The organism is Agrobacterium sp. 22-214-1, assembly GCF_053522465.1.
Genome location: NZ_JBNWCK010000005.1, coordinates 114,422 through 343,477, shown reverse-complemented (window position 1 = coordinate 343,477; position 229,056 = coordinate 114,422). Strand labels below are relative to the sequence as shown.

General features: G+C 59.5%; 208 protein-coding genes and 3 riboswitches (2 of these 211 only partly in view). Of the genes, 116 read left to right on the top strand and 92 right to left on the bottom strand.

What is annotated here, in order from left to right; translation table 11 throughout:
• The 8 genes from ACQZ5G_RS19355 to ACQZ5G_RS19320 form a co-directional block, all read right to left on the bottom strand.
• On the bottom strand, positions 1-468 hold the beginning of the coding sequence (locus ACQZ5G_RS19355) for a bifunctional folylpolyglutamate synthase/dihydrofolate synthase (RefSeq protein WP_448738062.1). The gene continues 912 nt to the left of window position 1, outside the view; 468 of the gene's 1,380 nt are visible here — the first part of the coding sequence; the start codon lies at positions 466-468; its stop codon lies beyond the left edge, outside the window.
• A gap of 86 nt (positions 469-554) precedes the next feature.
• Complete coding sequence (gene accD, locus ACQZ5G_RS19350) at positions 555-1,451, bottom strand: acetyl-CoA carboxylase, carboxyltransferase subunit beta (protein ID WP_065656809.1); 897 nt, start codon at positions 1,449-1,451, stop codon at positions 555-557.
• A gap of 27 nt (positions 1,452-1,478) precedes the next feature.
• The gene (trpA, locus tag ACQZ5G_RS19345) at positions 1,479-2,318 is read right to left on the bottom strand and encodes a tryptophan synthase subunit alpha (RefSeq protein ID WP_031233963.1); all 840 of its coding nucleotides are present in this window, start codon (positions 2,316-2,318) and stop codon (positions 1,479-1,481) included.
• A 4-nt stretch (positions 2,319-2,322) separates the two neighbouring features.
• Positions 2,323-3,543, bottom strand: a complete 1,221-nt coding sequence (gene trpB, locus ACQZ5G_RS19340; protein ID WP_003521170.1) for a tryptophan synthase subunit beta — start codon at positions 3,541-3,543, stop codon at positions 2,323-2,325.
• 1 nt (position 3,544) lies between these two features.
• Positions 3,545-4,207, bottom strand: a complete 663-nt coding sequence (locus tag ACQZ5G_RS19335) for a phosphoribosylanthranilate isomerase (RefSeq protein ID WP_003492823.1) — start codon at positions 4,205-4,207, stop codon at positions 3,545-3,547.
• 102 nt (positions 4,208-4,309) lie between these two features.
• Positions 4,310-5,077 carry a M48 family metallopeptidase gene (locus ACQZ5G_RS19330; protein WP_448738061.1) on the bottom strand — a complete coding sequence of 256 codons (768 nt, stop codon included), beginning with the start codon at positions 5,075-5,077 and terminating at the stop codon, positions 4,310-4,312.
• 69 nt (positions 5,078-5,146) lie between these two features.
• The gene (locus ACQZ5G_RS19325) at positions 5,147-6,379 is read right to left on the bottom strand and encodes a polyhydroxyalkanoate depolymerase (RefSeq protein WP_448738060.1); all 1,233 of its coding nucleotides are present in this window, start codon (positions 6,377-6,379) and stop codon (positions 5,147-5,149) included.
• 123 nt (positions 6,380-6,502) lie between these two features.
• Positions 6,503-7,345 (bottom strand): fumarylacetoacetate hydrolase family protein, encoded by an 843-nt coding sequence (locus ACQZ5G_RS19320; protein ID WP_003521165.1) that lies wholly within the window; start codon positions 7,343-7,345, stop codon positions 6,503-6,505.
• A 128-nt stretch (positions 7,346-7,473) separates the two neighbouring features.
• Here ACQZ5G_RS19320 and ACQZ5G_RS19315 point away from each other — a divergent pair, with 128 nt between their 5' ends.
• Positions 7,474-8,076 (top strand): nitroreductase family protein, encoded by a 603-nt coding sequence (locus ACQZ5G_RS19315; protein WP_448738059.1) that lies wholly within the window; start codon positions 7,474-7,476, stop codon positions 8,074-8,076.
• Between the two features lie 105 nt (positions 8,077-8,181).
• Here the strand turns inward: ACQZ5G_RS19315 and gyrB are convergent, their stop codons facing one another.
• The 5 genes from gyrB to ACQZ5G_RS19290 form a co-directional block, all read right to left on the bottom strand.
• Positions 8,182-10,617, bottom strand: a complete 2,436-nt coding sequence (gene gyrB / locus ACQZ5G_RS19310; protein WP_080815419.1) for a DNA topoisomerase (ATP-hydrolyzing) subunit B — start codon at positions 10,615-10,617, stop codon at positions 8,182-8,184.
• A gap of 157 nt (positions 10,618-10,774) precedes the next feature.
• Positions 10,775-11,140, bottom strand: coding sequence for a helix-turn-helix domain-containing protein (locus ACQZ5G_RS19305; RefSeq protein ID WP_003521160.1), 366 nt, complete (start codon positions 11,138-11,140; stop codon positions 10,775-10,777).
• Entirely contained in the window at positions 11,137-11,706 is a 570-nt protein-coding gene (locus ACQZ5G_RS19300) for a Smr/MutS family protein (RefSeq protein ID WP_065656817.1), read from the bottom strand. Before ACQZ5G_RS19300 ends, ACQZ5G_RS19305 begins: the two co-directional genes overlap by 4 nt.
• Positions 11,703-12,815: a murein transglycosylase A gene (gene mltA, locus ACQZ5G_RS19295; RefSeq protein ID WP_448738058.1), complete on the bottom strand. Its 1,113-nt coding sequence runs from the start codon at positions 12,813-12,815 to the stop codon at positions 11,703-11,705. Before mltA ends, ACQZ5G_RS19300 begins: the two co-directional genes overlap by 4 nt.
• Entirely contained in the window at positions 12,812-13,510 is a 699-nt protein-coding gene (locus ACQZ5G_RS19290) for a Tim44/TimA family putative adaptor protein (protein ID WP_003521156.1), read from the bottom strand. The genes mltA and ACQZ5G_RS19290 overlap by 4 nt, the downstream gene beginning before the upstream one ends.
• Before the next feature lie 140 nt (positions 13,511-13,650).
• On the opposite strand from ACQZ5G_RS19290, the gene ACQZ5G_RS19285 reads away from it, so the two are divergent.
• Both ACQZ5G_RS19285 and secB read left to right on the top strand, forming a co-directional pair.
• Positions 13,651-14,199: an FxsA family protein gene (locus ACQZ5G_RS19285; RefSeq protein WP_269831194.1), complete on the top strand. Its 549-nt coding sequence runs from the start codon at positions 13,651-13,653 to the stop codon at positions 14,197-14,199.
• 102 nt (positions 14,200-14,301) lie between these two features.
• A complete protein-coding gene (secB, locus tag ACQZ5G_RS19280) occupies positions 14,302-14,784 on the top strand; it encodes a protein-export chaperone SecB (protein ID WP_003521154.1) in 483 nt (160 codons plus the stop codon).
• A 102-nt stretch (positions 14,785-14,886) separates the two neighbouring features.
• Here the strand turns inward: secB and dnaQ are convergent, their stop codons facing one another.
• The 5 genes from dnaQ to ACQZ5G_RS19255 are packed head-to-tail and all read right to left on the bottom strand — an operon-like array spanning position 14,887 to position 18,491.
• Complete coding sequence (gene dnaQ / locus ACQZ5G_RS19275; RefSeq protein ID WP_003521153.1) at positions 14,887-15,585, bottom strand: DNA polymerase III subunit epsilon; 699 nt, start codon at positions 15,583-15,585, stop codon at positions 14,887-14,889.
• Complete coding sequence (gene coaE, locus ACQZ5G_RS19270) at positions 15,578-16,186, bottom strand: dephospho-CoA kinase (RefSeq protein ID WP_448738057.1); 609 nt, start codon at positions 16,184-16,186, stop codon at positions 15,578-15,580. The genes dnaQ and coaE overlap by 8 nt, the downstream gene beginning before the upstream one ends.
• Positions 16,186-17,046, bottom strand: coding sequence for a shikimate dehydrogenase (locus tag ACQZ5G_RS19265; RefSeq protein ID WP_448738056.1), 861 nt, complete (start codon positions 17,044-17,046; stop codon positions 16,186-16,188). Before ACQZ5G_RS19265 ends, coaE begins: the two co-directional genes overlap by 1 nt.
• Positions 17,039-17,638, bottom strand: coding sequence for a Maf-like protein (locus ACQZ5G_RS19260; RefSeq protein WP_448738055.1), 600 nt, complete (start codon positions 17,636-17,638; stop codon positions 17,039-17,041). The genes ACQZ5G_RS19265 and ACQZ5G_RS19260 overlap by 8 nt, the downstream gene beginning before the upstream one ends.
• A gap of 31 nt (positions 17,639-17,669) precedes the next feature.
• Positions 17,670-18,491 (bottom strand): pyruvate, water dikinase regulatory protein, encoded by an 822-nt coding sequence (locus tag ACQZ5G_RS19255; protein ID WP_003521149.1) that lies wholly within the window; start codon positions 18,489-18,491, stop codon positions 17,670-17,672.
• A gap of 408 nt (positions 18,492-18,899) precedes the next feature.
• On the opposite strand from ACQZ5G_RS19255, the gene hemE reads away from it, so the two are divergent.
• From hemE to ACQZ5G_RS19215, 8 genes are all read left to right on the top strand, one after another.
• Positions 18,900-19,934 (top strand): uroporphyrinogen decarboxylase, encoded by a 1,035-nt coding sequence (hemE, locus tag ACQZ5G_RS19250; protein WP_448738054.1) that lies wholly within the window; start codon positions 18,900-18,902, stop codon positions 19,932-19,934.
• Entirely contained in the window at positions 19,931-20,476 is a 546-nt protein-coding gene (hemJ, locus tag ACQZ5G_RS19245; protein WP_448738053.1) for a protoporphyrinogen oxidase HemJ, read from the top strand. The genes hemE and hemJ overlap by 4 nt, the downstream gene beginning before the upstream one ends.
• A 186-nt stretch (positions 20,477-20,662) precedes the next feature.
• Positions 20,663-21,928 (top strand): transcription termination factor Rho, encoded by a 1,266-nt coding sequence (gene rho, locus ACQZ5G_RS19240; RefSeq protein ID WP_004444236.1) that lies wholly within the window; start codon positions 20,663-20,665, stop codon positions 21,926-21,928.
• Between the two features lie 86 nt (positions 21,929-22,014).
• Positions 22,015-23,346: a tRNA uridine-5-carboxymethylaminomethyl(34) synthesis GTPase MnmE gene (gene mnmE / locus ACQZ5G_RS19235; protein ID WP_448738052.1), complete on the top strand. Its 1,332-nt coding sequence runs from the start codon at positions 22,015-22,017 to the stop codon at positions 23,344-23,346.
• A gap of 63 nt (positions 23,347-23,409) precedes the next feature.
• Positions 23,410-25,293, top strand: a complete 1,884-nt coding sequence (mnmG, locus tag ACQZ5G_RS19230; protein WP_448738051.1) for a tRNA uridine-5-carboxymethylaminomethyl(34) synthesis enzyme MnmG — start codon at positions 23,410-23,412, stop codon at positions 25,291-25,293.
• Positions 25,294-25,304: 11 nt separating this feature from the next.
• Positions 25,305-25,922 (top strand): 16S rRNA (guanine(527)-N(7))-methyltransferase RsmG, encoded by a 618-nt coding sequence (rsmG, locus tag ACQZ5G_RS19225; protein ID WP_448738050.1) that lies wholly within the window; start codon positions 25,305-25,307, stop codon positions 25,920-25,922.
• Between the two features lie 19 nt (positions 25,923-25,941).
• Positions 25,942-26,736, top strand: coding sequence for a ParA family protein (locus ACQZ5G_RS19220; protein ID WP_448738049.1), 795 nt, complete (start codon positions 25,942-25,944; stop codon positions 26,734-26,736).
• A 30-nt stretch (positions 26,737-26,766) separates the two neighbouring features.
• Positions 26,767-27,648, top strand: coding sequence for a ParB/RepB/Spo0J family partition protein (locus ACQZ5G_RS19215; protein ID WP_448738048.1), 882 nt, complete (start codon positions 26,767-26,769; stop codon positions 27,646-27,648).
• Between the two features lie 61 nt (positions 27,649-27,709).
• Here the strand turns inward: ACQZ5G_RS19215 and ACQZ5G_RS19210 are convergent, their stop codons facing one another.
• Positions 27,710-27,922, bottom strand: a complete 213-nt coding sequence (locus tag ACQZ5G_RS19210) for a DUF1674 domain-containing protein (protein ID WP_080852934.1) — start codon at positions 27,920-27,922, stop codon at positions 27,710-27,712.
• A gap of 116 nt (positions 27,923-28,038) precedes the next feature.
• Here ACQZ5G_RS19210 and htpX point away from each other — a divergent pair, with 116 nt between their 5' ends.
• The 4 genes from htpX (at position 28,039) to purH (ending at position 33,948) form a co-directional block, all read left to right on the top strand.
• Entirely contained in the window at positions 28,039-29,004 is a 966-nt protein-coding gene (htpX, locus tag ACQZ5G_RS19205) for a zinc metalloprotease HtpX (protein ID WP_142779916.1), read from the top strand.
• Entirely contained in the window at positions 29,001-30,386 is a 1,386-nt protein-coding gene (locus tag ACQZ5G_RS19200; protein ID WP_448738047.1) for an RsmB/NOP family class I SAM-dependent RNA methyltransferase, read from the top strand. The genes htpX and ACQZ5G_RS19200 overlap by 4 nt, the downstream gene beginning before the upstream one ends.
• 125 nt (positions 30,387-30,511) lie before the next feature.
• Positions 30,512-32,179, top strand: coding sequence for a heparinase II/III family protein (locus ACQZ5G_RS19195; protein ID WP_448738081.1), 1,668 nt, complete (start codon positions 30,512-30,514; stop codon positions 32,177-32,179).
• A 152-nt stretch (positions 32,180-32,331) separates the two neighbouring features.
• Positions 32,332-33,948, top strand: a complete 1,617-nt coding sequence (gene purH, locus ACQZ5G_RS19190; protein ID WP_448738046.1) for a bifunctional phosphoribosylaminoimidazolecarboxamide formyltransferase/IMP cyclohydrolase — start codon at positions 32,332-32,334, stop codon at positions 33,946-33,948.
• Positions 33,949-34,034: 86 nt separating this feature from the next.
• Here the strand turns inward: purH and ACQZ5G_RS19185 are convergent, their stop codons facing one another.
• On the bottom strand, positions 34,035-35,567 hold the full coding sequence (locus ACQZ5G_RS19185; protein WP_003520218.1) for a UxaA family hydrolase: 1,533 nt from the start codon (positions 35,565-35,567) through the stop codon (positions 34,035-34,037).
• A gap of 42 nt (positions 35,568-35,609) precedes the next feature.
• Positions 35,610-36,302, bottom strand: coding sequence for a FadR/GntR family transcriptional regulator (locus tag ACQZ5G_RS19180; protein ID WP_003520219.1), 693 nt, complete (start codon positions 36,300-36,302; stop codon positions 35,610-35,612).
• Positions 36,303-36,556: 254 nt separating this feature from the next.
• Between ACQZ5G_RS19180 and ACQZ5G_RS19175 the strand changes: the two genes are divergently transcribed.
• From ACQZ5G_RS19175 to ACQZ5G_RS19135, 9 genes are all read left to right on the top strand, one after another.
• On the top strand, positions 36,557-38,122 hold the full coding sequence (locus ACQZ5G_RS19175; protein WP_448738045.1) for a sugar ABC transporter ATP-binding protein: 1,566 nt from the start codon (positions 36,557-36,559) through the stop codon (positions 38,120-38,122).
• Positions 38,123-38,130: 8 nt separating this feature from the next.
• Positions 38,131-39,153, top strand: a complete 1,023-nt coding sequence (locus ACQZ5G_RS19170; RefSeq protein WP_003520221.1) for an ABC transporter permease — start codon at positions 38,131-38,133, stop codon at positions 39,151-39,153.
• Positions 39,154-39,228: 75 nt separating this feature from the next.
• Positions 39,229-40,170 carry an ABC transporter substrate-binding protein gene (locus tag ACQZ5G_RS19165; protein WP_003520222.1) on the top strand — a complete coding sequence of 314 codons (942 nt, stop codon included), beginning with the start codon at positions 39,229-39,231 and terminating at the stop codon, positions 40,168-40,170.
• A gap of 65 nt (positions 40,171-40,235) precedes the next feature.
• Positions 40,236-41,249, top strand: coding sequence for an aldo/keto reductase (locus tag ACQZ5G_RS19160; protein WP_448738044.1), 1,014 nt, complete (start codon positions 40,236-40,238; stop codon positions 41,247-41,249).
• A 4-nt stretch (positions 41,250-41,253) separates the two neighbouring features.
• The gene (locus ACQZ5G_RS19155; protein WP_448738043.1) at positions 41,254-42,075 is read left to right on the top strand and encodes an amidohydrolase family protein; all 822 of its coding nucleotides are present in this window, start codon (positions 41,254-41,256) and stop codon (positions 42,073-42,075) included.
• Between the two features lie 3 nt (positions 42,076-42,078).
• Complete coding sequence (locus tag ACQZ5G_RS19150; protein ID WP_448738042.1) at positions 42,079-43,089, top strand: zinc-binding alcohol dehydrogenase family protein; 1,011 nt, start codon at positions 42,079-42,081, stop codon at positions 43,087-43,089.
• Complete coding sequence (locus ACQZ5G_RS19145) at positions 43,086-44,219, top strand: mannitol dehydrogenase family protein (protein ID WP_448738041.1); 1,134 nt, start codon at positions 43,086-43,088, stop codon at positions 44,217-44,219. The genes ACQZ5G_RS19150 and ACQZ5G_RS19145 overlap by 4 nt, the downstream gene beginning before the upstream one ends.
• Before the next feature lie 11 nt (positions 44,220-44,230).
• Positions 44,231-44,560, top strand: a complete 330-nt coding sequence (locus tag ACQZ5G_RS19140) for an L-rhamnose mutarotase (RefSeq protein ID WP_080856896.1) — start codon at positions 44,231-44,233, stop codon at positions 44,558-44,560.
• 36 nt (positions 44,561-44,596) lie between these two features.
• Entirely contained in the window at positions 44,597-45,874 is a 1,278-nt protein-coding gene (locus tag ACQZ5G_RS19135; RefSeq protein ID WP_080815458.1) for an L-fuconate dehydratase, read from the top strand.
• Here ACQZ5G_RS19135 and cobD read toward each other — a convergent pair.
• Positions 45,856-46,902, bottom strand: a complete 1,047-nt coding sequence (gene cobD, locus ACQZ5G_RS19130) for a threonine-phosphate decarboxylase CobD (protein WP_448738040.1) — start codon at positions 46,900-46,902, stop codon at positions 45,856-45,858. The two genes, ACQZ5G_RS19135 and cobD, sit on opposite strands and share 19 nt — an antisense overlap.
• Between cobD and cbiB the strand changes: the two genes are divergently transcribed.
• Positions 46,901-47,866, top strand: coding sequence for an adenosylcobinamide-phosphate synthase CbiB (cbiB, locus tag ACQZ5G_RS19125; RefSeq protein WP_448738039.1), 966 nt, complete (start codon positions 46,901-46,903; stop codon positions 47,864-47,866). The two genes, cobD and cbiB, sit on opposite strands and share 2 nt — an antisense overlap.
• Here cbiB and ACQZ5G_RS19120 read toward each other — a convergent pair.
• Together ACQZ5G_RS19120 and cobO are read right to left on the bottom strand one after the other, a co-directional pair.
• Positions 47,853-49,310, bottom strand: coding sequence for a cobyric acid synthase (locus ACQZ5G_RS19120; RefSeq protein ID WP_448738038.1), 1,458 nt, complete (start codon positions 49,308-49,310; stop codon positions 47,853-47,855). The genes cbiB and ACQZ5G_RS19120 overlap by 14 nt on opposite strands.
• Before the next feature lies 1 nt (position 49,311).
• Positions 49,312-49,929 carry a cob(I)yrinic acid a,c-diamide adenosyltransferase gene (gene cobO, locus ACQZ5G_RS19115; protein WP_003520234.1) on the bottom strand — a complete coding sequence of 206 codons (618 nt, stop codon included), beginning with the start codon at positions 49,927-49,929 and terminating at the stop codon, positions 49,312-49,314.
• A 134-nt stretch (positions 49,930-50,063) separates the two neighbouring features.
• Positions 50,064-50,278, top strand: a riboswitch (cobalamin riboswitch).
• A 121-nt stretch (positions 50,279-50,399) separates the two neighbouring features.
• Between cobO and ACQZ5G_RS19110 the strand changes: the two genes are divergently transcribed.
• The 7 genes from ACQZ5G_RS19110 to ACQZ5G_RS19080 are packed head-to-tail and all read left to right on the top strand — an operon-like array spanning position 50,400 to position 58,718.
• Positions 50,400-50,825, top strand: coding sequence for a DUF1636 family protein (locus ACQZ5G_RS19110; RefSeq protein WP_448738037.1), 426 nt, complete (start codon positions 50,400-50,402; stop codon positions 50,823-50,825).
• On the top strand, positions 50,822-51,859 hold the full coding sequence (gene cobW, locus ACQZ5G_RS19105; RefSeq protein WP_448738036.1) for a cobalamin biosynthesis protein CobW: 1,038 nt from the start codon (positions 50,822-50,824) through the stop codon (positions 51,857-51,859). The genes ACQZ5G_RS19110 and cobW overlap by 4 nt, the downstream gene beginning before the upstream one ends.
• A gap of 2 nt (positions 51,860-51,861) precedes the next feature.
• Positions 51,862-55,212 (top strand): cobaltochelatase subunit CobN, encoded by a 3,351-nt coding sequence (cobN, locus tag ACQZ5G_RS19100; RefSeq protein ID WP_448738035.1) that lies wholly within the window; start codon positions 51,862-51,864, stop codon positions 55,210-55,212.
• Positions 55,212-56,567 carry a precorrin-3B synthase gene (gene cobG / locus ACQZ5G_RS19095; RefSeq protein WP_448738034.1) on the top strand — a complete coding sequence of 452 codons (1,356 nt, stop codon included), beginning with the start codon at positions 55,212-55,214 and terminating at the stop codon, positions 56,565-56,567. The genes cobN and cobG overlap by 1 nt, the downstream gene beginning before the upstream one ends.
• Positions 56,564-57,196, top strand: coding sequence for a precorrin-8X methylmutase (locus tag ACQZ5G_RS19090; protein ID WP_142779903.1), 633 nt, complete (start codon positions 56,564-56,566; stop codon positions 57,194-57,196). Before cobG ends, ACQZ5G_RS19090 begins: the two co-directional genes overlap by 4 nt.
• Positions 57,193-57,960: a precorrin-2 C(20)-methyltransferase gene (locus ACQZ5G_RS19085; protein ID WP_448738033.1), complete on the top strand. Its 768-nt coding sequence runs from the start codon at positions 57,193-57,195 to the stop codon at positions 57,958-57,960. The genes ACQZ5G_RS19090 and ACQZ5G_RS19085 overlap by 4 nt, the downstream gene beginning before the upstream one ends.
• A complete protein-coding gene (locus ACQZ5G_RS19080; protein WP_448738032.1) occupies positions 57,957-58,718 on the top strand; it encodes a precorrin-3B C(17)-methyltransferase in 762 nt (253 codons plus the stop codon). The genes ACQZ5G_RS19085 and ACQZ5G_RS19080 overlap by 4 nt, the downstream gene beginning before the upstream one ends.
• On the opposite strand, the gene ACQZ5G_RS19075 is transcribed toward ACQZ5G_RS19080, so the two are convergent.
• Positions 58,685-59,467, bottom strand: a complete 783-nt coding sequence (locus tag ACQZ5G_RS19075; protein ID WP_448738031.1) for a cobalt-precorrin-6A reductase — start codon at positions 59,465-59,467, stop codon at positions 58,685-58,687. The two genes, ACQZ5G_RS19080 and ACQZ5G_RS19075, sit on opposite strands and share 34 nt — an antisense overlap.
• On the opposite strand from ACQZ5G_RS19075, the gene cbiE reads away from it, so the two are divergent.
• From cbiE to cobM, 3 genes are read left to right on the top strand one after another with little or no spacing between them, the layout of a single operon-like run.
• The gene (gene cbiE, locus ACQZ5G_RS19070) at positions 59,466-60,725 is read left to right on the top strand and encodes a precorrin-6y C5,15-methyltransferase (decarboxylating) subunit CbiE (protein WP_448738030.1); all 1,260 of its coding nucleotides are present in this window, start codon (positions 59,466-59,468) and stop codon (positions 60,723-60,725) included. The genes ACQZ5G_RS19075 and cbiE overlap by 2 nt on opposite strands.
• The gene (locus ACQZ5G_RS19065; RefSeq protein ID WP_448738029.1) at positions 60,719-61,138 is read left to right on the top strand and encodes a cobalamin biosynthesis protein; all 420 of its coding nucleotides are present in this window, start codon (positions 60,719-60,721) and stop codon (positions 61,136-61,138) included. Before cbiE ends, ACQZ5G_RS19065 begins: the two co-directional genes overlap by 7 nt.
• On the top strand, positions 61,135-61,908 hold the full coding sequence (gene cobM, locus ACQZ5G_RS19060; protein WP_448738028.1) for a precorrin-4 C(11)-methyltransferase: 774 nt from the start codon (positions 61,135-61,137) through the stop codon (positions 61,906-61,908). The genes ACQZ5G_RS19065 and cobM overlap by 4 nt, the downstream gene beginning before the upstream one ends.
• On the opposite strand, the gene ACQZ5G_RS19055 is transcribed toward cobM, so the two are convergent.
• Positions 61,863-62,993 carry a cobalt-precorrin-5B (C(1))-methyltransferase gene (locus ACQZ5G_RS19055; protein WP_448738027.1) on the bottom strand — a complete coding sequence of 377 codons (1,131 nt, stop codon included), beginning with the start codon at positions 62,991-62,993 and terminating at the stop codon, positions 61,863-61,865. The genes cobM and ACQZ5G_RS19055 overlap by 46 nt on opposite strands.
• Positions 62,994-63,051: 58 nt before the next feature.
• On the opposite strand from ACQZ5G_RS19055, the gene cobA reads away from it, so the two are divergent.
• The 3 genes from cobA (at position 63,052) to ACQZ5G_RS19040 (ending at position 66,620) form a co-directional block, all read left to right on the top strand.
• Complete coding sequence (cobA, locus tag ACQZ5G_RS19050) at positions 63,052-63,840, top strand: uroporphyrinogen-III C-methyltransferase (protein ID WP_448738026.1); 789 nt, start codon at positions 63,052-63,054, stop codon at positions 63,838-63,840.
• The gene (locus ACQZ5G_RS19045) at positions 63,837-65,153 is read left to right on the top strand and encodes a cobyrinate a,c-diamide synthase (RefSeq protein WP_448738025.1); all 1,317 of its coding nucleotides are present in this window, start codon (positions 63,837-63,839) and stop codon (positions 65,151-65,153) included. The genes cobA and ACQZ5G_RS19045 overlap by 4 nt, the downstream gene beginning before the upstream one ends.
• 222 nt (positions 65,154-65,375) lie before the next feature.
• Entirely contained in the window at positions 65,376-66,620 is a 1,245-nt protein-coding gene (locus tag ACQZ5G_RS19040; RefSeq protein WP_448738024.1) for a cytochrome-c peroxidase, read from the top strand.
• Here ACQZ5G_RS19040 and leuB read toward each other — a convergent pair.
• From leuB to ACQZ5G_RS19025, 3 genes are all read right to left on the bottom strand, one after another.
• The gene (leuB, locus tag ACQZ5G_RS19035) at positions 66,601-67,713 is read right to left on the bottom strand and encodes a 3-isopropylmalate dehydrogenase (RefSeq protein WP_031233748.1); all 1,113 of its coding nucleotides are present in this window, start codon (positions 67,711-67,713) and stop codon (positions 66,601-66,603) included. The genes ACQZ5G_RS19040 and leuB overlap by 20 nt on opposite strands.
• 221 nt (positions 67,714-67,934) lie before the next feature.
• Positions 67,935-68,540 carry a 3-isopropylmalate dehydratase small subunit gene (gene leuD, locus ACQZ5G_RS19030; protein WP_003520255.1) on the bottom strand — a complete coding sequence of 202 codons (606 nt, stop codon included), beginning with the start codon at positions 68,538-68,540 and terminating at the stop codon, positions 67,935-67,937.
• A 166-nt stretch (positions 68,541-68,706) separates the two neighbouring features.
• A complete protein-coding gene (locus ACQZ5G_RS19025; RefSeq protein WP_020809819.1) occupies positions 68,707-68,937 on the bottom strand; it encodes a hypothetical protein in 231 nt (76 codons plus the stop codon).
• A gap of 110 nt (positions 68,938-69,047) precedes the next feature.
• Between ACQZ5G_RS19025 and ACQZ5G_RS19020 the strand changes: the two genes are divergently transcribed.
• Together ACQZ5G_RS19020 and ACQZ5G_RS19015 are read left to right on the top strand one after the other, a co-directional pair.
• A complete protein-coding gene (locus ACQZ5G_RS19020; RefSeq protein ID WP_448738023.1) occupies positions 69,048-69,959 on the top strand; it encodes an HpcH/HpaI aldolase/citrate lyase family protein in 912 nt (303 codons plus the stop codon).
• A complete protein-coding gene (locus ACQZ5G_RS19015; RefSeq protein ID WP_003505258.1) occupies positions 69,956-70,162 on the top strand; it encodes a DUF1737 domain-containing protein in 207 nt (68 codons plus the stop codon). The genes ACQZ5G_RS19020 and ACQZ5G_RS19015 overlap by 4 nt, the downstream gene beginning before the upstream one ends.
• Positions 70,163-70,837: 675 nt before the next feature.
• Here ACQZ5G_RS19015 and ACQZ5G_RS19010 read toward each other — a convergent pair.
• A complete protein-coding gene (locus ACQZ5G_RS19010; RefSeq protein ID WP_003492693.1) occupies positions 70,838-71,278 on the bottom strand; it encodes a metallopeptidase family protein in 441 nt (146 codons plus the stop codon).
• 331 nt (positions 71,279-71,609) lie between these two features.
• Here ACQZ5G_RS19010 and rplU point away from each other — a divergent pair, with 331 nt between their 5' ends.
• The 14 genes from rplU to ACQZ5G_RS18940 all read left to right on the top strand — a co-directional run bounded on the left by rplU (position 71,610) and on the right by ACQZ5G_RS18940 (position 83,794).
• Positions 71,610-71,924, top strand: coding sequence for a 50S ribosomal protein L21 (rplU, locus tag ACQZ5G_RS19005; protein WP_003492690.1), 315 nt, complete (start codon positions 71,610-71,612; stop codon positions 71,922-71,924).
• Positions 71,925-71,964: 40 nt separating this feature from the next.
• Complete coding sequence (gene rpmA / locus ACQZ5G_RS19000) at positions 71,965-72,234, top strand: 50S ribosomal protein L27 (protein WP_003492686.1); 270 nt, start codon at positions 71,965-71,967, stop codon at positions 72,232-72,234.
• A gap of 131 nt (positions 72,235-72,365) precedes the next feature.
• Positions 72,366-72,998, top strand: coding sequence for a GNAT family N-acetyltransferase (locus tag ACQZ5G_RS18995; RefSeq protein WP_003505256.1), 633 nt, complete (start codon positions 72,366-72,368; stop codon positions 72,996-72,998).
• Positions 72,995-73,588, top strand: coding sequence for a GNAT family N-acetyltransferase (locus tag ACQZ5G_RS18990; RefSeq protein WP_003520260.1), 594 nt, complete (start codon positions 72,995-72,997; stop codon positions 73,586-73,588). Before ACQZ5G_RS18995 ends, ACQZ5G_RS18990 begins: the two co-directional genes overlap by 4 nt.
• Positions 73,589-73,756: 168 nt before the next feature.
• On the top strand, positions 73,757-74,827 hold the full coding sequence (obgE, locus tag ACQZ5G_RS18985) for a GTPase ObgE (RefSeq protein ID WP_035265258.1): 1,071 nt from the start codon (positions 73,757-73,759) through the stop codon (positions 74,825-74,827).
• The gene (proB, locus tag ACQZ5G_RS18980; RefSeq protein WP_448738022.1) at positions 74,824-75,993 is read left to right on the top strand and encodes a glutamate 5-kinase; all 1,170 of its coding nucleotides are present in this window, start codon (positions 74,824-74,826) and stop codon (positions 75,991-75,993) included. The genes obgE and proB overlap by 4 nt, the downstream gene beginning before the upstream one ends.
• Positions 75,986-77,272: a glutamate-5-semialdehyde dehydrogenase gene (locus tag ACQZ5G_RS18975; protein WP_448738021.1), complete on the top strand. Its 1,287-nt coding sequence runs from the start codon at positions 75,986-75,988 to the stop codon at positions 77,270-77,272. The genes proB and ACQZ5G_RS18975 overlap by 8 nt, the downstream gene beginning before the upstream one ends.
• 42 nt (positions 77,273-77,314) lie before the next feature.
• Positions 77,315-77,899: a nicotinate-nucleotide adenylyltransferase gene (locus ACQZ5G_RS18970; protein WP_052025747.1), complete on the top strand. Its 585-nt coding sequence runs from the start codon at positions 77,315-77,317 to the stop codon at positions 77,897-77,899.
• A gap of 113 nt (positions 77,900-78,012) precedes the next feature.
• Positions 78,013-78,456 (top strand): ribosome silencing factor, encoded by a 444-nt coding sequence (gene rsfS / locus ACQZ5G_RS18965; RefSeq protein ID WP_035236703.1) that lies wholly within the window; start codon positions 78,013-78,015, stop codon positions 78,454-78,456.
• A gap of 159 nt (positions 78,457-78,615) precedes the next feature.
• Positions 78,616-79,098, top strand: a complete 483-nt coding sequence (rlmH, locus tag ACQZ5G_RS18960; protein WP_174039746.1) for a 23S rRNA (pseudouridine(1915)-N(3))-methyltransferase RlmH — start codon at positions 78,616-78,618, stop codon at positions 79,096-79,098.
• Between the two features lie 159 nt (positions 79,099-79,257).
• A complete protein-coding gene (locus ACQZ5G_RS18955; protein WP_448738020.1) occupies positions 79,258-80,655 on the top strand; it encodes a murein hydrolase activator EnvC family protein in 1,398 nt (465 codons plus the stop codon).
• Positions 80,645-81,973 (top strand): S41 family peptidase, encoded by a 1,329-nt coding sequence (locus tag ACQZ5G_RS18950; RefSeq protein WP_448738019.1) that lies wholly within the window; start codon positions 80,645-80,647, stop codon positions 81,971-81,973. The genes ACQZ5G_RS18955 and ACQZ5G_RS18950 overlap by 11 nt, the downstream gene beginning before the upstream one ends.
• 62 nt (positions 81,974-82,035) lie before the next feature.
• A complete protein-coding gene (locus tag ACQZ5G_RS18945) occupies positions 82,036-83,235 on the top strand; it encodes a divergent polysaccharide deacetylase family protein (RefSeq protein WP_448738018.1) in 1,200 nt (399 codons plus the stop codon).
• Between the two features lie 46 nt (positions 83,236-83,281).
• On the top strand, positions 83,282-83,794 hold the full coding sequence (locus ACQZ5G_RS18940) for an RNA pyrophosphohydrolase (RefSeq protein WP_020811992.1): 513 nt from the start codon (positions 83,282-83,284) through the stop codon (positions 83,792-83,794).
• Between the two features lie 42 nt (positions 83,795-83,836).
• On the opposite strand, the gene bfr is transcribed toward ACQZ5G_RS18940, so the two are convergent.
• The 4 genes from bfr to ACQZ5G_RS18920 all read right to left on the bottom strand — a co-directional run bounded on the left by bfr (position 83,837) and on the right by ACQZ5G_RS18920 (position 86,943).
• Positions 83,837-84,322, bottom strand: coding sequence for a bacterioferritin (gene bfr / locus ACQZ5G_RS18935; RefSeq protein ID WP_448738017.1), 486 nt, complete (start codon positions 84,320-84,322; stop codon positions 83,837-83,839).
• Positions 84,288-84,599, bottom strand: a complete 312-nt coding sequence (locus tag ACQZ5G_RS18930; protein ID WP_003505234.1) for a (2Fe-2S)-binding protein — start codon at positions 84,597-84,599, stop codon at positions 84,288-84,290. The genes bfr and ACQZ5G_RS18930 overlap by 35 nt, the downstream gene beginning before the upstream one ends.
• Positions 84,600-84,864: 265 nt before the next feature.
• Positions 84,865-85,590 carry an acetoacetyl-CoA reductase gene (phbB, locus tag ACQZ5G_RS18925; RefSeq protein WP_448738016.1) on the bottom strand — a complete coding sequence of 242 codons (726 nt, stop codon included), beginning with the start codon at positions 85,588-85,590 and terminating at the stop codon, positions 84,865-84,867.
• Between the two features lie 171 nt (positions 85,591-85,761).
• A complete protein-coding gene (locus tag ACQZ5G_RS18920; protein WP_080856879.1) occupies positions 85,762-86,943 on the bottom strand; it encodes an acetyl-CoA C-acetyltransferase in 1,182 nt (393 codons plus the stop codon).
• Between the two features lie 243 nt (positions 86,944-87,186).
• Here ACQZ5G_RS18920 and phaR point away from each other — a divergent pair, with 243 nt between their 5' ends.
• Complete coding sequence (gene phaR, locus ACQZ5G_RS18915; RefSeq protein ID WP_003520279.1) at positions 87,187-87,762, top strand: polyhydroxyalkanoate synthesis repressor PhaR; 576 nt, start codon at positions 87,187-87,189, stop codon at positions 87,760-87,762.
• A 56-nt stretch (positions 87,763-87,818) separates the two neighbouring features.
• Here the strand turns inward: phaR and ACQZ5G_RS18910 are convergent, their stop codons facing one another.
• Both ACQZ5G_RS18910 and ACQZ5G_RS18905 read right to left on the bottom strand, forming a co-directional pair.
• Positions 87,819-89,195, bottom strand: coding sequence for an MFS transporter (locus ACQZ5G_RS18910; protein WP_448738015.1), 1,377 nt, complete (start codon positions 89,193-89,195; stop codon positions 87,819-87,821).
• Between the two features lie 105 nt (positions 89,196-89,300).
• Positions 89,301-94,061: an NAD-glutamate dehydrogenase gene (locus ACQZ5G_RS18905; protein WP_448738014.1), complete on the bottom strand. Its 4,761-nt coding sequence runs from the start codon at positions 94,059-94,061 to the stop codon at positions 89,301-89,303.
• A 542-nt stretch (positions 94,062-94,603) separates the two neighbouring features.
• Between ACQZ5G_RS18905 and ACQZ5G_RS18900 the strand changes: the two genes are divergently transcribed.
• A complete protein-coding gene (locus ACQZ5G_RS18900; protein WP_003505223.1) occupies positions 94,604-95,173 on the top strand; it encodes a CarD family transcriptional regulator in 570 nt (189 codons plus the stop codon).
• A gap of 72 nt (positions 95,174-95,245) precedes the next feature.
• On the opposite strand, the gene ACQZ5G_RS18895 is transcribed toward ACQZ5G_RS18900, so the two are convergent.
• Positions 95,246-95,749, bottom strand: a complete 504-nt coding sequence (locus ACQZ5G_RS18895; protein WP_125145361.1) for a L,D-transpeptidase family protein — start codon at positions 95,747-95,749, stop codon at positions 95,246-95,248.
• Between the two features lie 286 nt (positions 95,750-96,035).
• Between ACQZ5G_RS18895 and ACQZ5G_RS18890 the strand changes: the two genes are divergently transcribed.
• Both ACQZ5G_RS18890 and ACQZ5G_RS18885 read left to right on the top strand, forming a co-directional pair.
• Positions 96,036-96,719, top strand: a complete 684-nt coding sequence (locus tag ACQZ5G_RS18890; protein WP_003505216.1) for a response regulator transcription factor — start codon at positions 96,036-96,038, stop codon at positions 96,717-96,719.
• Between the two features lie 147 nt (positions 96,720-96,866).
• Positions 96,867-97,322: a cyclic nucleotide-binding domain-containing protein gene (locus tag ACQZ5G_RS18885; RefSeq protein WP_003520283.1), complete on the top strand. Its 456-nt coding sequence runs from the start codon at positions 96,867-96,869 to the stop codon at positions 97,320-97,322.
• Positions 97,323-97,340: 18 nt separating this feature from the next.
• Here ACQZ5G_RS18885 and ACQZ5G_RS18880 read toward each other — a convergent pair whose 3' ends face one another.
• The 6 genes from ACQZ5G_RS18880 to tesB all read right to left on the bottom strand — a co-directional run bounded on the left by ACQZ5G_RS18880 (position 97,341) and on the right by tesB (position 104,787).
• The gene (locus ACQZ5G_RS18880) at positions 97,341-98,144 is read right to left on the bottom strand and encodes an exodeoxyribonuclease III (RefSeq protein WP_110756620.1); all 804 of its coding nucleotides are present in this window, start codon (positions 98,142-98,144) and stop codon (positions 97,341-97,343) included.
• Positions 98,145-98,306: 162 nt separating this feature from the next.
• Positions 98,307-99,032 carry an outer membrane lipoprotein carrier protein LolA gene (locus ACQZ5G_RS18875; RefSeq protein WP_052025744.1) on the bottom strand — a complete coding sequence of 242 codons (726 nt, stop codon included), beginning with the start codon at positions 99,030-99,032 and terminating at the stop codon, positions 98,307-98,309.
• Between the two features lie 50 nt (positions 99,033-99,082).
• Positions 99,083-101,749, bottom strand: a complete 2,667-nt coding sequence (locus ACQZ5G_RS18870; RefSeq protein ID WP_448738013.1) for a DNA translocase FtsK — start codon at positions 101,747-101,749, stop codon at positions 99,083-99,085.
• Positions 101,750-101,963: 214 nt separating this feature from the next.
• The gene (locus ACQZ5G_RS18865) at positions 101,964-103,310 is read right to left on the bottom strand and encodes an ammonium transporter (RefSeq protein ID WP_003520288.1); all 1,347 of its coding nucleotides are present in this window, start codon (positions 103,308-103,310) and stop codon (positions 101,964-101,966) included.
• Positions 103,311-103,339: 29 nt separating this feature from the next.
• Entirely contained in the window at positions 103,340-103,690 is a 351-nt protein-coding gene (locus tag ACQZ5G_RS18860) for a P-II family nitrogen regulator (RefSeq protein ID WP_004444057.1), read from the bottom strand.
• Between the two features lie 212 nt (positions 103,691-103,902).
• Complete coding sequence (gene tesB, locus ACQZ5G_RS18855) at positions 103,903-104,787, bottom strand: acyl-CoA thioesterase II (protein ID WP_448738012.1); 885 nt, start codon at positions 104,785-104,787, stop codon at positions 103,903-103,905.
• Here tesB and ACQZ5G_RS18850 point away from each other — a divergent pair.
• The 4 genes from ACQZ5G_RS18850 to fdxA all read left to right on the top strand — a co-directional run bounded on the left by ACQZ5G_RS18850 (position 104,763) and on the right by fdxA (position 110,535).
• The gene (locus ACQZ5G_RS18850) at positions 104,763-106,088 is read left to right on the top strand and encodes a ubiquinone biosynthesis hydroxylase (protein ID WP_448738080.1); all 1,326 of its coding nucleotides are present in this window, start codon (positions 104,763-104,765) and stop codon (positions 106,086-106,088) included. The two genes, tesB and ACQZ5G_RS18850, sit on opposite strands and share 25 nt — an antisense overlap.
• A gap of 457 nt (positions 106,089-106,545) precedes the next feature.
• A complete protein-coding gene (locus tag ACQZ5G_RS18845; RefSeq protein ID WP_448738079.1) occupies positions 106,546-109,617 on the top strand; it encodes a helicase-related protein in 3,072 nt (1,023 codons plus the stop codon).
• Positions 109,618-109,621: 4 nt separating this feature from the next.
• Positions 109,622-110,038: an RNA-binding S4 domain-containing protein gene (locus ACQZ5G_RS18840; RefSeq protein ID WP_448738011.1), complete on the top strand. Its 417-nt coding sequence runs from the start codon at positions 109,622-109,624 to the stop codon at positions 110,036-110,038.
• Between the two features lie 158 nt (positions 110,039-110,196).
• Positions 110,197-110,535: a ferredoxin FdxA gene (gene fdxA, locus ACQZ5G_RS18835; RefSeq protein WP_003520294.1), complete on the top strand. Its 339-nt coding sequence runs from the start codon at positions 110,197-110,199 to the stop codon at positions 110,533-110,535.
• A 72-nt stretch (positions 110,536-110,607) separates the two neighbouring features.
• Here the strand turns inward: fdxA and holA are convergent, their stop codons facing one another.
• From holA to leuS, 3 genes are read right to left on the bottom strand one after another with little or no spacing between them, the layout of a single operon-like run.
• Positions 110,608-111,645, bottom strand: a complete 1,038-nt coding sequence (gene holA, locus ACQZ5G_RS18830; RefSeq protein ID WP_448738010.1) for a DNA polymerase III subunit delta — start codon at positions 111,643-111,645, stop codon at positions 110,608-110,610.
• An 11-nt stretch (positions 111,646-111,656) separates the two neighbouring features.
• Positions 111,657-112,202, bottom strand: a complete 546-nt coding sequence (gene lptE, locus ACQZ5G_RS18825) for an LPS assembly lipoprotein LptE (RefSeq protein ID WP_049832314.1) — start codon at positions 112,200-112,202, stop codon at positions 111,657-111,659.
• Entirely contained in the window at positions 112,195-114,825 is a 2,631-nt protein-coding gene (leuS, locus tag ACQZ5G_RS18820) for a leucine--tRNA ligase (RefSeq protein WP_448738009.1), read from the bottom strand. Before leuS ends, lptE begins: the two co-directional genes overlap by 8 nt.
• 193 nt (positions 114,826-115,018) lie before the next feature.
• On the opposite strand from leuS, the gene ACQZ5G_RS18815 reads away from it, so the two are divergent.
• Complete coding sequence (locus ACQZ5G_RS18815) at positions 115,019-115,678, top strand: YggS family pyridoxal phosphate-dependent enzyme (protein ID WP_448738008.1); 660 nt, start codon at positions 115,019-115,021, stop codon at positions 115,676-115,678.
• Positions 115,679-115,737: 59 nt separating this feature from the next.
• On the opposite strand, the gene ACQZ5G_RS18810 is transcribed toward ACQZ5G_RS18815, so the two are convergent.
• Positions 115,738-116,439, bottom strand: a complete 702-nt coding sequence (locus ACQZ5G_RS18810; RefSeq protein ID WP_003520299.1) for a DUF1013 domain-containing protein — start codon at positions 116,437-116,439, stop codon at positions 115,738-115,740.
• A 231-nt stretch (positions 116,440-116,670) separates the two neighbouring features.
• Between ACQZ5G_RS18810 and acs the strand changes: the two genes are divergently transcribed.
• A complete protein-coding gene (gene acs, locus ACQZ5G_RS18805) occupies positions 116,671-118,626 on the top strand; it encodes an acetate--CoA ligase (protein WP_003520300.1) in 1,956 nt (651 codons plus the stop codon).
• 106 nt (positions 118,627-118,732) lie between these two features.
• Here the strand turns inward: acs and ACQZ5G_RS18800 are convergent, their stop codons facing one another.
• The 6 genes from ACQZ5G_RS18800 to ACQZ5G_RS18775 form a co-directional block, all read right to left on the bottom strand.
• On the bottom strand, positions 118,733-119,740 hold the full coding sequence (locus ACQZ5G_RS18800; protein WP_174057509.1) for a TRAP transporter substrate-binding protein: 1,008 nt from the start codon (positions 119,738-119,740) through the stop codon (positions 118,733-118,735).
• 39 nt (positions 119,741-119,779) lie between these two features.
• Positions 119,780-121,057, bottom strand: coding sequence for a TRAP transporter large permease (locus ACQZ5G_RS18795; protein ID WP_003520302.1), 1,278 nt, complete (start codon positions 121,055-121,057; stop codon positions 119,780-119,782).
• Positions 121,058-121,061: 4 nt separating this feature from the next.
• Positions 121,062-121,592 (bottom strand): TRAP transporter small permease, encoded by a 531-nt coding sequence (locus ACQZ5G_RS18790; RefSeq protein WP_448738007.1) that lies wholly within the window; start codon positions 121,590-121,592, stop codon positions 121,062-121,064.
• Positions 121,593-121,613: 21 nt separating this feature from the next.
• Positions 121,614-122,774 (bottom strand): fumarylacetoacetate hydrolase family protein, encoded by a 1,161-nt coding sequence (locus ACQZ5G_RS18785; protein WP_448738006.1) that lies wholly within the window; start codon positions 122,772-122,774, stop codon positions 121,614-121,616.
• Positions 122,775-122,974: 200 nt separating this feature from the next.
• On the bottom strand, positions 122,975-123,691 hold the full coding sequence (locus ACQZ5G_RS18780) for a FadR/GntR family transcriptional regulator (RefSeq protein ID WP_125145354.1): 717 nt from the start codon (positions 123,689-123,691) through the stop codon (positions 122,975-122,977).
• 117 nt (positions 123,692-123,808) lie between these two features.
• The gene (locus ACQZ5G_RS18775; protein ID WP_448738005.1) at positions 123,809-125,254 is read right to left on the bottom strand and encodes an FAD-binding oxidoreductase; all 1,446 of its coding nucleotides are present in this window, start codon (positions 125,252-125,254) and stop codon (positions 123,809-123,811) included.
• 198 nt (positions 125,255-125,452) lie between these two features.
• On the opposite strand from ACQZ5G_RS18775, the gene denD reads away from it, so the two are divergent.
• From denD to ACQZ5G_RS18755, 4 genes are all read left to right on the top strand, one after another.
• Positions 125,453-126,439, top strand: coding sequence for a D-erythronate dehydrogenase (denD, locus tag ACQZ5G_RS18770; protein ID WP_448738004.1), 987 nt, complete (start codon positions 125,453-125,455; stop codon positions 126,437-126,439).
• Positions 126,436-127,338 (top strand): NAD(P)-dependent oxidoreductase, encoded by a 903-nt coding sequence (locus ACQZ5G_RS18765; RefSeq protein WP_448738003.1) that lies wholly within the window; start codon positions 126,436-126,438, stop codon positions 127,336-127,338. Before denD ends, ACQZ5G_RS18765 begins: the two co-directional genes overlap by 4 nt.
• Positions 127,339-127,347: 9 nt before the next feature.
• Entirely contained in the window at positions 127,348-129,132 is a 1,785-nt protein-coding gene (locus ACQZ5G_RS18760) for an IlvD/Edd family dehydratase (RefSeq protein ID WP_448738002.1), read from the top strand.
• A gap of 111 nt (positions 129,133-129,243) precedes the next feature.
• Positions 129,244-130,218 carry a threonine ammonia-lyase gene (locus tag ACQZ5G_RS18755; protein ID WP_448738001.1) on the top strand — a complete coding sequence of 325 codons (975 nt, stop codon included), beginning with the start codon at positions 129,244-129,246 and terminating at the stop codon, positions 130,216-130,218.
• A gap of 8 nt (positions 130,219-130,226) precedes the next feature.
• On the opposite strand, the gene ACQZ5G_RS18750 is transcribed toward ACQZ5G_RS18755, so the two are convergent.
• A complete protein-coding gene (locus ACQZ5G_RS18750) occupies positions 130,227-131,330 on the bottom strand; it encodes an NAD(P)/FAD-dependent oxidoreductase (RefSeq protein ID WP_448738000.1) in 1,104 nt (367 codons plus the stop codon).
• Positions 131,331-131,559: 229 nt separating this feature from the next.
• On the opposite strand from ACQZ5G_RS18750, the gene ACQZ5G_RS18745 reads away from it, so the two are divergent.
• Positions 131,560-131,703 (top strand): hypothetical protein, encoded by a 144-nt coding sequence (locus tag ACQZ5G_RS18745; protein WP_003505150.1) that lies wholly within the window; start codon positions 131,560-131,562, stop codon positions 131,701-131,703.
• A gap of 76 nt (positions 131,704-131,779) precedes the next feature.
• Here ACQZ5G_RS18745 and ACQZ5G_RS18740 read toward each other — a convergent pair whose 3' ends face one another.
• The gene (locus tag ACQZ5G_RS18740; RefSeq protein WP_269828531.1) at positions 131,780-132,958 is read right to left on the bottom strand and encodes a M20 aminoacylase family protein; all 1,179 of its coding nucleotides are present in this window, start codon (positions 132,956-132,958) and stop codon (positions 131,780-131,782) included.
• Between the two features lie 575 nt (positions 132,959-133,533).
• Between ACQZ5G_RS18740 and ACQZ5G_RS18735 the strand changes: the two genes are divergently transcribed.
• Positions 133,534-142,029: a GH36-type glycosyl hydrolase domain-containing protein gene (locus tag ACQZ5G_RS18735; protein WP_448737999.1), complete on the top strand. Its 8,496-nt coding sequence runs from the start codon at positions 133,534-133,536 to the stop codon at positions 142,027-142,029.
• 288 nt (positions 142,030-142,317) lie between these two features.
• A complete protein-coding gene (locus ACQZ5G_RS18730; protein ID WP_448737998.1) occupies positions 142,318-142,563 on the top strand; it encodes a hypothetical protein in 246 nt (81 codons plus the stop codon).
• Positions 142,564-142,657: 94 nt separating this feature from the next.
• Here the strand turns inward: ACQZ5G_RS18730 and ACQZ5G_RS18725 are convergent, their stop codons facing one another.
• Positions 142,658-144,424, bottom strand: coding sequence for a glucan ABC transporter ATP-binding protein/ permease (locus tag ACQZ5G_RS18725; RefSeq protein ID WP_003520317.1), 1,767 nt, complete (start codon positions 144,422-144,424; stop codon positions 142,658-142,660).
• 339 nt (positions 144,425-144,763) lie between these two features.
• Between ACQZ5G_RS18725 and ACQZ5G_RS18720 the strand changes: the two genes are divergently transcribed.
• The 6 genes from ACQZ5G_RS18720 to ACQZ5G_RS18695 all read left to right on the top strand — a co-directional run bounded on the left by ACQZ5G_RS18720 (position 144,764) and on the right by ACQZ5G_RS18695 (position 153,298).
• Complete coding sequence (locus tag ACQZ5G_RS18720) at positions 144,764-145,501, top strand: helix-turn-helix transcriptional regulator (RefSeq protein WP_080815561.1); 738 nt, start codon at positions 144,764-144,766, stop codon at positions 145,499-145,501.
• 106 nt (positions 145,502-145,607) lie between these two features.
• Positions 145,608-149,069, top strand: a complete 3,462-nt coding sequence (pyc, locus tag ACQZ5G_RS18715; protein WP_448737997.1) for a pyruvate carboxylase — start codon at positions 145,608-145,610, stop codon at positions 149,067-149,069.
• A 125-nt stretch (positions 149,070-149,194) separates the two neighbouring features.
• On the top strand, positions 149,195-149,995 hold the full coding sequence (locus ACQZ5G_RS18710) for a DeoR/GlpR family DNA-binding transcription regulator (RefSeq protein ID WP_448737996.1): 801 nt from the start codon (positions 149,195-149,197) through the stop codon (positions 149,993-149,995).
• Between the two features lie 12 nt (positions 149,996-150,007).
• Positions 150,008-151,198, top strand: a complete 1,191-nt coding sequence (locus tag ACQZ5G_RS18705; protein ID WP_137452625.1) for an MFS transporter — start codon at positions 150,008-150,010, stop codon at positions 151,196-151,198.
• A gap of 120 nt (positions 151,199-151,318) precedes the next feature.
• Entirely contained in the window at positions 151,319-152,569 is a 1,251-nt protein-coding gene (ispG, locus tag ACQZ5G_RS18700) for a flavodoxin-dependent (E)-4-hydroxy-3-methylbut-2-enyl-diphosphate synthase (protein ID WP_448737995.1), read from the top strand.
• A 66-nt stretch (positions 152,570-152,635) separates the two neighbouring features.
• On the top strand, positions 152,636-153,298 hold the full coding sequence (locus tag ACQZ5G_RS18695; RefSeq protein WP_003520323.1) for an OmpA family protein: 663 nt from the start codon (positions 152,636-152,638) through the stop codon (positions 153,296-153,298).
• A 30-nt stretch (positions 153,299-153,328) separates the two neighbouring features.
• Here the strand turns inward: ACQZ5G_RS18695 and ACQZ5G_RS18690 are convergent, their stop codons facing one another.
• Positions 153,329-154,243: a polyprenyl synthetase family protein gene (locus ACQZ5G_RS18690; protein WP_448737994.1), complete on the bottom strand. Its 915-nt coding sequence runs from the start codon at positions 154,241-154,243 to the stop codon at positions 153,329-153,331.
• Positions 154,244-154,380: 137 nt separating this feature from the next.
• On the opposite strand from ACQZ5G_RS18690, the gene mtgA reads away from it, so the two are divergent.
• The gene (mtgA, locus tag ACQZ5G_RS18685; RefSeq protein WP_448737993.1) at positions 154,381-155,127 is read left to right on the top strand and encodes a monofunctional biosynthetic peptidoglycan transglycosylase; all 747 of its coding nucleotides are present in this window, start codon (positions 154,381-154,383) and stop codon (positions 155,125-155,127) included.
• A 15-nt stretch (positions 155,128-155,142) separates the two neighbouring features.
• Here mtgA and ACQZ5G_RS18680 read toward each other — a convergent pair whose 3' ends face one another.
• Complete coding sequence (locus ACQZ5G_RS18680) at positions 155,143-156,162, bottom strand: aldose epimerase family protein (RefSeq protein WP_035262185.1); 1,020 nt, start codon at positions 156,160-156,162, stop codon at positions 155,143-155,145.
• A 178-nt stretch (positions 156,163-156,340) separates the two neighbouring features.
• Positions 156,341-157,267, bottom strand: coding sequence for a homoserine O-acetyltransferase MetA (metA, locus tag ACQZ5G_RS18675; protein ID WP_448737992.1), 927 nt, complete (start codon positions 157,265-157,267; stop codon positions 156,341-156,343).
• 83 nt (positions 157,268-157,350) lie between these two features.
• A riboswitch (SAM riboswitch) is annotated at positions 157,351-157,427 on the bottom strand.
• A gap of 89 nt (positions 157,428-157,516) precedes the next feature.
• On the opposite strand from metA, the gene ACQZ5G_RS18670 reads away from it, so the two are divergent.
• The 7 genes from ACQZ5G_RS18670 to ACQZ5G_RS18640 all read left to right on the top strand — a co-directional run bounded on the left by ACQZ5G_RS18670 (position 157,517) and on the right by ACQZ5G_RS18640 (position 165,823).
• Positions 157,517-158,170: a thiamine diphosphokinase gene (locus ACQZ5G_RS18670; protein ID WP_448737991.1), complete on the top strand. Its 654-nt coding sequence runs from the start codon at positions 157,517-157,519 to the stop codon at positions 158,168-158,170.
• A gap of 4 nt (positions 158,171-158,174) precedes the next feature.
• Positions 158,175-160,001, top strand: coding sequence for an ABC-F family ATP-binding cassette domain-containing protein (locus tag ACQZ5G_RS18665; protein ID WP_448737990.1), 1,827 nt, complete (start codon positions 158,175-158,177; stop codon positions 159,999-160,001).
• Between the two features lie 96 nt (positions 160,002-160,097).
• Positions 160,098-160,490, top strand: coding sequence for a VOC family protein (locus tag ACQZ5G_RS18660; protein ID WP_003505120.1), 393 nt, complete (start codon positions 160,098-160,100; stop codon positions 160,488-160,490).
• A 45-nt stretch (positions 160,491-160,535) separates the two neighbouring features.
• A riboswitch (TPP riboswitch) is annotated at positions 160,536-160,646 on the top strand.
• A 37-nt stretch (positions 160,647-160,683) separates the two neighbouring features.
• A complete protein-coding gene (gene thiB, locus ACQZ5G_RS18655) occupies positions 160,684-161,697 on the top strand; it encodes a thiamine ABC transporter substrate binding subunit (RefSeq protein WP_448737989.1) in 1,014 nt (337 codons plus the stop codon).
• A 19-nt stretch (positions 161,698-161,716) separates the two neighbouring features.
• Positions 161,717-163,342, top strand: coding sequence for a thiamine/thiamine pyrophosphate ABC transporter permease ThiP (gene thiP / locus ACQZ5G_RS18650; protein WP_448737988.1), 1,626 nt, complete (start codon positions 161,717-161,719; stop codon positions 163,340-163,342).
• A complete protein-coding gene (thiQ, locus tag ACQZ5G_RS18645) occupies positions 163,339-164,055 on the top strand; it encodes a thiamine ABC transporter ATP-binding protein (protein WP_448737987.1) in 717 nt (238 codons plus the stop codon). The genes thiP and thiQ overlap by 4 nt, the downstream gene beginning before the upstream one ends.
• Before the next feature lie 307 nt (positions 164,056-164,362).
• Entirely contained in the window at positions 164,363-165,823 is a 1,461-nt protein-coding gene (locus ACQZ5G_RS18640) for a M48 family metalloprotease (RefSeq protein WP_020010815.1), read from the top strand.
• Between the two features lie 12 nt (positions 165,824-165,835).
• On the opposite strand, the gene ACQZ5G_RS18635 is transcribed toward ACQZ5G_RS18640, so the two are convergent.
• Positions 165,836-166,432: a TetR family transcriptional regulator gene (locus ACQZ5G_RS18635; protein WP_448738078.1), complete on the bottom strand. Its 597-nt coding sequence runs from the start codon at positions 166,430-166,432 to the stop codon at positions 165,836-165,838.
• Between the two features lie 97 nt (positions 166,433-166,529).
• Between ACQZ5G_RS18635 and ACQZ5G_RS18630 the strand changes: the two genes are divergently transcribed.
• Positions 166,530-167,036, top strand: coding sequence for a DinB family protein (locus ACQZ5G_RS18630; RefSeq protein WP_448737986.1), 507 nt, complete (start codon positions 166,530-166,532; stop codon positions 167,034-167,036).
• A 61-nt stretch (positions 167,037-167,097) separates the two neighbouring features.
• Here the strand turns inward: ACQZ5G_RS18630 and leuC are convergent, their stop codons facing one another.
• Entirely contained in the window at positions 167,098-168,507 is a 1,410-nt protein-coding gene (leuC, locus tag ACQZ5G_RS18625) for a 3-isopropylmalate dehydratase large subunit (RefSeq protein WP_080856860.1), read from the bottom strand.
• Positions 168,508-168,932: 425 nt separating this feature from the next.
• Here leuC and ACQZ5G_RS18620 point away from each other — a divergent pair, with 425 nt between their 5' ends.
• Positions 168,933-170,210, top strand: coding sequence for an MFS transporter (locus ACQZ5G_RS18620; RefSeq protein ID WP_448737985.1), 1,278 nt, complete (start codon positions 168,933-168,935; stop codon positions 170,208-170,210).
• A 121-nt stretch (positions 170,211-170,331) separates the two neighbouring features.
• Here ACQZ5G_RS18620 and ACQZ5G_RS18615 read toward each other — a convergent pair whose 3' ends face one another.
• The 4 genes from ACQZ5G_RS18615 to rplS form a co-directional block, all read right to left on the bottom strand.
• Positions 170,332-171,273: a rhizobiocin gene (locus ACQZ5G_RS18615; protein WP_448737984.1), complete on the bottom strand. Its 942-nt coding sequence runs from the start codon at positions 171,271-171,273 to the stop codon at positions 170,332-170,334.
• 181 nt (positions 171,274-171,454) lie between these two features.
• On the bottom strand, positions 171,455-172,768 hold the full coding sequence (locus ACQZ5G_RS18610; RefSeq protein WP_448737983.1) for an HlyD family type I secretion periplasmic adaptor subunit: 1,314 nt from the start codon (positions 172,766-172,768) through the stop codon (positions 171,455-171,457).
• Entirely contained in the window at positions 172,761-174,494 is a 1,734-nt protein-coding gene (locus tag ACQZ5G_RS18605) for a type I secretion system permease/ATPase (protein WP_448737982.1), read from the bottom strand. Before ACQZ5G_RS18605 ends, ACQZ5G_RS18610 begins: the two co-directional genes overlap by 8 nt.
• 290 nt (positions 174,495-174,784) lie before the next feature.
• Positions 174,785-175,324, bottom strand: coding sequence for a 50S ribosomal protein L19 (rplS, locus tag ACQZ5G_RS18600; RefSeq protein ID WP_003520506.1), 540 nt, complete (start codon positions 175,322-175,324; stop codon positions 174,785-174,787).
• A gap of 265 nt (positions 175,325-175,589) precedes the next feature.
• Between rplS and ACQZ5G_RS18595 the strand changes: the two genes are divergently transcribed.
• Positions 175,590-176,336 carry a sulfite exporter TauE/SafE family protein gene (locus ACQZ5G_RS18595; protein WP_059759849.1) on the top strand — a complete coding sequence of 249 codons (747 nt, stop codon included), beginning with the start codon at positions 175,590-175,592 and terminating at the stop codon, positions 176,334-176,336.
• Here ACQZ5G_RS18595 and trmD read toward each other — a convergent pair.
• The 5 genes from trmD to ffh form a co-directional block, all read right to left on the bottom strand.
• Positions 176,318-177,016 (bottom strand): tRNA (guanosine(37)-N1)-methyltransferase TrmD, encoded by a 699-nt coding sequence (trmD, locus tag ACQZ5G_RS18590; protein ID WP_448737981.1) that lies wholly within the window; start codon positions 177,014-177,016, stop codon positions 176,318-176,320. The two genes, ACQZ5G_RS18595 and trmD, sit on opposite strands and share 19 nt — an antisense overlap.
• Before the next feature lie 4 nt (positions 177,017-177,020).
• Positions 177,021-177,587, bottom strand: a complete 567-nt coding sequence (gene rimM, locus ACQZ5G_RS18585; protein WP_003520509.1) for a ribosome maturation factor RimM — start codon at positions 177,585-177,587, stop codon at positions 177,021-177,023.
• 120 nt (positions 177,588-177,707) lie between these two features.
• The gene (rpsP, locus tag ACQZ5G_RS18580; protein ID WP_035221728.1) at positions 177,708-178,085 is read right to left on the bottom strand and encodes a 30S ribosomal protein S16; all 378 of its coding nucleotides are present in this window, start codon (positions 178,083-178,085) and stop codon (positions 177,708-177,710) included.
• Between the two features lie 33 nt (positions 178,086-178,118).
• Positions 178,119-178,436 carry a chorismate mutase gene (locus ACQZ5G_RS18575; RefSeq protein WP_448737980.1) on the bottom strand — a complete coding sequence of 106 codons (318 nt, stop codon included), beginning with the start codon at positions 178,434-178,436 and terminating at the stop codon, positions 178,119-178,121.
• A gap of 11 nt (positions 178,437-178,447) precedes the next feature.
• On the bottom strand, positions 178,448-180,016 hold the full coding sequence (gene ffh / locus ACQZ5G_RS18570; protein ID WP_003520512.1) for a signal recognition particle protein: 1,569 nt from the start codon (positions 180,014-180,016) through the stop codon (positions 178,448-178,450).
• 325 nt (positions 180,017-180,341) lie between these two features.
• Between ffh and ACQZ5G_RS18565 the strand changes: the two genes are divergently transcribed.
• From ACQZ5G_RS18565 to ACQZ5G_RS18535, 7 genes are all read left to right on the top strand, one after another.
• Entirely contained in the window at positions 180,342-181,412 is a 1,071-nt protein-coding gene (locus ACQZ5G_RS18565) for an MBL fold metallo-hydrolase (RefSeq protein WP_448738077.1), read from the top strand.
• Positions 181,413-181,533: 121 nt separating this feature from the next.
• Positions 181,534-182,433 (top strand): diaminopimelate epimerase, encoded by a 900-nt coding sequence (dapF, locus tag ACQZ5G_RS18560; protein WP_448737979.1) that lies wholly within the window; start codon positions 181,534-181,536, stop codon positions 182,431-182,433.
• On the top strand, positions 182,430-183,704 hold the full coding sequence (mtaB, locus tag ACQZ5G_RS18555) for a tRNA (N(6)-L-threonylcarbamoyladenosine(37)-C(2))-methylthiotransferase MtaB (protein WP_448737978.1): 1,275 nt from the start codon (positions 182,430-182,432) through the stop codon (positions 183,702-183,704). Before dapF ends, mtaB begins: the two co-directional genes overlap by 4 nt.
• Positions 183,705-183,736: 32 nt before the next feature.
• Positions 183,737-185,173: a signal recognition particle-docking protein FtsY gene (ftsY, locus tag ACQZ5G_RS18550; protein ID WP_448737977.1), complete on the top strand. Its 1,437-nt coding sequence runs from the start codon at positions 183,737-183,739 to the stop codon at positions 185,171-185,173.
• A gap of 2 nt (positions 185,174-185,175) precedes the next feature.
• The gene (locus ACQZ5G_RS18545) at positions 185,176-185,826 is read left to right on the top strand and encodes a septation protein A (RefSeq protein ID WP_003520517.1); all 651 of its coding nucleotides are present in this window, start codon (positions 185,176-185,178) and stop codon (positions 185,824-185,826) included.
• A complete protein-coding gene (locus ACQZ5G_RS18540) occupies positions 185,823-186,419 on the top strand; it encodes a DUF2585 domain-containing protein (protein ID WP_003520518.1) in 597 nt (198 codons plus the stop codon). Before ACQZ5G_RS18545 ends, ACQZ5G_RS18540 begins: the two co-directional genes overlap by 4 nt.
• Positions 186,420-186,537: 118 nt before the next feature.
• Positions 186,538-187,719, top strand: coding sequence for a diguanylate cyclase (locus tag ACQZ5G_RS18535; RefSeq protein WP_448737976.1), 1,182 nt, complete (start codon positions 186,538-186,540; stop codon positions 187,717-187,719).
• 16 nt (positions 187,720-187,735) lie between these two features.
• On the opposite strand, the gene ACQZ5G_RS18530 is transcribed toward ACQZ5G_RS18535, so the two are convergent.
• The 5 genes from ACQZ5G_RS18530 to ccmA form a co-directional block, all read right to left on the bottom strand.
• Positions 187,736-188,335: a DsbE family thiol:disulfide interchange protein gene (locus tag ACQZ5G_RS18530; RefSeq protein ID WP_448737975.1), complete on the bottom strand. Its 600-nt coding sequence runs from the start codon at positions 188,333-188,335 to the stop codon at positions 187,736-187,738.
• Entirely contained in the window at positions 188,332-188,505 is a 174-nt protein-coding gene (ccmD, locus tag ACQZ5G_RS18525; RefSeq protein WP_448737974.1) for a heme exporter protein CcmD, read from the bottom strand. The genes ACQZ5G_RS18530 and ccmD overlap by 4 nt, the downstream gene beginning before the upstream one ends.
• A 4-nt stretch (positions 188,506-188,509) precedes the next feature.
• Complete coding sequence (locus ACQZ5G_RS18520; protein WP_035261524.1) at positions 188,510-189,271, bottom strand: heme ABC transporter permease; 762 nt, start codon at positions 189,269-189,271, stop codon at positions 188,510-188,512.
• A 74-nt stretch (positions 189,272-189,345) separates the two neighbouring features.
• A complete protein-coding gene (gene ccmB / locus ACQZ5G_RS18515) occupies positions 189,346-190,005 on the bottom strand; it encodes a heme exporter protein CcmB (RefSeq protein ID WP_003505065.1) in 660 nt (219 codons plus the stop codon).
• Between the two features lie 202 nt (positions 190,006-190,207).
• Positions 190,208-190,849, bottom strand: coding sequence for a heme ABC exporter ATP-binding protein CcmA (gene ccmA / locus ACQZ5G_RS18510; protein ID WP_448737973.1), 642 nt, complete (start codon positions 190,847-190,849; stop codon positions 190,208-190,210).
• 271 nt (positions 190,850-191,120) lie between these two features.
• On the opposite strand from ccmA, the gene acnA reads away from it, so the two are divergent.
• The 3 genes from acnA to ACQZ5G_RS18495 all read left to right on the top strand — a co-directional run bounded on the left by acnA (position 191,121) and on the right by ACQZ5G_RS18495 (position 195,538).
• Positions 191,121-193,814 carry an aconitate hydratase AcnA gene (gene acnA / locus ACQZ5G_RS18505; protein WP_448737972.1) on the top strand — a complete coding sequence of 898 codons (2,694 nt, stop codon included), beginning with the start codon at positions 191,121-191,123 and terminating at the stop codon, positions 193,812-193,814.
• 190 nt (positions 193,815-194,004) lie between these two features.
• Positions 194,005-194,745, top strand: a complete 741-nt coding sequence (locus tag ACQZ5G_RS18500) for a DUF1223 domain-containing protein (protein ID WP_003523168.1) — start codon at positions 194,005-194,007, stop codon at positions 194,743-194,745.
• A gap of 400 nt (positions 194,746-195,145) precedes the next feature.
• Positions 195,146-195,538 (top strand): DUF2794 domain-containing protein, encoded by a 393-nt coding sequence (locus ACQZ5G_RS18495; protein ID WP_003523170.1) that lies wholly within the window; start codon positions 195,146-195,148, stop codon positions 195,536-195,538.
• A 113-nt stretch (positions 195,539-195,651) separates the two neighbouring features.
• Here the strand turns inward: ACQZ5G_RS18495 and ACQZ5G_RS18490 are convergent, their stop codons facing one another.
• The 3 genes from ACQZ5G_RS18490 to ACQZ5G_RS18480 all read right to left on the bottom strand — a co-directional run bounded on the left by ACQZ5G_RS18490 (position 195,652) and on the right by ACQZ5G_RS18480 (position 199,876).
• Positions 195,652-196,389, bottom strand: coding sequence for a Bax inhibitor-1/YccA family protein (locus tag ACQZ5G_RS18490; RefSeq protein WP_448737971.1), 738 nt, complete (start codon positions 196,387-196,389; stop codon positions 195,652-195,654).
• Positions 196,390-196,607: 218 nt separating this feature from the next.
• The gene (locus tag ACQZ5G_RS18485) at positions 196,608-199,169 is read right to left on the bottom strand and encodes an ABC transporter permease (RefSeq protein WP_448737970.1); all 2,562 of its coding nucleotides are present in this window, start codon (positions 199,167-199,169) and stop codon (positions 196,608-196,610) included.
• Positions 199,166-199,876: an ABC transporter ATP-binding protein gene (locus ACQZ5G_RS18480; protein WP_035263238.1), complete on the bottom strand. Its 711-nt coding sequence runs from the start codon at positions 199,874-199,876 to the stop codon at positions 199,166-199,168. Before ACQZ5G_RS18480 ends, ACQZ5G_RS18485 begins: the two co-directional genes overlap by 4 nt.
• A gap of 91 nt (positions 199,877-199,967) precedes the next feature.
• Between ACQZ5G_RS18480 and ACQZ5G_RS18475 the strand changes: the two genes are divergently transcribed.
• A complete protein-coding gene (locus ACQZ5G_RS18475) occupies positions 199,968-200,618 on the top strand; it encodes an arylesterase (protein ID WP_448738076.1) in 651 nt (216 codons plus the stop codon).
• 68 nt (positions 200,619-200,686) lie between these two features.
• Positions 200,687-201,280: an RNA 2',3'-cyclic phosphodiesterase gene (gene thpR, locus ACQZ5G_RS18470; RefSeq protein ID WP_003523177.1), complete on the top strand. Its 594-nt coding sequence runs from the start codon at positions 200,687-200,689 to the stop codon at positions 201,278-201,280.
• On the opposite strand, the gene ACQZ5G_RS18465 is transcribed toward thpR, so the two are convergent.
• The gene (locus ACQZ5G_RS18465) at positions 201,214-201,693 is read right to left on the bottom strand and encodes a low molecular weight protein-tyrosine-phosphatase (RefSeq protein ID WP_448737969.1); all 480 of its coding nucleotides are present in this window, start codon (positions 201,691-201,693) and stop codon (positions 201,214-201,216) included. The two genes, thpR and ACQZ5G_RS18465, sit on opposite strands and share 67 nt — an antisense overlap.
• A 58-nt stretch (positions 201,694-201,751) precedes the next feature.
• Here ACQZ5G_RS18465 and ACQZ5G_RS18460 point away from each other — a divergent pair, with 58 nt between their 5' ends.
• The 7 genes from ACQZ5G_RS18460 to ACQZ5G_RS18430 all read left to right on the top strand — a co-directional run bounded on the left by ACQZ5G_RS18460 (position 201,752) and on the right by ACQZ5G_RS18430 (position 207,571).
• Positions 201,752-202,057, top strand: coding sequence for a 4a-hydroxytetrahydrobiopterin dehydratase (locus tag ACQZ5G_RS18460; protein ID WP_003505045.1), 306 nt, complete (start codon positions 201,752-201,754; stop codon positions 202,055-202,057).
• Between the two features lie 51 nt (positions 202,058-202,108).
• Positions 202,109-202,489 carry a YkvA family protein gene (locus ACQZ5G_RS18455; RefSeq protein WP_003523181.1) on the top strand — a complete coding sequence of 127 codons (381 nt, stop codon included), beginning with the start codon at positions 202,109-202,111 and terminating at the stop codon, positions 202,487-202,489.
• Between the two features lie 296 nt (positions 202,490-202,785).
• A complete protein-coding gene (locus ACQZ5G_RS18450; RefSeq protein ID WP_448737968.1) occupies positions 202,786-203,289 on the top strand; it encodes an invasion associated locus B family protein in 504 nt (167 codons plus the stop codon).
• A 266-nt stretch (positions 203,290-203,555) separates the two neighbouring features.
• Positions 203,556-204,728, top strand: a complete 1,173-nt coding sequence (gene rlmN / locus ACQZ5G_RS18445; protein ID WP_078052458.1) for a 23S rRNA (adenine(2503)-C(2))-methyltransferase RlmN — start codon at positions 203,556-203,558, stop codon at positions 204,726-204,728.
• A 109-nt stretch (positions 204,729-204,837) separates the two neighbouring features.
• Entirely contained in the window at positions 204,838-205,791 is a 954-nt protein-coding gene (locus ACQZ5G_RS18440; RefSeq protein WP_003523186.1) for an ABC transporter substrate-binding protein, read from the top strand.
• Between the two features lie 107 nt (positions 205,792-205,898).
• Positions 205,899-206,780 (top strand): ABC transporter permease, encoded by an 882-nt coding sequence (locus ACQZ5G_RS18435; protein WP_003523188.1) that lies wholly within the window; start codon positions 205,899-205,901, stop codon positions 206,778-206,780.
• On the top strand, positions 206,777-207,571 hold the full coding sequence (locus tag ACQZ5G_RS18430; protein WP_003523190.1) for an ABC transporter ATP-binding protein: 795 nt from the start codon (positions 206,777-206,779) through the stop codon (positions 207,569-207,571). Before ACQZ5G_RS18435 ends, ACQZ5G_RS18430 begins: the two co-directional genes overlap by 4 nt.
• A 39-nt stretch (positions 207,572-207,610) precedes the next feature.
• On the opposite strand, the gene ACQZ5G_RS18425 is transcribed toward ACQZ5G_RS18430, so the two are convergent.
• Positions 207,611-208,258, bottom strand: a complete 648-nt coding sequence (locus ACQZ5G_RS18425) for a LysE family translocator (protein WP_448737967.1) — start codon at positions 208,256-208,258, stop codon at positions 207,611-207,613.
• 127 nt (positions 208,259-208,385) lie between these two features.
• Positions 208,386-209,240 carry an SDR family NAD(P)-dependent oxidoreductase gene (locus tag ACQZ5G_RS18420; protein WP_448737966.1) on the bottom strand — a complete coding sequence of 285 codons (855 nt, stop codon included), beginning with the start codon at positions 209,238-209,240 and terminating at the stop codon, positions 208,386-208,388.
• A gap of 314 nt (positions 209,241-209,554) precedes the next feature.
• On the opposite strand from ACQZ5G_RS18420, the gene ACQZ5G_RS18415 reads away from it, so the two are divergent.
• Positions 209,555-210,778 carry an argininosuccinate synthase gene (locus ACQZ5G_RS18415; protein ID WP_269346887.1) on the top strand — a complete coding sequence of 408 codons (1,224 nt, stop codon included), beginning with the start codon at positions 209,555-209,557 and terminating at the stop codon, positions 210,776-210,778.
• Positions 210,779-210,832: 54 nt separating this feature from the next.
• On the opposite strand, the gene ACQZ5G_RS18410 is transcribed toward ACQZ5G_RS18415, so the two are convergent.
• Genes ACQZ5G_RS18410 through ACQZ5G_RS18400 form a run of 3 tightly spaced genes read right to left on the bottom strand, consistent with a single transcriptional unit; the run spans position 210,833 to position 212,678 of the window.
• On the bottom strand, positions 210,833-212,029 hold the full coding sequence (locus ACQZ5G_RS18410; protein ID WP_026372519.1) for a multidrug effflux MFS transporter: 1,197 nt from the start codon (positions 212,027-212,029) through the stop codon (positions 210,833-210,835).
• Between the two features lie 5 nt (positions 212,030-212,034).
• Positions 212,035-212,493, bottom strand: coding sequence for a MarR family winged helix-turn-helix transcriptional regulator (locus ACQZ5G_RS18405; protein WP_448737965.1), 459 nt, complete (start codon positions 212,491-212,493; stop codon positions 212,035-212,037).
• Positions 212,451-212,678 (bottom strand): hypothetical protein, encoded by a 228-nt coding sequence (locus tag ACQZ5G_RS18400; protein ID WP_174036562.1) that lies wholly within the window; start codon positions 212,676-212,678, stop codon positions 212,451-212,453. The genes ACQZ5G_RS18405 and ACQZ5G_RS18400 overlap by 43 nt, the downstream gene beginning before the upstream one ends.
• Before the next feature lie 191 nt (positions 212,679-212,869).
• On the opposite strand from ACQZ5G_RS18400, the gene ACQZ5G_RS18395 reads away from it, so the two are divergent.
• The 4 genes from ACQZ5G_RS18395 to ppa all read left to right on the top strand — a co-directional run bounded on the left by ACQZ5G_RS18395 (position 212,870) and on the right by ppa (position 218,338).
• Positions 212,870-214,930, top strand: coding sequence for a M3 family metallopeptidase (locus tag ACQZ5G_RS18395; RefSeq protein ID WP_448737964.1), 2,061 nt, complete (start codon positions 212,870-212,872; stop codon positions 214,928-214,930).
• A gap of 163 nt (positions 214,931-215,093) precedes the next feature.
• Positions 215,094-216,914: a translational GTPase TypA gene (typA, locus tag ACQZ5G_RS18390; protein ID WP_003523483.1), complete on the top strand. Its 1,821-nt coding sequence runs from the start codon at positions 215,094-215,096 to the stop codon at positions 216,912-216,914.
• Positions 216,915-217,129: 215 nt separating this feature from the next.
• Positions 217,130-217,636 carry a GNAT family N-acetyltransferase gene (locus ACQZ5G_RS18385; RefSeq protein ID WP_003523484.1) on the top strand — a complete coding sequence of 169 codons (507 nt, stop codon included), beginning with the start codon at positions 217,130-217,132 and terminating at the stop codon, positions 217,634-217,636.
• 168 nt (positions 217,637-217,804) lie between these two features.
• Positions 217,805-218,338 (top strand): inorganic diphosphatase, encoded by a 534-nt coding sequence (gene ppa / locus ACQZ5G_RS18380; protein ID WP_003523485.1) that lies wholly within the window; start codon positions 217,805-217,807, stop codon positions 218,336-218,338.
• A gap of 105 nt (positions 218,339-218,443) precedes the next feature.
• On the opposite strand, the gene ACQZ5G_RS18375 is transcribed toward ppa, so the two are convergent.
• Together ACQZ5G_RS18375 and ACQZ5G_RS18370 are read right to left on the bottom strand one after the other, a co-directional pair.
• Positions 218,444-218,755 (bottom strand): DUF167 domain-containing protein, encoded by a 312-nt coding sequence (locus ACQZ5G_RS18375; protein ID WP_448737963.1) that lies wholly within the window; start codon positions 218,753-218,755, stop codon positions 218,444-218,446.
• The gene (locus tag ACQZ5G_RS18370; protein WP_003523487.1) at positions 218,752-219,042 is read right to left on the bottom strand and encodes a YggT family protein; all 291 of its coding nucleotides are present in this window, start codon (positions 219,040-219,042) and stop codon (positions 218,752-218,754) included. Before ACQZ5G_RS18370 ends, ACQZ5G_RS18375 begins: the two co-directional genes overlap by 4 nt.
• Before the next feature lie 246 nt (positions 219,043-219,288).
• Here ACQZ5G_RS18370 and ACQZ5G_RS18365 point away from each other — a divergent pair, with 246 nt between their 5' ends.
• Positions 219,289-220,521, top strand: coding sequence for an MFS transporter (locus ACQZ5G_RS18365; protein ID WP_448737962.1), 1,233 nt, complete (start codon positions 219,289-219,291; stop codon positions 220,519-220,521).
• Positions 220,522-220,636: 115 nt separating this feature from the next.
• Here ACQZ5G_RS18365 and ACQZ5G_RS18360 read toward each other — a convergent pair whose 3' ends face one another.
• The 6 genes from ACQZ5G_RS18360 to hemC form a co-directional block, all read right to left on the bottom strand.
• The gene (locus tag ACQZ5G_RS18360; RefSeq protein ID WP_003523491.1) at positions 220,637-221,368 is read right to left on the bottom strand and encodes a glutamine amidotransferase; all 732 of its coding nucleotides are present in this window, start codon (positions 221,366-221,368) and stop codon (positions 220,637-220,639) included.
• Positions 221,358-221,846 (bottom strand): tellurite resistance TerB family protein, encoded by a 489-nt coding sequence (locus ACQZ5G_RS18355; RefSeq protein WP_448737961.1) that lies wholly within the window; start codon positions 221,844-221,846, stop codon positions 221,358-221,360. Before ACQZ5G_RS18355 ends, ACQZ5G_RS18360 begins: the two co-directional genes overlap by 11 nt.
• 14 nt (positions 221,847-221,860) lie before the next feature.
• A complete protein-coding gene (locus tag ACQZ5G_RS18350; protein ID WP_448737960.1) occupies positions 221,861-223,477 on the bottom strand; it encodes a heme biosynthesis HemY N-terminal domain-containing protein in 1,617 nt (538 codons plus the stop codon).
• Between the two features lie 4 nt (positions 223,478-223,481).
• Positions 223,482-224,933 (bottom strand): mitofilin family membrane protein, encoded by a 1,452-nt coding sequence (locus tag ACQZ5G_RS18345; RefSeq protein ID WP_448737959.1) that lies wholly within the window; start codon positions 224,931-224,933, stop codon positions 223,482-223,484.
• A 73-nt stretch (positions 224,934-225,006) separates the two neighbouring features.
• Entirely contained in the window at positions 225,007-225,747 is a 741-nt protein-coding gene (locus ACQZ5G_RS18340; protein WP_448737958.1) for a uroporphyrinogen-III synthase, read from the bottom strand.
• Between the two features lie 4 nt (positions 225,748-225,751).
• Complete coding sequence (gene hemC / locus ACQZ5G_RS18335) at positions 225,752-226,681, bottom strand: hydroxymethylbilane synthase (protein WP_448737957.1); 930 nt, start codon at positions 226,679-226,681, stop codon at positions 225,752-225,754.
• Positions 226,682-226,754: 73 nt separating this feature from the next.
• Here hemC and tsaD point away from each other — a divergent pair, with 73 nt between their 5' ends.
• The 3 genes from tsaD to ACQZ5G_RS18320 all read left to right on the top strand — a co-directional run.
• Positions 226,755-227,852, top strand: coding sequence for a tRNA (adenosine(37)-N6)-threonylcarbamoyltransferase complex transferase subunit TsaD (gene tsaD / locus ACQZ5G_RS18330; protein WP_448737956.1), 1,098 nt, complete (start codon positions 226,755-226,757; stop codon positions 227,850-227,852).
• Entirely contained in the window at positions 227,852-228,835 is a 984-nt protein-coding gene (locus ACQZ5G_RS18325; protein ID WP_448737955.1) for an NAD(P)H-dependent glycerol-3-phosphate dehydrogenase, read from the top strand. The genes tsaD and ACQZ5G_RS18325 overlap by 1 nt, the downstream gene beginning before the upstream one ends.
• A gap of 62 nt (positions 228,836-228,897) precedes the next feature.
• Positions 228,898-229,056, top strand: partial view of a YciI-like protein gene (locus tag ACQZ5G_RS18320; RefSeq protein WP_003523501.1) — the 5' portion only. 135 nt of this gene lie beyond the right edge of the window; 159 of the gene's 294 nt are visible here — the first part of the coding sequence; it begins with the start codon at positions 228,898-228,900; its stop codon lies off the right edge, out of view.

Here is a 229,056-nt window from a genome sequence, read left to right as displayed (position 1 = left end):
CGCATCGGCTGGATGTTCCGAAAAAAGAAGGAACATCACTGCCGTCAGAATTTCGAAAACGGTGATCTTTTGGCCTTCATTGGCGACTTCGATGCGACGCAACGCGTCCGCGAAAACAGCGTCGTCAACGAAGCGGCCTCTCTCGCCGGCGACGCCTATGCGATAGCGTTCATGCCAGTTTACGAGATGCGGCTTTGTATGGACATGGACAGGAAGTCCCGCCGATTCGAGCAAGGCCCGGCAAAAAGCGCTGACCGAACCCTTGCCATTTGTGCCGGCCACATGGATCACCGGCGGCATTCTGTTCTGGGGATTGCCGAGTTTTTCGAGAAGACGGGAAATTCTGTCGAGTGAAAGATCGAACCCCTTGGGGTGGAGCTGCATCAGCTCCTCAATGATCTTTTCGGCCTCACCGATCGCGGGCTTCGTCATGTCTTCCGTTCGCCTTTCAGGCGTTTTGCTTGCCATTTGTCCGCCGCACTAAAAATGAAATCATGCAACGTATAGCATCATCCCGAAGGCAATTTATGCCTCCGGGCGACATATTTTTTTCCTCAGGCCGAAGCCGCCAGCGGTACGACGGCGTTTGCGTTGTCAGCAGGCGCTTTGGTCATGATCTTGAGCAGATTGGCCAGCGTGTCCGGGATTTCGCGGCGGTCGATGACCATATCTACCATGCCGTGTTCCAGCAGGTATTCCGAGGTCTGGAAGCCTTCCGGCAGCTTTTCACGAATGGTCTGCTCGATCACACGCTTGCCCGCAAAGCAGATTTCGGCGCCCGGCTCGGCGATATGTACGTCACCCAACATAGCGTAGGAGGCCGTAACACCACCCGTCGTCGGGTTCGTCAGAACCACGATATAGGGCATGCCTGCCTCTTTCAGCATGTTTACCGCAACCGTGGTGCGCGGCAGCTGCATCAGCGAAAGAATGCCTTCCTGCATGCGCGCACCGCCCGAGGCCGGGAACATCACGAGCGGGCAACGCTCGGAAATGGCACGCTCGAAGGCCTTGACGATGGCTTCGCCGGCGGCAATGCCGAGCGAACCGCCCATGAACTGGAATTCATGCACGACGGCCACGATCTTCAGGCCCTTCAAGTGGCCGACGCCAGCAAGGATCGTGTCTTCCTGCTCGGTCTTCGTGCGGCTGTCGCGCAGGCGGTCGGTGTATTTTTTGGAATCGCGGAACTTCAAGGGGTCCTGCGCCACCTTCGGCTGCGGCAGGGCTTCATAGACACCGCCATCGAAAAGATCGGCAAGACGTGCCTTGGCCGGCATCTTCATATGGTAGCCGGAAGCCGGGATGACCCACTTGTTATCTTCCAGGTCCTTGTGGAAGACCATCTCGCCCGTTTCCGGGCACTTGATCCACAGGTTCTCCGGAACCTCCGGGCGGCGGCCAAGCATGGAATTGATCCGGGGCCGTACGTAATTGGTGATCCAGTTCAACTGACTACTCCTGACTGGGCCGCGCGCTTATTCCGCAGCGGCAAGGCGCGATGCACGCACGCCCGTTGAAAGTCCTTTTACCAGCGTCGTAACCGCCGGCACGGTATCGGCGGTCGCCTGCCCGTCCTTGGTCAGGCTGCCCGCAATCTGGTTGACGATGGCCGAACCGACCACAACGCCATCCGCAACGGCACCGATCGCTTTTGCATGATCGGCCGTCTTGACACCGAAACCGACACAGACCGGCAGTTCCGTATGCGCCTTGATACGACCGACAGCGCCCGAGATCAACGAGGGATCGGGAAGTGCTGAACCGGTGATACCGTTCATCGAGACGTAATAGACGAAACCTGAGGTATTTTTAAGGACGGCAGGCAGGCGCTTGCCATCCGTCGTTGGCGTCGCCAGACGGATGAAGTTGATGCCGCGCGCAAGTGCCGGGATGCAGAGTTCATCGTCCATTTCCGGCGGCAGATCGACAACGATCAGGCCATCGATGCCGGCCGCGATTGCGTCGTCCAGAAACTTTTCGACGCCGTAGATATAAATCGGATTGTAATAGCCCATCATCACGATCGGCGTTGCATCGTCTTGCTTGCGAAACTCGCGGGCGAGATCGAGCGTCGTCTTCAGCGTCTGGCCGCCCTTCAGCGCACGCTGACCGGCCAGCTGAATGGCCGGACCATCCGCCATCGGGTCGGAAAAGGGCATGCCGAGTTCGATGACGTCGGCACCGGCTTCCGGCAGGGCCTTCATGATGCCGAGCGAGGTTTCGAAATCCGGGTCGCCGCCCATGAAATAGGTAATCAGGGCCGGGCGATTTTCAGCGCGCAGATCGGCAAAGCGCTTGTCCATACGTGCAGTCATGATCTTATACATCCATTCCAAGGAACTTGCTGACGGTGTGGACATCCTTGTCGCCGCGACCGGAGAGGTTCATCAGGATGATTTCATCCTTGCCCATCTTCGGTGCGCGCTTGATGACCTCGGCCAGGGCATGGCTTGGCTCCAGAGCCGGAATGATCCCTTCAAGGCGGGTCAGCATCTGGAAGGCGTCCAGCGCCTCATGGTCCATGATCGGTACGTATTCCACGCGGCCGATATCGTTCAGCCAGGAATGCTCAGGGCCGATGCCGGGATAATCGAGGCCTGCGGAGATGGAATGGCCTTCCTTGATCTGGCCGTCCTCATCCTGCAGCAGATAGGTGCGGTTGCCATGCAGCACGCCCGGCGAACCGGCGGTGATGGAAGCGCAATGCTCATCACCCGAAAGACCCTTGCCGCCGGCTTCGACGCCGACGATGCGGACATTCTTGTCATCGAGGAAAGGATGGAAGATGCCGATGGCATTAGAACCACCGCCGACAGCCGCGACGACCAGATCCGGCAGGCGGCCTTCCGCCTCCAGCATCTGCGCCTTGGCTTCCTCGCCGATAACGGCCTGAAAATCGCGGACCATTTCCGGATAGGGATGCGGGCCGGCCGCGGTGCCGATCAGGTAATAGGTATCCTCGACATTGGTGACCCAGTCGCGCAGGGCCTCGTTCATGGCGTCCTTCAGGGTGCCGTGGCCAGCCGTCACCGGCTTCACTTCAGCGCCAAGGAGCTTCATGCGGAACACATTCGGGGCCTGACGGGCAACGTCCGTCGCGCCCATATAAACGACGCAAGGCAGGCCAAAGCGTGCAGCGACGGTAGCGGAGGCAACGCCGTGCTGGCCGGCACCGGTTTCGGCGATGATGCGGGTCTTGCCCATGCGCTTGGCAAGCAGGATCTGGCCAAGGCAATTGTTGATCTTGTGCGAGCCGGTGTGATTCAGCTCTTCGCGCTTGAAATAGATCTTCGCACCGCCAAGTTCCGCCGTCAGGCGTTCGGCAAAATAAAGCGGGCTCGGACGACCGGTATAGTGCGCGCCGAGATGCTTGAGTTCCGCCTGAAACGCGGGATCGGTCTTGGCCTTGTCCCATTCTGCCTGCAAATCCAGAATGAGCGGCATCAGCGTTTCGGCAACGAAGCGACCTCCGTAAATGCCGAAACGTCCGTCCTCATCGGGACCAGCGCGAAAAGAATTGGGTGTTGGCGCGTCGTTCACTTCAAGCTCCCTTTGGGCCTTTCGACCAATCATTCACCACATCGAAAAATGCGTCGATCATGGATAGATCCTTGACGCCCGGCGCGCTTTCTACACCGGACGATAAATCTAGTCCGCTTGCCCTGGTCTCCGCCAGCGCCTCGGCGACATTGTCCTTGTTCAATCCCCCGGAAAGCATGTAATCCACACTTCCGTCAAGTGATCGCAGGATGGTCCAGTCGAAGGAGACACCGTTGCCACCCGGCAGCTCGGAACCGGCGGGCGCCTTGGCATCCAGCAGAAAACGGTCGGCTATTCCAATATAAGGGTCGATTTTGGCAAGATCAGCGGCATCGCGAATGGAAATCGCCTTCATGACAGGCAGGCCATACAGCGCCTTGATGTTCAGCAGCCGTTCCGGGCTTTCATTGCCATGTAGCTGAAGGATGTCCGGTTTGACGAGATCGACGATTTCATCGAGATAATCATTATCGGCATTGACGGTGACGGCAACCACCTTGGCGGCGCCACGGGCGCCTTCCGCCAGCCTGCCGGCAATATCGGGCTCGATGTTGCGCGGGCTCTTTTCAAAGAAAATAAAACCGACATGGGAGGCACCACGCCTGACGGCGCGCTCCAGCGCTTCCGGTGTCTTCAATCCGCAAATCTTGATATCCGGTTTCATACCCGCGACCTGACATGAAATGCGACAAGAGTCGAGCCAAATCGCATCCATTCCCGATGGAATGTTTCACGTGAATCCAGATGGCGATCCGCGTTGCAGGTTTCAATCGAAATCGATGGCGTGGAGTTTGGATCCGTGACGTTTCAGCCAGCCCTTGGCCTCATCGGTGTGCGGGCACAGTTTTTCGCACAAAGCCCAGAATTTCGGGCCGTGGTTCATTTCCTTGAGATGCGCAACCTCGTGGGCGGCGAGATAATCGATGACCTTTTCCGGAGCCATGACGATGCGCCAGGAAAAGCTCAGATTTCCATCATGGGAACAGGAGCCCCACCGGCTGCGGGTATCCTTCATGCTGATGGAGCGCACCGGCCGGCCGGCGGTGCGTGCATGAACATCCACAAGCCATTCCAGATCCGCCTTAGCTTCCTTCTTGAGGAATGTCGCTATTCGCCGTCTCAGATGTTCCGGCGCGCCGCTGACCTTCAGAACGGCCATCCCATCGGCGTCTTTCGTGACATGTGTCAGCCCTCGCAGGCTGCCAGTATGGTCAATGCGGTGGGCTATACCGCGAATATCGATGGTCGCACCCGGACGCAAACCGTCGTCTGGGCTGAATTTCACAAGCTTGCCTTCCAGCCAGCCCTGATGCCTCTCGAGAAAATCATCCACCTGGCGGTGATGCAAACCCATCGGGATTGTCAGTTTCAGCGCCCTGCCACCGGGTTCGATGCGCAGCGTAATGCGCGTGGCGCGCGGATTTTCCCTGACCGTAATCGGCACCTGCCTGCCCGCCACCGCAACGGTGCGCTGGCTCGGCGCGACCTTCTTTGGGGCCGGTGATTTCAGGGATTTTCTGAGGAGCGAAAACATGAACTCTTCATAACCGATTCGTCCGTCGCTTGGCCATGCAAATGCGCGGCACGGCCGGCCGTCTTGCCCTTAAGCTGTCTGGTGTTTGCGGATAAAATCCAGCATGCGCGGCACGATTTCCTTGCGGAAGCGCGAACCGTTGAAGACGCCGTAGTGCCCGACATCCGGCTGCATGTAATGGGCTCGTTTGTCTTCAGGGATATTCCGGCAGAGATCATGCGCCGCCTTTGTCTGGCCGACGCCGGAAATATCGTCGTTCTCACCTTCCACCGTAAACAATGCGACATTGCGAATGGCTGCGGGATCGACCGCCCTGCCCCGGTGCAGCATGTTCCCTTTCGGAAGCGCATGGTCGATAAAGACGGTTTCCACCGTCTGCAGATAGAACTCCGCCGTCAGATCCATGACGGCCAGATATTCATCGTAAAATTCGCGGTGCTTTTCAGCGGAATCGCCGTCATTCTTGACGAGGTTGAGGTAAAAATCCTTATGCGCCGTCATGTGCTTGTCGAGGTTCATCGACATGAAACCGGAGAGTTGCAGGAAGCCCGGATAGACATTGCGGCCAAAAGCCGGCTGCGGCCACGGCACCTGCATGACGACATTGTCGCAGAACCATTCAATGGGTTTCGCCTTGGCAAGACCGTTGACAGCCGTTGGATTGATGCGCGTGTCGATCGGACCGCCCATCAGCGTCATGGATGCCGGCGCGAATTTATCCCCATCAGCCTCCATAAGGGAAACGGCGGCCAACACCGGCACGGATGGCTGACAGACGGCGACCACATGCGCGCCCGGCCCGATCGCGCGCAGCATTTCGATGACATAGCTGATGTAATCGTCGAGATCGAAGGTGCCCTCACTCACCGGCACCGTACGCGCATCGGTCCAATCGGTGATGTAGATATCCGCCGAAGGCAGCAGGGCTTCCACCGTCCCGCGTAACAGGGTGGCATAGTGGCCGGACATCGGCGCCACCAGCAGCACCTTCGGATCGGACTGGCGGGCTGGATCAAGTTCCTTCTTGAAATGAAGCAGATTGCAGAACGGACGTGACCAGACGGTCTCTTCGACAACATTGACGGTCTGGCCATCGACGATCGTACTGCCGAGAGCGAATTCCGGTTTTGCGTAACGGCGCGTCATGCGCTCAAAGACCTCAAAACCGGCATCGAGGCTTCTTCCGAAAGCCGTGCTGGAAAGCGGGTTGAGCGGATTGTTGCAAGCCTGGCGCATCATGTCGGCGCCGGCGCGCAGCGGCGCCATGGCCGCATGGTTCATTTCATAGAGGTGGTAGAACACTGATGACGCCTCCCTCGCGATCACGCTCTTTTTTCAACCATAGCAGCTTTTCGCAGGTGCACAAAATCGAAGGCGCTGGCGGTTTCCCGCCAGCGCCTCACTTTCCGTTGAACGCCGTGGCGATCAGATATCGGCGACGAAAGTCTGCTTCTGGGAACCGAGGCCTTCGATACCGAGTTCCACGACATCGCCAGCCTTCAGGTAACGCGGCGGCTTCAGGCCCATGCCTACACCGGGAGGAGTGCCGGTGGAAATGACATCGCCGGGATGCAGCGACATGAACTGGCTGAGATAGGAAACGACATGGGCGACGCCGTAGACCATGGTCTTGCTGGAACCATCCTGCATCGTCTGGCCGTTGACCTTCAGCCACATGCCGAGATTCTGCGGATCGGCGATTTCATCCTTCGTCACCAGCCAGGGGCCGATGGGGCCGAAGGTGTCGCAGGACTTGCCCTTGGTCCATTGCCCGGCGCGCTCGGTCTGGAAGGCGCGTTCGGACACATCATGCGAAACGCAATAACCGGCGACATAGTCGAGAGCATCGGCTTCCGAGACGTATTTGGCGGTCTTGCCGATGACGACGCCGAGCTCGACTTCCCAGTCGGTCTTTTCAGAACCGCGGGGAATGGTGACGTTGTCATTCGGACCGACGATGGCCGAGGTCGCCTTCATGAAAATGACCGGTTCCGGCGGTACGGTGGCACCCGTTTCAGCGGCGTGGTCCGAGAAGTTGAGGCCGATGCAGATGAATTTCCCCGTTCCGGCAACGCAGGCGCCGATGCGCTCTTCGTTCAGCACCGGAAGTGTGCCGAGGTCGATCGCGGCGATCTTCTTGAGACCCTCGGGAGAAATGGCTTCACCGCCAATGTCTTTGACATGGGCGGACAGATCGCGGACTTTTCCTTCCGCATCGAGGATTGCAGGTTTTTCCTGGCCGGGCTGGCCGACACGCATCAATTTCATGGAACTCTCTCCCGGTTGTCAGACAAGATGATGCATATATGAACGATGCATTCATACTTGTCACCCCTTGACTGTGCCAAGTTTCGAAAAATACCTTTTCCTTCCCGTCAACCAAAAGGACATGGCCCGTGACGAACAGCAATTCCCGGCAATCCGAATATCCCGTCGATCCCCTTTTCCTCGATCGCTGGTCTCCGCGCGCCTTCGATGGCCATGCCATGCCGTCCCAGCATTTGCTGACCATTCTGGATGCCGCGCACTGGGCGCCTTCCGCCTCCAACTATCAGCCATGGCGGTTTGTCTATGCGCACAAGGATAGCGAAGACTGGCCGCTCTTCGTGGAACTGCTGATGGAGGGAAACCAGCGCTGGGCAAAAAACGCCTCTGTGCTGCTGTTTGTCATTTCCCGCGACTACAACATCTCGCGCGACGGTGAGAAAAAACCATCCGCGACCCATTCCTTCGATGCCGGCGCTGCCTGGTTTTCGCTTGCCATGCAGGCTCACCTGCTCGGTTACCACGCCCATGGCATGGCTGGCATATTGAAGGACAAGATCGTTGAAAAACTGAACATCCCGGAAGGCTACAAGGTGGAGGCCGGGGTCGCCATCGGCACGCTGACCGACAAGTCCGTTCTCCCTGACGATCTGGCGGAACGGGAAGTGCCGAGCAAGCGTCTGCCCCTTTCGGATGTGGCCTTCGAAGGGCGCTTCACCGGCAAAGCCGACTGATTTCCGCTCATGCGGCAAAACAAAAAGGCCCGGCGGAAATTGACCGCCGGGCCTTTTGTTAAATTTTCGTTTCACGTGAATCGTTACGCGAAACACCCCACAGGATTAAATATCGAGGTTGGCGACGCTCAGCGCATTTTCCTGAATGAAGTCGCGGCGCGGTTCCACCTCGTCGCCCATCAGGCGGGCGAACAGGCCGTCGGCATCCGTCGCGTCGCTCACCCTTACCTGCAGCAGGGAGCGAACGTTGGCGTCGAGCGTGGTTTCCCACAGCTGCTCGGCATTCATTTCACCGAGGCCCTTATAGCGCTGCATGGAAAGACCCTTACGGCCGGCGGCGAAAATCGCATCCAGAAGTGCGCGTGGACCGGCCAGTTCCATGGTGCCGTCCTTGCGTTGCAGGACCGGCGGCGTAGCGTAGATATCGCGCGTGCGGGCTGCGAGCTGATCGATATGGCGGGCATCGGCCGAACCGAGCAGTCCCATATCCAGCGTCGAGACTTCCTTGACGCCGCGCACCATGCGCTCGAAGCGCAAGCCGCCATCCTGCAGCACCGTGCCGGACCAGCCACGTTCGGTTTCTTCCGCGATCATATCGAGACGCCGTGCCACTTCGGCAACGGTTTCCTCGGCGCGGGCAGCATCGGCCGAAAGCTCGGGGTTCAGCGCGCCGGCTATTGCCGCCTGTTCCACGATCGAGCGGCTGTAACGCGAATGCAGCCCGTCGATCAGCGAGCGCATGCGCACCGCATCCAGAATGACTTCGCGAAGATCGGCCCCGATACGCACTTCGCCAGAACCGAGCGTCAGCGACGCTTCCTCGATACCCATGGAGATCAGGTACTCTTCCAGCGCCTTTTCATCCTTGAGGTACTGCACGGATTTGCCACGCGTGACCTTATAAAGCGGCGGCTGGGCGATATAGAGATGGCCGCGCTCGATCAGTTCCGGCATCTGGCGGAAGAAGAAGGTCAGAAGCAGGGTACGGATATGGGCGCCGTCGACGTCAGCATCCGTCATGATGATGATCTTGTGGTAACGCAGCTTGTCGGCGTTGAACTCGTCCTTGCCGATGGAGGTGCCAAGTGCGGTGATCAGCGTGCCGATTTCCTGGCTGGACAACATCTTGTCGAAACGGGCGCGCTCGACGTTCAGGATCTTGCCGCGCAGCGGCAGGATGGCCTGGGTTTCGCGCGAGCGGCCCTGCTTGGCCGAACCGCCAGCGGAGTCACCCTCGACGAGGAAGAGTTCGGATTTTGCCGGATCGCGCTCGGAGCAGTCGGCAAGCTTGCCGGGCAGAGAGGCGATATCGAGCGCACCTTTACGGCGTGTCAGTTCGCGCGCCTTGCGGGCAGCTTCGCGGGCGACCGCCGCTTCCACCACCTTGCCCACGAGGATTCTTGCGTCGGAAGGATGTTCTTCCAGCCAGGTGGAGAGCGCTTCGTTGACAAGGCTTTCCACGACCGGACGCACTTCGGAGGAAACGAGCTTGTCTTTCGTCTGCGAGGAAAACTTGGGGTCCGGAACCTTGACGGAGAGAATGGCCGTCAGTCCTTCACGGCAGTCCTCACCCTGCAGGCTCACCTTTTCCTTTTTCAGGATGCCCGAGGTTTCGGCATAGGAGGTCACCTGACGGGTCAGAGCCGCGCGGAAACCGGCCATATGGGTGCCGCCGTCGCGCTGGGGAATGTTGTTGGTAAAGCAAAGCACGTTCTCATGGTAGCTATCGTTCCACCAGAGCGCGACCTCAACCGTAATGCCGTCCTTTTCGCCCTTGATGGCGACTGGCTTGTCCACCAGCGGCTTCTTGGCACGGTCGAGATAACGAACGAAGGCTTCGAGACCGCCATCATACAGCAGCTCTTCCTGCTTGATGTCCGAATGGCGCTTGTCGGTGAGCAGGATGCGCACGCCGGAATTCAGGAATGCGAGTTCGCGCAGGCGATGCTCCAGCGTTCCATAATCATAGTCCGTCATGGTGAAGGTCTGCGGGCTCGCCAGGAAGGTCACTTCCGTGCCCGAGCGGCCTTCATATTCGCCAATGACGGAAAGCGGCGCATCGGCGACACCATGGGTGAAGCCGATTTCATGCAGCTTGCCGTTACGGCGGATCCTGAGCTTCAGCCAGACGGAAAGCGCATTGACCACGGAGACGCCGACGCCATGCAGGCCGCCCGACACCTTATAGGAGTTCTGGTCGAATTTGCCGCCGGCATGCAGCTGGGTCATGATGACTTCGGCGGCGGAAACGCCTTCGGAAGAATGGATGTCGGTCGGAATGCCGCGTCCGTTGTCCGTCACCGTCACCGAGCCGTCGGCATTCAGGGTCACCGTCACCAGATCGGCATGACCGGCGAGCGCCTCGTCGATGGCGTTGTCGACGACTTCATAGACCATGTGGTGCAGGCCGGAACCGTCATCGGTATCGCCGATATACATGCCGGGCCGTTTGCGCACGGCATCAAGGCCCTTGAGGACCTTGATCGAATCGGCTCCATATTCCGCGTTCGCGCCGACTTCGCTTGACGATGTTTCGGTCATAAATACTCTTTCCAAAGTTTTCTCGGGCCAGGTTTCCAGTGAGAGGGCCTGAAGCCAGCGAATCACTCAAATCCGACATGCGACTATAGAAATTCTACACCCAATCCCAAAGGCCGCATGCTTCAGGACGCTGCATAAAGCAGGGGATAGAGGGGTTTCAATCGCAAGAACGGCTTTTTTGCAGCACGGCTGACAGTTCCTCTACCACACTCGGCGGCAGCTTGCGAATATCCCGTGCCAGCCTGTTGGCGAAAGCCGTATATTGCGGCGGCAGACCGATGGTGTCGATCACCACTTTCGGGTCGGACGAACCGGCCAGAAAGAACAATTCCTCCGCCTCGTCCCAGATGATGTTGAAATATCCGGCGATGCGCTGGAGGAGATCGAAACTCGGCTTGCCGCGCTTGCCATGCTCCAGCGCCGAAAGATAGGCCGGCGATACGCCGATGGCGGCGGCCATTTCCTTCTGCGTCACGCCCTTGCGCTCGCGAAGCTGCCGCACGGCCTCCGCAAAGGGCGTCATGACTTTTCACCCCGCCGACGCGCCAGCCGCACATAAAGCGCGCCGTCACCGCCATGATTGGCGGATGCATCCTCATAGGATGAGATCAGGTGGCGATATTCCGGCTTGGAAAACCACATGGGCACCGCCCTTTTCAACGCGCCATCGCTCCCGATGGAACGGCCCTTGCCTGTTATGACGAGCACGTGTCTCAGACCGCGTTCATGCGCGCGCAACAGAAAATCAAGCAGCACCGCATGGGCTTCGCTCTGAAACATGCCGTGCAGATCGATCCGCCCTTCCAGCGGCAGCCGGCCACGGGTGAGCTTGCGTTTGACCGGTTTTTCCATCGGCTGATGAATCTTCGGCTTCTTGTCCGGAGCGGGTGGCGACGGCTCGGCCGGCTCCAAAAGCATGCGCGGAAAAGCGCCTTTGCCGGTCTGCGGAACATCGGGTTCCACCGGAGGTTCCTCTATGTCATCGAAAGCCAGCAGGTCTTCCAGTCTGCCGGAGATCGGCCGCGTGGTTTTTGCGACCTTTCCCCACAGGATGCGCTCTTCCTTGCCGAGCTTGCGACTGCTCTTCATCGCCGATACCTCTGCGCAGCCACCTGCGGTATCAGTATATAAAAATCGGCCTCATTGCGCACCGTACCGGCCAGCTCTCCCGCTTCGAAACCGGAGCCGGTGAAAATATCGCCACGCGCCGGGCCAACGATGGCCGAGCCGGTATCGAGCGCAAGCATCAGCCGCGCAAAAGGTTTTCCGTCATCGAGATGGGTAAGCGACGGCGCATGGATGAAGAAGGGAAGCCCGAACGTATGGATGAGCCTATCCACTGCAAGCGCTCGCCTCGCGACCAACGGAACCTTCGCAGCCGCAATCGGACCCATATCCTGATCGGCGACATCCGCCTCCCGGAAAAAAATATAGGAGCGGTTATGCCATAGCACCCCATCCACCTTATCCGGATGGTCAGCGAGCCATTTGCGGATCGTCTGCATCGACACGGTTTTCGGATCGAGTTCCCCGCGGTCGAGCAGCAGACGGCCAATCGGTGAAAAAGCGTGCCCGGCCTTGGCCGCATAGGTGATGCGCTTTACCGCGCCATCGGGAAACACCAGACGCGCCGCGCCCTGCACATGAACGAAAAACAGGTCGACCTTCGATCTTGCCCAGGCAATCTCAAGGCCCCTGCCCTCCAGATACCCTTCATCGATCGCCTGGCGGTCTGGAAAATAAGAAATACCGTTTTCATCCTCCCTGCCGAAAGCATAGGACGTATCGAAACCGGCAGGACGATTGGCGTCGTCGATATCCACCAGCTCCGACGGCCGGCGGTAAATCGGATAACGCCAGATGTCGTCGGGCTCGGACGACACTTCCAGTTCGGGTTCGTAAAAAGCGGTCACGAAACCGCTTTTTCCCTGAGCTGGAGAAATCCTGAAAGGCACGCAATTGGTTTCAAAAAACCGGCGCGCCTGTTCCGGGCTGCTTGTCTGGTTTTTCTCTGCGCTTTCCAGAAGCGAGACCAGTTCCGCCGCCGTGACCCCGAGCGCGCCGGTCCTGTAGGGTTTTGCATTCCGAAGATGCGACAGGATGGTCGCCATCGCCGGAAAAAGCTTGCCCGGATCGTCTTGCCGCCATCCGGGCAGGTCGCTGAAAGAAACTTCTTCGATCGAAAAGGGCGCGGTCATTGCTCGGATTCGGTAGCGATCAGCTTCCAGTTCGGATCGCGCGAGCGGATATCGCGCGAGAAGGTCCAGATGTCGTCCACCTCCGCAACCGCATCCGGATCGCCATCCACCAGCTTGCCATCCTTGTCATAGGTCGCCGAAATCAGCTGGCTGACGATCCTCAGCGTGATCTGCACTTCGGAATCGCGCACACTGGCCTGGGTGATATCTGCTTTCTCGATACCCACGAAGGTGGACTTCACCACCTCGCCACGACCTTCCCTCTCGGAAATGGCCGCCTCGAAACCATCGAAAACCTCCTTCGACAGAAGGTTCTTGAGCGTCTTGCGGTCGCCATCGGCAAAGCCCATGACAATCATTTCATAGGCCATGCGGGCGCCGTTCAGGAATTCCTTCGGCCCGAAGGATGGGTCCCTTGTCATCACCTCACGCAGCGACGCATTGAGCGGCGTATCGACGGGCGCAAGCGCATCCGCCTCGGCAAAACGGTTTTCGTCGTCACCCTCGCTGCGCCTCGGCAGGGTCACGACCTTGTTATCGTCTGCAACGGGACCCTTCGCCACATCTCGCGGGCTATAGGGGTCGAATGGCGGCTTCTCATTGCCCGTGCGGCGACCGAGGACACTGCGCAGCTGAAAGAAGATCAGCACCGCTGCAACGAGAAAAAACAATGTGATAAAGTCGCTGAAGCCCATCTTTTACCAAAACCGCCATTTAAATTCGAAAACCACACCATCATATAGTCTGCATCTTATCATCATTCAAATGTGCAGATTCAATCATCGGTGTCCCGGGAACCGGCAATCTGCCAGAGATGCACACGCAAGGCTAGAAGATGCGTTTTTCCTTTCTCCCCATCGTCATCCTGATGATGCCCATCCTCGAAATTGCCGGTTTCATCATTGTCGGCAAGGCGATCGGTTTGTGGCTGACATTGGCGCTTGTCCTGTTCACCTCGTTTCTGGGGTTGCTCATCCTGCGGCTGGGCGGCATCGGCATGGTGAGAAATCTTCAGGATGCGGGCCGCACCGGCGCGCAGCCGGCGGATGAGCTGGTGAATGGCGCCATGCGCGTCGTTGCCGGGATTCTGCTCTTCATTCCCGGTTTCATTACCGACATTCTCGGCCTTCTGCTTCTGTCGCCCACCGTGCGGCGCTTTTTCTGGAAAGCCTTCGGGCCGCGCGTCGTCGTTGCGGGTTCCTTTCGGCAATCCGGCCAGCAATCCGGTCCTCAGCCCGGTGATTTTTCCGGCTTTCGGAATGATCCGGGACGTGCGCGCAATTCGAAGGTGGTGGATCTCGACGAGGAGGAGTTTCATCGCGAAGAGCCAAAGGGTTCGCCATGGTCGCGCAAACCGGACGATCGCGATCTGCCCAAACCCTGATCCCGGGCGGAATGGATCGCGATGACCCGATCACGAAGGGTTGTAAGCCCCCGGTCGAAATGATAGACCGCCTTCCACGAATTCACGCCGTGAGGAAATGTAATGACCGCTGAAAATGGTGCACAGGGCGCAGTAAGTCCTTCCCTCAACATTCTTGCCCAGTACATCAAGGATCTTTCCTTCGAAAATCCGGGTGCTCCTCGCTCGCTTCAGGCCCGTGACAATGCACCGTCGATCAACATCAATGTCAACGTCAATGCAAACCCGATCTCGGGTTCGGATTTCGATGTTGTCCTGACGCTGAACGCGGAAGCCAAGGATGGCGACAAGGTGCTGTTCGCGGCCGAACTGGTTTATGGCGGGGTGTTCCGCATCGCCGGTTTCCCGCAGGAACATATGCTGCCGGTGCTGTTCATCGAATGCCCGCGCCTGCTGTTCCCCTTCGCGCGCCAGATCATTGCGGACGTTACCCGCAATGGCGGTTTCCCGCCGCTGATGATCGATCCGATCGATTTCGCGCAGATGTTCGCCCAGCGCGTTGCCGAGGAACAGGCAAAGGCCAAGGTTCAGGCCGTACCGAACTAAGTGATGCGGCTCTGCGCTGCAGAATTCAGACAAAACAAAACCCGGGTTCAAGCCCGGGTTTTTCTTTGACGGCATTCACCGTTTCCGGTGCCTGGACAGGCATCAATTCTGGTAACGGTTCCAGATCGCCTTATCGCCCATGCCGAGAACGAGTTTGCCATGGGCCGCGACCGTTTCCGCATCCAGCCTCGAGGGCAAAGCCCGCGGCCTTTGCAGCGGCTCAAGCGGAACGTCTTCCTCGACGATGATGGTTTCCTGCTTGGCGGCGGAACCGAAACCGAGCGCCGTCTGGCGCCCGCCGATCATCTCAATATAAACTTCGGCGAGCAGTTCGGAGTCGAGAAGAGCGCCGTGCTTGGTACGGTGGGAATTGTCGATGCCGTAACGACGGCAAAGCGCGTCCAGCGAGTTCGGTCCCATAGGGTGCTTGCGACGGGCGAGCGAAAGCGTATCCGTCACCAGATCGGCGGCGACCGGTTCAATGCCGAGACGGGCGAATTCCGCGTTGATGAAGCCCATGTCGAATGTGGCATTATGCGCCACCCAGCGCGCGCCCTCGAAGAAGTCGCGAATCTGGTCGACAACCTCGGCGAATTTGGGTTTATCCTTCAGAAACTCGTCGGTAATCCCGTGAACGGCAAGTGCGTCGGGGTGAACCTTGCGATCTTCCGGGCTGATGTAGAGATGCAGGGTGCGGCCGGTGGGAAAGTGGTTGATCAGCTCGATGCCGCCGATTTCAATCACGCGGTCCAGCTTCGATTCAAGGCCCGTGGTTTCCGTATCGAAAATGATCTCACGCATTCATCTCTCCGCGGCGCGACTCAGCGGCCAGTTTCTGCAGAACCTCTCTTACCTGATCCCGTGCCGCTTCGACACCAGTTCCGGAATCGACGATAAAATCGGCACGCCGGCGCTTTTCCGCGTCGGGCATCTGCCGGGCGAGGATCATTTCGAATTTCTCTCCCGTCATTCCCGGTCGGGACAGAACCCGCTCTCGCTGAATCTCCGGTGCGCAACTGACAACAACGACTTTATCGACCCGGCTTTCCGCCCCGGTTTCGAACAGCAGCGGAATATCGAGGAGGGCGAATTGCCGATCCTCTTTCCTCGCCTGCGCCAGAAACGCCTCCTGCCTTCCACGCACCAGCGGATGCACGATCTCTTCCAGTCTGCTGAAATTAGCCGGATTCTGCCGCAATACTTCGCCAAGTTTCTGCCTGTCCACCGCACCGGAAACGGTAGTGCCAGGAAAGGCCGCTTCGATCAGCGGAGCGGCTTCCGCCCGGTAAAGCCCGTGCACGACCTCATCCGAATCGAGAACCGGAACCCCCTCCCCGGCAAACAACTTCGCCGTCGTCGTTTTTCCCATTCCAATCGAGCCGGTGAGACCGATAACGATCATCAATGTTTCTCCATATCCTCGATGATGAGAGAACGCAGGGCCTCATCGACCTCCGGCGTTTTGCCGAACCATCGTTTGAAACCGGGTTTTGCCTGATGAAGCAGCATGCCGAGCCCGTCGACGGTTGCGATGCCCTGCTCTTCCGCCATTTTCAGGATCGGGGTTTTCAACGGCACATAGACGATATCGGTTACGACGGCCTGATCTGCCAGCGGCGAAAAATCAAGATGCGGCGCTTCCGTTCCATCCATGCCGAGCGACGTCGTATTCACGAAAAGCCCGGCACCCTGCATGACCTCATGAAGCGCCGCCTGGGGATGGGAAAAAACCCGCGGCCCAAAACGGTCGGCCAGTTCGCGCGCCCGTTCGACGGTACGGTTGAGAACGTGGATTTCGGCAATGCCGCGATCACGCAGCGACTGAATGACCGCCCGACTCGCGCCGCCGGCACCCAGAACCACTGCCCGCTCTGTCCTGTCCCAGCCCGGATGCCGCTCATCGAGATTGGAGACGAAACCATAGCCATCCGTATTGGTGGCGTGAAGCTCGCCCTCCTCCATCCAGACAGTATTGGCGGCGCCAAGTTCTTCCGCCAGAGCATCTGGTCTGTCTGCCAGCCGGTAAGCCGCTTCCTTATGGGGAATGGTGACATTGCCGCCGACAGCCGTGCCTGGCCTACCCTGCTTCAGCGTTGCAATGAAATTCGCGAAGTCGTCCGGAGAGATTTCCACCGCCTTATAGGAACCGGCAATGCCGAATTTCCTCAGCCAATAGGAATGTATAATAGGCGATCGCGAATGCTTGATCGGATAGCCGACAACGAAGGCGTTTATGGTTAATGTTTCACGTGAATCAGCCATCGATGACATCCATATCGCGTAATTTCGATAAAAGCGGTAGAAGCGGCAGCCCGAGAATCGTGAAATAATCGCCTTCGATCGAGGTGAATAGCTGGATTCCCTCTCCTTCGAGCTGATACGCGCCAACGCTGCTCAGGGCCTTTTCTCCCACCCGTTGCAGGTGGCGGGAGACAAATTCGGCGCTCAAAGTCCGAACGGTCAGCTCGGCGCTGGAAACGATTTGCCACACTACCTCACCATGTCGGACGAGAACGGCGGCGCTGTTCAGGCGATGGACCTTGCCAGACAATGACAGCAGATGCCCTTCGGCCTCCGCCATGGTTTTCGGCTTGTGATAAACACGGGCGCCGAGCGCCATGGTCTGGTCGCAGCCGAGAACCAGTGCTTTCGGATAAAGCGCGCTGACTGCAAGAGCCTTGGCCTTAGCGAGTTCCAGCGCAACCTCTTCCGGACTGGCGCCGTCTCGTTCCAGCTGTTCATCGAGCGCACGCTCGTCAATATCCGCCGGGATGGCCGAAAATGTCAGCCCCGCATTGCGCATCAGCATCTGGCGGGATGCGCTGGACGAGGCGAGGATCAATTCTTGTTGCATCGACTGTCTGCTCCGAATGGTGCGATTCGGATTATCGTGTCCTCGAACGAAGGGCAAGGATGGCCGCCGCCGTTTCCTCGATGGAACGGCGCGTGACATCGATCAGCGGCCAATTGTTGCGGGCGCAGAGCGCTCGTGCATATTTCAGCTCTTCCATGATGGTGGCGCGATCCGTGTATCGACCACTGTCAAATCCGCCCGTCGCGCCGAGTTCCCGGTTTTCGCGCACCTGCGATATCCGGTCCGATGTCGCGACCAGCCCGACGATCAACGGCCGCGTGGCCGCATAGAGGCTGTCGGGCAAAGGCACATTGGGAACGACCGGTATATTGGCGGTCTTTATCCCCCTGTTGGCGAGATAGATGCTGGTCGGTGTTTTTGAGGTGCGGCTGATGCCGATGATGACGATATCAGCCTCATCATAGGTTTCGGGCATTTGCCCGTCATCATGATCCATGGCGAAATTGAGCGCCTCGATCCTGGCGAAATAATCCGCATTCAAGGCATGTTGCGCACCCACCCGCCGTCTGGACGGCGCACCTAAATAGGTCTGGAAGATGCCGATGATGGGTTCAAGGACGTTCACGCAGGGCACGCCAATCGCATGGCACCGCAGATCCAGAAACTCGGCCAGCTGCTGGTCGACGATCGTATAGAGAACAATGCCCGGTTCCTTATCGATGAGATCGACGACCTGCGCGAGCTGCTTCTGGTTTCGAATCATCGGATAGACATGTTCCACCGGCATGGAGGCGTGGAACTGGGCCGAAACGGCCCGACCGGCCGACATCAGAGTCTCTCCCGTTGAGTCCGAAATCAGGTGCAGATGGAAGAAGCTTTTTTTGTTCTCCACGCTGTTTTTCTCCCGCTGTTGATAAACCGGGACAAATCTCCGAATTGTCCTGCGGGTCGAACCGCGACGTGAATAAGGTGGTGTTTTTCCACAATCCGCAAGTGGCTTCAATCGTCTCCGACGTGCTTGTGAATTGTTGGAAGAATGCGGAACCGTTCAAAATTTTCCCCAGACTATCCACAGTCGAACTGTTTTTCCGGGTCGCCATAAATAACTGAAATTATTTATAAAATTTCTATTTTCCGGATTATTCCAAAACAATTGGGCCGATAACATCCGCAGGCACGCTTGGAATTCTACGGCTGCGGCATTTCGACTGGAATGATTTTAATCCTTGCTACCCACAGACTCTAAGAAATAGAAAATCTTTTAAATCTCTTTGATTTTATTTTTTAGAAGCTGGGTGCCATGAGCGAACGTAAGGTTATGACGGTGTTGAACGGGCAGACGGTCACACCGCCGCCCATATGGCTGATGCGACAGGCTGGGCGTTATCTTCCCGAGTACAGGGAAACGCGAAAGAGCGCCGGTAGTTTCCTCGATCTCTGTTATAGTCCCGAACTGGCGATGGAGGTTACTCTCCAACCCATTCGCCGGTTCGGGCTCGATGCCGCCATTCTCTTTTCCGATATTCTGGTGATACCCGACGCGCTTCATCGCAACGTGTCTTTCAGCGAAGGAAAAGGTCCGGCCATGGACCCGATCGATGTCAGCGGTATCGAGAAGCTGGATGCCGCAAATGTCATGGCGCATCTTTCTCCTGTTTTTGAAACCGTTTCCCGTCTGCGCGCCTCTTTGCCCGATGAAACGACGCTTCTCGGTTTCTGCGGCGCGCCGTGGACGGTTGCGACTTATATGATTGCAGGACACGGAACGCCGGATCAGGCCCCGGCGCGGCTGTTCGGTTATCAGGAGCCGGTGGCCATGGAAAAGCTGCTGGCTTTCCTCGCCGACGTTTCCGCCGATTATCTGGTCGCACAGATCGATGCAGGTGCGGATGCGGTTCAAATCTTCGATTCCTGGGCTGGCGTGCTCGGTGAGAAGGAATTTGAGGATTATGCGATAAAACCCGTTGCCCGCATTATCGCATCGGTGCGCGCCCGTCGGCCTTCGGCAAAAATCATCGCCTTCGCCAAGGGGGCTGGTTATCTTCTCAAGGATTATCGTCGCAAGACGGGCGCCGACGCCATTGGGCTCGACTGGTCGGTGCCTCTCAGCTTTGCAAGGGATTTGCAGAAAGAGGGGCCCGTGCAGGGCAATCTCGACCCCATGCTGATGGTGGCAGGAGGCAGGGCGCTGCAGGATGGTATAGATGCCGTGCTGCAGGCTCTTGCACAGGGTCCGCTGATCTTCAATCTCGGCCATGGCATCACCCCGCAGGCTGACCCGGAAAACGTCACCCGGCTGGTGGAGCGGGTGCGTGCCGGCGGAGCCGGGGCATGAGCGGCGAAAAACAGACATCCACCCGTTCCGGAAACCGGGCGGCATTGCGCGCCGGCATTGCGCTGGGTGTCTTTGCTGCCTTCGTCGCCCTGTTATTTTATGCCGATCCGGCCGATCTCTATCTCTGGATAAAGGCGCTGCATATCATCGCCGTTATTTCCTGGATGGCGGCGATTTTTTACCTGCCGCGGCTCTTCATCTACCACACGGATGCACCCGCCGGTTCGCAGCAGTCTGAAACCTTCAAGGTGATGGAGCAGCGGCTGATCAAGGTGATCATGAACCCGGCGATGATGATATCCTGGATATTGGGACTTTATCTCGCCTGGTCGGTTTATGGTTTTTCCGGCGGCTGGCTGCATGCCAAGATCGCACTGGTGGTGTTTCTGACTGCGACCCATGTTTATTTCACACGCAGTGCAAAACGTTTCGCGCGGGATGAAAATACGCGGCCTGCCCGTCACTGGCGGTTGATGAACGAGGTTCCGACGGTGCTGATGATCCTCATCGTCTTACTTGTGGTTGTGAAACCCTTCGGTTAAGACGGTGCGACGATAAATTTCGCGGAATTCGTGCTTTCCTCTTGCAGCGGCCGTGTTCAATCGCTATTTTCGGGCCACTCATCTTCGTGGCATGTGAATTATTCAGTCATCTGCGGTATCTCCCACAGCATCTGATTCGCGAACACGCCCTCCCCCGACATTACATTATCAAACGGTCTTCTCTTCATGGCTGAAATGAAGCTTCAGGAACTTAAGAGCAAATCGCCTACCGACTTGCTGACTTTTGCCGAATCCCTGGAAGTTGAAAATGCGAGCACCATGCGCAAGCAGGAGCTCATGTTCGCAATCCTCAAGGTTCTCGCGAGCCAGGACATCGAAATCATCGGCGAGGGCGTCGTTGAAGTCCTGCAGGACGGTTTCGGGTTCCTGCGATCCGCAAATGCAAACTATCTGCCCGGTCCGGACGATATCTATATCTCGCCGTCGCAGATCCGCCGCTTCTCGCTGAAGACAGGCGATACCGTTGAAGGCCCGATCCGCGGCCCCAAGGAAGGCGAACGTTATTTCGCGCTTCTCAAGGTCAATACGATCAATTTCGACGATCCGGAAAAGATCCGCCACAAGGTTCACTTCGACAATCTGACGCCGCTTTATCCGAATGAGCGCTTCAAGATGGAACTGGATGTTCCGACCTCGAAGGATTTGTCGTCGCGTGTGATCGATCTCGTCGCGCCGCTCGGCAAGGGTCAGCGCGGATTGATCGTCGCGCCGCCGCGCACCGGTAAGACCGTTCTGTTGCAGAACATCGCCCATTCCATCACGGCAAATCATCCGGAATGCTATCTGATCGTTCTCCTGATCGATGAGCGTCCGGAAGAAGTGACCGACATGCAGCGTTCCGTGAAGGGTGAGGTTGTCTCCTCCACCTTCGACGAACCCGCTGTCCGTCACGTGCAGGTCGCCGAGATGGTCATCGAAAAGGCGAAGCGCCTGGTCGAACATGGTCGTGACGTCGTCATCCTGCTCGATTCCATCACGCGCCTCGGCCGTGCCTACAACACGGTTGTTCCCTCCTCCGGTAAGGTTCTGACGGGTGGTGTGGATGCCAACGCGCTGCAGCGCCCGAAGCGTTTCTTCGGCGCCGCTCGTAATATCGAAGAAGGCGGTTCGCTGACCATTATCGCAACCGCGCTGATCGATACCGGCAGCCGTATGGATGAAGTCATCTTCGAAGAATTCAAGGGTACCGGTAACTCGGAAATCGTGCTCGACCGCAAGGTTGCCGACAAGCGCATCTTCCCCGCACTGGATATTCTGAAATCCGGTACGCGTAAGGAAGACCTGCTGGTGCCGCGTCAGGATCTGCAGAAGATTTTCGTTCTTCGCCGTATTCTCGCGCCGATGGGTACGATGGACGCCATCGAGTTCCTGATCGACAAGCTGAAGCAGACCAAGAACAATTCGGATTTCTTCGAATCGATGAATACCTGATCCGAACTTTAGCCGGATTCATCATAAGAGCTTTAAAGCCGTATCCGTTTATTCGGATGCGGCTTGACTGTTTTAGACCGAGGTGAATGATGCCAGCTTCCGCCGATACGATCTATGCGCTTTCCAGCGGTGCCCTGCCGGCGGGTGTGGCTGTTCTCAGGATCAGCGGCTCGAGGGCTTTCTATGCCTTGGAGATGTTGACGGGCCGGGAACTTCCTTCACCACGAAAAGCTACGCTCTGCTCGATTCGGAATCGAAACGATGAGATCATCGACCAGGCGCTGGTAATTGCTTTTCCAGCGCCAAATTCTTTCACGGGTGAGCATTGTGTTGAAATTCATAGCCATGGCAGTCGCGCTGTCATGGCTTCGATTTTCGCCGAGCTTGAAAATCTAGAGGGACTTCGGCCTGCCGATGCCGGTGAATTCTCTCGTAGAGCCTTCGAGAATGGGAAGATGGATCTCCTTGAGGTCGAAGGCCTCGCCGATCTGTTGCAGGCTGAAACGGAAATGCAGCGGCGGTTGGCGGTGGAACAGAGCACTGGCAAATTGTCGGCACTCTATGATGGCTGGGCTAGCCGCCTGACGCGCGCTCGCGCTCTCATCGAAGCGGAACTGGATTTTGCCGACGAGGAGGATGTTCCGGATTCCGTGGCGGCTCAGGTTTGGGAAGCCATGGCGCTTCTCAAAAAGGAAATCGGCGATCATCTCCAGGGTGGCGAAAGCGGAGAAATCATTCGCGACGGGTTCAAGGTCGCCCTCGTCGGTGAACCGAATGCAGGCAAATCCACTCTTTTGAACGCCCTTAGCGGCCGCGATGTTGCTATCGTTACCGATATTGCCGGCACCACGAGAGATGTCTTGAGCGTTGACATCAATCTGGAAGGATATCTCGTCCGGATATTCGATACGGCAGGAATACGGGAAACACAGGATGTCGTGGAGCTTGAAGGCGTGCGGCGCGCGGTTCTGACGGCGGAGACCGCAGATCTCATTCTGCTGCTGCAGGATAAGGATTCGCTTCCGAAACAATCTCTCGAACCGTTCAAAAACCGGAGCTACTTGCGAGTTAGAACGAAAACAGCGCTTCATTCCCCTATCTTGGATGATGGATTTGATTTGTCTATCTCAGCCAAGGAAGGGATAGGCTTGAACGAACTGCGTTCGATGCTGAAGCAGGAGATAGAAAAACGTGTCGGTGCCGGCCAGACTTTGGTTCCCGCGCGCACCAGGCATAAAAAACGACTTGAAGAGACGCTGAACTATGTTAGTGATGCGCTCAATTCTGGGACCCTGGACCTTGCGATAAGGTCGGAATATTTAAGGCTCGCGGCGACATCGCTTGGACGGATTACCGGCCGCGTTGATGTGGAAGATTTGCTTGGCGTGATCTTCTCGGAATTCTGCATAGGAAAATGATTCACGTGAAACATCGGCGGCCGAGGCGGTGATGTCGATGCTGAGAGAACAGGGCGCAAGGATATGCACCAGTCATTCGATGTCGTTGTTATTGGTGGTGGCCACGCGGGCAGTGAAGCCGCGGCCGCTGCTGCAAGGCATGGTGCAAAAACCGCCCTTGTTACCCACAAACGTGAGACGATTGGCGTCATGTCCTGCAACCCTGCTATCGGCGGTCTGGGCAAGGGGCACCTCGTTCGTGAGATCGATGCACTGGATGGCTTGATGGGTCGGGTTGCCGATGCAGCGGGCATCCAATTCCGCATGCTCAACCGTAAAAAGGGGCCGGCCGTCCGTGGTCCGCGCACGCAAGCCGACCGGCGGCTTTACCGCGAAGCCATGCAGCGTGAGATCGATGCGATTGATAACCTGACCATCATTGAAGGCGATGCTTTCGATATTGAGATGGCCAATGATCGCGTCGCCGCCGTTATTATGAAGAACGGTAGCCGGATTCCTTGTGGTGCGGTCGTGCTGACGAGTGGCACCTTCCTGCGCGGTCTCATTCATATCGGTTCCGAAAAGATCCCGGCGGGACGCGTTGGTGAAATGCCGTCTATTGGCCTCTCGGACACGCTCTCGCGGCTGGGTCTCGTTATGGGGCGCCTGAAAACCGGTACCCCTGCCCGACTGGACGGACGTACCATTGACTGGAATGCGGTGGATCGGCAGGCCGCCGATGAGGACCCTGTCCCTTTTTCCTTCATGACGGATCGTATTCTCAATCCGCAAATAGAATGTGGTGTAACTCGCACCACCCCGGCTGGCCACAAGATCATTCAAGACAATATTCATCTATCGGCGATGTATTCCGGACAGATCGAGGGGGTCGGTCCCCGTTATTGCCCTTCGATTGAGGATAAGATCACCCGTTTCGGTGAACGGGACGGTCATCAGATATTCCTCGAGCCGGAAGGTCTCGACGATCACACCATTTACCCAAACGGCATATCGACGTCCCTTCCCGCTTCCGTTCAGGAGCAATTTATCCGAACGATACCGGGCCTTGAGCAGGTGACGATCCTGCAGCCGGGTTACGCGATCGAATATGACTATGTCGATCCGCGCGAGCTGAAGCCGTCGCTGGAATGCCGCAAGATTCCCGGATTGTTTCTGGCCGGGCAGATTAATGGCACGACGGGTTATGAAGAAGCGGGCGCTCAGGGTCTCGTTGCCGGCTTGAATGCATCGCTTTATGCCGGCGACGCCGATCCGGTCTATTTTAGCCGAACCGAGTCTTATATCGGCGTCATGATTGATGACCTGACGTCGAAAGGTGTCAGCGAACCCTACCGCATGTTTACGTCCAGAGCCGAGTATCGTCTTTCGCTGCGCGTGGACAATGCGGATCTGCGGCTTACACCAGTCGGTCAGATGGCTGGCATTGTCGGCCGCGCGCGGCAGGAACGCTTCGTAAATTTCATTTCCGATCTGGATCGCGGTCGAGAGCTGATGAAGGCGATTTCCATCAGCCCATCCCAGGCGGCGAAGCAGGGGTTGAAACTTAATCAGGACGGTCAACGACGGTCCGTTTATGAATTGCTGGCCTATCCGGATATGACCCTCGAAGTTCTTACCGAACATTGGCCGGAATTGGGCGCCCTTGACGGAAAAGTTGCCGAGGTCTTGCAGATCGAGGCGAGTTATGCGGTCTATATGCAGAGGCAGAGCGCTGATATCGTCGATATCAAACGGGACGAAGACAGAAAAATCCCGGATGACTTTGATTTCAAGTGCCTGTCCGGCCTCTCCAACGAGCTTAAACAAAAGCTGGAAAAAGCCCGTCCTGAGAATATTGCCCAGGCTGCTCGTGTTGACGGCATGACGCCGGCTGCGATATCGCTGCTGCTCGCACTTCTGCGGAAGGATTCCGCAACGCGAAGTGAAAAATTACGCATGCACCAATAGCGAGTCGGATTATGAAGATAAACGGCCAGAGTGTTTCACGTGAAACACAGGAAAGGCTCGAACATTTTGTCGAGCTTTTTAAGAAGTGGAACAAAACCACAAATCTGGTAGCGCCTTCCACTCTCGCCGAGCTCTGGAACCGGCATGTGGCCGACAGCGCGCAAATATTCCAGCTTTCTTCTCAGCCAAAAAAGTGGATTGATCTTGGAAGCGGTGGCGGATTCCCCGGTGTCGTCACTGCGATTTTTCTGGCGGAGCTTGGCGACGGTTGGGTTGATCTGGTCGAAAGCAACAATAAAAAGGCGGCATTCTTGCGAATTGCACTGAAGGAAACCGGTGCAAGAGGTGCAGTCCACCCTGTCAGGATCGAGACAGCACCGGAAATCATCAAAAATTGCGATGCTGTTTCAGCGCGCGCACTCGCCGAACTGGATCTGCTTTTCGATTATATCCATCCCTGGGCGCAGAATAACCCGAATCTCAAGGCCTATTTTAATAAAGGCCGGGATTATGATTCTGAAGTGCAGAAAGCACATGGTCGCTGGGAGTTTGATCTGGTAAAACATCAGAGTGCCATTGAGGCAGATTCTGTTGTTCTTGAAATCAGCAACCTCGCTTTGAGGAGCTGATGAGCTGGCCAGGTGCGGCATGACTTTGGAAAAAAACCGGATTATCGCAGTTGCAAACCAGAAAGGCGGGGTTGGTAAAACAACAACCGCCATCAATCTGGCTACCGCGCTGGCGGCTATTGGTGAACGCGTACTGATCGTGGATCTGGACCCGCAGGGTAATGCGAGCACCGGGCTTGGAATCGACCGCAAAGAACGCAAGCTTTCGTCCTATGATCTTCTGGTGGGAGATCATGGGGTAGCGGAAGTTGCTGTTCCCACTGCCGTTCCCAATCTCGACATCGTACCCTCCACGATGGATTTGCTCGGTTTCGAGATGCAGGTCGCGAATGTTTCCAACCGCGTTTTCCTGCTGCGTGCGGCCATGGAGACACACGAAGCCAGAGGCTACTCCTATATTCTCGTCGACTGCCCTCCTTCTTTCAATCTTTTGACGATGAATGCCATGACGGCCGCACATTCCGTGCTCGTGCCGCTGCAATGCGAGTTCTTTGCACTGGAGGGCCTTAGTCAGTTGCTGAATACGGTCAGTCAGATTCGTGGATCGGTGAACCCGCAGCTGGATATACAGGGCATTGTTCTTACGATGTTCGATGCGCGAAATAATCTTGCACAGCAGGTTGTTTCGGATGTGCGCACGCATCTGGGCGAAAAGGTGTACCACACGCTCATTCCACGCAATGTGCGTGTTTCCGAAGCGCCGTCCTATGGTAAACCGGCAATTCTCTATGATCTGAAATGTGCCGGCAGCCAGGCTTATCTGCAACTGGCGTCCGAAGTGATTCAGAGAGAGCGTCTGCGTAAAGCCGCCTGACGTTTGCCGGAATGTATGGAGTAATATCTTATGAGTGATGATCTTTCCAAGCGTCGGCTGGGGCGCGGTCTTGCCGCATTGATCGGAGAAATGGACCAGCCTGTGCCGGTGGGTGAGCCCCAGCGCGCTGTTAACGCCGATCGTACCATCCCCATCGAATTCATCGCTCGCAGCCAGAGAAACCCGCGGCGTCATTTCGATGAGAATGAGCTGCAGGATCTTGCCGCCTCCATTCGTCAGCATGGAATTGTTCAGCCTGTAGTCGTAAGAACGGTTGGAGTCAACCGATACGAGATTATTGCGGGTGAAAGACGCTGGCGTGCGGCGCAGCTGGCGGGCTTTACCGATGTTCCCGTCATCGTTCGCGATGTGGATGACCGCACGGCGCTGGAACTGGCAATTGTCGAAAACGTGCAGCGTTCCGACCTCAATCCGCTCGAAGAAGCGATGGGGTATGAGCAGCTGATTGCCGAACACGGCTATACGCAGAATGATCTCGGCGAAATCATCGGCAAGAGCCGAAGCCACGTTGCCAACAGCCTTCGGCTTTTGAAGCTTCCCGATCCGGTACGGGACATGCTGGCGGATGGTTCGCTCTCCGCAGGTCATGCCCGCGCGCTTGTTTCCACTTCCGATCCGGCGATGCTGGCGAAAACAATCGTATCCAAGGGACTTTCGGTCCGTGATGCCGAGCGCCTGGCGCAGAACGATATCAAATCGCAGGGCGATGTTGCGGAGAAGCGACCTGCTGCGGAAAAGGATTCCGATACGATCGCGCTCGAACGCAGCCTGTCCGATGCTCTCGGGCTGGATGTTAAGATCAGCCACAAGGGCGGATCGGGGCAAATCCGTATCGGTTATCGGACACTGGAACAGCTTGAAGCGGTATGCCGGCTTCTGGAGCAAAAATAAGTAACTATTTGTTATAAAATATAAAATACCCGCCTTTGGCGGGTATTTTTATTTATGGCGCTCAAAAATCGATGGCCCGGCCTTTTATTTCGTAATCGCCGAAACGCACGGGTTCCGCGCCGCCGCGGCCGCCGGTTTCCGGCGGTAACTGGAGATCGGCCTGTTGCCTGCGCCGTTCTTCCGCTTCTTTCAACGCTCGCTGCGCCGCCGGCGAAAGTCGCTTTACACTTTCCGCGCCACTGTCCGTGGCGTTGTCATTATCTGCATTCTGCATGAAATCCTCCCTATGACGGGATATTGAAATACGTTTGCCGCTTACCAGATTATATAATCCGAGGGGCTTTATAAACCCCGGAATATTCCCGGTGAGTGACAAGGAGAGTTTAACGGATGAACATGATGCGCACGGCAATGCTTCTGGCCTTCATGACCGCATTGTTCATGGGTGTCGGTTTTCTGATTGGCGGCAAGGGCGGTATGATGATTGCCCTGGTCATCGCAGCCGGTATGAATATTTTTTCCTACTGGAACTCTGACAAGATGGTTCTCTCCGCCTATCATGCGCGGGAGATCGACGAGGCGAATGCGCCCGAATTTTTTCACATGATCCGCGACCTGTCGCAGAATGCCGGTCTGCCGATGCCGAAGGTTTATATTTACGACAGCCCGCAACCCAATGCCTTCGCGACCGGGCGGAATCCGCAGAATGCCGCTGTTGCCGCTTCGACAGGACTGCTGGAGCGTCTGACGCCCGAGGAAGTGGCCGGTGTCATGGCGCATGAGCTTGCGCATGTGCAGAACCGGGATACGCTGACCATGACAATCACCGCCACGCTGGCGGGCGCCATCTCCATGCTCGGCAATTTTGCCTTCTTCTTCGGCGGCAACCGGGAGAACAACAATAACCCGCTCGGCTTTATCGGCGTGCTGGTCGCGATGATTGTGGCGCCGCTGGCAGCGATGTTGGTGCAGATGGCGATCAGCCGCACACGGGAATATTCCGCCGACCGGCGCGGCGCGGAAATCTGCGGCAACCCGCTCTGGCTTGCTTCCGCCTTGCAGAAGATTTCGGGCATGGCGCAGCGCATTCACAATGACGATGCCGAGCGCAACCCGGCAACGGCGCATATGTTCATCATCAATCCGCTTTCCGGCGAGCGCATGGACAATCTTTTCTCCACGCATCCGAATACGGAAAACCGCGTGGCGGCGCTGCATGCGATGGCGCAGGAGTTTTCCCCGCAAGGATCGACGCCGCCGCCATCGGGTGATAGACCTCTGCGCAAATCAGGCTCCGTTCCCAAAACAGGCTGGGGACGAGGCAATGAAAACGAGCGCAAGGGGCCGTGGTCTTGACATCCGATATTCAGAATAAGCCGGCGCGGTCCAGAAAACCGAGACCGGCAAATGGGGGGGGCCGTGAAGACGGCCCTTCGTCTTTCCAGGACAAGCCGGGTCTCGCCGCGCGCATCGCCGCCACCCGCATTCTGGCCGCCGTTCTGGAAAAGAAGACCTCGCTGGATGGGATGCTCGATAGCGAAAACGGCAATCCCGTCTATCGAGCCCTGTCGCTTGCGGACCGGGCGCTGGTGAGAGCCATCGTCAACAGCGCGCTTCGCCACCTTCCCCGGATTGAAGCGGCATTGTCGATGCTGCTTGATGGGCCGCTGCCGCAGGGCGCGCGATCGCTGCATCACGTTCTTGTCGTCGGTGCGGCGCAGATGCTTTACCTCGATGTTCCGGATCATTCCGCTGTCGATCTCGCCGTGGAGCAGGCTCACCGCGATCCGCGCAACCGGCGTTTCGTCAAGCTGGTGAACGCCGTTCTCCGACGGCTCGGTCGTGAAAAAGTGGATATCGAGAAGGCCGTCGCTGACGTCCCGGTATTGCCGGACTGGTTCCATGCGCGGCTTGTTTCCGCCTACGGCAATGAGGTTGCGCAAAGGATTTCGGAGGCGCAGCTGACACCCTCATCGATTGATCTGACGATCAAGGCTGATCCTGTTCTCTGGGCGGAAAAACTGGGCGGTACGCTCATGCCGAATGGCAGTGTGCGTCTGGGTGAATTCGAGGGGCAGATTCCATCGCTCGAAGGCTTCGCTGAAGGTGCGTGGTGGGTGCAGGATCTCGCCGCCAGCATGCCGGTTCGGCTTATGGGTAACATAGCGGGCAAACGTGTCGCAGATCTCTGTGCTGCTCCGGGCGGCAAGACGGCGCAGCTTGCGCTGGCGGGCGCCAAGGTGACGGCGCTGGATCAGTCCGGTAACCGTCTTCGTCGTCTCAGGGAAAATCTCGACCGGCTTGGCCTCCGTGCCGAAACGGTGGAGGCCAATATGCTGAAGTACCAGCCGGAACAGCTCTTTGACGCGGTCCTCCTCGATGCGCCCTGTTCTTCCACCGGGACACTTCGCAAACATCCCGATGTCTGCTGGACCAAGGATGAGAACGATATTGCCAAACTCGCTGCCCTTCAGGGCCAAATGCTGCGGCATGCGCTGACCCTTGTTGGCCCCGGCGGTCTCGTGGTCTTCTCCAATTGCTCGCTCGATCCTTCCGAAGGAGAAGCGATGATTGCCGAGGTTCTGGCGGAAAATCCCGACGTGGAGCGTGTTGCCGTCCGCCGCGAGGATTGGCCTGGAATGGAAGCGGCTATCAGCCCCGATGGCGATCTTCGCACGACACCGGACATGTTCGGCGGCGTCGATGGGTTTTTCAGCAGTGTCTTGCGTAAGAAGTAGAAAAAAGCCAAGCTTTCGCGAATCATTAGATATTTATCGAAAACGTTCCGGTCGTCGCGGTTCACTGATAAAAACAAAACATGTGAAACGGGAAACACAGCTTGTTAGGGTCCTTTGCAGGCAGCATGAATGCCGCCGGTCTTCTGTCGCGGATGGCGTATCGTCATCTGTGTGTCGGCCTCACCCCTTTGCGCCTGCATATGTCGCGATTTGCCACTCGTGCGCCAGATGGTCTGGTGGCGGCGCCGACCGATCTCAGAGCCATCGATCCCTATTTCGCCGAGGAACTGTTGCGGGGCCGCATCGCACTGGCGGGGCGTGTCGTCGAAACCGGCGGAGCTTCGCCATTCCAGGTGGAATATCCCTCAGCGGTTTTTGAAGAACGGCTGCATGCATTCAGTTGGCTACGGCATATTCGCTCCGATAAATCGAGCGAGGCCTGCAAACGGGCGCGCCGCATCGTTGCGGAATGGATGGTGCTTCATGGCAAGCGGCTTGCAGGCACTGCCTGGTCGCCGGAAATCGCCGCACAAAGGCTGATTGCCTGGCTTTCGCACTCTCCCGTGGTTTTATACGAGGCCGATGCCGGCTTTTATCGCCGGTTCCTGAAAAGCCTCGTCTTTCATGTGCGGTATCTCGAAAGAATCGTCAGACACGCGCCCGATGGCGAAGCGCGGCTGAGGATCAGGATTGCCTTGGCCATGGCTTCCATCGCCATGCCAACGCGCCTTTCGCGGATCATGCGGAATGGAATGAAGCTGGCTCAGGAAATGGAACGCCAGATTCTGCCCGATGGCGGGCATGTTTCCCGCAATCCACGCGTCATGCTGGACCTGCTGCTCGATCTCCTGCCGCTTCGGCAAAGTTATATCAATCTCGGCCATGATCTGCCCTCCGGCCTAGTGCCGGCGATAGACCGCATGTTCCCGGCGATCCGGTTCTTCCGGCATCAGGGCGGCGATCTCGCGCTGTTCAACGGCGCCACGGCGACGCTCGCCAATGAGCTTGTTTCCGTGCTGCGCTATGACGAAACGGCCGGCCGGCCCTCCAAGGTCCTGCCGGACGTGAACTATCACCGGCTTGCGACGGACGATACGGTCATCATCGTGGATACGGGCTATCCCGGCTCGGCGGAGCTTTCACGCAATGCCCATTCGGGTTGCCTGTCTTTCGAAATGTCCTGCGGCAAGAACCGCTTCATCGTCAATTCCGGCTTTCCGCGCAACGCCGCGCCGGAATATCAGCGGGCCAGCCGTTCCACGGCGGCGCATTCCACCGTCACGCTTGCGGATACATCATCGTGCAGACTGTCACGCTCGCGGCTGCTTGGTCCGATCATGGTGTCAGGTGTCAGCCACGTCGACAGCCGGCGTGAAACGGATGCAAACGGCAATGACGTTCTCTGGGCGTCTCATAACGGTTATTTGCAGAATTTCGGCTGCTACCATGAGCGGGAAATAGAATTGAATGCGGCCGGCACCAAGATAAAGGGTCGGGATCTGCTGCGGGCCGATGCGAGTGCGGTAAAAACGCAATTGCAGTCGGTCACGGCGGTTTCACGTTTCCATATTCATCCCCACATTCAGATACACCAGCGGGATGAGGAGTCGGTCTATCTGGAGGCAGCGGATGGAACCGTCTGGCTGTTTTCCGCACCCGGGCTGGAGCTTTTCGTCACCGAGGATGTCTTCATGGCCGATGCATCCGGTATGCGCCCGTCACAGCAGATCGAACTCCCCTTCAATCTCGCAAATACGCGGGAAATCCGCTGGCTCATCGAACGCCAGGCCTAGACAATTTCCGGCGGTGCGGGTCAAAAACCACCATAGTTTTCTCCGTTCGGCATCCCCGCTGTTTATTAATCCGGTAAGCTGTGTTAACGCGGCGGCAATTGCTGGATCAATCCCATTCCAGCCTGTCCTCCCCGTTAAACGGAGTATGCCTGATGGCCGTCGTGTCCAAGAAAATCCCCGCCCCCGATAAGGTCAAAATCCGCACGGCGCTTCTTTCCGTGTCCGACAAGACTGACATTATCGAACTGGCGACGGTTCTATCGAAGCTTGGCGTCAAGCTCCTGTCGACCGGTGGAACGGCGAAAGCCATTGCCGAAGCAGGCCTGCCTGTGACGGATGTCTCCGACGTAACGAATTTTCCCGAGATCATGGACGGCCGCGTCAAGACACTGCATCCCAACGTCCATGGCGGGCTTCTGGCCATCCGGGACGATGCAGAGCATGTCGAGGCGATGAAGGCGCACGGCATCGAGGCGATCGATCTCTCGGTCATCAATCTCTATCCCTTCGAGGAAGTTCGCGCCAAGGGCGGCGATTATCCGACGACGGTGGAGAATATCGATATTGGCGGCCCGGCGATGATCCGCGCTTCCGCCAAGAACCACGCCTATGTCACTGTTGTTACCGATCCGTCTGACTACCCCGATCTGGTTGAAGCCCTGCAGGCCGATGACGGCCAGACGTCCTATGCGCTGCGCCAGCGTTTTGCCGCCAAGGCCTATGCCCGCACTGCCTCCTATGATGCGGTGATTTCCAACTGGTTCGCCGAGGCGCTCGCGATCGAAACACCGGATTACCGCGCTATCGGCGGCGCGCTGAAGGAAAAGATGCGATATGGCGAAAACCCGCACCAGAGCGCTGGTTTTTACCTCACCGGCGAAAAGCGTCCTGGCGTTGCAACCGCGACGCTGCTTCAGGGCAAGCAGCTTTCCTATAACAACATCAATGACACCGATGCAGCTTACGAACTCGTGGCGGAATTCCTGCCGGAAAATGCGCCGGCAGTCGCCATCATCAAGCACGCCAATCCCTGCGGTGTGGCGACGGGTCCGACACTTGCCGAAGCTTACCGGCGGGCGCTGGCATGCGATTCCGTTTCCGCTTTTGGTGGCGTGATTGCCCTGAACCGCACGCTCGATGCGGAAACGGCGGAAGAAATCGTCAAGCTCTTCACTGAAGTCATCATCGCGCCTGATGTCACCGAAGAAGCCAAGTCCATCATCGCGCGCAAGCCGAACCTGCGCCTTCTGGCCGCTGGCGGCCTGCCTGATCCGCGCGCGGCCGGTATTACCGCGAAGACCGTCTCGGGCGGCCTGCTGGTGCAGAGTCGCGACAATGGCATGGTCGAGGATCTGGACCTCAAGGTCGTCACCAAGCGTGCGCCGACACCGCAGGAACTTGAAGACATGAAGTTTGCCTTCAAGATCGCCAAGCATGTGAAGTCCAATGCCGTCATTTACGCCAAGGATGGGCAGACCGCGGGTATCGGTGCCGGCCAGATGAGCCGTGTGGATTCGGCCCGCATCGCTGCCCAGAAGGCGGAAGATGCGGCGAAGGCTCTTGGCCTTGCCGAACCGTTGACGCGCGGCTCCGCCGTCGCTTCGGAGGCGTTTTATCCCTTTGCCGACGGCTTGCTCGCCGCGATTGCCGCAGGCGCCACCGCTGTCATCCAGCCGGGCGGCTCCATGCGCGATCAGGAAGTGATCGACGCCGCGAATGAGCATAATGTGGCAATGGTCTTTACCGGCATGCGCCACTTCCGCCACTAAACGCGGAAACAACCAGGAATAACGAAGGCCCGGAAATCACTTTCCGGGCCTTTTGTTTCACGTGGGACAGTCTTGGTGCCGCAGGTTCAGGTCACGGCCCCAACCTGCCACGGCACAAATTCATTGTCGCCGTAGTCGTAGATCTCGCTGACGGTCTTGTCGCCGGAAGCGACGGCTAGAATATGCTCGAAAATTCGTTTGCCGGATTCTTCGATGGTTTCAGCACCGGTGACGATCTCACCGCAATTGATATCCATGTCTTCCTTCATGTGTTCATACATTTCGGAATTGGTGGCGATCTTGATGCAGGGTGACGGCTTGAAGCCCGAAACCGAGCCGCGGCCGGTGGTGAAACAGATGACGTTGCAGCCGCCGGCGACCTGGCCGGTGACGGCAACAGGGTCATAGCCGGGCGTATCCATGAAGACGAAACCCTGCTCCGTTACGGTTTCGGCGAATTCATAAACCGCCTTCAGCGGCATGGAGCCGCCCTTGGCGACCGCGCCCAGCGATTTTTCCAGAATGGTGGTGAGGCCGCCAAGCTTGTTGCCGTGGGAGGGGTTGTTATTGAGTTCGTCGCCATTACGGGCGGTATAATCACGCCACCAGTCGATACGCTGTAGCAGCTTTTCGGCGACGGCAGGGGTGACGGCGCGCTTCGTCAGGAGGTGTTCAGCGCCGTAAATCTCCGGCGTCTCGGAGAGGACCGTGGTTCCACCGTTGCGGACGATGAGGTCGGAGGCATAACCCAGAGCCGGGTTGGCCGAAATACCGGAATAACCATCCGAGCCGCCGCATTCCAGTGCCACCTTCAGCTTGGAAAGCGGTTGCTCCGTGCGGCGGGCGGCATTGACCATCGGCAGCATGGCCTTGATCTCGGCAATCGCCGCATCGATCGTCTTGCGGGTGCCGCCATGCTGCTGGATCGTCATGGTGCGCAGCCGCTCACCCTCTTCCATCTTGTAATGTTCGAGAATGGGCGCGATCTGGTTGGTCTCGCAACCGAGGCCGATCAGCAGAATGCCGCCGAAATTCGGATGGCGGGCATAGCCCTGAATGGTGCGGATCAGCAGGCGGTAACCTTCCGATTTCGTATTCAGCGCACAGCCGCCGCCATGGGTCAGCGCCACGACGCCATCGACATTGTCGAAACCATCAAGGCCTCCCTGCTTGTTGAAATAATCCGCGATGTAACGCGAGACCGTGGCGGAACAGTTCACCGAAGCGATGACGCCGATATAGTTTCGTGTTCCGACGCCACCGAGGCCACGGTCATAACCCTTGAACGTCCGGCGTTCGGCTTCCGGAACCATGCCCTTTTCTTCGATATCGACGCTGAACTGATGCGCGTGTTCGGAAGGCACCATGGCGAGATTGTGCAGGTGCACGTGCCGGCCGGGTTCGATATCCTGGGTGGCTATACCAATGACCTGTCCGTATTTCAGCACCTCATCGCCCGATTTGATGAATTTGAGGGCCACCTTGTGCCCGCGCCCGATCAGTTCGAGCGCTGCCAGATCGCCCCTGCCCGTCGCGCCGCCGGCCGGAATGGACCGACGCGCCACTGCGACATTGTCGTTGGCGTTCAGCAAAATGGTTGCCTCGGAATTCTCACTCACGGGTTTTCCTCCTCCCGTTATATTGCCTGCTATGTTTCTAGATCAGTTTTCGACCCAGCGTCTCTTCGAACCTTCCAGATGGGTATGCATGGCGGCCTGCGCCAGCAGCGGGTCTTTCAGTTCAAGCGCCGCCAGAATGGCCTCGTGTTCCTGAAGCGCATGCGTCCAGGTATCGCGGTCTTCGAATTTCACGCGAAGCTGGGCCGAAATGGGGCTGTGGCGTTCATCGAAGAGGTTCGCCACCATTCGGGCCAAAACGCTGTTACCGGATTGTTCGGCGATCGTGACGTGAAACAGCCGATCCTGATCCAGAGGCTTGCGGCCGGCCTCGATTTCCCGCTGCATGGTATTGAGTATCTGGCGGAGGGTCGCGATTGTCTCATCGGTCATCCGGCTTGTCGCCAGCACGATGGTCGCCCCCTCCAGCGCGGCGCGCGCCTGCATCAGTTCGGAGGGGCTGTCACCGAGCGATTTGGTATGGTGGGTCGTCTGTAACGCTTCCGCCGACACATAAACCCCGGAACCCATGCGAATTTCGACGGTGTTGTCGATTTCAAGCGCAATCAGCGCCTCGCGCAAGGAAGGCCTCGATACGCCGAGCTTCTGTGCCAGTTCGCGTTCGGCGGGAAGCCGCGTGCCGGGCAGGAATTCACCCATATCGATGAGTTCGCGTATCTGATCCGCAATCTGCTGATATAACCTGCGCGGTTCCGCTATTTTGGCCTGACCACTCATGTGTTTTTTGACGTGTCCTGTCTGCAATTCGTATTTGGCCTTACCGTAACGCCAAGCGTATCAATACGCAAGGGATTACTTAAATATATGAAATTACTTATTTATTTTCGATTGTCTTGTGATGTAACGCCGTTGTTTTCGGTATGGCTTCGCAAATTTTGGCCTAATTGGCTTGACCATTCTGAAAAACCGGCCTAACCATTTGGCCTGTTCATGACCCCGGTGGAGCGGGGATACGGGTGGGAGGTTTCCAGATGTCGCAGGGCGCATCGACAATTCGGGGCGATTTTTCGCCTGAACAGATGGCGCATGGACAGCGCACGGTGCTCCTGCGCCTTGATAACATCAGCAAGGAATTTCCCGGCGTCAAAGCACTGTCGAACGTGCATTTCGATCTGCGCGCCGGCGAGGTACATGCCGTCTGCGGTGAGAATGGTGCGGGAAAATCGACGCTGATGAAGATCGTCAGCGGCGTCTATCAGCCGAGCGACGGCACCATCCTTCATAAAGGCGTGAAGGTGCAATATGCATCGCCGCTGGAGTCCGAAGCTGCGGGCATCGCCATCATTCATCAGGAACTCAACCTCGTTCCGCATCTTTCCGTTGCCGAAAACATCTATCTTGCGCGCGAACCGCGTCGCGGTTTCCTCGTCGACCGCAAGAAGCTGCGCCTCGATGCCAAGCGCTGTCTCGACCGGCTGGGTGTCGACATAGACCCCGACCAGATCGTCCGCGGCCTTTCGGTCGCCCAGTGTCAGATGGTGGAAATCGCCAAGGCGCTTTCTCTTGACGCTGAAGTGCTCATCATGGATGAGCCTACTTCTTCGCTGACCGAGCAGGAGACCCGGCTTCTGTTCAAGGTCATCCGCGATCTCAAGGCATCCGGTGTCGGGATCGTTTATATTTCCCACCGTCTCGATGAAATGGCCGAAATCGTCGACCGTGTGACGGTTCTGCGCGACGGACGTTACATTTCGACCGACGATTTTGGTTCGATCACCGTTGATGACATCGTCACGCGCATGGTCGGGCGTTCGCTGGAAGACAAATTCCCCGAGCGTACATCGCGCCCCACGGAAGATGTCATTTTTTCTGTCGAGGGCCTGACGCGCAGCGGCGTGTTCCACGACGTCGGTTTTTCGCTGCGACGTGGTGAAATCCTCGGTTTTGCCGGGCTGATGGGTGCCGGCCGAACCGAAGTCGCCCGAGCCATCTTCGGCGCCGATCCGCTCGATGCGGGCAGGATCGTTTTCAACGGGCGGGAGCTTTCGATCAGTTCGCCGCAGGACGCCATCGAGGAGGGTATCGCCTATCTCTCGGAAGACCGTAAAAGCGATGGTCTCGCCATCAAGATGTCGGTGGCGGCCAATACGACGCTTGCCAATCTCGGCGAGGTTTCCAACCGTTTCGGCCTGATCGATTTCAAGAAACATGACGATGTGGCAAAGCGCTACGTCGATCTCCTGAATATCCGTACTCCCTCGATCGGGCAGACGGTGCGGCTGCTTTCCGGCGGCAATCAGCAGAAAATCATCATCGGCAAATGGTTGTTCCGGCAATCTCGCGTGCTGTTCTTCGACGAGCCGACACGCGGCATCGATGTCGGCGCGAAATTCGCGATCTACAAGATCATGGACGAGCTCGCCGCGCAGGGCATCGGCGTCATTCTCATCAGTTCGGAACTGCCGGAAATTCTGGGGCTGACGGATCGTATCGCCGTTTTCCACCAGGGCCGGATTACGGGCGTGCTCGAAACCGCCAAGACCAATCAGGAAGAAATCATGCGGTATGCGTCCGGTTACGGCCGGACCGCGCGGTGAGGAACGACATGGCCAATATTGCAGAAACCAAGAAGAGCTTCGCAGTCAGCGACCGCCAGAAGGACATTATCCAGAAGTTTGCTGCACTTGGCAGCCTCTTTGCGCTTGTCGCGGTCTTTTCCGCCACCAGCAGCGCCTTCTTCACCGTCAATAACGGCATGACGATTGCGTTGCAGGTCACGTCCATCGCCCTGCTCGGCATCGGGGCCACGTGTGTCATCATCACCGGCGGCATCGATCTTTCCGTCGGTTCGGTGCTTGCGCTTGCCGGTGTCGTCGCCGCCCTTGCGGTGAAGGAACTCGGCATGCCGGTGCCGGTCGGCATGTTGCTCGGCATTCTGACGGGGTCGCTCTGCGGGCTCATCAATGGTCTTCTGGTCACGCGTTTCAAGCTGCCGCCCTTCATCGCCACCCTTGGCATGATGCTGATCGCCCGCGGCGTGGCGCTGCAGATCACCGGTGCGCGCGCCGTCTCCGGACTTGGAGAATCTTTCGGCGAACTCGGCAATGGCGCTCTCTTCCGCATCGTCACTATCGGTGACGACGGCTTTCCGAATGTGGTGTTCCCCGGCATCCCCTACCCCGTCATACTGATGGTGGTGATTGCGCTTGCGGTTTCCTTCATGCTCAACCGCTCGATCCTCGGCCGTCACATTTACGCTGTCGGTTCCAACGCCGAAGCCGCGCGCCTTTCCGGCGTCAATGTCGCCCGCGTCACAAATTTCACCTACATCCTGTCCGGCACCCTCGCCGGGTTGACGGGGTGCGTGCTGATGTCTCGCCTCGTCACCGCCCAGCCGAACGAGGGTGTGATGTATGAGCTGGACGCCATTGCCAGCGCCGTTATCGGCGGCACATCGCTGATCGGCGGCGTCGGCACGATTTCCGGCACGGCCATCGGCGCCTTCGTCATCGGCATCCTGCGCAACGGTCTCAACATGAATGGCGTCTCCGCCTTCACACAACAGATCATCATCGGCCTCGTCATTCTGGTCACCGTCTGGATCGACCAGTTGCGCAACCGCCGCTGATCAAGGGCCTGCGGACCCTTTCCGCAAAAAAATCGGCAAGGGGAGGCCCGGTATGCCGACATCACGGAGGAAGAAATGAAGAAAATTGCGACTGCCCTTCTGACATCCGCAATCGCGCTGTGGAGCGTTTCCACCGTGCAGGCCGGTGAAATCGCCGTCATCGTCAAGACCGTCAACTCCACCTTCTGGCAGAACGTCCAGAAGGGCGCTGATGCGGCGATGAAGAACTCTTCCGGCAATACCATGACCTTCCAGGGTCCGGCTGCCGAGTCCGCCATTGCCGACCAGGTCAACATGGTCGAAAACGCCATCAACCGTAAGGTCGCGGGCATTGTTCTGGCGCCTTCCGACCCGGACGCGCTGGTGCCTGCCGTCAAGAAGGCCTGGGAAGCCCGTATTCCGGTGGTTCTGATCGACTCGCAGCTCGCAAAGGGCTCGGAGCAATATTACCAGTCGTTCCTGGCGACCGATAACAAGAAAGCCGGCGAACTGGCAGCGCAGGCGCTGATCGACAAGGTGGGCAAGGAAGGCAAGATCGCCGTCATGTCCTATGTCGCCGGTGCCGGTTCTGAAATCGGTCGTGTCGGCGGTTTCACCGATTACATCCAGATGAATTCCAACCTGAAAATCGTCGGCCCGTTCTATTCGCAGTCGCAGATGGCGACCGCGCTGAACCAGACGACCGACGTTCTGGCCGCCAATTCCGACCTCAAGGGCATTTTCGGCGCCAATGAGCCGACTGCGATCGGCGTCGGCCGTGCGCTGGCCCAGAGCGGCAAGGCCGGCAAGGTCGTCGCCATCGGCTTCGACGGCAACCAGGACCTTCAGGGCTTCGTCAAGGATGGCACACTGGCCGGTATCGTGGTTCAGGGTTCCTATCAGATGGGTGAAAAGGGCGTAGAGACCATTTCCAAGCTCATCGGCAAGGAAAAGGTCGAGAAGTTCGTCGACACCGGCGTCGTTGTTGTCACCAAGGACAATATCGAAAAGCCGGAAGCCAAGAACGTTCTTTATTGATTGCGTGATGACGCGCCGCTTTGCGGCGGCGCGTCTTTCCAAAGACAAGCTGGAAAGTCCCTGCGATGAAAGTCTCCGATACACGTAAATTGCCGCGCCGCGCCGTCGACGTCACCGTCATGGGCCTCGGTTGCGCCCAGATGGGTAATCTCTACCGCGTCACGCCCTATGAAGAGTCCAAGGGTGCGTTCGACAAGGCATGGGAAAGCGGCATGCGTTATTTCGATACCGCGCCGTTTTATGGCTATACGCGGTCGGAGCGTCGCCTCGGCACTATGGTGACGGAGCATGACCGGAACGAATATACGCTGAGCACCAAGGTCGGCCGTGTGATGGTGCCGGACGAGACGGTCGGTCTGGAGGAGGATGCCTATATAGCGCCCCTGCCGTTCCGCCCGGTCTATAACTATTCCTATGACGGTATCCTGCGTTCCTTCGAGGCAAGCCAGCAACGGCTCGGTGTTTTGAAGCCGGATATTCTTTATGTGCATGATATCGGCTCCTTCACCCATGGCGAAAAGCACCAGCATTACTGGGAGCAGCTGACCACCGGCGGTGGCTTCCGCGCGCTTGGCAAGCTGCGCGAGGAAGGATCGACGGGGGCCGTCGGCCTCGGCGTCAATGAGTGGGAAATCGTCAGCGACGCCATGGATGTCTTCGATATCGACGTCGCCATGCTCGCCGGCCGCTATACGCTGCTGGAGCAGCAGAGCCTTGCTTTCATGAACCGTTGCGCCGAAAGCGGTGTCGCCATCGTTGTCGCCGGTGCATTCAATTCCGGCATTCTGGCCGGCAACCGCAAATTCAATTATGCCGATGCGCCTGCCGATATTCTCACGCGTGTCGATGCGCTGCAGGGTGTTTGCGAGGAACTCGGCGTATCGCTGCAGGCGGCCGCGCTGCAGTTTCCGCTCGCCCATCCGGCATCGGTCACGGTCGTTTCGGGTGCGCGCAATGCGCAGCAGCTCGCCTCCAATATCGAGTGGTTCGAACAGTCGATCCCGGATGAATTCTGGTCCGAACTGCACAGGCGCGGCCTGATTGCCGAAGGTTCGCCGGTGCCCGGCGGGAAGGCCTGAGGCGATGCTCATCGACGCCCACCAGCATTTCTGGCTGATGAAGGATCGCGCCGGGCAGTGGCCGCCGCCGTCGCTCGCCGCCATCTACCGGGATTTTCTCCCCGCCGACCTGTCGCCTTTGCTGGCCCCTGCCGGAGTTTCCGGCACCGTGCTGGTCCAGACGATGGAGACGGCGGCTGACACGGATTTCATGCTGGAACTGGCGGAAAAGACCGATTTCATCAAGGGTGTGGTCGGCTGGGTGGACATGAAATCCGCCGATGCAGCGAGTGAAATCGCCCGTCGGGCAAAACATCCGGCGTTCAAGGGTGTCCGCCCGATGTTGCAGGGCATGGAGGATGTCGCCTGGATCGATGATCCGGCACTCGATCCCGCCGTGGCGGCGCTGGTAAAACATGGTCTGACGTTCGATGCACTGGTCCTGCCGCCCAATCTGCCGCATCTCCTCGCCTTTGCCCGCCGTCATCCGCAATTGCCTGTCGTCATCGACCATGGCGCAAAGCCGCTGATTGCTACCGGTCACTACAGCGACTGGCGCAAGGATATGGCCGCTCTGGCGGCTCTCCCGAATGTCCATTGCAAGCTCTCAGGTCTGCTGACCGAGCGCGGTGAGCAGCGCCCGGAAGCGGTACGGCCTTACGCCGAGACCATTCTGGAACTCTTTGGCGGCAACCGCGTGATTTTTGGCAGTGACTGGCCGGTGTTGCGGCTGGCGGGCGATTATCAGGCATGGCTGGATTTCTGCCGCGATATCGTGCCGGCAGAGGACCATGCGGTAGTCTTTGGCGGTAACGCCGTTCGTTTTTATTCCCTTTCCCACAGGTGATGCATGCTGGCGATTTTCTGCGAAACCCCCGGTCAACTCGTCTCCAAGGAACTGCCAAAGCCAGTGCGTGGCGAAGGTGAAGTGCTGGTGCGTATTCGGCGCATCGGGGTTTGCGGCACGGATCTGCACATCTTCACCGGCAACCAGCCTTATCTTTCCTATCCGCGTATCATGGGCCATGAGCTTTCCGGCACGGTGGAAGAGGCGCCGCAAGGCAGCCATCTGTCCGCCGGCGATGTGGTCACCGTCATTCCCTATATTTCTTGCGGCAAATGCAGCGCCTGCCTGAAGGGCAAGAGCAATTGCTGCCGCAATATCGGTGTGCTGGGCGTTCATCGCGATGGCGGCATGGTCGAATATCTGAGCGTGCCGCAGCAATTCGTGCTGAAGGCGGAGGGGTTGAGCCTCGACCAGGCGGCGATGACCGAATTTCTGGCTATCGGTGCGCATGCGGTGCGCCGTGGCGCAGTCGAGAAGGGGCAGAAGGTTCTGATCGTCGGCGCCGGGCCGATTGGCATGGCGGTTGCGGTTTTCGCGGTTCTCGATGGCGGTGAAGTGACCATGATCGATGGGCGCACCGACCGGCTGGATTTCTGCAGGGAGCATCTCGGCGTTGCGCATACGGTGACACTCGGCGAGGGCGACTGGGATCGCCTCTCCGGCATTACCGGCGGCGATTTTTTCGATGCGGTCTTCGATGCGACCGGCAATCCGAAAGCCATGGAGCGCGGCTTTTCCTTTGTCGGCCATGGCGGTTCCTATGTGCTGGTCTCCATCGTCGCCAGTGATATCAGCTTCAACGATCCGGAATTCCACAAGCGGGAGACGACGCTGCTCGGCAGCCGCAATGCCACGCCTCAGGATTTCGAGCGCGTCCTGCAGGCGCTGCGGGAAGGCAAGGTACCGGAAGCGCTGATCACCCATCGCATGACGCTTGCCGATGTGCCCTCCAGATTCGCTGGCCTGACCGATCCGAAGGCCGGAGTTATCAAGGGCATGGTGGAGGTCGCATGACGCCCGATACACCCATCCTGCAATTCGGCACCAGCCGCTTTCTTCTGGCGCATGCGGATCTCTTTGTTTCGCAGGCGCTGGACAAGGGCGAGGCTCTCGGGCGCATCGCGATTGTCCAGACGACCGGCAATGCGGAGAGCCTGAAGCGTGTTGCGGCGCTGAACAGCGGGGCACCCTACCCCGTGCGTATTCGCGGCATCCGCGATGGGCAGGAAGTGGACGAGGAAATTCAGGGCGGGGCTGTCGCGCGGGCGCTGACAGCTGCGACCGACTGGGCCGACGTGCGCCGCCTTGCCTGCGAGGTCGAGGTCATTCTGTCCAATACGGGCGATCGCGGTTATGAGCTGGATTCGGCGGATAATGCCGGGCTTGCTGGCGATTTCACGGTCGTACCGAAAAGCTTTCCGGCAAAACTCTGCATGCTGCTGCTGGAGCGTTTTCAGCGCAATCCGGAAGCACCTGTGTCCATCTTCCCCTGTGAGCTCGTGCCGCGCAATGGCGAAAAGCTGAAACAGGTCATTCGCCGGCTTGCCGATGAGTGGCAATTGCCGGCTGGTTTTGCCTTTTATCTGAATGAGAAGTGCCGTTTTGCCAATAGTCTGGTGGATCGCATCGTCTCCGAGCCTATCGACCCGGTGGGTGCGGTGGCGGAACCCTATGCGTTATGGGCTATAGAGAGGCAGGATGGGCTTGTCCTTCCCTGCACGCACCCTGCCGTGGTGCTGACGGACGATCTCGATCACTATGAAAAGCTGAAGCTTTTCCTGCTCAATCTCGGCCATTCCTATCTGGCGGAACGCTGGTTGCGGGATGCGCGTGCGAAGGACGAGACAGTGCGTCAGGCAATGGCCGACAATGCTCTCGTTGCGGATCTGGAGACGCTTTGGCGCGACGAGGTTCTGCCGGTCTTTGCTGCTGAAGGCATGGGGGATGATGCGCAGGCCTATATTGGCGTGCTGCGGGAGCGTTTGCGCAATCCCTTTCTCGCGCATCAGCTCTCCGATATCGCCGGCAACCACGATGAAAAGAAGCGCCGCCGCTTTGTCCCGGTCATTGCCGCAGCGGAACGGCTGGGATTGAGCCTGCCGCAGTCGAAGCTGCGCACTGCGCTCGCCACCATCAAGCAATAACGGAGTTTTTCATGCAGCGCATGGGCATGGTCATAGGCGTCAAACCGGAGATGATCGCGGAATATAAAAGGCTGCATGCGGCTGTGTGGCCTGAAATTCTGGCGCTTATCAGCGACTGCAATATCCGCAACTACACGATCTTCCTGCGCGAGCCGGAAAATCTGCTCTTCGGCTATTGGGAATATCACGGCAGCGATATCAGCGCCGACATGGCGAAGATGGCCGCAAGCCCCAAGAACCAGGAATGGTGGTCCTTCACCATTCCCTGCCAGCAACCGCTCGAAAGCCGGAAGGAAGGCGAGTGGTGGGCGATGATGGAAGAAACCTTCCACCACGATTGAACGATTTCCTTTGACACTGACCGCGAGTGAACGGCCATGACCAAAATTACTGATCTGCGTGTTTTCGACCTGCGTTTTCCGACGTCCCAGAGCCTCGACGGTTCGGATGCGATGAACCCCGACCCGGATTATTCGGCGGCTTACGTCATTCTCGATACCGATGAGCCGGGTCTCAAAGGCCACGGGCTGACCTTCACCATCGGCCGCGGTAATGACATCTGCTGCATGGCCATCGAAGCGATGCGTCATCTGGTCGTCGGCACCGATCTTGCTACCGTCACCGAGAACCCCGGCAAATATTGGCGGCATCTGACCAGCGACAGCCAGCTGCGCTGGATCGGTCCGGACAAGGGCGCGATGCATCTCGCCACCGGCGCCGTCGTCAATGCCGTGTGGGATCTGCTGGCCAAGAAGGCAGGCAAGCCGGTCTGGCAGCTCGTTGCCGATATGAGCCCGGAAGAAATCGCCGATATCGTCGATTACCGCTATCTGACCGATGTGCTGACCCGGGACGAGGCGCTTGCGATTCTCAAAAAAGCCGAAAGCGGCAAGAAGGAACGTATCGAGACGCTGAAGAACGAAGGTTATGCCTGCTATACCACGTCGGCCGGATGGCTCGGTTATGACGACGCCAAGTTGCGCCGCCTTTGCCAGGAAGCCATCGATGCCGGATTCAATCATGTGAAGATGAAGGTCGGCCGCGATCTGGAAGACGATATTCGTCGTCTCACCATTGCCCGTGAGGTGATTGGTCCCGACCGTTACCTGATGATCGACGCCAACCAGGTATGGGAGGTGGATCAGGCAATCGACTGGGTGAAGAAGCTCGCTTTCGCCAAGCCATTCTTCATCGAAGAGCCGACCAGCCCGGACGATGTCGCCGGCCATCGCAAGATTCGTGCGGCTATCGGCCCGGTGAAGGTGGCGACCGGTGAAATGTGCCAGAACCGTATCATGTTCAAGCAGTTCATCGCCGAAGGCGCCATCGACGTGGTGCAGATCGACAGCTGCCGCATGGGCGGTCTGAACGAGGTGCTGGCGGTGCTGCTGATCGCCGCCAAATACAATCTACCGGTCTGGCCGCATGCCGGCGGCGTCGGCCTTTGCGAATATGTGCAGCATCTGTCGATGATCGACTATCTGGTCGTCTCAGGCACGAAGGAAGGCCGCGTGATCGAATATGTCGACCACCTGCATGAGCACTTCATCGAGCCCTGCGATATCAGAAATGCCGCTTACATGCCACCGAAACTGCCGGGCTTCTCCATCGAAATGAAGCCGGAGTCGATTGAGACCTACACCTTCGAGGAATAGTCAAAGGATGACAGCGCCTCCTTGAGGCGCTGCCACTCCGTTTCGCTACCGGGAAGGCCGAAACGCATGTCGTTCGGCCTTTCATCAAAAATGCGGACCAGAATGCCGTGCCGGCCGAGATGGCTGAACAGGTCTGCCGCGCGGGGATCCCGCACCAGAGCAAACAGTGAGGTGCCGCCGGCAATTGCCAGCCCCGCTTTCTCCAGCATGGCATTCATGCGCCGGGCGTCTTCGGCAAGGTGCCGCCGCATGGATGATTGCCATTCCCCATCCGCCAGAGCCTGTGTCGCGATATGCAGCGCCGGGCCGGAAACGGCCCAGGGGCCGAGCCTTGCCTCCAGTTCAGCAGCGATATCGGGCTGCGCAATCGCGAAACCCAGCCGAACGCCCGCCATGCCGTAAAACTTGCCGAAGGAGCGCAGGACCACCAGCGCATCCTGACCGGCGGCATCTGCGAGGCTTTCGGCACCTCCTGTCTCGATGAAGGCTTCGTCCACGACGAGCAGCCCACCCCTGCGGCGCATGGTTTCGGCCAGCGACAACAATACGGCGCGATCCGTGATGCGGCCATCGGGATTATTGGGATTGATCACCACGGCATAGTCGTGAGCCGACATCGCGTTGACGTTTTCCACTTCAGTCACAGCCAGCCCGGCCATGCGTGCGGTCCGGGCATGTTCCGCGTAGGCGGGTGAAAGAACGGCGCCGCTCTTGGCCCCGCGCGCGATAGCGATCTGAGCCAGTAATGGCATCAGCATCTGGGTGCCGGGGGAAAGCGCCACATGCTGGGCGGAAGGCGCATCGAAATGCGCTGCGGCCACATGTTTCAATTCTTCGGCGGCGTCCGGTTCCGGCAGGCGGGCGAATGCGCTGGCGGGGATCGGCGAATGCGGATAGGAGTGCGGATTGATCCCGGTCGAAAGGTCGATCCATGGTTCCGGCGCTTCAGGAAACATCAGACGCGCCCTGCCGAGATTGCCGCCGTGACGGATCGCAGCTTTCGCCTTTTCTGGTACTGTCTCGCCCATGTTTTTTGCTCTCGCTTTCCTGTCGCTCGTGATCGAACGTCTGACCGGCTATCCAGACTGGCTGTTCAAACGCATCGGCCATCCCGTCACCTGGATCGGTTCGCTTATCGCGCTGCTGGATAAAAAATGGAACCGGGAGAGCGCGTCATTTTCACAGCGCAAGGGGGCAGGCGTGGCGGCGCTCGTCGTTTTCGTCGGGCTGACGCTGTTTGTCGCATGGTTAGCGCAATCCGTTCTGCTTTTCCTGCCCTTCGGCCTTTTGCTGGTTGCCGTGCTTGGCGCTTCGCTTCCCGCGCAGAAAAGTCTCGAGCGGCATGTGGAGGCTGTCGCCACTGCGCTGGAACGAGAGGGTGTGGAAGGCGGCCGCAAGGCGGTATCGATGATCGTCGGGCGCGATCCACAAAAGCTGGACGAGGCGGCGATCTGCCGGGCGGCGATCGAAAGTCTGGCCGAGAATTTTTCCGACGGCATCGTCGCGCCTGCCTTCTGGCTCGGTCTCCTGGGCCTGCCGGGCGGTGCGGTTTACAAGGCGATCAATACGGCCGACAGCATGATCGGCCATCGCTCACCCCGCCATGAGGCCTTCGGCTGGGCCTCCGCCCGGCTGGACGATCTGGTCAATCTGCCGGCCTCACGGTTGAGCGGCGGTCTTTTCGTTGTCGCGGCGTTTTTTGTTAAGGGCGCATCACCCGGTGGGGCCATGGCCGCGATACGTCGCGATGCCCACCATCACCGTTCTCCCAATGCCGGCTGGCCGGAGGCGGCGCTGGCCGGCGCTCTCGGCTTTGCGCTCGCAGGGCCGCGCTCCTATGGCGGGCAGATGATCGAGGCCCGTTTCATGGGCGAAGGCGGGAGGGCGGCGCTGATTGCCGGCGATATTCGCAGGGCGCTGCGGCTCACACGGGTTGCCGACCTCTTATTGATCGGCCTGTTGGGACTTCTGGCAATCCTTATCGCGCTATAGCAAGCAGACGGTCGAGATCGAGGTGCTGTTCCATATGCGCGGCGAGGCGATCAAGAACGGCGTCCACCTGAGCATCGTAGTTCAGTTCCGTGTTCCGTCCTCCAAGCCGCTCAAGCCACGCGCCGCGTTGGCGGTCATCCGAAAACAGGCCGTGAATATAGGTGCCGAAGATGCGGCCGTCAGGCGACACAGCGCCGTCTTCATGCCCATCGATTTTCGAAAACGGCAGGCTGTCGGTTCCGCTCGTGGTTTCACCGACATGCATTTCATAGCCGGATAAACCAATTCCGTCGAAACTCTTCCCTGTAACGGAAACCAGCCTTTTGTCGCCCGTCAGAACAGTGTCTACATCCAGCAGGCCGAGCCCATCGACTGTTGCCGGCGGTCCTTCGATGCCTTCGGGATCGGCGACTGTTTTCCCAAGCATCTGGTATCCGCCGCAGAGGCCCAGAACATGGCCGCCGCGTCTCACATGCGCCTTGATATCGATGTCGAGCCCCGTATTTTTCAGCACGGCAAGATCGGCGATGGTGGCTTTCGAGCCGCAAAGCAGTACCAGCCGGCAATCGGCGGGAATGGTTTCGCCCGGCCGCGCGCGGATGAGCTCGACATCCGGTTCCATATCCAACGGATCGAGATCGTCGAAATTGGAAATATGCGGCAGGATCGGTACGGCAATGCGGATCTTCGCGCCAGGTTTCCGCTCAGCCGGGCCGGAAAGCCCGAGAGCATCCTCTGCCGGCAACTTAGCGGCGTCGGCAAAATGTGGCAGGAGCCCGATGGAGGCCCAACCGGTTTTTTCTGCAATTATCCGCATGCCGTCTGAAAACAGGGCCGGATCCCCGCGAAAGCGATTGACGATAAAACCTTCGATCATCGCCGCGTCTTCTGCGTCGAGCACGGCTTTGGTGCCGACGAGGCTGGCGATGACGCCGCCCCGGTCGATATCGCCGATCAGGATCACAGGCGCGTCCGCAGCTCTGGCAAAACCCATATTGGCGATATCATTGGCACGCAGGTTGATTTCGGAGGCGCTGCCGGCACCTTCCACCAGCACCAGATCGGCCTGTTGTTTCAGGCGGTTGAAGCTTTCGAGCACGCGCGGCATCAGCCCGGCCTTCATGTGCTGATAATCGGCCGCTTTGGCATTGCCGGCGATCTTGCCCTGCACCACCACCTGTGCGCCGGTCTCGCTCTGCGGCTTCAGGAGCACCGGGTTCATGTGCACGGAAAGCGGCACGCCCGCCGCCCGTGCCTGCAGCGCCTGCGCACGGCCAATCTCGCCGCCATCGGCGGTGACCGCCGCATTGTTCGACATGTTCTGCGGTTTGAACGGCGTGACGGACAGGCCGCGCTTGGCGAAGGCACGGGCAAGGCCGGCCACCATCAGCGATTTGCCGACATCCGAGCCGGTTCCCTGAAACATCAGCACGCGTGCAGCCATGTCAGAATTCTATCCCCGCCTGCGCCTTCACGCCCGCCTTGAAGTGATGTTTCACGAGGGTCATTTCCGTCACCATATCGGCCGCGTCGATGAGCGGTTGCTTGGCGTTGCGGCCGGTGACGATGACATGCAGATCGGGCCTGCGGCTGGAAAGCGTCTCGACCACCTCTTCCAGCGGCAGGTAATCGTAACGGAGCGCGATGTTCAGCTCATCGAGGATCAGCAGGCCGATGGTCTCGTCGGCCATCAGGACCCTGGCTTCCTCCCAGGCCTTTGCCGCCGCCGCGACGTCGCGTTTCAAATCCTGCGTGTCCCAGGTGAACCCCTCGCCCATGGTGCGCCACACGACCCTGTCGCCGAACAAAGTCAGCGCCTGCTGTTCTCCCGTCGACCATGCGCCCTTGATGAATTGAACGACGCCGACCCGCCGCCCGGTGCCGAGCATGCGCAGAGCAAGGCCGAAAGCGGCGGTGGATTTGCCCTTGCCGGGACCGGTATTGATCATCAGCAGACCTTTTTCGATGGTCTTTTCCGCAACCTCGGCGTCCTGCACCGTCTTGCGGTTGACCATTTTCTGCCGGTGACGTTCGGCTTCGCTGTCGCTGATGTCGCGTGTCATCGCGTTTTCCTTTTTATCCAGCGGCGCGGGACCCGGTGCCCCAGCCATTCGGAGCGGCGACTATACCCAATTTGCCGCACCCGGCAATGTGCGGGCCACAGGGCCGCGGCATTGACCCTCACGCCCGTTCAGCCTAAGGGTAACGGACTGACGGTCTTTTCCCGGCAACGGGAAAAGCTAAGAGGGAACACGGTTCCAGCCCGATTACCGGGTCATTCCGTGGCTGCCCCCGCAACTGTAAGCGGTAAGCCCGCACCGTAAAGCCACTGGACACCTCAACGGGTTCGGGAAGGCGGTGTCAGGGTGTAAAGCCGCGAGCCAGGAGACCTGCCGTTTCAGGAAAAACGTCTGCCGGGCGGGGTGCTCCGGTCAGTCGGTTAGATCGAACATCCGGTTTGCGCCTGTCCGCATACCGTATTCGACATCCGCACCCCCGAGATTTTTTTGCAAGGCGCGGGAAACGATACGGTTTGGATATTTCAGCGACATCTTCATGTACAGGCGGAAACACGCAGGACGAAACGGCGTCCGGCGTGACCGTCTTCGTTTGCAGAAGCTGTCGCGATGAAGCCGACCCCAATGCCGAACCGCGCCCCGGCTCACGCCTCGCCGATGCCGTCGTCGCAAAGGCGGAGGAAACGGGTGTCACCGTTCGTTCCGTCAACTGCCTCGCCAATTGCAAGCGCGGGCTTAGCGCCGTGCTGCGCAGCGCCAATGGCTGGTCCTATGTTTTCGGCGGGCTGACGACCGGTGATGCGGAAGATTTGCTGACCGGCGCACGGCTGCTGGCTGCCGCCCCCGACGGCCTGATGCCCTGGCGCGGTCGCCCCGAACCCTTAAAGCGCGGCATGGTGGCGCGCATTCCCCCATTCGATTTTACCGAGGAGAGATCATGAGCACCCTTCTGGACCGCGTTCCCTGCACCATCGTCACCGGCTTTCTGGGGGCTGGCAAAACCACGCTGCTGCGCGGCCTTCTCGAACAACTGGACGGCAAGCGGCTGGCGATCATCGTCAACGAATTCGGCGATATCGGCATCGATGGCGAGATTCTCAAAGGTTGCGGTATTGAAAGCTGCCCGGAAGAAAACATTGTCGAACTGGCCAATGGCTGCATCTGCTGCACGGTGGCGGATGATTTCCAGCCCGCCATCGAACAGATTCTGAGCCGCCAGCCGAAGGTGGAGCATATCCTCATCGAAACCTCCGGCCTCGCCCTGCCGAAGCCGCTGGTGCAGGCCTTCCAGTGGCCGGCGATCAAGAGCCGCGTGACGGTGGATGCCGTCGTGGCCGTGGTGGATGGCGCCGCCCTTGCCGAAGGGCAGGTGGCGCACGACATGGAAGCACTCGCCGCCCAGCGGGCCAATGACGAGGCGCTCGATCACGATGACCCGGTCGAAGAGGTTTTCGAGGATCAGGTTGCCTGCGCCGATCTTGTCGTGCTGACCAAGGCCGATCTTCTTGACGGTGCTGGCCTCAACAAGGCCAAGGCGCATGTTCTCGAACATCTGCCGAAGGCGGCAAAGATCGTCGTGGCATCCAATGGCGCCATCGACCCCGCCGTGCTGATCGGTCTTGGCCTTGCGGTGGAAGAGGATATCGAAAACCGCCGTACCCACCATGATGGCGAACTCGACCACGAGCATGACGATTTCGACAGCTTCGTCATCGATCTGCCGGCCGTGACCGACCCGGAAGCGCTGGCAGCCCGTATCGCCGAGACGGCTGCTGCGGAGAATGTCCTGCGCATCAAGGGCTTCATCGAGGTTTCCGCAAAGCCGATGCGCCTGCAGGTGCAGGCTGTCGGCAGCCGCGTCAACCACTATTACGACCGGCCCTGGGCCGCGGGTGAGGAACGCCGCAGCCGCCTCGTCGTCATCGGCGAAAAGGGCATCAACCGAGAAAAGATCGAACAGATGCTGGCCGCCTGACGATGCACATCCTGGCCACCACATCCTCGTCTCTGGACGACCTGATCGAGCCGGTTGATCTCAACCAGCCCCGGTCTGATGTGGTGATGCTGTCGTTTTCGGCAAGCGATCTGGCCGGTTTGGAACAGGCCTGGCGGCGAACAGAGGGTGTGCTCCCCTCCCTGTCAGCCGCCAACCTCTCCGAGCTTCGACATCCCATGTCGGTCGATCTCTGGATCGAAAAGACGGCGGAACATGCCAAGGTTATTCTTATCCGGATTCTCGGCGGTGCGGAACGCTGGCGTTACGGTGTCGATCAGATTTCCATTCTTGCGCGCAGGCGCGGCATCAAGCTTCTGCTTGTGCCGGGTGAGTGCAGCGAAAGGGACGAGAAACTCGAAGCGGCCTCGACCGTCGATCGGCGAATTTTGGCCTCGGTCCTCTCCTTCTTTCGCGAGGGCGGGCAGGAGAATATGGACCGGCTTGCCCTTGGTCTCGCCGCTCTTGCAAGGGGCGAGGCATGGCCGGATATTGAAGCTGAGCCGCTGCCGAAAGCCGGTTTTTACCGGCCCGGCAGGGGCGTTGTGGATAGGGCGGAAGCCTGCGCGGGTTTTCCCGACGGTGCGTCCCTTCTGCCCATCCTCTTTTACCGTTCCATGCTTCTAGCGGCAGATGCCGCACCGGTGGATGCGCTTTTCGAGGCGCTCTCGCGGCGCGGTTTTGCACCCTTGCCGATTTTTGTCAGCGGTCTGAAGGATGGCGAGGCGATCCGTTTCCTCGAAACGGTGCTGCCCGATCTGAAGCCCGCCGCCATCATTGCCGCCACCGCCTTCGCCAGCCAGACGGATGACGACGGCGCAACGCTGTTCGACCGTATCGGCGTGCCTGTGTTTCAAGTGGTGATGGCGACGACGCGGCGGGACGGATGGGCGAAAAATGCGCGCGGTCTCAATCCCTCCGATCTTGCCATGCATGTCGTCCTGCCGGAACTGGATGGCCGGATTCTCGCCGGTGCAATCTCGTTCAAACAGGCGCGCATGGATGGCGGCGCGAGTTTGCTCAATGTACCCGAGGCTGATCGCGTCGAGCAGGTGGCAAATCGCATCGCCGCTTTCCTGCGGCTGAGGAATGCCCTTCCACGGGATCGCCGCGTCGTCATTCTGATGCCGGATTATCCAGGTGCGGCGCCCGGGCGAACCGGTTATGCCGTCGGTCTCGATGTGCCGCAAAGCGTTCTCGAAATGCTGCAGGATCTCGCCGGGGCCGGTTATACGGTCAAGGATATTCCTAAGACCGCGCGGGCGCTGCTCGACTGTGTCGAGCAACAGGAAGCGGCAATTGATCTTTCCACCTACGAGGCTTTTTTCTCCACCTTGCCGCCGGTATCTGCCGGGTCCGTAAAAGCGACATGGGGTGTGGCAACCGATGACGATGCACTCGTCGATGGCGTATTCCGGTTCCGCGCCGCCCGTTTCGGCGAAGTGTTCGTGGCGCTAGCACCTGACAGGGGCCGCAATGAGGATCGTCGGGTGGACTACCACGACCCTGCCCTGCCGCCGCGTCACGCGCTTGTTGCCTTCGGTGCATGGATGCAGCGGATTGCGGGTGCCCATGCCATTGTGCATGTTGGCGCGCATGGAACGCTGGAATGGCTGCCCGGCAAAACGGTGGCGCTTTCCCGCAATTGTTTTCCCGAAATCGTCACCGGCTCGCTGCCGGTGGTCTATCCTTTCATCGTTTCCAATCCGGGCGAGGCGGCGGTAGCAAAACGGCGGATCGCGGCTGTGACCATCGGCCATGTCCCGCCGGTGCTGGTCAATGCCGGGCTTTCGCCGGAACAGTCGGCGCTGGAGCAGCTGGTCGATGAATATGCGCAGGCGGATGGGCTGGATCGCCGCCGGCGTGACCGGCTGGCGAAACTGATCGTCGAAAAGGCGCTGGAGACCGGGCTTGCGGCGGAAGCGGGCGTGGCTGCGAAGGATGATGCCGATGCGGCCCTCTCACGCATCGATGCTTTTCTCTGCGACCTCAAGGATTTCGCCATCAAGGATGGCCAGCATGTTTTTGGTCGCTGCGCAAAAGACGAGACCGATCTTCTGAGGCTCGAAAGCGCCAAATCGGAAAAAGCTGCCCTGCTGGCTGCGCTCGATGGCCGACATATCGTCCCCGGCCCTTCCGGCGCACCTGCGCGCGGGCGGCTCGATGTGCTGCCCACGGGCCGCAATCTCTATGCCGCTGATCCACGCACCATGCCGACGCCGACGGCGTTCGAGCTGGGCCGCATGGCGGGCGAAGAGGTGCTGCGCCATCATCTGCAGTCCCATGGCGACTGGCCGAAACATCTGGTTTTCGATCTGTGGGGCAGCGCCAGCCTGCGCAATGGCGGTGAGGATGTGGCACAGGCGCTACATCTGATGGGGGCGAGACCGATCCACGACCTCGCGACCGGCCGGGTCACCGGCATCGAGGTGCTGCCGCCAGCGAGCCTGGGGCGGCCGCGTGTCGACGTCACCTTTCGCATTTCCGGCCTGTTCCGCGACATGTTCCCGGCGCTGATCGCGCTTCTCGACGCCGCCGCCAAGGCCGTCGCGCGGCGGGAAGAAGCGCCTGGCGACAATCCGCTTGCGGAAGAGGCCGCCACGCTTGGGCATATTCCGGCGCGCATTTTCGGCTCCGCGCCCGGCACCTATGGTGCCGGTATCGAAGAAAAGCTTGCCAGCGGCAAATGGGACGAACGCGAGGAGCTGGGGCAGGCCTATCTCGATGCGGCGAGCCACGCTTTCGGCGGTGCGGACGGACTGGAGATTTTTGAAGATACCGGTTTTGTGGAGCTGGTCAGGCGCGCAGATCTTCTGATTCATACCGGGGACGATCCGGGCCGCGACCTTCTGGACGGTTCTTCGGATGTCGCCTTCATCGGCGGTTTTTCCGCCGCGAAAGCTGTGCTTGGCGGCGTCGCCGATATTGTTGCGCTGGACACGACAGATCCGGCGCGCCCGCGTGCAAGGTCGATGACGCAGGCGCTGACGCGGGTGGTGCGCGCGCGCGCCGTCAATCCCCGCTTCATTGCCGGTCAGATGCGGCACGGTCCGCGCGGGGCGGCGGAATTCCTCGAGGCGGTGGACCGGTTGATCGGTTTTGCCGAAACCACCCATTCGGTGTCCTCCTCGTTGATCGAGGCGCTTTACGATGCCTATTTCGGCAATGAGGATGTGCGCGATTTCATTCTGCGGGAAAACCCGAAGGCGGCGCAGGTGATGGCCGAACGCTTTTTATCCGCCCGTCGTCGCGGACTGTGGCACAGCCGCCGCAACGCGGTGGATGCGGAACTTGAAATGCTGGTCCTTCCGCGCCCCCAAAGGGTGGAGGCGTGATGATGGCCGCTGCCGATCCCGTTCAGCCATTCGGCCGCCGTGGCCTCTGCCCGGCCCTGTCCGCCCCCATGCGCACCGGCGACGGTTTTTTGTCGCGGATCGCTTTCGAGGCGGATATCGACCCGCGCGACATGGTGGTGCTTTGCCAGCTTGCCGAGCGGCATGGCAACGGATTGATCGACATTACCGCCCGCGGCAGCCTGCAATTTCGCGGCCTGACACCGGAAAGCGCCTGCGCTCTGGAAAAAGATGTGCTGGCGCTGGATTTGCCGCTGCGTGCGGGGCTCGCGGTCGAGACGTCGCCTCTCGCCGGTCGGGATGACGCGGAGATTGCCAATGGTGGTCCTCTCGCCGAGAAAATTCGAAAAGAAGCCTACAGGCTCGCTCTCCACGAAAAGCTTGCCGCTAAAATGTCTGTCGTCATTGATGGCGGCGGGCGCCTCTCCATGGAAGATTTGCTGGCCGATATTCGCCTGAAAGCTGTGTCGCTTGATGGGCGGACCGTCTGGCGATTGCTCGTGGGTGGACCGGAAAGCAGGGCGCTGAATGCCGGATTGGTCGAGACGGACACAGCGGCGGGTGTCGTCCTGTCGCTGCTCGTCTATCTGGTCGGCGAAGGGCCGTTTGCCCGTGGCCGCGATCTGGACCATTCGACGATAAAAGAAATCTGCGGTGATCGGCTGCTGGATCGGGTGATTGTGGATGACGCCAGGGCGGCTGCTGCGCCTCTGGGACTGATGATAACGGGAAAGGATCGCTTCGCAATTGCCGTCGCGCCTGCTTTCGGGCAAATCCGGGGCTGCGATTTGTCGCATCTCTGCGAAGCGGCCGGTACCCTCGGCATCAAGGCCCTGCGGCCAGCACCAAACCATAGCCTGCTATTCTTTGGATCGTCATCTGCCTGCGGCGGATTGCTTGAGATTGCAAGGGCGGCCGGTTTCATCACGACGGCAGGTGACGCGCGCTCTTCCATTGCCGCCTGTCCCGGCGCGCCGGGCTGCGCTTCGGCTTTTCTTCCCACCCATGAGTTGGCCGCCTTTGCGTCTAAGGAATGCGCCTCGTTGCTGGATGGCTCCTTCACGCTGCATATTTCCGGCTGCGGCAAAGGTTGCGCGCACCCCGCGCCATCGCTTCTCACTTTTTCCGGCACCGCCGATGGCCTGGCCTTTTCGATTTCGGGCCGCGCCGGTGACCTGCCGGATGGCATTTTACCTTTCCAGCATCAGAGGACGGCGCTTTCGCGGCTTGCCCGTCTTTACGAAAAAGAACATAAGCCCGGTGAAAACGCCGCCACCCTTTTTGCCCGCCTGGGTAAAAAGGCAATCGGCGCGGCGCTTCGACAGGATGACCGATGACCGACTATGACTATATTCGCGACGGCAATGCGATCTATGAGCGCTCCTTCGCCATCATTCGCGAAGAAGCGGATTTGTCCGCCTTTACCGAAGAGCAGGCGGATATCGCCATTCGCATGATCCACGCCTGCGGACAGGTGGAGGCGGCCAGCCATTTCCGCTTTTCACCGGATTTTGTTGCCGCTGCACGTGGTGCTCTACGAGCCGGCAAGCCTGTTCTCTGCGATGCGGAAATGGTTGCCCATGGCGTGACGCGCGCGCGCCTTCCGGCTGACAATGATGTGGTCTGCACCCTTCGCGATCCCCGCACGCCGGAGCTGGCGAAAAAGATCGGCAATACCCGCTCCGCCGCCGCGCTTGACCTGTGGGCAGAGAAGCTGGACGGTGCTCTGGTTGCCATTGGCAATGCGCCGACTGCACTGTTCTATCTGCTCGAGATGCTGGAAAAAGGCGCCCCGCGCCCGGCCGCCATCATCGGCATGCCGGTTGGCTTTGTCGGTGCGGCGGAATCGAAAGACGCGCTGGAGGCAAGTTCGCTTGGCATTCCCTATGCCATCGTCAAGGGACGCATGGGCGGTTCGGCCATGACGGCTGCCGCCATCAATGCCGTTGCGAGGGCTGGCCTGTGAGTGCGGCGCTTTTCGAACATCCGAAGGGTAAACTCGTGGGCGTCGGCACCGGCCCCGGAGATCCCGAGCTTCTGACGCTGAAGGCTGTCCGCGCCATTGAAAATGCCGATGTGCTTGCCTTCTTCTGCAAGAAAGGCAGCAGCGGCAATGGTCGCGGTATTGTCGAAGCTTTCATCCGGCCCGGAACGCTGGAAATGCCGCTGGTCTATCCGGTAACAGTCGAAAGCGATAAAAACGGCAACGATTACCGTGATGCCATCGCCGCCTTTTTCGATCAGTCGGCGAAGGACATCGCTGTGCACCTCGAAGCCGGGCGCAATGTCGCCGTGCTGTCGGAAGGTGATCCGCTGTTTTACGGTTCTTATATGCACCTTCATCTGCGGCTTGCGCCATCTTACCCGGCGGAAGTCGTTGCTGGCATCACGGCCATGTCCGGCTGCTGGTCCATGGCCGGTCTGCCGCTGGTGCAGGGCGACGATATTTTGAGCGTGCTTCCCGGCACGCTCGGCGAAGATGTGCTGACGGAACGTCTATCCGGCACGGATGGCGCGGTGATCATGAAGGTGGGGCGCAACCTGCCGAAGATTCGCCGGGCGCTGGAAAAGGCCGGCAAGCTTGAAGACGCGCTTTATGTCGAACGTGGCACCATGGCCAACAGCCATGCGGTACGGCTCATCGAGCGTGACGCATCGCCTGCCCCCTATTTTTCGCTGGTTCTGGTGCCGGGTTGGAAAACCAGACCCGCTGGAGGCGAAGCGCTATGACCGGCAGGCTGGTCGTTGTCGGCCTCGGCCCGGGCAGTGCGGCGCAGGTGACACCGGAGGCGATCTCCGCCGTCGAGGCTTCGGAGGATTTCTTCGGCTATATTCCTTATCTCGACCGTCTATTGCTGAGACCCGATCAACGCCGCCATGCTTCGGATAATCGTGAGGAAATCTCCCGCGCCGAACAGGCGCTGCGGCTTGCGGCCGAAGGCGGCAAAGTCTGTGTGGTGTCCGGCGGCGATCCCGGCGTTTTCGCCATGGCGGCGGCGGTTTGCGAGGCGATCGAAAGCGGCCCCTCCGAATGGCGCGATATCGATTTCTCCGTCGTGCCGGGTGTGACTGCCATGCTAGCAGTAGCCGCAAAGGCCGGCGCGCCGCTTGGGCATGACTTCTGCGCCATTTCGCTGTCGGATAATCTGAAACCCTGGGGCATTATCGAAAAGCGTCTGATCGCTGCGGCTGAGGCCGGATTCGTAATGGCTTTCTACAATCCCGTCAGCAAGGCGCGGCCGCACCAGCTCGGTACCGCTTTTGATCTGTTGCGGGCGCATTTGCCCGGTTCGGTGCCGGTGATTTTCGGTCGGGCGGCAGGCCGGGTGGATGAGCGTATCCGGGTCGTGCCCCTATCGGAAGCCTCAAGCGATATGGCGGATATGGCCACCTGCATCATCGTCGGCTCGGTTGAAACCCGTCTGATCGAACGTTCCGGCAAAGACCCGCTGGTTTATTCGCCGCGTTTTTCGAGAAGAGAAAGCTGATGGTGGATGGCGGTGAGCGCAGCGGCAATATCCGTCACGGTCGCGCCATCCAGGGACGCGTCGTCCAGCAGTCGCGGCCGGTCGATCATGATGACTGGCAGGCTGAGCTGTCGCGCCGCTTCGATCTTGCCATAGCTCGCGCTGCCGCCGGAGTTTTTCGAGACCACCGTGTCGATGCGGTTTTCTTCCAGCATGCGGATTTCGTCGTCCAACGCAAAGGGGCCGCGCGCGGTAATATAGCGCGCATGCGGCAGTTTCAGTGGCGGCTCCACCGGGTCGACGCTGCGGATGAGATAGTTGTGCTGGGGCACGGCTTCGAAAGGAAGAAGCTCCTGCCGTCCCAAAGCCAGAAACACGCGTTTGCCTTCGCTGCCGAGCGCGGTGACAGCTTGTTCGACGCTCTGGACACCATGCCACCTGTCACCCGGCTGGCGCTGCCAGGCAGGACGCGAAAGGACGACCAGCGGAACTTTGGCAAGCCCTGCGGCCTCAATGGCATTGGCGGAAATCTTTGCCGCATAGGGATGGGTGGCGTCCACCAGAATATCGAAACCCCCGGTGCGAATAAAATCCGCAAGACCGCTCGCGCCGCCAAAACCGCCGCTGCGCATCGGCACCGGCTGTTCGACCGGCGAGAGCGTGCGACCGGCCATGGAGAGCAGGATTCGGTAGCCGGATTCTTCGGCCAGCCTGCCGGCCAGAATGCGGGCATCCGCCGTGCCGCCAAGGATGAGTATGGAGCGTGTCATGACGTCTGAATATTCCGGAACGGGCGATGCTTCCACCGAAAAGAAAGCAAAGCCGTGGCTTTCCATCGTCGGCATTGGTGAGGATGGGCTCGAGGGGCTGGGCCGGAACGCGATTGAGGCGATAGAGGCGGCCGAGGTGGTTTTCGGCGGCAAACGCCATCTGGAACTGGCGGCCGCAGCCATTCGAGGTGAAGCACGGCGCTGGCCGGTGCCGTTCGACACGGATATGGGCGATGTCGTGGCGCTGCGCGGCAAAAGGGTTTGCGTGCTGGCTTCCGGCGATCCGTTCTTTTATGGCGTCGGTGTTACGCTTCTGCGGCGGATCAAAGCGGGTGAGACAGTTTGTTATCCCTCGCCTTCCGCTTTCTCGCTGGCTGCCGCACGGCTTGGCTGGCCGCTGCAATCGGTCGACTGCGTTTCGCTGCACGGGCGTTCCATCGATCTCCTGCGGCCGTATCTCCATGCCGGTGCACGCATCATCGCGCTTACCTCGGACGCCCACGCCCCGGCCTTGATCGCGGAATTGTTGTCCGATTTGGGTTTCGGCCAGTCGGAATTCATTTTGCTCGAAGCCTTGGGCGGAGAGCGGGAGAGGCGGCGGCAGGTCAGGGCGGCTGATTTCGCATTTGCTGATATTGATCCGCTGAACGTGGTGGCGATTGATGTTGTGGCTGATGAGGGTGCGCGTATTCTGCCTTTCACATGTGGGCTTGATGACGGCCTGTTCGAACATGACGGGCAGATCACCAAGCGCGAAATCCGCGCCGTGACACTTTCCTCTCTTGCCCCACGGCGGGGTAAGTTGCTGTGGGATATCGGTGCCGGTTCGGGTTCGATCGGCATAGAATGGATGCTGTCGCACCCCTCCCTCCGCGCCATCGCCATAGAACAACACCCGGAAAGGGCGGAGCGTATCGCCCGCAATGCCGAAGCTTTCGGTGTGCCGGGGCTTGAGGTCATGATCGGCGCGGCCCCTGCGGCTTTTGAAGGCTTGCCTCAGCCGGATGCGATTTTCATCGGCGGCGGCGGCAGTGAAGCGGGCGTGCTAGAGGGAGCTATGGAGGCCCTGAAACCCGGCGGGCGGCTGGTCGCCAATGCGGTGACGCTGGAAATGGAGGCCGTGCTGCTTGCCGCCCACGCGCGGCTCGGCGGCTCGATGATCCGTCTGGATGTGTCGCGGGTGGTGGCTGTCGGTTCCATGTCTGGTTGGCGTCCGGCAATGCCGGTGACACAGTGGAGCTGGAACAAGCCATGGTGACCGTGGCTGGCATAGGTTGTCGCAGAGGCACGGGTTCAGATGCTGTTATTGCCGCCGTGCGCGCTGCGGAGCATGCCTTGGGAATGATGGCGGAATGCCTGGCGACTGCGCCGCTAAAAGCCGATGAAGCCGGTCTTGTGGAAGCGGCGAAAAGCCTGTCGCTGTCGCTTGAAATCGTATCGCAGGAACGGCTTGAGGCGGTTGCTTCGAAAACAATGACATTTTCACAGGCAAGCCTCGATCATGCCGGCTCGCCGAGCGTGAGCGAAGCGGCGGCGCTTGCCGCCGCCGGAGAGAATGCAAGGCTGGTCGCGCCGCGTCTTGTCATTGGCGATGTGACTATAGCCATCGCAACGACTGACGATGCCCCACATGATAGCGGCTGCGCCATCGAATATGGAGAACAACAATGACGGTTCATTTCATCGGCGCCGGTCCGGGCGCCGCCGATCTCATTACGGTGCGCGGGCGCGATCTTATCGCTGCCTGCCCGGTGTGCCTTTATGCTGGTTCGCTGGTTCCGAAGGCGCTTATCGAATATTGCCCGCCGGGCGCCCGCATCGTCGACACGGCCGCGCTTTCGCTTGACGAGATCGAAGCGGAATTCGTGGCCGCAGCAAAGGCCGGCAAGGATGTGGCGCGGCTGCATTCCGGCGACCTTTCCGTCTGGAGCGCCATGGGCGAACAGATTCGCCGTCTGGAGCGGCTGGGCCTCGATTATACCGTCACGCCCGGTGTGCCCTCCTTTGCCGCTGCGGCCGCCACTTTGCAACGGGAACTGACGGTGCCGGAAGTGGCGCAGAGCCTTGTGCTGACCCGCATTTCCGGGCGCGCATCGAAGATGCCTGACGGTGAGACGCTGACGGCTTTCGGTGCGACGGGCGCAACGCTCGCCGTCCATCTCGCCATTCATGCCATCGGCAAGGTGGTGGAAGAGCTGACGCCGCTTTATGGCTCCGATTGCCCGGTCGCCATCGTCGTTCGCGCGTCCTGGCCGGATGAGCGCGTTATCAGCGGCACGCTGTTCGACATTGAGGACAAGCTCGCCGCCGAACCGGTGGAGCGGACGGCCCTGATCTTCGTCGGGCGTGGACTTGCCTCCACGGATTTTCGCGAAAGCGCGCTTTATAGTACCGACTATGTCCGGCGGTTCCGGTCTCCGAAGGAAGATGCAAAGGGCTGATGCGACGGCGTGGAGGCGGTGCGGCCCTTGAGCGCGCCCTTACGATCGAACACCAGAATATCGAGCGCAATGGCTGGCGTCTTCAGCGCCGCCGCTGCGGTTACCCAGGCTTTTTCCGCAACTACCGCACCGAGGTCTATCCCGGCGCCCTCGGCCAATTCAAAGGCGTGTGCGACCATGTTGGCCTGACGGATGGCAATGGCGAGATTTTCATCTCCTCCAGCTTCCGTCGCCAATGCTGCCAGCGCATCGAGATCGGCCAGCCCCTTTTTGGAGTGCACGTCGAGCATGCCCTGGGCGAGCTTGGTCATCTTGGCGACACCGCCGGCAATCGTCACCCGCTCGACGGGGTGGCTGCGCAGATATTTCAGCATGCCGCCGATGAAATCGCCCATGTCGATCAGTGCGGTTTCCGGCAGATCGTAAAGCGCCTGCCCGGCTTTTTCGGAGGTGTTGCCGGTGGCGCCCAGCACATGGGTGCAGCCGGTCGCACGCGCCACATCGATGCCGCGCCAGATCGAGTGGATCCACGCCGAGCAGGAAAAGGGAATGACGATGCCGGTGGTGCCGAGGATGGAAATGCCGCCGACGATGCCGAGCCTGCCGTTCAGGGTTTTTTCTGCCAGTTTCTCGCCATCGCGGACGGAAATCTCGACCTCGAAATCGGCCTCTTCGCCAGCCACTTCGCGAATGGCGGTTTCGATCATCTTGCGCGGTACGGGATTAATGGCGGGTTCTCCCGGCGGCAGGGGCAGGCCCGGCCGGGTGATGGTGCCGACGCCCTTTCCGGCCTTGAAGATGATGCCGCTTCCCGGTTGACCTCGTCTGACCGTGCTTTCGATCAGCGCACCGTGGGTAACGTCCGGATCGTCTCCCGCATCCTTGACGACGCCGGCGCGCGCGAAGTTCTCGCCCTTTTCCTCGGTGGCGAGGGAAAATGCCGGCCTCGCGCCGCTTGGAAGTTCGACCTCGACAGGGTAAGGAAACTCGCCGGTCAGAAGGGCGGCGCAGGCCGCCTTCGTGGCGGCTGCCGCGCAGGTGCCCGTGGTCCAGCCGCGGCGAAGGGTCTTTCCATCCGTATCCATATGAATTTCTATAGCCGGGACGGCTTTTTCCGTCATCGTTAAAAAGCAGCCAGGAAGAATGTCGATAGCGCAGATTTTGAACAGCATTGCCGCAAAAGGTCTGGTCTTCGAGGCCGGTCACGTCTGGCTCGCGGGCGCAGGGCCGGGCGATGTGCGTTATCTGACGCTGGAAGTGGCGCTCGCGCTGTCTCAGGCCGATATTATCGTGCGCGATGCGCTGGTGAGCGACGAAGTCATAGCGCTTGGTCAGCAGGCGGAGATTGTTTTTGCGGGCAAAAGGGGTGGCAAGCCCTCCGCGACACAGGATGATATTACCGCTTCGCTGATCGATTTCGCCGGCCAGGGCAAAAAGGTGCTGCGGCTGAAGGGCGGTGATCCCTTTATTTTCGGGCGTGGCGGCGAAGAGGCGGAGGCGCTTGTCCAAGCCGGCATTCCGTTTCGCATATTGCCGGGTATGACCTCGTCGTTCACCGCGCTTGCTTCCGCCCGCATCCCCGCAACCATGCGCGGCATCAGCCGCGCCGTGACGCTGGCCACGGGCCACGCGGCGGGCACCGAAGAGGATCTGGACTGGCTGGCGTTGGCGAAAACACGCGAACCCATCGTCGTTTACATGGGGCTGAAGAATATCGGCACGATTGCCGATCTTTTGATGCAGGGTGGGCGTTCCGGCGAAACGCCGGTCGCCGTCATCATGTCGGCAACGACGGCGCAGGAGCGGATTTTCATCGGTTCACTGGAAAGCATAGCTGACGATGCAATCAGGCAAAATTTCGAGGCGCCGGCTTTGATCGTCATCGGCGAGATTGTTTCGATGCGGGCGCGTCTTGGAGTTTCCGGTTCATGACGGCGCGGGCGATCATCATTGGCGCGCCACGTTCTGGCTCCGGCAAGACCAGCGTGACTATCGGCCTGCTCCGGGCCTTTGCCCGACGCGGTATCAAGGTGCGCGGCATCAAGACGGGGCCTGACTACATCGATCCCGGTTTCCATGCCTTTGCCACCGGCACGGCCGGTCTTAATCTGGATAGCTGGGCCATGCGGCCGGAATTGCTGCGGCATCTGTTTTTGCAGCAGACCGAGGATGCGGAACTCGTTCTCATTGAAAGCGCCATGGGCCTGTTCGACGGCATTCCGGTTGCGGAAAATCGTACAGGTTCGGCGGCGGATCTGGCGCGGCTGTTCGGTATTCCCGTGTTGCTGGTGCTGGATGTGTCCGGCCAGTCGCAGACGGCTGCTGCCATCGCCCATGGTTTTGCTCACTACGATCCGGCCGTTACCATGGCGGCCGTTGTGCTGAACCGGGCGGGCAGCGAAAGACACCGGACGCTGTGCACGGAAGCCATCGAAAAAATCGACCTTCCCGTTGCCGGCTGCGTGCTGCGTGACCCTTCGCTGATCCTGCCTGAACGGCATCTGGGGCTGGTGCAAGCCAGCGAACATCCGGAAATCGACGCGCATATAGAACGGCTGGCGGATGCGATGGAAAAATCCATCGATCTCGATGCCCTGCTTTCTCTCGCCGCGCCGGTGAATGTGCCTTCCGGCTCGGTGGACACGGCGATTGCACCGCCCGGCCAGCGCATCGCGCTGGCGGAGGATGCGGCGTTCACTTTCCTTTATCCGCATCTCAGGAAGCATTGGCAGGCGGCCGGGGCCGAGATCGTGCCGTTCTCGCCACTCGCGGATGAGGCGCCCGACGGGAGTTGCGATATCTGCTGGTTGCCGGGTGGGTATCCCGAGCTTTTTGCCGGAAAGCTTGCGGATTCGGCTGGTTTCAAGGCGGGTATTGCCCGCTTTGCTGCGACAAAGCCTGTTCATGGCGAGTGCGGCGGTTACATGGTGCTCGGCGAGGCGCTGGAAGATGCGGATGGCGTGACCCATGCCATGACTGGGCTTCTGTCGCATGCCACCAGCTTTGCGACGCGCAAGATGAATCTCGGCTACCGGCAGGCAACAATCGCGGCAAGCGGGCCGCTCGGTACGGCGGGGGATGTTCTGCGCGGCCATGAATTCCACTACGCGCGGGTTACCGATCCCGGCGGCGATGAGCCCTTCGCCCAGATTGCGGATGGGCAGGGTCGTCCGCTCGGGCCATCGGGCGGCAGGAGAGACTTTGTCTCGGGTACCTTTTTCCACGCCATCGCCAGAGGCGGTTGATCGTTTCCACATGTGATCCGTATACCTGCGGCAAAGTGGACCAAGCTGCGAAAGTTTGTAGGCTTGGCTAATGGGAAGGTGCTATAGATCGTTTTATAGGGCATGGAAGACCGGAGTTATCGCCCGTGATCCATGTTCGATGAAGCACGGCCGGACCGAAAGCTGCTTCATATTTCCTGGTCCGAATCTGCTTTCGCGCATTTATATCGAGCGTGCCCACCAATGATGAAACCTGGATTTTTTGTCTCTGCCGCTCTTGCTGCGACCATTTTGCTGGCGCCTTTGGGTCTCGACAGCACGGCTGCCCATGGTGGTGAAGACTATGCGACGCTGGAAAAGCTCGGTGCGGCGCTGTTCGACGATCCCAGTCTTTCGATGAACCGCACCATGGCCTGTTCCACCTGCCACATGCAGGCCGTCGGTTTTTCCGATGCGCGGGAGAGCGATAAGGTGGGGCGGGACGTATCGCTTGGCGATGACGGTATTTCACTGGGTGACCGCAACGCGCCGACTGCAGCTTATGCCCGCTTCACGCCGCCTTTCGGCAGGAATGCGGCGGGCGAGTATGTCGGCGGGCAGTTCTGGGATGGCCGCGCCTCCCTGCTTGAAGATCAGGCGGGCGGTCCGCCGCTCAATCCCCTCGAAATGGGCATGCCGGACAAGGCCTCGGTCGTCAAACGTCTCAGGGAAAACCCGGATTATGTTGCGGCTTTCGGCACGCAGTTCGGCAAGGATGTTTTTGAAAGCGACGACACCGCCTATGCCGCGATGACGAAGGCGCTGGCGAGCTTTGAGCGGTCGGGTGAGTTCTCCACCTTCGATTCCAAATATGACCGCTTCCTGCGCGGCGAGGAGAAGCTGACCGATCAGGAAGAGCTGGGTCGGGTTCTGATCTCCTCGACGCAATTCACCAATTGCAATACCTGCCATGAAATCCGTGGCGCCAAGGGCCTGGAAGACGGCCTCTTCACCAACCACAAATATTTCAACATCGGCGTTCCCGCCAATACATCGGTTCGGGCCGTGAACGGCTCCAAGCCGGGCGCGGTCGATCTGGGGCTGGCGCAAAATCCTGAAGTTGCTGGCGATGCCGCCCAGCGTGGCAAGTTCAAGGTGCCAACGCTGCGCAATGTCGCCGTCACCGGTCCTTACATGCACAATGGCGTGTTCAAGGATTTGCGTACGGTAGTGCTGTTTTACGTGAAATATAAAAGCAAGAAACCGAGCCGCCAGATCAATCCGGAAACGGGCAAGACGTGGGATGCGCCGGAAGTGCCTGAAAATATCGCCATGGCGGAACTGACATCGGCGCCGGCGCTGGACGACAAGCGTGTGGACGCCATCGTCGCCTTTCTGAAGACGCTGACTGATAAAAGATATGAGCATCTTCTGCCGAAGGAAGATGGGCAGGCGAACGCGCCGCCTGCCCAACCGGTTTCGTCTGGCGTTACGCCGAAAGCGCCTTGAATTCGGCGAGAACCGCATCACCCATTTCGGAGGTGCCGACCTGGCGGCTGCCCTCTGCCATGATGTCGGCGGTGCGGATGCCTTTGTCGAGCACGTTTGCGATCGCTGCTTCGAGCTTTGTTGCCTCATCCACCATGTTGAACGAGTAACGCAGGCACATGGCGAAGGACGCGATCATGGCGATGGGGTTGGCGATGCCCTTGCCGGCAATGTCAGGAGCCGAACCGTGCACCGGCTCATACATGGCCTTGCGCTTGCCGGTCTTGGCGTCAGGCGCGCCGAGCGAAGCGGAGGGCAGCATGCCAAGCGAGCCGGTCAACATGGCGGCGACGTCGGAGAGCATGTCGCCGAAGAGGTTGTCGGTGACGATCACGTCGAACTGCTTGGGCTTGCGCACCAGTTGCATGCCGCCGGCATCCGCCAGCATATGTTCCAGCTGAACATCCCTGAACTTGGCGGCGTGGGTTTCGGTGACCACCTGGTTCCACAGAACGCCGGATTTCATCACGTTGCGCTTTTCCATCGAGCAGACGCGGTTGTCGCGGGTGCGGGCCAGTTCGAAAGCGACGCTGGCGATGCGCTCGATTTCGAAAGTGTCGTAGATCTGCGTGTCGATGCCGCGCTTCTGGCCGTTGCCGAGATCGATGATCTGCTTCGGCTCACCGAAATAAACGCCGCCCGTCAGCTCGCGGACGATGAGGATATCGAGGCCTTCGACCAGTTCCGGCTTCAGCGAAGAGGCCGCTGCAAGTGCCGGATAGCAGATGGCCGGGCGCAGATTGGCGAAAAGTTCGAGATCCTTGCGCAGACGAAGCAGACCGGCTTCCGGGCGGTGCTCGTAGGGCACGCCATCCCATTTCGGGCCGCCAACGGCGCCGAACAGGATCGCATCGGCAGCTAGCGCCTTTTCCATATCCGCATCGGAAATCGCCACGCCATGGGCGTCATAGGCAGAGCCGCCGACCAGACCTTCCGAGACGGTGAAACCGGCATTGTGCGCGCTGTTCATATAATCGATCAGCTTGCGGACTTCGGCCATGGCTTCGGGGCCGATACCGTCACCGGGCAGAAGGAAAAGCGAGCGGACTGTCATGATAAACCCTCCTTGGGCGGCGCGCCGAAAAACATCCTGAAGGGTTTTCGATTGCGGCGAGCGCGGCGTCAAACTCATTCCGTCCTGAACATGGCAAATCGTGTCGCAGCCGGACGGGATGGGAGGTCTCTTATCTCCGCCTCAAGGGCTTTTCAAGCAAAGCAAAAGCCGATCCGGTACGGTTTGTACGGGATCGGCTTTTTTGAAGAGCAGAAATGTGGTCAGGCCCAGGGGCGGACCGAGGCGTTTGCCTTTTCGAACGTGTCGATAGCGCCCGAATGTTCGAGCGTCAGGCCGATATCGTCCAGACCGTTCAGCATGCAGTGACGCTTGAATTCGTCGATCTCGAAGGTGATCGTGCCGCCATCGGGGCCGCTGATTTCCTGACTTTCCAGATCGATGGAGAGAACGGCGTTCGATCCGCGCGACGCATCGTCCAGCAGCTTTTCGAGGTTCTCGGGGCTGACGACGATCGGCAGGATGCCGTTCTTGAAACAGTTATTATAAAAGATATCGGCGAAGCTGGTGGAGATCACGCAGCGGATGCCGAAATCGAGAAGCGCCCATGGCGCATGTTCGCGCGAAGAGCCGCAACCGAAATTGTCACCGGCGACAAGAATCTGGGCGTTCTGGTAGGCGGGCTTGTTCAGGACGAAATCCGGATTGGGCGAACCATCCTCGAGATAACGCGACTCGGCGAAGAGGCCCTTGCCGAGGCCGGTGCGCTTGATGGTCTTCAGATAGTCTTTCGGAATGATCATATCGGTGTCGATATTGACCACCGGCATGGGCGCGGCAACGCCCGTCAGCTTGGTGAATTTTTCCATCTGTCGCTTCCCGTGTTTCCCTTCAACAAAATCCGGGGCTGGTTAAAGCCCGCCGGACGTGTTCTGCCGGGAAATACTGCAAAACTCATCACTTTAGAAGCGCAAACCCGCGTTCTTCGGTACGCCGCGCGCGGCGCTCTGGCATTTTTGCCGACTTGAGACGATCTCAGAGATCGATAATCGTGCCCTTGCCGTCGTTCCAGACGCGCATATCGCGCTGGTTACGGGGCTTGACCGGAATGGGGGCCGGCTTCAGACGCGCGGAAAGCAGGCGGGCAGCACTGAGAACCGCGAGCACGCCGATGAAAGCGACCGTGAGCGACGCGGTGAAAAGGGCGACTATCGCCAGAATTGCAATGCCGGATGCGGCGATGAAAAACGAACGTATGCCTTGCATGATCCAAACCTTTCTATCCAGACGAATGTGGGCCTTCTTCTTCCGGCTTGCAAGAGGATTCAGTGGATTGTCAGCTTGCAGATGTCACAAAAGCTTGACACAAGTGCGGCATGGTCAACTTTTCCGAAAATATTCTTGTGAGACCACGTCGTTCGTTGCTCTCCGTGCCGGCCATCAATGTCCGGGCACTGGAAAAAATCCGCGATCTCGATTGTGACGGAGTGATCCTCGATCTGGAGGATTCGGTCGCACCCGGGATGAAGGACGGGGCGCGGGACAATCTGCAAAAGCTGTTTTCGGAAGCGCCTTTTGCAGCGGGCGAGACCATTATCCGCATCAACCCGCTTTCCACGCCCGACGGGAAGGCGGATTTGGAGCTTGTGCTTTCCTGCCGGCCGGATGCAATTCTTTTGCCGAAGGTGGAGCAGCCGGCCGATATTCACGATGTGGCCGATCTTCTGGCCGAGGCGGATGTGTCGGATCACCTGAAAATCTGGGCGATGATCGAAACGCCGCTTGGTGTCCTGAATGCCGCCTCGATTGCTGACGCGGCCCATACGCCGGAAGCGCGGCTTTCGGCTTTTGTCATCGGGCTCAACGACCTGCGTAAGGCAACGCGGGTGCCGGCCCTTCCCGGACGCACTTATCTCGTATCCTGGATGATGCAGGTGGTGCTTGCCGCCCGTGCGTATGGTCTGGATGTCATCGACAGCGTCTCGAACGATTTCCGCGATATCGCCGCTTTCGAAGCCGAATGTGAGCAGGGTCGCGCCATGGGGTTCGACGGCAAGATGCTGATCCACCCGGCACAGATCGAGCCGGCCAACCGGCACTTCGCCCCGGACGAGGCAGCGGTTGCGGAAGCCCGCGAGATCATTGCCGCTTTCGCAAAACCCGAATCTGTGGAATTGAACGTCATCAACATGAACGGGCGGATGATCGAACGGCTGCATGTGGGGCAGGCCGAAAGGCTGGTCGCCATGGCCGATATCATCGCACAAAGAGAGGCAAAGAAGACGTGAAGGTCTATCGTTTCATAACCGGTCCGGACGACGCGAAATTCTGTCACCGGGTCACCGAGGCGCTGAACAAGGGATGGGAACTCGCGGGTTCGCCAAGCTATGCCTTCAATGCCGCAAGCGGCGTCATGCATTGCGGCCAGGCCGTGACCAAGGTGGTCGAGGGCAAGGAATACCATCCGGACATGAAGCTCGGCGAGCAGTGATCTTAAGTAGAAAATCGAGTGATTCGGGTCCGTCGATCTGATTCTCTCGATTTTCTTGTTTGTTACTGAGTCAAAACGAATATTACGGCGTATTATTCACAGCCCTTGTACAAAATTGACGAAAATACATTAAGTTCATGTTTTTAAAAGATAAAATTTGAAAATCGCATCGTGTCTTGAGATGAAATTGCCGTTGTACATAAAGTGAACAGATACGGCCTATCGCCCTAAGCTTGACTCAAAATATCGAGTCCCAACATATGTTTACGAGCTTGGGGGCGGTCTCTGAGCTGGCACGACAAAGCCGAGGGTGCAACCTCGGCTCCGTGTCGAAACCACAATACCTTAGAAAGCTTGCGGATCAGCATATACACGGAGCAAAATACGCTCACAGACTCTTCTGTCAAGTTTGTCCAAGGTTGAAACCTAACAGGACAATCACATGCATCAACAGTCTTATAAATTGACCGAAAAAGACGCGGTAGAAATTTGGTTGCGGTACTGGGGTGGTGAGTTTCAGCACCACATTGCAGCTTCTTACGGTGTAAACCCGGGACGGGTTAACGAAGTGATTAAGCGCAAACGTCTTGTGGGCAGCGAGACGATTGCACTTTCAATGAGACGCGACCACTAGTGGCTTGAGGGCCGGCACCGTAGTTTTTCGGTGTCGGTCTTTTAACGTTCGGCGGCGGCCTCGTCTGCGCTTTCCTCTATCCGCTCCATGTCGTCGTCCGACAGGCCGAAATGGTGGCCGATTTCGTGGATGAGGACATGGGTGATGATATCGCCCAACGTTTCCTCGTTCTCGGCCCAGTAGTCGAGAATGGGACGGCGATAAAGCGTGATGCGGTTCACCATCTCGCCCGTTTCCATGGTGAAACGTTCAGAGATGCCGCGTCCTTCGAACAGTCCGAGAAGATCGAAGGGTGTTTCGAGCGCCATGTCTTCGAACACGTCATCGGTCGGAAAATCGGCGATCTCGATGATGAGATCCTTCGTTAAGGCGCGGAATTCTTCTGGCAGGTGGCCATATGCCTCGATCGCAAGCGACTCGAAGGCGGAAAGTGTCGGCGCATGGCGGTCCCGCCAATCGTCGGTCTGGTCTATGCGGGCCATTTCTGCTCCTTGTTGGAAGGCCCATATAAACACTTGCTGCGCAAATTTCGAGACCCGACTGCTTCACCTGCCGAAAAAGCATGAAATTCTTGGCGTTACAGTTACTTTTCAAGCCGTCGTCATCTTGACATAAACGGGCGTCTCGCGTAATCGGCACCCAAATTGATGGCGTAGTGCGCCTTCTGTTTATTCCGCCCTTCAAAAAGGCGGCTTCACCGGCAGACATTCAAAGGGGCATTCAGTCCTGACGGATTTCCGCTACTCCGACTGATAAAAAGACGGCCAGCTTGCATTTGCGGGCAGAGCCGGAACGAACATGAAAGGATAAAAAATGTTCGCAGTCATCAAGACCGGCGGTAAGCAGTACCGCGTAGCGGCCGACGCCGTGCTGACCATCGAAAAGCTGGAAGCAGAGGCAGGCGCAACTGTAGAATTCACCGAAGTTCTCGTTGTTGGCGAAGGCGCCGACGCCAAGTTCGGTGCACCCTTTGTCAAGGGCGCCATCGTCAAGGCTGAAGTTGTCGAGCACAATCGCGGCAAGAAGGTCATCGCCTTCAAGAAGCGTCGTCGTCAGAACTCCAAGCGTTCGCGCGGCCATCGTCAGCATCACACTGTCGTCCGCATCACGGACATCGTTGCTGCCTGATCGGCGCGACACGGGAAACAAGGTTTAAAGGAGAACTCCAATGGCACACAAAAAAGCTGGCGGTTCCTCGCGTAACGGTCGCGATTCCGAATCCAAGCGCCTTGGCGTAAAGAAGTTCGGCGGCGAAGCTGTCATTCCAGGCAACATTATTCTGCGTCAGCGCGGCACGCAGTGGCATCCGGGCGCCAATGTTGGCATCGGCAAGGACCACACGATTTTCGCACTGACCGCAGGTAACGTGAACTTCCGTACGAAGGCCAACGGCCGCGTATTCGTATCCGTGGCACCGAAAGCGGAAGCCGCAGAATAAGCCGGTAAGCGTCATATGCAGCCGGTGTCCCATCGACCCGGCTGAGACGTATCAGGTTCAGTCAAGAAAACAGGGGAGATGGGGCACCACCCAACTCCCCTTTTTCTTTAACCCCAAGGAGGGACTGAACCATGCAAGCTGAATTGTTGAGGGTTGACCAATCACGGTCACCCGAGGAACGGCCGAGGCCCGATCGGTCGAGGAGCGATTGCCCCGTTTTACTGTCGCAGAGGCTGGTTTTGCGCAAGCCTCACGAAGAAGACATCGACGCCCTTGCCCATCTTGCCAACAATGCCAATATCGCGACCATGGTGTCGCGTATGCCGCACCCTTACACGGCCAAAGACGCCGCGGATTTTGTGCGACGCTCCAAAGCTGGCGAGATTGGCAAGTGCGTCTATGCGATTACCCGCATGGACAATGGCGAGTTTCTGGGCTGCTGCGCGCTCGAACCCCAGGAAGATGAAAAGACGCTGGAAATCGGTTACTGGCTGGGGGAACCCTACTGGAACCGGGGTTACATGACGGAAGCAGCGCATGCGCTGATCGACATGGCCTTCCGCACGCGTGAAATCGACCAGATCGATGCCCGTTGCCGGGTCACCAACATCGCGTCGCGCCGCGTCATCCAGAAATGCGGTTTCCAGTTCCAGGGCTCCGGCATGGTCGGTTCGCTGGCGCTTGGCGGCATGGTGCCGGTCGAATGGTACAGGCTGGACCGCAAGACCTGGGTTTCGCTGAAGAGCTGGGGGGACATGGGATGAGCACGATAGAGCTTACCCGTCGCCGCGCCGCCACTGCCGTGGCGCCGCCCGGCCCCTGCCCTGTCATCGAGACAAAGCGTCTGGTGCTGCGGCCGCAGCGGCTTTCCGATGCCGGCAGCATTGCGGAATCGCTTGGCGATTTCGCTGTGACCAGAATGCTGGCCCGCGTTCCCGCGCCCTACCACAGGCAGGATGCGCTAGAATGGCTGGTCTTGCGCACTTCTGGCACCCTGCCCGACTGGGATTTCGCCATTACCAGCGGCGACGATACCCTGATCGGTGTCGTCTCAGTGGAATTGCGGCACGGCGAGTGGCATCTCGGCTATTGGCTGAACCGCTTCTACTGGGGCAAGGGTTACATGACCGAGGCGGTGGCCGCCGTGGTAGAGCGGTTCTTCCGCCGCATGCCGGGGGTGACCCTTCACTCCGGCGTATTTGCGGATAACCCCGCTTCGCTGCGCGTGCAGGAAAAACTCGGCTTCCGTGTGACCGGTTGCCATCAGGTCTACGCCACGGCGCGCGCCGCCATGGTGGCGCATATCGGTACGATGATTAAGGCTGAGGATTTCATTCAGCCGCATCGTACTTGAGGAGCATTGCAAGGCCGGTTTGATCCAAACCGGCCTTGTCTCGCGCATGGGCTTCCCGCACGATAGTCTTTGACCTCGTGAAGAAGCGCTTGTATTCGAAACGACGATATTTTTGTTCGACGCAACGGCAAGATTGTTGCGTCCGCAAACCGACAGAACGGCAGTCCGATGAAATTTCTCGATGAAGCAAAAGTCTATATCAAGTCCGGCGACGGCGGCGCGGGCGCCGTTTCCTTCCGGCGCGAAAAATTCATCGAATTCGGCGGTCCTGACGGTGGCGATGGCGGACGCGGCGGCGATGTCTGGGTTGAGGTGGTCAACGGCCTCAACACGCTGATCGATTTCCGCTTCCAGCAGCATTTCAAGGCCTCGATTGGACAGCACGGCATGGGCAAGACCCGCACCGGCGCCAAGGGTTCGGATGTGGTGCTGAAGGTGCCCGTCGGTACGCAGATCTTCGAGGAAGACAATGAGACGCTGATCGTCGATCTGACAAAAGAAGGCCAGCGCTTTCGTCTTGCCGCCGGCGGCAATGGCGGTTTCGGCAATGCCTATTTCAAGTCGTCCACCAATCAGGCTCCCACCCATGCCAATCCGGGCCTCGCAGGCGAGGAAAAGACGGTCTGGCTTCGCCTGAAACTGATCGCCGATGCCGGTCTCGTCGGTCTGCCCAATGCGGGTAAATCCACGTTCCTTGCGACGGTCACCCGTGCGCGGCCGAAGATCGCCAACTATCCCTTCACCACACTTCATCCGAACCTGGGCGTCGCGACCATCGATGGCCGTGAATTCGTGCTGGCCGATATTCCGGGCCTAATCGAAGGCGCGCATGAGGGTGTGGGCATCGGTGACCGTTTCCTCGGCCATGTGGAGCGTACCCGCGTGCTTCTGCATCTCGTTTCCGCGCAGGAGGAGAAGGTCGGCAAGGCCTATAAGACGGTCAAGGCCGAGCTGGACGCCTATGGCGGCGGGCTGACCGACAAGCCGGAAATCGTGGCGCTGTCGCAGATCGACGTGCTTGATGAAAAAGAGCTGAAAAAGAAGGCCAAGGAACTGGAGAAGGCCTGCGGCCGTCCCCCGCTACTTCTCTCCGCTGCCGCCCATATCGGCATGACGGAAGCGCTGCGCGCCCTTCGCGATGTCATCGTCTCGGCGAGCAATGGCGGCGAAACCGCCCTGCCCGACCGGTCGATGCCGCATGAGGACAGCGAGGCCGAGGAAGAGGACGACCGTCTATGAGCCTGACGCGCAAGCCGCTGGCGAGCCATCACCGGATCGTCATCAAGATCGGGTCGGCGCTTCTGGTGGACCGGAAGACCGGTCTCAAGAAAGACTGGCTCGACGCCATCTGTGAGGATATTGCCGCGCTGAAGAAAAATGGCGCGGATGTGCAGGTGGTGTCTTCGGGCGCTATTGCGCTTGGCCGCACCGTGCTTGGCCTGCCTTCCGGTGCATTGAAGCTGGAGGAAAGCCAGGCGGCGGCGGCTGTCGGCCAGATCGCGCTGGCGCGGGCATGGTCGGAAAGCCTGTCGCGGCATGAGATCGTCGCCGGCCAGATTCTTCTGACGCTCTCCGATACCGAAGAGCGTCGCCGTTATCTCAATGCGCGTGCCACCATCAACCAGTTGCTGAAGATCGGCGCTATCCCGATCATCAATGAAAACGATACCGTGGCGACCACCGAGATCCGTTATGGCGACAATGACCGTCTGGCGGCGCGTGTGGCGACCATGACGGGCGCCGATCTTCTGGTGCTGCTTTCGGATATTGACGGGCTTTACACGGCTCCGCCGCATCTCGATCCCGACGCGAAATTCCTTGAGACGATCGCCGATATTACGCCCGAAATCGAGGCCATGGCAGGCGGTGCGGCATCCGAGCTTTCACGCGGCGGCATGCGCACCAAGATCGATGCGGGCAAGATCGCGACCGCTGCCGGCTGCGGCATGATCATCGCCTCCGGCAAGACGCTTAATCCCTTGAAGGCTATCGAAAACGGCGCGCGCTCCTCATGGTTTGCGCCTTCGGGCACGCCGGTGACGGCGCGCAAGACCTGGATTGCCGGGCAATTGCAGCCGGCCGGCGAAATCCATGTGGATGCCGGTGCGGAAAAGGCTCTCTATGCCGGAAAAAGCCTGCTTCCGGCGGGCGTGCGACTGGTGAAGGGCAATTTCGGCCGTGGTGATGCAATCGCCATTATCGGTGCGGAAGGCCGTGAAGTCGCTCGTGGTCTTGCGGGCTACGATGCTGAAGAGGCGCGTCTTATCATCGGTCACAAGTCCCACGAGATCGAGGCGATCCTCGGTTATGTCGGGCGGGCGGCCATGATTCATCGTGACGATCTGGTGATGACGGGCGCTGCCGTCAAAGTTAAAAATGCAAAGAAGGATGAGGTCCATGCCTGAACAGGCCGTGAAGCAGAGCCATGATATTGACGCGCTGATGATCACCATCGGCGCTCAGGCGAAAGCTGCTTCGCGACCGTTGTCCATCGCCGGTACAGACCAGAAGAACCGCGCGCTGCTTGCTATGGCCTCCGCCATCGAGGCATCCAGGGATGCGATCCTTGCCGCCAACAGGAAAGATCTGGCTGCGGCGGAAAGCGCAGGTCTTGCCGCTTCCTTCGTGGACAGATTGACCCTCAACGATGCAAGGATCGCCGGCATTGCTGAAGGCATCCGTTCGGTTGCGGCGCTGCCCGATCCGGTCGGCGAAGTCATCGCCGCCTGGGATCGTCCGAATGGGCTGAAGATCGAGCGCGTGCGCACGCCGCTCGGCGTCATCGGCGTGATCTACGAAAGCCGCCCGAATGTGACGGCGGATGCCGGCGCTTTGTGCCTCAAGGCGGGCAATGCCGTCATCCTGCGCGGCGGCTCGGATTCGCAACATTCATCGCGTGCTATCCATGCCTGCCTCGTGGAAGGCCTGAAGATCGCCGGTCTTCCCGAGCATGCCATTCAGCTGGTGCCGGTGACCGATCGCGCCGCTGTCGGCGCGCTTCTGAGTGGATTGAACGGCACGGTTGACGTTATCGTGCCGCGCGGCGGCAAAAGCCTCGTGGCGCGCGTGCAGTCGGAAGCCCGTGTGCCGGTCTTCGCGCATCTGGAAGGCATTTGTCATGTCTATATCGACAAATCGGCCGATCTCGACATGGCGAAACGTATCGTCGTCAATGCCAAGATGCGCCGCACCGGTATTTGTGGGGCGGCCGAAACGTTGCTGGTGGATGCCGCTGCCGTTTCCACCCATCTTGCGCCGCTCGTCAAGGCCTTGATCGAAGCCGGCTGCGAAGTGCGCGGTTCGCAGGCCGTTCGCGACGTGGTGGCGGGTCTCACGCCGGCGACGGAAGAGGACTGGCGCACCGAATATCTCGATGCGATCATTTCCGTCGCCGTGGTGGAGGGTATTTCGGGCGCGATCGAACATATCGGCACCTATTCGTCCAACCACACCGAGGCGTTGATCGCCGAGGATCCCGATGTGGTCGCGCGTTTCTTCAACGAACTCGATTCGGCCATTCTGCTGCACAATGCTTCGACGCAGTTCGCGGACGGCGGCGAATTCGGCATGGGTGCTGAAATCGGCATTGCCACGGGCAAGATGCATGCGCGGGGCCCGGTTGGCGTCGAGCAGCTTACCTCGTTCAAATACCGGGTGCACGGCACCGGCCAGATACGGACCTGATATTTGCCGGCTGACAAGCGCCTCGACAGACGTTATCTCACCATGCCGCATGTGGAGCGCGGCATGGTCGTTGGCCTGTTCGGTGGTTCTTTTAATCCACCGCATGCGGGTCACGCGCTTGTGGCCGAGATTGCGCTACGCAGGCTTGGTCTCGACCAGCTCTGGTGGATCGTCACACCGGGCAACCCCCTGAAAAGCCGTTCCGAGCTGGCGTCTCTGGAAGATCGCATCGCCGCCTGCGAAAAGCTGGTCCACGATCCGCGCATCAAGGTGACGGCCTTCGAAAAATCACTGGGGATGAGCTATACGGCCAATACGCTCGCCAAGGTGAAGGCGAAAAATCCGCATGTCCGTTTCATCTGGATCATGGGAGCGGACAATCTGAAAAGCTTCCATCGCTGGCAGAAATGGCGGCGGATCGCCGAGACATTCCCGATTGCCGTGATCGATCGGCCAGGCTCCACGCTCTCTTATCTCTCCTCCACCATGGCGCAGGCCTTCAGCCATGCACGGGTGGATGAGGACGATGCCGGCGTTTTGTGGAAAAAAGCGGCCCCTGCCTGGGTTTTCATTCACGGTCCGCGCTCCACGCTCAGCTCCACGGCGCTGCGCAACGGTCGTAAATGACGTCTTCGATCACAAATGATGTATGTGCCGGGTGTCGAAGGGTCCATATCTTGAAAAGTTAATGCTTTGATGCCACCTTCATTGTGTGACGCAGAGAATCGCGTCGCCAGTACCTGTTTTGTCATTCTTGGAAAGGAAAACCTCTGACAACAGTACACGCCAAGGGAAGAGCATTTGTTGCTATCCCGAAGGGCCAGGACAGTGGCGCCGATGCCGCCGGCCATGCCCTCGAAACCGTCCTCGCGAGCCTCGAGGACTCCAAGGCTGAAGATATCGTCTCTCTCAACATTGCCGGAAAATCGGCGCTTGCAGACTACATGGTCGTGGTCTCCGGGCGGTCGAACAGGCATGTTTCGGCGATTTGCGAGCATCTTCTCAAGGACATGAAGGATGAAGGGTTCGGAAACGCCCGCGTCGAAGGTCTCGAGACCGGAGACTGGGTGCTGATCGATACCGGCGACATCATCGTTCACGTGTTCCGCCCGGAAATCCGCGCCTTCTACAACATTGAAAAAATGTGGGCGACGCCGGACATGCCGGAAGAGACGCTGCATTGATGCGGTGAGCCTTTGAGCGAGTGCATCGCTTTTGCCGAAGATCATATCTGACTTCGGAAACGGTGCCTCTGGCTGGAAATCAGACCGGCCGCATAGGAATCCGCAGGCTATGCTGTTAAGAGCGTGACCCTGTTGGGTCACGACGAATGCAGGTTTGCGATGCGGATTTCAATTTTTGCGGTGGGACGGCTGAAATCCGGCCCCGAAAAGGATCTTGCGGCCCGTTATATCGAGCGCCTGGCAAAGACCGGCCCGGCGATCGGGCTGGAGTTTTCGCGGGTGATCGAGGTTGCCGAAAGCCGCGCTTCCAATGCGGAGACCCGCAAGCGCGAAGAAGCCGCGATGCTGGAAAAACATCTGGTTGACGGAGCAGCCCTCGTCCTGCTGGACGAGCGCGGAAAGGCGCTGGACAGTCCTGCCTTTGCTTCATTCTTTGGCGATTTGCGCGATAGCGGCAAGCGAGACCTCGTGATCGCCATAGGCGGAGCCGATGGGCTCGATCCCGCGCTTTACGACAAGGCGACGGCCGTTCTCAATCTCGGCAAGCTGACATGGCCGCATCAGATCGTTCGTATCCTGATCGCCGAGCAGCTTTACCGTGCCGTCACGATCCTCTCCGGTCATCCCTATCATCGCGTTTGATCGGGTTTCGATTCGGAGAATTGTCTCAATTTCAACATGAAGCTTCGCGACACCGCTGACAGCGCACGGCTTTGGCGGCGGCCTTTCCAGGGCCTCTTGGAAGATCGCAGCAAAATCCCTAATATCGGTGCTTCTGCTTCGGCATCAAAGAAAGTTCACATGGACAACAGGCCTCAACGAAAACGGCACGCTGCCCTTGCGGGCGCGGTTATTGCTGCTTTCGTCATGGGGATCGGTCCGACCTATTCGCGCGACGATGCGGGCGCCGTTCCCGCTGCAGGCGATGATTCGTCGCCGGATGCCTTGCAAACGCTGGAGAAGCGCCGCGACCAGAACCGGCAGGATCTGGAGGAACTGGTCGACAGCATCGGTCTTTCGGAAGACAAGACAAGGAAGCTTGAGGAAAGCATCGCCTCCCTCAATCAGGACAGCGCACGCATCCGGGAAGAGCTGATCGCATCGGCTGCCCGGCGCAAGGCGCTGGAAACCAAGATCAGCGACGGTGAGGATCGCCTGGCCAAGCTTTCCGTGCGCGAGGATGGCGTCAAGGCGTCGCTGCGGGAAAGACGCGGCGTGCTGGCGGAGGTTCTGGCGGCGTTGCAGCGCATGGGCCGAAACCCGCCCCCCGCCCTTCTCGTCTCGCCGGAGGATGCGCTGGCGTCCGTGCGAAGCGCCATTCTTCTCGGCGCCGTCGTGCCCGGCATTCGCGGTGAAACCGACAAGCTGGTCGCCGCTCTCAAAGAATTGACCGATCTGAGGCAGGCAATCGCTCGCGAAAAGGACGATCTTACGGGTATGATGACGGCAAGTCTGGAAGAGGAAAAACGCCTCGACCTGCTGATTGCCGAAAACGATCGCAAGAATACCCAGACGACGGCGGAGCTGGAGGCGGAACGCAAGCGATCTGAGGAGCTTGCAAGCAAGGCGACGAGCCTCGAGGGGCTGGTCAGTTCGCTCGAAGGCGAGATTACCTCGGTGCGGGAGGCGATGGAAAAGGCGCGGGCGGAAGAGCAGCGCCTGGCTCGTCTTTCGGAGGCGGAACGCGAAAAGGAGCGGGCCGCGGCCGAGGCTGGAATGCCCGATAAAAACCGTATTGCGCCCGCATATCCCTTCGCGAGTTTGAAGGGAAAGCTGGAGTTGCCGGTTACCGGCGAGGTGCTGCGGCGCTTCGGCGATGCGGACGGAACGGGCCACTTTTCCAAGGGAATTGTCGTCGCGAGCGGACCGGAAGCCATCGTGACGGCGCCTGCAGACGGCTTCGTGGTGTTTGCCGGAGATTTTCGCAGTTATGGCCGGATGATCATCCTCAATACGGGTGATGGATATCATGTGGTGATGACGGGCATGGACAATGTGAGGACGCGGCAGGGAATGTTCGTGTTCTCCGGAGAGCCCATCGCCTCCATGGGTGCAAAAAGAGTAGCGAGTGCAGCAGCATTGGCGCTGGAAACCGACAGGCCAACGCTCTACATTGAGTTCAGGAAAGATGGTGTACCGGTTGATTCTCAACCGTGGTGGACCGCAAAAAATACCGGAAGGGCGCACAATGATTCGTAAGGTTTCGCTTCTCCTTATCGGTGGGCTTATGGGCGCCACGGCGATGAGCGTGATTTATTCGGCGAGCATGCCGGCACAGGCGGCCGGGCCTTCGACCTATAAGGAATTGTCGATCTTTGGCGACGTGTTCGAGCGCGTGCGCGCACAATATGTGACGCCGCCGGATGACGAGAAGCTGGTGGAAAACGCCATCAACGGCATGCTGAGCTCGCTCGATCCGCATTCGAGCTTCATGAATGCCAAGGATGCCAACGACATGCGCACCCAGACAAAGGGTGAATTCGGCGGTCTCGGCATCGAAGTGACCATGGAGAACGAGCTCGTCAAGGTCATTACGCCGATCGACGACACACCGGCTTCCCGCGCAGGCATTCTCGCCGGCGACTTCATTTCGGAAATCGACGGTACGCCGGTTCGTGGCCTCAAGCTGGAACAGGCGGTCGAAAAGATGCGCGGCGCGGTGAAAACGCCGATCAAGCTGACGATCATCCGCCAGGGCGCCGACAAGCCGCTCGAATTCACCGTCATGCGCGATGTCATTGCCGTGCGGGCCGTCAAGTCCCGCGTCGAGGGCGACAATGTCGGTTATCTGCGCGTCATCTCCTTTACCGAGAAGACCTATGACGATCTCGAAAAGGCGATCAAGAAGATCAAGGCGGATGTGCCGGCCGACAAGCTGAAGGGCTATGTGCTCGATCTGCGCCTCAACCCGGGTGGTCTGCTCGATCAGGCGATCAATGTCTCCGACGCCTTCCTCGAGCGCGGTGAGGTCGTTTCGACCCGTGGCCGTAACCCCGACGAGACCCGCCGCTTCAACGCGACGGCTGGCGATCTGACCGATGGCAAGCCGGTAATCGTGCTCGTCAACGGCGGTTCGGCTTCGGCCTCGGAAATCGTTGCCGGCGCCCTGCAGGATCTGCGCCGTGCGACCGTGGTCGGCACGCGTTCCTTCGGTAAGGGTTCGGTCCAGACGATCATTCCGCTCGGCGAGGCGGGCGCGCTGCGCCTGACCACGGCGCTCTATTACACGCCGTCGGGTAAATCGATCCAGGGTACGGGCATTACGCCTGACATCAAGGTCGAACAGCCTTTGCCGCCGGAACTGCAAGGTCGCGTCACGACCGAGGGCGAATCCAGCCTGACCGGCCATATCAAGGGCCAGAGCGAAACCGACGAAGGTTCGGGTTCCTCCGCTTATGTTCCGCCGGAAGCCAAGGATGACATCCAGCTCAACTATGCGCTGGACCTGTTGCGCGGCACAAAGACGGATCCGTCTTTCCCGCCGAACCCGGAAAAGGCTGTGGTCAACAAGCAGTAAGATCTTGCGCCGGTCAGCCGGCGCATTCCATCTATTGCCCAACCGTTTGGACGGATCGTTCATTGCCTTCGGACCTGCGAAAACCGCTTCTGGGTCGTCAGAAAAAAAGCGCCGGTATCAACCGGCGCTTTTCCGTCATTATGGCTCTGTCGGTGCTTGCGGTTTTCTCAATCGGCGGCCTGTCCGTCTATACGGCGCTTTCGCCCGGCAATTTGCAGAAGACGGCGAGCGGGCCGGATGCACAGCCTCAGCTTGCCGAAAAGACACCTGAAGCCCTAGCGGCCGAGGCAACGGCACCCGCTGACGCTGCCGCTCTGCAGCCGCAAAGCGGTCGCTCCGGCGCCAATGTCAATCGCGAGACGATGCCGGATGGCAATGTCGTATCGGTGTACTCTCCCCGCCCGCGCGAGGGCGACGGGCCTGTTTTGATGAGTGGCCAGACCTATGGTCAGGATCCGCGCATGGCGACGCGACCCAATGAGGAACTGCTGGAAGAAACCGCGTTTGGCAGATTGCCGGTTGTCGGTGCGGACGGTTTGCGGCCGATGGAGCAATATGCGCGGCCCTGGTCTGGTGCACGCGGCACCCGGGTGGCGATCGTGGTCGGCGGGCTGGGTCTTAGCCAGACGGGATCGCAAAAAGCGATCCGGGAGCTGCCGCCGGAGGTGACGCTCGGTTTTGCCGCCAGCGGCAACAGCCTGCAGCGCTGGATGCAGGAGGCGCGCCGTCAGGGACATGAAATCCTTCTGCAGATACCGCTTGAGCCTTTCGGTTACCCCGGCACCAATCCCGGCCCTTACACCCTGCTGGCGGGTGATCCCGCCAAGGTCAACATCGACCGGCTGCATCGCTCCATGGCGAAGATCACCAATTACACCGGTATCATGAATTATCTCGGCGGGCGTTTCCTTGCTGAGCAGGCGGCGCTGGAGCCGGTAATGCGCGACATCGGCAAGCGTGGCCTGCTGTTTCTGGATGACGGCTCTTCGGCGCAATCGCTGAGCGGCGGCATTGCCAAGGCGATTTCCGCCCCGCAGGGTTTTGCCGATATTCTGCTCGACGGCGAAGTCACCGAAGCTGCCATTCTGCGCAAGCTGGACGAACTGGAGCGAATTGCACGGCGTAACGGCCAGGCGATCGGCGTTGCTTCGGCTTTCGATGAAAGCGTTGCCGCGATCTCCAAATGGTCGCGCGAGGCTAGCGGGCGCGGCATCGAGATTGTCGGTGTTTCTGCGCTTGTTTCCGGGCAGGCAGGGCAGTAAACCTTGCGTGCGGCCATTTCTGGCGCTCAGACAGTGCGGGTTTCCCATGACAATCAAAGCAGAAGATTTGCCTTATCGTCCCTGTGCGGGAATTATGGTGTTGAATGCCGAGGGCCTTGTCTGGGCCGGCAGGCGCATCAAGGAAGGCAATTCCGAATATGATGGCTCACCGCATCTGTGGCAGATGCCGCAGGGCGGCATCGATGACGGCGAACGGCCTTTGACGGCCGCCATTCGCGAACTCTACGAAGAAACAGGCATGAAAACGGTGAGCCTGCTTGCGGAGGCGAGCGACTGGATTCACTATGACCTGCCACCCGAACTGATCGGTATCGGCCTCAGGGGCAAATATCGCGGGCAGGCGCAGCGCTGGTTTGCTTTTCGTTTCGAAGGCGACGAAAGCGAGATCCAGATCGATCCGCCGCCGACCGGGCACACGGCCGAATTCGACGCGTGGGACTGGAAGCCGATGGAAAGCCTGCCGGAGCTCATCGTGCCGTTCAAGCGTGCGGTATACGAGCAGGTCGTGGCGGAGTTCCAGCACCTTTCCGGCAAATAAAAAAGGCGGCCTCGGCCGCCTTTTCTGTCCTGTCGCCAGTGCTTATTCCGCTTCGTTGGCGGAATCGGCGTTGAGCTGGCCGTATTTTTCCTCGCCGATCTTGCCGAGCAGTTCGAGCTGGGTTTCGAGAAAGTCGATATGGCCTTCCTCGTCGATCAGCAGTTCTTCGAAAAGCTTCATGGAGACGTAGTCTCCGGCCTCATAACAGATATCACGCGATTTCTTATAGGAGGTGCGGGCGTCATATTCGCCGGCAAGGTCGGATTCCAGAACTTCCTTGACGTTCTGGCCGATGCGCAGGGGCGAAACCGTCTGAAGGTTGGGATGGCCTTCAAGGAAGATGATGCGTGCGACCAGCTTGTCGGCGTGCTGCATTTCCTCAATGGATTCAGCACGTTCCTTTTTGGCGAGCTTCGTGTAGCCCCAGTCTTCCAGCAAACGATAGTGAAGCCAGTACTGGTTTACCGCACCGAGTTCGAGAAAAAGGGCCTCGTTAAGCCGCTCGATGACTTTTTTGTCGCCTTTCAATGTCCGCTCTCCTGTTCTCTTCATGGAATTGCTTCAGGCGGGACATAAAATCAAAAACATCGGCCTCAGTCGAGTGGCGACGGGCATGATATTCTTCAGTGGTTTTGATGATCAGGTCGACAACGGTGGGGAAACAGCCGCAGCAGCGGCCACGTTTTTCCATGGCGTGATACACTTTTGCAGGAACGATGAGCTGCCAACAGTCCTCGTCGAGGAGCTCGTTGATGACGTCCCGGATATCGTGATCGGTGATGTAATTGCAGCTGCAAACCAGCATGATGGACTGCCTGTATGACGCAACACGTTGTTTTCGTTCTTAAACCAAAACAGGACAGCAAATGTCAAGAAAAACCTCTTAATGAGTCGCCGAGGATTTTCTAGACTCATTCTAAACTATACAAAAACTATCGTATTTTCATTAGTTTAGGCTGCGTGTCATTCCAGTATTTCATCTTCAAGTTTTTGTGCGCGGCAAAATTCTCGAAGCTGAGATCACGGAAAGTTTACTGGTTCAGGCCGCCGGGAAGTCAGGATCGACGGCCTCAGGAGAAATATTGTCCGCCATTGGCCGTCATGGTCGAACCGGTGATGAAACCCGCCTCGTCGGAAACCAGAAACAGAACGCAGCGCGCGATTTCTTCCGGCTCACCCAGCCGTCCAACGGGAATTTGCGGCACGATCCGTTCCGCCAGAACCTTCTCCGGTATCGCTCTCACCATCTCCGTGCCGATATAGCCGGGGCAGATGGCGTTGACGGTGATATTGCGGCTGGCGCCTTCCTGGGCGAGCGCCTTGGTGAAGCCGATGTCGCCCGCTTTGGAGGCGGAATAATTGGCCTGTCCCGCCTGACCTTTCTGGCCATTGATGGAGGAGATGTTGACGATGCGGCCGAAGCCGCGGTCGCGCATGCCCGGCCATACGGGGTGGGTCATGTTGAACACGCCGGTGAGGTTGGTATCGATAACCTCGCGCCATTGCTGCGGCGACATTTTATGGAACATCGCATCGCGGGTGATGCCGGCATTGTTGACGAGCACCTCGACGGGACCGAAGGTCTCTTCCACTCTGGCTATGCCATTGACGCAGGCGTCATAGTCGCGCACGTCCCACTGAAAAGCGGGGATGCCGGTTTCTTTCTGGAATGCTTCCGCCCTGTCCGTCGTGAAGGCGTAATTGACGGCCACCCGGTAGCCGGCCGCCTGCAGGGCGCGGGCGATTGCGGCGCCTATGCCGCTCGTCCCGCCGGAAATCAACGCAACCCGGCTCATATCGGCCTCCATGACCTGTCACTGAAGCGCCTGCATATGCGAGGATGCTTCCATATCTTGCAGAACTTGTTCGTCGTGCTCACCGGCCACAGAAATGCGGCCAATGGGAGGCCGCTTCTACCCTATTGCGCGCTGAACCGGAATTGCTTTTTGCCAAGTCGTGCGGCAGTTTCAGAGTGCTTCGATGCACATGGCGACACCCATGCCGCCGCCGATGCAGAGCGTTGCGAGACCCTTCGACACGTTACGGCGGCGCATTTCGAAAATCAGGGTGTTGAGGACGCGCGCGCCGGAGGCGCCGATCGGATGACCGATGGCAATCGCCCCGCCATTGACGTTGACGATCGCAGGATCAAGGCCAAGTTCGCGCACCACGGCGCAGGACTGGGCCGCAAAGGCTTCGTTGGCTTCCACAAGGCCAATATCGCTGATCGACCAGCCGGCCTTGGCCAGCGCCTTGCGGGAGGCGGGGATGGGGCCGGTGCCCATGATCTGCGGATCGACACCCGCCGTCGCCCAGGAGGCGATACGGGCGAGCGGCCTGATACCGCGCTTTCCTGCTTCCTGTTCCGACATCAAAAGCGTAGCGGCGGCGCCATCGTTCAGACCGGAGGCGTTGCCGGCCGTGACCGTCCCTTCCTTGTCGAAGGCGGGGCGCAGCTTGGCCATGGTTTCCAGCGAAGCCCCGGCGCGGATATGCTCATCTGTATCAATGACGATATCGGCCTTACGGCCCTTCACCGTGAAAGCCACGATCTCATCTGCAAAACGGCCGGCGCTTTGCGCGGCTTCGGCCTTGTTTTGCGATGCGACGGCGAATTGGTCCTGCTCGTCGCGGGAAAGCTGCCATTGGCGGGCGATGTTTTCAGCGGTGATGCCCATGTGATAGCCATAAAAGGCGTCGGTAAGACCATCTTTCAGCATGGTGTCGATCATCTTGAAATCGCCCATCTTCACGCCGCCGCGCAAATGAGCGCAGTGAGGCGCCATGGACATGGATTCCTGCCCGCCGGCAATGACGATGTTCGCGTCGCCGGTCGCGATCTGCTGCATGCCGAGGGCCACGGCGCGCAGGCCGGAGCCGCAAAGCTGATTGAGGCCGAAGGCGGTCGCTTCCTGTGGAATGCCGGCCTTCATGGCAGCCTGCCGCGCCGGGTTCTGCCCCTCGCCCGCCGTCAGGACCTGACCGAGAATGACTTCATCGATTTCGTTTGCCGCGACACCGGCGCGCTCCAGCACGGCGCTGATGACGGTCGCCCCGAGCTCATGGGCTGGCGTATTGGCGAAGTGGCCATTGAAAGAGCCGACGGCTGTGCGCGCGGCGCTGGCAATCACGATTGAAGGCAGGGTCATCAGTTTTCTCCTCACTTGCGGGCGGAGACTGGCAAAGCTTTCAATACAAGTCAAATGGCGAAAGTTGCTTTAAAAGATGTTGCTAAATCACGCCGAAATCTTGCGGAAAATTGCTGCGCAAAAAACAAACTGTTGCGATGCACAAAACATTTGTCAGAGGGCTCGTTTTGCGCATACACTTTGCGGCGGGAAGAGCAATAACACCAAAAAACAAGAAAATACCATCATCGCGAGGAGGCGGGCATGGCGAAACACGACGGCGAAACAATCATTAAAAAATACGCCAACCGGCGGCTCTACAATACCGGCACCAGCACCTATGTGACGCTCGATGATCTGGCGCAGATGGTTAAGCGCGGCGAGGACTTCAAGGTTCAGGATGCCAAGTCCTCCGAAGACATCACGCATGCGGTGCTGACGCAGATCATCGTCGAACAGGAGGCCAAAACCGGCAATACGTTGCTGCCGACGGCGTTTCTGCGGCAATTGATCTCCTATTACGGCGACCAGATGCAAATGGTCGTGCCGACATTTCTCGAACATTCGATGAAGACCTTCTCCGACCAGCAGAGCCAGATGCAGGAGCATATGGCCAAGGCTTTCGGCGATGGTTCGCTTGCCCGCAATTTTCAGGCGCCGCTGCAAATGATGGAAGAGCAGATCCGCCGCAATACGGAACTGTTCCGGCAGGCGATGCAGGGTTTCACACCTTTCGCAATGCCGCAGGCGCCCAAGGAAACCCGCAAGCCGAATGCATCCGAAATCGACGAGCTGAAGGCGCAGTTGCGCGCATTGCAGCAAAAGCTCGATCAGCTCTGATCCTGTCGGGCCGATGCCCGGTTTCAGCAAACCGCATCGGCTTTTGCTTCAGACTTTCAGCCTGTCGTTCTTTCCGGCACGCGCAGCAACAGCAGGAAGCCGGATCCCAGAAATACGATGAGCGTCGCCATGCCGATATGGGCGGAGCCGCTTATCGTGGTTGCTATGGAAAACGACAGCGTCGCCATGAAGCTGGTGGCGCGTCCGGAGAGCGCATAAATGCCGAAATAACGGCCCGCCTCCGCCACGGTGATGTTGCGGGCGAGATAAGATCGTGACGAGGCCTGAACGGGGCCGAAGGCAAGGCCGATCAACACACCATAAAGCAGATAGGCCTTTTCCGCGCCGGTGGCGAAGATGCCGCCATTATCTGCGGTCGACAATTGTATCCAGCCGAACAGGGTGGAGCCCTTTTCCGTCGAGACGATTCCGAGCGTTGCCAGCAGCAGAAGTACCAGACTGATGAGGATGGTGATGCGCGACCCGAGCTTGTGGTCGACGCGCCCGGCGGCAAAGCAGCCGGCAATGGCAACGATATTGAGCAGAATTCCGAAGAGGCCGATTTCCATCGTTGCCCAGCCGAACATGCCAGCAGCGAAGGCCCCGCCGAGAATGAGAACGCCATTGACGCCATCCTGATAGAGCATGCGCGCAATCAGAAACCGCAACAGCACGGGGCGGTATCGCAGTTCGCGCAGCGTGATCTTCAGCTCCCCCAATCCCGAGCGGATCGCGGCTGCGAAGGGCAAGCCCTTTTCAGCATCGGGAGTGAGAAGAAACATCGGCAGAATGAAGATGAGATACCAGAGCGCGGCGAGCGGGCCGGTTATTCTGGCATCCTCGCCGGTTGCAGGATCGAGGCCGAAAAGAGGCTTGATACCGGCGATGGTCACCCCGGTCTGTGGATTGGCGGCCAGAAGCGTCACCACGGCAATCAGCACCACCATGCCGCCGAGATAACCGAGCCCCCAGGCGAGATTGGAGATACGCCCGACATTTTGCGGATTGGTCAGCCGCGGCATCATGGAATCGTTGAAGACGATAGAAAATTCCGCCGCGATGGAGGCGAGGATCATGCAGACGATTGGAAGGATGAGCGGCGAACCGGGTGCGGCAAACCACAGGAAAAAGAGACTGACGATCTTGATGACGGCAAAGAAGGCGATCCACGGCTTGCGTGCGCCGGACTGGTCGGCGATGGAGCCGAGAATGGGGGAGAAGAGAGCGATGATGATCGAAGACACCGTTGCCATATTGCTCCATGTCGCCTGCGCCGAAATCGGATCATCGGTGAGCCGTGCGACGAAATAAGGCCCGAAAACGAAGGTCGTGACGACCGTGAAAAACGGCTGTGCCGCCCAGTCGAACATCACCCAGCCCCAGATGCCGCGTTTGGCAACCACTGTTTCCGCATTTGGGGAAGGGACAGTCATTCATCGTCCTATCGGAAAATCGGGAAATAAAATGCGCGATGCGGGTGCATCCATCTTGTCTGGCGCCATCCGGGGGGACCCGGATGGCGTTTTTGAGGCTACCGATCAGCGTGCCTGAACGATATCGCCAAGCAGCCCGGCCGCGACCGTCAGACGGGCAAGGTTGGTATCGCCGCTGTCGCTGAGCGCGCCGAGTTCGGAGACGATTCGGTTGACCCGCACGCGGTCTGCCGCATACCAGGCCTGAACCGGATCCTTTTCCCTGGCATATTCGGTCAGCGCGGAGATGACGATCCGGCGTCTCGATGAGGAGATCTGGTCCTGGCTGCGCAGGAGAGCCAGACTCTCATAATGATCCGCCGGGGTGATGCGCTGGCTTGCATCCAGCAGACGCGCGACGCGGAATGTCGACGAGACGGTGGCATAGCTTTCGGCGGCGCGGGCAAGCGTGGTGCCGGCGCTTTCGGCGATGCGCATGATCTCCGGCACATAGACGAGCAGGGAAAGCGTATCGAGTTCCTCCAGAAGACCGGAAGGAACGCCGTCGATTTCCGTGACGCCGAGTTCGCGACGATACTTCGCCGCTGCCGGCGATAGCGTCTTGATGGCGGTTTTCAGTCGCTCGATTTCGGTCGCCATGTCGCCTGCGGCCGCACCCGCGCTCCCGGTTTGCAGGTAGAGCCTGCTCGCATCCGAGAAGATGCGCGTGATCGTGGCATAAAGCCCGTTCTGGACTTCACCGCCGACCTTGCCGTCAAGCGCGTCGACTTCGCTCCACAGACGTTTGAGACCGAAACCATCCTCGACGATCACCGCAGCCTTAACGACGTCGGCCGCTAGAAGGCCGCTCGCATCGGCAAGTTTCTGCACGAAGCCCGGGCCGCCGCGATTGACGACGGCATTGGCGAGCGCGGTCGCGACGATTTCGCGATGCAGACGATGCGACTTGATATCGTCCGCATAGTTCTTCTGCATCTTGGCCGGGAAATAATCGACTAGAAGATGCTGGAGATAGGGTTCGTCGGGAAGCGTGCTTGCCACCAGTGCGTCGAACAAGGTGAGCTTGGCATAGGAGAGGAGCACGCCGATTTCCGGTCGGGTCAGCGGTTTGCCGGTGGCGTATCTTTCGCTGAATTCGGCATTGTTCGGCAAGGTTTCGACCTTGCGGTTCAGTTGCCCGGTCGCCTCCAGCGCGCTCATCAGGCGGCCGAGTTCTTCGCGGTTCGAAAGGCCCAGCCGCTCCGTCAGCGAGATCGCCAGCGATTGCAGGTAGTTGTTGCGCAATACCAGCTGCGCCACTTCCGGCGTCATGGAAGCAAGAAGCTGGTTGCGTTTCGGCATCGTCAGGCGACCGCTGTTAACGGCGGAGGCAAGCGCGATCTTGATGTTGACCTCCACGTCCGAGGAGTTCACACCGGCCGAGTTGTCGATGGCGTCGGAATTGCATCGCCCGCCCGAAAGCGCATAGGCAATGCGGCCCTTCTGGGTGATACCCAGATTGGCGCCTTCGCCGATGACCTTGGCGCGCAGCTCGGTTGCGTTGACGCGGATGGGGTCGTTCGCCCTGTCACCCACCTCGGCATTGGTTTCCACCGCCGCCTTGATGTAAGTGCCGATGCCGCCGAACCACAGAAGATCGGTCGGCGCCTTCAGGATGGCCGTCATGATCTCGAAGGGCGTGGCGACAGATTTGTCGATGCCGATGGCGGCCACGGCTTCCGGTGTCAGCGTCACCGATTTTTCGGAGCGCGAGATGATCATCGCGCCGCCGGAGAGGGCCGAACGATCGTAATCCTGCCAGCTGGAACGCGGCAGTTCGAAAAGCCGCTTGCGTTCGGCAAAGGACCTGTCGGTATCGGGATCCGGATCGATGAAGATGTCGCGGTGATCGAAGGCGGCGATAAGCCTGATCTTTTCCGACAGCAGCATGCCGTTGCCGAAGACGTCGCCGGACATGTCGCCCACGCCCGCCACCGTGAAGGGGGTGGTCTGGATGTCGGTGTCCATTTCACGGAAATGGCGTTTCACCGTTTCCCAGGCGCCGCGGGCGGTGATGCCCATCTTCTTGTGGTCGTAACCGGCCGAACCGCCCGATGCGAAGGCGTCGTCCAGCCAGAAACCGGCCTCATGGGCAAGACCGTTCGCCGTATCGGAGAAGGTTGCCGTTCCCTTGTCGGCGGCGACGACGAAATAGGGGTCGTCACCGTCGAGCCGCAGCGTGTCGGCTGGCGGCACGATGGCATCGTTGACGATATTGTCGGTGATGGAGAGCAGGGTGCGGATATAGGTCTTGTAGGCTTCGCGGCCGGCATTGAAGACCTCGTCGCGGGAGCCGCCGGCCGGCAGGTTCTTCGGAAAGAAGCCGCCCTTGGCGCCGACCGGAACGATCACCGCGTTCTTGACCTGTTGCGCCTTGACGAGGCCGAGCACTTCCGTGCGGTAATCCTGGCCGCGATCCGACCAGCGCAGACCGCCGCGCGCGACCTTGCCGAAGCGCAGATGCACGCCTTCGACCTCTGTTCCGTAGACGAAGATTTCGCGGAAAGGCCGTGGGTCGGGCAGGCCGTCCAGATGTTTCGGATCGAACTTGAAGGCCAACAGGTCACGCGGCGTACCATCGGCATTTTTCTGGAAGTAGTTGGTGCGCAGCGTCGCGTCGATGGCGTTGACGTAACGCCTGAGCGTGCGGTCCTCATCGAGATTGGGAACGCCGCTCAACGCCGCTTCGATTGCCTTGTGTATTTCGGCGAGTTTCTTCAGCCGCTTCTTTTCGTCGACGGACGGATCGAAGCCGGCCTTGAACAGCGCGAAAATATTGCGGGAAATCGCCGGATACTTATAGAGCGTTTCGGAAATATGCTCCTGCGAATAGACGATGCCGGTCTGGCGGAGATAACGCGCATAGGCGCGCAGCACGGAGACTTCGCGCACGGTGAGGCCGCAGGCGAGGATCAGGCGGTTGAAGTTGTCATTGTCGACCTTGCCGGAGAAGGCGGCGAGGAAAGCTTCTTCGAGTTTCTGTCCATAGTGCGGCAGATCGAGCGTCGTTCCCTTGGCGACGGACAATTCCATGTCGTGCAGCACGATGTCGCGCTTTTCGCCGTCTGAAACGACGCCGATATCGAAGGTGCGTTCGCTGATGACATTGAAACCGAGATTTTCGAGCAGGGGCACGCGGCGTGAAAGCGGTAGATGGCCGTCGCGGTGGAAAATCTTCAGCGACAGCGTCTCCGCTGATTGACCTTCCTGCTGGTAAAATTCGATGCGGACCGGCTCGCCCTTCGCGGCGCCGAGAATATCCGGCATGTCGCCGATCGCTTCTTCCGGCGTGAAGGCTTCCTGATAGGCTTGATCGACCTCCAGCACCGGCGCTCCCGGCTCGGAGAGGGCGACGAAATGGTCTATCCAGCGCGCTGCAATGTCGCTGACGGCGTCTTCGAGCTTGTCCTGGGCGATGCGCGGCGTCTTGCCTTCCGTTCGGCCGACAATGAAGTGGACGCGGGCGACGGCGCCTTCGGGGAAGGCGGGGTAATAGGCGGAAATATGCCCGTCATAGACCCTGCTCAGATAGTCGCCGATCTTCTCGCGTACATAGGAATTATACTCCTCGCGCGGAACGAAGATGATGGCCGAAACGAAACGGTCGAAACGGTCGATACGTGCAAGCACGCGCACGCGCGGCCGGTCGCTCAGTTCCATGATCTGCTCGACGAAGCGGATCAGAAGATCGGCTTCGATCTGGAAAAGATCGTCACGCGGATAGGCTTCCAGCGTGTTCTGCAGGATACGCCCCGAGTGGCTGTTCGGATCGAAGCCGAAATGCCGCTCGACTTCCGCCACCTTGGCGCGCAGCAGCGGTATCTGCTTGACCGAGCGCGTATAGGCGGTGGCGGTGAAGAGGCCGACGATGCGCAATTCGCCGATGACATTGCCGTCCTCGTCGAAGCGCTTGATGCCGATATAATCCATATAGGCGCGGCGGTGCACGATGGATTTCACATTGGCCTTGGTGACGATGAGGAAATCCGGGCCGTCGAGGAAGGCGAGAATTTCGGGTGTCGTCGTCACGGCATTCTTGCCGAGGCGCAGCACGCGCACATCCGGATCGCTGAGGCTGCCGAGACCGACGCCATCACCGCGCTCGATCTTCGCGTTCTTTCCCTTGCCGGAATAGGTGTAGTCACGCATGCCGAGGAAGGTGAAATTGTCGTTGCGAAGCCAGTTGAGGAATTCGACGGCTTCCGCACGCTCGGTCTTGCGCCGTGACGAACCGCGCTTGGACAATTCATCCAGCGCCTCATCGAGTTTCGCCAGCATGGGCCGCCAGTCGCGATAGGCGAACTGAACCTGCGTCAGCACGAAGCGCAGTCTTTCTTCCAGCGCTGCGGCGGCTTGCGTCGTGAGCGGCGCGATATGGAGCTGGATGAGGCTGATATTTTCAGCGGGGTCATCCTCGGGTTCCGCGAGACGATAGCCCGCCTGCGCGCTTTCGTCGCGCACCAGGATCGGGTGCACCGCGAGATAAAGACCGCGATAGCTGCTGGTGACCTCGCCCATGACGGAATCGTAAAGGAAGGGCATATTGCGGCCGATAATGGTCAGGACCGTTACCGGAATATCCCGCGGCGAAACGCCCTCCACCTGGGAGATGCCGATGTACGGAACGTCTCCGGTCCAGTGCGAAAGCGCCTCGAAACTGTGAGCGGCGCTCGCAGCCAGCATCTCTGCGGAATAATATTCTATATCGTCGGCGCTTGCCCTTCCATAAAGAATACCTGGGTCAAGAAATTGGACATTTTCGGCAATTGCCTGCTGGCGCGCTTTTTCGATCTGTTTTTCGCGTTTTGGATTATTTCTGTAGCCCATTTGACGTGGATTCCTCCAAAAATCACACTTTAATATAAAAAAGCATCGCCAATTTGCGGATTTTGCCTTTTCAGTCGAATCGGATATTGGCGTGGAATTACGAAGAGTTTAAGAGGCTTTCGTGTTTCTTCGGTCGGTAAGTGAAATTTTTTTGCTCCTTTTGCCATGAGGGCCTGTCACGAAGCATTTTGACAGTATTTCTGCGGCTAATTTTTAGGCGGTTCTTTGGCTGCCATGTGATGTTGCGGCCACGGTCGAAGCAAATTATTGATTTGCGCCTATTTTTGTGGTACACCAACGACACTGATCCACAGCGTGGCATTTGTGTGCCCAAAAACACCACGAAAGCAACACCTCTTTTGCACGCGGTTTCCGTGACATATCGAGCGTTTACGTTATCGAACCCCGCAAGACGGGAAGGTGTGTTTTTGCGTGCACGGCTGGACCAGTGCGGAGTCACCTGACGGTTCCCCCGTCTCATCAGGGCCTGACCGACCCAACCCCGGCATCCCCGGGTATGTAACAGGGAGTTTTTAGAACGAATGACGACCCAGCAGAAGAAATCTCCAGCACATCACGGTTTCAAGACCGGTGAAGCGATTGTGTATCCCGCTCATGGTGTCGGTACCATTTCTGCCATCGAGGAACAAGAAGTCGCCGGCATGAAGCTTGAGCTTTTTGTCATTGATTTCGAAAAAGACAAGATGCGTCTTAAAGTTCCCGTCGCCAAAGCCGTCAGCATCGGCATGCGCAAGCTTTCCGAAGGCGATTTTGTTGAGCGGGCGCTGAAAGTGGTGCAGGGCAAGGCGCGTGTGAAGCGTACCATGTGGTCGCGCCGCGCGCAGGAATATGATGCGAAGATCAATTCCGGCGATCTGATCGCGATTGCGGAAGTCGTGCGCGATCTCTACCGTGCGGAAAATCAGCCGGAGCAGTCCTATTCCGAGCGTCAGCTTTACGAAGCTGCTCTCGACCGCATGGCGCGCGAAATCGCCGCTGTCAACAAGATGTCTGAAACCGAGGCTGTTCGCCTGGTGGAAGTGAACCTTGCCAAGGGCCCCAAGCGCGGCAAGACCGTCGAAGAGGACGATTCTCAGGACGAAGCCGCTTAATAACCGGCTTTTTCCCTCTAAAAAAACCCGCCTTGATGGCGGGTTTTTTGTTGCCCGATTGCAGGCTGAAATTCACAGGATGCGGATTTTCGTGCCTTTGCGCAGATGCGGCAGGATGCGCCGCATGTCACGGGGATGGAGGGCGACGCAGCCTGCGGTCGGCTCATATCCCGGTCTGATCAGATGCATGAAGATTGCCGAGCCGCGGTTGCGGCTTCTCGAGGTGATATTCCAGTCGAGCACCAGGCAGACGTCGTAGAGGCTGTCCTTGCGCATCATCTCTTCATGGCTCGGGGCGAAGGGCGCTTTGACCAGTCTGTTGTAACTGGGACTACGGGGCTCGTCGCACCACAGCATGGACTTGCGTGTTCGCTGCATCGGCAATGCCGTGGCGATGCCGGCAAGGCGGTCGCCGCGATAAAACCCGTGCAGCAGGCCGATGGTGGAGATGGGAGATTTTCCGTCTCCCTCGCGTTTCAGCGCAGTGCGGCCATTGCGTCCGATCGCGGCTGGAAAGGTGAGATGCCCGAGCTGGACGATGGCGCGGCTGATTTTCGAGGGAGCCGGCCGAACCATGAGCGTCGATGCGCGTTTACGTTGTCTTACGGGCTGGGTGCTCATGTTTTTCACGAGATTTTGCTTTGCAGGTTATTTAACGTGAAGTCATAGCACTTCGTTATATCATGGCAATGGGTTGACCTTTTATCGGCAAACCGCTGAATTGGCTGATAATTAGAGCGCCGGGCGTCTTTGGGGATGCACAAGGCACGCTCTAACTCTTTTAAACTACGCATCGTGTCTCTCGAAAATCGAGCCTGATTTTTGGGCCGATGCGCTAAAGTAAGAAAGGCTGAGAATCCGAATGACGGCTCGCACTATCCTTCTGGTGGACGATGACGACGATCTTCGGGAGACGCTGACCGAGCAATTGTCTCCCTATGAGGAATTCTCGCTGCTCAGCGGCGCCAATGCCGCGCAGGCGATGCAGACCGCCAAGACCGCCCAGGTCGATCTTCTGATCATGGACGTAGGCCTGCCGGACATGGACGGCCGTGAGGCGGTAAAGCTGTTGCGCAAGGGCGGCTTCAAGGCGCCGATCATCATGCTGACCGGGCATGATACCGATTCCGACACTATTCTTGGGCTGGAAGCCGGGGCGAACGACTATGTGACGAAACCCTTCCGTTTCGCCGTGCTTCTGGCGCGTATCCGGGCGCAGCTGCGTCAATACGAGCAGAGTGAGGATGCGGTTTTCACCGTCGGTCCCTATCAGTTCAAGCCCAGCCAGAAGCTGTTGACGACGGAGGACGGCAAGAAAATCCGGCTGACGGAAAAGGAAGCGGCGATCATTCGTTATCTCTACCGCGCCGGCAGCACCGTCGTTACCCGCGACGTCCTGCTGGAAGAGGTCTGGGGTTACAATTCCGGCGTGACAACGCACACGCTGGAAACGCATGTCTATCGTCTGCGCCAGAAGATCGAACGCGACCCGTCCAACGCTGAAATTCTGGTGACCGAGAACGGTGGATACAAGATCGTTCCCTGAGCAGGGGGCTCTTTGCACCTGTCACATGTTCAAAGCTCACGCTGCGCGTCCGAAAAGGCGCGCGGCGTTCTAACAGCTTGTATTTTGAGGGCCGATATTGGAAAACCGCTATAGTGATGCAGGCGTTTTTCCGGAGTAACGATCGACATGGCCTTGACGGACGATATCATGCTGCTGGGGCAAGTGCCGTTATTTGCTGGTTTCAGTGATGACCAGTTGCGGCTTATCGCCTTCGGTGCGGAGCGCCGCCGTGTATCGGCCGGACAGACATTGTTTCGGGAACACTCACCGGCCGAATGCGCTTTTGCGGTGACGGCTGGCCATTTCGAGCTTTTCACGGCCGGGCGGGATGGCAAGCCCGTGCTGCAGGCGACGCCGGGCAAGGGGGCGCTGCTTTCGGAACTTGCGCTTTTCACGCTCTGCGAACGGAAGTTCACTGCCGTGGCAGTGGAGGATTCCGAAGTCATCCGCATAACGCGCATCCTCTTCCACCGGCTGGTGGAGGAGTTTCCGGAGGTTGCCGATATCGTGTCGGCGCGTATTCGCGACAATATCGCGTCGCTGGCGGCGGGTGCGGCCCGTTTGCAGAACCGCTTCGTCTAACGCCAGAATTCCGCCTGTTCAGAACCGGAAATGGGCGGTGACGGGAACATGGTCGGATGGCCGGTTCCAGCCGCGGGCCTCGCGCAATATGTCGATTTTTTCGAGTGAGGAGCCGAGATCCTGCGAAGACCAGATATGGTCGAGGCGGCGGCCGCGATCAGCCGCTTCCCAGTCCTTGGCGCGGTAGCTCCACCAGGTATAGATCTTTTCCGTCTCCGGCACGTTCAGGCGCATCAGGTCGAGCCAGTTGCCCTGCTTCATGATGTCAAGCATGCCTTCGGTTTCGACAGGCGTATGGCTGACGATCTTCAGAAGCTGCTTGTGCGACCAGACGTCATTTTCGAGTGGTGCGATGTTGAGATCGCCGACGAGAATGGACGAGGTGCCAGGCACGCCATCGGCGCGCAGCGCCTTCATTTCCTCGATAAAATCCAGCTTGTGGCCGAATTTCGGATTGATCGAGCGATCCGGCTCGTCACCGCCTGCCGGCACATAAAAATTATGCAGTCGCACGCGGCGCGATCCGACCTGAAAAATCGCGGAAATGTGGCGTGCGTCGCCGATACCACAATAGTCCTGTCGATGATCTTCGGTCAGCGGAATCTTCGAGGCAATGGCGACGCCGTGATAGCCCTTCTGGCCATGGATGATGACATGCTCATAACCGAGCGCTTTCAGCGGCTTCATCGGAAACTCGCCATTCGGGCATTTCGTTTCCTGCAGGCAAAGAATGTCGGGTTTGTAACGTACCAGAAACTGCTCAACGATCGGCATTCTGAGCCTGACCGAGTTGATGTTCCAGGTGGTTATCGAAAACGACATGCATGTGCTCCGCTTTTACTGCCGCGAACCGCTTGGCTCGTGACATGTTTCCGGGGCGCAGGCTTATAACATCGCGACGAAAACGGGAATGTATTTTAGCGGTAAAATGAAAAAGGCGACCGCAGGGTCGCCTTTCGAAGAATTTCCTTGGGGCTTAAAGCCTCAGCCGCCTTTGCGAACTTCCTCGTAATTGATGTTGAAGACGCGTTCATCGAGGTTCACGCCGGTCTGGACGTTGAAGATCATGACGGTCGTGTCCTTGTTCTGAGCGTCTGTCGTGGTCCATTGCCTCAGATCGAAGGTCTTCGGATCGAACATCAGGGTAATGGTGGAATCGCCGAAGACGCTCTTGTCGCCCAGCACGATGGTGGTCAGGTCCGATTCTTCCTTGACGTTGCGAACCTTCTGATTGCCGAGATCGATCTTGTCGGACAGAAGCAGGCTGAGCGGCGTCTTGGAAAGCGGATAAAGATCCCAGGTCTTGAGCTTCATATTGCCGATAACGACGTTCTTGCCATCGGCGATGACCCGCATGGGCGAGGGGTCTTCGTAGTTGAAGCGGAGTTTGCCGGGGCGTTCGATGTAGAACTTGCCACCGGTCTGTTCACCGCGCGGGCCGAACTGGACGAATTCCCCCATCATGGTTTTGACCGACGAGAAGTGATTGGCGATTTTCTGCGCTGTCGCCGTGTTGCCGGCCGCCTGGGCAAAGGCGTCAAGCGGCGACAGGCCGGCCATGATTGCGGCCATGGAAAATGCCGTCAGCACGCCACGACGCGTCACGCCGTTTTGCGGTGTGTTTGCGTTGGCCGTTTCGCCGGTGGTCAGGTCGTTCATTCTATTCTCCTTCATCGCAGCGATTGTCCGCATAAAAGGCGGCGGCTTCATGACGTTGAAAGCGTGTAATAACGCTTCTTCGCCCCGCTTGGTTGCGGACGTTACCGCTCGATGATGTCTGCTTCCGTCGGTACGAGTATTTCACGTTTTCCGGCGTGGTTGGCGGGGCCGATAATGCCTTCCTGCTCCATGCGCTCGATCAGCGAGGCGGCGCGGTTATAGCCGATGCCGAGACGCCGCTGCACGTAGGATGTGGAGGCCTTGCCATCGCGAAGCACGACGGCCACGGCCTGATCGTAAGGGTCCTCGGAATCGGAGAAACTGCCGGTGCCGGCCGGGCCGCCGCCATTGCCTTCCTCGTCGTCTTCCTCGGTAATCGCTTCCAGATATTCCGGTGCGCCCTGTGTCTTCAGATAGGCGACGATTTCTTCCACCTCGTTGTCGGAAACGAAGGGCCCGTGCACGCGCTGAATGCGCCCGCCGCCTGCCATATAGAGCATGTCGCCCATGCCGAGCAGCTGCTCGGCGCCCTGCTCTCCAAGGATGGTGCGGCTGTCGATCTTCGACGTCACCTGGAAGGAGATGCGGGTCGGGAAGTTTGCCTTGATCGTGCCGGTGATGACGTCGACGGAGGGGCGCTGGGTGGCCATGATGACATGGATGCCGGCGGCGCGCGCCATCTGTGCCAGGCGCTGCACCGCGCCTTCGATGTCCTTGCCGGCCACCATCATCAGGTCGGCCATCTCGTCGATGATGACGACGATATAGGGCAGGGGCTTCAGATCGAATTCTTCCGTCTCGTAGATCGCCTCGCCGGTCTGGCGGTCGAAGCCGGTCTGCACCGTGCGGGTGAGGATTTCGCCCTTGTCGAGCGCCTGCTGCACGCGGCTGTTGAAACCGTCGATATTGCGCACGCCGATCTTCGACATCTTCTTGTAGCGCTCTTCCATCTCGCGCACCGTCCATTTCAGCGCCACGACGGCCTTTTTCGGATCGGTAACGACGGGAGAGAGCAGATGCGGAATGCCGTCATAGATCGACAGTTCGAGCATTTTCGGGTCGATCATGATCAGGCGGCACTGTTCCGGCGACATGCGGTAAAGCAGCGACAGGATCATGGTGTTGATGGCGACCGACTTGCCCGAACCGGTGGTGCCGGCAACGAGCAGATGCGGCATCTTGGCGAGATCGGCGATGACAGGTTCGCCGCCGATGGTCTTGCCGAGCGCCATGGCGAGTTTGGCCTTGCTGTTTTCGAAATCGCGGCTGCCGATCAGTTCCCGCAGGAATACGGTTTCGCGCGTCTGGTTCGGCAGTTCGATGCCGATGGCATTGCGGCCGGGAACGACGGCGACGCGGGCGGCGATCGCGCTCATGGAGCGGGCGATGTCATCGGCAAGGCCGATGACACGCGAGGATTTGATGCCGGGTGCCGGTTCCAGTTCGTAGAGCGTGACGACCGGGCCGGGGCGGACATGAATGATTTCGCCCTTGACGCCGAAATCCTCGAGAACGCCTTCCAGAAGGCGGGCGTTCTGTTCCAGCACTTCCTCGCTCAGCATATTGTCGTGAACGACATTCTTCGGCTCCGCCAGAAGATGGACTGTGGGTAACTGGAAACCGTCTGCGGCGATGAAAGAGGCCTGCGCCTCCCTTGCCACGCGCTCGCTGGGCTTCGGGCGCGCGGAAGGGGCGGTTATTCTGGGTTGCCCGCGTCCCGGCGCCTGTCGGGCGGTGAATTTCTGGTCGGACTCGTCGTCGGAGAGAATGCCGTTCGGCAGCCGGCGTCCATCCGCGTCGAAGGGTTGTTCGTCATCCATGTCCTCGTCATGATCGAGCGCGATGGAGGGAGGTGACATCTGGCGACGCGATGCGGCGCGTTCTTCGAAAGACGGCTCTGCGCGCTGGTCGAGACGGTTGATCGCGGTCTTGAGGCGCGACGGTTCGTTCAGCGTGCCGAATTCATATTCGTTGAAGTCGTAAGGATGTTCGAATTCATCGTGCAGGGATTTAGACTTCAGACCGAACAGGCGGCGGAAGCGCGCCTGGGTGATGTACCAGTAATGCGCCAGCGCGCCGAAGGCGAGCATATTGGCGAAGAAACCCTCGCCGTCGTCTTCATCATCCTCTTCGGCCTCACGGGCGGCGCGGGCCTTGCTGGTGGCGACGGGAGCGGCTTCTTCGCGTTCCAGCTCGTCATCCAAACCGCCAACGACACCGGCGGCAAACAGCATCAGCCATGCGGCGGGTGCCGCAAATATGACACCCAGTACCGTGGCAATCGTGCCGGTGGGGTAAGCGCCGATGAAAAGGGCGGGAAAACGCAGGATCATGTCACCGATGACGCCGCCGATGCCGTTCGGCAGCGGCCATGTCACGGGGGCCGGAAAACAGCCCAGCGAGGCGGCGCAGACGATGGCGCCTGCGACCCAGGCTACGAGGCGAACGGGTATGCGGTGGAATTTGCGGCCGGCGATCAGCGCGATCGCCCAGGCGATGACGGGCAGGAGCGAGATGATTGCGGAAAGCCCGAGGAACTGCATCACGATATCGGCGAAAATCGCACCGCCGTAGCCCAGAAGATTGGTGGGCTGGTTTCCTGTCGCGTAGGAGAGGCTCGGATCCGCGACATTCCATGTCGCGAGCGCGGCGATGCCCAGTGCAATCGTGGCCAGCAGAGCGAAACCGGCGAGAGCCATGATCTGACGCACGAAAAACGCCGTCAACACGAAGCGCGTGTGACGACCATCGAATGTCGGAGAATGCATTCTGCCCATGTCCCTGAACCCGTCGTTTTATGGTTTCGGCAAGATCCGGCAGGAGACCTGATCCCGGATTGACAGGGAAAACTAACCGCTTGCTGGTTAATGTCGTGTTAACCATGCGGTTTTTTGAGGCGCTTCGGCTTTACGGCAAAGAAAAAGGCCCGCCGGAGCGGGCCTTCTTTTGGGAGAGGGGATGGAGAACCCCTTTTCCCGGATATCAGGAGTGGTAGGCGGCTTCGCCGTGGGTTGCGAGGTCGAGGCCTTCGCGTTCGGCTTCGACCGGAACACGCAGACCAACGATCACGTCGACGATCTTGTAGAGGATCGCGGAGACGATGGCGCACCAGACGATGGTGATGGCCACGGCAACGAACTGCGTCCAGAGCTGCGAGGCGATGGAGAATTCAGGCTTGCCGGTGCCGCCAAGCAGCGGCGAGGTGAAGATGCCGGTGCCGAGAGCGCCGATGATGCCGCCAATGCCGTGGACGCCGAAGACGTCAGCCGTGTCGTCGTAACCGAACTTGTTCTTCACCACGGAGACGAAGAAGTAGCAGATCGGCGAGACGATGAGGCCGAGAACGATGGCGCCCATCGGGCCGACGGAGCCGGCGGCGGGGGTGACGGCGACGAGACCGGCGATCATGCCCGAAGCGGCGCCCAGCATGGAGGCCTTGCCGCGGGTGAAGCTTTCAACCAGCGACCAGGAAACGATGGCGGCTGCGGTTGCGAGGAAGGTATTCATGGTTGCGAGAACCGCACCGCCCGATGCTTCGAGGTTGGAACCGGCGTTGAAGCCGAACCAGCCGAACCACAGCATGGCTGCACCGACGAGGGTCAGCGTCATCGAGTGGGGGGCCATCATGTCCTTGCCGAAGCCGGTACGCTTGCCGACCATGATCGCACCGATCAGACCGGCGATACCGGCATTGATGTGAACGACGGTGCCGCCGGCGAAGTCGAGGGCGCCCATGCCGAAGATCAGGCCGTTTGCATCCCAGACCATGTGAGCGATCGGGAAATACACGAAGGTGGCCCACAGGATGGTGAAGAGGATGACGGCGGAGAATTTGACGCGTTCTGCGAAGGCGCCGATGATCAGCGCCGGCGTGATGGCCGCGAAGGTCATCTGGAAGGCGATGAACGTATATTCATAGATCACGACGCCCTGGGAGAAGGTTGCCGAGGTGCTGTCAAGCGAAACGCCCGACAGGAACAGCTTGCCGAAACCGCCGAAATAAGGGCCGGTGCCGCCGCCAAAGGCGAAGGAGTAACCGTAGATTACCCAGACGAGCATCATGACTGCGCCGACGACCGTGCACTGCATGAGAACGGAGAGCATGTTCTTGGTGCGGACGAGACCGCCGTAAAACAGGGCGAGGCCCGGAATGATCATGAAAAGCACGAGGATCGTCGCGACATACATGAATGCGGTGTCGGCTTTTTCCGGAACGGGCGCTGCGGCTGCTGCCGGCGCGGCATCCTGGGCAAAGGCGATGGCCGGAGCCATCAGGGCCGCCGCTGCGGCGCCCAGCTTGCCGAGCGTTGAAAACTTATTGAGTTGCATAGCTAGAAAACTCCCCTGTCAGCCGTGCTTCAAAGCGCTTCTGTGTTGGTTTCGCCGGTACGGATGCGCACGGCCTGTTCGATAGAGTAGACGAAGATCTTGCCGTCACCGATCTGCCCGGTCTTTGCCGCAGACGCGATCGCTTCGACGGCCTTGTCGACGACGTCGGATGGAACTGCGATCTCGATCTTCAGCTTGGGAAGGAAGCTCACCGCATATTCCGTGCCGCGATAAATCTCGGTATGCCCCTTCTGGCGTCCGTAACCCTTTACCTCGGTCACGGTCAGGCCCTGGATGCCGACGCCGGTGAGCGCTTCGCGCACTTCATCCAGCTTGAACGGCTTGATAATGGCCATCACAATTTTCATCTGGTTTCCCATCCTTTGTTTTGTCCTCGGCACGGAGCCGACTCTCCTGCCGCTGGCAGATCAGTAACAGCGACTGCGGACATACATTCAAAGGGCGTGCCAGTTTTGAGTGTGTATCTAACTTATTGAAATATAAAACTTATATGAAGGACGTCTGAAAAAGGGGCATTTGTCGCCAAAATTTGCGTCTATTAAATGTGCGATTTTCAGAAAAAGCACATTATTTAATCATTTGCCCTTTTGCGGATCAAACCCTCCTGCGCCACGGAGGCGACCAGTTCACCCTGTCTGGTGAAAATATTGCCACGAGTCAAACCGCGTGCGCCGGAAGCGCTGGGGCTGTCCTGTGTGTAGAGCAGCCAGTCATCCAGCCGGCAGGGGCGGTGGAACCACATGGCGTGATCGAGGCTCGCCACCTGAATCGAGGGATCGAAGATGGTCGTGCCATGGGCGTAGAGCGAGGTGTCGAGCAGGGTCATGTCTGAGAGATAGGCGAGAATGGCCGATTGCAGACGCGGATCATCAGGCACGTTGCCGACGGCGCGAACCCAGATATCCTGCTGCGGTTCGAGTTTTTCCTTGGAGATATAGTGGGTCAGCGATACCGGCCGTATCTCGATCGGCCGCTTGTTGCTCCAGTATTTGCGGATAGAGGCGGGCGCCTTGGCAAGAAAGGCTGCCTGCATCTGCTCTTCGCTCATCAGTTTTTCAGGCGGTGTCACGTCAGGCATTTTGATCTGATGGTCGAAGCCGTCCTCGAAAATCTGAAACGAGGCCGACATGGAAAAAATGGCCTTGCCATGCTGGATGGCGACCACCCGGCGTGTGCAGAAGCTCGCGCCGTCGCGGATGCGCTCCACCTGGTAGACGATAGGCACCAGCGGATCGCCGGGGCGCATGAAATAAGCATGCAGCGAATGCACGAAACGGTCGTTATCCACGGTCCTCTGCGCGGCGATCAGGGCCTGCGCGATGACCTGGCCGCCGAAAACGCGCTGCCAGCCGATCTGCGGGCTTTCGCCCCGGAACAGGTTCTCTTCCAGCTTCTCAAGATCGAGTGTGGCGATGAGATTGGCCATCGGGTCTGACGTTTGCGAGGGATGCGACATTTTTTCGGCCTGCTCCGGCTGTAGGAAGACGTCACATGGTCTATAGTGCGCCGATGATGCGTGCACAAGATTTGAGGAGAAGCGCGATGCTGGACGTAGTGGTGGCAGGCGGCGGATATGTCGGTCTTTCCGTTGCTGTCGCAATCAAGCAGGCGGCCCCGCATCTTGATGTGCAGGTGGTTGAGGCCTCTCCCGAGGATGTCTGGGCGAAGGACGTTCGCGCGTCCGCCATTATTGCGGCAGCCACCCGGATGCTCGATGTTTTCGGCATATGGAACGAGATCGAGCCGGAAGCCCAGCCGATACACAAGATGATCGTCACCGATTCGAAGACCGCCGATCCGGTGCGTCCCGTGTTCCTGACGTTCGACGGCGCCGTGGAAGAAGGCGGGCCGTTTGCCCATATGGTTCCGAACGTCGCTCTGGTGCGCGCATTGCGAGGCCTGTGCGAGCGTCTTGGCATAAAAATCCGTCACGGTCTTAGTGTTTCCGATTTTACTGCGGGTCCGCAGTCGACGGCCATTCGCCTTTCCGATGGGTCGACGCTCGAAGCGCGATTGCTGATTGCCTGTGACGGCGTTCGCTCCGCGCTCAGGGACATGGCTGGCATCAAGACCGTGCACTGGGCTTACGATCAGTCCGGTATCGTGACGACGGTTGAGCATGAGCGGCCGCATGAGGGCTGCGCCGAGGAGCATTTTCTGCCATCCGGCCCCTTCGCCATCCTGCCGCTGAAGGGAAATCGCTCTTCGCTCGTCTGGACCGAACGCACGGCCGATGCCGACAGGCTGGTGGCTTCCGACGATCTGGTGTTCGAGGAAGAACTGGAGCGCCGGTTCGGTCACAAGCTCGGTCCTCTTCGTCCGGTCGGTCCCCGCCGCGCCTTCCCATTGGGTCTGACGCTGGCACGCTCTTTCGTTGCACCGCGTTTCGCGCTTGCGGGTGATGCGGCGCACGGCATTCACCCGATTTCCGGGCAGGGCCTCAATCTTGGCTTCAAGGACGTGGCGGCTCTCGCCGAAACCGTGGTCGAGGCCGACCGGCTCGGCCTCGATATCGGCTCACTCAACGTTCTGGAGCGTTACCAGTCCTGGCGGCGTTTCGACACGTTGCGGATGGGCGTGACGACGGATGTGCTGAACCGGCTTTTCTCCAACGATATTGCACCCATCCGTATCATGCGTGATTTCGGTCTCGGCGTCGTGGATCGTTTGCCGGGTCTCAAATCCTATTTCATCGGTCAGGCCGCCGGCACGACGGATGCGAATGCGCCGCGTCTGCTTGCCGGCGAGGCGCTCTGATCCGACCCTTCCTGCATGTTTCTGATCGGCTTTTCCGGGATTGCCGCTTGACAGCCGATTCCGGGATTTTCTGCCCGGTGGCTTTACCGTAAAGCCGAATCCGGCCAAGGACTTATCCGGATTCATAATCTGGTATGGTCTGCGCCCTGGCCAACCAGATATTGCGGAGAACAAAAGCTGAATCCCATCGAGTCAGCGATTCGTATTCGATTCGTTCGCAGACTGTTCCGCAGCCGAATCGATTTCATTTTTGCCGGATTCTTTTTGTTTGCTCAACTGGCTGAATCTGAATGGAAAATTCCGTCGACAGGTCGCCCTGAGCCACTTTGCGGATGAGGCCTATTGCCTTTGTCTGCGGGCATTGCCATGTGTGGTGCGTGCGGCCTGCATCAGCAATGCCGGGTGCACGGCAAGCAGATGAAGTCGATTCGCGGATACTACGTTGAATTTTCGCCCCATGATCCTGAGCGGCCGCGGTGTCACGGCCGTTCTCGGCCCCACCAATACCGGCAAGACCCATTACGCGATCGAGCGGATGGTCGCGCATGGCAGCGGTGTCATTGGCCTGCCGCTGCGTCTTCTGGCGCGGGAGGTCTATACCCGCCTCGTTGAAAAGGTGGGTGCGCCGAATGTGGCGCTGATTACCGGCGAAGAAAAAATCGCACCGCCTAAAGCCAAATATTCCGTCTGCACGGTGGAAGCCATGCCGCGCGAGACGACGGCCGCCTTCGTCGCGATCGACGAGGTGCAGCTGGCGGGCGATCTCGAACGCGGGCATATCTTCACCGACCGGGTGCTGCATCTGCGCGGGCGGGAGGAAACGCTGCTGCTTGGCGCCGGCACGATGCGTCCTATCCTCGAAAAACTGCTGCCGGGAATTACCGTTGTGGAACGCCCGCGCCTGTCGCAGCTTTTTTATGCGGGTCAGAAGAAGATTACCCGCCTGCCGCAACGCACGGCGATTGTCGCCTTTTCCGCCGATGAGGTCTATGCCATCGCCGAGCTGGTGCGCCGTCAGCGCGGTGGTGCTGCCGTGGTGCTGGGCGCGCTTTCGCCGCGCACGCGCAATGCGCAGGTGGGGCTCTACCAATCCGGCGATGTCGAATATCTGGTGGCGACGGACGCCATCGGCATGGGTCTCAACCTCGATGTCGACCATGTCGCCTTCGCGCAGGACCGCAAATTCGACGGCTATCAGTTCCGCAATCTCAATCCCGGCGAGATCGGCCAGATCGCCGGCCGCGCCGGCCGCCATCTTCGCGATGGCACATTCGGCGTGACGGGGCGTGTCGATCCGTTCGATGACGAGCTGGTGGCGCGGATCGAAACCCATCAGTTCGATGCGGTTAAGGTTCTGCAGTGGCGGACGAAAAATTTCGATTTTTCCTCCATCGCCAATCTGCGCCTGAGCCTCGATGCCGCGCCGGCGATCCAGGGACTTTCGCGCGCCCTGCCGGCAATCGACCAGCAGGCGCTGGAATATCTGTCGCGTTATCCCGAGATCATCGATGTGACGACGAGCGATGCGCGGGTGGAAAAACTCTGGGAGGCGTGCGCTCTTCCAGACTATCGCCGCATTGCTCCTGCCCAGCATGCGGACCTGATCTCCACGCTCTATTTCGACCTCGTCAAACGCGGGGCGGTGAACGAGGATTTCATGGCCGAGCAGGTGCGTCGCGCCGACCGGACGGATGGAGAGATCGATACCTTGTCTGCGAGGATTGCGCAGATCAGAACATGGACTTATGTATCGAACCGCCCAGGATGGCTTGCCGATCCGACACACTGGCAAGAAAAGACTCGGGAAATCGAGGATCGATTGTCCGATGCGCTACATGAAAGGTTGACGAAACGCTTTGTTGATCGCAGGACATCTGTGCTCATGAGGCGCCTGAGAGAGAATGCGATGCTTGAAGCTGAAATCAGTGTAAATGGTGATGTCTTCGTAGAAGGTCATCACGTCGGCCAGTTGGCCGGGTTCCGGTTCACGCCGGTGCCGGGAATGGAAGGGCCGGATCAGAAGGCCGTGCAGGCTGCGGCGCAGAAGGCGCTTGCGCTCGAATTCGAGGCGCGTGCCGCGCGTCTGCATGCCAGTGGAAATGGCGATCTCGCTTTGAGCTCCGATGGTCTGGTTCGCTGGTTGGGCGAACCGGTTGCCCGCCTTTCGGCCGGCGACAACATCATGAAGCCGCGGGTGATCCTGCTTGCCGACGAGCAGCTGAACGGCAATGCCCGTGATCACGCGCTGGCGCGCGTCGAGCGTTTCGTCAATCATCAGATTGCGACCGTGCTGAAGCCGCTGGACGATATTTCCCGCGCCGAAGACCTTCAGGGTCTGGCGAAGGGTCTGGCGTTCCAGCTCGTGGAAAATCTTGGCGTGTTGTTCCGCCGCGACGTTGCCGAAGACGTGAAGTCTCTGGATCAGGATGCGCGCGCCTCCATGCGCCGCTACGGCGTGCGTTTCGGCGCCTATCACGTTTTCCTGCCGGCGCTTCTCAAGCCCGCTCCGGCGGAGCTTGTGACGCTGCTCTGGGCTTTGAAGAATGACGGTCTCGGCAAGCCGGGTTACGGCGACCTCATTCCGGTGCTGGCCGCAGGCCGTACCTCGGTCGTCACCGATGCCAGCTTCGAGCGCATGTTCTACAAGCTCGCCGGTTTCCGCTTCCTCGGAAAGCGCGCCGTGCGTATCGACATTCTCGAGCGTCTGGCCGATCTCATCCGCCCGCTGCTGCAGTGGAAACCCGGTCAGCAGCCGCGCCCGGAAGGCGCTTATGACGGTCGCCGTTTCACGACAACGACCGCCATGCTTTCCATTCTCGGCGCGACGCTTGACGACATGGAAGAAATTCTGAAGGGCCTCGGTTACCGCGCCGATCAGGTGACGGCGGAAGAGGCGCAGGCCTTCCTCGCCAGCCACGCCGGTGCCTCTGCTCCGGCTGCCGCGGAGGCGGCGACGGCTGAAGAGGAAAACGTCGAGACCGAGGAACACGAGCCGGCTTCCGAAGAACAGGTGTCCGAGACGGCGGCTGCTGTCGAAGGCGAAGCTGTCGAGGCGCCGGTTGCGGAAGCTGCCAGCGAAGAGGCTGTCGCAGCCGAGGCCGTGTCGGAAGGCGCCGAGGCCGCCGAGCCCAAGCCCGTTCTTCTGTGGCGTCCGGGTGGTCGCAACGAAAATCAGCGTGGCGAAAACCGTCGTCCCGGCAATCGCGGTCAGGGTCGTGGTGAAGGAGCGCGCGAACAGGGCGAGCGTCGTGGCGAAGGCCGTCGCGACAATCGTGACGGTGCAAGTGCCAATCGCAGTGGCGACGGCGAGCGCAAGCGCGATGGCGGCCGTCCGGACCGTGGCAACAACCGCAACAACGATCGTCACGATCGCGGGGAGCGCAAGGACCGGCCGGAACGCAATGACCGTGGCGGAAAGCCGCAGGGTCAGCAGCGCTTCGAAGCCAAGCCGCCGCGCAAGGAAAAGCCGCTCGATCCGGATTCGCCTTTCGCAAAGCTCGCTGCTCTCAAGGAGCAGCTGAAGAAGTAAGCCCATGGGAAGCAGCGAACAGCCACTGGAAAGCACGCGTCAGCGTCTGGACAAGTGGCTGTTCTTTGCCCGCATGGCCAAATCCCGTTCGCTTGCCCAGAGCTACATTCAGTCGGGCCACGTCAAGGTCAACGGCATTGCCATTCGCCAGTCCAGCCATGTGGTGAAGGCGGGCGACAGGCTGGAGATCGACTTCGAGCGGATGGACAAGGTGCTTGTCGTCAAGTCCGGCGGAACACGGCGTGGACCCTATGAGGAAGCCAGACTTCTCTATGACGACGAGACGCCGCCACGGGAACCTTCCGACAGGCTGACACCTCTCGAGCAGGCGTTGCGCCAGCCGGGCAGCGGGCGTCCCACCAAAAAAGAGCGCAGGGCGCTCGACAGGTTTCTGTCTGACAGCGACGGAAGCAAAGATTAGAATAAACCTCCGGGTCGCACCCCTTTTTCAGAATTGTTTATCCTTGCTATCTGCAAGCAAAGGCATTACGTCACTTGCGAAATTGCCCTGTCTGAATTCCGGGCGACGGCTTGTGTTCCGAAGCCCACAGACCCGGCCTGCATATTCTGGAGTTCATCATGACATATGTCGTGACCGACAATTGCATCCGCTGCAAATATACCGATTGCGTTGAGGTCTGCCCCGTCGACTGCTTTTACGAGGGTGAAAATTTCCTCGCGATCAATCCCGATGAATGTATCGATTGCGGTGTGTGCGAACCGGAATGTCCCGCCGAAGCCATCAAGCCCGATACGGAGCCGGGTCTCGACAAATGGCTGAAGCTCAATGCCGAATATGCGGCAATCTGGCCCAATATCACGATCAAGCGCGACCCGATGCCGGAAGCCAAGGAAATGGACGGTGTCGAAGGCAAGCTCGAGCTTTATTTCTCCGCCGAGCCCGGACAGGGCGACTGAGTTTTTACGGCCTGACCGCGAAACCATGATTTAAAAAGCCCTCGCAGCAGCGCGAGGGCTTTTTGCTGGGCCTCATCCGCCGCGGCCGGATTGCAGCGTGGTCGACAGCAATGTCAGAAGGGCCACGCTTTCCTCCAGGCTTTGCCGCTGACGGCTTTGCAGGATAGCGGCCTGCAGACGGTTCATCTCGCGGGCGATCGCCGCTGGCTGCCAGGTTCGCAGGGCTCTTTCGATGATGGGTTTTCTGCGGAAATGGATGTGGCGTCCAAGTGTCTGCATGACCTGACCGGCCTGCAGTTTTTTCTCATCCATTTCGGCCCGCATCTGGTCGAGCAACTGGAATTGCTTGAGGCACCCCTGGAGCACAAGAAAGATCGGGGTCTTCGAAGAGACGATCTTCTGCGTCGCGTGGAAAAAGGCGTTTCTGTCGCCTTTCAGAATGGCGTCGACGGCATCGTCTGCGGAAACTGTGCTGGCATCACCGATGATCGCCAGCACATCGTCTTCCTCGATCACGTCGGCTCCGCGGCAATAGAGCGCCAGCTTGCGGATTTCGTTGCGCGAGGCGATGCGGTCACCACCCAGGGATTCGATTAGCCTCTGTTTTGCGGCTGGCGCAATGCGCAGATTATCGGCGGAGAGTTCCTGATCGATCAATGCGTTCAATGAGCGCGCATCGTCGGCATAGCAGGGAATCGCAGCGATGGAACGCGCCGGTTCTGCGATCTTGCGCAGTCCCGTACCCTTCTTGATGTCGCCTGCTTCGATGATGAGGAAGCTCGCTTCCGGCGGTGTCTCGGCAAGAATCTGCAGCGCATCCACCAGCGCCTTTTCCGCCGCAGCACCTTTGACCCAGACGAGTTTTTCGCCGCCGAAAAGGCCGATGGCATTCACCTCGTCGAGCAGACGGCCGGGGTCGCCCTGCAGATCGGATGCGGTCAGTTTCAGCGATGCGAAAGCGTCATCGGGATCGATACCGGTCTTTTTGGCGATGACGCCTGCGCGTTCCGACACGAGACCGCGATCCGGGCCGTAAAGGACGAAAATGCGAAAGCGCTCCGCCGGATTTTCGGCGAAGCGCTCAAATTCATGGGACTTTATCTCTGTCACGGCCGCCGCTCTCAGCGGCCGAGCGTGGCGGCGATATCGGTGCGGATGATTTCAGCCAGTTCCCGGGCCGCACGGTTCTCGGCGTCGCGGATTGCCCGGATCTTGGCGAATTCCTGCTGCGGCAGGTCCACCTGTGCTGTTACGCTGCGGCGTGCGGAGCGCAGGATTTGACCGTCGGAAACGCGTGTCAGCACATATTGACCGCTCATCACGACACGACCAGGGTAGGGACCATCGTAATTGTTGTTCGCACGGGTCGTCAGGTCGTAATTCTGCACTTCCGTTGACGTGGCGCTCGAGCTTACGGAAATCTTGACGTTATATTGCGCCGTGGCCGGTTGGCCTGCGCCGCCGGCCATCAGAAAGATCAGTTGGTTGCGGACTTCCTGCCCGACTCTGCCACCGACGTCGGAGACGCTGACGGCCGCCAGTCTTTCCTTGGTTCCGGAAGCTTCCCCATAAAGCGGGCGCACCTGGCAGCCTGCCAGAAGACCAGCCATCGTCACGACGGAAATCGCTGCCGCGACGCGGCCCCATCTTGAAAAAACGTCAGACAACAATGTTCACAATCCTCTGCGGAACCACGATGACTTTCTTGGGCTCGCCACCGGCAAGAATGGATTTGACGGCATCCAGCGCAAGGGCGGCCGTTCGGACCGCATTTTGATCCGCATCGCGCGCGATTGTCAATTCGCCACGCTTCTTGCCGTTGACCTGCACGGGCATGACCACATCGTTTTCCTCGACCAGCGAAGCGACGAAGCTTGGCCATGGCGTCTGGGCCACGAGGCCCGTATTGCCCAGTGCGGACCAGCATTCTTCCGCCAGATGCGGCGTCATGGGGGCAATGATGCGGATGAGGATTTCGACGGCGTCGCGCGCGGCCGCCTTGACGTCCTCAGGCTTGCCGCCAGAAGCAACATCGGCAAGCGGACCGGCCAGCGCATTGACCAGTTCGTAGATGCGGGCGATGGCCTTGTTGAAGGCGAGCTTGTCCAGGTCTTCCTGAACAGCCTTCAGCGTCTTGTGGGCCGCCTTGGAGGCCGCCAGCCCTTCGCCTTCGATCGCAGGCTTCGGCTGGACGGTTCTCAGCTCTTCCGACGCTTCGCCGATGATGCGCCAGACGCGCTGGACGAATCGGTTTGCGCCTTCCACCCCGGCTTCGGACCAGATGACGTCGCGATCGGGCGGAGAGTCCGACAGCACGAAGAAGCGGGCGGTATCGGCGCCGTAGGATGCGATGATATCGTCAGGGTCGACCACGTTCTTCTTCGACTTCGACATCTTCTCAATGGAGCCGATCTTCACCTCTTCGCCGGACGAGAGCAGGAATGCGCGGCGCGCGCCGTCGCTTTCCTCGATCCTGAGTTCGGCCGGCGGCACCCATTCGCGTGCGGTGCCTTCGCCGCGGCTATAGGTCTCGTGCACCACCATGCCCTGCGTGAACAGGCCCTTGAAGGGTTCCTTGACGCCGACATGGCCGGTTTCGCGCATGGCGCGGGTGAAGAAGCGCGAATAGAGCAGATGCAGGATCGCGTGCTCGATGCCGCCGATATACTGATCGACCGGCAGCCAGTGGTTGGCGACCTTCGGATCGGTCGGTGCGTCTTCCCACGGCGCGGTGAAGCGCGTGTAATACCAGCTGGAATCGACGAAAGTATCCATCGTGTCGGTTTCGCGGCGCGCGTCATGGCCGCATTGCGGGCAGGAGACATGACGCCAGGTGGGGTGCCGGTCCAGCGGGTTGCCGGGCACGTCGAACGTCACGTCGTCGGGCAGCTTGACCGGCAGGTCCTTTTTCGGAACCGGAACGACGCCGCAGACTTCGCAATGGATGACCGGGATCGGGCAACCCCAATAACGCTGGCGGGAAATGCCCCAGTCGCGCAGGCGGAAATTGATCTTGCGCTCGGCCTGCGGCGTGTTGCCCAGCGTCTGCGCAGAAAGCTTCTGCGCCATCGCCTCAAAGGCGTCAGCCGTCTTCATGCCGTTCAGGAAGCCGGAATTGATCATCACGCCGTCATCGGTGAAGGCGGTATCATCGATGGTGAAGTTTGCAGCATCGGGGCCTTCAGGGGCGACGACGGCCACGACCGGCAGGCCGTATTTGCGGGCGAAATCCAGATCGCGCTGGTCACCCGACGGGCAGCCGAAGATCGCGCCGGTGCCATAGTCCATCAGCACGAAATTGGCGACATAGACCGGCAGTTCCCAGCTGGGGTCCAGTGGGTGCACGACCTTGACGCCGGTATCGATACCCTTCTTTTCAGCCGTTTCGAGTGCTGCGAGCGAGGTGCCATGGCGGCGGCATTCGTCGCAGAACTCGGCAATCGCCGGGTTGTTCGCGGACAGTTCTCTCGCCAGCGGGTGGTCGGCGGCGATTGCCAGGAAGGAGGCGCCGAACAGGGTGTCCGGGCGTGTCGTATAGACGGTGATGTCGGAGAAACCTTCCGGCGCCGTGTCGGCGACCGTCTGCCAGCGCAGCGACAGGCCTTCGGAGCGACCGATCCAGTTCTTCTGCATCAGGCGTACTTTTTCCGGCCATTGGTCGAGCGTATCCAGCTCGTCCAGCAGGTCCTGACTGAAATCGGTGATGCGGAAGAACCATTGCGTCAGTTCGCGCTGTTCGACCAGCGCGCCGGAGCGCCAGCCGCGGCCGTCGATCACCTGCTCATTGGCGAGAACCGTATGGTCGACCGGGTCCCAGTTCACCTTGGACTGCTTACGGTAGACCAGACCCTTTTCCATGAAATCGACGAACAGCGCCTGCTGGCGGTGGTAATATTCCACGTCGCAGGTCGCGAATTCGCGGGTCCAGTCCAGCGACAGGCCCATGGATTTCAGTTGGCCGCGCATGGTGGCGATGTTCTGGTAGGTCCAGTCCTTCGGGTGAACCTTGTTCTGCATGGCGGCGTTTTCGGCAGGCATGCCGAAGGCGTCCCAGCCCATCGGGTGCAGGACGTTGAAACCGCGGGCGCGCTTGTAGCGGGCGACCACGTCGCCCATGGCATAGTTGCGGACATGGCCCATGTGGATGCGTCCCGACGGATAGGGAAACATCTCCAGAACGTAATATTTCTCGCGCGGATCGCTGTTGTCGGTAACGAAAACCTTGTCTTCGTTCCATTTCTGCTGCCAGCGCGGCTCGGCGTCGCGAGGATTGTAACGTTCGATGGCCATTGTTTAGAATTCCGGGTATCGAGGGGAAAAATTTGCGCTGACCTTCACCATGAAACGACCGGGGCGTCAAGTTTGGCGGGGCATTCGGGCGTTCAATCTTGGCCAGCGTGCCTCAAATGGTGCTAAACCCGCTTGGCATCAAGGCAATCGGCGTCTAGTTAGCGTTGCGAATGGTTCAAATGAAGGTCTTGTGATGGAAATCGAAGCACGTCTTGAGGATGTCAGGCAGCGCATTGCCGATGTTGCGGAAAAATCCGGACGCAAGGCGGCGGATGTTGCCCTCGTCGCGGTCTCGAAGACCTTCGAGGCGGAGGCGATCCAGCCGGTCATCGATGCGGGCCAGCGCGTGTTCGGCGAGAACCGCGTGCAGGAGGCGCAGGGCAAGTGGCCAGGCCTTAAAGAGAAGACGCCTGATATCGAGTTGCATCTGATTGGCCCGCTACAGTCCAACAAGGCGGCGGATGCCGTGGCGCTGTTTGATGTGGTGCAGAGCGTCGACCGCGAAAAGATCGCCCGCGCGCTTGCCGAGGAATGCGGCAAACAGGGCCGCAGCCTTCGTTTTTATGTGCAGGTCAATACCGGGCTTGAGCCGCAAAAGGCGGGCATCGATCCGCGTGAGACAGTTGCATTCGTCGCTTTTTGCCGGGATGAGCTGAAATTGCAGGTCGAAGGACTGATGTGCATTCCGCCGGCGGATGAAAATCCGGGTCCGCATTTTGCGCTTCTGGCGAAGCTTGCCAAACAATGTGGGCTTGAGAAGCTTTCCATGGGCATGTCCGGCGATTTCGAAACTGCCGTGGAATTCGGTGCGACGACTGTTCGTGTAGGCTCGGCGATCTTCGGTACGCGATAAGGCTGCAAATAAAAAACCCGGCGCTGAGGCCGGGTTTTCAAACTCTAAAAGACGTCCGATCAGTAGTGATCGTCCTCGTCTTCGTCCTTCTGCGTAGACTTCAGCGAGCTGAGCTTCTTGAAGACCGCATCTGCGTCGATCTGCTCGTCTTCCTCGCGCTGGAAGCTGTAGTCCAGACCTTCCGTCGCCGTTGCCGGCTGCAGCGTATTGTCGAGCTCTTCCGCGGTCGGCAGCGGACGGCCGCGCGAGGCGCGTTCGACTTCGAGGTCGAGATCGATCTGGCTGCAGAGGCCGAGCGTCACCGGGTCCATCGGCGTCAGGTTGGCCGAGTTCCAGTGGGTACGGTCGCGAATCTGCTCGATCGTCGACTTCGTGGTGCCGACGAGACGCGAGATCTGCGCATCCTTCAGTTCCGGATGGTTGCGAACGAGCCAGAGAATGGCGTTCGGACGGTCCTGACGCTTGGAAACGGGGGTGTAGCGCGGGCCGCGGCGCTTGGATTCCGGCACGCGGACCTTCGGTTCGGAAAGCTTGAGCTTGTGGTTGGGATTGGCTTCGGCGCGGGCGATCTCGTCGCGGGAGAGCTGCCCGGTTGCAATCGGATCGAGACCCTTGATGCCCTGTGCGGCTTCACCGTCGGCAATCGCCTTGACTTCAAGCGGATGCAGTTTGCAGAACGTGGCGATCTGATCGAACGACAGCGCGGTGTTGTCAACCAGCCATACAGCCGTAGCCTTTGGCATGAGCAATTGTTGAGCCATAGATACAGTCCTTCTGTCCGTCCGCGCCGGTGTCGCGGGCCGTGGGTATCAACCACTAATTTCCGGGATATGGGGGCTCTATAGCCGCATTGCATCAGAATTGCAATTCTTTGCGAAACAAATGACCTTTGTCTAATTGCCGTGCGGATTTGAACTGCTATGAATTCAACACATGCCTGAGGTGGGAGTCTCGGGCCACGTTAAAAGCCATATCGGTTCCAGGAGGAGTTCATGTCTGCCAAAATCTACCCGGTTCTCAAATCGGCGAAGGCCCGCACGCTCATCGACAATGAGCGTTACCAGAAATGGTATCAGGAGAGCGTCGAGGATCCGGAAAAGTTCTGGGACAAGCACGGCCGGCGGATCGACTGGTTCAAGCCCTATACCAAGGTCAAGAACACGTCCTTCAAGGGCAGGGTGCCGATCAAGTGGTTCGAGGACGGCCTGACGAACGTTTCCTATAACTGTATCGACCGGCATCTGAAGACGCATGGCGAGCGCACGGCGATCATCTGGGAAGGCGACAACCCCTATATCGACAAGAAGATCACCTATAACCAGCTCTATGACTATGTCTGCCGTCTGGCGAATGTGCTGAAGAAGCACGGTGTCAAGAAGGGCGACCGCGTCACCATCTATATGCCGATGATACCCGAGGCGGCTTACGCGATGCTCGCCTGCGCCCGCATCGGCGCCATCCATTCCGTCGTGTTCGGCGGGTTCTCCCCGGAAGCGCTGGCAGGCCGCATCGTCGATTGCCAGTCCACCTTCGTCATCACCTGCGATGAGGGCGTGCGCGGCGGCAAGCCGATCCCGCTCAAGGAAAATACCGACAAGGCGATCGATATCGCCGCCAAACAATATGTCATCGTCAACAAGGTTCTGGTGGTGCGCCGCACCGGCGGCAAGACCGGCTGGGCGCCAGGCCGCGATATCTGGTACCATCAGGAAATCGCTACTGTGAAGCCGGATTGCCCGCCGGTGAAGATGCGTGCGGAAGACCCGCTATTCATCCTCTATACGTCCGGCTCCACCGGCAAGCCGAAGGGCGTGTTGCACACGACGGGCGGCTACCTCGTCTATACGTCGATGACGCATGAATATGTCTTCGACTACAAGGATGGTGAGGTTTTCTGGTGTACGGCCGATGTCGGCTGGGTCACCGGCCATTCCTATATCGTCTACGGGCCGCTTGCGAACTGCGCGACGACGCTGATGTTCGAAGGTGTTCCCAATTTCCCGGATCAGGGCCGTTTCTGGGAAGTCATCGACAAGCACAAGGTCAATATCTTCTACACCGCGCCGACAGCGCTCAGATCGCTGATGGGGGCGGGCGACCAGTTCGTCCAGCGCTCCTCGCGCGAGAGCCTGCGGCTTCTCGGGACAGTCGGCGAGCCGATCAATCCGGAAGCCTGGGAGTGGTATTACCATGTGGTCGGTGAGGACAAGAGCCCGATCGTCGACACCTGGTGGCAGACGGAAACCGGCGGCATTCTCATTTCGCCTCTGCCGGGCGCGACCGATCTGAAACCCGGTTCGGCCACAAGGCCGTTCTTCGGTGTGCAGCCGCAGCTCGTCGATGCCGAGGGCAATGTGCTGGAAGGACCCGCCGACGGCAATCTCTGCATCATCGATAGCTGGCCGGGCCAGTCGCGCTCCGTCTATGGCGATCATCAGCGCTTTGTCGATACATATTTCTCGACCTACAAGGGCAAGTACTTCACCGGCGACGGTTGCCGGCGTGACGAGGACGGTTATTACTGGATCACCGGCCGCGTCGATGACGTGCTGAACGTTTCCGGTCATCGCCTCGGCACGGCCGAGGTGGAATCGGCGCTGGTGTCGCACCACCTTGTTTCGGAAGCAGCCGTGGTGGGTTACCCGCATGCCATCAAGGGCCAGGGCATTTATTGTTATGTCACGCTGATGGCGGGCCAGAATGGCGACTATGCGTTGCGCGAGGAGCTGGTGAAGCACGTGCGCAACGAGATTGGGCCGGTTGCGACACCTGACAAGATCCAGTTCGCGCCGGGTCTGCCCAAGACCCGCTCGGGCAAGATCATGCGGCGCATCCTGCGCAAGATCGCCGAGGACGACTTTGGTGCGCTGGGGGATACGTCGACGCTCGCCGATCCGGCGGTGGTCGAAGACCTCATCGCCAACCGGCAGAACCGCACCGCGTCCTGATCTTCTGGAAAGGCTGCTTCGGCAGCCTTTTTCCATCTGTGATTTTCACAAACAAAAACACCCGGAGGCGGAACCTCCGGGTGTTTTCAATTGTATCCGGTAAGGATTACTGGCCGCGGATCTTCTTCAGGTCCGCCAGAACGGCGTCGACGACGTCTGCGCCGATCTCAGCCTTGTGCTTTTCGTAGACGACCATCGACTTTTCGCGGATACGGGTCTGCTCTTCGGCAGACAGCGTGTTCACTTCGAGGCCGGCAGCCTTGATCTTCTCCAGCGACTTCTGGTTCAGGTCGCGGATGACCTTGCGCTCTTCGTCGCGGCCGACGACTGCGCATTCACGCAGGGCGGCCTGTTCTTCGGGCGTGTAGCTGTCGAAGATCGGCTTGGAGAAGAGGAAGAGGAACGGCGTATAGGCGTGGTTCGTCTCCGTGATGTATTTCTGCACTTCGTAGAACTTCGAGGTGTCGATCGTCACATAGGGGTTTTCCTGCGCGTCGATCGCGTTGGTTTCCAGCGCCGAGAAGACTTCGCCGAAGGCCATCGGCGTTGCATTGGCGCCGAGGTTCTGGAAGGTGTCGAGGAAGATGTTGTTCTGCATCACGCGAACCTTGAGGCCCGAGAAGTCTTCCCACTTGTTCACGGCATGCTTGGAGTTCGACAGGTTGCGGAAGCCGTTTTCCCAGTAGGCCAGGTTTACGAGGCCCTGTTCTTCCAGCTTCTTGTTCATCATGTCGCCGAAGGCGCCGTCCATGACGGCATCGGCTTCCTTGGCGTTGGCGAAGAGGAACGGCAGGTCGAAGACGCCGAGCGACGGGATGAGACCGACGAGCGGCGACGAGGACGTTACGACCGCTTCCTGAACGCCGGAGCGCAGGGCCTGCGTCGCCTGAAGGTCACCGCCGAGAGCGCCGCCCCAGAATGCCGTCAGCTTCAGCTTGCCGCCGGACTTGTCGTCAAGGCAGGCCTGCATCGCCTTGATGCCGTTGCCGACCGGGTGATCCTGGTTGATGCCGTTCGAAACGCGGATATTGCGGCTGTTGAATTCGGCCATTGCCGGAGCGGCGGCGCCAACTGCGAAAGCGATGGCCGTGGTGGTCAGAAGAAGCTTTCTCATAATATCCTCCCTTGGATTGTTTGCGAGAAGCAGGTTGAATTAACGGAGATACTGCAGCGGTACGAGGACGATGTCCGGGAAAATCACCAGCAGCGCCAGTACGATGGTTTCGGCAACGAGGAACGGCCATACGCCAACCGTCACCTTGCCGAGCGGGATGCGGCCGACGCCGCTGACGACGTTCAGCACCACGCCAACCGGAGGGGTAATCAGGCCGATGGCGTTGTTGATGATGAAGAGAACGCCGAAATAGACCGGGTCGATGCCCGCCTGTTTGACGATGGGCATCAGAACAGGCGTCAGGATCAGGATGGTCGGCGTCAGGTCGAGTGCGGTTCCGACAATGAAGACCAGCACCATCATTGCGGCCATCAGAAGCATCGGGCGGTCGATCAGCGGCTCGATATAGCCTGCGACTTCGTTCGGAATGTTTGCTGCCGTGATAAGCCATGCGGATACGAGTGCCGCGCAAACCAGGAACATGATGATGGACGTGCTCTTGGCGGCGCGCAGAAGCACGTGGAACAGATCCGCCGGTTTCAGTTCGCGGTAGATCACCATACCGACGAAAAGCGCGTAGACAGCCGCAACGACGGCAGCTTCCGTCGGCGTCATGATGCCCGCCTTGATGCCGCCGAGAATGATGACAGGCATGCCGAGCGCCCAGCCGGCGCGAGCAGTGGCGGTCAAGCGTTCCTTGGCGGAGGTCTTCGGCAGCGGCTTGACGTTATCCTTGCGGACCACGATCAGCCAGGCGACGATCAGCGAAATGCCCATCAGAATGCCAGGAACGATACCTGCAAGGAAAAGCTGGGTGATCGAGACGTTGGCGGCAACACCGAAAACGATGAAGGCCATGGACGGGGGAATGACCGGGGCGATGATGCCGCCTGCAGCGATGAGGCCGCCGGAACGCGGAATATTGTAACCGGCCTTCGCCATCATCGGGATGAGGATTGCGGCAAGGGCTGCGGTATCGGCAGCGGCCGAGCCGGAAATGCTGGCCATGATGATGGCTGCAACGATGGCCACGATGCCGAGACCGCCACGGATATGACCGACGAGCGCGATTGCAAAGTCGATGATGCGGCGGGACAGACCGCCGGAATTCATCAGTTCGCCAGCCAGAATGAAGAAGGGGATGGCGAGCAGCGTGAAGGTGTCCGCGCCCGAAATCATGTTCTGGGCGATGATGGCGGTGTTGAACATGCCCATGTACCACATGAGCACGACGCCGCAGAACATCAGCGAGAAAGCGACGGGAACGCCAATCGCCATGGCTCCCAGCAGAGAGCCGACAAAAACGAGAAGTGTCATGGTATCAGCGCTCCGAAAGCTGTTCGATCGTCAGATTCTCGCCCGCGAACTGGGCGATTTCGTCTTCTGTCACGCCGCCCCTCAAGTAACGGTACAGGCGTTCCAGTGCGATGATGAACATCAGGCCGCCGGTGAACATGCCGACGCCATAGACCCAGATCATCGAAAGCTTGGTGACGGGCGCATGCATGCTGGCATTGATGCCGGACTGCTTCCAGGTGCCCCAGAAGAAGATGGCGGAACAGGCCAGAATGATGATGTTCGACACGATCATGCAGACGATGCGGGCGCGACGGGACAGGAACATCACGAGCGTTTCGATGCCCATGTGGCTGTTCTCACGGAAGGTCAGCACGGCGCCGATGAAGGTCAGCCACACGAAGAAATAACGCGACAGTTCTTCCGAGACGTTGATGCCGGAATTCATCGTATAACGCATGACGACGTTGACGAAGACCATGATCGACATGCCGGCGAGCAGCAGGACGAGAATGATTTCGAGAATCCGGTAAAAGAGATTGATGGTCTTTTGCATTTTCCCCTCCCGAAGAAATATCTAGAGCAGCCCTCGTTTCGCCAGGTTGCGCATCAGGGCCGCGGTGCCGAATGTCCATTCCGGGCATTCGTCGGTCGTGGTGACCCAGTTGATCAGCTTACCGAGCTTGGGCGTGGAGATTTCAACACGGTCACCCTTTGAATGGGTGAAACCGAGGCCTGGGCCATGGCGATCCTTCACCGGCGCGAACATCGTGCCGAGGAAAAAGACGGCGCCGTCAGGATATTGATGGTTACGGTTCAATAGCTGCGAAGCGAGGTTTTCCGGCGTGCGGCTGATCGCTTCCATGGGGCTCACACCCGTCATGGTGAAACCGTCTTCGCCTTCGACCAGAAGCGATATCTGCGACTTCTTCACATCTTCAATGGTGAAGTTGCCGTCGAACAGGCGGATAAAGGGACCGATCGCGCAGGACGCATTGTTGTCCTTCGCCTTGCTGAGCAGCAGGGCGGAACGACCTTCGAAATCGCGCAGGTTGACGTCGTTGCCGAGCGTCGCGCCAACGATGCGGCCGTCGGAGGTGATGGCCAGCACCACTTCCGGCTCCGGGTTGTTCCATTGCGATTTCGGGTGAACGCCGATCAGCGCGCCGCAACCGACGGAAGCCATGGCCTGCGCCTTGGAGAATATTTCCGCATCCGGTCCGATGCCCACTTCCAGATATTGCGACCAGAGGCCCATTTCCTGGAGCAGTTTCTTCACTTCGGCAGCTTTTTCGGAGCCGGCCTCAAGTCCCTTGAGATTGTCGCCGAGAACCGGCGCGAGCCGTCCGCGAATTTCCTGCGCACGCAGCGGATCGCCCTTGGCCTGCTCCTCGATCACGCGTTCCAGCATGCTGTCGGCGAAGGTGACGCCGGCGGCCTTCACGGCCTGAATGTCGTTGGGGGCAAGGAGTTCGCCGGCGGACCCGTCCAGAAACGCCTCCAGTGCGCCGAGTGCGACGAAAGTGCCGGTGTCGGCGAGCCGCTCCACCAGATCGGTCTTTTCCAGAAGTTCGGACATGGTAGGGGAAATCGAAGTGAGGTCATAAAGCACGCCGCCCTTCAGCAGGACGGGGCAGGGGCCGCCTTCGCTTTTCGACCAGACGCGGCCGACGAGCAGCGCGTTTTCGAAATCTTCAGGCAAAATTGCGGTAGCGTCGATGGACCTTATACCGGTCATGTAGTCCTCCCCTTCAGCATCCGACAGGCCGCCTCCTGCGGTCTTATTGTCTGGATGTCTGACAACTTAATCCCATTCTTCTTAGTATGACTTTTGTTACGAGTCTAGCGGCCTTGCCGACAAAATTATCGTGTTTCGCGTCTCAATTCTCGTAAAGCCGTAAACCTGTCCTATAGCTTTACCGGCATGCACATTGCTGCTCAGAAGATATCCAGTTCGAGATTGACCCGGCTGGCTGCGCCGATCAGGTGCTTGCGCATGGCGTTCTTGGCGGCAGTGGCATCGGCCTTCTCCACGGCTTCGTAGATTGCCACATGTTCGGCGATCGTCACCTCAAGAATTTCACCAAAAACCGCACGCGAAAAAGCAATGTTGATGGCGGAGCTGATGCGTTCTGCGATGAAGCCGAGGAACATCAGGAAATATTCGTTCTCAGTCGCTTCCGCCAGAATGCGGTGGAAGTCGAGATCGGCGGCAACGCCTTCCGTCGACCAGTCATCGGCGGTTTTCATCTTTTCCAAGGCTGTCGCCAGCCGCGTCAGCTGCTGCGGGCTGCGGTGCAGTGCGGCCAGCCCCGCCGCTTCTATTTCCAGCGGCATACGAAGCTGGAAAAGATCGCGGAAATTTTCCGGGTCGTTCAACCGGGACCGCTCGATGCGGATGGACAGTCTTTGCCGGGGATCGGTGACGAATGCGCCCACGCCCTGCCGGGTTTCGACAAAACCTTCGTTGCGCAATTGTGCGATCGCTTCGCGGATGACCGAACGGCTGACCCCGAAGGTTTTTGCCAGAACATGTTCGGTCGGCAGCCTGTCACCCGGTCCGAGCTTCGAATCATTGATTTCGCGCGCAATCTCCGCGGCGATCCGGCCGGGCAGATGATCGTTGCGATGTATCTGATTGAACTCCAGCGTCATGGTTGCTCCCGTTCCACAGAAACGATTGGGTCGTTTTCCCGCGGCAGGCGACTTCCTCCTTCGCCGTCAGCGGGGGTTTCAAAGGCGGCGTTTTCGGCCGCCTTTGCCGTTCCTCGATTAGCTATCCGGTTGCAGGGTTATCTGGCAACCGGGATTCATCCGCAAATCAGGGTCGAAGGTGTTTTTCAGGCCGGTGATCATCCGGCGCTGTACGTCGGATAGCCGGCTTTCGAAATCGGAGCGTTTCAGGCGGCCGATGCCGTGCTCGGCGCTGATGCTGCCGACGTAACGGTCGAGGACCTCGTTGACGAGTGTCTTGGACTTGTAGATGAAGGCGTCTCGCTCTTCCGGCGTCGAACCGTTCGGCGGCAGCACGTTGAGGTGGACGTTGCCGTCTCCGACATGGCCATAGGAAACCGCCAGGCACTCCGGCAGTTTTTCCGCCAGTTCCGCCTCGGCTTCGGCCACGAAAGCCGCAAGTTTCGACAAAGGTACGGAAATGTCGGTACGCATATGCGCACCCCGCAGCGCTTGGCCTTCGTTCATGCCTTCGCGGAACAGCCAGAGCGATTGCGCCTGTGCCCGTGAAGAAGCGATCACGCCGTCCAGCACCAGGCCGTCTTCCATGACGCCCTCGAGGAAGCGTCCCATCAGGTCGGCCGTGTCCACCAGACCGGAGCCTGAAATTTCCATCAGCACATAAGCGGGGTAATCGCCGGCAATCGGCATTTTCAGGTCGGGGATCGCTTCGATCGCCAGCGTGAAAGCGACAGGCGGCATGAATTCGAAGGCGGACATCAGGTCGCAGCATTCGCGACGGGCGCGGCGGTAAAGCTTGATGGCATCGTCAAGCGAATTGAGGCCGAGCAGCGCCGTCTCGACATGTTCGGGATTGGGGTAAAGCTTGACGGCAATGGCGGTGATGATGCCGAGCGTTCCTTCCGCACCGATGAAGAGCTGCTTCAGATCGATGCCGCGATTGTCCTTGCGCAGCGTGGATAGCCCGTTCCAGATGGTGCCGTCAGGCAATACGACTTCCAGACCCAGCACCAGTTCGCGGGTCATGCCGTAGCGCAGGACATTGATGCCGCCGGCATTGGTGGAGACGTTGCCGCCGATGCGGCAGCTGCCCTGTGCACCGAGCGACAGAGGGAAAAACATGCCCTTGTCCTGAACGGCATCCTTGAATTCCGAGAGAATGCAGCCAGCTTCCACGACGGCGGAAAAATCGTCGCTATCTATGGTGCGGATGGCGTTCATGCGCTCGAGGCTCAATACGACCTGATGCTTGGGGGCATCGGGAATGCCGCCGAGCACCAGTCCGGTGTTGCCGCCCTGGGGGATGATGGCGAGGCCGAGTTCCGCGCAGGCGCGAACGGTGTCGGAGACTTCCTTGGTCGACCGGGGACGGATGACGGCCACGGCCGAGCTGGTGACATCGCCGTGCCAGTCGCGGCAATAGCGCAGCATGTCTTCCTGCGATGTCAGCAGCAAAGCCTCGCCGAGCCTGTTCTTCAACGAGAACCGCAATTCCTCGATATTGGTTTCGCTCACGATCGTCATTCCACCCTCTCCGTCCAATCCGCCCTAAGTTTCCGGACAGGGCTCTTTCGCCCTTGCTTTTGCCGGTTTGTGAAAAAATACTATTTTCAATCCGATCATATAAGGTTATCAGACAACCTTACAAGCTAATTTATCGGCGACTGGCCGATGATGTTTTTTCGGTCCCGGGAGAATGGCCGGGACAAAGAGGAGGAAGACATGCATATCGCAATCATCGGCGCCGCAGGCATGGTTGGCCGCAAGCTGACGCAGCGTCTCGTCAAGGATGGATCGCTTGGCGGCAAGCCGATCGACAAGTTCACGCTTATCGACGTGTTCCAGCCCGAAGCGCCCGCCGGTTTTTCCGGTACCGTCGATGCGCGTGCCGCCGATCTCTCCGCGCCGGGTGAGGCCGAAAAGCTGATTGAAGCCCGCCCCGATGCCATTTTTCACCTCGCCGCCATCGTCTCCGGTGAAGCCGAGCTCGATTTTGACAAGGGCTACCGCATCAATCTCGATGGTACGCGTTATCTCTTCGATGCCATCCGCATCGCCAATGGCAAGGATGGTTATAAGCCGCGCGTGGTCTTCACCTCGTCCATCGCCGTTTTCGGTGCGCCGCTTCCCTATCCGATCCCGGATGAATTCCACACCACGCCGCTGACCAGCTACGGTACGCAAAAGGCGATCTGCGAATTGCTGCTGTCCGACTACAGCCGCCGCGGTTTCTTTGACGGCATCGGTATTCGCCTGCCGACCATCTGCATTCGTCCCGGCAAGCCGAATGCGGCTGCTTCCGGCTTCTTCTCCAATATTCTGCGCGAGCCGCTGGTCGGCCAGGAAGCGGTTCTGCCGGTGCCGGAAAGCATTCGCCACTGGCACGCTTCGCCACGTTCCGCCGTCGGTTTCCTGATCCATGGCGCAACGATCAATGTTGAAAAGGTCGGCCCGCGCCGCAATCTGTCGATGCCCGGCCTCAGCGCCACCGTCGGCGAGCAGATCGAGGCGCTGCGCAAGGTCGCGGGCGAAAAGGCCGTTGCCCTCATCCGCCGCGAGCCGAATGAGATGATCATGCGCATGTGCGAAGGCTGGGCCCCCAGTTTCGAGGCCAAGCGCGCCCGCGAACTGGGCTTCACGGCCGAAAGCTCCTTCGAAGAGATCATTCAGGTTCATATCGAGGACGAACTGGGAGGTTCACTGAAATGAGTGTCGACGGGGAGGAGAAGAGGCGGTCTGTCGCCTTTATCGGCACGGGCCTGATGGGCGGGCCGATGGCCAAGCGTCTGCTGGGCGCCGGCTTTTCGGTCACGGTCTGGAACCGTAGCGTCGATAAGGCCGAGGCGCTTGTTGCCGATGGCGCGGTCGTCGCGGCATCGCCGGCGGAGGCCGCCAGGGGTGCCGATATCGTCATCACCATGCTGAGCGACGGCAAGGCTGTAGGCGAGGTGCTGTTTGAGGCCGGAGTGGCCGAAGCGCTGAAAAAGGGTGCGGTCGTCATCGACAGCAGTTCGATTGCGCCGCCGATTGCACGTGAACACTCCTCCCGGCTTGAGGCGATGGGCATTCATCATGTCGACGCGCCGGTTTCCGGCGGTGTGCCGGGCGCGACCGCCGGTACGCTCGCCATCATGGCCGGTGGCGATGAGGCGTTGATCTCGGGTCTTGCCGATGTTTTCGCGCCGATGGGCCGGCTCACCTATGTCGGTCCCTCGGGCGCGGGCCAGCTCTGCAAGCTCGCCAACCAGCAGATCGTCGCCATCACCATCGGCGCGGTTGCCGAGGCGATGATGCTGGTGGAAGCGGGCGGCGCATCGCGTGAAGGGTTCCGCAACGCCATTCGCGGCGGTTTTGCCGAAAGCCGGATCCTGGAGCTGCATGGCGACCGCATGGTGAAGCGCAATTTCGTGCCGGGCGGTCCCTCCAAGTTCCAGCTCAAGGATCTGAATGGCGTGCTGGCGACGGCGAAGGATTTGTCTCTCAACCTGCCGCTTACCCAGCAGGTGACGCGGGAATTCGACGACTTCGTCGGTGACGGCGGTGCCGATATCGACCATAGCGGCATCCTGCTTTACCTCGAAAAACTAAACAACCGGGAACAGGGCTGAGGCAGGCTTATGAGCGACGAGAAGACACCGATGCGCCGTTTGCGGTCGCAGGACTGGTTCGACAATCCCGACCATCTCGACATGACGGCGCTCTATCTGGAGCGCTTCATGAATTACGGCGTGACGCCGGAAGAACTGCGTTCCGGCAAGCCGGTCATCGGCATCGCCCAGAGCGGCAGCGACCTGACGCCTTGTAACCGCGTCCATGTGGAACTGGTCAAGCGGGTGCGGGACGGCATCCGCGATGCGGGCGGCATTCCCATCGAGTTTCCGACCCATCCGATGTTCGAAAACTGCAAGCGCCCGACGGCGGCGCTCGACCGCAATCTCGCTTATCTTAGCCTTGTGGAAGTGCTTTACGGTTATCCGCTCGATGGCGCCGTTTTGACCACGGGCTGCGACAAGACCACGCCTTCAGCGCTGATGGCGGCAAGCACGGTCGATATTCCGGCCATCGTGCTTTCCGGCGGGCCGATGCTCGACGGCTACCATGATGGGGATCTGGTCGGTTCCGGCACGGTGATCTGGCGCATGCGCCGTAAATACGGCGCTGGCGAAATCACCCGCGAGGAATTCTTGCAGGCGGCGCTCGAATCCGCTCCTTCCGTCGGCCATTGCAACACCATGGGTACGGCGTCGACCATGAATGCCATGGCAGAGGCGCTCGGCATGTCGCTTACCGGCTGCGGCGCCATTCCCGCCGCTTACCGTGAACGCGGCCAGATGGCCTATCGCACTGGCCGCCGTGCCGTCGAGCTGGTTGTCGAGAACATCAAGCCCTCGGACATCATGACCCGAGAGGCATTTTTGAACGCGATCCGCGTCAACTCGGCAATCGGCGGTTCCACCAACGCCCAGCCGCATCTGGCAGCCATGGCGAAACATGCGGGTGTGGAGCTTCGCGAGGAAGACTGGCAGGTCCACGGTTACGACATTCCGCTCATCGCCAATGTCCAGCCAGCCGGCAAATGGCTGGGTGAAAAATACCACCGCGCCGGCGGCACGCCCGCCATCATGTGGGAGCTTCTGAAGGCCGGCAAGCTCGATGGAAACTGTCCGACCGTGACAGGTAAGACCATGGCAGAAAATCTGGAAGGCCGGGAATCCACCGACCGCGATGTGATCCTGCCTTATGACAAGCCGCTCAAGGAACGGGCCGGTTTCCTTGTCCTCAAAGGCAACCTGTTTGATTTCGCCATCATGAAGACGAGCGTGATCTCGGCGGAATTCCGCCAGCGTTATCTGAGCGAACCGGGCCGCGAGGGCATTTTCGAGGGCAAATGTGTGGTGTTCGATGGTTCGGAAGACTATCACGCCCGCATCAACGATCCGTCCCTCGATATCGATGAGCGCACCATTCTCGTCATTCGCGGTGCGGGACCGCTCGGCTGGCCGGGTTCGGCTGAGGTCGTCAACATGCAGCCGCCGGATGCGCTGTTGAAAAAGGGCATCACCAGCCTACCGACGATCGGCGACGGCCGGCAATCGGGAACGGCGGACAGCCCGTCCATCCTCAACGCCTCGCCGGAAAGTGCTGCCGGCGGTGGGCTGGCATGGCTCCGTACGGGGGATATGATCCGCATCGATTTCAATGAGGGCGAGTGCAATGCGCTGGTGCCGGATGAGGAGCTTGCCGCCCGCAAGGCCGATGGCATTCCCGCTGTTCCCGCGGATGCGACGCCATGGCAGCGCATCTACCGCCAGTCGGTGACCCAGCTTTCGGATGGCGCGGTTCTGGAAGGGGCCGCGGATTTCCGCCGGATCGCCGAGAAGATGCCCCGGCACAATCATTGATCACATATGACAAAATCCCCGGCTACGTCCGGGGATTTTTCTTTCCGGGCGGTTTCGCAATTGATTGCGACCTCTTAATGTATGCGCAAATCCGCATCACAGGGGCAGGACATGACAGATATTTCGATGATAGAAGCCGCGCGTGGGCGCATCGGCAACCATGCGGTTCGCACACCGCTTCTCTCATCGTCTTTTCTGGACGAGATTGCCGGGCGGAAGCTGTTCGTAAAGGCCGAATGCCTGCAAAGAACGGGTTCCTTCAAGTTTCGTGGCGGATGGTCGGCTGTCTCCGGCCTTCCGGCGGAAGTGCGCGCCAAGGGCGTGATCGCCTTTTCCTCCGGCAACCATGCGCAGGGCGTGGCGCTTGCCGCCCGGCTGCACAATGTCCCTGCCGTCATCATCATGCCGTCGGATGCGCCGAAGATCAAAATCGACAATACCCGCGCTTATGGCGCAGAGGTCGTGCTCTATGACCGGGCAAACGAGGACCGTGACGCCATCGGCGACCGCCTGTCGCGCGAGCGCGGGCTGACGCTGATCAAGCCATTCGACGAACCGCTGGTCATTGCCGGTCAGGGCACGGTGGGGCTGGAGATCGCCGAACAGGGCGCCGAGCTTGGCGTCGGTGCGGCCGAGGTTCTGGTGCCGTGCGGCGGCGGCGGTCTCACCTCCGGCATTTCGCTCGCGCTCGCCGCAAAGGCTCCGAATTACAAAGTAAGGACCGCCGAGCCCGAGAATTTCGATGACGTGGCGCGCTCGCTCGCCTCGGGCAAGATAGAGCGTAATGCTTCGACATCCGGTTCTGTCTGCGATGCGATCATCACACCGCAGCCCGGCAACATTACCTTCCCGATCATGGCGGGGCTTTGCGGGAGAGGCGTTGCCGTTACCGAGGAGGAAGCGCTGAGGGCGATGGTTCTCGCCTTCAACCGGCTGAAGATCGTTGTCGAACCCGGCGGCGCGGTGGCGCTGGCGGCGGCGCTGTTTCATGGCAACGAACTGGAAAGCGAAACGGTGATCGCAGTCGCTTCCGGCGGCAATGTCGATCCAGAGATCATGGTCGCCGCGCTGTCCCGTTTCGGCTGAGGTTGAGGTCAGGCCTCGAGCCGCGCCGCGACCTCATCGGCAATCGCCAGAGAGGCGGTGAGGCCGGGGCTTTCTATGCCGAAAAGATTGACGAGGCCGACAAGGCCATGCGTTTCCGGCCCCTCGATGCGGAAGTCCATGGCCGGTTCGTCCGGGCCGGAAATCTTCGGCCGGATTCCGGAATAGGCCGGGATCAGCGCGTTATCGGGAAGGCCCGGCCAATAGCGACGTATCGCATCGCCAAAACCCTCCATGCGGCGGGGATCGACGGCATAGTCGATGGTGTCCACCCACTCCACATCCGGCCCGAAACGGGCCTGGCCGGCGAGATCGAGCGTGAGATGCACGCCGAGGCCATGGGTGTGCGGTGCGGGGTAGATCAGCCGTGAAAAGGGCGACTTGCCGGCCAGCGAAAAATAGCTGCCCTTGGCGAAACGCGCCTGCGGGATCCCATCCTCCGGCAATCCTTCGATCTTTCTCGCCACCATGGGTGCAACAAGCCCGGCGGAATTGACGAGCAGCCGGCATGTCAGGCTGGTGGGCTCCGTTCCGCCGACATGAACGCGGAAACCATTGCCCATCGCCTCTGCCTTTTCGAAGGGTGCGTTCAGGGCAAGGACCGCGCCATGATCCTGCGCATCACCAAGCAGCGCCAGCATATAGCCGTGGCTATCGATGATACCGGTCGAGGGCGATATTAGGGCTGCGACGCAGGCGAGCGCGGGTTCGAGCAGGAGCGCCTGTCGCGCATCGATTAGCTCAAGGTCGTTGCAGCCGTTAGCTTTGCCTTTTTCGCGCAGGGTGGCGAGTATGGCCGTCTCTTCATCGCTCGTAGCGACGATGAGCTTGCCGCAGCGGCGATGTGCCACGCCATGGCTTTGGCAGAAGGCATAGAGCCCCTCCTTGCCCTCCACGCAAAGTCGGGCCTTGAGGCTTCCGGCCGGATAATAAAGCCCGGCGTGGATGACTTCGCTGTTGCGGGATGAGGTGGCAGAGCCGAATTCCTTCCCGCTTTCGAGGATGATGACGGAGAGGCCCCGCATCGCCAGTTCACGCGCTGTCGCGAGCCCTATCACCCCGGCTCCGATGATGATGGCGTCGATATCCGTCATGGTCTTTTCCGTGCCCGCCACCGGTTTTGAACGGAAATGCCCTCCACCGCGTTGATCCTGCGCAATGGGTAGATTGATGCTTGCCGGTGGGCAAGTCGCAATCGGTATTTTTCCCGATGCGCCAATCTTATGGAATTTTATCTCTACTGAAACAGTGGGGAATAAAGCTATTCTATAAGTGAAATAAGCAATGCCCGCTTTGAAGGGCCGAGCAGGAAGGGAGTGTACAATGTCTTATTCCAAGGCAGGAAAAGTAAAAGACTTTGTCTCGCAGCCCCAGTCGCCGCGAAACTGGAAAGATTCGGTTCATGCGGCTCTTGTCGGCGTCTGCGTGGCTTTTGTCGCTGCGGTCATTTTCGGACTCGTTCCCTGATCCTCCCGATTTTCTCATCAGGTAATTTGAGAATAAAAGGCCGGTCGCTCCTCCGACCGGCCTTTTTCATGCCCATTCACGCCTTCAGGTAATCTTCCGCCAGATCGACCCAGAATGCGGTTCCGATCGGCAGGATATCGTCGTTGAAGTCGAATTTCGGATGGTGCAGCGGCGGGTCGTTATCCGTGCGGGCGGTGCCGAGGAAGAAATAACAGCCGGGTCGTTTCTCCAGCATATAGGCGAAGTCTTCCGCACCCATCGATGGGCGCTGCATCTCGGCCACCTTTTCAGGGCCGGCAAAACGCCGGGCGAGATCGGCGACATAATCCGTTTCCGCCTTGTGGTTGACGGTTGCATTATAACCGCGCTCGTAATCGATGGTGACGCTCATGCCGTAGCTGGCCGCCTGGCCTTCGGCTATCGCCCGGATGCGCTTTTCCAGCTCGTCGCGCACGCCCGGATCGAAGGAGCGGATGGTCAGCAGCATTTCCGCCGTTTCGGGAATGACATTGCTGGCAGCACCGGCATGGAACGCGCCAACGGTGACGACCGCCGATAATTGCGGATGGATGTTGCGGGACACCACGGTTTGCAGCGCCATGATGATGCTTGCGCCGGCAACGATGGGGTCGGCCGCATCCTGCGGTTCGGCGCCGTGGCCGCCGTAACCGTTGACGGTAATCTTGCACTCGTCGACGGCGGCGAGGATCGGCCCGTCGCGTAGCACGAATTGCCCGAAGGGCACGCCGGGGTCGTTATGAAGGGCAAAAACCGCATCGCAGGGAAAACGTTCGAACAGTCCGTCCTCGATCATGATGCGGGCGCCGCCGAAGTTCTCTTCCGCCGGCTGGAAGATCAGATGCAGGGTTCCATCGAAATTTTTGCGCTCGGCAATGATCTTTGCCGCACCAAGCAGCATGGCGGTGTGGCCGTCATGGCCGCAGGCATGCATCACGCCCTGATTGGCGCTCGCATAATCCGCACCGGTTTCTTCATGGATCGGCAGGGCGTCGATATCGGCGCGGATGCCGAGCGTGCGGGTGCTGTCGCCATTGCTGAGCGTGGCGACGACACCGGTTCCGGCTAGTCCCCGCGTGACCTCATAACCCATTGCCGCCAACTGTTCGGCAATAAAATCCGACGTCTTGAACTCCGAAAGGCCGATTTCGGGGTTTCGGTGCAGGTGGCGGCGAATGGCCACCACATCCGGCATATGGTTGGCAAAGGATGCGAGATTTGCGGTCTGTCTGGTCATTTTTAAAGTCCCGGGTTCGGCCGTTTTTTCCGGCGTCTTTTGTAAATGACATAGCAGCATATGCAGCCATGCGTAAGGGGCGTAGCCTGCCCGGAAATGCCCCGAAATTCAGCGCTTGCATCGTGCCGCGACAGGTGGCATGGAACTATTGACGTCCTGGGGCATTAGCTTCTTTCGGATGTAGCGCGGGCCTCTCGGTTCGTGTTGCCCTTCAGGTTGTCAACGGGGGATTATCGGACGTTGCGCGAACAATTTTCGCCATCGGGGAGGGTGCGAAATCCGGTCGGAACGGCATTGCCGGGCCGAACGACGCCATTTTCTTCCCCTCATCGAAAACGCCCTGTCCGCGCCGATCTCCAGTTTCGCAGACATTCCGGAATAATGACGCTGCAGCATGACGCGCCTGCGGATATTCTGCACTTGACGATCCGTTCCGCACAGCGTCCGGTCCGGTTCACCGAAGGTTCAGGATAAGTCATAAATATAGCGTGGCCCGATTTTCGTGTGTGTTCCCGCCACGGACGAAATGCCGGTCAAGTCGAACAAGTTTCCATAAAGTTCAGAATACGAGCCCGATGTCATTTCATATTACCCCGACCGCCGCCGCCCGTGATTCCGAGACGAAGCAGATCGATCACAACGATTCGATCCGCGCGTCCTATATGACGGTGGAGGAACTGCATGATGCGGGCGCCGCGCTTTCGCGCGATGGCGCCGACAGTCTTCCCGGCTTCATGGAGTTCGATTTCTTCGAGCGTCATCGCGAGAACGAGAAGGAAATCCTCAGGGTCTATCGTACCACGGCCGTCGATGCGGAAAATGGCGCGACGATAACGCCGGCGGCGGAATGGCTGCTCGACAATCACTACGTCATCGAAGAGGCGATTCAGGAAGTCCGCCGCGATTTTCCGCGCAAATTCTATCGCCAGCTGCCGACGATGACGGTAGGCGGCGTGACGATCCCGCGGGTCATGGCGCTCGGCTGGCTTTATGTCGCCCATACCCACAGCACGGTTTCGCGCGAAAACATGACGGCGCTGGTGGATGGCTACCAGACGTCGAAAACGCTGCAGATCGGCGAATTGTGGGCTTTGCCGTCGATCATCCGTTTCGTCCTCATCGAAAATCTCCGCCGCATCTCCATCCGTGTGGAGCGTTCGCGCCGCATGCGCCAGAAGGCGAATGAGGTCGTCGATGAAATCATCCGCCTGAACGATGCCGAGGCGTCGGCCGCGCTTCTCAAGCAGGTCGATTCGCTGGTTGACGATCCGACTTTCGCGACGCAGTTCCTTTATCGTCTGAGGAACGGTTCGCAGACCTCCGGTTTAGCGGTGGCCTGGCTTGAAGAGCGTCTTCACGCTGCCGGCACCGATGCCGAAAACGTCATGATGTCGGAACATAATCGCCTGGCATCCGGCAATGTGACGATGGGCAACATCGTCAAGAGCCTGCGCGAAATCGACGATACCGAATGGTCGGTGTGGTTCGAGGAAGTCAGCCATATCGACAAGGTTCTGCGCGAAGAGACCGACTACGAGGTTCTCGATTTCGGTTCGCGCAACACCTACCGCAACACGATCGAACTTCTGGCGCGCCGTTCTCCCAAGACCGAAGTCGAGGTTGCGCGCGCCGCTGTCGAAATGGCGCGTTCGGAGACGCCGGCGGGTGCCGATGAAACCCATCGCGTCAATGTCGGCTCCGTGCTTGTCGGCCAGCGCCGCTTCGAGCTTGAAAAGGCTTTGGGTTACCGGCCGCTGGTGTCGCAGCGCATCGTGCGCTCGATGCGCAAGTTCAACTGGCTGGCAATCGCCGCGCCGGTCCTTCTCATCACCGCGCTCGCCATGCTCGCTGTCGGCTGGTTCCTGGCGCAGGCGGGCATGCCCTGGTACGTCGTGACCGCCTTCCTGCTGATGTTCGCATTGCCGGCATCCGAAGGCGCGACCGGCCTCTTCAACACCCTCGTCACCTTCTTCGTGAAACCGTTCCGGCTGGTCGGATACGAGTTCAAGAACGGCATTCCGCAGGATGCCCGCACATTGGTCGCTGTGCCCTGCATGCTGACTAGCCGCGACAGCGTCGACGAGATGATGCGCAATATCGAGGTGCATTATCTCGCCAATCCGCATGGCGAGATCTACTTCTCGCTGGTGAGCGACTGGCGCGATGCGCAATATGAGCAGTCCGACGACGACCTCGAGATTCTCGATTATGCCAAGCGCGAGCTTGCGGCGCTGAACAGCCGTTACGCCTTCGATGGCAAGACACGCTTTTACCTGCTGCATCGCCGCCGCCTCTACAATCCGGCCGAAGGCTGCTGGATGGGCTGGGAGCGCAAGCGCGGCAAGCTGCATGAGCTGAACATGCTGCTGCGCGGTGACAAGGATACGACGTTCCTCGGCGGCGCGAACATCGTGCCGGAGGGCGTGAAATACGTCATGACGCTGGATGCCGATACGCGCCTGATGCGCGATGCGGTGACCAAGCTCGTCGGCAAGATGCACCACCCGATCAACCGTCCGGTCATCGATCCGGTATCCGGGCGGGTTGTCGAAGGCTACGGCCTGTTGCAGCCGCGCGTAACACCCTCGCTGACGACCGGCAAGGATGCGTCCGTCTTCCAGCGCGTCTTCTCGATCAACCGCGGTATCGATCCCTATGTCTTCACTGTTTCCGACGTCTATCAGGATCTGACCTCCGAAGGCACCTTCACCGGCAAGGGTCTTTACGATGTGGATGCCTTCGAGGCGGCGCTGAAAGGCCGTATCGAGGAAAACTCCATTCTCAGTCACGATTTGCTCGAAGGCTCTTTTGCGCGCTGTGCGCTGGTGACCGACGTGGAACTGGTGGAGGACTTCCCGACCCGGTATGAGGTGGAAGTGTCGCGCCAGCATCGCTGGGCGCGTGGCGACTGGCAGCTTCTGCCCTTTATCCTCGATCGTGCCCGTGGCGTTACCGCCATCGGTCGCTGGAAGATGGTCGACAATCTGCGTCGCTCGCTGACGCCGATCGCCTGGTTCTTCGCCTCGATCCTCGGCTGGTATTTCATGGATCCGCTCGGTGCGCTGATCTGGCAGATCCTGCTGATCTTCTCGCTGTTCGTCGCGCCCACGCTGTCCCTGCTGTCCGGTCTCGTGCCGCGCTCCACCGATATCGTGCCGCAGGCGCATTTCCATACCATCTGGTCGGAAATCCGCGCCACCAATGCACAGGTGGCGCTGCGCATCGTCTTCATCGCCGATGCCGCCTGCATGATGACGGATGCGATTGCCCGTTCGCTTTACCGCCTGCTCGTCAGCCACAAGCTGATGCTGGAATGGCGTACCGCCGCCAGCATGCAGTCGAGCGCGCAGGGCAGCATCGTCGATTATTACCGCCAGATGTGGCATGCGCCCGTGGTGGCGATGCTTGGCCTGTTGTTTGCGGCGCTGCCGGGCGACAACGCTTTCCTGATCGGCATTCCATTCACGCTGCTCTGGGTTTTGTCCCCCGCCGTTGCCTGGTATGTTAGCCAGTCGGCTGAAACCGAAGACCGGCTGTTCGTTTCGGAACACGTCTCCTTCGAGCTTCGCAAGATCGCGCGTCGCACCTGGCGTTATTACGAGGCCTTCGTGACGCCGCAGGAAAACCACCTGCCGCCTGATAACTTCCAGGAAACGCCGGAACCGATCGTCGCTTCGCGTACATCGCCGACCAATATCGGCGTCTATCTGCTTTCCATTATTTCGGCCCGCCAGTTCGGCTGGATCAGCTTTGCCGATACGCTGGAGCGGATCGAGAACACGATCCAGACCGTCGAGAAGATGGAAAAGCATCGTGGCCATCTCTACAACTGGTATCATACCGACACCTTGCAGACGCTTGGGCCGCGCTATGTTTCGGCGGTGGACAGCGGCAATCTCGCCGGCCACCTGATCGCGGTTTCGTCCGCCTGCCGTGATTGGGCGGAAGCGCCCTCCGCGCATCTTCAGGGCAATCTTGACGGTATCGGCGATCTCGCCGGCATTCTGCGTGAAACGCTGAAGGCGCTGCCCGACGACCGCAAGAACCTGCGACCGCTGCATCGCCGCCTCGAGGAGCGCATCATCGGCTTCTCGAACGCTCTGGCCTCGGTCAAGCGCGAGCATGAATTCGCTTCGATCCGCGTCATCAATCTCGCGGTGCTGGCGCGCGACATCCAGAAGCTCGCCACCAATGTCGATCATGAGGTGAAGTCCGCGCAGAGCGCGGAAGTGACCCGCTGGGCGCAATTGCTCGTCGATTGCTGCGAGGCGCATATTTCCGACAGCGCCATCGACCTCACCAATATGGAGCCGCTGCGCCAGCGCCTCGCATCGCTGCGCGACCGCAGCCGCAACCTCGCCTTCTCGATGGATTTCACGTTCCTTTACCGAAAGGATCGCCGTCTTCTGTCGATTGGCTACCGCGTCGAAAGCAAGGAGCTGGATGAGGCCTGCTACGACCTTCTGGCTTCCGAATGCCGCCTGACCAGCCTGTTTGCCATCGCCAAGGGCGATCTGCCGACCGAACACTGGTACCGTCTCGGCCGCCAGGTCGTGCCGATCGGTGCGCAGGGCGCGCTGGTCTCCTGGTCCGGCTCGATGTTCGAATATCTGATGCCGCCGCTCGTCATGCAGGAGCGTCAGGGTGGCATTCTCAACCAGACCAACAATCTGATCGTCAAGGAGCAGATGAACCACGGCCGCCGTCTCGGCACGCCATGGGGCATTTCCGAAGCGGCATTTAATGCCCGCGATCACAACATGAACTATCAGTACACCAACTTCGGTGTGCCGACGCTCGGCCTCAAGCGTGGCCTTGGCCAGAATGCGGTGATCGCGCCTTATGCGTCGATCCTCGCCAGCCAGTATGATCCTGACGGTGCGCTCGAAAACCTCGACAAGCTGCGCAAGCTTGGTGCTCTCGGCCAGTACGGTTTCCATGATGCGGTGGATTTCACGCCGACGCGCGTACCGGACGGCAAAGTCTGCGCAGTGGTCTACAATTATTATGCCCACCACCATGGCATGTCGATTGCGGCCGTCGCCAACGTCGCTTTCGACGGCGTGCTGCGCGAACTCTTCCACTCCGATCCGGTGATCGAGGCGGCCGAACTGCTGCTGCAGGAAAAGGCGCCGCGCGAAGTGCCGGTCATGAGCGCCAAATACGAGCCGGAAACCCCCGGCAAGGAACAGGCCGACCTCCTGCGCGCCGAAGTCCGGTCCATCGCCGACCCGGCCGTGCGCGACCGCGAAGTGGTGTTCCTGTCGAATGGCCACTACTCGACCATGCTCACCTCCACGGGTGCCGGTTATTCGAAGTGGAACGGCCAGGCGATTTCCCGCTGGAAGGCCGACCCGACCGAAGATCGCTGGGGCACCTTCATCTTCCTGCGCGACACCACCAATGGACAATGGTGGAGCGCAACGGCCGAGCCGCGCGTCATCGAAGGTGAAAAGACTAAGACGATCTTCACCGATGACAAGGCCGAGTTCCACAAGACCACCGGCGACCTGCAGAGCGTGGTCGAATGCATCGTCGCCACCGAGCATGATGCCGAGGGTCGCCGCGTCACGCTGCTCAATGTCGGTTCCGAGGATCGCTATATTGAAGTGACCTCCTATATGGAGCCGGTCATCGCGTCGGAGGATGACGACAACGCCCATCCGCTGTTCTCGCGCATGTTCGTGCAGACGGAGATCGGCCGCCGTGGCGACGTTATCCGCGCCTGGCGCAACCGCCGCAGCCCGAACGAACCCGGCACCGTCATCGCGCATCTTGCCGCCGACAATGCCGGCCCGTCGCGCCCGACGGAATTCGAGACGGATCGCGCCAAGTTCATCGGTCGCGGACGCTCGCTGCGCGAAGCGGCGGCTTTCGATGCCGGTGCGACGCTTTCCAGCACCGACGGCTTCACGCTTGATCCGATCCTGTCGTTGCGCCGCACGGTGCGCGTGCCGGCGGGCAAGAAGGTGAGCGTGATCTTCTGGACGATCGCCGCGCCGAGCCGCGAGGAAGTCGACAAGGCGATTGATCGTTACCGTCATCCGGACGCTTTTGCCCATGAACTCGTGCATGCCTGGACGCGTACGCAGGTACAGATGCGCCATGTGGGTGTGACCTCACAGCAGGCGGCCGCTTTCCAGCATCTCGGCCGTTATCTGACCTATCCCGACATGCATCTGCGTGCGGATTCGGAAACGCTGAAAACGGGCCTCGCTTCGCAGCGCGCTTTGTGGCCGCTTGCGATTTCGGGCGATTTCCCGATCTTCAGCCTGCGCATCAACGACGATATGGACATGGATATCGCCCGTGAGGCGCTGAGCGCCCATGAATATCTGCGTTCACGCGGTGTGATCTTCGATCTCGTCATCGTCAACGAACGGGCTGCGTCCTATGCGCAGGATATGCAGCATGCGCTGGATCATATTTCCGAGGCGCAGCGCCGCATCAATCCCGCCGACGGCGGACGTCCACACGTCTTCTCGGTGCGCCGCGACCTGATGGATGAAGAGACCTGGAGCGCGCTTCTCGCCGCTTCCCGCGTCGTTCTCCACGTGCGCAACGGCAAGATCGTCGACCAGATCAACCGCGCGGTATCGCTGTTTGCGGCCCATCGCGGTCCTGACGGCACGAGCGATGCAGCACAGGCCCGTCTGCCTGTGCCGGTCTTCCCTGTGGCGGAGCCGGTGGAGGATGCGGGTGATCTCGATTTCTGGAACGGTTTCGGCGGTTTTGCCAGAAGCGGTCAGGAATATGTCGTGCGCCTCAATGGCGGGCAGTCCACGCCGCATCCGTGGATCAACGTCATCTCGAACGAGAATTTCGGCTTCCATATTTCGGCCGAAGGCGCCGGTTTCAGCTGGAGCCGCAATTCACGCGACTATCAGCTGACGCCCTGGAGTAACGATCCGGTCATAAACCGGCCGGGTGAGGCCTTCTATGTCGCCGATGTGGAGACAGGAAAGCTCTATACGCCCTGCGCCGCGCTGTCGCGCGACCCCGAAGCCATGTTCGAAACCCGCCATGGTCTCGGTTACTCCGTGTTGACGGGCGTGGCCGATACGCTGGAGGTGGAGCTGACGCAGACCGTGGACCGTGAAAAACCGGTCAAACTCTCGCAGGTCATCGTTCGCAACAAGGGCTCGAAAAGCCGCCGTCTGAAGGTCTATGCCTATGTGGAATGGGTGCTCGGCAATAACGGCCAGAAATCTGCGCCGTTCATTCTGAGCAGGCACGATGCCGGCAACAACGCGATCTTCGCGTCGAACCCCTACAGCATCGATTATAGCGCCCGCACCGCTTTCCTAACGCTCGATAGCGAAGCGAGCGGCTTCACGACCAGCCGCCGGGAATTCATCGGCCGCTTCGGGTCGGCGCAGGCGCCGCAGGGCATCGTGTCCGGCACCGCACTCAGCGGCAGCACGGAGGTTGACGGCGATCCCTGTGCTGCGCTGATGCAGGAAATCCACCTGAAGCCCGGCGAAGAACGGCACATGACCTTCATTCTCGGCGATGCCGACAATGCGGAAGAGGCCGAAGCGCTGGTGAAGGATGTTCGCCAGGCGGACTTCCAGACGGTGCTGAATGAGAGCAAGGCGTTCTGGACGGGCTTTACCGGCCAGTTGCAGGTTTCCACGCCCGATTCCGGTTTCAACCACATGGTCAACAACTGGCTGCCCTATCAGGCGCTGGCATGCCGCATTCTGGCGCGCACCGCCTTTTACCAGTCGAGCGGCGCCTTCGGCTTCCGCGACCAGCTTCAGGATACGCTGGCCTTCCTGCTCTACCAGCCGGATCTCGCCCGCAAGCAGATCCTGCGCGCGGCAGGCCGCCAGTTCCCGGAAGGCGATGTGCAGCACTGGTGGCTGCCGCTGACGGGCGCCGGTGTTCGTACCACCATTTCCGACGATGTGGTCTGGCTCGCTTATGCGATCAACCAATATGTCTCGGCCACGGGTGATGCCGCCATCCTCGATGAAAGCATCCCCTTCCTGAAGGGTGCGGCATTGATGCCCGGCCAGCATGACGCTTTCTTCCAGCCGGAAACCAGTGACAGATCCGCCACGCTTTACGAGCATGCGGCGCTGGCGCTCGATCTTGCCATTCATCGCACCGGCGAAAATGGCCTGCCGCTGATCCTCGGCGGCGACTGGAACGACGGCATGAACCGTGTCGGTGTCGGCGGTAAGGGCACCAGCGTCTGGCTCGGCTGGTTCCTGTCCGGAGCGTTGCGCGATTTCATCGAGATTGCGGAAAAGCGTGGCGATACCGACCGCGTCGGCAAATGGGCGGCGCACCGGGAAAAGCTGCGCAATGCGCTGGAAACAGCGGGTTGGGATGGCAGCTATTACCGGCGTGGTTATTTCGATGACGGCACGCCGCTCGGTTCCGCCGAAAGCGAGGAATGCCGGATCGATTCGCTCGGCCAGAGCTGGAGCGTTCTCTCCGGCGAGGGCGAAGAGGCTCGGTCGCGGCAGGCGATGGATGCCGTCATGGAGCATCTGGTCGATGAGCAGACCGGCATTATCCGGCTGTTCACGCCGCCCTTCTCGCGTGCGCCGCATGATCCGGGTTACATCAAGGGATATCCACCGGGTGTGCGCGAAAACGGCGGACAATATACCCATGCGGCGACCTGGGTGGTTCTTGCCCTTGCGAAGCAGGGTAGGGCGCAGGAAGCATGGAACTGCTTCAAGCTGCTCAACCCCGTCAATCATGCGCTCGATGCGGCAGCATCGGAAACCTATCGGGTCGAACCCTATGTGGTGACTGCGGATGTCTACGGTGAAGGCGCTTATGCGGGCCGTGGCGGCTGGAGCTGGTACACGGGTTCCGCCGGCTGGCTCTACCGCGCCGCTGTCGAGGGTATTCTCGGCATCACCCGCACCGACGGCAAGCTGCATATTTCGCCGTCGCTGCCGGAGGACTGGAGCGGTTTCTCGGTGAAGATCACGCTCGATGGTAAGGCCAGGGATATCGTCGTAAGCCGCAAGGCCGATACGGCGGAAGTCTCCGTTTCCGTCGATGGCAAGGCCCTGTCGGCAGATGACCGGGTGATCCCCTTCGACTGAGACGATCAGGTCTCCGTTCGCCTTTAAAATCAGGCTCCCGTGGTAACGCGGGGGCCTGAATCTTTATGGGCTACCCTGGCCTCCGACTCAGTTTATGAGTCGGATCATGGCACGGCACCCAGGCCTCCTTCGCAGCATCGGCTGGAAGGTGCTGCCGCACCGAGATAGGATCATATTGGCGAAGGCTTTGATGGCGCGGTGCCGGATCGTCGGTGCGGACTGTCTCGTCAATCTCTTTTCGAGAAAAGCAGCAGTCGCGAATAGTCGGTCGATCGGAGGGGAGTTATCTTGCAATTCAGAGCATCTTTCACAGAGCTTGCACTGTTGGCGTTGCTCGCCATTCTTTCCCTGGCGTTGTCCTGCTGGTTGGCGCGCTACCCCCGGAAAACGAGTGTCGGAATAATGCTTGGCGTATTGCTTGGAGTTTTCCTGACCAATCTCGCAGCAGGTATTGTCGCCATTCTGGGAAATCTCCTCCCCTTCGGGCAGATCGATTTCTGGCTGGCGAGTTCCTTGACCGGAATTCTCCGATAGGCGACCTGTGATCTGGTAGGCTGTCGGGAAGCGCAAAAAGAAAAAGGGCGGACAACTTGCTGTCCGCCCTGTCTTCATTCCGTCAGCCAAGCCTTCAGGAGGCAATGGCCTTGGGCCGTGGCTGCTGGTTTTCGTCTTCCGTCAGCAGGCCGCTGGTGCGCAGCAGCGAGGTGAAGCGTCCGCCGCGCTGGCTCAGCTCATCGAAAGTACCCTTTTCGATGATCCGGCCCTGATCGAGGAAGAGGACGAGATCGGCATCGCGGACCGTGGAAAGGCGGTGGGCGATGATGAAGGTCGTACGGTTCTTTCTCAGCGCGTCGACAGCGGCCTTCACCCGGGCTTCCGTTTCCACGTCCAGCGCACTGGTCGCTTCGTCCAGAACCAGAATGGGGGCGTTCTTCAGGATGGCGCGGGCAATGGCGATGCGCTGGCGCTCGCCGCCGGACAGGCGGTTGCCGCGTTCACCCACCTGGGTCAGATAGCCGTTGATGCGGCTGTCGATGAAATCCGTCGCCGCTGCGGCTGCCGCTGCTTCCACCACTTCCGCATCGGTGGCCGATTCACGGCCGAGGCGGATGTTTTCGCGAATGGAGCGGTTCAGCAGGCCGGCATCCTGAAACACGGTGGCGATGGAGTTGCGGAGCGAATTTTTCGTCACCGTCGAAATATCGGTCCCATCGATCAGAATCTGGCCGGAATCGGGATCGTAGACCCGTTGCAGAAGGTTGATGAGCGTGGTCTTGCCGGCGCCTGTCGGTCCGACGATCGCGACTGTCTCGCCGGCCTTGGCCGTGAACGAAACGTCGTGAACGCCCTGCTTGGTGTTGGCGAAACCGAAATTGATGTTGCGGAACTCCACGGTGCCGGAGACATTCGACAATTCGCGCGCATCGCCCGGCTCTTCCCGTTCCTTGACGGAATCTTCCAGCACGAAGAAATCCTCGAGCTTGGCGCGGGCTTCGAAAATCTGCGTCACGAATTGGCGCATCTGGTCCAGACGGCCGATCAGGAGATTGGCGAAACCGATGAAGGCGATGACATCGCCCACGCGCAACTCGCCGTTCTTCACCAGTACGGTGCCGATGACGAGGATGATCATCATCGAAACGGTGGAGGCCGTGCGGTTCAAAGCACTGGCAAAGGCCCACCAGTCGAGCACGGGATATTGCGCGCTCAGCAGCTTTTCGGTGAAAGATTTCAGCGCCTTCGTTTCGGCCTCGATGCGGTTGTAGCTGTGCAGCACCGAGACGTTGCTGATGGAATCGCTGACATGGGCAAAAACGCTGTGATAGTGTTCTTCGACCGAAGCCTGGCCGTCTTTGGTGCGGCCCATCACCCACTTACCGATGAACCAGTAGACGATACCGAGGCCGATCAGCACGAAGCTGAGGCGCAGGTCCATGGACATGGCGGTTGGCACAAGCAGCACCAGTGCGACGAAGGTGGCCAGATGCGTGCGCATGAATTCGAGCCAGAGGCCGAACAGCGTCTCGCTGGCGCGCAGCAGCGTGTGCAGGGCGTTGGATGTACCGCGCTGATGGTGCCAGGAGAGCGGCATCGAGATGATGCGCCCGAAGGCTTCCGTCAGCAGCGAAGCGCGCCGGCCATGGGCCAGCCGGTCTGCCTCGCGGGCGACAGCCACATAAGCGACGGTGTTGAAGACACCGAAACCCGCCCAAAGGATAAGGATCGGCGTGACGTTGGTGCCGGAAGAGATGGCGTCGATGATCCGGCCGAACAGCACCGGTTCGGCGATGGTGATCGCTGCAAGAATGACGTTGGCGATGACGACCACCGTCACCCGCCATTTATGTACGGTCAGATAGCGCAGAGCGCGTGTGTAAACCTGAAACAAGGTCAAATTTTCAATCCAGTCCGAGCGTCTTTTTCGAGCGGTTGTTTGTTCGGCCTCAAGGCAAGTTATTTTAGCAAGGTTGCATGAGACGGCGAAATTTGTGTAATTATCGCTCTTTCTGTCTGAATGGCGGCTTAACAGATAGACCGCGCGTGCGAACCGAAAAAAAACGAACCCGATGTTTCCCGGGACCTGCCGTCACAAGATTTCGCATCTTCGTTTCAGGGATTGCTAACGACGATATGTTCAATCTCAACCGACCGGCGCCCGAGTAACATGACGTCATCGCGGGACCACGTCCTTCGTGTCATTCCCTTCAAGCCAAGCTCCGGACCACGTGTCTTTATGCATGATATTCTTCACTTCATCTCTGCGTGTTACCAGGCGGGAAGCGCCGACCGCGTTCGTTCCGAATTTGCAACGCTCATTCGCGAATACGGTTTCGAATATTTTCTAGTCAGCAGGCGGATGACCGGGGAGCTCGCCTCCACCGGACACATCCTTGCGCAACATCTGCCCGAAGGCTGGCTGGAGGTCTACAGGGCCAAGAAATACAATCTCGTCGATCCCGTCCGCAAGGTGATCGGCATGGTGCACAAGCCATTTCAGTGGAAGGAAGCGCTGGAGGGCCTGCCGCGTGCTATGCATCGCAAAAGGGCGAGCGTCTTTTTCCACGATGCCGGCCGGTACGGTCTGCAGGGTGGTTACGCCTTTCCCGTACATGGCCGTGCGGGCTTCATCGGTGCGGTCTTCATTGGCGGCCAGGATCGGCAATTGCCCTCTTTGCAGGTGGAACTGCTTGATGCGGCCACGCGTGCCGTGTTCTGGCGCCTGCTCGATCTTTCCGGGCAGGCCCATGGCTTCAGCAATGCCCCTGACGTTTCTGCCCTCGAGCTTACGAGGCGCGAAATGGAGGTGCTGACGCTGATGGCGGACGGTATGACATCCACCGAAATTGGACGCCAACTATCGATCTCCAACCACACGGTCGACTGGTATATCAACGGAATTCAGCGCCGTTTCAGCGCCAAGAACCGGCAGCATACCGTGGCGCTTGCTTTTCGTCATGGTTTGCTGAGCTAGCGCAAACAGGACAGTTCTCGCCGGAATTGCCCTTTCCAAGACCGGGTTTTGCTGCTTAATTCCGCAGTGCAGCAGAAATTTTGTTTTGGCGTGTGGGGAGACCGTCTTGAAAATATCGAAAATACTTGTTGCCAACCGATCCGAAATTGCGATCCGCGTTTTCCGGGCAGCGAACGAGCTTGGGATTAAAACCGTTGCGATTTGGGCGGAAGAGGACAAGCTGTCTTTGCACCGCTTCAAGGCGGACGAATCCTATCAGGTCGGCAGGGGGCCGCATCTCGCCAAGGATATGGGACCGATTGAGAGCTATCTTTCGATCGAGGAGGTTATTCGCGTAGCCAAACTCTCCGGAGCGGACGCGATCCATCCCGGTTACGGCCTTCTGTCTGAAAGCCCCGAATTCGTGGAGGCCTGCAACAAGGCTGGCATCACCTTCATCGGACCGACGGCGGATACGATGCGCCAGCTCGGCAACAAGGTGGCCGCGCGCAATCTGGCGATCTCGGTCAACGTCCCCGTTGTTCCAGCTACCGATCCGCTGCCCGACGATATGGCGGAAGTGGAGCGCATGGCCGAGGAAATCGGCTATCCGGTCATGCTGAAAGCCTCCTGGGGCGGCGGCGGCCGCGGCATGCGCGCCATCCGCAGACGAGAGGATCTCGCCCGAGAGGTGACGGAAGCCAAGCGCGAGGCGAAGGCCGCCTTCGGCAAGGACGAAGTCTATCTGGAAAAGCTGGTCGAGCGTGCGCGTCACGTTGAAAGCCAGATTCTCGGCGACACACATGGCAATGTCGTGCATCTGTTCGAGCGTGATTGTTCGATCCAGCGTCGCAATCAAAAGGTGGTCGAGCGTGCGCCCGCGCCCTATCTCACCGAAGCGCAGCGTCAGGAACTGGCTGCCTATTCCCTGAAGATCGCCGCCGCGACTAGTTATATCGGTGCCGGCACGGTCGAATATCTGATGGATGCCGATACCGGCAAATTCTACTTCATCGAGGTCAATCCGCGCATCCAGGTGGAGCATACCGTCACCGAAGTCGTGACCGGTATCGATATCGTTAAGGCGCAGATCCATATTCTCGAAGGCGCCGCCATCGGCACGGCGGAATCCGGCGTGCCGCGCCAGGAGGATATCCGTCTCAACGGCCATGCGCTGCAGTGCCGTATCACCACTGAAGACCCGGAACATAACTTCATTCCGGACTACGGCCGTATCACCGCCTACCGTTCCGCCTCTGGCTTCGGTATCCGTCTGGATGGCGGTACTTCCTATACCGGCGCTGTCATCACCCGCTATTACGATCCGCTGCTCGTCAAGGTAACGGCCTGGGCGCCGCAACCGGATGAAGCGATCAACCGCATGGACCGCGCGTTGCGCGAATTCCGTATTCGCGGCGTGGCAACGAACCTCACCTTCCTCGAAGCCATCATCGGTCACGACAGTTTCCGCAACAATACCTATACGACCCGCTTCATCGATTCGACGCCGGAACTGTTCGCGCAGGTCAAGCGTCAGGACCGTGCCACCAAGCTCCTGACCTATCTTGCCGACGTGACCGTCAACGGCCACCCGGAAACCAAGGGTCGCGCCAGGCCGTCCGAAAAGGCGGCAAAGCCCGTCGTGCCTTATATCGATGCGCCGACGCCCGATGGCACCAAGCAGTTGCTTGACAGGCTTGGCCCGAAGGGCTTTGCGGACTGGATGCGCAATGAAAAACGCGTTCTGGTTACCGATACGACCATGCGCGACGGGCACCAGTCGCTGCTGGCCACCCGCGTTCGCACCCATGATATTGCCCGTGTCGCCAGCGTTTACGCCAAGGCGCTGCCGCAGCTTCTCTCGCTGGAATGCTGGGGCGGGGCGACGTTCGACGTTTCCATGCGCTTCCTGACGGAAGACCCATGGGAGCGTCTTGCGCTGATCCGCGAAGGCGCGCCGAACCTGCTGCTGCAGATGCTTCTGCGCGGCGCGAATGGCGTCGGATACAAGAACTATCCCGACAACGTCGTGAAATACTTCGTCCGTCAGGCCGCAAGGGGCGGGGTCGATCTCTTCCGCGTCTTCGACTGCCTGAACTGGGTGGAGAATATGCGCGTCTCGATGGATGCGATTGCCGAGGAGAACAAGCTCTGCGAGGCGACCATCTGCTATACCGGCGATCTGTTGAATTCGGCTCGTCCGAAATACGATCTCAAATATTATACCAACCTTGCCGCCGAGCTTGAAAAGGCCGGAGCTCATATCATCGCCGTGAAGGACATGGCGGGCCTGTTGAAACCAGCTGCGGCCAAGGTTCTGTTCAAGGCGCTGCGTGAGGCGACCGGTCTGCCGATCCATTTCCACACCCACGATACCTCGGGTATTTCCGCCGCGACCGTTCTTGCGGCCGTGGATGCCGGTGTCGACGCGGTGGATGCTGCAATGGATGCCTTCTCCGGCAATACGTCGCAGCCATGCCTCGGCTCGATCGTGGAGGCGCTGGCGGGGTCGGAACGCGATACGGGTCTTGATACCGAATGGATCCGCCGCATTTCCTTCTATTGGGAGGCGGTGCGCAACCAGTATGCCGCCTTCGAGAGCGATCTCAAGGGACCGGCTTCGGAAGTCTATCTGCATGAAATGCCGGGCGGCCAGTTCACCAACCTCAAGGAACAGGCGCGTTCGCTGGGTCTCGAAAGCCGCTGGCACGAGGTGGCGCAGGCCTATGCCGACGCCAACCGCATGTTCGGCGATATCGTCAAGGTGACGCCGTCTTCGAAGGTCGTTGGTGATATGGCGCTGATGATGGTCAGTCAGGATCTGACGGTGGCCGACGTTGAAAACCCCGATCGTGAAGTGTCTTTCCCGGAATCGGTGGTGTCGATGCTGAAGGGCGATCTTGGACAGTCGCCCGGCGGCTGGCCAACAGCCCTGCAGAAAAAGGCGCTGAAGGGCGAAGCGCCCTATACGGTTCGTCCTGGTTCGCTGCTGGAAGATGCCGATCTCGATGCCGAACGGAAGGTGATCGAGACCAAGCTGGAGCGTAAGGTCGACGATTTCGAGTTCGCGTCCTATCTGATGTATCCGAAGGTGTTTACGGATTTCGCGCTGACAGCCGAGACCTATGGCCCGGTTTCGGTGCTGCCCACCCATGCCTATTTCTACGGTATGGAGGATGGCGAGGAACTGTTTGCCGATATCGAACGCGGCAAGACGCTTGTCATCGTCAATCAGGCCTCGTCCGGCACGGATGACAAGGGCATGGTGACGGTGTTCTTCGAGATCAACGGCCAGCCGCGCCGCATCAAGGTGCCGGATCGTGCCCATGGTGCTTCCGGCTCCGCCGTGCGCCGCAAGGCCGAGCCCGGCAATGCCGTTCATATCGGCGCGCCGATGCCGGGCGTGATCAGCCGCGTCTTCGTCAACCAGGGCCAGGAGGTCAAGGCCGGCGACGTGCTGCTCTCCATCGAGGCCATGAAGATGGAAACCGCGCTTCACGCCGAACGCGACGGCAAGATCGCAGAAGTTCTGGTGCGCCCCGGCGACCAGATCGATGCGAAGGATCTGTTGATCGCTTACGGGGAATAAAGCCGTATCCGATCTTGATGAGTGTCAGACGCCCGCCTCTCCGGCGGGCGTTTTTTGTTGCGCAGCCGTAAAAACTCGAATATGCATGTTCGTGCACGTTTATTCCTGTTTATGCATGAGTTCCGATGAGCGATCATTTTGTCAGCGAGCGGCAGGCGCTCATCCTTGCGCAGTTGCGGCAAAGCGGCCGGGTGCTGGCGCAGGATCTCGCGCAGAATTTCGGCGTTTCCGAAGATACCGTGCGCCGCGACCTGCGTGAGATGGCAGCCCGGGGAGAATGCCTGCGGGTTTATGGCGGGGCGTTGCTTTCCGACAGCAAAACGGTGCCGCTGAAGACGCGCATTGCCGAGGATGCCGACCGCAAGGCCCTGCTGGCGCGCGCCGTTGCCCCGCTTCTCGAACCGGGCATGGTCGTCTTCATCGATGCCGGTTCCACCAATCTTGCCATTGCAAGGGCGCTTCCCGCCGGGCTCAACCTGACTGTGGTGACGAATACGCCCGCCATTGCCGCTGAACTGACGGGGCGGGCCGATATCGATCTGGTGCTGATCGGCGGCAAGGTTGATCCGGCCGTAGGGGCTGCGATCGACGCCATGGCGCTTCGGCAGCTCGAACTGATGCGGCCCGATCTCTGCATTCTCGGTGTATGCGGCGTTGCGGCTGAGACGGGTCTGTCGGCCGACGTTTTCGAAGATGCGGTGTTCAAGCGGCTTGCCTGCAGCGCCAGCCAGCGGATTGTCGCCGCCATCACCACGGAAAAGCTCGGCCACAGGGCAGCTTTCCATGTGCATGATTTTTCTCCACCTCTTTCCCTCGTGCTGGAACTGGATGCCGACCGTGCATTCGTCGAGGCGCTGTCGGCAAAGGGCGTACAGGTCTATTGCGGCGAAGATGACGCCGTTCAGTTTTCTCATGGTCAAGTCTGAAGGATATTGCCGATGAATGGCCCCACGACATTTTCGCCGACAGGCATACGCTCGTCCTATCTGACGCGGCACAGGCTGGGCGTTTCCCTGCTGTTCTTGATGAACGGTTTCATGATGGGGTCATGGGCGCCCAAGATTCCGGAATTTGCGGCGCGCCTGTCCCTCAGTGAGAGCGCGCTCGGCCTGATCATCCTGGTTTTCGGCATCGGTTCGCTGGTTTTCATGCCGATTGCCGGTTCGCAGATCGCCCGTTTCGGCTCACGTACGGTCAGTCTCGTCACAGCCGCGATCTTTTTGCCGACTCTGCTTTTCATTTCCTGGGCGGGCACGGTGTGGGCCGGGGTGATTGCGGTGTTTCTGTTCGGCGGGCTGACGGGGGCGATGGATGTCGCCATGAACGCCAATGCGGTAGCGGTGGAACGGGATATGCGCCGCGCCATCATGTCGTCGTGCCACGCCTTCTGGAGCCTTGGTGGCCTGATCGGCGCCGGTCTTGGCGGTTATCTCATCACGGCCATCGGTGTGCAGGGACATGCCATTGCGCTAACCGTCATCGCGCTCGTGCTGCTGGTCATCGCGTGGCCGCGCGTCCTTGCGGATCGTCCGCATCCGGAGGAGGAACGCCCGAAAGGCGGCCTGCCGCTGACGCCGCTGCCGTGGATCATCGGCCTGATGGCGCTGTTCTCGATGATCCCTGAAGGCGCTATCCTCGACTGGGGCGCTCTTTATCTGCGCAATGAACTCGGTGCTTCGGTATCGCAGTCCGGTTTCGCCTTCGCGGCCTTCTCCATGACCATGGCGGCCATGCGGTTTGCCGGCGATCTGGTACGTGACCGCTTCGGCGCCGTGACGACCCTGCGCTTCTGTTCGGCCATGTCGATTATCGGTCTCCTGATTGCCGGCCTTGCGGGAAATTCCACTATTGCGATCATCGGCTTCGCGATTGCCGGCATCGGCATTTCCAACATGGTGCCCATTGCCTTTTCCGCCGCCGGCAACATGCCGGGACTGGCGCCCGGCATTGGTCTCTCGGTGGTCACCACCATGGGTTATTCCGGTATTCTGGTGGCGCCATCGGCCATCGGCTTTATTGCCGAACATACCGGCCTTGCCAGCGTCTTCATCGCCCTGCCGCTCTTGCATGTGGTGGTTCTGCTGCTTTCGCGGCTCGCCCGCCATGCGGATGGCGCGGGCAAGGAATAGGCGTCTCGAATTTTGCCATGATTGCGGTAAAGTAGAAGCTCTCATGCGTTGGGTGTTGACAAGCAGGCTTGCCTGTTTCACCTCAATTGCCAGACCTTGCCGCAAGCTCCAGAGACCGCCATGACGTCACATGCCGATTACGATCCCAAGCCCCGCCGCGCATCCGTCGCCGTAGACGTGGGCGGTGTCATCGTCGGTGGCGGCGCGCCCGTCGTCGTGCAGTCGATGACCAACACCGATACGGCGGATATCGACGCCACCGTCAGCCAAGTCGCGGCGCTCTCCCGGGCCGGTTCGGAAATCGTGCGCATCACCGTCGACCGCGACGAGAGTGCGGCCGCCGTGCCGAAAATCCGTGAGCGGCTGCTGCGTCTCGGGCTTGATGTGCCGCTTGTCGGCGATTTTCATTATATCGGCCACAAGCTTCTGGCCGATCATCCGGCCTGCGCCGAAGCTCTGGCGAAATACCGCATCAATCCGGGCAATGTCGGCTTCAAGGACAAGAAGGACAAGCAGTTCGGCGAGATCGTCGAAATGGCGATCCGCTACGACAAGCCGGTGCGAATCGGCGTCAACTGGGGGTCGCTCGATCAGGAGCTTCTGACGACGCTGATGGACAAGAACAAGGAGCAGGGTTTCCCTCTCTCCGCCCGTCAGGTCACGCGTGAGGCCATCGTTCAGTCGGCGCTGATTTCCGCCGAGCTTGCCGAAGAGATCGGCCTGCCGCGCAACCGCATCATCCTGTCGGCCAAGGTCAGCCAGGTGCAGGACCTGATCGCCGTTTATTCCATGCTGTCGGAACGCTCCGATCACGCCCTGCATCTCGGCCTCACCGAAGCGGGCATGGGCTCCAAGGGCATCGTCGCCTCGTCCGCCGCCATGGGTTACGTGCTGCAGCACGGCATCGGCGATACGATCCGCGTCTCGCTGACGCCTGAGCCGAATGGCGACCGCACCCGCGAAGTGCAGGTGGCGCAGGAACTGCTGCAGGTCATGGGTTTCCGTCAGTTCATTCCGGTCGTTGCGGCATGTCCCGGCTGCGGGCGCACCACGTCGACCGTCTTTCAGGAACTTGCCCAGAACATTCAGAACGATATTCGCAAGAACATGCCGATCTGGCGTGAGAAATATCCGGGTGTCGAGGCGCTCAATGTCGCTGTCATGGGCTGTATCGTCAACGGCCCCGGTGAAAGCAAACATGCCGATATCGGCATTTCCCTGCCCGGAACCGGCGAAAGCCCGGCAGCGCCCGTCTTCATCGATGGAGAGAAGGCGCTGACCCTGCGTGGTCCCAATATCGCCGCCGATTTTGAAGCGCTTGTGATCGATTACATCGAAAAGCGTTTTGGCCGGAAAGATGCGGCGGAGTAAAGAGTACCGTGAAAAGGCCGGAATTCCACTGTCATACCTCCTGAACCTCTCGGAGCATCAAAACACATGATCAAAAAAATCGCGATCGTCGCCCTTTGCGGGACCTATCTTTCCGCCTGCACCACCACCGATCCCTATACGGGTGAACAGAAGATGTCGAACACGGCGGGCGGCGCCGGCATCGGCGCCGTCGTCGGTGCTCTGGGTGGTCTGGCTGTCGGCGGTTCGCCGACCGGTCGCCGCAATGCCGCGCTTATCGGTGCGGGCATCGGCGCGCTCGCCGGCGGCGCCATCGGCAATTACATGGATGGCCAGGAAGCCGAGCTTCGCGCCCAGCTTCAGGGAACCGGCGTTTCGGTTACCCGCCGAGGCGACAGCATCGTTCTCAACATGCCGTCGAACATCACCTTCGCGACGGACCAGGATCAGGTCATCCCGCCATTCTATCAGACGCTCGATTCCGTCGCCATCGTGCTGAACAAGTTCAACCGCACGCTCATCGACATCAACGGCCATACCGATTCGACCGGCAGCGCCGGTTACAATCAGGGCCTTTCGGAGCGTCGTGCCGCATCGGTCGCCAATTATCTCGGCGCGCGCGGCGTCGATCAGCGCCGTATTTCGACGCTCGGCTTCGGCCCGTCGCAGCCGATCGCTTCGAATGCAACGCCGGATGGCCGCGCCCAGAACCGTCGCGTCGAAGTGCTGATCTCGCCGCTCAAGGGCTGATTGGGTGATGAAAAGCTGGGTGGAAGCCGCTCAGCTTTTTCGTTCAGCGATGAATCTGGCGGCCGCGATGAGAATCGCGGCCTTTTCGCCATAAGGGGCCAGCAGTTCGCTGGCTTCCGCCACTTGCTCCCGCAGCTGGCTGCGCGCCCAGTCCTCGCCGCGCAGCGCCACAAGCGTTCCCTTGCCGCGCGCGGCGTCCTTGCCGGTTGCCTTGCCCATGGTGGCGGCATCGGCCGTCAAATCCAGAAGGTCGTCGGCAAGCTGGAAGGCGAGGCCGATCTTTTCGCCGAAGAGACGCAGCCTTTGCCTCTCGGAAACATCGCTGCCGGCGATGATTGCGCCCGCCTCGCAGGCAAAACGCAGCAGTGCACCGGTTTTCATAGCCTGCAATATAATGACGCCGGCTTCATCCGGTGCTTTTTTCTCAGCAGCGAGATCGAGCGCCTGGCCGCCGGCCATGCCGCCAATGCCCGCCGCGCGGGCAAGCGAAAGTACGAGCGCGGCCTTACGCTCGGCCGCAAGCGGATTTTCGTCCGAAGCGATGATATCGAAGGCCAGTGTCAGCAGGCTGTCGCCGGCGAGAATTGCGGTCGCCTCATCGAATTTGCGATGCACGGTCGGCTGGCCGCGGCGTAGGTCGTCATCGTCCATGGCCGGCAGATCGTCATGAACAAGCGAATAACAATGGAGGCATTCCAGTGCCGCGCCGACATAAAGGGCGGCTTCGGCATTCCCGCCCGCAAGGGCGGCACTTTCGATGACGAGGAAGGGCCGCAGGCGTTTACCGCCGTTCAGCACGCCATGGCGCATGGCGTCGAGCAGGTTTTGCGGGCGCGTGATCTCATCCGCGCGGGTTTCGCCGGAAAGCAGGCGGCCAAGCAGGGCTTCGGTTTTGGCCGCGTTTTCGCGCAGCTTCGTTTCGAAATTTGTCATCGCAGCGTCCATGCCGCGCTCTTTGGCATGCCGCGCGAATGCAGGCAAACCTTTTCGTGATTCCAGAGGTGCAACTATTTGAGCGGACTCGCCTTGAAGGCGGCAATGGACTATGAAAGGCTTCAATTGGTGCGGGGCTTTGACGAATATTGAGCAGTACGCCTGAAAGCGACGCAGATTACGCCGTGCTGGCGGAAGACCGGAGCAGTCCGAAGGTGGATTTTCGCACGTTGGCAAAGCGTATCGTCATGACCTTGCTGGCTTTGCTGATCCTGCCCTATCTGCTGATTCCGGTTTATGCGCTGCCGTTTATCCGGCCGGTCTCGACGCTGATGCTCGCCGATCTGGTGACTCTGCAGGGATATGACCGGCGCTGGGTGCCGCTTGAGGATATTTCGCCGCGCCTTGTGCAATCCGTGATGATGTCCGAGGACGGGCAATTCTGTTTCCATGGCGGCGTGGACTGGAACCAGATGCAGTCCGTGGTGAGCAATGCGCTGGACGGGGCTTCCACCCGCGGCGCAAGCACCATTCCGATGCAGACGGCCAAGAACCTGTTTTTATGGAATGGCCGTTCTTTCCTGCGCAAGGGATTGGAACTGCCGCTGGCGATCGCGGCTGATTTCGTCTGGTCGAAAAAACGGATGATGGAGATTTATCTCAACGTTGCCGAATGGGGACCGGGCATTTATGGAATCGAGGCTGCCGCGCAGCACCATTTCAAGGTGCCGGCCGCAAAACTCAGCTCCCGTCAGGCGGCGCTGCTGGCGGTTTCGCTGCCTAATCCCATAGACCGCGTCGCCAGCAAGCCGGGACGCGGGCTGCAACGGCTTGCCGGCCTTATCGAACGGCGCGCGCGTGCCTCCGGCGGCTACGTCGGCTGCGTGCTGGATTGACCCCGGCGCGCCGCGTCAGCCTTTCTTGAAAATATAGTCGGTTTCCTGACGCAGGGTTTCACCCGGCCGCAGGATGGCGTGCGGGAAATCCGGGTGGTTGACGGCGTCCGGCCAAATCTGCGTTTCCAGGCAGAAACCGGCAAAGGGGCCGTAGTGACGGCCATCAAGGCCCGGAACGGGAACGTCCAGTTTGAAGGCCGAATAAAACTGCACACCAGGTTCGGTGGTGTGAACCTCAAGGGCGATATCGGATGCCGGCGAATAGGCGCGGGCGACCTTGCGTTTTGCGCGGCGCTCGGGCGACAGGCAGAAATTATGGTCGTAGAGAACCTGCTCGCCATTCTCCTTGCGCCGCATCGGTGTCGGGTGGCGCAGGTCGAAGACGGTGCCTTCGACGGAGCGGATCTCGCCCGTCGGTATCTGCTTGTCATTGGTGGGCAGGTAAAAATCAGCCGCGATGCTGATCTCATGCCCAAGCGCGGTGTCTGCGCCATCGAGATTGAAATAGGAATGCTGGCAGACATTGGCGATGGTCGGCTTGTCGGTCACCGTTTCATAGACCACCGAAAGCACGCCGCCGTCGAGGATCGTATAGGTGGCCGTGACCGTGCAATTGCCGGGATAACCGGCGCGACCGTCGGGATCGATGATCTGCAGAACCGCATGGCTTTCGCCATGTTCCATCAGCATCCAGTTGCGCTTGCCCATGCCGTCGCTGCCGCCATGCAGGTGGGTTACACCCTTTTCATTGAGCTCCAGCTGGTATTCGTGCCCATCGATCGAGAACCGGCCGTCGCCGATGCGGTTGGCGTTGCGGCCGGGGGTGGCGCCGAAATAGGAGGAATATTTGTAGTCCTCGAACCTGTCGAAGCCGAGAACGAGCGGCGGCTGGTGACCCTCTAGGCGCAGATCCTGAATGACCGCGCCCCAGGTGATGACCTTGGCCGTCAGCCCGCCTTTCGAGATGGTGACGCGTTCGACTTTTTCGCCGGTCGCCGTGAAACCGAAATTCTCCCGCGCCGCCGCGTCGCTCATCTCGTCATTCTCCCTGGTGTTGCGAATTGCCGGGCGGACGTTGCGTCATTTTCCGGCAATTCGCAATCCCGCAATTCAAAGCATGTCTCCCAAAAGTGCGCCGCGGTTTTGGGACAAAGACATGCTTAAAACAAAAACGAAAGCGCGTCGCATGCCGTTCGATAAAACGCGACGCGCTTTACGCGGCCAGTTGCCCGATGGCTTCGAGATCATAGGGTGTCGTCTGGTATATCTCGTTGATCCAGTTTCCGAAAAACAGATGGGCATGGCTGCGCCAGCGGTTGAGCGGGGCGAGCTCCGGGTCGTTGTGCGGAAAATAATCATGCGGCAGCTTGATGGGCACGCCGGCATTCGCGTCACGGAAATATTCGTCCGAAAGCGATGTCGAATCATATTCGACATGGTTGAACATATAGAGCCGGTTACCCTCTTTCTCATGCACCAGACAAACGCCCATTTCCTCGGATTCCATCAGGATTTCGAGTTTCGGATGTTTTTCGATATCGGCGCGGCGTACTTCCGTCCAGCGCGAGACGGGAACCTGGAAATCGTCCGAAAAGCCGTTCAGATAGATCGATGAGGGGCAGAGATTGCGGTGACGATAGACCCCGAACGCCTTTTCCTTCAACTCGTGTTTCGGCACGCCGTGGAAATGATAGATGGCGGCCATCGCGCCCCAGCAGACATTCAGCGTCGAATGAACGTTGGTCTGCGTCCATTCGAAAATCTTCTGCATTTCGTTCCAGTAGGTCACGTCTTCATAGGCCAGCGTCTCCACGGGTGCGCCGGTAATGATGAAACCGTCAAACTTGCGGTGGCGCACTTCTTCCCACGTCTCGTAAAAGGACAGAAGATGTTCTTCCGGCGTGTTCTTGGCTCTATGGCCGCCGATCCGCACCAGCGACAGCTCCACCTGCAGCGGCGAGGCGCCGACGAGGCGCGCCATCTGGATTTCCGTCTTGATCTTGTTCGGCATGAGGTTGAGAAGCCCGATCTGGAGCGGGCGGATATCCTGCCGGATGGCCGCCGTTTCGGTCATGACCCGCACGCCCTCATGAACGAGGGTCTCAAAAGCGGGAAGCGTATCGGGAATCTTGATCGGCATGTCGAACTCTCTTTTCCGGATCACGTAAAGAACGTTGCGAAAACAAAAAAACCGGCAGCGAAATCGCGGCCGGTCCCAGGAAATTGCCTTTTTCCTCGACCCTTTAGCGACTTCTTTAAAGTGGCTGCAAGCCGGTCGGCAAATCACCACTGAGGCGTTTCATAATCCCGAAGCCGGCGAAAATCAATATAGGCCGATTTCATCGGGTTTCCGCTTTCCATTTTTGGCCGAGGTGCGATAAGGCAGGGCATGGATAAAGAGCGCTTCACCATTCTGCTTGGCGGCGATGTTACGGTGACCGATCGTCTCAAAGAGGCGGTCGCGGATAGCCGTGTGATTGCGGCCGACGGCGGCATGCGCCATGCCGGACCGCTTGGCCTTGCGCCGGAATTGTGGGTCGGGGATTTCGATTCCGCCAGCAAAGAGTTGCTGGAGGCCTGGCCCGATGTAGCGCGGCAGCCATACCCGGCCGCAAAGGCGGTGACGGATGGCGAAATCGCGGTATCGGAAGCTCTCTCCCGTGGAGCGCATTCGCTGGTGCTTGTCGGTGCCCTTGGAGGCGCGAGAAGCGACCATGCGCTTCAGCACCTCCTTTACGCGGTCGCACTCGCCGAACGTGGTATCGACGTTACGCTGACCTCCGGTGAAGAAGAGGCGCGGCCGCTGCTTGCCGGTTCGCTGGATGTCGATTTACCGCCCGCCTCGCTGTTTTCGGTTGCCGGATTTACCGCCCTTGAGGGGCTCGATATCGGCAATGTGCGTTATCCGTTGAAGGATTTCGCGCTTGCTTTCGGTTCGTCCCGTACTATTTCCAATGTCGCGAATGGCGGCCCCGTGCATTTCTCGCTGAAAAGCGGAAAAGCCATCGTGCTCGCCCGCCCTTATGATCTGACCGGAGCCTGACGCCTTGGCACCCCCAATTTTGAAACTCGATGACATCAAGCTGACCTTCGGCGTGACCCCCCTGCTCGACGGCGCCAATCTACAGGTAGAACCGGGCGACCGCATCTGCCTTGTTGGGCGCAACGGTTCCGGCAAGTCCACCCTGATGAAGATCGCCGCGGGTCTGGTCGAGGCGCAATCGGGCGAGGTTTTCCGGCATCCGGCCGCCACCATCCGTTATCTGGAGCAGGCCCCGGATTTTGCCGGTTACGACACGGTTCAGGCCTATGCCGAAGCGGGGCTCGGACCCGGTGACGACCCCTATCGCGTCACCTATCTTCTGGAGCATCTCGGTCTCACCGGGCAGGAACATCCGGCGAGCCTTTCCGGCGGTGAAGCGCGACGTGCGGCCCTTGCCCGCGTCATGGCGCCGGAACCCGATATCCTGATGCTGGACGAACCGACCAACCATCTCGATCTGCCCACCATCGAATGGCTTGAAAGCGAGCTGCAGCAGACGCGCAGCGCGCTGGTGCTGATTTCGCATGACAGGCGTTTTCTCGAAAAGGTCTCGACCTCGACCGTCTGGCTGGATCGTGGCCAGTCCCGGCGTCTCAATCGCGGTTTCGCCCATTTCGAGGAATGGCGCGACAAGGTGCTGGAAGAGGAAGAACTGGAACAGCACAAGCTAGGCAAGGCCATCGAGCGTGAAGAGCACTGGATGCGTTATGGCGTGACCGCAAGGCGCAAGCGCAACATGCGCCGCGTCGGCGAGCTTCAGGCCATGCGGGCGGAATATCGCGGCCATAAGGGACCGCAGGGCACGGTGCAGGCGACCGTTACCGAAGGGCGTGAATCCGGCAAGCTGGTCATCGAGGCGGAGGCCATCACCAAGGCTTATGGCGAGCGCGTGATCGTCGCGCCGTTTTCGCTGCGCGTCCATCGTGGAGATTGCATCGGTTTCGTCGGCCCGAACGGTGCCGGTAAAACCACGCTTCTGAAGATGCTCACCGGCCAGCTGGAGCCCGATAGCGGCACGGTGAAGCTCGGCACCAATCTGGAAATCGCGACGCTCGACCAGAAACGCGAGGATCTCAATCCCAACGATACGCTCGCGCATTATCTGACCGATGGTCGCGGTGAAAATCTGCTGGTCAACGGCGAATTGAAGCATGTGACGGGCTATATGAAAGACTTTCTGTTCCAGCCGGAACAGGCCCGCACGCCGATCCGCAACCTTTCCGGCGGCGAGCGCGCGCGCCTTATTCTAGCACGCATTCTGGCGCGGCCGACCAATCTTCTGATCCTCGACGAGCCGACCAACGATCTCGATATCGAAACGCTCGATCTGCTGCAGGAAATCGTTGCGGGCTTTTCCGGCACCGTTATCCTCGTCAGCCACGACCGCGATTTTCTCGACCGCACCGTCACCTCCACCATCGCGCCCGTCAATCCGGATGAACCGGACGGACGATGGATCGAATATGCCGGTGGCTATTCGGACATGATGGCGCAGCGCAAGGGCGCGGCGGAAGAAAAACGCAAGGCTGAGAAACAGGAAAAAGCGAAGGCCGCACCTTCGGCCTCTGCATCGCAGGATCCTTCAAAGGCCAAGGGCAAGCTTTCCTTCAAGCAGAAATTCGCGCTCGAAAATCTTCCGAAGGAGATGGAAAAGGCGCAAGGCGAAATCGCCAAGCGCGAGGAGCGCATGGCTGATCCTAATCTCTTCACCAAGGATCCGGCCACTTTCAACACGCTGGCGAAGGAAATGACGAAGCTGCGTGAAAAGCTCGAGACCATGGAAGAAGAATGGCTGGAGCTGGAGATGCTGCGCGAGGAACTGGAAGGCTGAAGGCCGCAGGCCCCTCGTTTGATCGACCCTCCTTCGGTCTTTGACAGAAAAGCGGAATTGCCGTTCTATGCTGGTTCGTTTGGAGGAGTTGTGAAAATGCGCATGATTTTCGTCAATCTGCCGGTCAAGAATATCGAGAAATCAAGAAGCTTCTTCACGGCTCTCGGTTTCAGCTTCAATCCGGAATATTCTGACGACCGCACGCTCTGCATGATCGTGGAAGAAAACATCTTCGTGATGCTTCTTCAGGAAGGGCGTTTCCGCGATTTCATCAACGGCGACATCGCCGATGCGACGCGCACCACCGAGGTTCTGACCTGTCTCACGGCGGGAAGCCGCGACGAAATCGACCGGATGATCGCAACGGCGCTTGCCTCCGGTGGCAGTGATTGGAAACCCGTGCAGGATCACGGCTTCATGTATGCCGGCAGCTTTCAGGATCCCGACGGGCACGTCTGGGAGCTGGTGCATATGACAGAGCAGGGCTGACGGCTGCCATCTTGCCAAGCAGGGACGACGGGACTACACCATCATCTTGATCTAACGGGGTGTCTTTTGCGCTTGCGTGCAAAAGGCTGAGAGGCTTGCCAACCCGAAGAACCTGATCCGGTTCATACCGGCGGAGGGATTAGACGGCTTCAAGGCAGGCGGCTATTTCCCTTTTTGTTTTGAGGAGATACCCGTGCGCCGTCGTCTTTTCCTGAATTCCCTTGTTGCCGCTTCGCTGTTCCTGCCCGGTCTTGCCGCCGCGCAGGACAAGCAAGAACTGACAGTCTATACCTATGAGAGCTTCGTTTCCGAATGGGGTCCCGGTCCCAAGGTAAAAGAAGCCTTCGAGAAGGTCTGCGGTTGCACGGTCAATTTCGTCGGTGTTGCGGATGGTGTGGCGCTTCTTAACCGTCTGAAGCTTGAAGGCGCAGGGTCCAGGGCGGATGTGGTCGTTGGTCTCGACACCAATCTTGTTGCCGAGGCGAAACAGACCGGTCTTTTTGATGTTAGCGGCGTCGATGCGTCGGCGGCCAAGGTGCCGGGCGGTTACAGGGACGATGTTTTCGTGCCTTACGACTACGGGCATTTTGCCGTCATCTATGACACGCAGACGGTGAAGAACCCACCGGCGAGCCTGAAAGAGCTGGTGGAAGGCGACCCCTCGCAGAAGATCGCCATTCAGGACCCGCGCACCTCCACGCCGGGGCTCGGCCTGCTGTTGTGGGTAAAATCGGTCTACGGTGACAAGGCCCCGGAAGCATGGGCAAAGCTCAGGAAGCGCATTCTCACCGTCACGCCGGGCTGGTCGGAATCCTACGGCCTTTTCACCAAGGGGGAGGTGCCGATGGTGCTCTCCTACACCACCTCGCCCGCCTATCATATGGTCGCCGAAAAAACGGATCATTATCAGGCCGCAGCTTTTTCCGAAGGGCACTATATCCAGATCGAAGTGTCCGGCCTTCTCAAAAACGCGCCGCACAAGGAGCTGGCAAAGCAGTTCCTCGCTTTCACGCTGACATCAGGTTTTCAGGATGCCATTCCGGAAAACAACTGGATGATGCCGGTTGCGGCAACGTCCAATCCCTTGCCGGAGGCTTTTTCCAAACTCGTGGTGCCGCAGAAGACTTTCCTGATGGATCCGGAAGAGGTGGCGAAGAACCGCAAGGCGTGGATCGACGAATGGCTTGTGGCCATGAGCATGAATTGAGGAAGAGGCACGCCCGCACATGATGCTGCGTCGCGACTATCGGCGGTCGATCATTTTCGGAACGGCGGCTTTTGCCGCCGTTTTCCTGTTCATGGCGCTCGCCGTTGCGGCCCTCCTGTCTTTTGATGCGGGCGCGTCTGCTGCCGGTATCATGGATGCCTATACGCTGCGCATCCTGCGTTTCACGCTTTATCAGGCAACGCTTTCCACCCTTCTTTCCATTGTTCTTGGCCTGCCGGTGGCGCTGGCGCTTTCCCGGCAACGCGAGTTTCCGGGAAGGATCTGGATCATCAGGCTGATGGCGGTGCCGATGGGTCTGCCTGTCATCGTTGGCGCCTTCGGCATCGTCACCATCTGGGGCAGGCAGGGTGTTTTGAATACGGCCCTCGTTTTTGCCGGTGCGGATGAACCTTTCAGCATTTACGGCCTTTCCGGCATCCTCATCGCCCATGTGTTTTTCAATCTGCCGCTTTCGGTCCGGCTGATGCTGGCCGGGCTTGAACGTATTCCGGGCGAATATTGGCGCATGGCAGCAAGCCTCGGCATGGGGCCGGTCTCGGTTTTCCGTTTTATCGAATGGCCGGCGGTCGCGCGTCTCGTTCCCGGTATCGCCGGGCTTATCTTCATGTTGTGCGCCACCAGCTTCACGCTCGTGCTTCTTTTAGGCGGCGGGCCGGCAGCCACGACACTGGAGGTGGCGATCTATCAGGCGCTGCGGTTCGATTTTGATCCGCAGCGGGCGATTACGCTTTCGGTTTTGCAGATTGCCCTCACCGCAATTCTGCTCGGCCTTCTCGCCTTTTTGCCGTCGCCCGAAGCGGAAATCCCTTCGCTTGGTTGTTCCCTTCGCCGTTTCGACGGCAAGAGTATCGGCGCCCGTTTGTGGGATGGGGCGGCAATTGTCTTCGCTGTTCTGCTGATCGGCCTGCCGCTTGTCGCCATAGCAGTCTCGGGTTTGAGTGCCGATCTGCCGCGTCTTCTGTCCGCGCCGATTTTTCTACGCGCGGCTGCGACCAGCCTTGCAATCGCCGCGCTTTCCGCAGCCCTTGTCGTGTTCTGCTGCATGGCGATCATCGGCGCGCGCCAGGCTGTAGGCTCTAGACGGCAGGTGGGGCAGCCTCTGCGCTTGCTCTCCGCCATGCTTGGGGCGGGGTCTTCGTTGGTGCTCTTGATGCCGCCTGTCGTGTTGGGAAGCGGGTGGTTCCTGTTATTGCGGGTTTTCGGTGATGTCAGCTTCTATGCTCCCGTTCTCGTGGCGCTTATCAATATGCTGATGGCTTTGCCGCTTGCCATGCGGGTGCTGGAGCCGGCCTTCACCAGTCATTTTTTACGCACCGGCCGGCTTTCCGCCAGTCTCGGGCTTCAGGGCCTCACGCGGCTGCGGTTTGCCGATCTGCCGGTTCTGTGGCGGCCGCTGGCTATGGCGTTTTCCTTCGCCATGGCCCTGTCGCTCGGCGATTTAGGCGCGGTTGCCCTGTTCGGCTCGGAAAATTTCGTCACCCTGCCGTGGCTGGTCTATAGCAATATGGGCAGCTATCGCACCAATGATGCCGCCGGGTACGCCTTCCTTCTCGGCATCGTCTGCCTGCTGCTTGCCGCAGGCGGCGTTTCACGGCAATCCCAATCAGCAAGGGCGAGCATATGACAGTCGATGATTTTGCCGTTGAACTGGACAAGGTCAGGCTGCGGCTTGGAACACAAGATTTCGAACTTGATTGTTCGTTCCCTAAGGGGCAGATAACCGCCGTTGTCGGTGCATCCGGCTCGGGAAAATCTACGCTTCTCAATCTCGTCGCCGGTTTCGAGGAACCGGATTCCGGCCGCGTAATGATCGGCGGGCAGGACGTGACGGCGCTCGATCCTTCGGAAAGACCGGTCTCATCGATCTTTCAGGATAATAATCTGTTTGCGCATCTCGATATCTTCACCAATGTCGCTCTCGGTGTCAGCCCCGGGCTGAAATTGCGGGTGGAAGACCGGGAACGGATTGAGATGGCGCTTGCACGTGTCGGTCTGGCGGGTTTCGACAAACGTTTGCCGGGCACGCTTTCCGGCGGAGAAAGGCAGAGAGCGGCGCTGGCGCGTGCGCTGGTCAGGAAAAAACCGGTCATGCTGCTCGATGAGCCCTTTGCCGCACTCGATCCGGGACTGCGAGCGGGTATGACCTCCCTGCTTCTCGACTTGCATGGAGAAACAAAAAACACGGTGATTATTGTCACCCACCATCCCGAAGACATAAAGAAGCTGGCGCAGCAGGTGGTCTTTCTTGATCGCGGCCGGGTTGTCTATGTCGGCTCGACCGCAGATTTCTTCGCCACACAAAATGTGAAGGCGGTGGACAGTTTTCTGAACGGGTGATCGCCTTATTTTCGACGTGTGCCGCTGGCAATCGCTTTAGATGACTTCAATGGCGCTAATTTGCACTTGCCAGTTTCAAGTTGTTGCCCGAGAAAAGATGGGAATTATTGCGTTCTTCAGGAATAATCCGGACTTGATGGATCGTTTTTACCGTTTCGGCATTCATCGCCCGTTGGGGCGAATCTGTTATTCTGGTCTGCAATTAACGGATGATCAGGAACGTTAGGGGCAGGCATAGAGAATGAGAAATAGCATGACTGCACAGTGGAGGCTCTTCTCCCGTTCAGGCCTTCGCCGTTCGGGCAGGATGGCTGCAGCCTGTTCCGTGCTGACCGCGTCTGCGGTGTTCCTGTCGTCGTGCCAGTCTCTCTTCAGCCCGGCCTACCAGTCCACCCTGCGCCCGTCGGATAATCCGCAGACCGTGGAAGAGGTGCAGAAGAATGATCCCCGCGCCCAGATGGGCGCGCGCGAGCATCCGCGCATCGTGGCGAGTTATGGCGGTGAATATCGTGACGCCAAGACGGAACGGCTTGTCGCCCGTATCGCCGGCGCTCTGACCGCCGTTTCGGAAAATCCGCAACAGTCTTACCGCATCACTATCCTCAACTCGCCGGCCATCAACGCCTTTGCGCTGCCGGGCGGATATCTTTACGTGACGCGCGGCCTTCTGGCGCTTGCCAACGATGCTTCGGAAGTGGCCGCCGTGCTTTCGCATGAGATGGGCCATGTCACCGCCAATCACGGCATCGAGCGCCAGCGCCGCGAAGAGGCGGAGGTGATTGCCAGCCGCGTGGTTGCCGAAGTGCTGTCGAGCGATCTTGCCGGCAAGCAGGCGCTTGCGCGCGGCAAGCTGCGGCTTGCGGCCTTTTCGCGCCAGCAGGAATTGCAGGCGGATGTGATCGGCGTGCGGATGCTGGGCGAGGCCGGTTACGACCCCTTTGCCTCGCCACGTTTTCTGGATTCCATGGCGGCCTATGCGCGGTTTTCTTCGGCTGATCCCGAAAACGACCAGAGCCTCGACTTCCTTTCCAGCCACCCCAACACGCCGCAGCGCATCGAGCTTGCGCGCCGTCATGCCCGCGCCTTCGGTCAGGACGGTCAGGTCGGGGATCGCGGTCGCGACTGGTTTCTGGATGGCATAGACGGCCTGCTCTATGGCGATAGCCCGCAGGAAGGTTATGTCCGCGGCCAGACGTTCCTGCACGGAACGCTCGGCATTCGTTTCGATGTGCCGGAAGGTTTCGTCATCGACAACAAGGTCGAGGCCGTTCTGGCGACGGGACCGGGCGATATGGCCATTCGTTTCGACGGCGTTGCCGATCCGAAACAGACGAGCCTTGCCAATTACCTGACCAGCGGTTGGGTTGCCGGCCTGTTGCCGGAAACAGTCAAGGAAACCCAGATCAATGGTCTGGAGGCCGCGACAGCCCGGGCAAGTGCGGATAAATGGGACTTCGACGTGACCGTCATTCGTGTCGGCCAGCAGATATTCCGTTTCCTGACCGCCGTGCCGAAGGGCAATACGCAGCTCGATTCCATCGCCAATACATTGCGCACCAGCTTCCGCAAGATGACGCCGCAGGAAATCGCCTCGCTGAAACCGCTCAGGGTACGGGTGGTGACGGTGAAGCCCGGTGAAACCGTGGCGACGATGGCGGCGCGGATGATGGGAACCGACCGGAAGCTCGACATGTTCCGCATGATCAATGCCATGAGCGCCACGGCCACCATTCAGCCGGGCCAGCGGGTGAAGATCATTTCGGAATGAGCTGACAGCCTCTCATTCACCGGTTGCCTGAGACAGGTAGGCGTGAACGAGTGCAATCATTTCCCGTCTGACTTTGGGCGACTGCAACTCTCCGCGGCGGGCGGCATTGTGAATGATGCCGTCAATGGCATCGGATACGATCAGCGCCGCGGTTCTGCTTTCGCCCTTTGTGCCGGCCGTCATATGTGCCGCGAGCGCTGCAGCGTAGAGACCGAGATATTCCTGTTCGAAAACGCTGTTGGGATCGTTCGTCCCTTCGTGGCTGGGCGCATCGTCCAGAAGGACCTTGTGAAGACCGGGATGGATGCTGTGGACCCCGATCATGCCGGTCACGAGCTCTTCCACGAATTTCGCAAGCGATTGCCGCTTTTGCGAGACGCTCTTCATGACGGAGAGACAGTCCTCGAGGTGACGATGGCGCACCGCTTCCACGATTGAAATCTTGTCCGGGAAATATTGATAGAGCGAGCCGATGCTGACGCCGGCCGTTTCGGCGACCCTGTTCGTGGTAAAACCCGCCCAGCCATGATCGCTCAAAATGCGAGCCGCCGCGTGAATGACGGCATCGACCGTGGCGCGGGAACGCTCCTGACGCGGCTCCTTGCGCATCTCGGTCTTCCGCTTTGCAATGCGAGTAGACAAGGCATCCTCCATGGCAAAAATATAAACATAGTGCTCACATTTTTCAGATGTAAAGGATATTCTGATGAGGGATCTGCTCAGGAGCCTGCTCGGCTATCACCAATGGGCGAACAGGGACTTGTTCGAGAAGCTGAAACACCTCGATTCCGTCCAAAATGCATCCGAACGGCACACGGCAATCCGGCTGATCAATCACTATTACGTCGTCGCGAGGATTTTTTCGGGTCACCTCACGGGAACGGCACATGGCTTTCTCTCGGATAATACCGAGGCAACGCCGCAGCTGGATGATCTTGCGAAGGATGTCGCCGCTCTCGATGGCTGGTATCTCGATTATCTCGAGAAAACATCGCCGGCATCGCTTGGCGAATTCGTCGCCTTCACCTTCACGGATGGGGACAAGGGTTACATGTCCCGCGCTGAGATGATCTCACATATGGTTCTGCATGCGGGCATTCACAGGGGCGAGGTCGCGCGTATTTTGAGCCAGCTCTCCATCACGCCACCCTGGGATACTTTTGCCGTGTTTCTGCACGGCACGCAGCCGCAGCGGCGTTTGCAGGGGCTATAATAAAAACCACCCGCCCCCTGCGGGGGACGGGTGGCTTTTCTGCAACGATGGCCTCAGGAGCTTATTGCCACTCACGCACGTCGACGAAATGACCGGCGATCGCCGCCGCCGCCGCCATGGCGGGGGAGACGAGGTGGGTGCGGCTCTTATAGCCCTGACGGCCCTCGAAATTGCGGTTCGAGGTGGAGGCGCAGCGTTCGCCGGGTTTCAGGCGGTCGTCATTCATTGCAAGGCACATGGAGCAGCCCGGCTCGCGCCATTCGAAACCGGCGTCGAGGAAAATCTTGTCCAGACCTTCCTTTTCCGCCTGTTCCTTCACGAGACCGGAGCCAGGCACGATCATGGCCGAAACGGTGGGAGCGACTTTACGGCCGTCGACGATCTTCGCCGCCGCGCGCAAATCCTCGATGCGGCCGTTAGTGCAGGAGCCGATGAAGACACGGTCGATGGCGATATCGGTGATGCGCGTGCCGGGCTTCAGGCCCATGTAGTCAAGCGCACGCCACTTGGAAGCGCGCTTGTTTTCTTCCTCGATGTCATCGGGATTGGGAACAATGCCTTCAACGGAAGTCACGTCTTCCGGAGACGAGCCCCAGGAGACGATCGGCGGCAGGTTGGCCGCATCCAGCACCACGACCTTGTCGTAATGGGCGCCTTCGTCGGATTTCAGCGTTTTCCAATAGGCGATAGCCTGTTCCAGCGTTTCGCCCTTCGGCGAGCGCGGCTTGTCCTTGATGTAATCGAAGGTGGTTTCGTCCGGTGCGATAAGACCTGCGCGGGCTCCGCCCTCGATGGTCATGTTGCAGACCGTCATGCGGCCTTCCATGGAGAGCGAACGGATCGCCTCGCCGGCAAATTCGATGACGTGGCCGGTGCCGCCAGCTGTGCCGATCTCGCCGATAATGGCGAGGATGATATCCTTGGCGGTAACGCCATCAGGAATTTTGCCGTCGACACGCACCAGCATGTTCTTGGCTTTCTTCTGGATCAGCGTCTGGGTCGCCAGAACGTGCTCAACTTCCGAGGTGCCGATGCCATGCGCCAGTGCGCCAAAGGCGCCGTGGGTCGAGGTGTGGCTGTCACCGCACACGATCGTCATGCCCGGCAGGGTGAAGCCCTGTTCGGGGCCGACGATGTGAACGATTCCCTGGCGCTTGTCGCGCTCGGAATAATATTCGACGCCGAAATCCTTGGCGTTCTGTGCAAGCGCTTCCACCTGAATGCGGCTTTCCTCGTTCTTGATGCCTTCCAGCCGGTCGGCCGTGGTCGGAACGTTATGGTCGACGACGGCCAGCGTGCGGGCAGGCGAGTGCACAGGGCGACCGGCCATGCGCAGGCCTTCGAAGGCCTGCGGGCTCGTCACCTCATGGACGAGGTGACGGTCGATGTAGAGAAGACAGGTTCCGTCCGGGTCACGATTGACGACGTGGTCGTCCCAGATCTTGTCATATAAGGTGCGGGGTGCGCTCATGGCTCTATGCCTTGTCATGGAAAAGGGTAATCAGGGTTCAGAAAGGCGTGGACAGCGGTGCTGTCAGGCGAGCCTAAGTCGGCTGGTGAGCGCCCCGGAAACACGCGCAAAGAACCGTGCCGGCAGACGCTTGTGGTCCTGCAGCACATAAACATTCTGCGCGAGACATCCGAATTTAGATCCCATGGCAGCCTTCATAGCAGATCGCCGGTTTTACGGCAATATCAATGCGCATAGCACGGAACGCGACGGCTCGGCATTTTCTATATGCACTGCATTATGGCTGAAGGCCCGTAACGGGCCTGTCCTGCCGGGGTGCTCCAATGGTTATGATGCAATGCAACTTGCGTATTTTGCGATGCACATATAGATGGGTTCCCTTATCATTTGCATTTCGACGAGAAATCGAAGGGAGGGAAAAGCATATGGTATCCGAAAAAGCCCTTATCTCGAAGATCACCTGGCGGCTGATGCCGTTTCTTGGCCTTCTCTATCTCATCGCCTATATCGACCGCCAGAATGTCAGCTATGCCAAGCTGCAGATGGTGGATGCGCTGAGCCTCAGCGAATATGCCTACGGTCTTGGCGCTTCGCTGTTCTTCATCGGTTACTTCATCTTCGAAGTCCCGAGCAATCTGTTCCTAAACCGTTTCGGCGCCAGCAAATGGTTTGCCCGCATTCTGGTTTCCTGGGGTGCCGTCACTATCGCGCTTGCCTATACGCAGAACGCCACGATGTTTTACATCCTGCGCTTCCTGCTCGGGCTTTGCGAAGCGGGTTTCTTCCCCGGTGTATTGTTCCTGATGACGCTCTGGTTCCCGCGCGATTATCGCGGCCGCATGATCGGCCTGTTCATGATTTTCAGCGCGCTTGCCAATGCCATCGGTGCGCCGCTCGGCGGCATGCTGCTCGATCTGGATGGTTTCCTCGGTTATGCCGGATGGGAATGGGTATTCCTCGCCACGGGTATCCCGGCCGTCATCGCCGGCATCGTCACCTTCTTTTATCTCGACGACACCCCGGAAAAGGCGAAGTTTCTGACGCAGGATGAGAAAAACTGGTTGAAGAACCGGCTGGCCGAAGAAAACAAGGGCATGGAAGAGCATGCGGAGGACGGCTTCAAGGCGCTGGTCAATCCGCGCGTTCTGTTCATGGCGATCTGCTATGTCGGCTTTCCGCTGGCGGCCTATGGTCTCAGCTACTGGCTTCCAACCATCGTGAAGAGCTTCGGCGTTTCCAATACCGCCAATGGCTTCATCAACATCATCCCCTGGGTGATCGTGGCCATCGCCCTGTTCGTCGTACCCTTGGCCGCCGACAAGGCAAAGAACAAGACGCCCTATATCGTCGGTCCTGCCTTCATCGGCGCCTTTTGCCTGTTGATGTCGGCATTGCTGAGCGATCCGGTCTTGCAGTTCGCCTTCCTCTGCATCGCCGCTGCAGGCATCTTTGCCGGCCAGCCGGTATTCTGGAGCCTGCCGGGCCGCTTCCTCAAGGGAGCAGGTGCGGCCGCCGGCATCGCCGCGATCAATTCCGTCGGTAATCTGGGTGGCTTCGTGGCGCAGAATGTGGTGCCCTGGATCAAGGATCAGACCGGCAGCACCACTGCGCCGATGTTCTTCCTTGCCTTCTGCCTGGCGCTTGCCGGGGTGCTGGTCATCGTCGCAACGCGTAGAATGGGCACTCAGGCCAAGCCTGCCTGACTTTGGAAAATAGCGACGGCTGCCACGAGTGTCGGCGGTCGCATATGAAAAAAATCGTGGCCCGGATGTTTCCGGGCCACGATCATTTTAAGCGGCAAATAATGAATTCTCTTCGAGAGAATTACGCGGTGAACCAGTCGCTACCGGTCAGGTGAACACCGGCGACAACGATCTTTTCGCCCTTGTGCTCGCCAGTGACATTGTAGGTGAGGATGGTGTCGCTATCGTCTATCCTCACCGCCCAGTTGTCGATGGTGGTACCAACCAGTTTCAGCTTGTCCATGGAGGCGTTGAAGCCTTCGATGCTGTCGGTGGCGGAGCTCTTGGCCATGTCGCCGAGATTGAAGACGAAGGTATCGGCGCCACCGCTTGCCTTGATGTGGTCGATGCCCTTGCCGCCAGTGACGAGCGATGAAGCGAGGTTCACGCCGCTCAGGTCGATAGAGTCGTTACCTGCACCGGCATCGATCTTGACGGAGGTGAAGCTGCCGTCGGTGACGCCAGCGCCACCGTTCACGACGTTGGTACCGGCAGCAACGCCGCCGTCGAACGCCGTGCCCGCCTTGACCACGATGGTGTCGTTGCCGGCGCCCGTGTCGATGTTGAAGGCGTTTACCCAAGCCTTGTCGTTCGATACGACAGAGACAGTGACCGTGTCGTTGCCTGCACCGGTCGAGATGTTGCCACGCTTGGCATTGAGAACTTCCACGGTGGACGAACCGGTGCCGCCGAGATGAACGTCGACTTGAACGAAATCCTTGAAGATAAGGTTTTCAGAAGTGTCGGACTGGGCGAGAGCGTTCTTTACCGAATTCCATGCCGACGACACGTCAAATTTGAAGCCGTTCGAGCTGGGGTCATAGCCCACATCGACCGTGCCGCCCGCGCCGGTGCCGGGAACCGATACCGCGCCGACATTGACCACGCCGGAGTCGAGCGAAGAACCGTTTTTGACCTGTGCTGTGGATTCGGTGAGGAGCTTATAAGCTTCCTGATCGACCAGGTTGGTGAGCGAAGAGACCGAAGCAGCGCCACCATTACCAAAAGTTACTTTTAACGCCATTTTTACACTCCCATAAATTTTTGAGAAATCGATGAATTGAAATTAAATTTATAATAAATATTGCGGGTGATATTTAATACGTAAAAAATGATAATACAATATAAGAAATTGTTTTTTTGAATAAAGTGCGTCTTTAACGTGTTGCGGAAATCCTTTCGCAAAATTATGCAATGGAAATTGTTTATTCCTGCACGAAGGTCTTTTTGAGCCTGTCCTGGAACGGCTTCACAAAATAAGAAAGAACACTCCTTTCGCTGGTTTGTATGAATACTTCGGCCGGCATGCCGGGATATAATTTCCCGCCGGGCAGATGACCCATTCCGGCCTTGTCGGGTTTGATGCGCAGCGCGTAATAAGATGTGCCAGTTCGGGAATCTGTCTGCAGATCGGGGGCGACGACAGCAACTTGCGCGCCCAAATCCGGCGTCGTGCTTTGATTGAATGCCGTGAAACGAATGGTTACCGGCTGCCCGACGTAAATCTGATCGATGTCTCGCGGGGTTATATTGGCCTCGATGGCAAGCTCTTCCTGCTCCGGCACCACCAGCATCAGTACTTCACCCGGTTGAATGACGCCGTTTATATTGTGCACCGAGAGCTGGTAGATGCGACCGGCAATCGGCGAGCGGATGTCGAGGCGATCCAGCTGGTCGCGCGTTGCCGCCAGTCGCTCTTCATATTCCGCGACGGTCGCTTCGATCGATGTCAGATCTTTCGTGACTTCCGATTTCCGGTCTTCATCGAGCTGGAGCAATTGCAGATCCAGCTCGCTCAGCTTGCCCACCGTCTGCGCACGAGCGGCAATATACTGGCCCTGCTGGCCTTCGAGATTGGAAAGCTGGCGCTTGAGGAGATTGAGGCGCTGAAGCGTGACAAGCCCTTTTTTGAAGAGCTCGTCCGTTTTGGAAACATCTTCCTTCACAATGGCTAGTTCGTTGTCCGTCGCCTTCACCTGCACCTCGAGGCCACGTGCCTCGTCGGCGAGCTGGTCCTTGCGTGTTCCCAGCTGCTTTTTCATGCCGATCAAGGCGTTGCGACGGCTGCTGAAAAGGTTCTGTTCGCTGTCGATAAAGGTCTTGGCCGCCTTGGGACTTGTCAATGCCGCCAGATCTTCCTGCACGGTGAAAGACGGCGCCTCGGCAATTTCCGCACGCAGACGAGCCCGACGCGAATAAAGCTGCGCAAGCGTATTTTCGACGATAGAGAGGTTCGCCTGCACGACGGTGGCGCTCAGCCGCAACAGGACCTGACCGGCCTCGATCCTGTCGCCTTCGGCGACATTGATCTCGCTGACGATGCCGCCCGAAAGATGCTGGATTTTCTTGGAGTTGCCTTCAACGACAACCCGGCCCGTGGCTACCACCGCGCCGGCAAGCTTTGCAAAAGCTGCCCAGCCGCCCAATCCGACGAGAAGGCCAAGGGCGAGAACGGTCACTGCGGTCGAGTGCCTGAGAATGGAGGCATTCGTCATGCCGGGTTTTTCCGCCTCAACCATTTTCGCTCACCCGGTTTTCAATCTTGCGCGTTTCTTTCTCCTCAGGCACCTGGCGGATATTCTGCCGCAGGATTTGCGCGAGCACCTCTTCCTTGGTGCCAAAGCGAAGCATTCGGCCGTTGCTCATCACCATCACCAGATTGACGCTTTCGATGGCGCTGGGGCGATGGGCAATGACGACGACAATGCCGCCACGCGCCCTGATGTCGCCAATGGCATTGCGCAGGGCCGCTTCGCCTTGGCTGTCCAGATTGGAGTTCGGCTCATCGAGAAGAACGAAGAAGGGTTCGCCAAACAGTGCGCGGGCAAGGCCGATGCGCTGTTTCTGCCCGCCCGATAAAGCCTCGCCCCGATCACCAATATAGGTATCGTAACCGTTGGGCAGGTTGAGGATCAGCTCATGCACCTGCGCGGCCTTGGCTGCGGCGACAATCGCTTCCGCTGTCGCATCGCGGTCGAAGCGTGAGATATTCTGCGCCACGGTCCCCGGCATCAGCTCCACCTGCTGGGGCATGTAACCGATGGATTTGCCGAGAAACTCGAAATCCCACTGGTTGAGCGCGGCCCCATCGAAGCGGACGGAACCACGTTCATAGGGCCAGATGCCGGTCAGCAAGCGTGCCAGCGTGGATTTGCCGGAGGCGCTTGGGCCAATGATGCCGAGACCATCGCCTGCGTTCAGCGTGAAGGAAATATCGGCGACCGTATCGCGTGCGCCATTGGGCGGCCCGCCGGTTACACGGTCAACCGCGACGGTAAATTGCGGGCGAGGCAGAGAGAGCGGTGGTGAGGGTTCAGGCACCAGCTCCAGGAACTCGTTGACGCGTTTCCAGCCCTGTCTTGCGGTCATGAAGCTGCGCCAGTTTGCAATCGCATGTTCGACAGGGCCGAGCGCCTTTGCCGAGAGGATCGAGCCTGCGATGATGCTGCCCGCCGATGCATCGCCGTCGATGACAAGCACGGCGCCGATGGCCATGACGCCGGATTGCAGCAACAGGCGGAAGGTTCGCGACATGGCGCCGAGCATGCCGGCCGTATCGGATGTCGACAGGGTGACGGCGCGATATCTGGAATGTAGCTCGTCCCACATGGATGTCACCGCCCCCATCATGCCCATGGTCTTGATGGATTCGATGTTGCGCTGGCTGCTGCCGACGAGGACGTTTCTTTGGCCTCGCGTGGTATAAGCCTGCTTTGTCGCCCTTTCGGTCAGCCAGTTCGTAAGGAGCGTCAGCACGATGAGAACTACAGCTCCGCCGAGCACAGCGAACCCGATCCACGGATGCAGGGCAAAACAGATCAGCAGATAGATGGGTAGCCAGGGAATGTCGAAAAAGGCCGCCGGTCCCGGTCCTGAGAGGAACTGGCGGATCTGATCGAGATCGCCGACGATCTGCAGCCCATCGACCTTTCCCGAGGCAAGGAGCGGCGCACTGATCGACGCCCTGAAAAGCTTCTGATTGAGCGCGTCGTCCATATTGTCCGAAATGCGCGCCAATATGCGGCCTCGCAGCGCGTCGAACCCCATCAGGAACGCGTAGAGAACGATCAGGAGAACGACCAGTGCCACAAGGGATGGAATGCTCTTGCTTGGCAAAATGCGGTCGTAAACTTCCAGCATGAAAAGCGAGCCGGAAAGATTAAGAATGTTCATCAACGCGCTGGCGAGACCAACGGCGAAAAAAGCGGACTTATTTTTTGTTAAAAAAGAATTAAATAAAAACATAATAACACCTGAAACAGCAAGAAAATCGCACAATAAATGCATTTAGGCAATGCTGTTCGAGGATGGTTTAAAAGACTCGAGCAAGAAATCAGGCAGGCATTTGTTGCCGGTCGAAATCTGCCGCATCTTTCCGCAAAGGAAATGACTGAAAGAGCTTCGGTATTCTCCGGCCAGCCAATGCTCGCCAAACGCGGCTTTCAAGCCGCATGCGTGCCTTGCTATGTTATATCGTCGCAACAAAAAAGGCGGCCCGAAGACCGCCTTTTGATCAATCCATCGAAATGGAAATCTTATTCCGCTGCGGTTTCAGCAGCCTTTGCTGCTTCTTCCGCTGCCTTGGCTTCTGCGGCTTCGGCTGCTGCCTTCTCGGCGGCGAGAGCCTGTGCTGCTGCTACCTTTTCGGCTTCCAGACGTGCCTTTTCGTCGGCAAGCGCCTGACGCTCGGACTCGTTTAGCTTGCGGGCGCGCGTACCGGTGTTCTCAACGATACGGGCAGCCTTGCCGCGACGGTCGCGCAGGTAGTAGAGCTTCGCGCGGCGAACCTTACCGCGGCGAACGACTTCAACGCCTTCGACCAGCGGGGAGTAGATCGGGAATACGCGCTCGACGCCTTCGCCGTAGGAAATCTTGCGAACGGTGAAGCTCTCGGAAAGACCGCCGCCGGAGCGGGCGATGCAAACGCCTTCGTAAGCCTGAACGCGGGTACGGTTACCTTCGGTAACGCGCACGTTGACGCGCAGGGTGTCGCCCGGAGAAAACTCGGGCAGGGTGCGCTTTGCTTCGATCTTGGCGGCCTGTTCGGCTTCCAGCTGCTGAATGATGTTGGTCATGTTAACCTCTGATTTCTTCTGAAACAGCCAGAGCGCTCAACGGTTCGTCTGTCGGTCAATGCCTTCAGACCATGCCTTTCGGCAGGAGCGGGTTCGCCATTCTTTGCTTTCGGTTGGGATATTTCCCATTTCCACGCGGGCACATACACGAGGATGCGCCGTTTGTCATCCCTTTCATGACAATATTTTATCAATTACGCGCCGCGTTCCGGCAGTTGCGAAGCGGCGCGCTGGCGGATATGGCATGGGAACCTTGGGAGGGGCCATGTCCATATTCATTATTCTCATGCTGTTCGCCACCGGTTTTCTGTCGGGTGTCGTCAATGCGATTGCCGGTGGCGGCACCTTCCTGACCTTCGGGGCGATGACGCTGGCCGGTCTGCCACCCATCGTCGCCAACGCCACGTCAGCCATCGTGCAGTTTCCGGGCTACATCACCTCCGTGATCGCCTATGGGCCGGAAATCCGCGCCCATTGGCGCGAGGCGATCCTTTTGTCGGGCGTTTCAGTCGTCGGCGGGCTGGCCGGATCGCTGCTGCTTTTATCGCTCGACAATCCTTCCTTCCGTCAGCTCGTGCCATGGCTGCTTCTTGCTGCCACCGCCGTTTTCGCTGCCGGCCCGTGGCTGCGGCCGAAGGCGAGCGCCGAACGTTCGCCCGGAAATCTGCCGAGCCTCGTCTTTCAGGGTCTCGCTTCCGTCTATGGCGGGTTTTTCGGCGCCGGCATGGGCATCATGATGCTGGCCATCCTGGGAATAACCTCGGGCGGCAGCTATCATCATCTGAATGCGCTGAAGAACCTCTTGTCAGTCGTGATCGCCGTCATCGCAATCACAATCTTCGTCAGCGGTGGCGTCGTTTCCTGGTGGGCGGCGCTCATCATGTTCCCCGCGGCCGCACTTGGCGGCTATGTGGGCGTGCATACGGCACGGCGGGTGCCGCAATGGATCATCCGCTGGCTGGTGATCGCCGTCGGGCTGGTGCTGACCGCCTATTATTTCGTCTCGGCCTGAGCCTTTTCCAGAAGGTCCGGACGTCTTTCCTGCGTCAGCTTCAAAGCCTGTTCATGACGCCACCTGTCGATGACGGCGTGGTTGCCGGAGGTGAGGACGGCCGGAATATCGCGGCCTTCCCAGACCTGCGGGCGGGTATAGTGCGGATGTTCCAGCAGTCCGCCCTCGAAGCTTTCATGCACGCCGGAAAGATCGTTGCCCATGACGCCCGGCAGGATGCGGACGACGGCATCAAGAAGCGTCAGCGCCGCCGGCTCGCCGCCGGAGAGGATGTAATCGCCGATCGACACTTCCTCCAGCCCGCGTGCCTCGATCACCCGCTGGTCGACGCCTTCGAAACGGCCGCAGACGATGATCGCGCCTTCTCCGGCCGCCAGTTCACGCACACGGTTTTGCGACAGCGGTTTGCCACGTGGGCTCATCAGCAGCCGCGGCCGTGTGTCGCCATCCGAAACATGGTCGATGGCCGCAGCCAGAACATCGGGCTTTAGCACCATGCCGGCGCCACCGCCTGCCGGTGTGTCATCGACGCTTCTGTGTCTGTCGGTGGCAAATTCGCGGATCTGCACAGCGTCCAGCGACCATTGCCCCCGCTCCAGCGCCTTGCCCGCCAGCGAATATCCGAGATGCCCCGGAAACATTTCCGGGTAGAGCGTCAGAACGGTAGCCTTGAAGGTCATGACTTTATTTCTTGCCGAACGGCGATACGCCGGTTTCGTCCTTGTCGTCAGGATTGTCGATCAGGCCGGCGGCCATCGGATCGATGAGAATGCGACCGGCTTCGAGGTCGATTTCCAGCACGGCTGCTTCCGAAAAGGGAATGAGGGCAGGGCGACGGCCTGCACCTTTCAGCTCCAGCAGATCACCTGCGCCGAAATCATAGACGGCGCTGACGGCGCCATAACTTTTGCCATCGGCATCGACGGCTTCCAGCCCTTCGAGGTCGGCATAATAAAACTCGTCATCGTCAAGCTCGTCGTCAGGCAGATTGTCACGGTCAATGAACAGTTCCAGACCGTTCAGGCTCTCCGCCGCATTGCGGTCGTTGATGCCCCTGAAACGAACGACGACGACGTTCTTGCCCTCGCGCACTTCCAGAATTTCGAAAACACGGCCATCGGCGGTAACCAGATTGCCATAATCGCCAAGCGCCATCGGATCGGCCGTATAGGTGCTGACACGGACTTCGCCCCGCAGGCCCTGTGCGCCGCCGATCTTTGCCATGAGTACCGGGTTTTCCAGCTTTGCCATCGGGCCGTCCGTCTTCTGGTGTTGGTTGCGTCAGCTTTAAGGTTTGTTGACGCCAAAATAAACAAAAAACGGGTGGCATGGAAAACCACACCACCCGTTCTTCAAAAGATTCCGTGCAGATTATTCTGCAGCAGAGGCTTCCGCAGCAGCAGCGGCTGCATCTTCAGCCTTCTGCTTCTTTTCTGCAACGCGTTCCAGAGCGCGCTTGCCCGGCTTTGCTTTTTCCGGGTTGCTGCGAGCGGCGCGCTCGGCAAGACCTGCCTCTGCGAGGAAGCGCAGAACGCGGTCGGTCGGCTGTGCGCCCTTGGCGATCCATTCCTTGATGAGATCAGCCTTCAGCTCAACGCGCTGCGGGTTGTCCTTGCCGAGCATCGGGTTCCAGGAACCGACCTTCTCGAGGAAACGGCCGTCGCGGGGCGAACGGGCGTCAGCAACGACGATCTGGTAATACGGGCGCTTCTTGGAACCACCGCGTGCGAGACGAATTTTCAGTGCCATGTTATTTACTCCTTAGGATGGCTTGTCCGCCGTTCAGGCGGTCTTTTCGGTGCCGCCATGTTCGGCGGCGATTGCTTCATGATGCCGGATGACTTCCTTGATGATGAAGTTCAGGAACTTCTCGGCGAAATCCGGGTCCAGATTGGCATCCTTCGCCAGGAGGCGAAGGCGTTCGATCTGGTATTCCTCGCGCGCCGGGTCGGCCGGCGGCAAATTGTACTTTGCCTTCAGCACGCCCACCGCCTTGGTACAGCGGAAACGTTCGGCAAGAATGTGAACCAGTGCGGCATCGATATTGTCGATCGACTGGCGGTATTCGGAAAGCTGGGCTTTCACCTCTGCATTGTTCACTGGTGTCCCCCTCACTTCTTTTTCGGAAAGCCGGGCAGGCCCGGCATGCCGCCAAGACCGGGCAGCTTGGCGCCACCCAGACCCGGCAATCCGCCCGGCAGACCGCCAAGACCGGGCATTGCGCCCGGCTTGCCGAGACCGGCGGCTTCCGCCTGCTTCTGGAGCGCCTCGAGCTGCTTCGGATCGATGTTCGACAGATCAGGCATGCCGCCGCCAAGGCCACCGAGGCCCATCTTGCCGGCAAGGCCGCCCATCATCTGCTTCATGATGCCGCCTTTGCCCTTGCCGCCCATGGCCTTCATCATGTCGGCCATGCCGCGATGCATCTTCAAAAGCTTGTTGATTTCAGCAGCGTCCGTGCCGGAACCGGCGGCGATGCGCTTCTTGCGGCTGTGCTTCAGAATGTCTGGATTGGCGCGTTCGGCCTTGGTCATGGAAGAGATGATGGCGATCTGGCGGTCGAACATCTTGTCGTTCAGACCGGCCGAAGCCATCTTGTCCTTCATGCCGGCCATGCCGGGCATCAGCCCCATGATGCCGCCCATGCCGCCCATCTTCTTCATCTGGGCAAGCTGGTCGGAGAGATCGTTGAGGTCGAACTTGCCCTTGGCCATCTTCTCGGCCATGGCGCGGGCTTTTTCCGCATCGATGTTTTCGGCGGCCTTTTCGACCAGCGAGACGATGTCGCCCATGCCGAGAATACGGTCGGCGATACGGCGCGGATGGAACTCGTCGAGTTCGTTCATGCGCTCGCCGATACCGATCAGCTTGATCGGCTTGCCGGTGACGGCACGCATGGAAAGAGCCGCACCGCCGCGTCCGTCGCCATCCATACGGGTCAGCACGAGGCCGGTGATGCCGACGCGCTCATCGAAGTTGCGCGCCAGGTTGACGGCGTCCTGACCGGTCAGCGAATCCGCGACCAGCAGGATTTCATGCGGGTTGGACTTCTTCTTGATGTCGGCCATTTCCAGCATCAAGGGTTCGTCGATATGGGTACGGCCGGCGGTGTCGAGAATGACGACGTCGTGGCCGCCGAGTTTTGCTGCTTGCACTGCACGCGCGGCGATATCGGTCGGCGATTGGCCGGCAATGATCGGCAGCGTGTCGATGCTCGTCTGGACACCAAGCTGGCGAAGCTGTTCCTGGGCGGCCGGACGACGCGTGTCGAGAGATGCCATCAGCACCTTCTTCTTATCGCGGTCGGTCAGGCGCTTGGCGATCTTGCCGGTGGTGGTGGTCTTGCCCGAGCCCTGCAGACCCACCATCATGATGACGACGGGGGCGGGGGCATTGAGATCGATAGAGACGCCTTCGGTACCGAGCATCTCGACAAGCTCGTCATGCACGATCTTGACGACCATCTGGCCGGGTTTGATCGACTTCAGGACGGCGGCACCAACAGCTTTTTCACGCACCCTGTCGGTGAAGGAACGCACGACTTCCAGTGCAACGTCCGCTTCCAAAAGCGCACGGCGAACCTCGCGCAGGGCGGCGGCAACATCGGCTTCCGTCAGCGCGCCACGGCCGGTCAGTCCATTCAGAATGGAACCAAGGCGGTCCTGGAGGTTTTCAAACATCGTTTCTTCCTTCTTCGTTCCGGGGTTTCCGAAACGTCGGTGCTTTCGCTGCCAAAAACAAGACGCAAAGCCAAAAAGCACCCGAGGGCGCATCGCGCTGTCGGGTGTTGACCTCCGGGATCTCTTTATACCTTTGCGGGTCCTGGTCGGCGGCTTGGAGTCGTGAAACTGCCAGCTGATGGGCGGGATAAACAGGAAAGTGCGGGAAAAGTCAAGGCGGCGCGGGTTTGTGGACGAAAAGGCCCGCATTTCATCTTTGCGTGATTGGCCGCAGGCGGCCATTGCGGCGCTTGAACGGGCCCCTTTCGCTCCCTATACCTTTGTCATGAAACGTCGAAACTTCTTTCGTTTTTCCGCTCTTGGTCTGCTCGCTCTGGCGGGTGGGGGCCTCTATGCCCGCCGTTCGAACGCGAGCGCCTATTATAGCGGCCCGATCTCCGATCATTTCGACGGGGTGCGCTTCTTCAATCCCGGCGGTTCGCCGCCCGGCAATTTCATGGGCCTTATGAAATGGCGCTTCAATGGCGAGCGCGCCACATGGCCGGAAAGCTATCCGAGCCCCTTTCCCTTCGCAAAACCGGAAGCCCGGATCGAAGGCAGGGATATGCGCGTCACTTTCGTCGGCCATGCCTCGTTTCTCATCCAGACGGCGGGGCTGAATATTCTCATCGATCCGGTGTGGTCGCAGCGCACCAGCCCGTTCAGCTTCGCCGGTCCCAAACGGGTCAATGCGCCCGGCATCCGTTTCGAGGAGCTGCCGCCCATCGATCTGGTACTCGTGACGCACAATCACTACGACCATCTGGATATGGAGACGCTGAAGCGCCTGCATGTGGCGCACAAGCCGCTTTTCATCACGCCGCTCGGCAATGACGCCATCATCCGCACCGGTGTCGAAGCGGCGCGTATCGAAGTGGGTGACTGGAACGATGTGATTGAGGTGGGCGCAGTGAAAATTCACTTCGAGCCTTGCCACCATTGGTCAGCCCGCGGTCTGAACGACCGGCGCATGGCATTATGGGCAGCCTTCGTCATCGAAACACCCGGCGGCAAAATCTACCATATCGGTGATACCGGCTTCCATGAAGGCCGCAATTACTACGCCGCGCGCAAGAAGCACGGCGATTTCCGCCTCGCCAACCTGCCTTTCGGTGCTTATGAACCGCGCTGGTTCATGAAGGGCCAGCACCAGAACCCGGCGGAAGCCGTGGAAGGCATGAAGCTTTGCGGTGCGGCGCATGTCTGCGGTCATCACTGGGGCACCGTGCAGCTGACCGATGAGGCGGTGGACGCCCCGCTCGTGGCGCTCAAGGCGGCACTCAAGGAGCAGGGGGTGGATGAGAGCCGTTTTCAGCCCATGCGCCCCGGCGAAGTCTTCGACGTACCTTCCGCCTGACCACTGCCGCGTTTGCGCCGCAACAGTCTGGTAATTTGCTGTCCTTTCCGCCATATAGGGCGAAAGTGCGGGGAAAATCCCTATGCAATCCGATTTTCAGACAGTTTTCAGGTTTAGGGCAATGGCGGATACGGTCGAATTTGCGAAGATGAACGGGCTTGGCAACAAGATCCTCGTTATCGACATGCGCGGCCGTAAGGATATGGTCACGCCAGCGGCGGCGATTGCGCTGAACGCCGATGCTGCCACACAGTTCGACCAGATCATGGCCATCCACGATCCGCGTGTCGGTGGCACGGATGCCTTTATCGACATCCTCAATTGCGATGGCACGAAGGCGCAGGCCTGCGGCAATGGCACACGCTGCGTGGTACAGGCGCTGTCTTCCGAAACCGGCAAGACCAGTTTCACCTTCCAGACGGTGGCGGGCATTCTGAATGCCGTCGAACATGAAGACGGCATGATTTCCGTCGATATGGGCCTGCCGCGTTTCCGCTGGAGCGATATTCCGCTTTCGGAAGAATTCCATGATACCAGCCGCATCGAATTGCAGATCGGGCCGATCGATGCGCCGATCCTGCATTCGCCGGCCGTGATGTCCATGGGCAACCCGCATGCGATTTTCTGGGTGGATCGCGATCCGATGGAGTTCGATCTCGAACGTTTCGGACCTCTGCTCGAAAATCACCCGATGTTTCCGGAAAAGGCCAATATCACGCTGGCGCAGGTAATTTCCGACAGCGCGCTGCGCACCCGTACCTGGGAGCGCGGCGCCGGGCTGACGCTCGCCTGCGGTTCGGCCGCCTGCGCTTCAGCGGTTTCAGCGGCGCGCACGGGCCGCACTGGCCGGAAGGTCACCATCGATGTCGCATCAAGCCCCATTCGTGTGCCGTTGACCATTGAGTGGCGCGAGGACAACCACGTCATCATGACAGGCCCTGCCGAATGGGAATGGTCGGGTTCTGTCGATCCCTTCACCGGCGCCTGGGCGCGCGATGCGGTCGAGCGGGGGGCTGTATGAGCGGCGTCGAGGTCATAACCTTCGGCTGTCGTCTCAACACCTATGAATCGGAAGTGATGCGGGCGGAGGCCGAAAAGGCCGGGCTCAACAATGCCGTGCTGGTCAATACCTGCGCGGTGACTGGTGAGGCGGTGCGCCAGGCGCGCCAGGCGATCCGCCGGGCAAGGCGCGACAATCCGCATGCGCGCATCATCGTTACCGGCTGCGCCGCCCAGACCGAGAAGCAGACCTTCGCCGAGATGCCCGAGGTGGATGCGGTGCTGGGCAATGAGGAGAAGCTGAAAAGCGCCTCCTATCGTGCGCTGCCGGATTTCGGCGTTTCGGCGGAAGAAAAGCTGCGCGTCAACGATATCATGAGCATCAAGGCCACCGCGCCGCAGATGGTGAAGCACATAGATGGGCATGTGCGCGCCTTCATTCAGGTGCAGAACGGCTGCGATCATCGCTGCACCTTCTGCATCATTCCCTATGGGCGCGGCAATTCCCGCTCCGTGCCGATGGGTGCCGTGGTGGATCAGGCGCGCAGGCTGACGGAAAGCGGCTATTGTGAGATCGTGCTGACCGGGGTGGACGCCACGAGCTATGGCGCGGACCTGCCGGGCGAGCCTTCCCTCGGTTATCTCGCCAAGACTTTGCTGAAGCAGGTGCCGGACATCTTGCGGCTGCGGCTCTCCTCCATCGACAGTATCGAGGCCGACCGCCATCTGATGGATCTGATTGCCGATGAGCCGCGTTTCATGCCGCATCTGCACCTGTCCCTCCAGCATGGCGACGACATGATCCTGAAACGCATGAAACGCCGCCATTTGCGGGCTGATGCCATTCGCTTCTGCAACGAGGTGCGATCACTGAGGCCCGATATCGCCTTCGGTGCGGATATGATTGCCGGTTTCCCGACCGAGACGGAAGACATGTTCGAAAACGCCGCGACGCTTGCGGAAGAATGCGGCATTTCCAGCCTGCATGTGTTTCCCTATAGCCCACGTGCCGGCACGCCGGCGGCGCGCATGCCGCAGCTTGACCGGGCTTTGGTGAAGGAGCGAGCGGCGAGGCTTCGGGAGCGCGGCGAGGCGCTGAAGCTGGCGCATCTACAAAATATGGTCGGTTCGGTGCAGACGATCCTCGTTGAAAACAACGGTTTTGCCCATACCGACAATTTCACGCTGGTGGAGGCACCGCATCTTGCCCCGCGCACTCTTGCGCAGGTTGCGATTACCGGCCACAACGGCAAACATCTGAACATGAAGCTTCTGGCGGCGGATGCGGCCTGAGGCGGCACAAGAGAAAAGACACGGGAACGACCATGGCCCTCGGCTTCATCAAAAAAGTCTTTTCGTTCGGCAAGGACAAGGCCGAAACGGACGACCGGCCGCAAGAGGACGCCGCGCCCGAGCGCGGCAATGAAAACGCCTCCTTCGAAGCGGCGCTGAGCGATGCCGAAGCGCATGGCCCTGTCGACAAGGACCCGGTTTCCGAACTGGAGATGGAGACGGCCGGCGGGCCAGCCCCGGACGAGGCCACGGACGTGGTCCTTTCCGACGATGACGAGGAAGAGGACGCACCGCTTCTGCCCGGTGCCGAGCTTTCCGGCGATGTGGGTGTAGTGCCGCTGTCGTTGCTACAGGCGGAAGCAGCCGCCGAAGAGCAGGTCGAATCTGCCCCCGAAGCAGCGGATGTCGTGCTGGATGCGGATGCGATGGATGCGCTGCTTGACGAGGCCGAAGCCGCGACTGCCGCCGAGCCCTCTGCTATACCGCCAGCTCTACCAAAGGGTTTTTCGTCCGCCAGTGAGCGGCAGGAGCCTGCCCCTGCCGCACCGCAGGTAAAACTGACATGGTTTCAGCGCCTTCGGGCCGGGCTTGCCCGCACGTCGTCGCAGCTGACCACGCAGATTTCGGCGCTCTTCACCAAGCGCAAGCTGGATGAGGATACGCTCGATGAGCTGGAGGATCTTCTCATCCAGTCCGATCTTGGCGTCGAGACCGCCATGCGCATCACCGGTGCCCTGTCTTCCGAGCGTTACGGCAAGGATGTGAGCGGCGAGGATGTGGCCCGCATCATGGCAGGCGAGATCACCAAGGTCCTGAAGCCTGTCGCCAAACCGCTGGAACTCGATCTTTCACACAAGCCGCATGTCATTCTCGTTGTCGGTGTGAACGGTACGGGCAAGACGACGACTATCGGCAAGCTTGCCGCCAAGCTTTCCGGTTCGGGCCTCAAGGTGATGCTGGCGGCCGGCGATACGTTCCGCGCGGCGGCCATCGAGCAGCTCAAGATCTGGGCGGACCGCACCGGTTCGCAATTCATAGGCACCAAGCTCGGCGCAGATGCGGCGGGGCTTGCCTATGACGCCTATGAGCAGGCGCGGGCGCAGAAAAGCGATGTGCTCATCATCGATACGGCCGGCCGCCTGCAGAACAAGACGGAGCTGATGGCGGAGCTGGAAAAGATCGTGCGCGTGCTTGGCAAGCTCGATCCGGACGCACCGCACACCGTGCTGCAGACGCTGGATGCGACGACCGGCCAGAACGCCATGAACCAGGTGGAAATATTCCGCAATGTCGCGGGTGTTTCGGGCCTGATTATGACAAAATTGGATGGCACGGCGCGGGGCGGTATCCTCGTTGCCATCGCTGCCAAACACAAGCTGCCGGTTTATTTCATCGGTGTGGGTGAAGGTGTTGATGATCTGGAGCCCTTCGAGGCGGAAGATTTCGCCAAGGCCATTGCGGGAGTTTGAGTATGGATATTGAAAGCAATTCCAAGGAAAGCGAAAAGATGGTGGCGGAAATCAGCCCGCTCCTGAAATTCGTGCTCGAGCTTGGCCCGCTCATGGTGTTCTTCTTCGCCAATTCCCGCGGCGAATGGCTGGCGTCGACTTTTCCGGTTCTGACGGAATTCGGCGGGCCGATCTTCATCGCCACCGGCCTGTTCATGATTGCAACGGCTTTGGCGCTTTCCGTCTCATGGGTGCTGACGCGCAAGTTGCCGATCATGCCGCTCATATCGGGCATCGTGGTGTTCGTGTTCGGCGCGCTGACGCTTTGGCTGCAGAACGACACCTTCATCAAGATGAAGCCGACCATCGTCAACACGCTGTTCGGTGTCATTCTGCTCGGCGGCCTGTTCTTCGGGCAGTCGCTGCTCGGTTATGTCTTCAACTCGGCCTTCAGGCTGACGGATGAGGGCTGGCGCAAGCTGACGCTGCGCTGGGGTGTATTCTTCCTCTTTCTTGCGGTGCTGAATGAGGTGGTGTGGCGCATGTTCACCACCGACACCTGGGTTGCCTTCAAGGTGTGGGGCACGATGCCGATCACCATCATCTTCACCATGGCGCAGATGCCGCTCGTCATGCGCCATTCGCTGGAACCGCTCAACAAGGACGAAAAATGACAGTTGCAGAGATGTCGGCTTCCCGTTCGCGCTCGCTCAAATGGTTCGGCGTGGCCGCCGGGCTGCTTCTCCTGCAGATCGTCATCCTCTACGCCATGGGCCGCATTCCGATCTGCGAATGCGGTTATGTGAAGCTGTTCGAGCCGGGCGTGAACACGCCGGGCAATTCCCAGCATCTGGCCGACTGGTATACGCCCTCACATATCATTCATGGCTTCCTGTTCTACTGGTTCGCCTGGCTGCTGTTCCGTAATAAGCCCCTTTCCATGCGGCTTTCGCTCGCGGTTCTGGTGGAAGCGGCATGGGAAATCCTCGAAAACTCGCCTCTCATCATCGATCGTTACCGCACCGCGACGATGGCGCTGGGTTACACCGGCGACAGCATATTGAACTCGGCGATGGATACGGTTTTTATGGTGCTGGGTTTCCTCTTCGCCGCCCGCGTGCCGGTGTGGCTGACGGTTGTGATCGCCATCTTCTTCGAAATCTTCACCGGCTGGCTGATCCGTGACAACCTGACGCTGAACGTGGTCATGCTGCTCTGGCCCGTGGACGCGATCAAGGAATGGCAGAACGCGCTCCCGCAAATGTGAACGGGTTTTCCTGGGCGGCGGGCCGAAAGGCACGGAAGCCGCGCAATATATGCAGGTTTTCTTAATGGCATTGCGGTAGTGTCAGGCAAAGGCTCGTATCTCCCTCCGGCAGAACCCATTGCAAGACAACTTCGCCTATCTTCTCCCCTTCATCATGCTGACATTCGGCGTGGTGTTCCTGTTCCTGCAAAGGATCGGCCACGCTTCCGCCCGCTATTGGGGTATAGGATATCTTTCGGCGGCCTTCGGTTTTGCGACACCTTTGGTGCTTGGCGGCCTGCCCTTCGAAATACAGGCGATTGTTTCGAACCTGTTGTTCTTCTCCGCCTTCTTCCTCTATGGCCACGCTCTGCTCGTCCATTTCGGGCGTCCGCTTTATATCACGGGCAGGCTGTCGATCGTGGTTGCCGCGGTTTTGCTGGTCTCTTTCCATGTCTTCGTCACGCCGGATCTGAAACGCGAGCTCGTCATCGGCGATCTCGTCTGCGCCCTTTTGCTCGCGATCCCGGTCTGGATCGTGCGGAAGCGGCCGGTGGCGCTTGCCGACAGGCTGATGGTGGGAATTGCCTGCCTTGTGGTGCTGGAGACGCTGGTGCGCATCGGCATGCTGCTGGTGATGACGCCGAGCGGCTCGATGATCGAACTCAGCGAATTCTTCGAATCCGACTATGCTTTCTACATGCAGCTTGCCGCCAGCATCTTCGGCTTCCTGCTGGCGCTCTCCGTGCTCGCGAGTCAGATTTCCGTCACCGTCGACCGGCATCTGCATGCGGCAGAGCATGATCCGCTGACGGATGTGCTGAACCGGCGCGGCTTTGATCGCCGTGTTCCCGATTTTCGCAACGATACGCCTGAGGGTGCGGTCATCGCCTGCGACATAGACCACTTCAAGCGCATCAATGACGTCTACGGTCATGCGGCCGGCGATATCGTTCTTATCGGCCTTTCCGATCTTCTCAGAAGAAACGCGCCCGGGGATGCGCTGGTGGCGCGCTTTGGCGGTGAGGAATTCGTTGTCTTCCTGCCCGGCCAGACAGCTGCCGCAGCCGGCCAGCTGGCCAATGGCATGCGGACAGGTCTTTCGTCGCTCGATTGGCGCAACCGGGGTGTAACCAGCCAGATCACCGCGAGCTTCGGTGTCTCGGCCGTCGCGAGGGGAGATCATTCCATTCATGACGCCATCAAGCGGGCCGATGACAGTCTCTATGCCGCAAAACACGGCGGTCGCGATCAGGTGGTGCTGGAAGGCATACGTCTGCCGGCTGAAGGCCCTTCGCTGAGGGTCGTTACCAAGGGGTGACGCCTTGCGGAGCGGGTTATTTCCCGGCTGCGGCCGTAATGGCTGGCAGCAGGTCGCGCTCGACGCTGCGGGCATCGAAGGGGCCGACCTTTTTATAAAGGATCGTGCCATCCGCGCCGACCAGATAACTCTCCGGAATGCCGTAGACGCCCCAATCTATCGCGGCCTTGCCGTTCGGATCGACGCCTATCGCAGCAAAGGGATTGCCGAGCTCGCCGAGGAAGCGCAGCCCATTATCCTGCTTGTCCTTGTAGTTGATGCCGACGACGGTGATGCGGCTGTCTTTCGCCAATTCCTGAAGCAGCGGATGCTCCTGCCGGCAGGGAATGCACCAGGAGGCGAAGACGTTCACCAAAGTCAGCTTGCCCTTGATGGCGGCATCGGTCAGCGCCGGCAGGTTGGAGCCTTCCAGCGGCGGTAGCGACAGGGTGGGCGCCCTGGTGCCGATCAGCGCCGAGGGAATGGCGCTGATATCCAGCCCGTTCACGTCCTGATCGTAAAGCATCTTGCCGGCGACGAGGGCGAAACCGCCGAACAGCAGCAACGGCAGCAGCGCCAGCGCATAGCGTGCACGGCCTGTCGTTTTGGCCTTGGTGTCCCGGTCAGCCTGCGTCATTGCGCGTCACCTGCGGAACCGGCTCTCGCCCTGCGGCGTACGCCGGATGCCTCTAGTTCCTTCAATTCCCGTTTGCGTGCCTGACCGTCCACGACGACCCAGGCGATGAGACAGAGAACGACAAGGCTGGTCGCCCCATAGGACATGCCGATATAAAAGGCGTGCGTCATCCCCTCAGCCCTCCCGGTTCGCCATGCGGGCGGCGAGACGCCGCTGCGCGGCCACGCGCCGACGCCAGATTTCGTTGCGCATGGCGGCGATGTGCAGGGTGAAGAACAGCAGTGTGAAGCCCACGGCCATGGTCAGCAGCGGCCAGAGGAATTCCGCATCGATGGCGGAACCGCCCATGCGGATGACGCTTGCCGGCTGGTGCAGCGTGTTCCACCACTCGACCGAAAATTTGATGATGGGGATATTCACGAAACCGACGAGGATCAGCACGGCGCTGACGCGGGCGGCTCTGGACGGGTCGTCCATGGCGCGGTTGAGCGCTATCAGCCCGAGATACATCAGGAAGAGGACGAAAACGGAGGTCAGCCGCGCATCCCAGACCCACCAGGTTCCCCACATGGGTTTACCCCAGAGCGAGCCGGTGACGAGCGCAATCAGCGTGAAGGCGGCGCCGATGGGGGCGGCGGCCTTGTGGCTGACATCCGCCAGCGGATGACGCCAGACAAGCGTGCCGATGGCCGAAACCGCCATGACCGAATAACACATCATGGCAAGCCAGGCTGAGGGCACATGCACATACATGATGCGCACCGTGTAACCCTGCTGGTAATCGCCTTCGGTGGTGAAGGACAGATAAAGACCGGCGGCCAGCACCAGCGCCGTGAGCGCAGCGAGCCATGGCAGAATACGTGCCGCCAGCGCCAGAAACCGGGTGGGATTGGCGAGATCACTGAATTTGGTGATGGTGAAGGTCTGCTCGTTCATGCCGTTTGTGTAACCCGAGAATGGCCGCCCCGCAATTGATCCCTGTCAATCGGGGATCGTCTGGCGTGGTTTCATCAATCCATAACATTGCGCAGCGCCAAAGCGGCGAAGAAAGGTCCGGTCACGGCTGAAAATAACGTGATCGCACACAGAATGAGAAATGGCGGCATGAAGGGCGCTGGATCCTGCACCGCCGCATAGGAGGCGCTGACGCCGAAGATCAGCACGGGAATGGCGAGCGGCAGGACGAGGATGGAAACCAGAAGCCCTCCGCGTGGCAAAGCCACGGCAACCGCCGCGCCCACCGCGCCGATGAAGGTGATGGCGGGCGAGCCGACGAGAAGGGTAAGCATCACGGCGCCGATCGCCACTTCGTCCATGTTCATGAAGAGGCCAAGCAGAGGGGATGCAAGCACCAGCGGCAGACCGGTCGTGACCCAGTGTGCCAGGCATTTTACGAACACGGTCAGCACCAGCGGAGTTTCCTGCATCAGGATCAGATCGAGGGATCCGTCATCCCGCTCGGCCTGAAACAGCCGGTCGAGGCCGAGAAGGGCGGAGAGCAGCGCGCCGATCCAGACGATAGCGGGGCCGATGCGGGCGAGCAGGTTGAGATCGGGGCCGACGCCGAAGGGGATGACGGCAACCACTGTCATGAAAAACAGCACGCCGATCAGCGCGCCGCCGCCGGCGCGGATGGAGAGTTTGATGTCGCGGAGGAAGAGGGCGGTCATTGGGACGCCCTCGAGTTCGCGGCGTTACCCCCCTCTGCCCTGCCGGGCATCTCCCCCTCAGGGGGGGAGATCGGCAAGAGGCTCTTCCGCTGCTTTATTCTCAGACGTAGAGATGGGCGAGACCTTGCCGCAGATCGATCTCCCCCCTTGTGGGGGAGATGCCCGGCAGGGCAGAGGGGGGTATGCCCCGCGCACATCGCCCTCATGCCCAAGCCTCCACACCCGCAAACCCCGTCATCCGCAATTCCCGCGCGCTCTCCAGCCCCAAAGGCTGATGGGTAGCGGCCAGAACGATGCCGCCTTTCCCAAGGTGGTTTTTCACGAGATCGGTAAACATCCCGTCCGCAGCCTTATCAAGCGCCGCCGTCGGCTCATCGAGAATCCAAACCGGCCGCCATGCAATCAAAAGTTTGGCCATGGCAAAACGCCGCTGCTGGCCGGCGGAGAGATAACCGAAGGGCAGGTGGGTAATGCCGGCGAGGCCGACGATTTCCGCCGCCTCATCAATCGCCACGCCCGCACCGCCGGAAAAATCGCCGAGGAAGTCTTTCCAGAACCGAAGATTCTCCGAAACGGTCAGTTCGGTTTTCATCGCATTGCGATGGCCAAGATAATGGCAGGCCTCGGACGGGCGCATGTCAGCTTCAATTTCTTTGCCGGCTATCTTTATTCGTCCCTGTTCGGGCCGCAGCAGGCCGGCCACCGTGCGCAGCAGGGTGGATTTTCCCGAGCCGTTGCGGCCGGTCAGCACAAGAGCCTCACCGTCGCTTAACTTGAAGGAAGTATTCATGAATATGAAATCTTCGCCGCGTCGCACGCCAAGATTTTCCGCCGTCAAATCCATGCTGCGGTTCCGATTATGATTTCGTCGTCTCGATCATAAAAAAATCGATTAGGTTCGTTGAATGGTCTGGCACGTTTTAGAGAAATTATCTATATGGGTGTCAACACGCCAGCGGCCGGCGTGAACATCATCTTGCGCCGGACTTGACGATTGCGAGGAGCAATTTTCACGTGCGGACAGCGGAAATGGTCGTACCCGCATCCTGATGTGCATGAGTGCATAGGTGTCCGCACGCACGTGTTGGCTATCAGAGTAAGCGGGGTTTTCATCCATGCCCAAATCACTCGACAGTTTCCAATGTCGTTCCGTCCTTACCGTTGACGGTAAGGAATACGTCTATTTTAGCCTTCCCAAGGCTGAAGCCAATGGCCTGAAGGGCGTTTCCAAGCTGCCCTATTCCATGAAGGTTCTCTTGGAAAACCTGCTGCGTTTCGAGGACGGCCAGTCCGTCACCAAGGAACACATTCTGGCGGTTTCCGAATGGCTGAACAACAAGGGCCTGACCGAAACCGAAATCGCCTATCGCCCCGCCCGCGTTCTGATGCAGGACTTTACCGGCGTTCCCGCCGTTGTCGACCTCGCCGCCATGCGTGATGGCATCAAGGCCCTTGGCGGCGATCCGGAAAAGATCAACCCGCTGGTTCCCGTCGATCTCGTCATCGACCACTCGGTCATCGTCGACGAATTCGGCACGCCGAGCGCCTTTGCCCGCAACGTCGAGCTGGAATATGAGCGCAACGGCGAGCGTTACCGCTTCCTGAAGTGGGGCCAGCAGGCGTTCGAGAATTTCCGTGTGGTTCCGCCCGGCACCGGCATCTGTCACCAGGTCAACCTCGAATATCTCGGCCAGACCGTCTGGACGAAGGAGGAGGATGGCGAGACGATTGCTTATCCGGATACCTGCGTCGGCACCGATTCGCACACGACCATGATCAATGGTCTCGGCGTTCTCGGCTGGGGCGTGGGCGGTATCGAGGCTGAAGCGGCCATGCTCGGCCAGCCGGTCTCCATGCTTCTGCCCGAGGTTATCGGCTTCAAGCTGACCGGCAAGGTGAAGGAAGGTGTGACCGCGACCGACCTCGTGCTGACCGTGGTGCAGATGCTGCGCAAAAAGGGCGTTGTCTCCAAATTCGTCGAATTCTTCGGCCCCGGCCTCGATTCGATGTCTCTGGCCGACCGCGCCACCATCGGCAATATGGGCCCGGAATATGGCGCGACCTGCGGCTTCTTCCCGGTCGATAACGAGACCATCAATTACCTGACCATGTCCGGCCGTGCCAAGGATCGCATCGCGCTCGTCGAAGCCTATTCGAAGGCGCAGGACATGTGGCGCACCGGCGACGGTTCCGACCTCGTCTTCACCGATACGCTGGAACTCGACCTCGGCGACGTCGTGCCCTCCATGGCGGGGCCTAAGCGTCCGGAAGGCCGCCTGCCGCTCGAAACCATCGCGCCGAATTTCGCGACGGCTCTTGAAAATGACTATAAGAAGCCCGGCCAGCTTTCGAGCCGTTATGCGGTCGAAGGTGAGGCTTTCGATCTCGGTCATGGCGATGTGGCGATTGCCGCCATCACCTCCTGCACAAACACTTCCAACCCCTCGGTTCTCATCGCTGCCGGCCTTCTCGCCCGCAACGCGGTCGCCAAGGGTCTGAAGTCCAAGCCGTGGGTGAAGACGTCGCTCGCGCCCGGATCGCAGGTCGTTGCCGAATATCTCGACAAGTCCGGTCTGCAGAAGGACCTCGACGCGATCGGCTTCAACCTCGTCGGCTTCGGCTGCACGACCTGCATCGGTAACTCCGGCCCGCTGCCGCCGGCGATCTCCAAGACGATCAACGACAAGGGCCTGATCACCGCCGGTGTTCTCTCCGGCAACCGCAACTTCGAGGGTCGTATTTCGCCGGATGTTCAGGCGAACTATCTGGCCTCGCCGCCGCTCGTCGTGGCCTATGCCCTTGCCGGCACGGTTCAGAAGGACCTGACCAAGGAGCCGATCGGCGACGATCAGAACGGCAATCCGGTCTACCTCAAGGATATCTGGCCGACCTCCAAGGAAATCCAGGAATTCATCCTGAAATACGTCACCCGCGAGCTTTACGAAACGAAGTATGCCGACGTGTTCAAGGGCGATGCGAACTGGCAGGCGGTTCAGGTTCCTCCGGGCCAGACCTATGCCTGGGACGACCAGTCGACCTATGTTCAAAACCCGCCCTATTTCGTCGGCATGGGCAAAAAGGGGTCGGGCCTCAAGAACATCAAGGGCGCGCGCGTCCTCGGTCTCTTCGGCGACAAGATCACCACCGACCATATTTCTCCGGCCGGTTCGATCAAGGCTGCTTCGCCTGCCGGCGCCTATCTGACGGAACATGGCGTCGCCGTGGCCGACTTCAACCAGTACGGCACGCGTCGCGGCAACCATGAAGTGATGATGCGCGGCACCTTCGCCAATATCCGCATCCGCAACCACATGCTCGGCCCGAACGGCAAGGAAGGTGGCTACACCATCCACTATCCGTCCAAGGAAGAGATGTCGATCTATGACGCGGCCATGAAATACAAGGCGGAAGGCGTCCCGCTCGTCATCTTCGCCGGTGTCGAATATGGTAACGGCTCGTCCCGCGACTGGGCGGCTAAGGGCACCAACCTGCTCGGCGTCAAGGCTGTCATCGCGCAGTCTTTTGAACGTATCCACCGTTCGAACCTCGTCGGCATGGGCGTCGTTCCCTTTGTCTTCGAAGAAGGCACGACCTGGGCGAGCCTCGATCTCAAGGGTGACGAAATCGTCGAGATCGACGGGCTCGAAGGTGAAATCAGGCCGCGTGAAAAGAAGATCGCCAAGATCACCTATAGCGACGGTTCGGTGAAGGAAGTTCCGCTTCTTTGCCGCATCGATACGCTGGACGAAGTGATCTACATGAACAACGGCGGCATTTTGCAGACCGTTCTTCGCGATCTGGCCGCATAAAGCTTCAACAATCGAAGACGCCGGGAGAAATCCCGGCGTCTTTCCATTTCATCGTCTCTTTTTTTGTGATTGTCGCTCACCCCTTCGTGACTTTCTATTGAAGGGCAATAGACGTTATTTTCCGGTTTGCATCCCGGCAGGATTGATCGCATCAATTCGTCTGGATCTCTTCCGGACAAAGGTTTTTGTAATGCCGCTGAAATTCCCCCTGTCGATATGTCTTCTCGGCACGTTCCTCGTCACCTCCGCGCAGGCGCAGGAGGCCGTGAAGGGCGTCGTCGAATTGTTCACGTCGCAGGGATGCTCATCCTGCCCGCCGGCCGATGAAGCCCTGCGCAAGATGATCCAGAAGGGCGATGTCGTCGGTCTTTCCTACCATGTCGATTACTGGAACTATCTCGGCTGGACGGATTCGCTCGCCTCGAAGGAAAATACCGACCGGCAATATGGTTATATGCGCGCGCTCGGCCGCAACGGGGTCTATACGCCGCAGGCCATTCTGAACGGCCGCGACCACGTCAAGGGTGCCGATGTTCGCGGCATCTATGACAGGCTGGATGCGTTCAAGCGCGAGGGCAAGGGACTGAACGTGCCGGTCTCGTCGAAATTTGCCGGTGACGAGGTGGAGATCGATATTGGCGCCGGCAGCGGCAAGGCCGATGTCGTCGTCGCCTATTTCACGCGCGAGCAGACCGTGGATGTGCAGAAGGGCGAAAACCAGGGGAAAAAAATGTCCTACTGGCACAGCGTCTATGATGTGCAGACGGTCGGCATGTGGGATGGTTCGCCGATGACGGTGAAGCTTCCGGCGAGCGTGGTGGCCAAGGTGAAAAAGGGCGGCTGCGCCGTGCTGTTGCAGACGGCCAATGCCGGCGGCGATCCCGCGGCAATCGTCGGCGCAAGTATCCTGCTTGGAAACGAAAACCCCTGATCGCCTGTCGGGCGATGGAAGATCCGGTCCGGGCATTGGGGGCTGGGGGTAAAGGGTCAATGCACCGGACCGGGTCATCTTGGTGCCTAGGCATCAATTGACAATAGGACTATTCCACCCAATTCGGGCCATGGTTTGACCGAAATACGGCAGCCCATGTGAAAATGGCTGCCTAAATGGTTACCATTTTTAACCCCTGCTTTTGCCGTTGGCAGCGCTCGTCGGGGAATCGGCGGGCGCAATTTGGCGCTGCCGTCTTCCGGTTACTCTGCGCATCGAAGGCTTGTCGAACCTTTCCCGGAATTCCCTGTCCCGTGCGCCATGCCGGTGCAAAGACTTGCAATTTCGCCCTCTCAGGCTCACACTGCACGGATGATTTGGGTGGAATCGGAGGTATTGGATGACCGATCAACCGGATGTGCAGCAGGTGCAGACCGCTTCACGTGACAATTCCACCGTTATCGATCTCCGCGAATATAAAAAGAACAAGGACCCTTTGCCGGTCACTTTTCACCGCCGCGAGCTGGATGCGATCCTGCGCATCTATGGCCGCATGGTGGGAGAGGGCGAATGGCGTGACTACGCCATCGATCACCTCAAGGAAAAGGCGGTGTTTTCCGTCTTTAAGCGTTCAGGTGAAATGCCGCTTTTCAGGATCGAGAAAAACCCCAAGCTGGCTGCGAAACAGGGCGCCTACTGCGTGGTGAACACGGATGGCCGCATTCTCAAGCGAGGGCATGAGTTGCCGCAGGTTCTGAAGGTCTTCGACAAGGTTTTGAAGCTCATCGAGTGAGCTTTCGCAGAAGCGGACTGCCCGCCTTTGGGGGATAAGGGTGAAGAATCTTCCCAAATAAAAAGGCGGCCGAAGGGCCGCCTTTCGTATGTCTGGCAATCGAACCCTTAACCTTAGTCGTCGCGGTTTCCGAGGAACTGCAGGAGGAAGGTGAAGAGGTTGATGAAGTCGAGATAGAGCGTCAGTGCGCCCATGATCGCCTTGCGGCCGGCCACGGCAACATCGTCAGCATCGAAATACATTTCCTTGATCTTCTGGGTGTCGTAGGCGGTCAGGCCTGCAAAGATCAGCACGCCGATCGCGGAAATCGCGAACTGCAGCGCGGAGGATGCAAGGAAGATATTGACGATGGAAGCGATGATGAGGCCGAACAGACCCATGATCAGGAACGAACCGAAACCGGAAAGGTCCTTCTTCGTCGTATAACCGTAAAGCGAGAGCGCGCCGAACGAGGCGGCGGTCACGAAGAACGTCTGCACGATGCTCTGGCCGGTGAAGACCAGGAAGATCGCCGACAGCGAGACGCCCATCAGCGCCGCATAAATCCAGAATGTCGTCTGGGCGGCGGAAACGCTCATGTTCTGGATACGGAAGCTAAGGAAGAAAACCAGTGCGAGCGGAGCCAGCATGACGACCCAGCGCAGCGGCGACGCATAGAGCAGCTGGGCGAAAGCCGGGTTGGAGGCGGCAAGCGTATAGGTGCCGAACGCTGCAACGCCGGTGATGACCAGAGCCAGCGCCATCAGGTTATAAACCTTGAGCATATAGGCGCGAAGACCTTCATCGATCATCGCACCAGACTGGGCACGGGTCTGCGCCATGCGGTTCTGGTAGTTATTGAAGTCAGCCATTGTTTCCTCTTTTGAGCTCCGTGATTGCTACGGTGTCGGGATACCTCCCGGGCGCCGCTGCGGAGCTTCAGCAAGCCTGTTCAAGAATATGATGGCAGAACGTGTTCGATACAAGGCCTTTTCCCGTCGAAAAGACACCATATGCGCGAAAAGCGCTCACGTTTTGGCGATCATTACAAAGAATTAATCGTTAAAGTTAAGCGGTGCACAACCGACGATCATTCACCTGCCTGCCGGAGAACCGGGGCCGCTTTCTGCCCGAGAATCCGCCATGTGCCGATGAGGCCGATGCCCACCGTCATAACGAGGGCGACAACGAGCGTTCCGATCGCCACATCCGGCAGGAAGCTGGAGGGCAGCTTCATGATGCGGGCGATCACGAACCATGCGGAGACGCCGCCGGCGAAAAGTGCGAAGACGGCGGTGGCGAGGCCGAGCATCATATATTCGTAGGAGAAGGCGCGGATGAGCAGGTTTCGTGTGCCGCCCAGCGTTTTCAGGATGACCGCGTCATGGGTGCGGGCGCGGTTTCCGGCGGCAAGAGCGCCGGCGAGAACGAGGACCGAGGCGATGAGGGCGACGGCTGCGGCGGCGCGAATGGCGGTGGCAAGCTGGCCGACAAGGCGGTTGACGACGTCGAGCGCATCCTTCACGCGCACGCTGGTGATCGTCGGATAGGCGTTGGTGACGGCGCGCAATATGCGGCCTTCGTCGGCGGCGGTTGCGGAGGGGTCGGCGAGTGTCGCCAGCCACGCATGCGGTGCGCCGCGGAAGGTGTTTGGCGAAAACACCATGACGAAATTGATCGACAGGGATTCCCATTCGACATTGCGCAGATTGGCGATCCTTGCCGTTATGCTGCGGCCGAGCACGTTGACGGTCACCGTGTCGCCAATCTTGAGACCCAGTTCCCCGGCTTCCTCGGCCGCGAAGGAGACCAGCGGCTCGCCGCTATAGTCCGGTCCCCACCAGCTTCCTTCTGTGAGAGTCGCGTTTTCGGGAATATCCTGCGAATAGGTGATACCCCGGTCCCCGCGCAGCACCCAGCGTCCGGCCGGAGGCACCTCCATTTTCGTGACGTCCTCGCCGTTGAGCGCCAGGATGCGGCCGCGCAGCATCGGCACTTCGGTCAGCGCGCCTTCCGGCGCTTCCCGCTTCAGAAGATCGCGGAAGCCCTGAAGTTCACTGCCCTGAATATCCACGAAGAAGAAATTCGGTGCGCGGTCCGGCAGGCTGTCCGTCAATTCGCGGCGCAGATTGCCGTCGATCAGCGTGAGCGTCACGAGCAGGGTCAGGCCGAGGCCGAGCGAGAGGACGACAGACGGGGTGAGCGCACCCGGCCGGTGAATATTGCCGATCGCCAGCCTGAGCGCAGCCGAATGAACGCGCGGACTGCGCTTGGCGATGGCTTTAACGCCAGAGGCAACGAGCCGCAGCACCACAAAGGCAAAAGCGATGGCCGCCAGGAAGACAGAGGCGATGAAGCGGTCTTCCGCCGAAAAGATGGCCAGCGCGGCGAGCGCCGCCAGCAGCAGGCCGGTTGCGGCCAGATAGGGCCAGGATGGCCAGCTGCCCTCCTCGAAACCCTGTTCGCGGAAAAGCGCCGTTGCCGGCACTTCGCGCGCCTGGCCAAGCGGCACGATGGCGAAGGCGAGCGTCGTCAGGAGGCCGAACAGGGCGGCGAGGCCGAGCGCGCCGGGATAAAAGGCAAGCTCCTCCGGCACGGGCAATACGCCCTCCAGAAACCGCATGGCGATGAGGGGCGCGACGGCGCCGACCACGAGGCCGATGACGATGCCGACGGCGGCGATGAAGGCGATCTGGAAAAGATAGGTCATGGTGACCACCGAGGCCGGCGCACCCAGGCATTTCAACGAGGCGATGGTGGTGCGCTTGGAATCCAGAAACGCGCGAACGGCATTGGCAACGCCAACACCGCCGACGATGAGGGCGGTGAGGCCTACCAGCGTCAGGAATTGCGAGAAGCGATTGACGTTTTCGGTGAGCGATGGGGCCGCCCGATCACTGGTGCGGATGGACCAGCCGGCATCGGGAAAGGCCTTGTTGGCCGCATCGGTCATCGTTGACCGTGCCGAAGGATCGTTCAGCCTGATCTTGTAGGCATGCTCGACCAGACTGCCGTTCTGAACGAGACCCGAGGCGAAAAGGGCGTCGCGGCTGAGCATAAGCCTTGGCGCGAAACCGAAACCGTCGGAGAGAGCATCCGGCTCGTCGACCACGGTGCCGGTCAGTTTCAGCTTCACATTGCCGAGCAGGATTTCATCACCGACTTTGATGCCGAGCCGTTCCAGCAGAAGCGGCGCGGCAATGGCGCCATAGCTATTGCCGTCGCCAGCCAGAAGCTCGCTTATCGGTCGGTTGGGTTCGGCTACGAAGGTGCCATAGAGTGGGTAAGCGCCGTCTATGGCTTTCACTTCAGTCAACGTCTGTTCGGAACCGTCGGCAAGACGTGCCATGGAGCGCAGACCGGTGGACACCGCGACGCTGCCTAACCCATCAAGGTAGGCCCGCTCTTCTGCCGTCGCTTCCCTGTTGCGCAGTTCGAAACGCACATCGCCCGCCAATATGGACTGACCTTCGGTGGCGATGGCGCTGGTGACCGCGCGTGAGACGGAATTGACGGCGGCAATGGCGCCGGTTCCAAGCGCGATGCAGGCGAGGAAAATGTAAAAGCCGCGTAACCCGCCGCGAATTTCGCGCCGGGCGAGCCTTGCGGCGTTTCTGATATTGGCAAGAGACGGGATAATGGATCCGGTCATGCCGACACCGCCCGCGCCATATGGGAGGTGGCGCTGTCGCCCTCTATCTCGCCGGAGCGGACCTTGATCTGGCGCGAGCACCGGGCAGCAAGCGACGGATCGTGGGTGACGAGGATCATCGTCATGCCGCGTTCGGCCTGTTTGGCAAAGAGAAGATCGGCGATCTGCCTGCCGGTATCGGTATCGAGATTGCCGGTCGGTTCGTCAGCAATCAGCACGGCCGGTGAGGGGGCAAGCGCGCGGGCGATGGCGACACGCTGCTGCTCGCCGCCGGAGAGCTGGCCGGGATAATGATTGAGGCGTTCGCCGAGACCGACGGCGACGAGCTCGCGTCTGGCGATCTCGAAGGGGTTCGGGGTGTTTGCCAGTTCGAGCGGAACCGCAACGTTTTCCAGCGCCGTCATATTGGCGATGAGATGGAAGGACTGGAAAACAATGCCGATGTTGCGGCCGCGAAAATCCGCCAGTGCGTCCTCGCCGAGCTTGTGCAGTTCCGTATCCGCGATGATGATTTCACCGCTATCGAGCCTCTCGAGACCGGCAAGCACCATAAGAAGCGTCGACTTTCCCGATCCGGAGGGGCCGACGATACCAACCGCCTCGCTCTCTCCGATTGAAAGATCGATGTTCTTGAGAACGTGAACGGAGGCGGCGGCATTGCCGAGCGTGAGGTCGGCTTTCTTCAGCTCTATGATGCTTTTCGTCACAATTCTCGTTCCTATATAGGGTGATGAAAACGGTCTGGTGGTCGATGCGGTCGGTATTTCAGACAATGGGAACCAAGTTAGGAAAGCCGTGATGAGATTTAAAGCTGCCCTGTTTCACTTCATCGTCATTTTTGCCGCTGCCTTTTCTGCAACTGTTGTCATGGCTCAGGAGCGGACATTGCAGCTGGTCGGACTCGGAGACAGCCTGATGGCCGGTTACCAGCTCCCCCCCAACGACAGCTACACCGCACAGCTTGAGGCTGCATTAAAGGGCAAGGGCGTTAACGTCGCCATCGCCAATGCCGGTGTGTCCGGCGATACCTCTTCCGGCGGTCTGGCGCGGGCGGAGTGGTCGGTTCCCGATGGTACGGACGGGGTCTTCCTGGAACTCGGCGCCAATGATGCGCTGCGCGGAATCCCCCCCGAACAGACCGAAAAGAACCTCGATACCATCATTTCCGGTTTTCAAAAGCGCAACATAGCCGTGTTGCTGGTCGGCATTATGGCGCCGCCGAATATGGGCGATGATTATGCCAGGCGCTTTAATCCGATCTTTCCGAAGCTCGCCGGAAAATACAACCTGCCGCTTTATCCCTTCTTTCTGGATGGCGTGGTGACGGACGATGCGCTGAAGCTGGATGACAAGATGCACCCCAATACGAAAGGTGTGGCAATGATGGTGGAGAAATCTTTGCCGGCTGTTGAAAGCTTCATCAAGACAATCGGTGCGCAAAAAAAATAAGCACTTGCGCCCGTCTGCATTGCGTGATTCGCTATGCTTGTTCTGCCAAGAGATTCGGGGAGCTCGCCATGCCGAGACTGTTTACCGCCCTCGAAATTCCGCGCAATGCGGCTATGAGCCTCTCATTGTTGCGCGGTGGTCTGCCGGGAGCCCGGTGGATCGATGTGGAGAATTATCACATAACCCTGCGTTTTATCGGTGACATCGACGGGCGGACCGCCGATGAGGTCGTTGACAGGCTGGATCGGATCGAAAGGCCGGAATTCCAGCTCAGTCTCACCGGTATGGGGTCCTTCGGTTCCAAGAAGCCGCATTCCATCTGGGCCGGGGTTTCTCCCTCGCCGGAAATGCATGCGCTTCAGGCGGAAATCGAGCGGATCTGCCAGAGGATCGGTCTCCCGCCCGATCCGCGCAAGTTCATGCCGCATGTCACGCTGGCGCGGTTGCGCTCCTCCCGCGTGGACGATGTGGTGCAGTATCTTTCCGGACGCGGCAACTTCCGCACCTCGCCCTTCACGGTCGGCCGTTTCGTGCTGATGTCGTCGAAGGAATCGGTGGGCGGCGGACCCTATATCGTTGAAGAGGCGTTTCCGCTTCACGAGGCGCGGTCCAGCTCCATCTTTTCGAGCAACGATCTGCATCCCGCCAAGAGCATGTTGTAGACCTTGAGGAACCCGTCCTCGGCCCCGTAATAGGGATCGGGGACGTTCTCGCGGCGGCCAGTGGCATAGTCCATGAAGAGATGGATCTTGTGCCGCTGCCTTTCCGGGCTCGATTGCAGCAGGTTCGCCAGATTGTTTTCGTCCATGGTAAGTATCAGGTCGAAGGTCTCGAAATCCGCAGGGGTGACCTGTCTCGCCCGCTGCCGGGAAATATCGACGCCATGCCGTCGCGCCATGGCGATGGATCGCGGATCGGGTGCGTCACCCGCGTGCCAGCCGCCGGTGCCGGCGGAATCGATGGTAAGCCGATCAGACATGGCCGCGCCGTCGGCAAGGTGTCTTAAAACCCCTTCGGCCAGCGGTGAACGGCAGATATTGCCCATGCAGACAAAAAGAATAGCTGTATGTTTCATGGAATATGCGTCGATCCGGTCGTTGAAGCGTTAATGGGTCTCAAGCGGAGGCAAGTTCATGAAATATCCCAGACTCGAACCGGACGCCATCCGGCAGGCCCTGTCGAAACTCGAGGGCTGGTCCCTGCGCGAGGACGGGGCGGCGATCGTCCGTTCCTTCAAGTTTTCAAGTTTTGCGGAAGCCTTCGGTTTCATGGCCGAATCCGCACTTGTCGCGGAAAGGCTCAATCACCATCCCGAATGGTCCAATGTCTATTCGCGGGTCAAGGTCTGCCTTACCACCCATGATTCGCAGGGTGTGACGGAGCGGGATTTTCTTCTGGCCGAGGCCATGCAGAAGGCGGCTGCGGGCCGAAGCAATTGAACGGCGGACCTTAAATCCCATATAATAGCCGTGACCGGAGGACCGTCGATCATGGATGATGTGAAAATCGGTGAAATTCTTCTGCCGGGTGAAACTGACAGGCAGCAGGAGCGTGAGACTGTGGTGCGGGCGAAATTCTGGCCCAAGCTGAAGCGTGTGATGTCGAAGGTGCCTTTCGCACGCGATGCCGCGGCTGCCTATTATTGCGCGATCGACCGCGATACGCCGCTGCGCGCCAAGGGTATCATTCTGGCGGCGCTCGCCTATTTCATCATGCCGATGGATGCCGTGCCGGATGTGCTGGCCGTTATCGGATTCACCGACGATATTGCCGTCATCACGGCGGCGCTGGCCATGATCCGCGCCCACATCAAGATGGAGCATTACGAGGCGGCTGACGCCATGCTGAAACGGCAGCAGGAAGCCGGGTAACGCCTCTGTGATCTGCCTGTTCGGGTGAGCCCGACGGGCGACAAATTCTTGCCTGAATTTATGTGTCATACACACGGAGGAAGGGTGTTTCGCGCCCTTCTCCTCAGGGCGTCGGGAGTCGCCAATCTGTAACACCGCAAGACGTTTCCGGCATTTTATGCGTGTTGTTGACGGTTTGGTAACCGCTTCCCGACCACAATGAGAAAAGACGATCCGCACCTGAACGTGGCCGATCCAGAAACTGGGCTCGCCGATGCTTCGGGCCAATGGAAGACAATAACCCGGCAGGAAATTCTATGTTTGTAAGAAGTGTAGCAACCGCAGCGGCCATTTTGCTGACCAGCGTCGGCATAGCATCTGCACAGTCGCCCACGCGCATCCAGCAGTTCAATGCATGGGGTGCCTATTCGTACAAATCGGGCAACAGCACCGTCTGCTACGTTCTTTCCATTCCGACCGCCAAGGAACCGGCAAGCGTCGATCACGGCGATATCTTCTTCATCGTCTCGCAGCGTCCGGGCCAGAACATTTCCTATGAGCCGCAGGCCATGGTGGGTTATCCGCTGAAGCAGGGCTCCAAGGTCAATGTGACGATCGACAACAAGAACTTCGTCATGTTCACCAAGGACAAGGCCGCCTGGGTTGAAAACGCTGCCGAAGAACCGGCACTCGTTGCCGCCATGAAGGGCGGCAAGTCGATGACCGTCAAGGCAGTTTCCGGCCGTGGCACCGCGACCTCCTATTCCTATTCGCTGTCGGGTATTTCGGCGGCTCTCAAGCAGATCGAGAGCTGCAAGTAACCCTGACGCTTTATCGCATTCAACGATGGCCGGTCATTGACCGGCCATTTGCGTTTTTGCTTGTTTGATGCTAAAGGCGCGGCAACATTGACAGGCGGATGCGCGAAAAGTGCTCCGCCTTTGATTTTCTCGACATGCAGACGATTTTCCGCCTATCCGAACGGCTGGTCGTGCGATGCATGGAATGGTGGGATAGCGTGATGTCCGTAATGCAAGCCCCTGCCGGTCTGGCAGTCAAAACCCCGCTGATCGCCAATAGCGATCTGATGTCCGGCAAGCCGTCGCTGATCGGCCTGACGCGTGAGGACATGGGCGAGGCGCTGGCCGAGATCGGCGTGCCGCAGAAGCAGGTGAAGATGCGCGTCAGCCAGTTGTGGAACTGGCTTTATGTGCGCGGCGTCTCCGATTTCGACAATATGACCAATGTCGCCAAGGAGCTTCGCGAGAAGCTGAAGGCGGCCTTCACCATCGCTCGCCCGGAAATCGTCGAGGAGCAGATTTCCAATGACGGTACCCGCAAATGGCTGATGCGGTTCCCGCCGCGCGGTGCGGGACGTCCGGTCGAAATCGAGACGGTTTATATTCCCGAAGAGGGTCGCGGCACGCTGTGCATTTCGAGCCAGGTGGGCTGTTCGCTGACCTGTTCCTTCTGTCACACCGGCACCCAGCGCCTCGTGCGCAACCTGACGGCTGAGGAAATCCTCTCCCAGCTTCTGCTGGCTCGTGATCGGCTCGGCGATTTTCCCGATGGTTCGACGCCGGTTGGCGCTTATGTGCCGAGTGAAGGCCGCAAGGTTTCCAACATCGTGATGATGGGCATGGGCGAGCCGCTCTATAATTTCGAGCATGTGAAGACCGCGCTTCTGATTGCTACCGATGGCGATGGCCTCTCGCTCTCCAAGCGTCGTGTCACGCTCTCCACCTCGGGTGTTGTGCCGGAAATCTTCCGCACCGGCGATGAGATCGGCGTCATGCTGGCGATTTCGCTGCATGCGGTGCGTGACGAGCTGCGCGACATGTTGGTGCCGATCAACAAGAAATATCCGCTGAAGGAACTGATCGAGGCCTGCCGCAAATATCCGGGCCTCTCCAATGCCCGCCGCATCACCTTCGAATATGTGATGCTGAAGGATGTGAATGACAGTCTGGAAGACGCCAAGATGCTGGTGCAGCTTTTGAAGGGCGTTCCGGCCAAGATCAACCTCATTCCGTTCAACCCATGGCCGGGCACGAACTATCAATGCTCGGACTGGGCACAGATCGAGAAGTTCGCCGATTTCATCAATCAGGCGGGTTATGCCTCGCCGATCCGCACGCCGCGCGGCCGCGATATTCTCGCCGCCTGCGGCCAGCTGAAGTCGGAATCGGAGCGCATGCGCAAGACCGAAAGGTTGGCTTTCGAGGCGATGATGATCGCCAACCATGGCGCAGATGACTGAATAAGCCGCAATTGCCGCCTGAAAGCTTGTTTTGCAGCGGTTCTCCGATTGATTTCGGGCTGTCTTGTTCCTAAGAAGACGAAAACAGGGAACCAACAGGAGGATATCCATGCGCGCATTCATTCTGGCTCTCGCTGCCGCGAGCGCCCTCGTTCTGCCGGCCAAGGCTGAAAACGTCACCGTTGCCGTCACCGCCATCGTCGAACATCCGGCGCTTGATGCCGCCCGTGATGGTGTCAAGGCCGCGCTTGCCGAAGCCGGTTACAAGGAAGGCGAGAACCTCAAGTTCCTTTATGAGTCCGCGCAGGGCAATCCCGGCACCGCGGCGCAGATCGCGCGCCAGTTCGTGGGCGATGCACCGAACGTCATCGTGCCGATCTCGACGCCGTCCGCGCAGGCCGTCGTTGCCGCAACGCGCGACATTCCGGTCGTCTTCACGGCGGTTTCCGATCCGGTCGGCGCACAGCTCGTCAAGGACATGCAAAAGCCCGGCCGCAACGTGACCGGCCTTTCCGACATGCTGCCGGTTGGTGAACATCTGGCGCTCATCAAGGAAATCTCCCCGAACGCCAAGTCCATCGGTTTCATCTACAATTCGGCCGAGGCCAACTCCGTTTCGACGCTGGCCCTCTTGAAGGCCGAAGCCGAGAAGGCGGGTCTCAAGGTTGTTGAATCCGTCGCCACCAAGTCCGCAGAAGTGCAGGGCGCAACCCGCGCGCTGGTCGGCAAGGCCGATGTGATCTACGTTCCGACCGACAACACCATCGTTTCCGCTTTCGAAGCGGCTGCCGGCGTTGCATCCGAAGCCAAGATCCCGCTTTACGCCGCCGATACGGATTCCGTCGCCCGCGGTGCGGTTGCTGCCCTCGGCTTCAACTATTTCGACGTGGGCAAGCAGACCGGCGCCGTCGTCGTCCGCATCCTCAAGGGTGAAAAGCCGGGCGATATTCCGGCAACCGTTGCTGTCGGCACTGATCTGGTGATCAACAAGAAGGCCGCCGAAAAAGCTGGCGTCACCTTCCCGGAAAGCATCACCAAGCGCGCCACCAAGGTCATCGACTGAACCGAAACCAAACTGAATAACGGGCGGCGGCAAATTCGCCGCCCGTTTTACGTGGCACGAGACGGTGCCCGTCTCCGCCTGATGGCGGCAATAACAAGGACATTACCGTGAGCCAAATCGCCTTCTGGGGTGCCGTGGAGCTGGGACTGGTCTTCGCTTTCGTGGCGATCGGCGTTTATCTCGCTTTCCGGGTGCTTGATTTTCCTGACCTGACCGTGGACGGTTCGTTTCCGCTCGGCGCTGCTGTCGCTGCCGTGCTGATCATCGCCGGTCTGAATGCCTGGGTCGCGACGGCGGTTGCGATGGTGGCCGGCGCCGCCGCCGGCATCGTGACCGCGACGCTCAACGTTCGTTTCAAGATTCTCAACCTGCTTGCCTCGATCCTGACGATGATCGCGCTGTTTTCCGTCAATCTGCGCGTGATGGGAAAGCCGAATGTGGCGCTGCTCAATCAGGATACGATGATCTCGCCGTTTTATGGCCTCGGCCTGTCGGAATATCTGGTGCGGCCGCTTTTCGTCGGCGCGCTGGTGGTGATCGCGGTCATCCTCGTCTGGCGTTTCCTTGAAAGCGATGCGGGCCTTGCCATGCGCGCGACAGGCGCCAATGCCCGGATGGCGCGGGCGCAGGGCGTGAAGACGGGCAACCAGATCTACCTCGGCATGGCGCTTTCGAATGCGCTGGTCGCTCTCGGCGGCGCGCTGTTTGCGCAGACCAACGGCTTTGCAGATGTGACCTCCGGGGTCGGCACCATCGTCGTTGGCCTTGCCGCCGTCATCATCGGCGAAACGCTGTTCGGCGCGCGCGGCATTCTGATCGCGCTGATCGGCTGCGTTTTCGGCTCCATCGCCTATCGTCTCGCCATCCAGCTTGCCCTGTCGAGCGATGTGCTGGGCCTCAAGGCGTCTGATCTCAATTTCGTAACGGCGGTATTGGTGGCCATCGCATTGATCCTGCCCCGACTGCGCCGCGGGGGAGCAACATCGTGATTTCCCTTTCTGATATCCAGGTTGTCTTCGGGCGCGGCACGCCGCTGCAGAAGCAGGCGCTCTCCAAGATCGACCTCACCATTGAGGATGGCTCCTTCGTCACCGTCATCGGCTCCAATGGTGCCGGCAAATCGACGCTGCTCGGCGTTCTGGCGGGCGATGTCCTGCCGACGGCGGGCAAGGTGATGATCGGCGGTGCCGACGTTACCCGCAAGCCGACCGCCAGCCGGGCGGGACGGGTGGCGCGCGTGTTTCAGGACCCGCTGGCGGGCAGCTGCGGCGCGCTCACCATCGAGGAAAATCTGGCGCTGGCGGCGTCGCGCGGCGAGCGTCGCGGCCTTCTGCCGGCGCTTGGGCGCGGCCGTCGGGATTTTTTCAAGGAGCGTATCGCTTCGCTCAATCTCGGGCTGGAAAATCGTCTGAAGGACCGCATGGACCTTCTGTCCGGCGGTCAGAGGCAGGCGGTCTCGCTCGTCATGGCGACGCTGTCCGGCTCGGATGTGCTGCTGCTCGATGAACATACGGCTGCTCTCGATCCCGGCATGGCCGAATTCGTGATGGAACTGACCCGCAAGGTCGTGTCGGAGCGCAAGCTGACGACGCTGATGGTCACCCATTCCATGCGTCAGGCGCTGGATTATGGCACCCGCACGATCATGCTGCATGCCGGTGAGATCGTGCTTGACGTCTCCGGCGATAGCCGCAAGGATCTCGAGGTCGAGGACCTGATCGACATGTTCCGCAAGATACGCGGCCAGAAGCTCGACGATGATGAGTTGCTGATCGGTTGATTGTAAAAAGGCGCCGTAAGGCGCCTTTTTTGTTTGCCGTCAGCGCGCCTGCGTGAAGAAAATCTTGACGGCGAAAAGCGAAAAGACGCCGGCGATCGTATAATCCAGTCCGCGCAGAACTTTCCGGTTGCGTTGCAGCCAGGCTGAAAGAACATCTGCGGCGATCACGATGCCGATGCCGATCGGCAGCGCTACGATGATCGACCAGATGCCGAGGAAGATCAGCTTGCCGGTTACATGCGGGTCGGATGCGCTGACGAATTGCGGCAGGAAGGTCATGAAAAAGATGATGATCTTCGGGTTCAGCAGGTTCACCCAGATGCCGTTCAACAGCGCCGATTTCAGGGAGGACTGCGCTTTTTCGCCTGTGCTTTTCACCATCACGAAATCCGAGCCCTTGCGGATCGCCTGAATGGCGAGCCAGACGAGATAGGCGGCCCCGCCGGTCTTCAGGATCATGAAAGCGGTCGGCGAAGCGACGATGAGGGCGGCGACGCCGAAGGCGACGAGCATCGTGTGCACGGTAATGCCGATATTGGTTCCCAGTAGCGTCATGAAACCCGCCGTCCGGCCCTCGCGCAGCGAGCGGCTGATCCACAGCGTCATGTCAGGCCCCGGCGTCACCGCCAGAAGCAGAATGGCGATGGTGAAGGCGATCAATGTTGGCAGGCCTGGAACGAAATCCATCGCGGCACCCGTAAAATCTGGAGGTTGCCGTGCTTAACGCGATTTCGCGCTTCTGCCAATGTTTTTGAGCGCCAATGCATCGGCGCGAAAAGCCGCCGCAACGGTCCATCGCGGCGGCCCGGAACATTCAGTTTTTCAGGAAGCTGGTGAAGGCGGCGGAATATTCCGTGTGCCAGCGCGACAGCGGCGGGCGGTTCTGGACGATGTCATAGGCCGCCCAGAGAATGCGCTTTTCATCCGTCCGGCGGTCCACCTCGCCATCAGGGCAGAGAATGTAGAAATCACCCCGGCCGATACTTTCGACCATGAAGTCGACGGTCTGTTCGCCGGTCCATGCGCCTTCCGGCTTTTCCGTTCTGCCATGGGCGGTGAGGCCGGTGAAAACGTAACCGGGGATCAGCAGATGGGCGGAAACCGAGCCGTTCGGAATATTGCGCAATTCGTGCTGAAGCGCTTCCGTGAAGGTTTTGACGCCTGACTTCGAGACGTTGTAGGCGGGATCGCCGGGAGGTGTGGTGATGCCCTGTTTCGAGCCGGTATTGATGATGAGCGCCGGCTCGCCATGGGCGATCATGCCCTGGCCGAAAACACGGCTGCCGTTCACGACGCCCATCAGATTGACGTTGATGATTTTGTCCCAATTGGCCTGCGGGCCGAAAATGGCGCTGCCGGGCTGGATGCCGGCATTGTTCATCAGAACGTGAACGCGTCCGAAACGCTGGATCACGGCGCGCTCCAGCGCCTCCAGTTCATCGAGTTTGGATATGTCGGTCGGGATGGCGACGATCTGCGCTTCGCCGTCCTTGGCGACGGCCAGAATATCCGCATGGGCTGCGGCAAGCCTGTCGCCGTCGAGATCGACGAGCACGACACTCATGCCGAAACCGGCGAATTTGCGGGCGGCGGCAAGTCCGATGCCGGATGCCGCACCGGTGATGACAGCGACATTATCTTCCTTGAATGCGGGGTGGATGGTCGTCATAGGTTTCTCCTTCGCGTCGTTTCGGCTGTTTCCAGCGGTTTGCAACGTTGCCTGAACCTGAGTGGCTTCATTCACGGTCTTCAAGTCGATCGCGCCGCTTATGATAAAGCGCGAATTTTCATAATGCATGTGACAATTGCTTCGTTCCCATCGATGCGCCCGGTCATCGCCCGCTATCGTACCCGCCCATCAATTGTTTTGTCGCTTATCTCACGGAAAAGCGCTTCACACATTTCGGGTTGCACTGTAAAAGTGCCGAAATCCCAAGGAAATGGCGGTGTCCCAATGCCGTCATCATGCAGATGGACATCACTATGGCACTTCCGAAAGACGTTAAGAAAGTCGTTCTCGCCTATTCCGGCGGTCTCGACACCTCGATCATCCTGAAATGGCTTCAGACGGAACTCGGCGCGGAGGTCGTGACCTTCACCGCCGATCTCGGCCAGGGCGAAGAACTTGAGCCGGCGCGCAAGAAGGCCGAGATGCTGGGCATCAAGGAAATCTTCATCGAGGACGTCCGCGAAGAGTTCGTGCGTGATTTCGTGTTCCCGATGTTCCGCGCCAACGCCGTTTATGAAGGCGTCTATCTGCTCGGCACCTCCATTGCCCGTCCGCTGATTTCCAAGCACCTGATCGAAATCGCCAAGAAGACCGGCGCCGACGCCATTGCCCATGGCGCCACCGGCAAGGGCAACGACCAGGTCCGTTTCGAGCTTTCGGCCTATGCGCTGAACCCGGATATCAAGATCATCGCTCCCTGGCGCGACTGGACGTTCAAGAGCCGTACCGACCTCCTGAACTTCGCCGAACAGCACCAGATTCCGGTTGCCAAGGACAAGAAGGGCGAGGCGCCTTTCTCGGTCGACGCCAACCTGCTGCACTCCTCTTCCGAGGGCAAGGTTCTGGAAGACCCGGCGCAGGAAGCACCGGAATATGTGCATATGCGCACCATTTCTCCGGAAGCCGCGCCCGATAAGGCAACCGTCATCAAGGTCGGTTTCCGCAAGGGCGATGCCTGCTCCATCAACGGCGTCGAAATGTCGCCGGCGACGCTTCTTGCGACACTGAACAACTATGGCCGCGAAAACGGCATCGGTCGTCTCGATCTGGTTGAGAACCGCTTCGTCGGCATGAAGTCGCGCGGCGTTTACGAGACGCCCGGCGGCACCATCCTGCTTGCCGCGCATCGCGCCATCGAATCCATCACGCTTGACCGGGGTGCAGCCCACCTCAAGGACGAGCTGATGCCGCGTTACGCCGAGCTTATCTATTACGGCTTCTGGTTCTCGCCAGAGCGCGAAATGCTGCAGGCACTGATCGACAAGAGCCAGGAACATGTCGAAGGTGAAGTGACGCTGAAGCTCTACAAGGGCAATGTCATGGTAACCGGTCGCGAGAGCGCCAAGTCGCTTTATTCCGACGCGCTGGTGACCTTCGAGGACGACCACGGCGCTTACGATCAGAAGGATGCAGCGGGCTTCATCAAGCTCAATGCGCTGCGCCTGCGCACACTGGCCAAGCGTAACCTCAGCAAATAATTCTGCTGGAATGGAAATAATGAAACCCGCGGGCGGTGACGCCGGCGGGTTTTTTTATGTCTCTCTTCTGGAAACGATGCGGAAGCCGATATAGCTGGCAACGGCCGTGAACTCCATCACCGGAATGATGATGCCGAAGCCGGTGAGTGGTGAACCGATAAGCGAGGCTGCAGTACCGCCCGCAAAACCAGATCCCATCTGAATGAAGCCCATCATTGCTGATGCCGAGCCGGCAATATGCGGAAAAGGGGCAAGGGCTGCCGTTACCATGGATGGCGTCAGCAAAGCGATGCCGACCGTCGCGACCGCCACGGGTCCCATGATCGAGAGAAAGGATGGCGGTATCAGGAACACTGACAGCAGAATGAGAAGGCCGCCTGTCGCCGAAAAACAGAGGCCGAGGACGACCGAACGACGGTCACCCAGCCGCGGTGCGATGTAACGCAGGGCAATGGAGCCGAAGAAATAAGCACCAGTCTGCATCAGCATGCCAACACCGAAAGCGGTGGGTGTCATGCCGACCTCGTTGATGAGGATGAAGGTCAGCATGGTGGCCTGCGCATAAAGCGCGCCGATGGACCCGCCAAGCACCAGTGCGGCCAGAAGAAAGCGCGGCGCGCTCAGCAAGGTCTGATAGGCCGACAAAAGGCGACGTGGGCGGATCAGGCTCTTGTCCGGGATCGTCGTCTCGCGCAGAAAAACCACGACGGAGAAGATGGCCAGAGCCCCGAGGCCGGCCATGAGGAAAAATACCGATTGCCAGCCAAAAGCCGCAAGTGAAAGCCCGCCGATTGTCGGGCCCATGGCGGGGCCAACGGCCAGCATGATACCGATGAGGTTCATGATGCTGGAAGCATCGGCGCCGGTGAACTGGTCGCGCACCACGGCGCGCGCCACTGTCATCCCGACGGAGGCCCCGATGCCCTGGATAAGCCGGGCAAAGAGCAGCACTTCGATTGTCGGTGCGAAAATGGCAAGCAATCCGCCGCCCAGAAAGATGGACAGGAAAACGAGGCTTGCCTTGCGCCGCCCGAAGGCGTCGGAGGCTGGGCCGGCGAGCAGTTGCGCGATCGCGAAACCCGCAAAATAAAGCGAGAGGCTGAGTTTTATGGCGGACTCTGTCGTGGCGAAAACCCGCGTCAGTTCCGGCATGGCCGGTGTGTAGATGGCCATGGAAATCGGCGCCAGCGCCGTCAGCAACGCACCGAGCATGGCCGTGCGCTTTCTGGACATGATCGTTTCTGGCGACATTGCGATCAGCAGCTCTGGCCCGGCTGTTCCGGCTGGAGATTGTTGCGAAGCGTCTGCAGGAAGCTGCGGAAAAGCGCGACCTCCTCTTCGTTCAGGCCCTGTGTGGCGTGCCGCACGAGTTCATCGATTTCCTGGCGCACGGCTTCCAGCATCTCGGCGGAGTTTTTTGTCAGCACGATGCGCTTGGAGCGCCTGTCCTGCGGGTCCTGCTGGCGTTCGATGAGATCGAGAGATTGCAGCTTGTCGAGATAGGCGCAGATCGTCATCGGTTCGATGCCGAGCCGGGCGGCGATATCCGACTGCTTGCTGCCATCAACGACGGCAACCGTCAGCAATGCGCGCGCTTCGCCGGGCGTCAGGCCCAGTCCGGCTTCAGAAATTCGGCGCTCAAACGCACTGTTCAGCAGGCGTGCGCCGCTGTTCAGTAAAAATGCCAATGAGTCTTTTTCGCGTTTAGTGCCCATGCTTCGCCTTTTCGTAAGTCAGCCTTACTAAAATCCCGGCGATAATCAATGGCGCATAAATCATATTGTTGAAAATCGAGTAAAGTATGTGTCAGTTCGATTGCGTTACGATCGGCAACATAATCGACGATTGTTACGCCAAAGCAAAGAAGATCGGACATCCCGCGTTTTATTTCATCTGCCATGCCGGTCCGTATCGTCGGTCAGGTCCCTTTTATCGGCCACCTGCCATCGGTATCCGGCGTCTGCGCCGGCAGTCGGGGCAAAAGCAAAAATCAGGTCGTAGCCAATCTTCCTTACACCAAAGTCCGGCATTGAATTGCCGGTGGAGGCGTGCCCATATGGGCTTAAACCGGAATTGTACAAGGAAGATGAAATGCCATCCAAGACCGCGCTTTATCCCGCACTCTTTGACTGGAACGGCCACAATGGTCTGCCGAAATTCGATGCGGTCAGGGATGAGGATTTCGCTCCGGCCTTCGATGCCGCCCTTCTGTCCCACGAACAGGAAATCGATGCGATTGCTGGCAATGCTGAGAGCCCGAGCTTCGAAAACACCGTGACCGCGCTCGAAATCGCCGGAGACGATCTTTCGCGCATTTCGGCGCTGTTCTGGAACAGGGCAGGCGCCAATACCAATGGTGTGATCCAGGCGCTGGAGCGGGAGATCGCACCGAAACTGTCGCGGCACTATTCGAAGATCGGCATGAACGAAGCGTTGTTCAAGCGCATCGATACATTGTGGGAAAAGCGCGGAACGCTTGGGCTGACGGGTGAGGAGAGCCGCGTTCTTGAGCGGCACTGGAAGGGTTTCGTGCGCTCCGGCGCCAAGCTGCCGAAGGACCGGCAGGAACGACTGGCGGCGATCAATGAGGAACTTGCGGGTCTCGGCGCGAGATTCGGGCAGAATGTGCTGGCGGATGAAAAGAACTGGAAGCTTCTGCTTTCCACGGAAGAGGAACTTGCCGGCATTCCCGGTTTTCTTCGCGACGCGATGGCGGGTGCGGCCCGTGAGCATGGCGAGGACGGCAAATTTGCCGTTACCCTTTCCCGTTCCATCATCGAGCCTTTCCTGACCTTTTCCGAACGCCGCGATCTGCGCGAACAGGCCTTCAGGGCCTGGGTGGCGCGCGGCGAGAATGGCGGCGAGACAGACAATCGCGATATCGTCCACCGCACGCTCGAACTGCGCGAGGAAAAGTCAAAGCTTCTCGGTTACGCGAATTTCGCCGCCTACAAGCTTGATGACACGATGGCGAAGACGCCGCATGCCGTGAACGGTCTTCTGGGGCAGGTCTGGGAAAAGGCCGTGCGCCGTGCGGGCGAGGAAGAGGCCGAACTGGCCGCCATCATCGCCGAGGAGGGCAGGAATCACGAAGTGCTGCCCTGGGACTGGCGGCATTATGCCGAAAAGTTGCGGGCACGGAAATTCAGCTTCTCCGAGGCGGAGCTGAAGCCCTATCTGCAGCTCGAAAAGATCATCGAGGCCTGCTTCGATGTGGCCGGGCGGTTGTTCGGGATTCGAGCGGTCGAAGTCAAAGGCGTCGCCGCCTATCACCCGGATGTGCGGGTTTTCGAAATCCGCGATGAAAAGGGCGATCTGAAAGCCATGTTCCTCGGCGATTATTTCGCCCGCCCCTCCAAGCGCTCCGGCGCGTGGATGAGCTCCTTCCAGTCGCAGCACAAGCTGCCCTTGAAGAATGGCACGGTAGGAGAAATTCCGATCATCTACAATGTCTGCAATTTCGCCAAACCGGCTGAAGGCAAACCGGCGCTGCTTTCGCTCGACGATGCGCGCACGCTGTTTCACGAATTCGGCCACGCGCTGCATGGCATGTTGTCAAATGTCACTTACCCTTCCGTTTCCGGAACGGGCGTCTCGCGCGATTTCGTCGAATTGCCGTCGCAGCTTTACGAACATTGGCTGACGGTGCCGGAAATTCTGGAAAAATACGCCCTGCATTATGACACAGGCGCGCCGATGCCGAAGGCGCTGCTGGACAAGGTTCTGGCCGCGCAGACCTTCAATGCCGGTTTCAGCACGGTGGAATTCACCTCGTCGGCGATTGTCGATATGGCGTTCCACACTCGGGAAAACGTGAGCGATCCGATGGTCGTGCAGGGTGAGGTGCTCTCCACCCTGAACATGCCGAAGTCTATCGTCATGCGGCATGCGACCCCGCATTTCCAGCACGTTTTCTCCGGCGACGGATATTCGGCCGGCTATTATTCCTACATGTGGTCGGAAGTGCTGGATGCCGATGCCTTTTCGGCCTTCGAGGAAACCGGCAACCCCTTCGATGGCGAAATGGCGCGCAAGTTGAAAGACAATATCTATTCCGTCGGCGGTTCCATCGATCCGGAGGAGGCATATCTTGCTTTTCGTGGCAAGATGCCAAGCCCGGACGCCATGCTTTTGAAGCGTGGTCTGGTATAAGGCTCCGGTATAAAAGACTGTCATATTTCTGAGCTAGAACCTGAGTGCAGGGGGCTTATGACAAGGCCCCCCCTTTCGCATTTGCAAAAAAAAGGTTATGAGCGCGCCAAACTAAATTGGCGTTTCTCATCGATATAGCGCCCAACCTCAGAGATTTTGAACAATGGCACTTCGCAACATCGCGATCATCGCGCACGTTGACCATGGAAAAACGACGCTCGTGGACGAGCTTCTGAAGCAGTCCGGCTCGTTCCGCGACAACCAGCGTGTCGCCGAGCGCGTGATGGATAGCAACGATCTCGAAAAGGAACGTGGCATCACCATTCTCGCCAAGGCGACCTCGGTGGAGTGGAAGGGTGTCCGCATCAACATCGTCGACACCCCCGGCCACGCCGACTTCGGCGGCGAAGTCGAGCGTATCCTGTCGATGGTGGACGGTGCTATCGTTCTGGTCGATAGCTCGGAAGGCCCGATGCCGCAGACCAAGTTCGTGGTCAGCAAGGCGCTGAAGGTCGGTCTTCGCCCGATCGTCGCGATCAACAAGATCGACCGTCCGGATGGCCGCCACGAAGAAGTCATCAACGAAGTCTTCGACCTCTTCGCCAACCTCGACGCCACCGACGAGCAGCTCGACTTCCCGATCCTCTACGGTTCCGGCCGTGACGGCTGGATGAACGTCAACCCGGAAGGCCCGAAGGATCAGGGCCTTGCGCCGCTGCTCGATCTGGTTCTCGAACATGTTCCGGAGCCCAAGGTTGAAGAAGGTCCGTTCCGCCTGATCGGCACCATTCTTGAAGCCAACAACTTCCTCGGCCGCATCATCACCGGCCGCATCGCTTCCGGCTCCATCAAGCCGAACCAGGCGGTGAAGGTTCTCGGCCAGGACGGCAAGGTTATTGAAAACGGCCGTATCTCCAAGATCCTCGCATTCCGCGGCATTGAGCGCACGTCTATCGAAGAAGCCCATGCCGGCGACATCGTCGCGATTGCAGGCCTCTCCAAGGGTACTGTTGCCGACACCTTCTGTGACCCCTCCGTCACCGAGGCGATGACCGCGCAGCCGATCGACCCGCCGACCGTTACCATGTCGTTCATCGTCAACGACAGCCCGCTGGCTGGCACCGAAGGCGACAAGGTCACGAGCCGCGTTATCCGTGACCGTCTGTTCAAGGAAGCCGAAGGTAACGTTGCGCTGAAGATCGAAGAAGCCGAAGGCAAGGATTCGTTCTTCGTTTCCGGCCGTGGCGAATTGCAGCTGGCGGTTCTGATCGAAACCATGCGTCGCGAAGGCTTCGAGCTTGCCGTTTCGCGTCCGCGCGTCGTGATGCACAAGGATGAGAACGGCACCCTGCTGGAGCCGATCGAAGAAGTCGTGATCGACGTTGATGAAGAACATTCCGGCGTCGTCGTCCAGAAGATGTCCGAGCGCAAGGCTGAAATGGCCGAGCTTCGTCCTTCCGGCGGCAATCGCGTTCGTCTGAAGTTCTATGCGCCGACCCGTGGCCTGATCGGCTACCAGTCGGAGCTTTTGACCGACACCCGCGGCACGGCGATCATGAACCGCCTGTTCCACGACTATCAGCCCTTCAAGGGCCAGATTGCCGGCCGCGTGAACGGCGTTCTCTTGTCGAACGGTTCGGGTGAAGCTGTCGCTTATGCCATGTTCAACCTGGAAGATCGCGGCCCGATGATCATCGAGCCGGGTGAGAAGGTTTATGCCGGCATGATCATCGGTATTCACTCTCGCGATAACGATCTCGAAGTGAACGTGCTGAAGGGCAAGCAGCTGACCAACATCCGCGCTGCCGGCAAGGATGAAGCCGTGAAGCTGACGCCGCCGATCCGCATGACGCTCGATCGCGCGCTCTCCTGGATTCAGGACGATGAGCTGATGGAAGTGACGCCGAAGTCCATCCGTCTGCGCAAGATGTTCCTGGACGCCAACGATCGCAAGCGTTTTGAAAAGGCCAAGCTCGCTGTCTGATTGCGGCTTGTCGTTACGAATTTGAAAGAACCCGGCCTCGAGCCGGGTTTTTTTATGCGTTCGTTTTTATGTGTGCATGAGTCGAAAGGCGCTTTGCCAAAGGTTAAGGATGCGTTAATTTTTATCGGTCGTCCACATGAATAGGCTGTGGGTAAGCTTGCCGGCGTTAACCTTTATGACTGGTAAGTTTCCGTGGCCGGGGCCAGAATCGCGTTATGAAAACGTTATCCATCGATGTTCGCCGTGCTGAACCGCATGATGCGCGCGCCATCTCAGAGGCGCACCGTCTGTCGTGGCAACAGGCCTATGCCGGGCTTATCCCGCATCGGCCGTTGACGCAGATGCTCGAGCGTCGTGGAGAAGTCTGGTGGAAAAAGGCAACCAAAGGCTCCGCAACGATGCTGGTGGTGGAGGTGGCCGGTGTGGTCGCCGGATATGCGACGCTGGGCCTCAGCCGGGCACGCGGGCTGCCGCAGGACGGCGAGATTTACGAACTGTATCTCCGGCCGGAATATCAGGGCATCGGGCTTGGCTCGCTGCTGTTTACGGAAGCGCGCAGACTGCTGACCTCGCTTGGCTGCAACGGCATCGTTGTCTGGTGCCTTGAAGACAGCGATGTGGCCAATCGCTTTTTCCGCTCTCACGGTGGCCGCGATATCGCCGAAGGCATGGAAGATTTCGACGGCAAGTCGCTTCGCAAGGTCGGTTTCGTCTGGAACTGACAAACAATGCCGGGTGATTTGGCCTTGGGTTCATTCTCGCGGCCGACCATGCGCAATTGCGATAGCCTCAAATCTCGCATTCTGCCTTATCCGCCCAAAGCCATGTTGCAATGCGGCGACTTTCCCAGTATCGAAAACCAAATCCAACCCGTCGAATGAGGGAAGCGAATGCGTATCGATGCAATTTCCGTAGGCAAGAATCCGCCGGATGACGTGAATGTCATCGTTGAAGTGCCGGTCGGTGGACACCCGATCAAGTACGAGATGGACAAGGATGCCGGTGCGCTGATCGTCGATCGCTTCCTCTACACGCCTATGACCTATCCGGGTAACTATGGTTTCGTACCGCACACCCTGTCCGACGATGGCGATCCGATCGACGTTCTCATCTGCAACACCCGTCCGCTGGTTCCGGGCTGCGTCATCAATGTCCGCCCCATCGGCGTAATGATCATGGAAGATGACGGCGGCAAGGACGAGAAGATCCTCGCCGTGCCGGTTCCGAAGCTGACGCGCCGTTACGACAAGGTCCACAACTACACCGACCTGCCGGAAATCACGCTGAAGCAGATCGAGCACTTCTTCGAGCACTACAAGGATTTGGAGCCCGGCAAGTGGGTGAAGATGGGCGGCTGGCAGGATGTCGACGTCGCCAAGAAGCTGATCGTCGAAGCCATCGAGCGCTACAAGGCGCAGGGCTGATCTAAAGCATGTCTCCCAAAAGTGTGCAGCGGTTTTGGGACCAAGACATGCTTAAAAATAAAGATCTAAAGCGCGTCGCATGAATCAGATTAAACGCGATGCGCTTTAGTTTTCGAGCTTTTTGAATAGCTCTTCGAAATCCTCCGGGTCGGTGTCGATCCGGAGGATTTTTTTACGCGCCGTTTCGCCTGAAACGAAGCTGATGGAGGATTTCGGCAGGCCGAGTTTTTTCGCCAGCAAAACAATCAGGGCCCTGTTGGCCTTGCCGCCTTCCGGCACGGCGCTGACGCGGGCCTTCAGATGCGCGTTTCCCTCTGCATCCTTTTCCACGCCGTCGATGGCGTCCCGTCCGCCATTCGGCGTGAGGCGGACGGTCAGGCGGACATGGTCGCTATGCTTCTGCCAGCAGCCGCTCAAGCGACCATCGGGTAAAGCGTGTTCCACATGAAGGAGCGGATGAAGAAGATGATCAAGAGCACGATGATCGGCGAAATGTCGATGCCGCCGAGATTGGGCAGAATGCGGCGGATGGGGCGCAGAACCGGTTCCGTGACATTGAACAGAAAGCTGCCGATGGCGTTCACGAACTGGTTGCGGGAATTGATGACGTTGAAGGCGTAAAGCCAGGAAAAAATAGCGCTGGCGATCAGCACCCACGTATAGAGGTTCAAGGCCAGATCGATGGTCTGAAACAGGGCAAGCATCAATATCTCCGTATCTTGGTTGCAAGACATTTAGACATTGAACCGTGAACCGGCAAGTGTCGCGCCGGATCGTAATGATCTTTGGTCTGATCGACCGGCGATCATCGCAATCTGGTTCATGGCTTTGTAGAGGGATTTCAGACGAAAACCGCTCACACTTTTCGTCATCCCGCTGGTGAGGGCTGGCGATTCCTGTGATATCGCTCTATTGCAAAGCTCTCATATTGTCTCGCGAGCACCCAGCCGATGTCCCTCCCTTCCGCCGAAAACCGTTTCGGTGCATTCCGGCATAGTTCCTATCGCCGCTTTTTCAGCGCCCGGTTTTTTTCGGCCTTCGCCATCCAGATCGTCAGCGTCTCGGTCGGCTGGCAGATGTATGAGGTGACCGGCAACGCTTTTTATCTCGGCCTGATCGGTCTTTTCCAGTTTCTGCCGTCGCTGCTTCTGATCCTCGTCACCGGAACGGTCGCCGACCGGCACAATCGTCGGCGCATCATGGCCATATGCCTGCTGATTGCGGCGCTGTGCGCTGCCGCTCTTCTGGGTCTTACGCTGACGCACAGCTTTTCTCCCTGGCCGGTCTTCGCCATTCTTGTCGTCTTCGGCATAGAGCGCGCCTTCATGGGACCGGCGGTTCAGTCGCTGGCGCCCAATCTCGTGCCGGTAGAGGATTTGCCGAACGCCATCGCCTGGAATTCCTCTTCGTGGCAGATGGCGTCCATTCTCGGTCCCGTCGCCGGCGGCCTGCTTTATGGCCTCGGTGCTTCCGTCGCCTATAGTGTGGCATTCGTGCTCTTCATCGTATCGGCCACGCTTGCGGTGACGATCCGCAAGCCGGAACAACGCGGCCCGGCAAAAGCCGTCAGTCTCGAAACCATGCTCGCCGGGTTCAAATTCATCGCGCAGGAAAAAATCGTTCTCGGTGCGATCTCGCTCGATCTTTTCGCGGTGCTGCTGGGTGGCGCGGTGGCGCTGATGCCGATTTTTGCCAAGGAAGTGCTGACGCTTGGGCCATGGGGCCTCGGGCTTTTGCGCGCAGCACCCGGCATCGGGGCCATCACCGTTGCGGTCATTCTGGCCTTCAAGCCCATTCGTCACCACGCCGGCCTGCTGATGTTTACCGGCGTCGGCCTCTTCGGCATCTCCACCGTGGTCTTCGGGCTTTCGCAAACCGCGTGGCTGTCCATCGCCGCGTTGGTCGTCATGGGCGCATCCGACATGGTGTCGGTTTATGTGCGCGAGACCCTGATCGCGCTGTGGACGCCGGATGAGGTGCGTGGGCGTGTGAATGCCGTGAACATGGTGTTCGTCGGCGCATCGAACGAGCTGGGCGAATTCCGCGCCGGCACCATGGCGCATGTCGTCGGGGCCGTGCCGGCCGTTGTCATCGGCGGGGCCGGCACGCTTGCAGTGGCGGTTATCTGGGCGCTCGGTTTCTCCAAGCTGCGCAGAATCGACAATCTGGATGCGCCGCGCTGATGGCGATGGGTCTTAGATCGTTTTGGCTTTTCTTCGAATCGCAAAAACGATCTAACCTTTTGTTTTTAAGCATTTTCCGGACGTAAAACCGCTGCGCACTTTTACTGGAAATGCTCTAGCGCTGCGCCTTGCCCTCAAAAACTAGATCGAGGAAATTGCCGAGCCATGCCCTGAGCGGCGTGTCGAACAGCATGCGGCCTTCCAGATGCTGGCTGCCCACCTGCGCATTGGGCATGCCGAAGCGCTGCGCGCCGCGCACCACCCAGCTATGCATCATGGCGCGGGTCAGCTCGGCGTGAAACTGCAGGCCCCAGGCATTTTTTCCATAGCGATAGGCCTGATTGGGATAGGTTTCGCCGGAGGCCAGAAGTTCGGCTCCGCGCGGCAGCTCGAACCCTTCCTTGTGGAAATGATAGACCATCTTCGGCCAATGGGGCATCAGAAGCCGCCCATGTTCGGTGGCATGAAGCGGATACCAGCCGATCTCCACCTTGCCCTCCCTGTCGGCCTCCACCTTGCCGCCGAGATGTTTGGACAGCATCTGCGCGCCGAGACAGATGCCGAGAAAGGGTTTGTTTTCCTTCAACGGCACCTTCAGCCAGTCGATTTCGGCTTTGACGTAGTCATGAGAATCGTTGGCGCTCATCGGGCCGCCGAAAATGATGGCGCCCGCGTGTTTCTCCAGCGTTTGCGGCAGGTCGTCGCCGAGTGCAGGGCGTCTTATATCCAGACGATACCCTTTTTCCACCAGCATCTGGCCGACGCGGCCGGGCGTGGAACGTTCCTGATGCAGGACGATGAGCAGCGATGGTTGTTTTCTCTGTTGCCTGGAAGGGTCAAACAGCATCGTCTTCGTTTTCGCTTTCTTCAGCGGGCCCGGACCTCGTGGCGGCCTGCTGACGTTGCAGAACCCTGTCGCGCACGGATACACCAAGCAGGTCGGCGACTCGCCAGATCACATGGTCTTCCATTTCGCTTCGTTCGCCGTCAGCGTAAACAATATCCCATAATATGCCAATAAGCTCCACGCGCTGATCTTCATCGAGATGGCGGCGTATATCGGTGGTGAAGCGGTAATAATCGACGGCTTCCTTGCCGGCCTCCTGGCCGGCGGCGAGAAGCGCGTCCAGCTTGCCGGCATCGAGATGGTAATAATCCTGCAGGATTTCGCGCAGGCGTTCACGCTCGCTTTTCGAGACGGTGCCATCCGCTTCCATGACCTGGAAACAGAGGGCGGCCACCGCCACCCTCAGATCGTCCGGACTGAAATCATCCCCATGCGGGCCGACGAGGTTCTGAATAAACGACTGTATTTGCTGGAACATCGATATCCTGTTCGTCAGAAGAGTTTGAGCCGGGTCTTGGGTTCGGCTTCCGCACCGGGTTTCTTGACGCCCGGATCATCCGGCGCGCCGCCGAAAAACGGCACGGCTTCCGCCTTTTCATCCGTAACATCGGTTTCCACTGGCGCTTCGATTGTGACCGGCTTTTTCTCCTGCGGGACCGATACGGCCGGCTTGACCTCGATCGGTGCGGCCGGGGCGGGTTTCGGTTCGGTGCGTGTCTCCGGCGCGGCTTCGACAATGATCGTCTTCGCGGCCGGTTCGGCCCGTGCGGGCGCTGCGGCAATCGCGTTTTCGATTGTCAGGTCTTCGACTGGAGCTTCGAGCTGGCCGAAAGGCGCTTTCCATTCGAAAGCATCGAGACGGCCGGTGACCGGCGAGACCGGCAGCCATTTTTCCGAAACGACGCCGTCTGCCACCCAGGCGGGGTCGCGCGGCGCGCGCAGCGCCTGCGCCATCCAGTAGCGCACACGGCCCTGGTCGCCGGTTTCGGCCTCCTCGATATCGGCCATCAGCAAGAAGATGCTCTCGCGCGGCTCGATCCGGGCGGCGGCCTCGGCCTTGGCCCGCGCCTTGGCGAATTCCTTGGCATCGAGCGCTGCCTGCGCCACCGCGAACAGGGATTCGATGTTGTTGGGCTTCAGGCTTTCCAGCCGCTCAGCCCGTTTCAGCCGGTCGATGGCGGTATCGCCGCTGCGTGCGCGGACATAAAGTTCGGCGATCTGCGGGTGCGGATCGTTTTTCCAGACGGGCTCCAGAACCGTGGCTGCCTTGCGCAGATTGTCTTCCCGGAGATAGGATTTCGCCGCGATCAGCGCTGCCGGAACCAGGCTCTTGGCAAGCTTGAGAGCGTGCTTGGCATCCTCGCGCGCGCCGACCGGATCGCTTTCCAGCTTTTCGCCGGCCTTGGCGGTAAGAAGCACGGCTTTCAGACGTTCCGCCTCACCGCGTTCGATGACGCCGGCTGCCTTCTGCTGGTCGAGCAGGCGGATGGCATCGTCCCACTGTCCGTTGCGGCAGCGGTTTTCCAGCGTCGCCTGCGCGGCCCAGGGCAGATAGGGAGCCTTTTCCGCTGCATCCTCGGCATATTGCTGGGCTGCTTCATAGGCGCCCTGACGGCGGGCCTCGATATAAAGACCGCGAAGGCCAAGTTCGCGTGTCTCGGGATCGCGGGCCATGGCTTCGAATTTGCGCCGCGCCTCGTCATATCTGCCCTCAATCAGGTCAGCCTGCGCATCGAGCAGATGGATCAGCGGCTCCTGATCGGCGCTGAGCAGCCCTTGAGTGCGGGCTGTCATCTTGCGGGCGAGGATGGCATTGCCGGCCCCGGCGGCGATGAGCCCGGTGGAGAGCGCCTGATAACCCCGGTCGCGTTTGCGGGCGCGGAAATAACGACGGGCGGCATTGGGTGAGGTCCAGATGGCATTGACGATCCACCAGACCAGCATGACGGCGGCGACCAGCGCCGCGATGATGGAGGCGGCGACCATCAGGCTCATTTCGATCAGCTGGCCCCGCCAGACGATGGAAAGGACGCCAGGCCTGTCGGCCAGCCAGGAGAAACCGAAGCCGAGAGCCAGAACGATAACGGCGAAAGTCAGAATTCTGGTCATGCCCTTACCCCTGCCTGCCGGTGCTGGTGATGGCGCGGTTCAAGGTGCCGCCGACCAGATTTTCGACCTCGATGCGCGCATCCAGCGATTTTTTGTAATCGGCGGATGCCGTCTTGGCGGCATCGGGAAGCCCGTTCCACTCAAGCGCTGCGCCCTGCAGATCGCCGTTGCGCAGCTTGTTTTCCATGCGCGCGATCTTGGCCTCAGAGGTCTCGCCCTCGATATTTCCGACCGGGCGTACCTTCACCAGCGAAAAGGCGCTTTCTGTCAGGCGTTCCATGATGCCCTGATTGGGGTCAGGCTGGTTGATGGCGGAAAGCATTGCATTGGCGACGTCTGGGAATTTCTGCATCAGCTCTGAGCGCGACGGCACACCGGTTGCGGCGAAGGATTGCAGCGATGCAATGGCCGGATCGTCGGGCGTTACCTTGGACAGCGTGTCGAGTTCCGTCAGGAACGGCCCACCGCGATCGATCGCGGCCTTCAGGGCGGCGGAAGCGATGGCGCGGGCGACTTCGATATCGTCGCGCGGCTCGTTGATCTTGGCTTCCGCATCCGCAAGACGGCGTGTCAGTTCCGCCGTCGCCGATGCCTGCGCGGATCGCTCCGACTGGAGGGTGGATTCCAGCGCGGCGATTTTTTCCGACAGCCCATCCACCTGCGGGGCCTCACCCTTTGCGCCTTCGAGGGTTGCGATGCGCTGTTCGAGCGCCGAGGTGTCGGCGGCTGGCGCACTGGCAAGCTGTTGCCGCAAGCTGCCGAGATCGGTTTTCAGTGCGGCGATTTCCTCGCTTCCCGTCCTGCCTGCATTGAAGGAGGGCAGGATGCCGGCATATTGCATGCTGCCGGCGGCGGCGAGCGCCACAAGGCCGCCGACGATACCTGCCGCGATCAGGCCGGAGGTCGCCGCCTGTTTGCGCTCCGCCTGCTGTGATGTGGAGGGCTTTGCCGGTCCTGAGGCGGAGGTCGCTGTCGTTGGTCTTGCAGCGGTGGCGCCGCTGGATGCGCTGGAGGACGCTGTGGAGCCGAAGGCCGGCTTCGCAGCAGCTGCTGCAGCCGCAGCCGCGCTCGTGTCAGTGGTGCCCGTCGACGGTTTTGTATCGGCTTTGGGCGGAACAGGGGCCGGCGAGACGGGCTCTTTCTGCGTGTCTGTGGGGCTCTCAGCCTTCGGTGCCGTGGCTACGGATTCGGCTTTGCCGACATTGGGTTCGGGCTCGATAGGGGTTTTCTTGGGCTGGTCCCAGATGGGCGCGGGGTTGCCCGTTGCGGCTGCTTCGGGCTTTGTCTTCGAAACTCCGGGCTCTGCGGTGGCCTCAGGTGTTTTGTCACCGGCCTTTTCGTCCGTCTTGGCAGCGTCCACGTCGGCGGAAATTGCTTTCACGTCTTTGGCGTCCAGGTCGATGGTGACCGGTTCGGCTTTGGACTTGGAGTGGCGTGGCGGCTTTCCCGATACCATGACAACCTCATTTCTGCCTGCAGTAATCTAAACCTAGTCAGTGACGGCGGCAAAGGAAAGAGGCGAGCTCGAATTAGGTTCCAGAGTTATGGCGTAGAAGTTCGAACATCGCGGCCTCGCTCGGTTCTTTGGCCGCAATGGCGTTTGCGCGGAAGATTTCCGGAACGAGAGAAAAGACGTTGCGGCTTATGCAGATGAATTGTGTCATTGCCAGCGCCGCCACATATTTTTCCGTCGATACATGATGAAAAAAGGCCCGCGCCGCTTCCGATGAATAGAGCAGGACCACATCGGCAGCGCTTTCGACAAGCGCCGTCTCTAGCATCGTCTCCGAAATATCGGAGGGCAGCATCTCGTAACACTCGACCGTTCTGAAGGGAATGCCGGCGGCGGCAAGGCCTTCCTCGAAGACGGCGCCACGGGGCCTGCCGGCGAGATAGAGCAGCGGTTTTTCTTCGGAAAATAGAGTCCGGTGCTCAGTCACCAGCGCGGTCAGACTCACGGCGTCGCCGGAGGCGGTGAAAATTTGTTCGAAGCCGGTTTTTTCCGCCGCTTCCGCCGTTGCTCCTCCGACGGCAAAAAGCGGTTTTGACAGATAGGGAGCCAGCCCGTCCCGTGATGTTTCCAGCGCTCGCAGCGCCTCGGCGCTGGTCACCGCGATGGCCGCCAGCGGGGCGGATAGCGCCGAGACGGCGCGTTCCCCATGATGGGCGGGATAAAACAGCGGAAGAAGCACCGGCGCATGGCCAAGCCCTTCAAGCTTTGCGGTCGTCCTTTTGCCCGAACGCTGCGGCCGGGTGACGACGATCCGCATCGGCTCAGCTCCAGCCTTCGAAGAAATTGCTGCCGGCCTTGGCGCGCACGTCTTCGCCGGCCTGCCGGCCGAGCTTTGCCGCATCGCGGCGGTTGCCGGACGCTTCGATGCCGTGGCTCGTCTGGCCATCGGGGGTGAGGATCAGGCCGGAAAAATGTAGTTCCTCCCCGTCGCAGGTGGCGTAGCCGGCAATCGGCGTGCGACAGGAACCATCGAGTGCTGCCAGAAACGCGCGCTCGCATGTGACGGCATCATGAGTGGGCCTGTCGTTTATGGGTGCGAGCAGTTCGTCCATGCGCGTATCGCCGATGCGGCTTTCCACGCCGATTGCGCCCTGGGCCGGAGCAGGAGGGAATTCCTTCGGGTCGAGAATTTCCGTCGGCACATTGTCCTTACCAAGTCTCTTCAGGCCGGCAAAGGCGAGAAGCGTCGCATCCGCCTGACCTTCCTCCAGCTTGCGCAGGCGGGTATCGACCTGACCGCGAAAAATGATGACGCTCAGATCCGGCCGCAGGCGGCGGATCAGCGCCTGGCGGCGCAGGGATGCGGAGCCGACCACGGCGCCCTGCGGCAGTTCCAGCAGCTTCGGTGCGGTGCGACCGATGAAGGCGTCGCGTATATCTTCGCGCGGTAGGAAAGCGGACAGATAGAGCCCTTCGGGCAGAAGGGTCGGCATATCCTTGGAGGAATGCACGGCCATATCGAGTTCGCCGGACAGAAGCTGGCTTTCCAGCTCCTCCGTAAACAGGCCCTTGCCGCCGATCTCCGACAAAGCGCGGTCGGTTATCCGGTCGCCTTTGGTGGACAGCACGACGATTTCGAACATTTCTTCCGGCAGGCCATGCGCCGCCATCAGCCGGTTGCGCGTCTCGTGAGCCTGCGCGAGCGCCAGCGGGCTGCCGCGCGTGCCGATTCGGAAAGGTTTTGTTTGCATCCGCGTCTATCCATTGTTACCGGAGTTGTCTTAGACCAACTCAGCGCATGATCGCAATGAACGAACAGATTTGATGACCCCCTTTCTTCGTATCCTCGGCATAGAGACAAGCTGTGACGAAACCGCCGCATCCATTGTGGTTCGGCATGCGGACGGCCATGGCGAGATCGTCTCCGACGTCGTTTTGTCGCAGCTTGAGGAACACAGCGCCTATGGCGGCGTGGTGCCGGAAATTGCCGCGCGCGCCCATGTCGAGGCGCTGGATACGCTGGTGGAAGAAGCACTGGAGCAGGCGGGCGTGACCCTTGCCGATGTCGACGCCATCGCCGCCACCTCCGGCCCCGGCCTCATCGGCGGCCTGCTGGTGGGTTTGATGACGGGCAAGGCCATCGCCAAGGCGGCCGGCAAGCCGCTTTACGCCATCAACCATCTGGAAGGCCACGCGCTGACGGCGCGCCTTACCGACGGCCTGTCTTTTCCCTATCTGATGCTGCTCGTCTCAGGCGGCCATACCCAGCTCGTGCTGGTGCGTGGCGTGGGCGATTATGAGCGTTGGGGCACCACCATCGATGACGCGCTGGGGGAGGCCTTCGACAAGACCGCGAAACTTCTGGGCCTGCCCTATCCCGGTGGACCAGCGGTCGAGAAGGCGGCGGCGAAGGGTGATCCGAACCGCTTTCCGCTTCCGCGTCCCATGGTCGGCGAAGCACGGCTCGACTTTTCCTTCTCCGGACTGAAGACGGCGGTGCGGCAGGCGGCTACCGCCATCGCGCCGCTTTCCGAGCAGGATATCGCCGATATCTGCGCCTCGTTCCAGAAAGCGGTGTCGCGCACGCTCAAGGATCGGATCGGCCGTGGCCTTGCCCGTTTCAGGCAGGAATTTCCGCATACAGAAATCGAGCCTGCTCTGGTCGTCGCCGGCGGCGTCGCCGCCAACCAGGAAATCCGCCAGACGCTGCAATCGCTTTGCGATACCCATGGCTTCCGCTTCGTCGCGCCGCCGCACCGGCTCTGCACCGATAATGCCGCGATGATCGCCTGGGCGGGGCTGGAGCGCATGGCGGACGGCCGGGACCCAGATCCGCTCGAAATCCCGCCGCGCTCGCGCTGGCCGCTGGATGGCAGTGCGGAGACATTGATAGGTTTCGGTAAAAGGGGAGCCAAGGCCTGATGCAGCGGGAGAAAATCGTCGTCATCGGCGCCGGCGCCTTCGGAACCGCGCTTGCTGTGGTCATCGCGCTGGAAAACCGGCATGACGTGACCCTGCTCGGCCGCGACCCATCGCTGATGGCCGACCTCAGGAACGACCGCGTGCACGAGGCGGCCCTGCCGGGCGTCGATCTGCCGGATGCGCTTGAATTTTCCGCCGAGCCCGATGTGCTGGCCGGCGCCGGCATCGTCCTCTTCGCCATGCCCTCGCAAGCTCATGCCGATGCGGCCCGTCACTACGGCCCTTATCTGGCTAATGACTCTATCATTGTCACCTGCGCCAAGGGTATCGACCGCAGCTCCGGCCGGCTGCTGACGGAACTTCTGGAAGCGGAACTGCCGCATCATCCGATTGCGGTTCTGTCCGGTCCGGGCTTTGCGGCCGACATAGCGCGTGGTTTGCCGACGGCCATGGCGATTGCGGCGGAAGATGCGGCGATAGCCGAGCGGCTTGCGACCACGATTTCCGGCAAGACCTTCCGGCTTTATGCCTCGACCGACCGCATCGGCGTGCAGCTGGGCGGCGCGCTGAAGAATGTTCTTGCCATTGCCGCCGGCATCGTCGAAGGCGCGGGTCTTGGCGATTCCGCGCGGGCGGCGCTGATTTCGCGCGGTCTTGCCGAAATGTCGCGTCTCATCGTTGCGATGGGCGGCAAGGCGGACACGGTGCGCGGCCTCTCGGGCCTTGGCGATCTGGTGCTGACCGCCACCAGCCACCAGTCGCGAAACCTGCGTTTCGGTATCGCGCTTGGCCGGGGTGAGGGCAAGGATATGTCCGGCGGGCTGGTGGAGGGCGCTTTCGCGGCAGCCGTCGCCGCCCGGCTCGGGGAAAGTCACGCTGTCGACATGCCGGTTACCGAAGCGGTGGCCGCTATCATCGACGGCAATCTGGATGTGGCGAGCGCCATGCAACAATTGATGACACGGCCCATCACCACCGAATGAGGGCGGGTCTTCGCTCCAAACCGCTGACGCGTTTGGAAGACAGTTTTAACGAGGAGACGAAAATGCTGTTTGCCTTTATCTGCAAGGACAAGCCCGGCCATCTGAATGTGCGTATGGAAACACGCCCGGCGCATCTGGAGCACCTGAACAAGCTGAATGCCGAGGGCACGCTGAAGATCGCCGGCCCGTTTCTGGATGCCGAAGGCAAGCCGAATGGCAGC

Coding starts and splice junctions, on each gene's coding strand:
- ACQZ5G_RS19165 (WP_003520222.1), top strand. CDS start 39,229: ATGAAGAAAATTGCGACTGCCCTTCTGACATCCGCAATCGCGCTGTGG.
- ACQZ5G_RS18460 (WP_003505045.1), top strand. CDS start 201,752: ATGAAATATCCCAGACTCGAACCGGACGCCATCCGGCAGGCCCTGTCG.
- ACQZ5G_RS19075 (WP_448738031.1), bottom strand. CDS start 59,467: ATGACACGCTCCATACTCATCCTTGGCGGCACGGCGGATGCCCGCATT.
- ACQZ5G_RS18815 (WP_448738008.1), top strand. CDS start 115,019: ATGGAAATCGAAGCACGTCTTGAGGATGTCAGGCAGCGCATTGCCGAT.
- ACQZ5G_RS18420 (WP_448737966.1), bottom strand. CDS start 209,240: ATGACGACCATCCACCCCGCATTCAAGGAAGATAATGTCGCTGTCATC.
- proB (WP_448738022.1), top strand. CDS start 74,824: ATGAGCCTGACGCGCAAGCCGCTGGCGAGCCATCACCGGATCGTCATC.
- ACQZ5G_RS18975 (WP_448738021.1), top strand. CDS start 75,986: ATGCCTGAACAGGCCGTGAAGCAGAGCCATGATATTGACGCGCTGATG.
- ACQZ5G_RS19285 (WP_269831194.1), top strand. CDS start 13,651: ATGCGTTTTTCCTTTCTCCCCATCGTCATCCTGATGATGCCCATCCTC.
- secB (WP_003521154.1), top strand. CDS start 14,302: ATGACCGCTGAAAATGGTGCACAGGGCGCAGTAAGTCCTTCCCTCAAC.
- ACQZ5G_RS18875 (WP_052025744.1), bottom strand. CDS start 99,032: ATGAAGCCGCCGCCTTTTATGCGGACAATCGCTGCGATGAAGGAGAAT.
- ACQZ5G_RS19220 (WP_448738049.1), top strand. CDS start 25,942: ATGACTTTGGAAAAAAACCGGATTATCGCAGTTGCAAACCAGAAAGGC.
- ACQZ5G_RS19065 (WP_448738029.1), top strand. CDS start 60,719: ATGGTGACCGTGGCTGGCATAGGTTGTCGCAGAGGCACGGGTTCAGAT.
- cbiB (WP_448738039.1), top strand. CDS start 46,901: ATGTTTTTTGCTCTCGCTTTCCTGTCGCTCGTGATCGAACGTCTGACC.
- mtaB (WP_448737978.1), top strand. CDS start 182,430: ATGAGCGGCGTCGAGGTCATAACCTTCGGCTGTCGTCTCAACACCTAT.
- ACQZ5G_RS18795 (WP_003520302.1), bottom strand. CDS start 121,057: ATGACACTTCTCGTTTTTGTCGGCTCTCTGCTGGGAGCCATGGCGATT.
- phbB (WP_448738016.1), bottom strand. CDS start 85,590: ATGAGCCGGGTTGCGTTGATTTCCGGCGGGACGAGCGGCATAGGCGCC.
- ACQZ5G_RS18890 (WP_003505216.1), top strand. CDS start 96,036: ATGACGGCTCGCACTATCCTTCTGGTGGACGATGACGACGATCTTCGG.
- ACQZ5G_RS18400 (WP_174036562.1), bottom strand. CDS start 212,678: ATGGCAGATGAAATAAAACGCGGGATGTCCGATCTTCTTTGCTTTGGC.
- rplS (WP_003520506.1), bottom strand. CDS start 175,324: ATGACCAACATCATTCAGCAGCTGGAAGCCGAACAGGCCGCCAAGATC.
- thiQ (WP_448737987.1), top strand. CDS start 163,339: ATGACAGTCGATGATTTTGCCGTTGAACTGGACAAGGTCAGGCTGCGG.
- acs (WP_003520300.1), top strand. CDS start 116,671: ATGTCTGCCAAAATCTACCCGGTTCTCAAATCGGCGAAGGCCCGCACG.
- tesB (WP_448738012.1), bottom strand. CDS start 104,787: ATGTCGCATCCCTCGCAAACGTCAGACCCGATGGCCAATCTCATCGCC.
- ACQZ5G_RS18345 (WP_448737959.1), bottom strand. CDS start 224,933: ATGGTATCGGGAAAGCCGCCACGCCACTCCAAGTCCAAAGCCGAACCG.
- ACQZ5G_RS19135 (WP_080815458.1), top strand. CDS start 44,597: ATGACCAAAATTACTGATCTGCGTGTTTTCGACCTGCGTTTTCCGACG.
- ACQZ5G_RS18995 (WP_003505256.1), top strand. CDS start 72,366: ATGCAAGCTGAATTGTTGAGGGTTGACCAATCACGGTCACCCGAGGAA.
- ACQZ5G_RS18905 (WP_448738014.1), bottom strand. CDS start 94,061: ATGGGCTACAGAAATAATCCAAAACGCGAAAAACAGATCGAAAAAGCG.
- ACQZ5G_RS18415 (WP_269346887.1), top strand. CDS start 209,555: ATGGCACTTCCGAAAGACGTTAAGAAAGTCGTTCTCGCCTATTCCGGC.
- leuS (WP_448738009.1), bottom strand. CDS start 114,825: ATGGCCATCGAACGTTACAATCCTCGCGACGCCGAGCCGCGCTGGCAG.
- ACQZ5G_RS18355 (WP_448737961.1), bottom strand. CDS start 221,846: ATGTTCCAGCAAATACAGTCGTTTATTCAGAACCTCGTCGGCCCGCAT.
- ACQZ5G_RS18760 (WP_448738002.1), top strand. CDS start 127,348: ATGAGCGACGAGAAGACACCGATGCGCCGTTTGCGGTCGCAGGACTGG.
- ffh (WP_003520512.1), bottom strand. CDS start 180,016: ATGTTTGAAAACCTCCAGGACCGCCTTGGTTCCATTCTGAATGGACTG.
- ACQZ5G_RS18695 (WP_003520323.1), top strand. CDS start 152,636: ATGATCAAAAAAATCGCGATCGTCGCCCTTTGCGGGACCTATCTTTCC.
- ACQZ5G_RS19145 (WP_448738041.1), top strand. CDS start 43,086: ATGACGCCCGATACACCCATCCTGCAATTCGGCACCAGCCGCTTTCTT.
- ACQZ5G_RS18490 (WP_448737971.1), bottom strand. CDS start 196,389: ATGGCTGACTTCAATAACTACCAGAACCGCATGGCGCAGACCCGTGCC.
- hemC (WP_448737957.1), bottom strand. CDS start 226,681: ATGCAAACAAAACCTTTCCGAATCGGCACGCGCGGCAGCCCGCTGGCG.
- ACQZ5G_RS18765 (WP_448738003.1), top strand. CDS start 126,436: ATGAGTGTCGACGGGGAGGAGAAGAGGCGGTCTGTCGCCTTTATCGGC.
- ACQZ5G_RS18755 (WP_448738001.1), top strand. CDS start 129,244: ATGACAGATATTTCGATGATAGAAGCCGCGCGTGGGCGCATCGGCAAC.
- ACQZ5G_RS18930 (WP_003505234.1), bottom strand. CDS start 84,599: ATGCTGGTTTGCAGCTGCAATTACATCACCGATCACGATATCCGGGAC.
- ACQZ5G_RS18465 (WP_448737969.1), bottom strand. CDS start 201,693: ATGAAACATACAGCTATTCTTTTTGTCTGCATGGGCAATATCTGCCGT.
- ACQZ5G_RS18910 (WP_448738015.1), bottom strand. CDS start 89,195: ATGACTGTCCCTTCCCCAAATGCGGAAACAGTGGTTGCCAAACGCGGC.
- ACQZ5G_RS18500 (WP_003523168.1), top strand. CDS start 194,005: ATGCCGCTGAAATTCCCCCTGTCGATATGTCTTCTCGGCACGTTCCTC.
- ACQZ5G_RS18845 (WP_448738079.1), top strand. CDS start 106,546: ATGATCCTGAGCGGCCGCGGTGTCACGGCCGTTCTCGGCCCCACCAAT.
- fdxA (WP_003520294.1), top strand. CDS start 110,197: ATGACATATGTCGTGACCGACAATTGCATCCGCTGCAAATATACCGAT.
- rpsP (WP_035221728.1), bottom strand. CDS start 178,085: ATGGCACTGAAAATTCGTCTCGCACGCGGTGGTTCCAAGAAGCGCCCG.
- phaR (WP_003520279.1), top strand. CDS start 87,187: ATGGCGAAACACGACGGCGAAACAATCATTAAAAAATACGCCAACCGG.
- ACQZ5G_RS19020 (WP_448738023.1), top strand. CDS start 69,048: ATGGTCAACTTTTCCGAAAATATTCTTGTGAGACCACGTCGTTCGTTG.
- ACQZ5G_RS18735 (WP_448737999.1), top strand. CDS start 133,534: ATGTCATTTCATATTACCCCGACCGCCGCCGCCCGTGATTCCGAGACG.
- ccmB (WP_003505065.1), bottom strand. CDS start 190,005: ATGACCGCCCTCTTCCTCCGCGACATCAAACTCTCCATCCGCGCCGGC.
- ACQZ5G_RS18720 (WP_080815561.1), top strand. CDS start 144,764: ATGCATGATATTCTTCACTTCATCTCTGCGTGTTACCAGGCGGGAAGC.
- thiP (WP_448737988.1), top strand. CDS start 161,717: ATGATGCTGCGTCGCGACTATCGGCGGTCGATCATTTTCGGAACGGCG.
- mltA (WP_448738058.1), bottom strand. CDS start 12,815: ATGACCGCGCCCTTTTCGATCGAAGAAGTTTCTTTCAGCGACCTGCCC.
- ACQZ5G_RS18690 (WP_448737994.1), bottom strand. CDS start 154,243: ATGGACGCTGCGATGACAAATTTCGAAACGAAGCTGCGCGAAAACGCG.
- ACQZ5G_RS19195 (WP_448738081.1), top strand. CDS start 30,512: ATGAATGCCGCCGGTCTTCTGTCGCGGATGGCGTATCGTCATCTGTGT.
- ACQZ5G_RS18610 (WP_448737983.1), bottom strand. CDS start 172,768: ATGGTTGAGGCGGAAAAACCCGGCATGACGAATGCCTCCATTCTCAGG.
- ACQZ5G_RS18440 (WP_003523186.1), top strand. CDS start 204,838: ATGCGCGCATTCATTCTGGCTCTCGCTGCCGCGAGCGCCCTCGTTCTG.
- ACQZ5G_RS18495 (WP_003523170.1), top strand. CDS start 195,146: ATGACCGATCAACCGGATGTGCAGCAGGTGCAGACCGCTTCACGTGAC.
- ACQZ5G_RS18360 (WP_003523491.1), bottom strand. CDS start 221,368: ATGCTGTTTGACCCTTCCAGGCAACAGAGAAAACAACCATCGCTGCTC.
- ACQZ5G_RS18680 (WP_035262185.1), bottom strand. CDS start 156,162: ATGAGCGACGCGGCGGCGCGGGAGAATTTCGGTTTCACGGCGACCGGC.
- ftsY (WP_448737977.1), top strand. CDS start 183,737: ATGGCCCTCGGCTTCATCAAAAAAGTCTTTTCGTTCGGCAAGGACAAG.
- ACQZ5G_RS18350 (WP_448737960.1), bottom strand. CDS start 223,477: ATGACCAGAATTCTGACTTTCGCCGTTATCGTTCTGGCTCTCGGCTTC.
- ACQZ5G_RS18325 (WP_448737955.1), top strand. CDS start 227,852: ATGCAGCGGGAGAAAATCGTCGTCATCGGCGCCGGCGCCTTCGGAACC.
- ACQZ5G_RS19045 (WP_448738025.1), top strand. CDS start 63,837: ATGACGGCGCGGGCGATCATCATTGGCGCGCCACGTTCTGGCTCCGGC.
- ACQZ5G_RS18710 (WP_448737996.1), top strand. CDS start 149,195: ATGAGCGATCATTTTGTCAGCGAGCGGCAGGCGCTCATCCTTGCGCAG.
- ACQZ5G_RS19215 (WP_448738048.1), top strand. CDS start 26,767: ATGAGTGATGATCTTTCCAAGCGTCGGCTGGGGCGCGGTCTTGCCGCA.
- ACQZ5G_RS18705 (WP_137452625.1), top strand. CDS start 150,008: ATGAATGGCCCCACGACATTTTCGCCGACAGGCATACGCTCGTCCTAT.
- ACQZ5G_RS18865 (WP_003520288.1), bottom strand. CDS start 103,310: ATGCAACTCAATAAGTTTTCAACGCTCGGCAAGCTGGGCGCCGCAGCG.
- ACQZ5G_RS18340 (WP_448737958.1), bottom strand. CDS start 225,747: ATGCGGATCGTCGTCACCCGGCCGCAGCGTTCGGGCAAAAGGACGACC.
- mnmG (WP_448738051.1), top strand. CDS start 23,410: ATGCACCAGTCATTCGATGTCGTTGTTATTGGTGGTGGCCACGCGGGC.
- ACQZ5G_RS19300 (WP_065656817.1), bottom strand. CDS start 11,706: ATGAAGAGCAGTCGCAAGCTCGGCAAGGAAGAGCGCATCCTGTGGGGA.
- htpX (WP_142779916.1), top strand. CDS start 28,039: ATGAACATGATGCGCACGGCAATGCTTCTGGCCTTCATGACCGCATTG.
- ACQZ5G_RS18545 (WP_003520517.1), top strand. CDS start 185,176: ATGGATATTGAAAGCAATTCCAAGGAAAGCGAAAAGATGGTGGCGGAA.
- ACQZ5G_RS18595 (WP_059759849.1), top strand. CDS start 175,590: ATGTCCATATTCATTATTCTCATGCTGTTCGCCACCGGTTTTCTGTCG.
- cobN (WP_448738035.1), top strand. CDS start 51,862: ATGCACATCCTGGCCACCACATCCTCGTCTCTGGACGACCTGATCGAG.
- acnA (WP_448737972.1), top strand. CDS start 191,121: ATGCCCAAATCACTCGACAGTTTCCAATGTCGTTCCGTCCTTACCGTT.
- typA (WP_003523483.1), top strand. CDS start 215,094: ATGGCACTTCGCAACATCGCGATCATCGCGCACGTTGACCATGGAAAA.
- ACQZ5G_RS18810 (WP_003520299.1), bottom strand. CDS start 116,439: ATGGCTCAACAATTGCTCATGCCAAAGGCTACGGCTGTATGGCTGGTT.
- ACQZ5G_RS19180 (WP_003520219.1), bottom strand. CDS start 36,302: ATGAGTGGTCAGGCCAAAATAGCGGAACCGCGCAGGTTATATCAGCAG.
- ACQZ5G_RS18800 (WP_174057509.1), bottom strand. CDS start 119,740: ATGAGAAAGCTTCTTCTGACCACCACGGCCATCGCTTTCGCAGTTGGC.
- ACQZ5G_RS18840 (WP_448738011.1), top strand. CDS start 109,622: ATGGGAAGCAGCGAACAGCCACTGGAAAGCACGCGTCAGCGTCTGGAC.
- ACQZ5G_RS18780 (WP_125145354.1), bottom strand. CDS start 123,691: ATGACGCTGGAGTTCAATCAGATACATCGCAACGATCATCTGCCCGGC.
- ACQZ5G_RS19040 (WP_448738024.1), top strand. CDS start 65,376: ATGATGAAACCTGGATTTTTTGTCTCTGCCGCTCTTGCTGCGACCATT.
- ACQZ5G_RS18885 (WP_003520283.1), top strand. CDS start 96,867: ATGGCCTTGACGGACGATATCATGCTGCTGGGGCAAGTGCCGTTATTT.
- hemE (WP_448738054.1), top strand. CDS start 18,900: ATGAGCGAACGTAAGGTTATGACGGTGTTGAACGGGCAGACGGTCACA.
- ACQZ5G_RS18410 (WP_026372519.1), bottom strand. CDS start 212,029: ATGTCGCCAGAAACGATCATGTCCAGAAAGCGCACGGCCATGCTCGGT.
- cobD (WP_448738040.1), bottom strand. CDS start 46,902: ATGGGCGAGACAGTACCAGAAAAGGCGAAAGCTGCGATCCGTCACGGC.
- ACQZ5G_RS18405 (WP_448737965.1), bottom strand. CDS start 212,493: ATGGGCACTAAACGCGAAAAAGACTCATTGGCATTTTTACTGAACAGC.
- cobA (WP_448738026.1), top strand. CDS start 63,052: ATGTCGATAGCGCAGATTTTGAACAGCATTGCCGCAAAAGGTCTGGTC.
- gyrB (WP_080815419.1), bottom strand. CDS start 10,617: ATGACCGAAACATCGTCAAGCGAAGTCGGCGCGAACGCGGAATATGGA.
- rimM (WP_003520509.1), bottom strand. CDS start 177,587: ATGGCAAAGCTGGAAAACCCGGTACTCATGGCAAAGATCGGCGGCGCA.
- cbiE (WP_448738030.1), top strand. CDS start 59,466: ATGACGTCTGAATATTCCGGAACGGGCGATGCTTCCACCGAAAAGAAA.
- purH (WP_448738046.1), top strand. CDS start 32,332: ATGGCCGTCGTGTCCAAGAAAATCCCCGCCCCCGATAAGGTCAAAATC.
- ACQZ5G_RS19140 (WP_080856896.1), top strand. CDS start 44,231: ATGCAGCGCATGGGCATGGTCATAGGCGTCAAACCGGAGATGATCGCG.
- ACQZ5G_RS18635 (WP_448738078.1), bottom strand. CDS start 166,432: ATGCGCAAGGAGCCGCGTCAGGAGCGTTCCCGCGCCACGGTCGATGCC.
- ACQZ5G_RS19025 (WP_020809819.1), bottom strand. CDS start 68,937: ATGCAAGGCATACGTTCGTTTTTCATCGCCGCATCCGGCATTGCAATT.
- thpR (WP_003523177.1), top strand. CDS start 200,687: ATGCCGAGACTGTTTACCGCCCTCGAAATTCCGCGCAATGCGGCTATG.
- ACQZ5G_RS18785 (WP_448738006.1), bottom strand. CDS start 122,774: ATGACCGGTATAAGGTCCATCGACGCTACCGCAATTTTGCCTGAAGAT.
- ACQZ5G_RS18620 (WP_448737985.1), top strand. CDS start 168,933: ATGGTATCCGAAAAAGCCCTTATCTCGAAGATCACCTGGCGGCTGATG.
- ACQZ5G_RS18475 (WP_448738076.1), top strand. CDS start 199,968: ATGAGATTTAAAGCTGCCCTGTTTCACTTCATCGTCATTTTTGCCGCT.
- ACQZ5G_RS18970 (WP_052025747.1), top strand. CDS start 77,315: ATGCCGCATGTGGAGCGCGGCATGGTCGTTGGCCTGTTCGGTGGTTCT.
- ACQZ5G_RS18750 (WP_448738000.1), bottom strand. CDS start 131,330: ATGACGGATATCGACGCCATCATCATCGGAGCCGGGGTGATAGGGCTC.
- ccmA (WP_448737973.1), bottom strand. CDS start 190,849: ATGGATTTGACGGCGGAAAATCTTGGCGTGCGACGCGGCGAAGATTTC.
- ACQZ5G_RS18740 (WP_269828531.1), bottom strand. CDS start 132,958: ATGACCAGACAGACCGCAAATCTCGCATCCTTTGCCAACCATATGCCG.
- rlmH (WP_174039746.1), top strand. CDS start 78,616: ATGCGGATTTCAATTTTTGCGGTGGGACGGCTGAAATCCGGCCCCGAA.
- ACQZ5G_RS18450 (WP_448737968.1), top strand. CDS start 202,786: ATGTTTGTAAGAAGTGTAGCAACCGCAGCGGCCATTTTGCTGACCAGC.
- ACQZ5G_RS18745 (WP_003505150.1), top strand. CDS start 131,560: ATGTCTTATTCCAAGGCAGGAAAAGTAAAAGACTTTGTCTCGCAGCCC.
- leuB (WP_031233748.1), bottom strand. CDS start 67,713: ATGACAGTCCGCTCGCTTTTCCTTCTGCCCGGTGACGGTATCGGCCCC.
- rplU (WP_003492690.1), top strand. CDS start 71,610: ATGTTCGCAGTCATCAAGACCGGCGGTAAGCAGTACCGCGTAGCGGCC.
- ACQZ5G_RS19335 (WP_003492823.1), bottom strand. CDS start 4,207: ATGAAACCGGATATCAAGATTTGCGGATTGAAGACACCGGAAGCGCTG.
- ACQZ5G_RS18775 (WP_448738005.1), bottom strand. CDS start 125,254: ATGACGATCGTGAGCGAAACCAATATCGAGGAATTGCGGTTCTCGTTG.
- ACQZ5G_RS18630 (WP_448737986.1), top strand. CDS start 166,530: ATGAGGGATCTGCTCAGGAGCCTGCTCGGCTATCACCAATGGGCGAAC.
- cobO (WP_003520234.1), bottom strand. CDS start 49,929: ATGACACGCGACATCAGCGACAGCGAAGCCGAACGTCACCGGCAGAAA.
- mnmE (WP_448738052.1), top strand. CDS start 22,015: ATGATGCCAGCTTCCGCCGATACGATCTATGCGCTTTCCAGCGGTGCC.
- ACQZ5G_RS18895 (WP_125145361.1), bottom strand. CDS start 95,749: ATGGTTCGGCCGGCTCCCTCGAAAATCAGCCGCGCCATCGTCCAGCTC.
- ACQZ5G_RS18365 (WP_448737962.1), top strand. CDS start 219,289: ATGTCCCTCCCTTCCGCCGAAAACCGTTTCGGTGCATTCCGGCATAGT.
- ACQZ5G_RS19155 (WP_448738043.1), top strand. CDS start 41,254: ATGCTCATCGACGCCCACCAGCATTTCTGGCTGATGAAGGATCGCGCC.
- ACQZ5G_RS18370 (WP_003523487.1), bottom strand. CDS start 219,042: ATGCTTGCCCTGTTTCAGACCATCGATCTGGCCTTGAACCTCTATACG.
- ACQZ5G_RS18485 (WP_448737970.1), bottom strand. CDS start 199,169: ATGACCGGATCCATTATCCCGTCTCTTGCCAATATCAGAAACGCCGCA.
- rsmG (WP_448738050.1), top strand. CDS start 25,305: ATGAAGATAAACGGCCAGAGTGTTTCACGTGAAACACAGGAAAGGCTC.
- ACQZ5G_RS18900 (WP_003505223.1), top strand. CDS start 94,604: ATGACGACCCAGCAGAAGAAATCTCCAGCACATCACGGTTTCAAGACC.
- ACQZ5G_RS19120 (WP_448738038.1), bottom strand. CDS start 49,310: ATGGCTGCACGCGTGCTGATGTTTCAGGGAACCGGCTCGGATGTCGGC.
- cobG (WP_448738034.1), top strand. CDS start 55,212: ATGATGGCCGCTGCCGATCCCGTTCAGCCATTCGGCCGCCGTGGCCTC.
- ACQZ5G_RS18425 (WP_448737967.1), bottom strand. CDS start 208,258: ATGGATTTCGTTCCAGGCCTGCCAACATTGATCGCCTTCACCATCGCC.
- ACQZ5G_RS18870 (WP_448738013.1), bottom strand. CDS start 101,749: ATGCATTCTCCGACATTCGATGGTCGTCACACGCGCTTCGTGTTGACG.
- leuD (WP_003520255.1), bottom strand. CDS start 68,540: ATGGAAAAATTCACCAAGCTGACGGGCGTTGCCGCGCCCATGCCGGTG.
- ACQZ5G_RS18940 (WP_020811992.1), top strand. CDS start 83,282: ATGACAATCAAAGCAGAAGATTTGCCTTATCGTCCCTGTGCGGGAATT.
- coaE (WP_448738057.1), bottom strand. CDS start 16,186: ATGATCGTTATCGGTCTCACCGGCTCGATTGGAATGGGAAAAACGACG.
- ACQZ5G_RS19210 (WP_080852934.1), bottom strand. CDS start 27,922: ATGCAGAATGCAGATAATGACAACGCCACGGACAGTGGCGCGGAAAGT.
- ACQZ5G_RS19055 (WP_448738027.1), bottom strand. CDS start 62,993: ATGGATACGGATGGAAAGACCCTTCGCCGCGGCTGGACCACGGGCACC.
- ACQZ5G_RS18530 (WP_448737975.1), bottom strand. CDS start 188,335: ATGACGCAGGCTGACCGGGACACCAAGGCCAAAACGACAGGCCGTGCA.
- dapF (WP_448737979.1), top strand. CDS start 181,534: ATGGCGGATACGGTCGAATTTGCGAAGATGAACGGGCTTGGCAACAAG.
- ACQZ5G_RS19305 (WP_003521160.1), bottom strand. CDS start 11,140: ATGACGCCCTTTGCGGAGGCCGTGCGGCAGCTTCGCGAGCGCAAGGGC.
- ACQZ5G_RS18540 (WP_003520518.1), top strand. CDS start 185,823: ATGACAGTTGCAGAGATGTCGGCTTCCCGTTCGCGCTCGCTCAAATGG.
- rlmN (WP_078052458.1), top strand. CDS start 203,556: ATGTCCGGCAAGCCGTCGCTGATCGGCCTGACGCGTGAGGACATGGGC.
- ACQZ5G_RS19080 (WP_448738032.1), top strand. CDS start 57,957: ATGACCGGCAGGCTGGTCGTTGTCGGCCTCGGCCCGGGCAGTGCGGCG.
- ACQZ5G_RS18520 (WP_035261524.1), bottom strand. CDS start 189,271: ATGAACGAGCAGACCTTCACCATCACCAAATTCAGTGATCTCGCCAAT.
- ACQZ5G_RS18605 (WP_448737982.1), bottom strand. CDS start 174,494: ATGTTTTTATTTAATTCTTTTTTAACAAAAAATAAGTCCGCTTTTTTC.
- ACQZ5G_RS19260 (WP_448738055.1), bottom strand. CDS start 17,638: ATGCAACAAGAATTGATCCTCGCCTCGTCCAGCGCATCCCGCCAGATG.
- tsaD (WP_448737956.1), top strand. CDS start 226,755: ATGACCCCCTTTCTTCGTATCCTCGGCATAGAGACAAGCTGTGACGAA.
- cobM (WP_448738028.1), top strand. CDS start 61,135: ATGACGGTTCATTTCATCGGCGCCGGTCCGGGCGCCGCCGATCTCATT.
- rpmA (WP_003492686.1), top strand. CDS start 71,965: ATGGCACACAAAAAAGCTGGCGGTTCCTCGCGTAACGGTCGCGATTCC.
- ACQZ5G_RS18385 (WP_003523484.1), top strand. CDS start 217,130: ATGAAAACGTTATCCATCGATGTTCGCCGTGCTGAACCGCATGATGCG.
- ACQZ5G_RS18880 (WP_110756620.1), bottom strand. CDS start 98,144: ATGTCGTTTTCGATAACCACCTGGAACATCAACTCGGTCAGGCTCAGA.
- ACQZ5G_RS18670 (WP_448737991.1), top strand. CDS start 157,517: ATGGATAAAGAGCGCTTCACCATTCTGCTTGGCGGCGATGTTACGGTG.
- cobW (WP_448738036.1), top strand. CDS start 50,822: ATGAGCACCCTTCTGGACCGCGTTCCCTGCACCATCGTCACCGGCTTT.
- ACQZ5G_RS19320 (WP_003521165.1), bottom strand. CDS start 7,345: ATGAAATTGATGCGTGTCGGCCAGCCCGGCCAGGAAAAACCTGCAATC.
- rho (WP_004444236.1), top strand. CDS start 20,663: ATGGCTGAAATGAAGCTTCAGGAACTTAAGAGCAAATCGCCTACCGAC.
- ACQZ5G_RS19010 (WP_003492693.1), bottom strand. CDS start 71,278: ATGGCCCGCATAGACCAGACCGACGATTGGCGGGACCGCCATGCGCCG.
- ACQZ5G_RS19150 (WP_448738042.1), top strand. CDS start 42,079: ATGCTGGCGATTTTCTGCGAAACCCCCGGTCAACTCGTCTCCAAGGAA.
- ACQZ5G_RS18790 (WP_448738007.1), bottom strand. CDS start 121,592: ATGCAAAAGACCATCAATCTCTTTTACCGGATTCTCGAAATCATTCTC.
- ACQZ5G_RS18660 (WP_003505120.1), top strand. CDS start 160,098: ATGCGCATGATTTTCGTCAATCTGCCGGTCAAGAATATCGAGAAATCA.
- trmD (WP_448737981.1), bottom strand. CDS start 177,016: ATGACCTTCAAGGCTACCGTTCTGACGCTCTACCCGGAAATGTTTCCG.
- ACQZ5G_RS19290 (WP_003521156.1), bottom strand. CDS start 13,510: ATGGGCTTCAGCGACTTTATCACATTGTTTTTTCTCGTTGCAGCGGTG.
- ACQZ5G_RS18455 (WP_003523181.1), top strand. CDS start 202,109: ATGGATGATGTGAAAATCGGTGAAATTCTTCTGCCGGGTGAAACTGAC.
- ACQZ5G_RS18565 (WP_448738077.1), top strand. CDS start 180,342: ATGAAACGTCGAAACTTCTTTCGTTTTTCCGCTCTTGGTCTGCTCGCT.
- ccmD (WP_448737974.1), bottom strand. CDS start 188,505: ATGACGCACGCCTTTTATATCGGCATGTCCTATGGGGCGACCAGCCTT.
- ispG (WP_448737995.1), top strand. CDS start 151,319: ATGACGTCACATGCCGATTACGATCCCAAGCCCCGCCGCGCATCCGTC.
- ACQZ5G_RS19175 (WP_448738045.1), top strand. CDS start 36,557: ATGTCGCAGGGCGCATCGACAATTCGGGGCGATTTTTCGCCTGAACAG.
- obgE (WP_035265258.1), top strand. CDS start 73,757: ATGAAATTTCTCGATGAAGCAAAAGTCTATATCAAGTCCGGCGACGGC.
- ACQZ5G_RS19170 (WP_003520221.1), top strand. CDS start 38,131: ATGGCCAATATTGCAGAAACCAAGAAGAGCTTCGCAGTCAGCGACCGC.
- ACQZ5G_RS19160 (WP_448738044.1), top strand. CDS start 40,236: ATGAAAGTCTCCGATACACGTAAATTGCCGCGCCGCGCCGTCGACGTC.
- ACQZ5G_RS18920 (WP_080856879.1), bottom strand. CDS start 86,943: ATGACCCTGCCTTCAATCGTGATTGCCAGCGCCGCGCGCACAGCCGTC.
- ACQZ5G_RS19265 (WP_448738056.1), bottom strand. CDS start 17,046: ATGGCTGATTCACGTGAAACATTAACCATAAACGCCTTCGTTGTCGGC.
- ACQZ5G_RS18860 (WP_004444057.1), bottom strand. CDS start 103,690: ATGGGAAACCAGATGAAAATTGTGATGGCCATTATCAAGCCGTTCAAG.
- ACQZ5G_RS18640 (WP_020010815.1), top strand. CDS start 164,363: ATGGCTGCAGCCTGTTCCGTGCTGACCGCGTCTGCGGTGTTCCTGTCG.
- denD (WP_448738004.1), top strand. CDS start 125,453: ATGCATATCGCAATCATCGGCGCCGCAGGCATGGTTGGCCGCAAGCTG.
- hemJ (WP_448738053.1), top strand. CDS start 19,931: ATGAGCGGCGAAAAACAGACATCCACCCGTTCCGGAAACCGGGCGGCA.
- ACQZ5G_RS19090 (WP_142779903.1), top strand. CDS start 56,564: ATGACCGACTATGACTATATTCGCGACGGCAATGCGATCTATGAGCGC.
- ACQZ5G_RS18615 (WP_448737984.1), bottom strand. CDS start 171,273: ATGGCGTTAAAAGTAACTTTTGGTAATGGTGGCGCTGCTTCGGTCTCT.
- metA (WP_448737992.1), bottom strand. CDS start 157,267: ATGCCGATCAAGATTCCCGATACGCTTCCCGCTTTTGAGACCCTCGTT.
- ppa (WP_003523485.1), top strand. CDS start 217,805: ATGCGTATCGATGCAATTTCCGTAGGCAAGAATCCGCCGGATGACGTG.
- trpA (WP_031233963.1), bottom strand. CDS start 2,318: ATGACTGCACGTATGGACAAGCGCTTTGCCGATCTGCGCGCTGAAAAT.
- ACQZ5G_RS18955 (WP_448738020.1), top strand. CDS start 79,258: ATGGACAACAGGCCTCAACGAAAACGGCACGCTGCCCTTGCGGGCGCG.
- ACQZ5G_RS18395 (WP_448737964.1), top strand. CDS start 212,870: ATGCCATCCAAGACCGCGCTTTATCCCGCACTCTTTGACTGGAACGGC.
- ACQZ5G_RS18950 (WP_448738019.1), top strand. CDS start 80,645: ATGATTCGTAAGGTTTCGCTTCTCCTTATCGGTGGGCTTATGGGCGCC.
- leuC (WP_080856860.1), bottom strand. CDS start 168,507: ATGAGCGCACCCCGCACCTTATATGACAAGATCTGGGACGACCACGTC.
- ACQZ5G_RS18990 (WP_003520260.1), top strand. CDS start 72,995: ATGAGCACGATAGAGCTTACCCGTCGCCGCGCCGCCACTGCCGTGGCG.
- ACQZ5G_RS19330 (WP_448738061.1), bottom strand. CDS start 5,077: ATGTTTTCGCTCCTCAGAAAATCCCTGAAATCACCGGCCCCAAAGAAG.
- dnaQ (WP_003521153.1), bottom strand. CDS start 15,585: ATGCGTGAGATCATTTTCGATACGGAAACCACGGGCCTTGAATCGAAG.